The 215,894-nt window shown below is 66.8% G+C and carries 235 protein-coding genes and 12 tRNA genes; 141 read left to right on the plus strand and 106 right to left on the minus strand.

Annotation, left to right across the window (positions count from 1 at the left end; all coding sequences use genetic code 11):
- The first annotated feature begins 161 nt into the window (after positions 1–161).
- The gene (locus tag NDI65_RS10840) at positions 162–1,109 is read left to right on the plus strand and encodes a DNA-processing protein DprA (RefSeq protein ID WP_310893654.1); all 948 of its coding nucleotides are present in this window, start codon (positions 162–164) and stop codon (positions 1,107–1,109) included.
- Between the two features lie 52 nt (positions 1,110–1,161).
- On the opposite strand, the gene NDI65_RS22225 is transcribed toward NDI65_RS10840, so the two are convergent.
- Complete coding sequence (locus NDI65_RS22225) at positions 1,162–1,422, minus strand: hypothetical protein (protein ID WP_345784711.1); 261 nt, start codon at positions 1,420–1,422, stop codon at positions 1,162–1,164.
- A gap of 286 nt (positions 1,423–1,708) precedes the next feature.
- Between NDI65_RS22225 and NDI65_RS10845 the strand changes: the two genes are divergently transcribed.
- Positions 1,709–1,969: a hypothetical protein gene (locus NDI65_RS10845; RefSeq protein WP_008576934.1), complete on the plus strand. Its 261-nt coding sequence runs from the start codon at positions 1,709–1,711 to the stop codon at positions 1,967–1,969.
- A gap of 1 nt (position 1,970) precedes the next feature.
- The gene (locus NDI65_RS10850) at positions 1,971–2,216 is read left to right on the plus strand and encodes a type II toxin-antitoxin system HicA family toxin (RefSeq protein ID WP_013035318.1); all 246 of its coding nucleotides are present in this window, start codon (positions 1,971–1,973) and stop codon (positions 2,214–2,216) included.
- A 3-nt stretch (positions 2,217–2,219) separates the two neighbouring features.
- Here the strand turns inward: NDI65_RS10850 and NDI65_RS10855 are convergent, their stop codons facing one another.
- Positions 2,220–2,426: a hypothetical protein gene (locus NDI65_RS10855; protein ID WP_310893655.1), complete on the minus strand. Its 207-nt coding sequence runs from the start codon at positions 2,424–2,426 to the stop codon at positions 2,220–2,222.
- A 139-nt stretch (positions 2,427–2,565) separates the two neighbouring features.
- Between NDI65_RS10855 and NDI65_RS10860 the strand changes: the two genes are divergently transcribed.
- The 8 genes from NDI65_RS10860 to NDI65_RS10895 all read left to right on the plus strand — a co-directional run bounded on the left by NDI65_RS10860 (position 2,566) and on the right by NDI65_RS10895 (position 8,459).
- The gene (locus NDI65_RS10860) at positions 2,566–2,964 is read left to right on the plus strand and encodes a hypothetical protein (protein ID WP_004045393.1); all 399 of its coding nucleotides are present in this window, start codon (positions 2,566–2,568) and stop codon (positions 2,962–2,964) included.
- Complete coding sequence (locus NDI65_RS10865; RefSeq protein WP_004045395.1) at positions 2,961–3,176, plus strand: hypothetical protein; 216 nt, start codon at positions 2,961–2,963, stop codon at positions 3,174–3,176. The genes NDI65_RS10860 and NDI65_RS10865 overlap by 4 nt, the downstream gene beginning before the upstream one ends.
- Positions 3,173–3,703 carry a hypothetical protein gene (locus tag NDI65_RS10870; protein ID WP_310893656.1) on the plus strand — a complete coding sequence of 177 codons (531 nt, stop codon included), beginning with the start codon at positions 3,173–3,175 and terminating at the stop codon, positions 3,701–3,703. The genes NDI65_RS10865 and NDI65_RS10870 overlap by 4 nt, the downstream gene beginning before the upstream one ends.
- Positions 3,704–3,709: 6 nt before the next feature.
- Complete coding sequence (locus NDI65_RS10875) at positions 3,710–5,368, plus strand: hypothetical protein (RefSeq protein ID WP_310893657.1); 1,659 nt, start codon at positions 3,710–3,712, stop codon at positions 5,366–5,368.
- A gap of 62 nt (positions 5,369–5,430) precedes the next feature.
- A complete protein-coding gene (locus NDI65_RS10880; RefSeq protein ID WP_310893658.1) occupies positions 5,431–5,979 on the plus strand; it encodes a hypothetical protein in 549 nt (182 codons plus the stop codon).
- A complete protein-coding gene (locus NDI65_RS10885) occupies positions 5,973–6,767 on the plus strand; it encodes a hypothetical protein (RefSeq protein WP_310893659.1) in 795 nt (264 codons plus the stop codon). Before NDI65_RS10880 ends, NDI65_RS10885 begins: the two co-directional genes overlap by 7 nt.
- On the plus strand, positions 6,764–7,906 hold the full coding sequence (locus NDI65_RS10890) for an ATP-binding protein (RefSeq protein WP_310893660.1): 1,143 nt from the start codon (positions 6,764–6,766) through the stop codon (positions 7,904–7,906). The genes NDI65_RS10885 and NDI65_RS10890 overlap by 4 nt, the downstream gene beginning before the upstream one ends.
- A 172-nt stretch (positions 7,907–8,078) precedes the next feature.
- Entirely contained in the window at positions 8,079–8,459 is a 381-nt protein-coding gene (locus NDI65_RS10895) for a hypothetical protein (protein ID WP_310893661.1), read from the plus strand.
- Positions 8,460–8,524: 65 nt separating this feature from the next.
- Here NDI65_RS10895 and NDI65_RS10900 read toward each other — a convergent pair whose 3' ends face one another.
- The 7 genes from NDI65_RS10900 to NDI65_RS10930 all read right to left on the minus strand — a co-directional run bounded on the left by NDI65_RS10900 (position 8,525) and on the right by NDI65_RS10930 (position 16,571).
- The gene (locus NDI65_RS10900) at positions 8,525–9,331 is read right to left on the minus strand and encodes a HEPN domain-containing protein (protein WP_144858828.1); all 807 of its coding nucleotides are present in this window, start codon (positions 9,329–9,331) and stop codon (positions 8,525–8,527) included.
- A 333-nt stretch (positions 9,332–9,664) separates the two neighbouring features.
- Positions 9,665–11,395 carry a winged helix-turn-helix domain-containing protein gene (locus tag NDI65_RS10905; protein ID WP_310893662.1) on the minus strand — a complete coding sequence of 577 codons (1,731 nt, stop codon included), beginning with the start codon at positions 11,393–11,395 and terminating at the stop codon, positions 9,665–9,667.
- Between the two features lie 248 nt (positions 11,396–11,643).
- Positions 11,644–11,880 carry a hypothetical protein gene (locus NDI65_RS10910; protein ID WP_310893663.1) on the minus strand — a complete coding sequence of 79 codons (237 nt, stop codon included), beginning with the start codon at positions 11,878–11,880 and terminating at the stop codon, positions 11,644–11,646.
- A 61-nt stretch (positions 11,881–11,941) separates the two neighbouring features.
- Positions 11,942–12,014 (minus strand) — tRNA-Pro (locus tag NDI65_RS10915).
- Between the two features lie 49 nt (positions 12,015–12,063).
- Positions 12,064–13,920 (minus strand): SLC13 family permease, encoded by a 1,857-nt coding sequence (locus NDI65_RS10920; protein ID WP_089779719.1) that lies wholly within the window; start codon positions 13,918–13,920, stop codon positions 12,064–12,066.
- Positions 13,921–13,994: 74 nt separating this feature from the next.
- On the minus strand, positions 13,995–16,049 hold the full coding sequence (locus NDI65_RS10925; RefSeq protein WP_089779717.1) for a DEAD/DEAH box helicase: 2,055 nt from the start codon (positions 16,047–16,049) through the stop codon (positions 13,995–13,997).
- Positions 16,050–16,181: 132 nt separating this feature from the next.
- Positions 16,182–16,571 (minus strand): cupin domain-containing protein, encoded by a 390-nt coding sequence (locus NDI65_RS10930; protein ID WP_089779715.1) that lies wholly within the window; start codon positions 16,569–16,571, stop codon positions 16,182–16,184.
- A gap of 86 nt (positions 16,572–16,657) precedes the next feature.
- On the opposite strand from NDI65_RS10930, the gene NDI65_RS10935 reads away from it, so the two are divergent.
- A complete protein-coding gene (locus NDI65_RS10935) occupies positions 16,658–17,830 on the plus strand; it encodes a M50 family metallopeptidase (protein ID WP_089779713.1) in 1,173 nt (390 codons plus the stop codon).
- A gap of 7 nt (positions 17,831–17,837) precedes the next feature.
- Here the strand turns inward: NDI65_RS10935 and NDI65_RS10940 are convergent, their stop codons facing one another.
- A complete protein-coding gene (locus NDI65_RS10940) occupies positions 17,838–18,662 on the minus strand; it encodes a molybdopterin-binding protein (protein WP_089779712.1) in 825 nt (274 codons plus the stop codon).
- Between the two features lie 381 nt (positions 18,663–19,043).
- Positions 19,044–19,116: transfer RNA gene (locus NDI65_RS10945), tRNA-His, on the minus strand.
- 150 nt (positions 19,117–19,266) lie between these two features.
- Here NDI65_RS10945 and NDI65_RS10950 point away from each other — a divergent pair.
- Positions 19,267–19,728, plus strand: coding sequence for a DUF5814 domain-containing protein (locus NDI65_RS10950; protein ID WP_089779710.1), 462 nt, complete (start codon positions 19,267–19,269; stop codon positions 19,726–19,728).
- A 43-nt stretch (positions 19,729–19,771) separates the two neighbouring features.
- Here the strand turns inward: NDI65_RS10950 and NDI65_RS10955 are convergent, their stop codons facing one another.
- The 3 genes from NDI65_RS10955 to NDI65_RS10965 form a co-directional block, all read right to left on the minus strand.
- On the minus strand, positions 19,772–20,185 hold the full coding sequence (locus NDI65_RS10955; RefSeq protein WP_089779708.1) for a ribbon-helix-helix protein, CopG family: 414 nt from the start codon (positions 20,183–20,185) through the stop codon (positions 19,772–19,774).
- A gap of 192 nt (positions 20,186–20,377) precedes the next feature.
- Complete coding sequence (locus NDI65_RS10960; RefSeq protein ID WP_004969002.1) at positions 20,378–20,968, minus strand: RPA family protein; 591 nt, start codon at positions 20,966–20,968, stop codon at positions 20,378–20,380.
- A complete protein-coding gene (locus NDI65_RS10965) occupies positions 20,969–21,904 on the minus strand; it encodes a replication factor A (protein ID WP_089779706.1) in 936 nt (311 codons plus the stop codon).
- A gap of 170 nt (positions 21,905–22,074) precedes the next feature.
- Here NDI65_RS10965 and NDI65_RS10970 point away from each other — a divergent pair, with 170 nt between their 5' ends.
- The 3 genes from NDI65_RS10970 (at position 22,075) to NDI65_RS10980 (ending at position 24,128) form a co-directional block, all read left to right on the plus strand.
- Positions 22,075–22,356, plus strand: coding sequence for a hypothetical protein (locus tag NDI65_RS10970; RefSeq protein ID WP_089779704.1), 282 nt, complete (start codon positions 22,075–22,077; stop codon positions 22,354–22,356).
- 78 nt (positions 22,357–22,434) lie between these two features.
- Entirely contained in the window at positions 22,435–23,439 is a 1,005-nt protein-coding gene (locus tag NDI65_RS10975; protein WP_089779702.1) for a sugar phosphate nucleotidyltransferase, read from the plus strand.
- Between the two features lie 41 nt (positions 23,440–23,480).
- The gene (locus NDI65_RS10980) at positions 23,481–24,128 is read left to right on the plus strand and encodes a hypothetical protein (RefSeq protein WP_089779701.1); all 648 of its coding nucleotides are present in this window, start codon (positions 23,481–23,483) and stop codon (positions 24,126–24,128) included.
- Between the two features lie 10 nt (positions 24,129–24,138).
- Here the strand turns inward: NDI65_RS10980 and NDI65_RS10985 are convergent, their stop codons facing one another.
- From NDI65_RS10985 to NDI65_RS10995, 3 genes are all read right to left on the minus strand, one after another.
- Positions 24,139–24,924, minus strand: coding sequence for an SDR family oxidoreductase (locus NDI65_RS10985; RefSeq protein WP_089779699.1), 786 nt, complete (start codon positions 24,922–24,924; stop codon positions 24,139–24,141).
- A gap of 121 nt (positions 24,925–25,045) precedes the next feature.
- Positions 25,046–25,540, minus strand: coding sequence for a Tfx family DNA-binding protein (locus NDI65_RS10990; protein WP_089779697.1), 495 nt, complete (start codon positions 25,538–25,540; stop codon positions 25,046–25,048).
- A gap of 76 nt (positions 25,541–25,616) precedes the next feature.
- Positions 25,617–26,081, minus strand: coding sequence for a TRAM domain-containing protein (locus NDI65_RS10995; protein ID WP_089779695.1), 465 nt, complete (start codon positions 26,079–26,081; stop codon positions 25,617–25,619).
- Between the two features lie 90 nt (positions 26,082–26,171).
- Here NDI65_RS10995 and NDI65_RS11000 point away from each other — a divergent pair, with 90 nt between their 5' ends.
- Positions 26,172–26,858 carry a hypothetical protein gene (locus NDI65_RS11000; protein ID WP_089779693.1) on the plus strand — a complete coding sequence of 229 codons (687 nt, stop codon included), beginning with the start codon at positions 26,172–26,174 and terminating at the stop codon, positions 26,856–26,858.
- Between the two features lie 135 nt (positions 26,859–26,993).
- Here the strand turns inward: NDI65_RS11000 and NDI65_RS11005 are convergent, their stop codons facing one another.
- Positions 26,994–27,989, minus strand: a complete 996-nt coding sequence (locus NDI65_RS11005) for a radical SAM protein (RefSeq protein ID WP_049904989.1) — start codon at positions 27,987–27,989, stop codon at positions 26,994–26,996.
- A 107-nt stretch (positions 27,990–28,096) separates the two neighbouring features.
- Between NDI65_RS11005 and NDI65_RS11010 the strand changes: the two genes are divergently transcribed.
- On the plus strand, positions 28,097–29,977 hold the full coding sequence (locus tag NDI65_RS11010) for a PAS domain S-box protein (RefSeq protein ID WP_089779691.1): 1,881 nt from the start codon (positions 28,097–28,099) through the stop codon (positions 29,975–29,977).
- Positions 29,978–30,108: 131 nt separating this feature from the next.
- Positions 30,109–31,242 (plus strand): DUF373 family protein, encoded by a 1,134-nt coding sequence (locus NDI65_RS11015; RefSeq protein WP_089779689.1) that lies wholly within the window; start codon positions 30,109–30,111, stop codon positions 31,240–31,242.
- 73 nt (positions 31,243–31,315) lie between these two features.
- Here the strand turns inward: NDI65_RS11015 and NDI65_RS11020 are convergent, their stop codons facing one another.
- The 4 genes from NDI65_RS11020 to NDI65_RS11035 all read right to left on the minus strand — a co-directional run bounded on the left by NDI65_RS11020 (position 31,316) and on the right by NDI65_RS11035 (position 35,488).
- Entirely contained in the window at positions 31,316–32,158 is an 843-nt protein-coding gene (locus NDI65_RS11020) for a polyprenyl synthetase family protein (protein ID WP_089779687.1), read from the minus strand.
- A gap of 343 nt (positions 32,159–32,501) precedes the next feature.
- Positions 32,502–33,455: an electron transfer flavoprotein subunit alpha/FixB family protein gene (locus NDI65_RS11025; RefSeq protein ID WP_089779685.1), complete on the minus strand. Its 954-nt coding sequence runs from the start codon at positions 33,453–33,455 to the stop codon at positions 32,502–32,504.
- A complete protein-coding gene (locus NDI65_RS11030; protein ID WP_089779682.1) occupies positions 33,452–34,249 on the minus strand; it encodes an electron transfer flavoprotein subunit beta/FixA family protein in 798 nt (265 codons plus the stop codon). Before NDI65_RS11030 ends, NDI65_RS11025 begins: the two co-directional genes overlap by 4 nt.
- A gap of 69 nt (positions 34,250–34,318) precedes the next feature.
- Entirely contained in the window at positions 34,319–35,488 is a 1,170-nt protein-coding gene (locus NDI65_RS11035; RefSeq protein ID WP_089779680.1) for a hypothetical protein, read from the minus strand.
- 146 nt (positions 35,489–35,634) lie between these two features.
- On the opposite strand from NDI65_RS11035, the gene NDI65_RS11040 reads away from it, so the two are divergent.
- Complete coding sequence (locus NDI65_RS11040) at positions 35,635–37,011, plus strand: hypothetical protein (protein ID WP_089779678.1); 1,377 nt, start codon at positions 35,635–35,637, stop codon at positions 37,009–37,011.
- A 39-nt stretch (positions 37,012–37,050) separates the two neighbouring features.
- On the plus strand, positions 37,051–37,533 hold the full coding sequence (locus NDI65_RS11045) for a type IV pilin (protein WP_089779676.1): 483 nt from the start codon (positions 37,051–37,053) through the stop codon (positions 37,531–37,533).
- Positions 37,534–37,584: 51 nt separating this feature from the next.
- Here the strand turns inward: NDI65_RS11045 and NDI65_RS11050 are convergent, their stop codons facing one another.
- Complete coding sequence (locus NDI65_RS11050) at positions 37,585–38,208, minus strand: methyltransferase domain-containing protein (RefSeq protein ID WP_089779674.1); 624 nt, start codon at positions 38,206–38,208, stop codon at positions 37,585–37,587.
- A 154-nt stretch (positions 38,209–38,362) separates the two neighbouring features.
- On the opposite strand from NDI65_RS11050, the gene ahaH reads away from it, so the two are divergent.
- The 11 genes from ahaH (at position 38,363) to NDI65_RS11105 (ending at position 49,867) form a co-directional block, all read left to right on the plus strand.
- Positions 38,363–38,695 carry an ATP synthase archaeal subunit H gene (gene ahaH, locus NDI65_RS11055; protein ID WP_089779672.1) on the plus strand — a complete coding sequence of 111 codons (333 nt, stop codon included), beginning with the start codon at positions 38,363–38,365 and terminating at the stop codon, positions 38,693–38,695.
- Positions 38,682–40,871, plus strand: coding sequence for a V-type ATP synthase subunit I (locus tag NDI65_RS11060; RefSeq protein ID WP_310893664.1), 2,190 nt, complete (start codon positions 38,682–38,684; stop codon positions 40,869–40,871). The genes ahaH and NDI65_RS11060 overlap by 14 nt, the downstream gene beginning before the upstream one ends.
- A 171-nt stretch (positions 40,872–41,042) precedes the next feature.
- Positions 41,043–41,300 (plus strand): F0F1 ATP synthase subunit C, encoded by a 258-nt coding sequence (locus tag NDI65_RS11065; protein ID WP_089779668.1) that lies wholly within the window; start codon positions 41,043–41,045, stop codon positions 41,298–41,300.
- Between the two features lie 21 nt (positions 41,301–41,321).
- Positions 41,322–41,906 carry a V-type ATP synthase subunit E gene (locus tag NDI65_RS11070; protein WP_089779666.1) on the plus strand — a complete coding sequence of 195 codons (585 nt, stop codon included), beginning with the start codon at positions 41,322–41,324 and terminating at the stop codon, positions 41,904–41,906.
- Positions 41,903–42,949, plus strand: a complete 1,047-nt coding sequence (locus NDI65_RS11075; RefSeq protein WP_089779664.1) for a V-type ATP synthase subunit C — start codon at positions 41,903–41,905, stop codon at positions 42,947–42,949. Before NDI65_RS11070 ends, NDI65_RS11075 begins: the two co-directional genes overlap by 4 nt.
- The gene (locus tag NDI65_RS11080) at positions 42,946–43,266 is read left to right on the plus strand and encodes a V-type ATP synthase subunit F (protein ID WP_089779662.1); all 321 of its coding nucleotides are present in this window, start codon (positions 42,946–42,948) and stop codon (positions 43,264–43,266) included. The genes NDI65_RS11075 and NDI65_RS11080 overlap by 4 nt, the downstream gene beginning before the upstream one ends.
- 6 nt (positions 43,267–43,272) lie before the next feature.
- Entirely contained in the window at positions 43,273–45,033 is a 1,761-nt protein-coding gene (locus NDI65_RS11085) for an ATP synthase subunit A (RefSeq protein WP_089779660.1), read from the plus strand.
- A 4-nt stretch (positions 45,034–45,037) separates the two neighbouring features.
- On the plus strand, positions 45,038–46,444 hold the full coding sequence (locus tag NDI65_RS11090; RefSeq protein ID WP_089779658.1) for an ATP synthase subunit B: 1,407 nt from the start codon (positions 45,038–45,040) through the stop codon (positions 46,442–46,444).
- 129 nt (positions 46,445–46,573) lie between these two features.
- A complete protein-coding gene (locus NDI65_RS11095) occupies positions 46,574–48,571 on the plus strand; it encodes a bacterio-opsin activator domain-containing protein (protein WP_310893665.1) in 1,998 nt (665 codons plus the stop codon).
- Positions 48,572–48,705: 134 nt separating this feature from the next.
- Entirely contained in the window at positions 48,706–49,395 is a 690-nt protein-coding gene (locus tag NDI65_RS11100; protein ID WP_089779654.1) for a V-type ATP synthase subunit D, read from the plus strand.
- Between the two features lie 88 nt (positions 49,396–49,483).
- A complete protein-coding gene (locus NDI65_RS11105) occupies positions 49,484–49,867 on the plus strand; it encodes a DUF6276 family protein (RefSeq protein WP_089779652.1) in 384 nt (127 codons plus the stop codon).
- Between the two features lie 57 nt (positions 49,868–49,924).
- Here the strand turns inward: NDI65_RS11105 and prf1 are convergent, their stop codons facing one another.
- Positions 49,925–51,169, minus strand: coding sequence for a peptide chain release factor aRF-1 (gene prf1, locus NDI65_RS11110; RefSeq protein ID WP_089779650.1), 1,245 nt, complete (start codon positions 51,167–51,169; stop codon positions 49,925–49,927).
- A 155-nt stretch (positions 51,170–51,324) separates the two neighbouring features.
- On the opposite strand from prf1, the gene minD reads away from it, so the two are divergent.
- Both minD and NDI65_RS11120 read left to right on the plus strand, forming a co-directional pair.
- Positions 51,325–53,166, plus strand: a complete 1,842-nt coding sequence (gene minD / locus NDI65_RS11115; protein WP_089779648.1) for a MinD/ParA family protein — start codon at positions 51,325–51,327, stop codon at positions 53,164–53,166.
- A 39-nt stretch (positions 53,167–53,205) separates the two neighbouring features.
- A complete protein-coding gene (locus tag NDI65_RS11120; RefSeq protein ID WP_167344137.1) occupies positions 53,206–53,343 on the plus strand; it encodes a hypothetical protein in 138 nt (45 codons plus the stop codon).
- A 45-nt stretch (positions 53,344–53,388) separates the two neighbouring features.
- On the opposite strand, the gene argS is transcribed toward NDI65_RS11120, so the two are convergent.
- Positions 53,389–55,152, minus strand: a complete 1,764-nt coding sequence (argS, locus tag NDI65_RS11125; RefSeq protein WP_089779645.1) for an arginine--tRNA ligase — start codon at positions 55,150–55,152, stop codon at positions 53,389–53,391.
- A 212-nt stretch (positions 55,153–55,364) separates the two neighbouring features.
- Here argS and NDI65_RS11130 point away from each other — a divergent pair, with 212 nt between their 5' ends.
- The 3 genes from NDI65_RS11130 to ribB all read left to right on the plus strand — a co-directional run bounded on the left by NDI65_RS11130 (position 55,365) and on the right by ribB (position 57,197).
- Positions 55,365–55,517: a hypothetical protein gene (locus NDI65_RS11130; protein ID WP_167344136.1), complete on the plus strand. Its 153-nt coding sequence runs from the start codon at positions 55,365–55,367 to the stop codon at positions 55,515–55,517.
- Positions 55,518–55,770: 253 nt separating this feature from the next.
- Positions 55,771–56,511 (plus strand): DUF120 domain-containing protein, encoded by a 741-nt coding sequence (locus tag NDI65_RS11135; RefSeq protein ID WP_187367343.1) that lies wholly within the window; start codon positions 55,771–55,773, stop codon positions 56,509–56,511.
- Positions 56,508–57,197, plus strand: a complete 690-nt coding sequence (gene ribB / locus NDI65_RS11140; protein WP_310893666.1) for a 3,4-dihydroxy-2-butanone-4-phosphate synthase — start codon at positions 56,508–56,510, stop codon at positions 57,195–57,197. Before NDI65_RS11135 ends, ribB begins: the two co-directional genes overlap by 4 nt.
- Before the next feature lie 37 nt (positions 57,198–57,234).
- Here the strand turns inward: ribB and NDI65_RS11145 are convergent, their stop codons facing one another.
- Entirely contained in the window at positions 57,235–58,125 is an 891-nt protein-coding gene (locus NDI65_RS11145; RefSeq protein WP_310893667.1) for an NAD(P)-dependent oxidoreductase, read from the minus strand.
- 90 nt (positions 58,126–58,215) lie between these two features.
- Between NDI65_RS11145 and NDI65_RS11150 the strand changes: the two genes are divergently transcribed.
- Positions 58,216–59,154 carry a branched-chain amino acid transaminase gene (locus tag NDI65_RS11150; protein ID WP_089779639.1) on the plus strand — a complete coding sequence of 313 codons (939 nt, stop codon included), beginning with the start codon at positions 58,216–58,218 and terminating at the stop codon, positions 59,152–59,154.
- 81 nt (positions 59,155–59,235) lie between these two features.
- Here NDI65_RS11150 and NDI65_RS11155 read toward each other — a convergent pair whose 3' ends face one another.
- Both NDI65_RS11155 and NDI65_RS11160 read right to left on the minus strand, forming a co-directional pair.
- On the minus strand, positions 59,236–59,883 hold the full coding sequence (locus NDI65_RS11155; protein WP_089779636.1) for a DUF502 domain-containing protein: 648 nt from the start codon (positions 59,881–59,883) through the stop codon (positions 59,236–59,238).
- Between the two features lie 81 nt (positions 59,884–59,964).
- On the minus strand, positions 59,965–60,804 hold the full coding sequence (locus NDI65_RS11160; RefSeq protein WP_310893668.1) for a proline dehydrogenase family protein: 840 nt from the start codon (positions 60,802–60,804) through the stop codon (positions 59,965–59,967).
- A 126-nt stretch (positions 60,805–60,930) separates the two neighbouring features.
- Here NDI65_RS11160 and NDI65_RS11165 point away from each other — a divergent pair, with 126 nt between their 5' ends.
- The 7 genes from NDI65_RS11165 to NDI65_RS11195 all read left to right on the plus strand — a co-directional run bounded on the left by NDI65_RS11165 (position 60,931) and on the right by NDI65_RS11195 (position 67,762).
- Complete coding sequence (locus NDI65_RS11165; RefSeq protein WP_310893669.1) at positions 60,931–61,473, plus strand: CDP-2,3-bis-(O-geranylgeranyl)-sn-glycerol synthase; 543 nt, start codon at positions 60,931–60,933, stop codon at positions 61,471–61,473.
- Positions 61,474–61,701: 228 nt separating this feature from the next.
- Complete coding sequence (locus NDI65_RS11170; protein ID WP_089779634.1) at positions 61,702–62,898, plus strand: glycosyltransferase family 2 protein; 1,197 nt, start codon at positions 61,702–61,704, stop codon at positions 62,896–62,898.
- Positions 62,899–63,004: 106 nt separating this feature from the next.
- Positions 63,005–63,535, plus strand: coding sequence for an orotate phosphoribosyltransferase (gene pyrE / locus NDI65_RS11175; protein ID WP_089779632.1), 531 nt, complete (start codon positions 63,005–63,007; stop codon positions 63,533–63,535).
- A 74-nt stretch (positions 63,536–63,609) separates the two neighbouring features.
- Positions 63,610–64,323 carry a phosphoribosyltransferase family protein gene (locus tag NDI65_RS11180; RefSeq protein WP_089779630.1) on the plus strand — a complete coding sequence of 238 codons (714 nt, stop codon included), beginning with the start codon at positions 63,610–63,612 and terminating at the stop codon, positions 64,321–64,323.
- A gap of 189 nt (positions 64,324–64,512) precedes the next feature.
- On the plus strand, positions 64,513–65,925 hold the full coding sequence (locus NDI65_RS11185) for an NCS2 family permease (RefSeq protein WP_089779628.1): 1,413 nt from the start codon (positions 64,513–64,515) through the stop codon (positions 65,923–65,925).
- A 91-nt stretch (positions 65,926–66,016) separates the two neighbouring features.
- Complete coding sequence (locus tag NDI65_RS11190; protein WP_089779626.1) at positions 66,017–67,405, plus strand: aryl-sulfate sulfotransferase; 1,389 nt, start codon at positions 66,017–66,019, stop codon at positions 67,403–67,405.
- 102 nt (positions 67,406–67,507) lie between these two features.
- Complete coding sequence (locus NDI65_RS11195; protein ID WP_089779625.1) at positions 67,508–67,762, plus strand: glutathione S-transferase N-terminal domain-containing protein; 255 nt, start codon at positions 67,508–67,510, stop codon at positions 67,760–67,762.
- A gap of 49 nt (positions 67,763–67,811) precedes the next feature.
- Here NDI65_RS11195 and NDI65_RS11200 read toward each other — a convergent pair whose 3' ends face one another.
- Complete coding sequence (locus NDI65_RS11200; RefSeq protein WP_089779623.1) at positions 67,812–68,195, minus strand: hypothetical protein; 384 nt, start codon at positions 68,193–68,195, stop codon at positions 67,812–67,814.
- Between the two features lie 78 nt (positions 68,196–68,273).
- The gene (locus tag NDI65_RS11205) at positions 68,274–69,248 is read right to left on the minus strand and encodes a transcriptional regulator (RefSeq protein ID WP_089779621.1); all 975 of its coding nucleotides are present in this window, start codon (positions 69,246–69,248) and stop codon (positions 68,274–68,276) included.
- Between the two features lie 142 nt (positions 69,249–69,390).
- On the opposite strand from NDI65_RS11205, the gene NDI65_RS11210 reads away from it, so the two are divergent.
- Positions 69,391–70,659, plus strand: a complete 1,269-nt coding sequence (locus NDI65_RS11210) for a tRNA(Ile)(2)-agmatinylcytidine synthase (protein WP_089779619.1) — start codon at positions 69,391–69,393, stop codon at positions 70,657–70,659.
- Positions 70,660–70,683: 24 nt separating this feature from the next.
- Here the strand turns inward: NDI65_RS11210 and NDI65_RS11215 are convergent, their stop codons facing one another.
- Entirely contained in the window at positions 70,684–71,127 is a 444-nt protein-coding gene (locus NDI65_RS11215; RefSeq protein ID WP_089779617.1) for an Ig domain-containing protein group 1 domain-containing protein, read from the minus strand.
- A gap of 75 nt (positions 71,128–71,202) precedes the next feature.
- Between NDI65_RS11215 and NDI65_RS11220 the strand changes: the two genes are divergently transcribed.
- Genes NDI65_RS11220 through NDI65_RS11230 form a run of 3 tightly spaced genes read left to right on the plus strand, consistent with a single transcriptional unit; the run spans position 71,203 to position 72,961 of the window.
- Positions 71,203–72,252: a DUF87 domain-containing protein gene (locus NDI65_RS11220; protein ID WP_089779615.1), complete on the plus strand. Its 1,050-nt coding sequence runs from the start codon at positions 71,203–71,205 to the stop codon at positions 72,250–72,252.
- Between the two features lie 20 nt (positions 72,253–72,272).
- Complete coding sequence (locus tag NDI65_RS11225) at positions 72,273–72,608, plus strand: CrcB family protein (protein ID WP_089779612.1); 336 nt, start codon at positions 72,273–72,275, stop codon at positions 72,606–72,608.
- Positions 72,605–72,961 carry a CrcB family protein gene (locus tag NDI65_RS11230; RefSeq protein WP_089779610.1) on the plus strand — a complete coding sequence of 119 codons (357 nt, stop codon included), beginning with the start codon at positions 72,605–72,607 and terminating at the stop codon, positions 72,959–72,961. The genes NDI65_RS11225 and NDI65_RS11230 overlap by 4 nt, the downstream gene beginning before the upstream one ends.
- Positions 72,962–73,975: 1,014 nt before the next feature.
- On the opposite strand, the gene NDI65_RS11235 is transcribed toward NDI65_RS11230, so the two are convergent.
- Both NDI65_RS11235 and NDI65_RS11240 read right to left on the minus strand, forming a co-directional pair.
- Positions 73,976–74,048 (minus strand) — tRNA-Asp (locus tag NDI65_RS11235).
- Between the two features lie 29 nt (positions 74,049–74,077).
- Positions 74,078–74,150, minus strand: a tRNA-Asp gene (locus NDI65_RS11240).
- A gap of 267 nt (positions 74,151–74,417) precedes the next feature.
- Here NDI65_RS11240 and NDI65_RS11245 point away from each other — a divergent pair.
- The 9 genes from NDI65_RS11245 to NDI65_RS11285 all read left to right on the plus strand — a co-directional run bounded on the left by NDI65_RS11245 (position 74,418) and on the right by NDI65_RS11285 (position 84,867).
- The gene (locus NDI65_RS11245; RefSeq protein WP_004044577.1) at positions 74,418–74,645 is read left to right on the plus strand and encodes a DNA-directed RNA polymerase subunit H; all 228 of its coding nucleotides are present in this window, start codon (positions 74,418–74,420) and stop codon (positions 74,643–74,645) included.
- Positions 74,642–76,207 (plus strand): DNA-directed RNA polymerase subunit B'', encoded by a 1,566-nt coding sequence (locus tag NDI65_RS11250; protein ID WP_004044576.1) that lies wholly within the window; start codon positions 74,642–74,644, stop codon positions 76,205–76,207. The genes NDI65_RS11245 and NDI65_RS11250 overlap by 4 nt, the downstream gene beginning before the upstream one ends.
- Position 76,208: 1 nt before the next feature.
- On the plus strand, positions 76,209–78,038 hold the full coding sequence (rpoB, locus tag NDI65_RS11255) for a DNA-directed RNA polymerase subunit B (protein ID WP_004044575.1): 1,830 nt from the start codon (positions 76,209–76,211) through the stop codon (positions 78,036–78,038).
- Between the two features lie 12 nt (positions 78,039–78,050).
- A complete protein-coding gene (locus NDI65_RS11260) occupies positions 78,051–80,975 on the plus strand; it encodes a DNA-directed RNA polymerase subunit A' (protein WP_089779608.1) in 2,925 nt (974 codons plus the stop codon).
- Entirely contained in the window at positions 80,968–82,227 is a 1,260-nt protein-coding gene (gene rpoA2 / locus NDI65_RS11265) for a DNA-directed RNA polymerase subunit A'' (protein ID WP_089779607.1), read from the plus strand. Before NDI65_RS11260 ends, rpoA2 begins: the two co-directional genes overlap by 8 nt.
- A gap of 2 nt (positions 82,228–82,229) precedes the next feature.
- Entirely contained in the window at positions 82,230–82,649 is a 420-nt protein-coding gene (locus NDI65_RS11270; RefSeq protein ID WP_089779605.1) for a NusA-like transcription termination signal-binding factor, read from the plus strand.
- 51 nt (positions 82,650–82,700) lie between these two features.
- Positions 82,701–83,594 (plus strand): mechanosensitive ion channel domain-containing protein, encoded by an 894-nt coding sequence (locus tag NDI65_RS11275; RefSeq protein WP_042661919.1) that lies wholly within the window; start codon positions 82,701–82,703, stop codon positions 83,592–83,594.
- A gap of 227 nt (positions 83,595–83,821) precedes the next feature.
- Entirely contained in the window at positions 83,822–84,250 is a 429-nt protein-coding gene (locus NDI65_RS11280; protein WP_004044570.1) for a 30S ribosomal protein S12, read from the plus strand.
- A gap of 2 nt (positions 84,251–84,252) precedes the next feature.
- A complete protein-coding gene (locus NDI65_RS11285) occupies positions 84,253–84,867 on the plus strand; it encodes a 30S ribosomal protein S7 (protein WP_042661920.1) in 615 nt (204 codons plus the stop codon).
- Between the two features lie 100 nt (positions 84,868–84,967).
- Here NDI65_RS11285 and NDI65_RS11290 read toward each other — a convergent pair whose 3' ends face one another.
- Entirely contained in the window at positions 84,968–85,723 is a 756-nt protein-coding gene (locus tag NDI65_RS11290; protein WP_042661921.1) for a DUF5781 family protein, read from the minus strand.
- A 190-nt stretch (positions 85,724–85,913) separates the two neighbouring features.
- Here NDI65_RS11290 and NDI65_RS11295 point away from each other — a divergent pair, with 190 nt between their 5' ends.
- The 7 genes from NDI65_RS11295 to NDI65_RS11325 all read left to right on the plus strand — a co-directional run bounded on the left by NDI65_RS11295 (position 85,914) and on the right by NDI65_RS11325 (position 92,883).
- Complete coding sequence (locus tag NDI65_RS11295) at positions 85,914–88,097, plus strand: elongation factor EF-2 (RefSeq protein WP_042663872.1); 2,184 nt, start codon at positions 85,914–85,916, stop codon at positions 88,095–88,097.
- A gap of 344 nt (positions 88,098–88,441) precedes the next feature.
- Entirely contained in the window at positions 88,442–89,011 is a 570-nt protein-coding gene (locus NDI65_RS11300; protein ID WP_089779603.1) for an amino acid-binding protein, read from the plus strand.
- Entirely contained in the window at positions 89,008–89,961 is a 954-nt protein-coding gene (locus NDI65_RS11305) for a homoserine dehydrogenase (protein WP_310893670.1), read from the plus strand. The genes NDI65_RS11300 and NDI65_RS11305 overlap by 4 nt, the downstream gene beginning before the upstream one ends.
- 191 nt (positions 89,962–90,152) lie before the next feature.
- Positions 90,153–91,418 (plus strand): translation elongation factor EF-1 subunit alpha, encoded by a 1,266-nt coding sequence (gene tuf / locus NDI65_RS11310; protein ID WP_042663874.1) that lies wholly within the window; start codon positions 90,153–90,155, stop codon positions 91,416–91,418.
- Between the two features lie 2 nt (positions 91,419–91,420).
- On the plus strand, positions 91,421–91,729 hold the full coding sequence (rpsJ, locus tag NDI65_RS11315; protein WP_004044563.1) for a 30S ribosomal protein S10: 309 nt from the start codon (positions 91,421–91,423) through the stop codon (positions 91,727–91,729).
- A 254-nt stretch (positions 91,730–91,983) separates the two neighbouring features.
- Positions 91,984–92,055, plus strand: a tRNA-Ala gene (locus NDI65_RS11320).
- Between the two features lie 399 nt (positions 92,056–92,454).
- Positions 92,455–92,883: a hypothetical protein gene (locus NDI65_RS11325; RefSeq protein ID WP_089779601.1), complete on the plus strand. Its 429-nt coding sequence runs from the start codon at positions 92,455–92,457 to the stop codon at positions 92,881–92,883.
- Positions 92,884–92,893: 10 nt separating this feature from the next.
- Here the strand turns inward: NDI65_RS11325 and NDI65_RS11330 are convergent, their stop codons facing one another.
- The 3 genes from NDI65_RS11330 to NDI65_RS11340 are packed head-to-tail and all read right to left on the minus strand — an operon-like array spanning position 92,894 to position 94,956.
- Complete coding sequence (locus NDI65_RS11330; RefSeq protein WP_139043123.1) at positions 92,894–93,799, minus strand: hypothetical protein; 906 nt, start codon at positions 93,797–93,799, stop codon at positions 92,894–92,896.
- A gap of 35 nt (positions 93,800–93,834) precedes the next feature.
- Positions 93,835–94,698 carry a hypothetical protein gene (locus NDI65_RS11335; RefSeq protein ID WP_139043122.1) on the minus strand — a complete coding sequence of 288 codons (864 nt, stop codon included), beginning with the start codon at positions 94,696–94,698 and terminating at the stop codon, positions 93,835–93,837.
- A gap of 57 nt (positions 94,699–94,755) precedes the next feature.
- Positions 94,756–94,956, minus strand: coding sequence for a hypothetical protein (locus NDI65_RS11340; protein ID WP_089779599.1), 201 nt, complete (start codon positions 94,954–94,956; stop codon positions 94,756–94,758).
- 109 nt (positions 94,957–95,065) lie between these two features.
- On the opposite strand from NDI65_RS11340, the gene NDI65_RS11345 reads away from it, so the two are divergent.
- Positions 95,066–95,251 carry a ribbon-helix-helix domain-containing protein gene (locus tag NDI65_RS11345; protein ID WP_042663879.1) on the plus strand — a complete coding sequence of 62 codons (186 nt, stop codon included), beginning with the start codon at positions 95,066–95,068 and terminating at the stop codon, positions 95,249–95,251.
- 498 nt (positions 95,252–95,749) lie between these two features.
- Here NDI65_RS11345 and NDI65_RS11350 read toward each other — a convergent pair whose 3' ends face one another.
- Entirely contained in the window at positions 95,750–96,097 is a 348-nt protein-coding gene (locus NDI65_RS11350) for a hypothetical protein (protein WP_089779597.1), read from the minus strand.
- A gap of 169 nt (positions 96,098–96,266) precedes the next feature.
- Between NDI65_RS11350 and NDI65_RS11355 the strand changes: the two genes are divergently transcribed.
- Together NDI65_RS11355 and NDI65_RS11360 are read left to right on the plus strand one after the other, a co-directional pair.
- Positions 96,267–96,641: a hypothetical protein gene (locus tag NDI65_RS11355; RefSeq protein ID WP_089779595.1), complete on the plus strand. Its 375-nt coding sequence runs from the start codon at positions 96,267–96,269 to the stop codon at positions 96,639–96,641.
- A 95-nt stretch (positions 96,642–96,736) separates the two neighbouring features.
- Positions 96,737–96,976 (plus strand): hypothetical protein, encoded by a 240-nt coding sequence (locus NDI65_RS11360; protein WP_042663886.1) that lies wholly within the window; start codon positions 96,737–96,739, stop codon positions 96,974–96,976.
- 150 nt (positions 96,977–97,126) lie between these two features.
- On the opposite strand, the gene NDI65_RS11365 is transcribed toward NDI65_RS11360, so the two are convergent.
- Both NDI65_RS11365 and NDI65_RS11370 read right to left on the minus strand, forming a co-directional pair.
- Entirely contained in the window at positions 97,127–98,446 is a 1,320-nt protein-coding gene (locus tag NDI65_RS11365; RefSeq protein WP_089779593.1) for a ribonuclease R family protein, read from the minus strand.
- A gap of 120 nt (positions 98,447–98,566) precedes the next feature.
- A complete protein-coding gene (locus NDI65_RS11370) occupies positions 98,567–98,869 on the minus strand; it encodes a small CPxCG-related zinc finger protein (RefSeq protein ID WP_004969072.1) in 303 nt (100 codons plus the stop codon).
- 204 nt (positions 98,870–99,073) lie between these two features.
- On the opposite strand from NDI65_RS11370, the gene NDI65_RS11375 reads away from it, so the two are divergent.
- On the plus strand, positions 99,074–99,553 hold the full coding sequence (locus NDI65_RS11375) for an RNA-binding protein (protein WP_004969073.1): 480 nt from the start codon (positions 99,074–99,076) through the stop codon (positions 99,551–99,553).
- A gap of 45 nt (positions 99,554–99,598) precedes the next feature.
- Here NDI65_RS11375 and NDI65_RS11380 read toward each other — a convergent pair whose 3' ends face one another.
- Positions 99,599–100,279: a DUF1028 domain-containing protein gene (locus NDI65_RS11380; RefSeq protein WP_089779591.1), complete on the minus strand. Its 681-nt coding sequence runs from the start codon at positions 100,277–100,279 to the stop codon at positions 99,599–99,601.
- Positions 100,280–100,420: 141 nt separating this feature from the next.
- Between NDI65_RS11380 and sepF the strand changes: the two genes are divergently transcribed.
- The 3 genes from sepF to NDI65_RS11395 all read left to right on the plus strand — a co-directional run bounded on the left by sepF (position 100,421) and on the right by NDI65_RS11395 (position 104,402).
- Entirely contained in the window at positions 100,421–100,777 is a 357-nt protein-coding gene (gene sepF, locus NDI65_RS11385; protein WP_004969075.1) for a cell division protein SepF, read from the plus strand.
- Between the two features lie 120 nt (positions 100,778–100,897).
- Positions 100,898–103,846, plus strand: a complete 2,949-nt coding sequence (gene uvrA / locus NDI65_RS11390) for an excinuclease ABC subunit UvrA (RefSeq protein ID WP_089779589.1) — start codon at positions 100,898–100,900, stop codon at positions 103,844–103,846.
- Positions 103,847–103,979: 133 nt separating this feature from the next.
- Complete coding sequence (locus tag NDI65_RS11395; protein WP_082256383.1) at positions 103,980–104,402, plus strand: hypothetical protein; 423 nt, start codon at positions 103,980–103,982, stop codon at positions 104,400–104,402.
- 37 nt (positions 104,403–104,439) lie between these two features.
- On the opposite strand, the gene NDI65_RS11400 is transcribed toward NDI65_RS11395, so the two are convergent.
- The gene (locus NDI65_RS11400) at positions 104,440–106,392 is read right to left on the minus strand and encodes a COG1361 S-layer family protein (protein WP_089779953.1); all 1,953 of its coding nucleotides are present in this window, start codon (positions 106,390–106,392) and stop codon (positions 104,440–104,442) included.
- Between the two features lie 132 nt (positions 106,393–106,524).
- Here NDI65_RS11400 and NDI65_RS11405 point away from each other — a divergent pair, with 132 nt between their 5' ends.
- From NDI65_RS11405 to NDI65_RS11420, 4 genes are all read left to right on the plus strand, one after another.
- The gene (locus NDI65_RS11405) at positions 106,525–107,520 is read left to right on the plus strand and encodes an ABC transporter ATP-binding protein (protein WP_089779587.1); all 996 of its coding nucleotides are present in this window, start codon (positions 106,525–106,527) and stop codon (positions 107,518–107,520) included.
- The gene (locus tag NDI65_RS11410) at positions 107,513–108,316 is read left to right on the plus strand and encodes an ABC transporter permease subunit (RefSeq protein WP_089779585.1); all 804 of its coding nucleotides are present in this window, start codon (positions 107,513–107,515) and stop codon (positions 108,314–108,316) included. Before NDI65_RS11405 ends, NDI65_RS11410 begins: the two co-directional genes overlap by 8 nt.
- 102 nt (positions 108,317–108,418) lie before the next feature.
- Positions 108,419–109,429 (plus strand): hypothetical protein, encoded by a 1,011-nt coding sequence (locus NDI65_RS11415; RefSeq protein WP_310893671.1) that lies wholly within the window; start codon positions 108,419–108,421, stop codon positions 109,427–109,429.
- A gap of 72 nt (positions 109,430–109,501) precedes the next feature.
- On the plus strand, positions 109,502–110,584 hold the full coding sequence (locus tag NDI65_RS11420) for a geranylgeranyl reductase family protein (protein ID WP_089779581.1): 1,083 nt from the start codon (positions 109,502–109,504) through the stop codon (positions 110,582–110,584).
- 37 nt (positions 110,585–110,621) lie between these two features.
- On the opposite strand, the gene NDI65_RS11425 is transcribed toward NDI65_RS11420, so the two are convergent.
- Positions 110,622–111,719, minus strand: coding sequence for an aminomethyltransferase family protein (locus tag NDI65_RS11425; RefSeq protein WP_089779579.1), 1,098 nt, complete (start codon positions 111,717–111,719; stop codon positions 110,622–110,624).
- A 138-nt stretch (positions 111,720–111,857) separates the two neighbouring features.
- A complete protein-coding gene (locus NDI65_RS11430) occupies positions 111,858–112,157 on the minus strand; it encodes a DUF6432 family protein (RefSeq protein WP_089779577.1) in 300 nt (99 codons plus the stop codon).
- Positions 112,158–112,261: 104 nt separating this feature from the next.
- Between NDI65_RS11430 and NDI65_RS11435 the strand changes: the two genes are divergently transcribed.
- The 7 genes from NDI65_RS11435 (at position 112,262) to NDI65_RS11465 (ending at position 118,670) form a co-directional block, all read left to right on the plus strand.
- Positions 112,262–113,275: a hypothetical protein gene (locus NDI65_RS11435; RefSeq protein ID WP_089779575.1), complete on the plus strand. Its 1,014-nt coding sequence runs from the start codon at positions 112,262–112,264 to the stop codon at positions 113,273–113,275.
- Between the two features lie 70 nt (positions 113,276–113,345).
- Positions 113,346–113,726 carry a DUF5611 family protein gene (locus tag NDI65_RS11440; RefSeq protein WP_004969086.1) on the plus strand — a complete coding sequence of 127 codons (381 nt, stop codon included), beginning with the start codon at positions 113,346–113,348 and terminating at the stop codon, positions 113,724–113,726.
- 192 nt (positions 113,727–113,918) lie between these two features.
- Positions 113,919–114,377, plus strand: a complete 459-nt coding sequence (locus NDI65_RS11445; protein ID WP_089779573.1) for a universal stress protein — start codon at positions 113,919–113,921, stop codon at positions 114,375–114,377.
- 79 nt (positions 114,378–114,456) lie between these two features.
- Positions 114,457–115,134, plus strand: coding sequence for a TIGR00266 family protein (locus NDI65_RS11450; RefSeq protein WP_089779571.1), 678 nt, complete (start codon positions 114,457–114,459; stop codon positions 115,132–115,134).
- A gap of 84 nt (positions 115,135–115,218) precedes the next feature.
- Entirely contained in the window at positions 115,219–116,187 is a 969-nt protein-coding gene (locus NDI65_RS11455; RefSeq protein ID WP_089779569.1) for an ROK family protein, read from the plus strand.
- A gap of 513 nt (positions 116,188–116,700) precedes the next feature.
- The gene (locus tag NDI65_RS11460) at positions 116,701–118,176 is read left to right on the plus strand and encodes a hypothetical protein (RefSeq protein WP_310893672.1); all 1,476 of its coding nucleotides are present in this window, start codon (positions 116,701–116,703) and stop codon (positions 118,174–118,176) included.
- 161 nt (positions 118,177–118,337) lie between these two features.
- Positions 118,338–118,670: a NifU family protein gene (locus tag NDI65_RS11465; RefSeq protein WP_004969091.1), complete on the plus strand. Its 333-nt coding sequence runs from the start codon at positions 118,338–118,340 to the stop codon at positions 118,668–118,670.
- A 317-nt stretch (positions 118,671–118,987) separates the two neighbouring features.
- Here NDI65_RS11465 and NDI65_RS11470 read toward each other — a convergent pair whose 3' ends face one another.
- Both NDI65_RS11470 and NDI65_RS11475 read right to left on the minus strand, forming a co-directional pair.
- The gene (locus tag NDI65_RS11470) at positions 118,988–120,394 is read right to left on the minus strand and encodes a DUF402 domain-containing protein (protein WP_089779567.1); all 1,407 of its coding nucleotides are present in this window, start codon (positions 120,392–120,394) and stop codon (positions 118,988–118,990) included.
- On the minus strand, positions 120,391–120,765 hold the full coding sequence (locus tag NDI65_RS11475) for a hypothetical protein (protein ID WP_089779564.1): 375 nt from the start codon (positions 120,763–120,765) through the stop codon (positions 120,391–120,393). Before NDI65_RS11475 ends, NDI65_RS11470 begins: the two co-directional genes overlap by 4 nt.
- 138 nt (positions 120,766–120,903) lie before the next feature.
- Here NDI65_RS11475 and NDI65_RS11480 point away from each other — a divergent pair, with 138 nt between their 5' ends.
- The gene (locus tag NDI65_RS11480; protein ID WP_089779562.1) at positions 120,904–121,941 is read left to right on the plus strand and encodes a PrsW family intramembrane metalloprotease; all 1,038 of its coding nucleotides are present in this window, start codon (positions 120,904–120,906) and stop codon (positions 121,939–121,941) included.
- 26 nt (positions 121,942–121,967) lie between these two features.
- On the opposite strand, the gene NDI65_RS11485 is transcribed toward NDI65_RS11480, so the two are convergent.
- Positions 121,968–122,579, minus strand: a complete 612-nt coding sequence (locus NDI65_RS11485; protein WP_089779560.1) for a riboflavin synthase — start codon at positions 122,577–122,579, stop codon at positions 121,968–121,970.
- A gap of 108 nt (positions 122,580–122,687) precedes the next feature.
- Here NDI65_RS11485 and NDI65_RS11490 point away from each other — a divergent pair, with 108 nt between their 5' ends.
- Complete coding sequence (locus tag NDI65_RS11490) at positions 122,688–123,422, plus strand: DUF502 domain-containing protein (protein ID WP_089779559.1); 735 nt, start codon at positions 122,688–122,690, stop codon at positions 123,420–123,422.
- Position 123,423: 1 nt separating this feature from the next.
- Here NDI65_RS11490 and NDI65_RS11495 read toward each other — a convergent pair whose 3' ends face one another.
- Positions 123,424–125,250: an SLC13 family permease gene (locus NDI65_RS11495; protein WP_007274951.1), complete on the minus strand. Its 1,827-nt coding sequence runs from the start codon at positions 125,248–125,250 to the stop codon at positions 123,424–123,426.
- 148 nt (positions 125,251–125,398) lie between these two features.
- Here NDI65_RS11495 and NDI65_RS11500 point away from each other — a divergent pair, with 148 nt between their 5' ends.
- Positions 125,399–125,641 carry a hypothetical protein gene (locus tag NDI65_RS11500; RefSeq protein ID WP_089779557.1) on the plus strand — a complete coding sequence of 81 codons (243 nt, stop codon included), beginning with the start codon at positions 125,399–125,401 and terminating at the stop codon, positions 125,639–125,641.
- On the opposite strand, the gene NDI65_RS11505 is transcribed toward NDI65_RS11500, so the two are convergent.
- The 5 genes from NDI65_RS11505 to NDI65_RS11525 form a co-directional block, all read right to left on the minus strand.
- Positions 125,642–126,820: a M24 family metallopeptidase gene (locus tag NDI65_RS11505; RefSeq protein ID WP_310893673.1), complete on the minus strand. Its 1,179-nt coding sequence runs from the start codon at positions 126,818–126,820 to the stop codon at positions 125,642–125,644.
- 6 nt (positions 126,821–126,826) lie between these two features.
- On the minus strand, positions 126,827–128,677 hold the full coding sequence (locus NDI65_RS11510; protein WP_089779553.1) for an ATP-dependent helicase: 1,851 nt from the start codon (positions 128,675–128,677) through the stop codon (positions 126,827–126,829).
- 156 nt (positions 128,678–128,833) lie between these two features.
- On the minus strand, positions 128,834–129,010 hold the full coding sequence (locus NDI65_RS11515) for an HVO_0416 family zinc finger protein (protein WP_305037588.1): 177 nt from the start codon (positions 129,008–129,010) through the stop codon (positions 128,834–128,836).
- A 91-nt stretch (positions 129,011–129,101) separates the two neighbouring features.
- Positions 129,102–130,616 carry a carboxypeptidase M32 gene (locus NDI65_RS11520; RefSeq protein ID WP_089779551.1) on the minus strand — a complete coding sequence of 505 codons (1,515 nt, stop codon included), beginning with the start codon at positions 130,614–130,616 and terminating at the stop codon, positions 129,102–129,104.
- A gap of 340 nt (positions 130,617–130,956) precedes the next feature.
- Entirely contained in the window at positions 130,957–132,051 is a 1,095-nt protein-coding gene (locus NDI65_RS11525; RefSeq protein WP_089779549.1) for a M20/M25/M40 family metallo-hydrolase, read from the minus strand.
- A gap of 160 nt (positions 132,052–132,211) precedes the next feature.
- Here NDI65_RS11525 and NDI65_RS11530 point away from each other — a divergent pair, with 160 nt between their 5' ends.
- Entirely contained in the window at positions 132,212–133,843 is a 1,632-nt protein-coding gene (locus NDI65_RS11530; protein ID WP_089779547.1) for a methyl-accepting chemotaxis protein, read from the plus strand.
- Positions 133,844–133,946: 103 nt separating this feature from the next.
- Positions 133,947–135,827 carry a PINc/VapC family ATPase gene (locus NDI65_RS11535; protein WP_310893674.1) on the plus strand — a complete coding sequence of 627 codons (1,881 nt, stop codon included), beginning with the start codon at positions 133,947–133,949 and terminating at the stop codon, positions 135,825–135,827.
- A gap of 114 nt (positions 135,828–135,941) precedes the next feature.
- Here the strand turns inward: NDI65_RS11535 and NDI65_RS11540 are convergent, their stop codons facing one another.
- Positions 135,942–136,235: a helix-turn-helix domain-containing protein gene (locus NDI65_RS11540; RefSeq protein WP_004044502.1), complete on the minus strand. Its 294-nt coding sequence runs from the start codon at positions 136,233–136,235 to the stop codon at positions 135,942–135,944.
- A gap of 123 nt (positions 136,236–136,358) precedes the next feature.
- Here NDI65_RS11540 and NDI65_RS11545 point away from each other — a divergent pair, with 123 nt between their 5' ends.
- The 4 genes from NDI65_RS11545 to NDI65_RS11560 all read left to right on the plus strand — a co-directional run bounded on the left by NDI65_RS11545 (position 136,359) and on the right by NDI65_RS11560 (position 140,132).
- Positions 136,359–136,673, plus strand: coding sequence for a hypothetical protein (locus NDI65_RS11545; RefSeq protein ID WP_089779543.1), 315 nt, complete (start codon positions 136,359–136,361; stop codon positions 136,671–136,673).
- Between the two features lie 2 nt (positions 136,674–136,675).
- Positions 136,676–138,490, plus strand: coding sequence for a ribosome biogenesis/translation initiation ATPase RLI (locus NDI65_RS11550; RefSeq protein ID WP_089779541.1), 1,815 nt, complete (start codon positions 136,676–136,678; stop codon positions 138,488–138,490).
- Positions 138,491–138,674: 184 nt separating this feature from the next.
- Entirely contained in the window at positions 138,675–139,595 is a 921-nt protein-coding gene (locus tag NDI65_RS11555; protein ID WP_089779537.1) for a VOC family protein, read from the plus strand.
- A 54-nt stretch (positions 139,596–139,649) separates the two neighbouring features.
- A complete protein-coding gene (locus tag NDI65_RS11560; protein WP_089779535.1) occupies positions 139,650–140,132 on the plus strand; it encodes a YbhB/YbcL family Raf kinase inhibitor-like protein in 483 nt (160 codons plus the stop codon).
- A gap of 24 nt (positions 140,133–140,156) precedes the next feature.
- Here NDI65_RS11560 and rtcA read toward each other — a convergent pair whose 3' ends face one another.
- Genes rtcA through NDI65_RS11575 form a run of 3 tightly spaced genes read right to left on the minus strand, consistent with a single transcriptional unit; the run spans position 140,157 to position 142,290 of the window.
- Complete coding sequence (rtcA, locus tag NDI65_RS11565; protein WP_310893675.1) at positions 140,157–141,260, minus strand: RNA 3'-terminal phosphate cyclase; 1,104 nt, start codon at positions 141,258–141,260, stop codon at positions 140,157–140,159.
- Positions 141,261–141,710, minus strand: coding sequence for a universal stress protein (locus tag NDI65_RS11570; RefSeq protein WP_089779531.1), 450 nt, complete (start codon positions 141,708–141,710; stop codon positions 141,261–141,263).
- A 58-nt stretch (positions 141,711–141,768) separates the two neighbouring features.
- Positions 141,769–142,290, minus strand: a complete 522-nt coding sequence (locus tag NDI65_RS11575) for an archaemetzincin family Zn-dependent metalloprotease (protein WP_004969113.1) — start codon at positions 142,288–142,290, stop codon at positions 141,769–141,771.
- A gap of 39 nt (positions 142,291–142,329) precedes the next feature.
- Here NDI65_RS11575 and NDI65_RS11580 point away from each other — a divergent pair, with 39 nt between their 5' ends.
- The 3 genes from NDI65_RS11580 to NDI65_RS11590 are packed head-to-tail and all read left to right on the plus strand — an operon-like array spanning position 142,330 to position 143,898.
- On the plus strand, positions 142,330–142,773 hold the full coding sequence (locus tag NDI65_RS11580; RefSeq protein ID WP_089779529.1) for a UPF0146 family protein: 444 nt from the start codon (positions 142,330–142,332) through the stop codon (positions 142,771–142,773).
- A 58-nt stretch (positions 142,774–142,831) separates the two neighbouring features.
- Complete coding sequence (locus NDI65_RS11585) at positions 142,832–143,686, plus strand: TIGR01548 family HAD-type hydrolase (protein WP_089779527.1); 855 nt, start codon at positions 142,832–142,834, stop codon at positions 143,684–143,686.
- Positions 143,686–143,898, plus strand: coding sequence for a hypothetical protein (locus NDI65_RS11590; protein ID WP_089779525.1), 213 nt, complete (start codon positions 143,686–143,688; stop codon positions 143,896–143,898). The genes NDI65_RS11585 and NDI65_RS11590 overlap by 1 nt, the downstream gene beginning before the upstream one ends.
- Before the next feature lie 4 nt (positions 143,899–143,902).
- On the opposite strand, the gene NDI65_RS11595 is transcribed toward NDI65_RS11590, so the two are convergent.
- On the minus strand, positions 143,903–144,103 hold the full coding sequence (locus tag NDI65_RS11595; RefSeq protein WP_089779523.1) for a hypothetical protein: 201 nt from the start codon (positions 144,101–144,103) through the stop codon (positions 143,903–143,905).
- A 106-nt stretch (positions 144,104–144,209) separates the two neighbouring features.
- Between NDI65_RS11595 and npdG the strand changes: the two genes are divergently transcribed.
- Positions 144,210–144,878: an NADPH-dependent F420 reductase gene (npdG, locus tag NDI65_RS11600; protein WP_310893676.1), complete on the plus strand. Its 669-nt coding sequence runs from the start codon at positions 144,210–144,212 to the stop codon at positions 144,876–144,878.
- 30 nt (positions 144,879–144,908) lie between these two features.
- Here the strand turns inward: npdG and NDI65_RS11605 are convergent, their stop codons facing one another.
- The 4 genes from NDI65_RS11605 to NDI65_RS11620 form a co-directional block, all read right to left on the minus strand.
- The gene (locus NDI65_RS11605) at positions 144,909–146,162 is read right to left on the minus strand and encodes an MFS transporter (RefSeq protein ID WP_089779519.1); all 1,254 of its coding nucleotides are present in this window, start codon (positions 146,160–146,162) and stop codon (positions 144,909–144,911) included.
- A gap of 245 nt (positions 146,163–146,407) precedes the next feature.
- On the minus strand, positions 146,408–146,710 hold the full coding sequence (gene hisE, locus NDI65_RS11610; protein ID WP_089779517.1) for a phosphoribosyl-ATP diphosphatase: 303 nt from the start codon (positions 146,708–146,710) through the stop codon (positions 146,408–146,410).
- A 78-nt stretch (positions 146,711–146,788) separates the two neighbouring features.
- Positions 146,789–147,397, minus strand: a complete 609-nt coding sequence (pdxT, locus tag NDI65_RS11615) for a pyridoxal 5'-phosphate synthase glutaminase subunit PdxT (protein ID WP_089779515.1) — start codon at positions 147,395–147,397, stop codon at positions 146,789–146,791.
- A 52-nt stretch (positions 147,398–147,449) separates the two neighbouring features.
- On the minus strand, positions 147,450–147,614 hold the full coding sequence (locus NDI65_RS11620; protein ID WP_007274930.1) for a preprotein translocase subunit Sec61beta: 165 nt from the start codon (positions 147,612–147,614) through the stop codon (positions 147,450–147,452).
- 238 nt (positions 147,615–147,852) lie between these two features.
- Here NDI65_RS11620 and trxA point away from each other — a divergent pair, with 238 nt between their 5' ends.
- Together trxA and NDI65_RS11630 are read left to right on the plus strand one after the other, a co-directional pair.
- Positions 147,853–148,119 carry a thioredoxin gene (gene trxA, locus NDI65_RS11625; RefSeq protein WP_049917914.1) on the plus strand — a complete coding sequence of 89 codons (267 nt, stop codon included), beginning with the start codon at positions 147,853–147,855 and terminating at the stop codon, positions 148,117–148,119.
- 113 nt (positions 148,120–148,232) lie between these two features.
- Positions 148,233–148,379, plus strand: a complete 147-nt coding sequence (locus tag NDI65_RS11630; protein WP_004044485.1) for a 50S ribosomal protein L40e — start codon at positions 148,233–148,235, stop codon at positions 148,377–148,379.
- Between the two features lie 17 nt (positions 148,380–148,396).
- On the opposite strand, the gene NDI65_RS11635 is transcribed toward NDI65_RS11630, so the two are convergent.
- Positions 148,397–148,777: a hypothetical protein gene (locus NDI65_RS11635; protein ID WP_089779513.1), complete on the minus strand. Its 381-nt coding sequence runs from the start codon at positions 148,775–148,777 to the stop codon at positions 148,397–148,399.
- A 1-nt stretch (position 148,778) separates the two neighbouring features.
- Complete coding sequence (locus tag NDI65_RS11640; protein ID WP_310893677.1) at positions 148,779–149,405, minus strand: MBL fold metallo-hydrolase; 627 nt, start codon at positions 149,403–149,405, stop codon at positions 148,779–148,781.
- 129 nt (positions 149,406–149,534) lie between these two features.
- Between NDI65_RS11640 and NDI65_RS11645 the strand changes: the two genes are divergently transcribed.
- The 3 genes from NDI65_RS11645 to NDI65_RS11655 are packed head-to-tail and all read left to right on the plus strand — an operon-like array spanning position 149,535 to position 150,934.
- On the plus strand, positions 149,535–149,705 hold the full coding sequence (locus tag NDI65_RS11645) for a DUF5786 family protein (RefSeq protein ID WP_004044482.1): 171 nt from the start codon (positions 149,535–149,537) through the stop codon (positions 149,703–149,705).
- Positions 149,702–150,313, plus strand: coding sequence for a DUF99 family protein (locus tag NDI65_RS11650; RefSeq protein ID WP_089779509.1), 612 nt, complete (start codon positions 149,702–149,704; stop codon positions 150,311–150,313). The genes NDI65_RS11645 and NDI65_RS11650 overlap by 4 nt, the downstream gene beginning before the upstream one ends.
- A gap of 24 nt (positions 150,314–150,337) precedes the next feature.
- Positions 150,338–150,934, plus strand: a complete 597-nt coding sequence (locus NDI65_RS11655; RefSeq protein ID WP_089779507.1) for a uracil-DNA glycosylase — start codon at positions 150,338–150,340, stop codon at positions 150,932–150,934.
- 27 nt (positions 150,935–150,961) lie between these two features.
- Here NDI65_RS11655 and NDI65_RS11660 read toward each other — a convergent pair whose 3' ends face one another.
- From NDI65_RS11660 to NDI65_RS11675, 4 genes are all read right to left on the minus strand, one after another.
- The gene (locus NDI65_RS11660; protein ID WP_089779504.1) at positions 150,962–151,756 is read right to left on the minus strand and encodes a DUF6498-containing protein; all 795 of its coding nucleotides are present in this window, start codon (positions 151,754–151,756) and stop codon (positions 150,962–150,964) included.
- Positions 151,757–151,828: 72 nt separating this feature from the next.
- The gene (gene phnE / locus NDI65_RS11665) at positions 151,829–152,794 is read right to left on the minus strand and encodes a phosphonate ABC transporter, permease protein PhnE (protein WP_089779502.1); all 966 of its coding nucleotides are present in this window, start codon (positions 152,792–152,794) and stop codon (positions 151,829–151,831) included.
- Positions 152,784–153,587: a phosphonate ABC transporter ATP-binding protein gene (gene phnC, locus NDI65_RS11670; protein ID WP_089779500.1), complete on the minus strand. Its 804-nt coding sequence runs from the start codon at positions 153,585–153,587 to the stop codon at positions 152,784–152,786. The genes phnE and phnC overlap by 11 nt, the downstream gene beginning before the upstream one ends.
- A 95-nt stretch (positions 153,588–153,682) precedes the next feature.
- Positions 153,683–154,540, minus strand: coding sequence for a PhnD/SsuA/transferrin family substrate-binding protein (locus NDI65_RS11675; RefSeq protein WP_244878220.1), 858 nt, complete (start codon positions 154,538–154,540; stop codon positions 153,683–153,685).
- Between the two features lie 449 nt (positions 154,541–154,989).
- On the opposite strand from NDI65_RS11675, the gene hisH reads away from it, so the two are divergent.
- The 6 genes from hisH to NDI65_RS11705 all read left to right on the plus strand — a co-directional run bounded on the left by hisH (position 154,990) and on the right by NDI65_RS11705 (position 161,014).
- Complete coding sequence (gene hisH / locus NDI65_RS11680) at positions 154,990–155,649, plus strand: imidazole glycerol phosphate synthase subunit HisH (protein WP_089779496.1); 660 nt, start codon at positions 154,990–154,992, stop codon at positions 155,647–155,649.
- A gap of 54 nt (positions 155,650–155,703) precedes the next feature.
- The gene (pheA, locus tag NDI65_RS11685) at positions 155,704–156,510 is read left to right on the plus strand and encodes a prephenate dehydratase (RefSeq protein ID WP_089779494.1); all 807 of its coding nucleotides are present in this window, start codon (positions 155,704–155,706) and stop codon (positions 156,508–156,510) included.
- A gap of 105 nt (positions 156,511–156,615) precedes the next feature.
- Positions 156,616–157,026, plus strand: a complete 411-nt coding sequence (gene hsp14 / locus NDI65_RS11690) for an archaeal heat shock protein Hsp14 (protein ID WP_008605294.1) — start codon at positions 156,616–156,618, stop codon at positions 157,024–157,026.
- Between the two features lie 116 nt (positions 157,027–157,142).
- Positions 157,143–157,586 carry an archaeal heat shock protein Hsp14 gene (hsp14, locus tag NDI65_RS11695; RefSeq protein ID WP_089779492.1) on the plus strand — a complete coding sequence of 148 codons (444 nt, stop codon included), beginning with the start codon at positions 157,143–157,145 and terminating at the stop codon, positions 157,584–157,586.
- A gap of 211 nt (positions 157,587–157,797) precedes the next feature.
- On the plus strand, positions 157,798–160,674 hold the full coding sequence (leuS, locus tag NDI65_RS11700; protein ID WP_089779490.1) for a leucine--tRNA ligase: 2,877 nt from the start codon (positions 157,798–157,800) through the stop codon (positions 160,672–160,674).
- 121 nt (positions 160,675–160,795) lie between these two features.
- Positions 160,796–161,014: a hypothetical protein gene (locus NDI65_RS11705; RefSeq protein WP_089779487.1), complete on the plus strand. Its 219-nt coding sequence runs from the start codon at positions 160,796–160,798 to the stop codon at positions 161,012–161,014.
- Positions 161,015–161,075: 61 nt separating this feature from the next.
- Here the strand turns inward: NDI65_RS11705 and NDI65_RS11710 are convergent, their stop codons facing one another.
- The 10 genes from NDI65_RS11710 to NDI65_RS11755 all read right to left on the minus strand — a co-directional run bounded on the left by NDI65_RS11710 (position 161,076) and on the right by NDI65_RS11755 (position 168,782).
- The gene (locus NDI65_RS11710) at positions 161,076–162,071 is read right to left on the minus strand and encodes an ornithine cyclodeaminase family protein (RefSeq protein ID WP_089779484.1); all 996 of its coding nucleotides are present in this window, start codon (positions 162,069–162,071) and stop codon (positions 161,076–161,078) included.
- A 305-nt stretch (positions 162,072–162,376) separates the two neighbouring features.
- Entirely contained in the window at positions 162,377–164,011 is a 1,635-nt protein-coding gene (gene thsB, locus NDI65_RS11715; protein ID WP_089779952.1) for a thermosome subunit beta, read from the minus strand.
- Positions 164,012–164,226: 215 nt separating this feature from the next.
- The gene (locus NDI65_RS11720; RefSeq protein WP_089779482.1) at positions 164,227–164,619 is read right to left on the minus strand and encodes a hypothetical protein; all 393 of its coding nucleotides are present in this window, start codon (positions 164,617–164,619) and stop codon (positions 164,227–164,229) included.
- A 63-nt stretch (positions 164,620–164,682) separates the two neighbouring features.
- On the minus strand, positions 164,683–164,865 hold the full coding sequence (locus tag NDI65_RS11725; protein WP_089779480.1) for a hypothetical protein: 183 nt from the start codon (positions 164,863–164,865) through the stop codon (positions 164,683–164,685).
- 468 nt (positions 164,866–165,333) lie between these two features.
- Positions 165,334–165,414, minus strand: a tRNA-Ser gene (locus tag NDI65_RS11730).
- Positions 165,415–165,443: 29 nt separating this feature from the next.
- The gene (locus NDI65_RS11735; RefSeq protein ID WP_310893678.1) at positions 165,444–165,650 is read right to left on the minus strand and encodes a hypothetical protein; all 207 of its coding nucleotides are present in this window, start codon (positions 165,648–165,650) and stop codon (positions 165,444–165,446) included.
- 1 nt (position 165,651) lies between these two features.
- Entirely contained in the window at positions 165,652–166,038 is a 387-nt protein-coding gene (locus NDI65_RS11740; RefSeq protein WP_004970500.1) for a Rid family detoxifying hydrolase, read from the minus strand.
- Between the two features lie 84 nt (positions 166,039–166,122).
- Positions 166,123–166,329 (minus strand): hypothetical protein, encoded by a 207-nt coding sequence (locus tag NDI65_RS11745; RefSeq protein WP_007274912.1) that lies wholly within the window; start codon positions 166,327–166,329, stop codon positions 166,123–166,125.
- A 37-nt stretch (positions 166,330–166,366) separates the two neighbouring features.
- The gene (locus NDI65_RS11750; protein WP_310893679.1) at positions 166,367–167,365 is read right to left on the minus strand and encodes a cytochrome d ubiquinol oxidase subunit II; all 999 of its coding nucleotides are present in this window, start codon (positions 167,363–167,365) and stop codon (positions 166,367–166,369) included.
- Positions 167,358–168,782, minus strand: a complete 1,425-nt coding sequence (locus NDI65_RS11755; RefSeq protein WP_089779474.1) for a cytochrome ubiquinol oxidase subunit I — start codon at positions 168,780–168,782, stop codon at positions 167,358–167,360. The genes NDI65_RS11750 and NDI65_RS11755 overlap by 8 nt, the downstream gene beginning before the upstream one ends.
- Before the next feature lie 343 nt (positions 168,783–169,125).
- On the opposite strand from NDI65_RS11755, the gene NDI65_RS11760 reads away from it, so the two are divergent.
- Positions 169,126–169,332: a hypothetical protein gene (locus tag NDI65_RS11760; protein ID WP_089779472.1), complete on the plus strand. Its 207-nt coding sequence runs from the start codon at positions 169,126–169,128 to the stop codon at positions 169,330–169,332.
- Between the two features lie 44 nt (positions 169,333–169,376).
- On the opposite strand, the gene ilvA is transcribed toward NDI65_RS11760, so the two are convergent.
- Entirely contained in the window at positions 169,377–170,588 is a 1,212-nt protein-coding gene (ilvA, locus tag NDI65_RS11765) for a threonine ammonia-lyase (RefSeq protein ID WP_089779470.1), read from the minus strand.
- A gap of 356 nt (positions 170,589–170,944) precedes the next feature.
- Here ilvA and NDI65_RS11770 point away from each other — a divergent pair, with 356 nt between their 5' ends.
- Complete coding sequence (locus NDI65_RS11770) at positions 170,945–172,336, plus strand: MATE family efflux transporter (RefSeq protein ID WP_089779468.1); 1,392 nt, start codon at positions 170,945–170,947, stop codon at positions 172,334–172,336.
- 112 nt (positions 172,337–172,448) lie between these two features.
- Here NDI65_RS11770 and citZ read toward each other — a convergent pair whose 3' ends face one another.
- Positions 172,449–173,588 carry a citrate synthase gene (citZ, locus tag NDI65_RS11775; RefSeq protein ID WP_089779466.1) on the minus strand — a complete coding sequence of 380 codons (1,140 nt, stop codon included), beginning with the start codon at positions 173,586–173,588 and terminating at the stop codon, positions 172,449–172,451.
- A 297-nt stretch (positions 173,589–173,885) separates the two neighbouring features.
- On the opposite strand from citZ, the gene NDI65_RS11780 reads away from it, so the two are divergent.
- Positions 173,886–175,094 (plus strand): TrkA C-terminal domain-containing protein, encoded by a 1,209-nt coding sequence (locus tag NDI65_RS11780; RefSeq protein WP_089779463.1) that lies wholly within the window; start codon positions 173,886–173,888, stop codon positions 175,092–175,094.
- A gap of 29 nt (positions 175,095–175,123) precedes the next feature.
- Here NDI65_RS11780 and NDI65_RS11785 read toward each other — a convergent pair whose 3' ends face one another.
- On the minus strand, positions 175,124–175,441 hold the full coding sequence (locus NDI65_RS11785; RefSeq protein ID WP_089779462.1) for a hypothetical protein: 318 nt from the start codon (positions 175,439–175,441) through the stop codon (positions 175,124–175,126).
- 72 nt (positions 175,442–175,513) lie between these two features.
- On the opposite strand from NDI65_RS11785, the gene NDI65_RS11790 reads away from it, so the two are divergent.
- Positions 175,514–176,470 carry a succinylglutamate desuccinylase/aspartoacylase family protein gene (locus tag NDI65_RS11790; protein ID WP_089779460.1) on the plus strand — a complete coding sequence of 319 codons (957 nt, stop codon included), beginning with the start codon at positions 175,514–175,516 and terminating at the stop codon, positions 176,468–176,470.
- 58 nt (positions 176,471–176,528) lie between these two features.
- On the plus strand, positions 176,529–177,632 hold the full coding sequence (locus tag NDI65_RS11795) for a pyridoxal-phosphate dependent enzyme (protein ID WP_089779458.1): 1,104 nt from the start codon (positions 176,529–176,531) through the stop codon (positions 177,630–177,632).
- A 32-nt stretch (positions 177,633–177,664) separates the two neighbouring features.
- On the opposite strand, the gene NDI65_RS11800 is transcribed toward NDI65_RS11795, so the two are convergent.
- The 6 genes from NDI65_RS11800 to NDI65_RS11825 form a co-directional block, all read right to left on the minus strand.
- The gene (locus NDI65_RS11800; RefSeq protein ID WP_310893680.1) at positions 177,665–178,984 is read right to left on the minus strand and encodes a hypothetical protein; all 1,320 of its coding nucleotides are present in this window, start codon (positions 178,982–178,984) and stop codon (positions 177,665–177,667) included.
- Between the two features lie 124 nt (positions 178,985–179,108).
- A complete protein-coding gene (locus NDI65_RS11805) occupies positions 179,109–179,390 on the minus strand; it encodes a DUF2892 domain-containing protein (RefSeq protein WP_089779454.1) in 282 nt (93 codons plus the stop codon).
- A 118-nt stretch (positions 179,391–179,508) separates the two neighbouring features.
- Positions 179,509–180,243, minus strand: a complete 735-nt coding sequence (locus NDI65_RS11810) for a protein-L-isoaspartate O-methyltransferase (RefSeq protein WP_089779452.1) — start codon at positions 180,241–180,243, stop codon at positions 179,509–179,511.
- A 21-nt stretch (positions 180,244–180,264) separates the two neighbouring features.
- Positions 180,265–181,203: a class I SAM-dependent methyltransferase gene (locus tag NDI65_RS11815; protein ID WP_089779450.1), complete on the minus strand. Its 939-nt coding sequence runs from the start codon at positions 181,201–181,203 to the stop codon at positions 180,265–180,267.
- Between the two features lie 96 nt (positions 181,204–181,299).
- Positions 181,300–181,956 carry an HVO_0476 family zinc finger protein gene (locus tag NDI65_RS11820; protein ID WP_089779448.1) on the minus strand — a complete coding sequence of 219 codons (657 nt, stop codon included), beginning with the start codon at positions 181,954–181,956 and terminating at the stop codon, positions 181,300–181,302.
- A gap of 123 nt (positions 181,957–182,079) precedes the next feature.
- Positions 182,080–183,039 (minus strand): aminopeptidase, encoded by a 960-nt coding sequence (locus tag NDI65_RS11825; RefSeq protein ID WP_310893681.1) that lies wholly within the window; start codon positions 183,037–183,039, stop codon positions 182,080–182,082.
- A 189-nt stretch (positions 183,040–183,228) separates the two neighbouring features.
- Between NDI65_RS11825 and NDI65_RS11830 the strand changes: the two genes are divergently transcribed.
- Positions 183,229–184,296: a type II glyceraldehyde-3-phosphate dehydrogenase gene (locus tag NDI65_RS11830; RefSeq protein WP_089779444.1), complete on the plus strand. Its 1,068-nt coding sequence runs from the start codon at positions 183,229–183,231 to the stop codon at positions 184,294–184,296.
- A gap of 834 nt (positions 184,297–185,130) precedes the next feature.
- Here NDI65_RS11830 and NDI65_RS11835 read toward each other — a convergent pair.
- A complete protein-coding gene (locus tag NDI65_RS11835) occupies positions 185,131–185,619 on the minus strand; it encodes a metallophosphoesterase (RefSeq protein WP_089779441.1) in 489 nt (162 codons plus the stop codon).
- Positions 185,620–185,691: 72 nt separating this feature from the next.
- Here NDI65_RS11835 and NDI65_RS11840 point away from each other — a divergent pair, with 72 nt between their 5' ends.
- Positions 185,692–186,009: a hypothetical protein gene (locus NDI65_RS11840; RefSeq protein WP_226908743.1), complete on the plus strand. Its 318-nt coding sequence runs from the start codon at positions 185,692–185,694 to the stop codon at positions 186,007–186,009.
- Between the two features lie 12 nt (positions 186,010–186,021).
- Here the strand turns inward: NDI65_RS11840 and NDI65_RS11845 are convergent, their stop codons facing one another.
- Both NDI65_RS11845 and gap read right to left on the minus strand, forming a co-directional pair.
- A complete protein-coding gene (locus NDI65_RS11845; protein WP_310893682.1) occupies positions 186,022–187,227 on the minus strand; it encodes a phosphoglycerate kinase in 1,206 nt (401 codons plus the stop codon).
- A gap of 78 nt (positions 187,228–187,305) precedes the next feature.
- Positions 187,306–188,358 carry a type I glyceraldehyde-3-phosphate dehydrogenase gene (gene gap, locus NDI65_RS11850; protein WP_058826635.1) on the minus strand — a complete coding sequence of 351 codons (1,053 nt, stop codon included), beginning with the start codon at positions 188,356–188,358 and terminating at the stop codon, positions 187,306–187,308.
- A 268-nt stretch (positions 188,359–188,626) separates the two neighbouring features.
- Between gap and NDI65_RS11855 the strand changes: the two genes are divergently transcribed.
- On the plus strand, positions 188,627–188,989 hold the full coding sequence (locus tag NDI65_RS11855) for an Hsp20/alpha crystallin family protein (protein WP_004970480.1): 363 nt from the start codon (positions 188,627–188,629) through the stop codon (positions 188,987–188,989).
- A gap of 24 nt (positions 188,990–189,013) precedes the next feature.
- Here the strand turns inward: NDI65_RS11855 and NDI65_RS11860 are convergent, their stop codons facing one another.
- Together NDI65_RS11860 and NDI65_RS11865 are read right to left on the minus strand one after the other, a co-directional pair.
- Positions 189,014–189,886, minus strand: coding sequence for a RimK family alpha-L-glutamate ligase (locus NDI65_RS11860; RefSeq protein WP_089779435.1), 873 nt, complete (start codon positions 189,884–189,886; stop codon positions 189,014–189,016).
- An 83-nt stretch (positions 189,887–189,969) separates the two neighbouring features.
- Positions 189,970–190,500, minus strand: coding sequence for a 50S ribosomal protein L16 (locus NDI65_RS11865; RefSeq protein WP_004044437.1), 531 nt, complete (start codon positions 190,498–190,500; stop codon positions 189,970–189,972).
- Between the two features lie 207 nt (positions 190,501–190,707).
- Here NDI65_RS11865 and NDI65_RS11870 point away from each other — a divergent pair, with 207 nt between their 5' ends.
- Positions 190,708–191,358 carry a type 1 glutamine amidotransferase gene (locus tag NDI65_RS11870; RefSeq protein ID WP_089779433.1) on the plus strand — a complete coding sequence of 217 codons (651 nt, stop codon included), beginning with the start codon at positions 190,708–190,710 and terminating at the stop codon, positions 191,356–191,358.
- Here NDI65_RS11870 and nucS read toward each other — a convergent pair whose 3' ends face one another.
- A complete protein-coding gene (gene nucS / locus NDI65_RS11875; protein ID WP_089779431.1) occupies positions 191,359–192,195 on the minus strand; it encodes an endonuclease NucS in 837 nt (278 codons plus the stop codon).
- Between the two features lie 123 nt (positions 192,196–192,318).
- On the opposite strand from nucS, the gene NDI65_RS11880 reads away from it, so the two are divergent.
- From NDI65_RS11880 to NDI65_RS11920, 9 genes are all read left to right on the plus strand, one after another.
- Entirely contained in the window at positions 192,319–192,774 is a 456-nt protein-coding gene (locus NDI65_RS11880) for a pyridoxamine 5'-phosphate oxidase family protein (protein WP_089779429.1), read from the plus strand.
- Positions 192,775–192,871: 97 nt separating this feature from the next.
- The gene (locus NDI65_RS11885) at positions 192,872–193,729 is read left to right on the plus strand and encodes a DUF5995 family protein (protein WP_089779428.1); all 858 of its coding nucleotides are present in this window, start codon (positions 192,872–192,874) and stop codon (positions 193,727–193,729) included.
- Positions 193,730–193,785: 56 nt separating this feature from the next.
- Positions 193,786–194,184, plus strand: a complete 399-nt coding sequence (locus NDI65_RS11890) for a helix-turn-helix domain-containing protein (protein WP_089779426.1) — start codon at positions 193,786–193,788, stop codon at positions 194,182–194,184.
- A 106-nt stretch (positions 194,185–194,290) separates the two neighbouring features.
- Complete coding sequence (locus tag NDI65_RS11895; protein WP_089779424.1) at positions 194,291–194,452, plus strand: zinc ribbon domain-containing protein; 162 nt, start codon at positions 194,291–194,293, stop codon at positions 194,450–194,452.
- Positions 194,453–194,558: 106 nt separating this feature from the next.
- Positions 194,559–194,705 (plus strand): hypothetical protein, encoded by a 147-nt coding sequence (locus NDI65_RS11900; protein WP_167344135.1) that lies wholly within the window; start codon positions 194,559–194,561, stop codon positions 194,703–194,705.
- Positions 194,706–194,815: 110 nt separating this feature from the next.
- Complete coding sequence (locus NDI65_RS11905; RefSeq protein WP_089779422.1) at positions 194,816–195,277, plus strand: pyridoxamine 5'-phosphate oxidase family protein; 462 nt, start codon at positions 194,816–194,818, stop codon at positions 195,275–195,277.
- Between the two features lie 87 nt (positions 195,278–195,364).
- Entirely contained in the window at positions 195,365–196,012 is a 648-nt protein-coding gene (locus NDI65_RS11910; RefSeq protein WP_089779420.1) for a helix-turn-helix domain-containing protein, read from the plus strand.
- Positions 196,013–196,103: 91 nt separating this feature from the next.
- Positions 196,104–196,496: a helix-turn-helix domain-containing protein gene (locus NDI65_RS11915; RefSeq protein WP_089779418.1), complete on the plus strand. Its 393-nt coding sequence runs from the start codon at positions 196,104–196,106 to the stop codon at positions 196,494–196,496.
- Positions 196,497–196,582: 86 nt separating this feature from the next.
- Positions 196,583–197,401 (plus strand): hypothetical protein, encoded by an 819-nt coding sequence (locus NDI65_RS11920; protein ID WP_089779416.1) that lies wholly within the window; start codon positions 196,583–196,585, stop codon positions 197,399–197,401.
- Between the two features lie 146 nt (positions 197,402–197,547).
- On the opposite strand, the gene NDI65_RS11925 is transcribed toward NDI65_RS11920, so the two are convergent.
- The 7 genes from NDI65_RS11925 to NDI65_RS11955 all read right to left on the minus strand — a co-directional run bounded on the left by NDI65_RS11925 (position 197,548) and on the right by NDI65_RS11955 (position 200,676).
- Positions 197,548–197,621, minus strand: a tRNA-Phe gene (locus tag NDI65_RS11925).
- A 49-nt stretch (positions 197,622–197,670) separates the two neighbouring features.
- Entirely contained in the window at positions 197,671–198,396 is a 726-nt protein-coding gene (locus tag NDI65_RS11930) for a DUF2270 domain-containing protein (protein ID WP_089779414.1), read from the minus strand.
- A gap of 178 nt (positions 198,397–198,574) precedes the next feature.
- The gene (locus NDI65_RS11935; protein WP_004057909.1) at positions 198,575–198,769 is read right to left on the minus strand and encodes a cold-shock protein; all 195 of its coding nucleotides are present in this window, start codon (positions 198,767–198,769) and stop codon (positions 198,575–198,577) included.
- Between the two features lie 158 nt (positions 198,770–198,927).
- A complete protein-coding gene (locus NDI65_RS11940; protein ID WP_004057907.1) occupies positions 198,928–199,122 on the minus strand; it encodes a cold shock domain-containing protein in 195 nt (64 codons plus the stop codon).
- A gap of 307 nt (positions 199,123–199,429) precedes the next feature.
- Positions 199,430–199,503: transfer RNA gene (locus NDI65_RS11945), tRNA-Phe, on the minus strand.
- A 61-nt stretch (positions 199,504–199,564) separates the two neighbouring features.
- Entirely contained in the window at positions 199,565–200,233 is a 669-nt protein-coding gene (locus NDI65_RS11950; protein ID WP_310893718.1) for a hypothetical protein, read from the minus strand.
- 44 nt (positions 200,234–200,277) lie between these two features.
- Positions 200,278–200,676, minus strand: coding sequence for a VanZ family protein (locus tag NDI65_RS11955; protein WP_089779412.1), 399 nt, complete (start codon positions 200,674–200,676; stop codon positions 200,278–200,280).
- A 105-nt stretch (positions 200,677–200,781) separates the two neighbouring features.
- Between NDI65_RS11955 and NDI65_RS11960 the strand changes: the two genes are divergently transcribed.
- Positions 200,782–200,985 carry a hypothetical protein gene (locus NDI65_RS11960; protein ID WP_089779410.1) on the plus strand — a complete coding sequence of 68 codons (204 nt, stop codon included), beginning with the start codon at positions 200,782–200,784 and terminating at the stop codon, positions 200,983–200,985.
- Between the two features lie 146 nt (positions 200,986–201,131).
- On the opposite strand, the gene NDI65_RS11965 is transcribed toward NDI65_RS11960, so the two are convergent.
- Positions 201,132–201,205 (minus strand) — tRNA-Val (locus NDI65_RS11965).
- 93 nt (positions 201,206–201,298) lie between these two features.
- Here NDI65_RS11965 and NDI65_RS11970 point away from each other — a divergent pair.
- The 5 genes from NDI65_RS11970 (at position 201,299) to NDI65_RS11990 (ending at position 205,885) form a co-directional block, all read left to right on the plus strand.
- Entirely contained in the window at positions 201,299–201,796 is a 498-nt protein-coding gene (locus NDI65_RS11970) for a DUF192 domain-containing protein (protein ID WP_089779408.1), read from the plus strand.
- A 40-nt stretch (positions 201,797–201,836) separates the two neighbouring features.
- The gene (locus tag NDI65_RS11975; RefSeq protein ID WP_089779406.1) at positions 201,837–202,106 is read left to right on the plus strand and encodes a hypothetical protein; all 270 of its coding nucleotides are present in this window, start codon (positions 201,837–201,839) and stop codon (positions 202,104–202,106) included.
- Between the two features lie 127 nt (positions 202,107–202,233).
- Entirely contained in the window at positions 202,234–203,118 is an 885-nt protein-coding gene (locus tag NDI65_RS11980; RefSeq protein WP_089779404.1) for a NosD domain-containing protein, read from the plus strand.
- Between the two features lie 62 nt (positions 203,119–203,180).
- Positions 203,181–205,118 (plus strand): ABC transporter ATP-binding protein, encoded by a 1,938-nt coding sequence (locus NDI65_RS11985; protein ID WP_089779401.1) that lies wholly within the window; start codon positions 203,181–203,183, stop codon positions 205,116–205,118.
- A 44-nt stretch (positions 205,119–205,162) separates the two neighbouring features.
- A complete protein-coding gene (locus NDI65_RS11990) occupies positions 205,163–205,885 on the plus strand; it encodes a creatininase family protein (RefSeq protein ID WP_089779399.1) in 723 nt (240 codons plus the stop codon).
- Positions 205,886–205,908: 23 nt separating this feature from the next.
- Here NDI65_RS11990 and NDI65_RS11995 read toward each other — a convergent pair whose 3' ends face one another.
- Together NDI65_RS11995 and NDI65_RS12000 are read right to left on the minus strand one after the other, a co-directional pair.
- Positions 205,909–206,352 carry a DUF5790 family protein gene (locus NDI65_RS11995; RefSeq protein ID WP_089779397.1) on the minus strand — a complete coding sequence of 148 codons (444 nt, stop codon included), beginning with the start codon at positions 206,350–206,352 and terminating at the stop codon, positions 205,909–205,911.
- Between the two features lie 93 nt (positions 206,353–206,445).
- Positions 206,446–206,787 (minus strand): dihydroneopterin aldolase family protein, encoded by a 342-nt coding sequence (locus NDI65_RS12000; protein WP_049968055.1) that lies wholly within the window; start codon positions 206,785–206,787, stop codon positions 206,446–206,448.
- Between the two features lie 100 nt (positions 206,788–206,887).
- Here NDI65_RS12000 and azf point away from each other — a divergent pair, with 100 nt between their 5' ends.
- Together azf and NDI65_RS12010 are read left to right on the plus strand one after the other, a co-directional pair.
- Positions 206,888–207,676, plus strand: a complete 789-nt coding sequence (gene azf, locus NDI65_RS12005) for an NAD-dependent glucose-6-phosphate dehydrogenase (protein WP_089779396.1) — start codon at positions 206,888–206,890, stop codon at positions 207,674–207,676.
- 138 nt (positions 207,677–207,814) lie between these two features.
- Positions 207,815–208,024: a hypothetical protein gene (locus NDI65_RS12010; RefSeq protein ID WP_089779394.1), complete on the plus strand. Its 210-nt coding sequence runs from the start codon at positions 207,815–207,817 to the stop codon at positions 208,022–208,024.
- A 43-nt stretch (positions 208,025–208,067) separates the two neighbouring features.
- Here NDI65_RS12010 and NDI65_RS12015 read toward each other — a convergent pair whose 3' ends face one another.
- Positions 208,068–208,679, minus strand: coding sequence for a DUF309 domain-containing protein (locus NDI65_RS12015; protein ID WP_089779392.1), 612 nt, complete (start codon positions 208,677–208,679; stop codon positions 208,068–208,070).
- Positions 208,680–208,823: 144 nt separating this feature from the next.
- Here NDI65_RS12015 and NDI65_RS12020 point away from each other — a divergent pair, with 144 nt between their 5' ends.
- Both NDI65_RS12020 and NDI65_RS12025 read left to right on the plus strand, forming a co-directional pair.
- Positions 208,824–209,048: a hypothetical protein gene (locus NDI65_RS12020; protein WP_089779390.1), complete on the plus strand. Its 225-nt coding sequence runs from the start codon at positions 208,824–208,826 to the stop codon at positions 209,046–209,048.
- Positions 209,049–209,222: 174 nt separating this feature from the next.
- Positions 209,223–209,906, plus strand: coding sequence for a rhamnogalacturonan acetylesterase (locus tag NDI65_RS12025; RefSeq protein ID WP_089779388.1), 684 nt, complete (start codon positions 209,223–209,225; stop codon positions 209,904–209,906).
- 132 nt (positions 209,907–210,038) lie between these two features.
- On the opposite strand, the gene NDI65_RS12030 is transcribed toward NDI65_RS12025, so the two are convergent.
- Positions 210,039–210,111: transfer RNA gene (locus tag NDI65_RS12030), tRNA-Arg, on the minus strand.
- A 147-nt stretch (positions 210,112–210,258) separates the two neighbouring features.
- Here NDI65_RS12030 and NDI65_RS12035 point away from each other — a divergent pair.
- The 4 genes from NDI65_RS12035 (at position 210,259) to NDI65_RS12050 (ending at position 214,068) form a co-directional block, all read left to right on the plus strand.
- On the plus strand, positions 210,259–210,768 hold the full coding sequence (locus NDI65_RS12035) for a hypothetical protein (RefSeq protein ID WP_310893683.1): 510 nt from the start codon (positions 210,259–210,261) through the stop codon (positions 210,766–210,768).
- A gap of 192 nt (positions 210,769–210,960) precedes the next feature.
- Complete coding sequence (locus NDI65_RS12040) at positions 210,961–212,433, plus strand: single-stranded DNA binding protein (RefSeq protein WP_089779384.1); 1,473 nt, start codon at positions 210,961–210,963, stop codon at positions 212,431–212,433.
- 184 nt (positions 212,434–212,617) lie between these two features.
- Complete coding sequence (locus NDI65_RS12045; RefSeq protein WP_310893684.1) at positions 212,618–213,049, plus strand: histone; 432 nt, start codon at positions 212,618–212,620, stop codon at positions 213,047–213,049.
- A complete protein-coding gene (locus NDI65_RS12050; protein WP_310893685.1) occupies positions 213,049–214,068 on the plus strand; it encodes a histone deacetylase in 1,020 nt (339 codons plus the stop codon). The genes NDI65_RS12045 and NDI65_RS12050 overlap by 1 nt, the downstream gene beginning before the upstream one ends.
- On the opposite strand, the gene cca is transcribed toward NDI65_RS12050, so the two are convergent.
- Positions 214,047–215,426: a CCA tRNA nucleotidyltransferase gene (gene cca, locus NDI65_RS12055; protein WP_089779378.1), complete on the minus strand. Its 1,380-nt coding sequence runs from the start codon at positions 215,424–215,426 to the stop codon at positions 214,047–214,049. The two genes, NDI65_RS12050 and cca, sit on opposite strands and share 22 nt — an antisense overlap.
- Positions 215,427–215,562: 136 nt before the next feature.
- Between cca and NDI65_RS12060 the strand changes: the two genes are divergently transcribed.
- Together NDI65_RS12060 and NDI65_RS12065 are read left to right on the plus strand one after the other, a co-directional pair.
- Positions 215,563–215,635: transfer RNA gene (locus NDI65_RS12060), tRNA-Asn, on the plus strand.
- Between the two features lie 97 nt (positions 215,636–215,732).
- Positions 215,733–215,807: transfer RNA gene (locus NDI65_RS12065), tRNA-Ile, on the plus strand.
- The last annotated feature ends 87 nt before the right edge of the window (positions 215,808–215,894 follow it).

Below are 215,894 nucleotides of genomic sequence, written 5' to 3' on the forward strand. Positions count from 1 at the left end.
CAGTTTTAGCAGTAGCAACCGTAACTCGGGTGAGGCGGCGGAATTCCGAACTCAAGACAATCTGCCGCTTCGCTTTCTACCGAGATAACGGAGTCGCCCTGCCGCAGTCTAGCGATCCTACAGAGCAATCTAATTAACTATGCTGAAGTGATTCAAGAAGGATGATGCTGGTACCAGCGATTGCTGCACTCAATGATAAACAGCGATTCAATAGCCAGAGGGTAGTATCTGTTCTAAGACTCGCTGTCGAAGAATCTGATGGGAACTCTGTTGATTCCTTACTAGCGGGCTTAGAATCTGTTTCCCAAGCTCGTGAAGGAACTAACAAAGGCGACGCCGCAAACGAGATTAGGACATATATTCAAGAGACCAATCTAGATGAATACGAGCAGTACTACGAACAGGTTAGGGATGCCGGTGTTACCGTACTAACCGTACTTGAAAACGAGTTCCCTGAGCAGCTAGAATCTATATTATCTACACCGCTTTGTCTCTACATCCGTGGTGATGTTGGTTCGATACACGACGGTATTTCCATTGTGGGCACTCGAAGTGCTACGAGCCATAGAGTCGACATGGCTCACCGAATAGCTCAACGAATCGTTCAAGAATTTGACCTACCTGTAATCAGCGGGTTAGCAAACGGAATTGACGAAGCAGCTCATAGAGGTGCAATTGATGCTGAGGGGAAGACGGTTGCAGCTCTTCCAGGAGATATTGAGAGTATTAAACCGGCAAGCAACAAAGAGCTCGCACAAAAAATCTCTGAGAATGGCGCCTTACTGAGCGAAGTCTCTAAACTCGTCGGATTTCACAATGGGCGATATCTCGAGCGAAACCGGATTACTTCGGGGCTTAGTCGGGCGGTCATAGTTGTTGCATCGAAAGACTCTGGAGGGACAATTAAACAGGCGAAGCTAGCAAAAGAGCAAGGTAAGCCACGTTTCATTTACAAGTCCCCCGACCAAGATGGTCAAACACCGGAGAAGTTAGTTCAAGATCTGGGATTCAAAAAATTCCGAACAATCGATGAGCTAATCCAGCTTATCTCTGATTCAAACGTCAAGAGCGTCGATTCAGATGGAAACCTCACCTTCGACAGCTTCTAGCTCGATCCATTGCGTCCCTTTACGGTTTAATACTTCACATCCGATTTTGTGATTATCGCCACCGACTCTCCAAACTTGTCCGGTACCGCATCCCCAACACCGACGTATTGCAGCAATCTTTCACAGTCTGTGGCGGATACGCATCGCGAACTTCCTCGAGATTCTCGTAGCTCTCGATCAAGTGCGTGAGCGCCGCATCGATTACGTCGCTCCGGGGCGGGTCGTCCGATGCGTCTCGCGCCACGATCTCGCTCGCTTTGTCGAACAATAGCTGCCGTTCGTCGGTCAACTTCAGGCTGGTTCGCTTGGTCATTTATGAGTCACCGTATGCACCGGGGGTCGATTTGCGTGAATCTGGAGTGACCGAACGTCGATTCTTCTTATACTCTGGGTGACCCATGACCGAGATCGCGTCGGCCACCTGGTTGGATCGGTCTGAATCTATGCACGGTACTTGCCGTCGATGGTGGAGAAGGTGCATACATCGAGGATGGCGTATACATTCACGCCTGACCCCGTGGGGGCGGAATTGAGAAGAGGTCTGCACGGAGTTACGGCCCGTCCGAACGCTTATCCTCCGAGACCGATTCGAGTTCAGTATGGCTAGTGCGACCCGTGATGATAACGGCGAGGAGGGCGTCGAGTTCATCCACGAGGATGACGGCAGTATCACCGCCCGAGACATCGAGACGGGGATCGCATCCTTCGGCGAGACGAAGTCCGAAGCGCTCCGTATGCTCTCGGAGGCACTCCTACTGCACGAAGGTGGTGGCGAACCCGTTACGGACGAAGATCTCGAGGAGTTGGGACTCGACCCCGACGAGTTCGACGATAGAGAGCTTCCGGACTTCATGCAGTAACGTGGCGCGAACGACCTTCTCCGGCCGGGAAGTCGTGAAGGCGTTGACCCGTCATGACTTCGAACCCGCTGGCCGAACCGGGAGCCACGTTCAGCTGCGGTACGAACATCCCGAGACTGACGAAGTTCGAACGGTAACCGTTCCGATGAAGTCAGACATCCCGACCGGAACGCTCCAGTCCATCGCCAAGCAGTCCGGCGCGAAGGACTTCCACTCGTGGTGCGAGTGGATCGAACAGACGCTGTAACCGTCATCGGTGTGGAATCGATTCAGGGAGCTCTGCGATTCCGCCGTCCGTCACGTTTCGAACCACGTACACGCCTTCGTCGAGACGCTGTACGTGCATCTGTTTCCCCTCCGGTGCTGTACCGTCCTTGAGAACACCATCCATCTCTAACTCATTTTTATCCAGCGCGATCAGCGGCGTCCCATCGTGATTTCGAAGTTTTCTGAACATCGCTACCGCGGTCGGCCACCCGCCTGTACTTAATCCTTCGGACGGGGTGAGAATCCCAATAGGACCACGCACCAAATCCTCCGGAATTCCTGAATGTTATTGCACAACGGGTAGCCGCCGTCTTCGTATCATGTCCGTAATGGAGTTCGACCCGGAAGACGCCGCGGCGCTCGTCGCGACGTTCATCGGGACGACGGCAATGGCAGGAATCGCATCGTGGTCGCTGTTCGACGTGACGCTCTCGGACGTGGCGTTCCAACTCGCGGGTAACGACGTGACGCTGGCGACGCTCCTCACGTTGGGCGCGCTCGGCGTCACCATCCTCACGAACGACAACGCCGAGTTATCCACCCTGCACCAGCAGGCGAAGGACCTCGACAACTACTACTACTACAGCATCGTCGCCTCGGTCGGCCTGTTGGTCGGCTGGGTCTTCTTCGGTGACGTGAGTTCGTTCGTGCAGTCGCAGGACCTCTGGGGCGTCGGCTACGTCGCTGTGAGTCTCACCGCGCAGATGGCGATCGGGTGGATGCTATGAACCTCGATCTCGACGACCTCGATCTCGAAACGGTTGCAATCATCGGTGCGGGCGTCGGTTCGCTCGATGCCGGACTGTCGGCCGCGACTGACATCACGCTCCTGTCTGATCTCCTCGGTGGAAGCCTCGAAACCGGACTTATCGCTGTCGGCGCGGCTGGTGGTGTCGTGATCGCGGACAAGCTCGGACTCGTTGAGGTGTTCGAGTCGTGAGGCGCGGCCGCGCAACCCTCGCGCTCGTCGGTCTCGTAGTCGCGGCCGTCGCTGCAGTCGCGTTCGTCGGTCTCGGCGCGGCTACCGTGACGACCGACTCGGCCAACTTCACGAGCGTCGGCAACGACTCGCTCGCAAACCAGACTATCGACGTGACCAACGACACGCGGAGCCTCTACGTCGAGTTGGACAACGACACCGAGACTGCCTCCGAACCCGTCGAAGTCGCGGTCTTCGAAGTCGACGGAGACGGTAACGAGACCGAAGTCGACCGCGTGCAGATCTCCGCAGCGGACGGAGCGACCGAACTCTACGAGTTCGATGCTCTCGACCCGACGAACGTCTCGACCTATCGCGTCGAAGTGCTCGGGACTGCATCGGCGATTGATTCCGCCGCTCTCGACGTGGGGACGGTCGCGGCGGTCTCGTCCGGTGGTGGCTTCCTTGGCAACTCGTCCGGTGGTATTGGAATCGGTGCGATTGCAGTCGTCGGAATCGGCGGCTATCTCGCGCTCAAGGAGGACTGACTTCTGATGCTCCGACTTGCATCGACCTATGCCGCCGTTGGTCTCTCGGTGGCCGCCGCCTACCTCGTCGGGGTCCACGGTGAGACGCCGGCCGCCCTCGCGGTTGGACTGGTCGCCGCCGTCTTCATCGCTCTCCGAGTGTCGATGATGGACTGGCGGCCGCACGTCTCCCTGCTCGACGCCGCCCCTCGCGGGGTCAAGGTCATGGGCAAACGGACGGCCGCCCTCGCGCTCGTCGGGATGCTCGTCACGACCTCGACCGTCGCCCCTGTCGGGGCCGCGACCGGAGACCAGTGCTCAACGCTCGACGGGTTCATCTATGACATTCTCAACTTCCAGCCGTTCGACGGGAACGCAGACAACCCATGCTCGACGCGGTATCAGGTGAACAGCGCCATCGAGGACATGGAACAGTCCGACGCGAATCAAACGAAGACCGATATCTATAGTGCGGGTACTTCGGTGAAAGCTCAGGAGGAGGTATTCAAATCCACGTATGGGAACTACCTCAACGATTCGCAATCTGTCGCATGGATGAAGGCCCAAGTTGCTGTCGCTGAAGCGTATGAAAACGGTTCTTCAAAGGCACAAGCGAGAATAGCCGCGAAAGAAGCGATAGCCGATTACTACGCCACAAGACAAATCAACTTCATCGAGCAATGGAATGTTTCGCAGGGACAGATTTGGACGCTCTACCAACAGGCGGAGCAAGAGGATGGAATCTCGACTGGTTCGCTTGGCTACATTACGTTCAACGACCCCGGTGATGCAGACCCAGACCGCGCGTTCCCCGTCTCTGTCCAGTCCCAGACGATGACGCTCGTCAATGGTACTACCTACGACGCCCATCTGTGGCGAGTCCAGAACGGAAATGGACCCGATGCCGAGGCGTCCATCGGTCTAACCAAAATCGACTACTCAGGCAACCTCGCAGGGGCCTACATCAAGGGTCCAGATTCCAACTACGAGGACCTTCAGGCCACTGATTTCTATTATTACTACAATACGTGGCCTCGGTTCCAGACCCTCAACGACAACCTCCAATCTGAAGCAGACAACTTCGTCAATGCCACCTACGACGACTTCGCATCCGGCGAAATCAACGCATCCGACGTTATCAGCGCGAACACGGCGATGTTCGAGTACGGGACCGAGACGGGAGACAACTCGTCGCTCTACTCTTCGACCGCCGCGCTCGCTCTGATGGGCTTCGACACGCCCAACCTCAACTCGTCGGGGCTGATGAACGTCACCTATCAAGGCCAGACGTATCAGGGCCTCGTGCTTGCTCGAAGTGCCCCCGGCGGCGCGTGGACCGCGAACACGACGTACAACACCTCCAACATCACTGGACCGGTGTTCCTCGCCGCTTCCGACGGCGAGAAAGTCGACTTCGACGACAACACCGACTTCACAATCAACGGGATGGTCTCGAAGGACGGCACGAAGATTCAGACACAGAACACCACCAAGTACGTCTACAAGACGGCGAACACCTCGGAGTTGCTGGAGATGCAACGTCAACTAACGGAACTCCGTGCCGAAATCGAAGCGCGAGAGGCATCGGCCGGGGGTGGCGGCGGGGGAATCCCGCCGCTCTCGACCGAGAACAAGGCCCTCATCGCCCTCGTCGCCGTCGCCGTTATCGTCGTTATGCGCGGGTAGCATCGACCACCGACCAACCCATCTTTCGGACACCCATGCGCCGATTCACCCTCACACTCATCATGCTCATCGCAGTCGCATCGCTCGCACTCGTCGGCACGGTCGCAGCCACCGACAGCGCGAACAACACCACGACGGTCGCGCCCTCGACGCCGGAAGGACCGACCCGAACAATCGAACTCTCACAAACGACGACAATCGAAGACTGGCGGTTCGAAAACGGCACGTTCTACGTGACGTTCGACGCTGAACTACCGACTCGAATAGCCATCACCGACGCGGGTGAACTCTCTCGGATTCTCTCCGAGGGAGATGGTGCAGCTGCCGGAAAAGCCCGCGTCCGGCGCATGACCTTGACCCCCGGAACAACCGTCGTCAAGTTCCGTGCCGAATCGGTCGGCGACGCGTCGGCAATCACCGTCTCTTCGTCGAACGCAGACGGTATCGTTGCTATTCGCTCCGATGCGATCAAGACTGGAAACCCTCCCGTCGAGTACGGGACGGTCCAGACACTCCTCGCATCGACAGCGGTCGCCGCAGCCGGTGGTACCTTCCTGTGGGTTCGCAAGAAGCGCAACGAGAAGCAATTGGAGGTTGAGCGAGAATGGTGAATGACTGGGTGAAGCTCGGCGCTGTGGGCGCTGTTCTCGCCTACTTCGGCGGGTACCAATTCCCTGAGTGGGCACCACTCGCCGCGTCCGGTCTCGTCATCGCTGGAATCGGTGCGCTGTTTGCGACGGGGAAGATCAACGATCTCCTCCCCGACCCACCGCGGGTGCGCCTCGTGCAGGTGAACGCGAACAGCGACGACCCGCTGGCGTGCTGGTCTCTGTCCCCGGACAAGTTCGCAGAGATGCAGGTCGAGTGGGGGCCGCTGTATCCACACGAGCAGGCTCACGGCGATGTGTACGAGTGCTACGCGTATGATCCATCCTCGAACGTCGCAGTAGGGACGTGGCGGCGTTCCCTCCCCGGCTCGTCACTCGTGGGGCGGCACGATACGGACGACGTTCTCGACGTAGTTGGAGAGCTTCGCGGTGATCTCGAACCGGCGGCGCGGAGAGGACAGGAACTCAGACAGGCGCTTCCGGCTATCGTGAGAAGAGTGAAGCACGATACGATGGAGGCACAGAACGCCGCGCTCGATCCATCGGCACCGATGATCACCGACCAGCCGACGGTCGACGAGATCATCACGTCCGAACTCCCCGAAGAACTCCGACCCGGCCGACTGCAGAACGGTGACCTCCGTGACCTCCTCGAGGCCGCGGGCGACCAGGACGACAATCAGGGTGACTGGGGCGATGGTCTCGGGATGGTTCTTGACGACAACCTCCCCGATGATGCCCTTGAGCCCGTCCCCACCGACCCGCTCGTTAACGACGGTGGTCACCGATGAGCGGACGCAAGCAGGGTGATTCGGCTGTTTACGCCGCGGCACAGGGACGCGAGTTCCTACGGGGTGCTCTTCGCGACAAGAGCAACGAGTACATTCGCGAGTTCGCCGGGATGATCGACGATCCCGACGTGCTCGACTTTCTGAATCGGTACTGCTCGATCTACGAGGAGCGCGGCAAGAACTTTCTCGAGACTCACGTCGGTCGGCACGTCGTCCGGTCGGCCGCAACGTCGATGGCTGACCGTGCGTATCGCGAGGGGAACGTCTCGCAACTGCAGGGCATGGTCGGTCTCACTAACCAGAAGCGGGACGGTTCCGAGGCTATCGTCGAGGCGGCGAAACGACTCGCCGACGAAGGTGCGATCTATCTTGTTCTCGGTCCACCCGGCGCTGGGAAGACCGCATTCGCGCTCGACGTGGCGCGCGTGTTCGGTTCCCTCACCGGCGGCACCGTCCTCGCGAACGTCGCGTGGGACGGTGCAGACCGAGTGACGACATCTTCCGGCTCGATGCTCGACGCGATGGGTTCGACTGATGGGCAAGTGCTACAGCTCATCGACGAGGCCGGACAGTCGCTCACGTCCCGAGGAGCTGAGGCAGCGATCACCGACGAGTTCGTGAAGTCGCTGAAATACGTCCGCAAGAAGGAAGACGGCGATACCTACGCGAAACGCGGCTCCGTCCTGCTCATCGGACACACGAGAAAGGATACCGCCGCCGAGATTCGTCGACTCGCGTCTGGCGCGTTCGTCAAACCCACTCGGAACGATCCCGGCCGCGTTGTCTTTCTCGATTCCGAAGGTGGTGCAGACTCGTTCGAGGAAGCCGCCGAGTTCACCGGCGTCACGGATACGCGTGAGAAGTACGATGAACACGAAGCGTCTCACTTCTCGGTGACGCTCGACGACGGTGACGACGACCAGGACGACTCACCAGATCCGAACCAGATCCGGTGGGAGTCTGCCGTGGCGACTGTGATCAAAGCGTGCAAGCCGTGGGATGAAGAAAACGGGATGAGCTATCCTGACGCGGCCGAACTCGTCAGTTTCGGAGATTCATGGGTTGGGAATCGCGTCCGCGAGTGGAAACGTGGCGATCATCGAGACATCGTAAGCGGTCCGGAAGGCGATTTCGAGTGACGGCGGTAACTTCCAGCAGTCGCCACCACCATCGACCCCCCGGACGGCGTATAATTATTTATCTACTGATGCGCCGCTGGCTGCCCCCGGTGGTGGTCCGGTCCCGACCGAACCGGGATTTTCGACGAAAGTCGTGTGTCGAGTGTCGAATCGAGGCGATGGGTCAAAGAGAATGAATCGCTCGCGGAAAGCAGCACGCTACGGTCGGCTCGCAGAAGAAGCGGCGCGGCGAATCTATGACCTCGACGCCGACCACGCGAGTTGGCACGACGCCCGCACGTCGGACGGTAGGCCCGTCGAGACGAAGGCGGCGATGCTGAACCGTGCAGATGGAACAGAGGGGCGGTTTCGGATTTTCGAGGACTACCACGCGAAACTGGTGCAGCACGATGGACTCTACGTCTTCATTCCATACCGCGCTCGTGGACGCGGGATACAGGTCGTTGACGCTCGTTCGGTGGAAGCATCGAAATTACGGTTCAACTTCTACGGCGCAGGTGGGCACCGCGAGAGCAAGCAGGTGAAAATTCACCCGCGTCGTGTCTTCTCTTGAAGTGACTCTGTTGAGTCCCTTAGATAATGACTGGGTTGGCACAACCAGTAGGCAACTGCGTGCCTCTATTTCCTCTCCTTATTATCGTGTGAAAGTGACTCGCGATGATTCTTGATAACTGATATGAACTCCTTAGCGTCCTCCTTACCGAAATCAAATTCCTTCTCATCCACGCACCCTTTGGGGTCAACGTAACTGGCGGAGAATCGGTATTTGTCTTTCAATTGATTGAATGTGTCGTAGAGGGCGGGATTTCCATGTCCCATTTGAACTATGTCATGGTAGCGAGACTGAACATCTCCGTGTTTCTCTGCTTTCCATCCGAGAAAAATAACGTCAATCTTCATCATACGCTCTGCCGCATGGAAGGCGTTTTCAACGAAAGCACGCCATAATTCGTTTTCTTTTGCATACTCTGCGCTCTGGATAAATTGGTCGGCAGCCTCGATGAGTGGACCGTAGTATGAACGGTTTCGTCTGAGGTCAAAATTGAATACCCAACCGAAGCCCTCCATTTTGGCGACCGTGATGTGACCGTAATCTTGCTCATCTTCTTCCAAGATTACTTCTTCAAATCCCGCTATCTGGTCAGCAGTCACCCTCTCTCCTTTTTCGACCGATTCGCCGGACTTCAGTAGGCCAACCATCTTAATCTGCGCATCGTCGTTTACTCGCACTTCCACATCTGAATCATTGGCGTCTAACTCGTCAAACTGAGAAGCGGCAAATGGAGATTTTAAGAAAACCTGCCCTTTTCTGAATTCAGTGCGGTCTAAACCCTCTTCTTCAAGAGCATCGTTGAAGTACAAGTCGAACATCTGATCTAAAAAATTCGCTGTCATTTCGTCGGTCCACTCTATTTCTTCTGACATAATTGGTTGGTGAGGCCGGGAATATATAACGATTTCTCAGGTGCTGTTACGGAGTCCCTCAATTTTTTCGCGCGGTCCAAGGGACCGGCGCGTCCGCAGTTCTGCGTGCGTAGCTGTGCGGTGTATTTTGGTCAGGTGGCGTTAGCCACACATGCTAAGCGACGCGCGGCCACCCCCCGGCCGCCGAGTCTCGGCGAAGGCTACGGAGTCGAGAAGGAACGCGTGAATATTTCGAAGGAATGTGTCTCGAAAGCAGTTGTCGACAACTGATTTCCAACTCAAAAGGTCGAAAATAAGATTCGTTGGTAGTGATGCCTCTCGCTGGACCACGCGCTACGTGTCGTCGCGGTCCTCCGTGGGCTGTGGGAGGCCCGCTTTCCACGCTTCCCAGTCCACGCTCTCGACCTTCTCTCGAACCGAGCGCACGTCGAGATTGGTGATATTGCCCGTGGTGAGCTGAAGGTCGGAAAGGACCGTCGTGTGCTCACCTCCGAGGTGGTCGTGGTAGGTCACGGTCACTTGGCGTAGCGACGTCCACCGGTCACGGGCTGCACGCTTGATGTCGCGGAGCATGTCGGTTCGGCTCTCCCAGTCAGTCGGCCGATACTCGACATGAATCTCGTCGCGTCGGCGGTCATGCTCGACGACGCGGGCGGCGTACCGGTTCTTCATCTCGGACCACTCCGACCGACGACGGCCCGCAGCCACGTCAGCGGCGGTCATCACGGCGTCTTCCATCGCGGTCTCGAAGTTCTCCGCAGCGGCGCGGACACGAGAGAGAAGCATGTTTTGCATGTGCTTACTCCCGATTTCGAGTTTCCCCGCGGCGTCGGTCACGATGCCTTCGCACCTGTTGACGTACCGCCGAACGGTGCGGTAGCTCCACCCGGTTCGCTCGGCGAGTTCTTCGCGCGTCGGTTTACCACCGTCTTCGATGAGACTGCGAGTGAAGTCCCGGTCAGATGTCCTCATATCGCCCCAGATTCGCATCACGACGTGTTCCTGTTCGTCCTCAATTTCCGGCAGAGGACAGTCCACGAGACGCCGAGAGCGGCGCGTCTCGCTCTCTGCGTCGAAGTGTACGTCAGATTCAAACACTTCGTCATCGGCACGAGTAGTGAGCCCTGACCAACTGAGATAGTTTAGTAGCGTCTCGTCGAGCTCACGCAGTACGTCGTCGAGATCGGACCAATAGACCGTCTCGTCGGTGATGCTGGTCTGAAGTGAGACTTCGACCTTCGGATAGTAGAGCGGGTGGTCCTCGTCGAATTGCTCGGGATTCAGCGGGTAGTAGTGTTTGGTCTCCTTCCCGAGTCGATGGCCCCTGATGATGTCGCCTGCGCGTTCGTCGGTGATGTGTGTTGAGACGTAGTAGCCGGGTATCTTCCGGTGGTCCTCTTTGTGCATCCGGTAACCGGACATTCCGCTGGTCATCACCGAGTGAGTTCGAGCGATTGGTCCATCCGGGGCGTATATGGCCTCGGAGTGTTCACGCGAGAGCCGGACGTAAACGGCGAGGTCCTGAACGTTGCTCATCTCGTGTGGCGTCTGGAAGTATCGACGACTCACACCGAAGGCTTCCATCGCGGTCTGAACGAGGTCGTGGTAGAGGTGGTGGTCGATGTTCGACGCCTGAATCTGCACGTCTAGGTAGGGGCCTCCAAGATTCGGGATTCCTCGGACGGGCTTCCCGTCCTTGGTCATGTCCGGCCACCGAGGGCGAATCGTCATCGTGCCGCCCGTCGTCCGGGCAGACTGGTCGGCGGGCTCGTCGTCGTAGAGCGAATCATCCGCGACGAAGTAGATACGGAACAACGGGACCGTCTGAAGCTGGTAGTCCTCGTGGTCGCGAGGGTCGATGGGTTGCACGTCATAGTCGTAGGCGAGGTGCCACGTCTGGTTCCGCCAACTGACCTTTCGAGTAGGCTTCCCGGTGGTCTGCCAGCCGTCGTAGTCCTTCCTGACGCTATCGAGCGCGAAGTACGGCTTCAGTCCGTACTCGTCAAAAATCAGATGAACGTCGCCCTCGTGCGGCTGCGGGTCGATGAACGGGGCGACCGTCATCGGTGGCCTCCATCGACGTGAGCGGGTTCGGTCACCGCTGGTCACCTCTCACGAGGTCGTGGCCGCAGTAGTCACAGCGGAACAGCGTCTTCGATTCGTGACCGCAGGCAGGACATTCGACAGTCACGAAGCGTCACCTCCGATCGATCGACGAACGTCCTCGTCAGTCGCATCGAACGCGGGATGACGAACGACTGCCCGACTTTCGACGTTGTAGAGCGTCGAGGCACGGACGAAGGTCGTCGGCATCACTTCGACCACCCTTCAGGGGAACCGCCGTGGCGACCGCACGCCTGCTGTGGGTCTGGAACAGAGACGGAGAGACCAGCGGCCGACCCGCCTTGCAGACGAATGAGCGTGTCACACTCGCGACAGCGGTGAACGTGGTTGTCGGAATCGCCGTAGACACGACGGAAGTCGCGGGTGACGTGTGACCCGCAGTACCGACAGCTACTCGCGTCGCTCTTGGACTCGAGTAGCATCATGCCGACCACCTCAAACGGCCGTTAGAACCGGCAAGAACGGCCGATTCAGCCTTAATGGGTATGGGACCGCCCGGATTTGAACCGGGGTCACGGGCACCCAAGGCCCGAAGTATACCAGGCTAACCCACGGTCCCGCACATACGACTCTCCCCGTCGCGGAGTAAAGGGTTTCGTTCCGCCCCGTCAGGTCAGGGGGAAGAAGTACGCGACGCCGACGGTCGTCACGACCCCGAGAAGCAACTGGAGCGGGCCGCCGACGCGGATGTAGTCCGTGAACTTGTAGCCGCCGGGACCGTAGACGAACAGGTTCGTCTGGTAGCCGACGGGAGTCATGAAGGCCGTCGAGGCCGCGAACATGACCGCGAGGACGAACGAGAACGGGTCGGCTCCGAGGGTCGTCGCGGCCTCGATGGCGACCGGAATCATGAGCACGACGCTCGCGTTGTTCGAGATGACGTTCGTCAGGAGCGCCGTCACGAAGTAGAACACTCCGAGGACCGCGATGAGGGGGAGGAACTCGCCGCTCATCACGACCAGTTCGGCGAGGAGTTCGGCGGCCCCGGAGTTCTCCATCGCGATGCCGAGCGGGATGACGCCCGCGAGGAGGAAGATGACGTCCCACTGGACGGCGTCGTACAGCTCCGTCGGGCGGAGACACTTCGTGGCGACCATGGCGAGCGCGCCGAGGAGCGCGGCGACGACGATGGGCAGGAAGTCGAGCGCGGCGAGCGCGACGACGCCGGCGACGATGCCGACGGCCACCGGAATCTTCGACTCGCGGTAGTCGTGACGCTCGATTTCCTGGGCGACGATGAAGTTGCGGTTGTTGTCGAGACGCTCGATGCTCTCGACGGTCGCCTGCACGAGCAGCGTGTCGCCGACGCGGAGGGGGAGTTTGTCCATCCGCCGGCGGATGAGTTCGCCGCCGCGGCGGAGCGCGAGCACGGTCGCGTCGTACCGCTGTCTGAAACTCGCCGAGGCGAGCGACTCGCCGACCAGCGCCGACCCCGGCGCGACGACGACTTCGACGAGGTTCTGGCCGCGGTCGGCGAGTTCGAGTTCGTCTTCGGTGACGGTCGCCGGCACGAGGTCGAGGCCCTCCACGTCGAGCAGTTCGACGAGCGTGTTGCGGTCGGTCCGGAGGGTGAACACGTCGCCCGGCTGAATCTCTTTCGGGCCGAGCGGTTCGAGGAAGACGCTCTCGCCGCGGATGAGCTGGAGGAGGTCGACGTCGAACTCGGTCTCGACGAGCGCCCGCTGGACCTGCTGCCCCACGAGCGGGGAGTCCTCGCGGACGACGACCTCGGTCAGGTAGTCGGCCATCTCGAACTCCTCGGTCAGGTCCCGCCGCGGCTCGATGCGCGCCGGGGTGAGTCGCCGACCGACGGTCATGAGGTAGACGACGCCGACGGCCATCACCACCGCGCCGAGCGCGGTGAACTCGAACATCGTGAACGGCGCTTCGCCCGTGATGCGCGAGTAGACGTCGCTGGCGAGGATGTTGGTCGAGGTTCCGATGAGCGTCAGCATGCCGCCGAACATCGACGCGTACGACAGCGGTAAGAGGAGCTTCGAGGGGGAGGTCCGCCCGCGGTCGGCGAGGTCCGTCACCATCGGGAGCAGGATGGCGACCGCGGCGGTGTTGTTGATAAAGCCGGAGATGGGACCGACGACGCCGACGGTCGCGCCGAGCTGTCGGAGTTCGCTGTCGCCGGTGAACGTCGATATCTTCGCGCCGAGAAGCTGGATGATGCCGGTTCGCTGGACGCCCTCGCTGAGGATGAACATCGCGAGGACGGTCAGCGTCGCCGTGTTGGCGAACCCCGAGAGGGCGTCGCCGGGGTAGGTCTCGAACAGGACGATTGGCGCGCCGAGCATCCCCGCCGAGGCGAGCGCCTCGGAGGCGGGCTGAATCAGCATCAGCGACACCATCACGCCGATGGCCGTCACGTCGACCGGAACGGGCTCGGTCGCGAAAAACGCCAACGCGACGAGGATGACGGCGAAGACGACGAGGATGTCCGGCGTTATCGCTACCACGCGGTCATCGATGCGTCGGCGGCCAAAAAGCGTGCGGGATTCGGACTGTCAGCCTCGGCCGAGGGCGTCCGAATTCACCGGCCTTCCTCGTCGAGTTCGAGGTCGGCGACGATTTCGTACGGCGACGACCCCTTTCGGATGCCGTCGAGGATGGCGAACGCCTCCCTCGGCGAGAGGAACTGCCGGGTCACGGCGAGGCCGAGCGGCGTCGGGTCCAGCCCGTCGATGAAGCCCCACTCCAAGAGCTTCCCCACCGCGTGCGTCGTCGGCAACTCGCCGAGCATCCGGTTGTTGAGCGCCTTCGCCTTCTTGCCGGCGACGACGATGTTCGCCAGCGTCTCCTCGACCGCCGAGGACTGGTCGTACACCGTCCTGACCTCCTCCATCTCGCCTTTGAGGAGCTTGAACGCGACCTCGTCTTCGGTCATCTCCATCGTGTTGTGATAGCTCGCGTCGGGTTCGACGAGCAGGTAGACGACGCCCTTGTCGTGGTAGTCGGGGCGGCCGGCGCGGCCGAGCATCTGGCTGAACTCCTGGACGGAGAGCCACTCGATGCCCATCGCCAGCGTGTCGAAGATGACCTGCGACGCCGGGAAGTCGACGCCGGCGGCGAGCGCGGCGGTCGTCACGACGGCCGCGAGGTCCTGATTGGCGAACTGCCGCTCCACGCGCTTTCGCTGGCCGTAGTCGAGGCCGGCGTGGTACGCCGCGGCGTTGTAGTCAATCTTCCGGGCGATTTCGTGACACCGCCGCCGCGAGTTGGTGAAGATGATGGTCTGGCCGCGGTAGCCCTTCGAGGACTTCGAGTCGAACGCCTGTCGCACCAGGCGGTTCTCGATGCGGGGCTTTTCCTGCCCGTCCGCGAAGGTGACGTGGCGCTCGATGGGGACGGGGCGGTCCTCGTACTCGACGAGGTTCGCCCGGAGGTTCTGTGCGAGCCACTTCGGGTTGCCGACGGTCGCGGAGAGGTAAATCCACTGCGCGCCGCCGTAGCCCTCGCTGCGCTTCGCGCGGGCCTCGCAGTAGTGTTTCAGGCGGGCGATCATCCCGTCGAGGCGGTGGCCGCGTTCCGCTTCTTTCAGGGTGTGGACCTCGTCGATGACGACCGTACCGATGTCGCCGAGGTCCTTCCCCGTCCGGAGCGCGTGGTCGATGCCCTCGTAGGTGCCGACGATGACGTCGGCGTTCGGGTCGAAGCGGTTGCCGTCGTCGTTGATTCGGCTCGCGCCGACCCGGATGGTCACCTTGCCGAGGTGGCCGTAGCGCTCCTTGAAGTCCTCGTGTTTCTGGTTGGCGAGCGCGACGAGCGGGACGAGAAACAGCATCTTGCCCTCGCCTTCCAGCATCCGGTCGATGCCGGCGAGTTCGCCGACGAGGGTCTTCCCGGTCGCCGTCGCGCTCACGACGAGTTGGTCGTCGCCGTCGAGCAGTCCGTTGTCGATAGCGAGGCTCTGGACGGGGAGCAGGGTGTCGAAGCGCTCGGTCAGCATCGACTTCAGGTTCGGGTGGAGGTCGAGCGTGCTCGTCTCGACCAACTCCACGTCCTCCGTCGTCGCGCTGATGGTGTCGAACTTCGTCAGGTCGGGGTCCAACTCGCCCTGCAGTAAGTTCGTGATGCGGGTCAGGTCGCCCGTCTCGTAGAGCAGTTCCTCCAGCCGCTCTTGGGCCGCCTGCGTGAGGCCGCCCGCGAAGGAGAGTTCGCCCTCCAACTCTTTGACGGCGCAGTCGCGGCAGATGTGCTCGTGTTCGGCCTTGATGGCCGTGTCGTCGGTGATGGGCGAGTAGCGGCCGTTGACGGCACAGCGCCGGCAAGTCCGGACCGTCAGCGCCTCCAACTGGTAGCCGTCGAGCATCTCTTTCAGCTCGTCGCGGCCGTCTTTCGGCGTCTGCTGCGAGATGCGGATACGGGCGGCCGACCGGGCGAGTTCGACGAACTGGCTCGGGTCGCGCGGCGAGTCCTCTCCCTTCCGCGTCACCAGAAAGCGCAGGGGGCGGGGCCCCGCGTTCGTCTCTTTGAGTTCGAGCTTGCCGCGGAGCACCCGCTTTCCGTCCCGGCGGGCGACGACGAGGTAGTCGTCTCCCGTCTGGTGGAGAAACAGCGTGTCGACGCGGGTGACCTGTTTAGACACGATGCCTGCTACGGCGACGTGGTATTTCAGGGATTCGCCTGCGACCGCTCGGGCTCGCCAGCGACCCGCACACGGCTTCGTACCGTGCCTCCTCGCCCCCGGCCCCCGAGGGCCACCGACGGCGCGCCGCGCTCAGGCGTCGGCGTCGTCGGCGAGTTCGATGGCGTCGTCGCCGTTGGGGACCGCACAGAGGAACGCCCCCTCCTCGTCGGACTCGTTTCGGTACCAGTGGACGACGCCGGCGGGAATCAGAAGCGAGTCGCCGGCTTCGACCTCGTACTCCTCGTCGCCGATGCCGACGACGTACCGGCCCGACAGGACGTACTGCTCGTGTTCGACCTCGTTGGTGTGTTTCGGCACCGACGCGCCCGAATCGAGGACGAACCGCCGGATGGCGAAGTTCGGCGCGCCGTCGGCCTCGGAGACGAGGACGCCCTTCGACATCCCGTCGGCCGCGCCGACCGCCTCGTACTCGATATCCGCGCTCCGTTTGACTACCGGCTCCGGTCGGGAATCGCTCATATCTCTCCGTGGATTGCCTGCCCGCGTAAGCATTTCCCCGTCTCCCCGCCCTGACTGCTTAAGGCCCCTCCGGGGTTACTACGGGTATGCGAGGAATCCGCATCGGTAGCGTCTTCGGCATCCCGATAAAGTTGGACCTCACGTTCCTCATCGTTCTCCCGCTTTTCGCGTGGCTCATCGGCTCGGACGTGACGAATCTCGCGCTCATCGTCAACGACCTCTTCGGCGCGAGCATCGACGGCGCGGCCATCTCCGCGGGGTCGATGCAGTGGGTGCTCGGGAGCGCGGCCGCCATCGGCCTGTTCGCCGGCGTTCTGCTCCACGAGTTCGGCCACTCGCTCGTCGCCATGCGCTACGGTTACGAAATCGAGTCCATCACGCTCTGGCTCTTCGGCGGCGTCGCCCGGTTCAAGGAGATTCCCGAGGACTGGAAACAGGAGTTCACCATCGCCGTCGCCGGCCCGCTCGTCTCGGTCGCCATCGGCGTCGTCTCCTACGCCGGCTTCCTGTTGCTCCCCGAGTCGCAGGCTCCCGCGCAGTTCGTCCTCGGCTACCTCGCGCTGGTGAACGTCTCGCTCGCCGTGTTCAACATGCTCCCCGGTTTCCCGATGGACGGCGGGCGCGTCCTCCGGGCGCTCCTCGCGCGGAACCGCCCGCACGCGAAAGCGACGCAGATGGCCGCCGAGGTCGGCAAGGTGTTCGCGTTCCTGCTCGGCCTGTTCGGCCTCTTTTTCAACCTGTTCCTCGTCGCGCTCGCCTTCTTCATCTACATGGGCGCGTCCGGCGAGGCTCAACAGACCGTCCTCAAGGCGACGTTTCAGGACGTGGTCGTCCGCGACATCATGACCGCCCGCGAGAACCTCGACGTGGTCGACGAGAGGACGTCGGTCGCCGAACTCCTCGAACGCATGTTCGTCGAGCGCCACACGGGCTACCCGGTCCTCAGAAACGGCGACCTCGTCGGCATGGTCACCCTCGACGACGCCCGCGGCGTCAAGGAGGTCGAACGCGACGCCTTCCGCGTGGACGACATCATGAGCGACGAACTGGCGACCATCACCCCCGACGCCGACGCGATGGACGCCATCGCCCTCATGCAGGAACGCGGCGTGGGCCGCCTCCCGGTCGTCGACGAGGCGGGCGAACTCGTCGGGCTCGTCTCTCGGTCGGACCTCGTCACCGCCTTCAACATCATCCGCAGTCGCGGGTCGCTCGACGCCATGCCGCGCTCCGACGCCGGACTCGCACAGCTCCGCTGAGCCCCTCTCACTCGCCGTCGGAGCCGCCCAGCCTCCCGTCGTCGCGGCCGATTCGACTTCGTTCTTCGCCGCCTGCCTCCTCCTCGCGCGCCGCCTCGACCGCCGCTTCGCTCTCGTAGAGGTCGACCGTCGCGTTCGACCGGAACCACGCCATCGCCTCGTCGAGGGCCGCCGGGTCGCCGCCGGTGAGTTTGATTCGCGTCGGCCCGCCGCTGTTGGGGTAGCTCCCGACGCCCACGCCGAACCGCTCGGCGACGACGCCGAGTTCGCGGGCGACGGCCCCCTCCGGCGCGTCGGCGTAGACCTCCCGCGACCGAACGTCGCCGGCGAACCGCTCGGCGATGGACTCGAACATCGGCTTCATCTCCGTGGGGATGCCCGGCAAGACGTAGACGTTCCCCGCCCGACAGCCGGGTGCGAGGCCCTCCTCGTTCGGGAGCACCTCGGCGTCGGCGGGCATCGACGCGTACCACTCCGGTTCGAGGTCGAAGTCGATGTCCGGCCGGCGTTCGAGAATCGCCGCGATGGTCGCTTCGACCTGCGTTTCGGCGTCGTCGTCGACGACGAACGCTCGGTCGAGGCCGGCGGCGACGGCCTCCATCGTGATGTCGTCCGGCGTCCCGCCGAGACCGCCGGTGACGAGGACCGCGTCGAAGGCGGCCGCCCAGTCGGCGACCGTCTCGGCGATGACCCCGTGGTCGTCGGGGACCGTCTGAATCCGCGCCACCGTCGCCCCGCCCTCGGTGAGCCGTCTGGCCAACCACGTCGCGTTCGTGTTCTCGATGTCCCCCGCCAGCAGTTCGTTGCCGACGGTGAGGATGGCGACCTGCATGGCGGGGTAGTTAGGCTCCCGAAGGAAAGACGTGCTCGTTTCCGGCGTTCTCTTCGGGTTGTCGGCGACGGCCGAAGTCCCGCCGCTTCGGAACGGTCGCTCTCGGTGTGAGTGCGGAAAAGTGAGAAGGGCCGGCGGCGACCGTGCGCAACCGAGTCGTCACCCGGTCGGTACCGTGGGACCGACGGGGTCTTCGTTGTCCTCCGGGTCGCCGCGGTTGAGTATCGCGTCGCGGATGCGGTCGAACACCGAGTTGTCCGCGCGGAGTTGGGTTCTCATCCCATCTGGTATGTTTGTCTATGACACACTTGGGTCTGGTGGGAGGTTCGAGGCGCTTCGCGCACGCGACGCGGTGCTCACCGGTCGAAATTTAGAGAAGAGGTCCAGGTGCGAGAATTGAACCCGCGTCTCAGCCTCCACAAGGCTGAAGGATAGTCCACTACCCCAACCCGGACACGTTGCAACCCTTCCTAATCCGCTACGACTAAAATACGTTACGCTACGGTCCCGGAATGACAGTACGTAACAGAGGTCGCGCCCATCGACCACTCCGCGTCGGCGAGCGGGACGCTTTTGCCGCGGTGGCTCGAAGTCGCGGGTAGCAGTGGCTATCACGGACAAGATCTATCTCAAAAACCACCGCCAGATCGTCTCGCAACTGGATACGAACATCCCCAAGCGCGTCTTCAGCGGTGCGACCCTCGAAATCCTCTACTCCGGCGAGGGGCTCGCCAAGGTGGACGACGCCACCCGCGACCGCCTGCTCGACTTCGCGCAGGACTTCCTCGACTGCGAGAACTCCGACGACATCTACACCGGCTACCCCGAGCGCCAGTTCATCGAGTACCTGCTCGAACTCCGCGCACAGGGTCTCGGCCCCGACGCCATCGTGGACGTGATGAGCGACGACTACATGGTGTACGCCTACCCCGGCGACGTGCTCTCGTTTCTCGACGACTCGGTCCGGACGCTCGAATCGGTCGAGGCGCTCGCGGACGTAGAAGGCAACAGGGAGATGCAGGACGACGCCCGGCGGGCGAAGCAGGACCTCGTCGGTCCTCGCTGAACCGAATCGGTACGAGCGGACGCCGAAGCGGACTGGAGAGCGCTTAGCCGAGGCGGAACGACGGCTCGTCGCCCGTGTCGAGGTCCTCCAGTTGGATGACCTCCTCGACGTCGTCGTGGTCGTTTTCGACCTGCTCGCGCAGGTAGTTCACGTAGCCTTTGTGTTCTTCGAGCTGTTCGCGGAGGTGTTCGGCCTCCAGTTCGAGGCGCTCGTGTTCGCGGATGAAGCTCTTGGGAACCTCCACGGTCGGCGGGAACGACTCCTCTTCGCCCTCGCGCATCTTTTCGAGTTCGTGTTTCGGGACGACCTGTACCTGACCGTCGTGGGCAACTAACGTGTCCACGTAGTCGCGGAAGACGGCGGACAGGGAGATGTCCCGCTCCTCGGCGATCTCCCGAAGGGTCTCGAACGCGTCTTCGTTGACGCGAAACGAGATGGTCTTGTTCTTGTTGCCCATGATATTCCTCGGTCCGTGGTGAGGCCACTTAATGGTTCGTCAGACGAGGGGTCTCGGCGTCGTGAGTCGTCGTAAAAAGGGGCGTGTGACGGTGGAAATCGGCCGTCGTTTCGGTGGCGGGTGTGTTCGGCGGCCGGTCTGACGGCCGGTTCGCATCCCGCCTATGCGCCGGCTCGCGGGCGAGTCGCTCGCTTACGCGCTCAGTTCGTCGGCCTGTTCGAGGCTTTCGAGCGCGGCGATGGCGGCGCGTTTGTACTCCTCGGGGTCGAGGTCGTAGTGCTCGCGGGCCATCCGCGCGTACTCGTCGCCCTCGTCGTCGAACGCCGCGATGCGGTCGAGCGTCTTGTCCGCGGTCTCGGTCACCCAGCGGTCGCGCGTGGCCGCGTCGACCTCGGTGATGGACTCGGGGCGGACGGAGACGTTGATACTGCCGTCGTCGGTCTCGTAGGTCCGCGGCTTGCCGACGACCGCGACGTAGGCGGGCGCGTCGAGGTCGCGCAGCGCGCTGGCGGCCTCGGGCTGGTACTGGCCGGCGTAGACGAAGAACGTCCCCGTCGGGTCGACGATGCGACCGCGCCAGTACTCGTTGTCCTCGCCGACGTCTTCCTTCTCGGTCAGCGTGCCGACGAGGAAGACGCGGTTGGCGCTCTCGCCCGTCGGGAGCAACAGGTAGACGGGCGCGCGCTCGTCGTCCGACTCTTTGAACGTGTAACCGGCGTCGTTGAACTCCTGTGCGAAGACGCGCCGGGCGACCTCTCGGGTGGGGATTTCGTTGGAACTCATTTACATCGACCTCGCTTTGATGAGCAGTTCTTCTGCGTCCGCCGGCTCGCGCAGCCGCTCGACTTCGTTGGCGAGCACGTACCGACCCAGCGTCGGGCCGGTGACGCGGTAGTAGAACCCCACGAGGTCACCGCGCATCTCCTCTTCGACGATGGTGGTGTCGAGGGCGTCCATGGCCATCTGCTTCGCCTCGTCCAGTTCGATACCGGTCAGCTCCTCGGTCATCTCCCTGTTGAAGATGACTTCGTGGACCTCGTCGCCGTCGTCGACGACGGCCTTGATGCGGAGGTCGAACTCGCCTTCGACGCTGCCGTGTTCGGAACAGCGCCCGTTCTGGAGGACGCGCGTACAGCCCTCCTCGGGACAGCGCTTGATGAGGCCGCTTCCGGACTGGATGTCCACGAGCGCGCCCTCGACGCTGGTCGAGTCGTCGCCGACTTCGATCTCCTCGTCGAGTTCGGTGATGCTCGTCGTCCGGTTGAGCTTCACGGAGAAGTTGCCCTGGTACTCGTCTGTGACGACGTTGCCGAGCGCGTACGACTTCCCCTCTTCGAGTTCGGGGAGTTCGGACGTGGTGAAGGCGATGAACTTCATCCGCCCGGAGTCGTCGCCGAGCAGGCCGACCTGCGCGACGGACTCGCTCCGGGGTTCCCAGAGTTCGACGACCTTCGCGCGCACGTCGACCCACTGCTCGTCTTGGTCGATGTCGTTGAGCAGGGTCTGTTCGTTCCCGCCGGAGCCGCCGGCGAGCTCGTCGCGCTCGATACCGGCCTCGTCGAGGTAACTGTTGACGACGCTCCGCCGCGCTTCGTCGACGGGGACGCGGTACTCGGTGACGAGGCTCTCTAAACGTTCTTCGACTTCGTCCGCGGACACGTCTAAATGGTCCGAGAACTGGTCGGCTATCTCAGCCGCGTGGGTTCGCAAATCAGTCATGGTCTACCTCGCCTCCACCTTGGTTTCCATTGGGAGGCATACTGAGCTTGGATGCGTACTCATATAAAAAGTTGCAAACCCCGCAGTGAAAGTGAACGTCACGCCCGAGCGCGCGGCGGAACCGTCGCACCGAGCGAGGAATTGATAGCCACGGGGACGCATTCGACACCATGGACGACCGCCTCGAAAGCATCATTCGAAGCGCCGCTCGAAACGCCGGCAAGCGCTACGAGGAGGTCAAACGCGCCTATCGGGACGGCCGCGACTCGTCGCCGGCGCACTCGCTCCCGCGGGACGGCGAGGGCCGCGCGAAACTCGTCTGTCGCCGCCACGCCGAGCGCCGCGCCGTCGCCGTCGACCGGAAGGGTCGCCCCGCCTGTTTCGACCCCGACCACCCCGACTGCCAGGGCTGCGTCGAGGACATCCGCGAGGGGATAGTCGAGACGTGGTAGGCGATGCTGTCGGCGACGCGGTCGGCGACGCCGCCGGCGACGTGGTACGGTTTTGGGGCTGTAGCGCCACCGGGACGTATGGACCGACCACTCGTCGCGCTCGTCCTCGCCGGCGGCACCGGCACCCGCCTGTACCCCGCGAGCCGGAGCGACCGGCCCAAGCAGTTCCTCCCGCTCGGCGGCGACCGCTCCCTCCTCGCCGAGACCGTCGCCCGCGCCGACTTCGCCGACCACGTCGTCGTCTCGACGCGCCCCGCGTTCGCCGACGACGTCCCCGACCACGCCCCCGACGCCGAGGTGGTGGTCGAACCCGCGGCCAAGGACACCGGCCCGGCGCTCGCCTACGCGACCCACCGAATCGCCGAGCTGTACGACGACCCGGTCGTCGTCGTCCTCCCGAGCGACCACCACGTCGGCGACGGCTTCGCCGAGGCGATGACCCGCGGCGCGCGCGTCGCCGCCGACACCGGCTCGCTCGTCGCCTTCGGCGTCGAACCCACCCGTCCGGACACCGGCTACGGCTACATCGAACCCGGCGCGGACCGCGGCGACTACCGCGACCTCGCCGCGTTCCACGAGAAACCGGACGCCGAGACGGCCGCCCGCTACGTCGACGAGGGCTACCTCTGGAACGCCGGGATGTTCGCGTGGACGCCCGAGGCGCTGTTTTCCGCCGCGCGCGACTCGCCGCTTTCCCCCCTCCTCGACGCGCTCGACGACGGCGACACGGACGCCGGCTTCGCGGCGGTCGAGGCCGTCAGCGTCGACTACGCGGTGATGGAGCGCGCCGCCGACGCGGCGGTCGTCCCGGTCGGCTTCGAGTGGGACGACCTCGGCTCGTGGGATGCCCTCGAACGCATCGTCGACGCCGACGGGGACGGCAACGTCGCGCTCGGCGACGACCCGGTGTTCGTCGACGCCGCGGACAACGTGGTCGCCACCGACGGCGCGAACGTCTCGCTCGTCGGCGTCTCCGACCTCGCGGTCGTCGCGTGGGACGACCGCGTGCTCGTCGTGCCGAAGGAACAAGCGCAGAGAGTCCGCGAGGTCGTCTCGCGGCTGAAGCGGAAAGAGATGTTCTGACCGAACCGTTCTTTTCCGCGTAGTTCAGCCGGATTGACAGTATGAGTGACCGTTACCTCCCGAACCGACGGCAGCGCGTCGAGCAGTTACTGACGCAGTACGAGTGCCTCCAGAGCGAAAAACAGGACCTCATCGACCAACAGGGTAGGCGGATTCAGGGCCTGATGGCCGCCATCGCCGCCGTCATCGGCTACGCGCTCTACGCCGGCCACCTCGTGTATCTCGGGATGGTCCCGATTCTCATCGGTCTCGTGTTCGTCGAGGTGATTCTCACTCACAACCAGATGCTCTTCGTGGCGAAGCACCTCGCGGTCATCGAGGCGGCGCTCGCGGGGTCGTCGGACTCCCCGTTCAGACACGAACGCGTCCGCGGCGGCGTCTTCGGCGACGAGCGTGGGAGGGGAGGGCGACTGTCGCTGGCCGACGTTCCGCACCTGTTTCAACTCGCGCTCGGCGTCGTGGCCTACGGCTGTTTCGCCGTGATTTCGACGCGCCCCGTGGCTTGGGAGCGTTACGGCGGCAACGTTCCGTCGGTCGCCGGCATCGACCTAAACGCCGGTCTCGTCGGTGCGGCGCTTCTCGCGTACTTTGCCGGCCTGCTCCTCGTGGGAATCTCGCACCTCGCGCTCAGGTCGCGGGTTCACGGGGACGTGGCGGCGTCGGTGTCCCCCTCAAAAATCGCGCCGTGACCGGCGGGGCTCAGGCGCTCCGCAGTCGCCCGCCGTCGACCGGAACGCACGCTCCGCTGACGAAACTCGCGCGGTCGCTGGCGAGGAACGCGACCACGTCGCCGAGTTCGCGCGGGTCGCCGACGCGGCCCAGCGGAATCCCGTCGGACCACGAGTTCAGTCCCTCCTCGTAGGTGTCGTGGTCGCCGCGCTCGACGGCCGCCTCCACCAGTTCCTCGATGCGGCTCGTCTCGTGCGCGCCCGGCAGCACCGCGTTCACCCGCACGCCCGGCGCGAGTTCGCGCGACAGCGACTTCACGAGGCCGATGACGCCGCGGCGGACCGCGTTCGAGAGGATGAGGTCGTCGATGACCTCCCTGACCGACGTGGAGGTGATGCAGGTAATCGTGCCCGCGTCGCTCGCTTCGAGGTGCGGTCGCGCCGCCCGCACGGTCCAGACGGCGCTCATGACGAGCATGTCGAACGCGCCGTACCACTCCTGTTCGGTCAGGTCGGCGAACCCGCCCGGCGGCACGCCGCCGGCCGAGGTGACGACGTGGTCGACGCCGCCGAACTCCTCGACGGCCGCCTCGACCAGCGCCTCGACGTCGTGCTTGCTCGTGATGTCCGTCTCGACGCCGAGCACGTCGCCGTCGAGGTCGCCCAGTTCCGATTCGGTCGCCGCGAGGCGCTCTGAGTCGCGCCCGCAGACGACGACGTTCGCTCCTTCGTCGGCCAGCGCTTCGGCGCTCGCGCGCCCGAGGCCGGCCGAACTCGCCGTGACGACGACCGTGTCGCCGTCGAGTCCGAGTTCCATGCGAGAGGCGACGGCCGCCGCGAGCAAAAGCGTGGGCCTCGCGGCACGACGTGTGGTGAACCGAGCCGCTGGGCTCGGAGACGCGACAGGCGGGACGGACGCCGCGCTCCTCGGGCGCGGCTCAGACGCCGTCGGCGTGCCGGCGGACCCGGACGCGCCCGTCGCTCGTGACGCCGACGAAGAGCTGTTCTTTGATTTCTCGTCCCTCCACCGCGTCGCCGGCGGCGTCAGAGACGATTTTCATCAGGTCCGGCGCGGTCTGGTTCACCTTCACGCCCGCCTCGTCGCAGGCGTCGTACACCTGCTTGGGCACGTCGTAGAGGTCGCTCCCGGCGGGGACCTCGACGCGGACAGGCGCGGTGAGCGCGTCGACGAACGTCACCGTCTCGCGGGCCTTCTCGACGTTGGCGCGGGCGCTGGCCTCGATGCTGGAGACGTTCGCACGCGAGGTGCCGAGGAAGTCGGCGATGGTCGACTGTCGGACCCCCCGCTCGCGCAGCGCGAGCACCTCCGCCTGCCTCCGGGTGAGCACGCTCGTTTCCGGGTCGAATCCCGCCCTGTCGAGGAGTTGGTCTACGTCGGGGACCGTCTCGTCGTCGCGTCCGGCGTCGCTCATACCTCGGGGTAGGTCTCGGGGGTGAAAAAAGATACAGCAGGCTGACTGTCCACGGGACGCCGCCGACGACTCGGCGTTACTCGCCCCAGAAGTTGTCTCGGCTCCCGAGCGCCTCGGGGCGCTTCGGGCCGTCGCGACCGCTCCCCGTCGATTCGGCGTCGGCGTCCGCGGTTTCACCCGATTCGATATCCTCGGCGTCGGGGTCCATCGGCAGGCGCTCGACGATCTTCTTCGCGCGGGCATGGCTCCCTTTCACCTGGTCGATTCGGACGACGGCGCGCGCGTCAGGCAGGAGCCCGTCGACGAAGACGATGAAACCGTCTTCGGTCCGACCGACGCCGGCACCGCTCTCGTGGATGTCCTCGACGGTGACGATGACCTCCTCGCCCGGCTTGACCGGCTGTTGTTTGAGCTCGGAGATGGGCCGTTCGTAGTGGTCGCACCACTCCGCCCCGCCCCGGTCGCTGTAGTACTGACACCCCATGCCCGCGATTCGTTCTGAGAAGCTCGGGCAGTCGTCCGCGAGTGGACAGTCGGACATGCGGGGAGGTACACTAGGGGCACTCTAAACGCTTGCGGGTAGCCCGCCGGCCGCCGAAACGCTTTCCGTCGCGCGCTCGAACTCCGCGGTATGGCAGAACGCGTCCCCGAGTTCGCGCTCCTCATCGGCGTCTTCCTCGGCCTCTCTGCGACCGTCTCCGCGGCGGTCCTCTCGGGGGCGCTGTTTCGCCCGCTTCTCTTCGGCGCCGTCGTCTGTTACCCCTTCGCCGCCTTCGGCGTCCTCCGGTCGGACGACCCCTCGGAGGCGTTGCCACCCCGAGTCGTCCTCGGCCTCGGCGCGGCCATCGGACTCCTGACCGCGGCGACCGCCGTCCTCGAACGCGCGACGGTCGAACCGCTCGACGGGCTTTTCGCCGCCGTCGTGGTGTCGCTTCCCCCCGTCGCCTACGCGGTCCGCTTCGGCGCGGGCGTGAACCCGCTTTCACCGGTCGCGTCGCTCGCCTGCTGTGCGGTCGTCGGCGCGGCGTTCCTCGCGCTCGCCCCGCGCCTCGGGACGACGAGCGCGCTTCTCGGATTCGTCCTCGGGCTCTCGGGGGCGCTCTACGCCGACGCCCGCGGCTTTCGACCGACCCATCGCCAACAGCGCGCCGGCGTCGCCGCGGGCGTGTTCGTCGGCGTCGCGGTCGCGGGCATCGGCGTCGCAATGCGTCTCCCCCTCGGGCCGACGACTGCCGCGGCCGTGGTCGCGGCGCTCACGCCGAGTCTGTTCGTCGCGCTCGCGAGAACCCGGACACCGAACCGCCGCTATCGGTCGTGACGGTCGCGCAAAACCCCGAACGAAAAACGCCGGTACTCAGGCTAACGGCGTCCGCTCGACCACGGTTCCATCCCACCTTTTTCCGGAGTTCGCATTCGCTCACTCCGCAAAAATCTGGACCAAAAACGCCGGTACTCAGGCTAACGGCGTCCGCTCGACCACGGTACCGTCGTAGGTCGGGTACTGCTCGACGATTTCGCCGTCGTCGACGTCGCCGTCTTCGATCATCTCTTCGAGGAGCCACCACGCGACCTCGACGTGGTTCGACTTGATGCTGTAGAACTCGTCGGGGACGCCGAGTTCGATGAAGCGCTCGGCGGGGGTGTAGGTCTTCCCGTAGACGAGCGTGCCGTCGTCGGTCACCTCGTCGAAGGGCCGGCGGAGGTTGCGAGCCATGCGCTTCAGGCGGTTTCTGTGCTGGGCGGCGTCCTTGAACACGGAGGTACAGAAGTAGACGCGCTCGTGGTCGCCCATCTCGTCGAGGATGGCCTCCTTCGAGCCGTCGACCGCCGACATGTGGCCGTCCTGCAGTTCGTAGCCCTTCTCCTGCATCCGGCGGTAGTTGCCGTCGGACATCTCGAACTCGTTGATGTTGCAGAACTCGGCGGCCCCCTCGTCGAGGAAGTCGAGGAACTCCCGCTCCGCGCGGATGCCCGGAATCTCGAACGCCGGGGTGAGGCCCTCCTCGCGGGCGATGTAGAGGATGTCCTCCCACTCGGTGCCGTGCATGTCACCCCAGAGTTCGAGCGGCGGGTGGAAGCGAATCTCGTCGAGGCCGGCCTCGGCGAGGCGGCGCATGTTCTCGCGCCCGCCCGTGATACCCGTATAGAGGTGGATGTGGTGGTCCTCGCCGAACTCGTCTTTGAGAAGCGAGATGTAACGGCAGGTCTTGTCGAGCGCCTCCTGCGGCTCGCCGCCGGTGATGGACGACCCGAGCGCGTCCATGCGTTTCGCCTCCTCGATGACGTCCGCGTCGGACTCGACTTTCCGCTCGTTGGCGTACACGTCGGTGACGTTCTTGCGATTCTCGCCGAGCGGGCAGTAGAAACAATCGCGCTGGTCGCAGTACCCGTAGACGAACAGCACCATCTTCCCGCCCATGGCGCACTGCTCGCATCCCTTCGAGATCATTCGATTACGGAACTGTACTTGGCGCATCGCCAAAAGGCGTCCGACTTCGTCCGGAGCTCCTCCCGCTCGCCGGTACGGTTATTGTTGTATGTGTCTGACAGTACGCCATGTCTCTCGGTCCCGTCACCCGCGCTGAGGGTCCGGTTCGGGTCCTCATCGTCGACGACACCGAGGCCGTCGCGGACACGGTAGCGGCGCTCGACGACTGCGACAACCTCGACGTCGCGGCGGTCGCCGACCCGACGGCGGCGCTTGAGGCGCACGCCGAATCGCCGTTCGACTGTATCGTCACCGAGTTCGAGTTCGACGGCACCGCCGGCCTCGACACCCTGCTCAGCGTCCGCGAGTCGCCGAACCCGCCGCCGGTGATTCTGTTCACCCGACTCGACTCCGAGGACGTGGTCAGCGAAGCGTTCGCCGCCGGCGTCACCGACGTGGTGGACAAGCGGTCGACCGACGCCCAGTTCGCGGTCCTCGCGCACCGCATCTCGAAGGCGAGCGTCGCGGCCCGCCAGTCGACCGAACTCGACGAACTGCACGAGTGGGTCCGGGTCATCGCCGACCAGTCGCTCGTCGGCTTGTACGTGATTCGAGACGGTCGAGTCGAGTTCGTCAACGAGTACCTCTCGAACCTGCTCGGCTACGACACAGACGAGGTGGTCGACCGACCTATCACCGACTTCATCGTCGAGGAAGACCGCGCCATCGTCGACGAGAGCCTGAGGGACCGGTCGCACGGGAGCGTCGAATCGATGTCGTACACCGTCCGCATCCGCGACAACGCCGGCGACCTGACCACGCTGGAAATCACCGGCCAGCGGACGACGGTCGACGGCGAGCCGGTCGTCGTCGGGACCGCGATGGACGTCACGGCCCGACTGGAGTCCGAACGGCTCCTCAGGCGCTCCGAGCGCCTCACCAGACAGATCATCTCGTCGCTCCCGGATATGGTGTTCATCTCGGAGCCGACCGAGTTCGACGTCATCTACATCAACGACCAGTTCGAAGACGCCTGGGGACGAGACGTGTCGCTGCTCTACGAGGACCCGTTTTCGTTCCTCGACCTCATCCACGTCGACGACCGCGACCAACTGAGACGGGCCATCGACGAGATGTTCGCCGACATCCGAGACGGTGTCGCCGACGAGCAGTACGAGTTCGAGTTCAGATTCCTCCCCGAGGGAAGCGACACCATCCGCTGGGCGAACGCCCGCGCGGTCCCGCTCCTCGACGAGCACGGCGACGTGACGAACATCATCGGCGTGGTCTCCGACCTCACGGAACGCATCAGTCACGAGCGCGAACTCGCCCAGCAGAACGCCCGGCTCGACGCCTTCGCCCGCGTCCTCTCGCACGACATCCGCGGGCCGCTGGCGGTCGCACAGGGCCGGCTCGAACTCGCCCGCGAACTCGACGACGACTCCCACCTCGACCACGTCGAGCGCGCTCACCGCCGCATCGCCGACGTGGTCGAAGACGTGCTCTCTCTCGCCCGCGACGAGCGTTCCGTCTTCGACGCGTCGGAGATCTCGCTGGCCGATTCCGCGGCCACCGGCTGGGAGATGTGCTCGTCGAACGTCGACCACGTCCGCTGTGAAATCGGCGAGCTCCCGGTGGTCGAAGCCGACGAGAGCCGGGCGACGCGCCTCTTCGAGAACCTGTTTCGGAACGCGCTCCAACACGCTCGGGGCGGTCGCACCGACGCGACCGGCGACGACTCGGACCTCGTGATTCGCGTCGGCGCGCTCCCGTCGCACCGCGGCTTCTTCGTCGAGGACAACGGCCCCGGCATCCCGCCGTCGATCCGCGACCGCGTCTTCGACTCGGGCTTTTCGACCAAAGACGGCGACGGAACCGGACTCGGGCTCGGTATCGTCCGGCAGATCGCCGACTCCCACGGCTGGGCGATCCGGGCCGTCGACGGCGCGACCGGTGCGCGCTTCGAGGTGCTTTTCGACCCCGTCGGCGAGGCCGGCGAGATGGCGTGACTGGCCGCGGCCCGCGAGGGGGTCGCGACAGCGTCGCGGCGGTCGCCCGCTCGCTCCGCGAGACCGACGGACCGCGCCACCGCGACCGCGCCCCCGAAAGCAGATATATCCCCGTGGCATAGGAGTCAACGATGCTCTTGGTCCTCTGTGTCGACCTCGACGACGACCTCGGCCGCAAGACGGGGCTGTCGACGCCCGTCGTCGGTCGACAGCGCGTCGAGGAGGCCGCGGTGGCGCTGGCCACCGCGGACCCGGAGGACTCCGACGTGAACGTCCTCTTTCAGGGCATTCAGGTCCACGACGAACTGCTCGAATCGGAGGACGAGGAAGTCGAGGTCGCGGCGGTCACCGGGTTAGAAGGCAGCGACGTGAAGGCGAACCGCGCCATCGGCGACGAGATAGACACCGTTCTCGCGAGCCTCTCGACCGGCGAGCCGGTCCACGCCATCGTCATCACCGACGGCGCACAGGACGAGTCCGTCCTCCCGGTCATCCGCTCGCGCGTCCCCATCGACGGGGTCCGTCGGGTCGTCGTCAGGCAGGCCCAGAACCTCGAATCGATGTACTACACGATGAAGCAGGTGCTCGCCGACCCCGAGACCCGCGGGACCATCCTCGTCCCGCTCGGCATCCTGCTTCTCATCTACCCCTTCGTCACCATCGCCAGTTTCTTCGACGTGCCCGGCGCGGTCGTCCTCGGCCTCATCTCGGCGCTCCTCGGCCTGTACACGCTGTTCCGCGGCCTCGGCCTCGAATCGGCGGTCGACGAGGCGGCAAACCGCGCGCGGAACGTCCTCTACGCCGGCCGCGTCACCATCATCACCTACGTCGCGGCCGCGGCGCTCCTCGTCGTCGGCGGCGTCCGCGGGGTGGAACTCCTCGAAACCGTCTCCGAGAGCGTCGCGGGCGACCCCGCTCCGGGGCTCATCCTCGCCACGCTCGTCCACGGCGCGGTCGAGTGGTTCGCCGCCGCCGGCATCACGAGCAGTCTCGGACAGGTCACAGACGAGTACCTCCACGACCGATTCAAGTGGCGCTACCTCAACGCGCCGTTCTACGTGTTCGCCATCGCCATCGTACTGTACGCGCTGTCCGGTTTCTTCCTCCCCGAGGGGGTCGCCGGGGTCCGGAAGTTCTACCTCCCAGGCCTCGCCGTCGCGCTCACGGTCGGCACGCTCCTCGGCGTGCTGAGCACGCTCACGTTCGCGGTGGCCGAGTCCCGGTACCCGACCGGTTCCGACGGCGAAAGCGAGCAACCGGCGTAAGCAGTCGCGGGCGGTCGCGCCGCTCGGGGCTGTCTGTGTCGACATCGTCAGTTCGGAACTCGAACCAGACTCCTCAGCTCTCGCGCACGATGACGAACTCCGCGAGGTCGCGGAGATACTCCAGCGGTTCGGAGTCGTCGACGCCCGAGGCGTCGAGGGCCGAAAGCGCCTCGTCGGCCTGCTTTCGGGCCCTGCGGTTCGCTTCTTCGGGGGTCAGGTCCGTCACCTGCACGAGCGACGGTCGGCCCATCTCGGCGTCCTGCCCCGTCGGCTTGCCGAGTTCTTCCGCGTCCGCGGTGGCGTCGAGCACGTCGTCGCGAATCTGGAAGGCGACGCCGACGCGGGCCGCGTAGTCGCCGAACGACTCGACGACGTGTGCGTCGCCGCCCGCGGCGACCGCGCCGAGTTCGGCCGCGGCGCGGAACAGCGCGCCCGTCTTTCGGTGGGCGAGTTGCATGTACTCGGATTCGTTGCCGGGGACCGCGACCAGTTCGGTCGCCTCGCCCTCGCCGAGTTCGACCATCGACTCGGCGACGATGCGGGTGGCGCGGTCGGACGACGACAGGAGGGCGAACGCCTCGCCGAGCAGGCCGTCGGAGGCGATGATGGCCGGCCCGTAGCCGTACTCGGCCCACGCGCTCGGCGTGCCGCGGCGGATGTCGGACCGGTCGATGATGTCGTCGACGACGAGCGAGGCGTTGTGGACGAGTTCGACGCCGACCGCGAAGTCGACGGCGTCCTCGGGGGTGCCACCGACGGCCTCGCAGGCGAGGATGGTCACGGCGGGGCGGACGCGCTTGCCCCCCGCGAGAGCGACGTGGTCGAGTTGGTCGGCGAGCTCCGACGGCTCGACCGCCGAGACGACCTCCTCAAGGCGGTCGTTTACCATCGTGACCCGGCGCTCCAGGTATTCCATTGTCGGTTCGTAGGGTTGGGTAGGGAAGTACGTACCGGATTTGGAGAAACCGAGCGCGGGAACCGCCGTTGGCGGCCGTTTTTGACCTACCGAGTGGGTCGTGATTGTGCGCCCGTTCAGGCTCCCCTCAGCCGACGCTCTGCTCGTCCACGCTGTCTTGGGTACGTACCGTGAGCGAGGCGCGTTTTTGGTGACGCGGTTGCCGAGGGCGGCTTCAGGCCGCCCGCAGCGCAAACGGTTCTATTCGAACTGCTCGATGAGTTCCGGCACGACCTGCAACCACCTTTTCCCGAACGCTCACGAGTTCGCGTCCGGGAAAAGCTGGACCAAAAACGGGAGGTGGTTACTCGAACTGCTCGATGAGTTCCGGCACGACCTCGAAGAGGTCGCCGACGATGCCGTAGTCGGCGATGTCGAAGATGGGCGCGTCCGGGTCGGTGTTGATGGCGACGATGTTCTCCGCACCCTTCATCCCGGCGACGTGCTGGACCGCGCCGGAGATGCCGATTGCGATGTAGAACTTGGGCGTGACGACCTTCCCGGACTGGCCGACCTGTCGGTCCTTCGGGAGCCAGCCGTTGTCGACGATGGGCCGCGACGACGACAGCGTCGCGCCGAGCGCGTCGGCGAGTTCCTGCACGAGTTCGATGTTCTCCTCTTCTTCGATACCGCGGCCGACGGAGACGAGCACGTCTGCGTCGGTGATGTCCACGTCGCCGCTTCCGACCTCCTCGAAGCCGGTCACGCGCGAGCGCACGCGAGACTCGTCGAGGTCGAACGAGAACGCCTCGACGGCGGGCTCGCCCGGCTCCTCGGCGGCGTCCCACTCGCCGGGTCGGACGGTGACCGCGGCGCGGTCGGCGTCGACCTCGACGGTCGATTCGACCTTCGAGGCGTACATCTCGCGGGTGACGACGAGGCCGCCGTCGTTCCGGAGGTCGATGGCGTCGGTCACGAGCGGGCGGTCGAGGCGCTCCGCGACCGCGGGGGCGTAGTCGAGGCCGTTGACCGTGTTGCCCATGAGGACGTACGTGGGGTCGAGCTCCCCGGCGAGCGCTTCGACGGCCTGTACGGACACGTCGTGGTTGAACTCGTCGCCCTCGGCGACGGTGTGAATCGCGTCAACGCCGGCGAGCGAGAGCTCCTCGGCGAAGGCGTCCACGTCGCCGCCGACGACCGCGAGGTGGAGGTCGCCGCCGGTGTCGCCGACGAGGTCGGCCCCGGCGGTCACGAGTTCGAACGACACGTCGCGGAGGCTTCCGCGGCGGTGCTCGACGACGGCGAGCACGTCGCTCATTGCGCGCCCACCCCCTTCTCGCGGAGGACGGTCGCAAGGTCGGCGGCCTGCTCCCCGGCGTCGCCCTCGAAGTAGGTCGCGTCGGACTCGGTCTCCGGCTCGTACACGTCGGTCAGGACGAGGTCGGACTCGACCGCCGCGGCGTCGAGACCGAGGTCGGAGAGCGCGAGCGGTTTGATCTCCTTCGACTGAGCCTGTCGAATCCCGCGCAGGCTCGCGTACCGCGGCTCGTTGATACCCGTCTGGATGGTGAGGACCGCGGGGAGGTCGACTTCGGTGAGCTCCTCCACGCCGCCTTCGAGTTCGCGGCGGACGCTCGCCACGCCGCCCTCTGCGTCGAGGTCGAGGGCGTTCACGACCGCGGCCCACTCGAAGTCGATGGCCGAGGCGAGCGAGACGCCGGTCGCGCCGAAGCTGTCGTCGTTCGCCTGCACGCCCGTCAGGACGAGGTCGGGGTCCTCGTCCTCGACGACCGCCGAGAGGAGGCGCGTCTTCGCGCCCACGTCGAGCAGGTCCACGCCGTCGAGCGCGTCGTCCCACACCCGGACCGCGCGGTCGACGCCCTTGGCGAGCGCCATCCGGATGGTCTCTTCGGACCGCTCGGGACCGATGGTGACGGCGACGACCTCCACGTCGTCGTCGCTCTCCTCGGAGATTTGGACGGCTTCCTCGACCGCGTACTCGTCCCACTCGTTGAGGTCGTAGTCGAGGTACTGGTCCGCCACGCTGAGCCCGTCGAGCTCGAAGTCCTCTTCGACCTCGGCGACCTCCTTGACGGTTACGAGAACTTTCATCAACGTTCACTACCGACCGGGGCGAATAAACGTTTTCGCACCGCGGCCGTCCGCACCGCAGTCGTTCGATTACTCCGCTTCGTCGTCCTCGTCCTCGTCGGGAAGCGAGATGAGGTTCTCGCGGCCGAGCCGAAGCTTCTCGACGCGTTCCTCGTCGGCCATCGCCGACAGGAGCTGTGAGACCTTGGCGTCGGACCAGCCGGTCTCCTTGACGATGTTCGCCTGCTTCATCCGCCCGCCGCTCCGTTCCAAGAGGAGTTCGACCCGCTCTTCGTCCGAGAGCAGGTCGAGGTCGACGTCGTCGTCGGACTCCTCGCCGTCGCCGTCGTCCGGCGCTGGCTCGTCGGTCGGCTCCGACACCGACTCCTGTCGCGGCTCGGGGCTCACCGACGTTCCGGCCGGCTCCGTCCCGCTCGGCCGCCGCCGGGTGAACAGGACGACGCCCGCAACGGCCACCGCGAGGATGACGGCACCGCCGCCGACGAGCGCCCACGGGACACCCTGGTCCGTGCCCGTCGAGACGTACGCCACGGTCAACTGGTCGGTCGACTCGAAGGTCCGCGGCCCCTCGACGACGACGGCGTTGTTCTCCAGGGGAAGCTCCGTGTCGCTGACGGCGTGTCCGGGCGGCGTCTGAATCGTGAGGTTCTGATTCGACCGAAGCGACGTGAGCCACGTCTCGCCGTCATCGGCCGACAGGGCGTCGCCGAGGCGCAGCCCTTCGTCGGTCTGTTCTAGGAAGTTGGTCCAGGTGAACGTCAACACGAGGACGCCGGTCCCGTTTTCGACGTATCCCCTCGTCGTCGCGTTCTGAACCGTCATCGACCGGCCGGCCTGCTCGGCGGCCATCTGACTGACGCGTCCGAAGAACGCTTCGTCGGGACCGACGTCGGTGGTTCCTTGTTCGTACTCCTGTGCGTACTCCTCGAACGCCGCGGTCTCGTTTCGCGTGTCGAGCTCGTAGCGCATCTCGATTCGCCAGTCTGCGGAGCGGTCGGCACGCAGTCGAATCGAGATTTCCGTCTGCGGCGACCGTTCGAGACTCGTCTGCTGGGCGACGACCGACGGACGCCCGAAAGCGGTTGTCTTGTCCGCGCCCGCGCGCGTGTCCACGGCGGAGACGCCGACGACCGTGTCCGCGCTCTGCGCACCGGCAGCAGCCGCGTCTGTGGCCGCCACCGGTGCTGCGACGCCGGCGACGATGGTGAGGAGGGCAACGATGAGGGCGGCGCTCCGCATACGTAAATCCGTTTCATCCGGCGATGAAAACGCTTTCCATCGATTCAACAGTGTCAGACGCCGCCGAGATGCGCTCTCCCGCCGTCGCCGACGCCGACAGCGTCAAGAGGGTCATTTTAGTACCGCCGCCGTGTACCCTCACGGCGATGAAGGCCCTCCCGCTCGTCGTCGTCATGCTCCTCGTGGCGTCGCCGGTGCTCGGCGCGGTCGGTCCCGCCGACGGTTCGACTCGCTCGATGGCTCCCGACGGGGAGGTGTCCGCACAGGTCGAGTCGCCGACCAACGAGACGACGCACGTCCTCGACGTCCCGTCGTCGGCGCTGGTTCGGTCGACGGTCGAAGCCCACCACGTCGACCTCGGTCCGTCCCTCGACTTCTCCGCACTCAGGGCCGGCGGCCAGATTCAGACGGGCGCGTCCATCGAGCGCATCGAGTCCGCGACCGACGACAGCACGCGACAACAGCTCATCCTCGACGAACTAAACAGCATCGAGCAGCGCGCGATTGCGCTCCAGAGCGCGCAGCGCTCCGCTATCGAACGGTTCAACGCCGACGACATCACCGCGCGAGACCTCCTCATCGAACTCGCGCGAATCGACGCCGAGGCGCGAGAACTCGACGAGCGGCGCGTCGCCCTCCGGGATATCACGACCGAGACGCCGGACTTCTCGATTAGCTCCGGGCGGCTCGCGGCGCTCGAACGCGAACTCGATACGTTCACCGGCCCGGTTCGGAGGCACGCCGTCTCGGTCGTGACCGGCCAGTCCGACCCCGCGCGGTTCTCCGTGCGGACGAGCGAGACCGGGGTCGTTCTCAGTGTCGTGACCGACGGCGAGTACGTCCGCGAGGCCTACCGCGCGGACCTCCGCAACCGCGACCAGAACACGGTCTCCTACGAGGAGGCGCTCGACATCGTCGCGGAGGACTACCCGACGATCTACTCAAGCCGCGCCGCGCAGAACGGGACCAACGTCATCAGTGCCGGCGACAGCCACCGCGTACGCATCAACTACAGGGACGGTCAGTTGACCGCGTACGTCGACGCCGGAACCGGACGAGTGTTCAAGGAGTCGCAGACGCGCCCCCTCGAATCGATTACGGCCCGGGACAGCGCCACCGGGGTCAGAGACGGGCTGGCGCTCACCGTGGACCGGACCTATCCCGGTGGACCGCTTCGCATCGGGTTGAACGAAAGCGAGTCGGGCGACCCGGTCGACGCGAACGTCACGATCGGACTCGAAGCCACTCAGGAGAGCACGCTGTTGGGCCACACCGGGTCCGACGGGACGATCTGGACTGTCTCGCCGTCAGCGCCCTACACCGTCACGGTCATCAGGGGTAACTCGGCGGTCGTGCTCACGACCTCGCCGACGCCCATGCCGTACCTCGCGGGGAACGCGACCGCCGCGGAAAACGGCACCTCCCCGACGGTCACGTCGACGCCGACCGAGTCGACCGAGTCGACCGGTTCCGTCTCGACGGTCTCGCAGAGCGGGCCCGCCGGCCCGCCCGCCGACGGTTGACCGGAGCTTCTTATCCCATGACGGGGCCACCCCGTCTCGATGCCTCGCCAGTTCCGCAACTCGACCCGCGGCTCGTCCGTGCTCCTCGGGAGCGTGCTCCTCATCGGCCTCGTGGTCGTCGTCGCGGCCGCCGTCGGCGCGGCGGCGTTCGACGCGGCCGACTCCTCGCCGACCCCGACGCGGCCCACGGCGCTGTCGCTGTCCGTCTCGGGTGACACGCTGTCGCTGGTTCACGAGGGCGGCGCGCCGCTGGACGTGGACTCGCTCGCGGTTCGAATCTCCGTGAATGGGGAGCCGCTCGCGCACCAACCGCCCGTGCCGTTCTTCTCGGCCAGCGGCTTCCGACCCGGCCCGACCGGCCCGTTCAACGCCGCCGCCGACTCGCGGTGGACCGTCGGCGAGACGGCGACGCTCGAACTGGCTGGGACGAACGACCCGGGCATCGAACCGGGTGCGACGGTGACCGTTCGCGTCTTCGACGGCGACACGCCGGTCGCGGCGCTCGAAGCGAGAGCGTCGTGAGTCGGCCGCGGCGAAAACGAGCGCCCGAGTCGACCTCGGCGCGGTTGGGGCTTACTCCTCCGGCGCGCGCGCGATAGTCACGATGGCCCGCGGGCTACCGGGTTGGCGCTGGAGGATGTGGTGTTCGATGTCGACGAAGCCGGCGGCCTCGAACATCCGGTCGGCCTCCTCCTCGTCGTAGAACAGCATGATGGCGTCCGCCAGTTTCTGGAAGACGCCGGACTTCGGGTCGTCGGGGCCGACGACGAGCACCTTGTTCCCCGGTTTCACGACGCGGCGGAACTCTTCGAGCGCGGTGACCGGGTTCGGCCAGTACTCGATGGAGCCGGACGACCAGATGACGTCGAAGGTGTCGTCAGCGAAGGGGAGCCGTTCGGCGTCCCCGCGGTAGAACCGGACCTCGTCGTTCTTGCCGAACTTCTCCCACGCCTTCTGCATCTGGTGGATGCTCTGGTCGAGGCCGTGAACGTCGTCGGTGTAGCGGAGCAGTCCCTCGGTTCCGAAGCCGGTGCCACAGCCCACGTCGAGGACGCGGTCGCCTTCCTGGATGTCGAGCATCTCCAGCGCCTCGTCGCGCATCTCCTCGTTCCAGATGAACGGGTTCACCCGGTCGTACACCTTCGAGAGGTACTTGTAGAACAGGCGGGCCCGCGCTTTGTTTTCGAGGACTCCCATCGCGCCGGGATTAGGACTCACCGATGATAACGGTGCGGATTCGCCGCGCGAGTCGGCGTTCGAGGGGGGTCTCGGTCGCGCCTTTCGGGGGTCTGTCGCAAACTTTCCGCAAACACCTTATACAGCGCTTGTGCAACGTTCCTGTGATACGAGTATGCCGAGACAAGAGGTTCTCGAACGAATCAAAACGGCCGAGCAGGAGGCCGACGACATCGTTGAAGAGGCCGAGGCTAAACGTGAGGAACTCGTCGCGGAGGCGCGTAGCGAAGCCGATGAGATTCGCTCCGAGGCCGAAGAAGAGGCCGCGGAACTCGAATCCGAGCGTCTACAGGAGGGACGCGCGGAGATAGAGGCGGAGCGAGAACGTATCCTCGAAGAAGGCGAGGAGGCCCGCGACGAACTAGTTGCCGAGGCGGAAGACCACATCGACGACGCGGTCGAGTTCGCCATCGGCCAATTCGAGGAGGCGGTTGATGCTCAGACCTGAGCAGATGAGCAAGGTCTCGGTGACCGGTTCGAAGGGCGTCATGCCCGAGGTCATCGAAGCTACCCACGACCTCCGACTGCTGCACGTCACCGAATACGACGGCTCGTGGCGGGAGGAGTTCGGATTCGAGACGGGGACGCCGATCGAAGGCGCCGAGAGCGCCTCCGATAAACTCGTCACCATCCGCTCGCTCAAGAGCATCCTCGGCGTCGAAGAGACCGAGGCCGGCCGCCAGCGCATCGTCCCGGACGACGCGCTCGAAGAGCCCCTCGAAGAGATCCGCACCGAGGTCAACGAACTGGACGACCGTCGCTCCGAACTGCGGAGCCGCCTCGACGACATCGACGAAGAGGTCGACGCGATGGAGCCGTTTGTCGACCTCGGAATCGACCTCGACCTGCTTTCGGGCTACGAGTCCCTGCAGGTCGTCGTCGGTCAGGGGAAGGTCGAAACCGTCGAGCGAGCGGTCGTCGACGCCGACGACATCAACGCCTACGAGATATTCTCGGGCGAGCGAACCCACGCGATTTTCGGCCGTCCCACGGAGGACGCGTCGGAGACTGCGCTCGTGGACGCGCTCGTCGGCACGGACTTCGCGACGCTCGAAATCCCGGACGCCGAGGGGAGCCCCGAAGACTACATCCAGGACCTCCAGCAGCAGAAGCGCGAGCTGGAATCGAAGCTCAACACCGTCGAGTCCGAACTGAACGACATCGCCGTCGAAGAGGGCGAGTTCCTCCTCGCGGCCGAGGAGCGACTGGCGATCGACGTCCAGAAGACGGAAGCGCCGCTGTCGTTCGCGACGACCGAGAACGCCTTCGTCGCAGAGGGCTGGATTCCCACTGAGCGATACAACGAGTTCGCAACCGGGCTGAAGGACGCCGTCGGCGAGCACGTCGACGTCGAAGAGATCGAACGCGCCGAGTTCTCGCGCGACGGGCACGACCACGCGCGCGAAGAGGTCGCCGAGAGCGGTAGTGCGGTCGCGGCCACCGACGGCGGAACGGTCTCGATGTCCAGCGACGACCCACCGGTCGTCCAGAAGAACGGCGGCGCGGTCGAGCCGTTCGAACTCCTCGTTCAGGCGGTCAACCGCCCGAACTACTACGAGTTCGACCCGACGGTCATCCTGTTCCTGACGTTCCCGACGTTCTTCGGGTTCATGATCGGTGACTTCGGGTACGGTGTCATCTACACCGCCATCGGCTTTTTCCTCTACTCGAAGTTCGACGACGGCGCGCTCAAGAGCATGGGTGGCGTCACCCTCGCCGCGGGGCTGTTCACGACGCTGTTCGGCATCCTCTACGGCGAGATATTCGGCTTCCACCTCATCACCCAGTACTTCTGGGAGGGGATGCTCGGGCTGTCGCACCCGCCCATCGAGAAGGGGCTGTCGCCGGCCACCGCTGAGTGGGCCCTCGGTTGGCTCACCGTGAGCGTCGTCGTCGGTATCATCCACGTCAACGTGGGCTACATCTTCGACTTCGTCGAGAGCTACGAGCTCCACGGCGCGAAGGAGGCGGTCCTCGAAAGCGGTTCGTGGATCCTCATGCTGAACGGGCTGTGGATCTGGATCTTCAGCGACGCCCTCGGTGGCGTCCCGCCGGAGTTCCTGTTCACCACGTTCGCCGCTGACGGGCTCATCCCGCTCGGCTTCTCCGGCTTCTCGTTCACCGTCGGCTGGGTCGGCTTCGGGCTGTACATGCTCGGCGCGGTGCTGCTCGGGATGGCCGAACTGGCCGAACTCGTCGAGTTCGCCGCCCCGCTGTCGAACGTCCTGTCGTACACGCGTCTCGGCGCGGTCCTCATCGCGAAGGCGTCGATGGCGTTCGCCGTCAACCTGCTCGTCTTCGGCGTGTTCGTCACCGGCGAAGGGAGCGAGGCGGAGTGGCACTTCGGTCTGGGCCACATGTATCACGTCGGCGATATGTACCACGGCCAAGAGGTGACCGAAGTCATGTTCGGCGGTCTCTTCCATTCGGGGGCCGCGGGCGTCGTGGGCGGGCTGCTCGTCCTCGTCGTCGGCCACCTCGTCGTCCTCGCGCTCGGCGTCACGAGCGCCGGCCTGCAGGCCGTGCGTCTCGAATACGTCGAGTTCTTCAACAAGTTCTTCGAGGGCGGCGGTCGCGAGTACATGCCGTTCGGCTACGACCGCGAGTTCACGACCGAAGACTAACCCTCTAATCGGTCCTTTTTTGACTTTGTCCGTTCGGAGCGACTGCTTTTGCAATGACGACGATTCCACCGTCGTAGACAGACTGCTCCGAACGTTTTGGGAACCTTTATGATACGGCTGCCAGCACATACGGACGTTCGGAGACGACAATCCGGTACTCAGGAACACACAATGATTGAAGCAATCGAACCCCTCATGACTGTACTGCAGAGTGAAGCCGCTTCCTCACCCGCTATTACCTCCGACGCTGCGGCGGCCCTGGCCGTCGGTCTCGCCGCCTTCGGCGCCGGCTACGCGGAGCGTGGCATCGGTTCCGCCGCGATGGGCGCCATCGCAGAAGACGAGGACCTCTTCGTCAACGGGCTGATCCTTACGGTTCTCCCCGAGACCCTCGTCATCCTCGCGCTGGTCGTTGTCTTCGCGGCCTAAGCACCCCCTCTCTTTCCCATCATGAGTTTGGACAACGTTGTTGAGGACATCCGAGACGAAGCCCGCGCACGTGCGGAGGAAATCAAAGAGGCCGGCGAAGAACGAGCCGAAACGATTCGTTCCGAAGCCGAGGCCGAAGCCGAAGCGCTCGTCGAAGAGCGCGAGGCCGAAGTTGAGCGACAACTCGAACGGGAGCGCGAACAGGCGCTCTCCAGCGCGAAGCTCGAAGCCAAGCAGGCCCGGCTGAGCGCCCGCCGCGACGTGCTTCAGCGCGTCCGCGAGCAGGTCGAGACCGAGCTCGCAGAGCTTGAGGGCGACCGACGCGAGGAGTTGACCAAAACCCTCCTCGACGCCGCCTCCGTCGAGTTCGAAGACGAGGACGAGGTCCTCGTCTACGGCCGTGCGTCCGACGCTGGCCTCCTCGAAGATATCCTCTCCAATTACGACGGTTACGAACTTGCCGGTGAGCGCGACTGCCTCGGTGGCGTCGTGGTCGAAGGCACGAATTCGCGCGTTCGGGTGAACAACACCTTCGACTCGGTCCTCGACACAGTCTGGGAGGACAACCTGAAGGAAGTGAGTACGCGACTGTTCGACGACCAATGAGCACTGCTGGCGGCTCGAATCCCGAATACGTTATCGCTCGTGTTCGAGCGCGGCGCAGTGCGCTGTTCGGCGAAGAGGACTACCGCAAACTGGTCCGTATGAGTCCGGCCGAAATCGCCCGATTCATGGAGGACTCGGAGTACGAGACCGAGATCAACGCCCTCGGGAGTCGGTTCTCCGGCGTCGACCTCATCGAGTACGCGCTGAACCAGAACCTGGCGAAGCAGTTCAACGACATCCTCGACTGGTCGGGCGGCCGCCTCTACGGCCTCATCGCGCGTTACCTCCGGAAGTTCGACGCGTGGAACGTCAAGACGATTATCCGCGGCCTCTACTCCGACACCCCCCGCGAGGAGGTCGAAGCCGACCTCATCCGCGCCGGGGAGTTCAGCGACAGCCTCATCTCGCGTCTGCTCGATGCGACGGAGATCGAGGAGGTCGTCGAACAGCTGTCGGGGACGGTTTTCGGAGAGGGACTCGCGAAGGCGTACGACGACTTCGAGACCGTGGGCGTTCTCGTTCCGCTCGAAAACGCCGTCGACCGCGCCTTCTACGAGCAGTTGCTCGAAGGGCTCGTCGTCAGCGAGGAAACCGAGCAGTACCACGAGTTCCTCCAGGCGGAGATAGACTTCCGAAACGCCCGCAACGCGCTCCGAATCGCTCGCAGCGGCACCGACCTCGACCCCGTGGACTACTTCATCGAGGGCGGTGCGTTGTTCCGCGCCGGGGAGATCGCGTCGCTGGCGACCAGTCCGGACGAACTGGTGTCGAAGATCCGTGACAGCCGGTACGGCGACCGCCTCTCGTCGGCCCTCTCGGACCTCGAAGAGGCGGACAGCCTCATCGGCTTCGAGCGCGCCCTCGACGCGGCGCTCTTGGAGTACGCGGACACGCTCGGTTACGTGTTCCCGCTTTCTGTCACGCCAATCGTCTCGTACATCCTCGCCAAGGAGCGCGAGGTCGACAACATTCGGGCGATCGCCCGCGGCCGCGAGGCCGGGCTGGACCCCGATGCAATAGAAGAGGAGCTGGTCACCATATGAGCCAGGAAATCGCAGTTATCGGCAGTCCGGACTTCACCACGGGCTTTCGGCTTGCGGGTGTCCGCAAGTTCGAGAACGTCCCGGACGAAGCGAAGGACGACGAACTCGACGAGGCCGTGACGCGGACGCTGGAGGACGAGGACGTCGGCATCATCGTGATGCACGAAGACGACCTCGACCACCTCTCGCGTACCGCGCGGCAGTCGGTCGAGCGAAGCATCGAGCCGACGCTCGTGACGCTCGGCGGTTCCGGCGGCGCGAGCGGCCTCCGTGACCAGATCAAGAGAGCAATCGGTATCGATCTGATGGACGAATAACCAAACATGAGTCAGGCAACACAAGATTCCGTTCGCGAGGACGGTGTCATCGCAAGCGTGAGTGGTCCGGTCGTGACCGCCCGTGGCCTCGACGCCCGCATGAACGACGTCGTCTACGTCGGCGACGAAGGGCTGATGGGCGAGGTCATCGAAATCGAGGGCGACCTCACGACTATTCAGGTGTACGAAGAGACCTCCGGTGTCGGTCCCGGCGAACCCGTCGAGAGTACGGGCGAACCGCTGACCGTCGACCTCGGTCCGGGGATGATGGACGCCATCTACGACGGCGTCCAGCGTCCGCTGGACGTGCTGGAGTCGAAGATGAACTCGGCGTTCCTCGACCGCGGTGTCGACGCGCCGGGTATCGACCTCGAAAAGGAGTGGGAGTTCGAACCCACCGTCTCCGAGGGCGACGAGGTCGCCTCCGGCGACGTCGTGGGGACGGTCCCCGAGACCGTGACCATCGAGCACAAGGTCATGGTCCCGCCGGACTTCGAGGGCGGCGAGGTCGTCGCCGTCGAGGAAGGCGAGTTCTCCGTCACCGAGACGGTCGTCGAACTCGACAACGGCGAAGAAATCACGATGCACCAGGAGTGGCCGGTGCGTCAGGCGCGCCCCGCCGCCGAGAAGAAGACCCCGCGCGAACCCCTCGTTTCGGGACAGCGCATCCTCGACGGTCTGTTCCCCATCGCGAAGGGCGGAACGGCCGCGATTCCGGGTCCGTTCGGCTCCGGGAAGACGGTCACGCAGCACCAGCTCGCCAAGTGGGCCGACGCGGACATCGTCGTCTACGTCGGCTGTGGCGAGCGCGGCAACGAGATGACCGAGGTTATCGAGGACTTCCCGGAACTCGACGACCCGAAGACGGGCAACCCGCTTATGGCCCGGACGTGCCTCATCGCGAACACGTCCAACATGCCCGTGGCGGCCCGCGAGTCCTGTATCTACACCGGCATCACCATCGCGGAGTACTACCGCGACATGGGATACGACGTTGCGCTCATGGCCGACTCCACCTCCCGGTGGGCCGAGGCCATGCGCGAGATTTCGTCGCGTCTCGAAGAGATGCCCGGCGAAGAGGGGTACCCCGCGTACCTCGCCGCGCGTCTCTCCGAGTTCTACGAGCGCGCCGGCTACTTCACGACCGTCAACGGCGAGGAAGGCTCCGTCTCCGTCATCGGCGCGGTTTCGCCGCCGGGCGGCGACTTCTCCGAGCCGGTCACGCAGAACACCCTGCGTATCGTCAAGACGTTCTGGGCGCTCGACGCGGACCTCGCAGAGCGCCGTCACTTCCCGGCGATTAACTGGAACGAGTCGTACTCGCTCTACCAAGAGCAGCTCGACCCGTGGTTCGTCGAGAACGTCGAGGACGACTGGGCCGAAGAGCGCCAGTGGGCCGTCGACGTGCTCGACGAGGAGAACGAACTGCAGGAAATCGTTCAGCTCGTCGGTAAGGACGCCCTGCCGGAGGACCAGCAGTTGACCCTCGAAATCGCTCGCTACCTCCGTGAGGCGTACCTCCAGCAGAACGCGTTCCACCCGACGGACACGTACTGCTCCCCCGAGAAGACGTACGGAATCCTCACCGCCATCCACACGTTCAACGACGAGGCGTTCAAGGCGCTCGAAGCCGGCGTCCCCGTCGAAGAGATTCAGGCCATCGAGGCGGCTCCCCGGCTGAACCGCATTGGTGTGCAGGAAGACTGGGAGGCGTACATCGAGGACCTCAAAGCAGAGATCACCGAGCAGCTCCGCGAGCTGTACTGAGACCATGAAGGAATACCAGACCATCACCGAAATCAGCGGCCCGCTGGTGTTCGCCGAGGTCGACGAGCCGATCGGTTACGACGAAATCGTCGAAATCGAGACGCCCCAAGGCGAAACCAAGCGCGGACAGGTTCTCGAATCCTCCGAGGGCCTCGTCGCGATTCAGGTGTTCGAAGGCACGAGCGGTATCGACAGGAACGCGTCCGTCAGGTTCCTCGGCGAGACCCTCAAGATGCCCGTGACCGAGGACCTCCTCGGGCGCGTGCTCGACGGGTCCGGCCAGCCAATCGACGGCGGCCCCGAAATCGTTCCCGACGAGCGTCGGGACATCGTCGGCGCGGCAATCAACCCCTACTCCCGCGAGTACCCCGAGGAGTTCATCCAGACCGGCGTCTCCGCCATCGACGGCATGAACACCCTCGTCCGCGGCCAGAAGCTCCCAATCTTCTCCGCGTCGGGGCTTCCCCACAACAACCTCGCGCTCCAGATCGCCCGTCAGGCGACGGTGCCCGAGGACGAAGAAAGCGGCGAGGAGTCCGAGTTCGCAGTCGTCTTCGGCGCGATGGGTATCACGCAGGAAGAGGCGAACGAGTTCATGGAGGACTTCGAGCGCACGGGCGCACTCGAGCGCTCCGTCGTCTTCACGAACCTCGCGGACGACCCCGCAGTCGAGCGGACGGTCACGCCGCGTCTCGCGCTGACGACCGCCGAGTACCTCGCGTTCGACAAGGACTACCACGTCCTCGTCATCCTGACCGACATGACCAACTACTGCGAGGCGCTCCGCGAGATCGGTGCGGCTCGCGAAGAGGTCCCCGGTCGCCGTGGCTACCCGGGTTACATGTACACCGACCTCGCACAGCTCTACGAGCGCGCAGGTCGCATCCAAGGTCGCGACGGGTCCGTCACGCAGATTCCCATCCTCACGATGCCGGGTGACGACGACACGCACCCGATTCCTGACCTGACCGGCTACATCACGGAAGGCCAGATATACATCGACCGCGACCTCAACTCGCAGGGCATCCGCCCGCCGATCAACCCGCTTCCGTCCCTGTCGCGTCTCATGGACGACGGTATCGGCGAGGGGCTCACCCGCGAGGACCACGCCGACGTGTCCGACCAGATGTACGCGGCGTACGCGGAGGGTGAAGACCTGCGCGACCTCGTGAACATCGTCGGCCGCGAGGCGCTGTCGGAGCGCGACAACAAGTACCTCGACTTCGCCGAGCGCTTCGAAGCCGAGTTCGTCAATCAGGGCTTCGACACGGACCGGTCCATCGAGGACACCCTCGACATCGGCTGGGACCTCCTGTCGACGCTCCCGAAGTCCGAGCTCAACCGTATCGACGAAGAGCTCATCGAGGACTACTACGACGAAGACGCCGAGTCGGTCGAAGCGGAAGCCTAGACCGCGGCGAACGCCGCGTTCGTCCCTCGGTTCGATTCTCCTCTTCTATTCGCGCCGTTCGTTCTTCGAGCCGTGCGGCCGCGCGTCGCCCGCGGGAACTTCCTTACGTCTCGCCGTCTACGTCTCGGCATGGACGCCACTTCGTCTCCCGTCCGCGTCCTCGCGGTCGTCGGTCCCGCCGTCGACCGGGAGCGACTCGTGGACGCGCTCTCGCCGCTTTCGGTGTCGGTCGCCGGGTCCGTCGAGGCAGTGGGCCGGCGCGCCGCCGACGAACGGGTCGACTGCGTCGTGCTCGCGACCGACCGGCTCGCGGACGTCGAGGCGGTCCACGGGGCAATCGCGGTCCCGCTCGTGGTCGTCGTCCCGCCCGACGGCGACCTCTCGGCGGCGGCCGCCCGCGACGCCGGCGCGGCAGACGTGGTCCCGGTCGTCGATTCGAACCTCTTCGAGCGGCTCCCGGCGCGGGTCGAGAGCGCCGTCGCGTGGCGTCGCCGCGGCGCGGCGGCCGCGAGCGAGATAACGGAGGACCTGAAGGAACAGGCGATAGACGAGGCCCCCGTCGGCATCACCGTCGCCGACTGCTCGTTGCCCGACCGACCGCTCGTCTACGTCAACGAGGCGTTCGAGACGATGACCGGCTACTCGGCCGACGCGGCGCTGGGGCGGAACTGCCGATACCTTCAGGGACCGAACACGGACCCCGAGCGCGTCGCCGAACTCCGCCGCGCTATCGAGGCCGAGGAGTCGGCGTCGGTCGAACTGCTGAACTACCGCGCGAACGGCGAGACGTTCTGGAACCGGGTCGACGTCGCGCCCCTGAGCGGGCCGGACGGCGAGGTGACCCACTACGTCGGCTTCCAGACTGACATCACGGAGCGCGTGCGCGCCGAGGCGGCCGCCGAGCGGTACGCCGCCGGAGTCGACGAGGAGCGCGCACGCCTCCAGACGCTCGTCGAGCACATCGAGGGACTGTTGGGTGACGTGACGAGCGCGCTCGTCCGCGCCGAGAGCAGACGGGAGCTCGAAGCCGCCGTCTGCGACCGGGTCACCGCCGCCGGCTCGTTCGACTGCGCGTGGGTCGGCCACTGCGACCTCTCGCCGGCGGTCATCGTTCCCAACGAGCGGGCCGGAGCCGACACCGGATTCCTCGACGATCTCGAAATCGACCGGTCCGACCCCGACGACCCCACCGCTCGCGCCGCCGAGACGCGAACCGTCCAGTCGGCGACCGTCGGCGAGGGGGGCGTCTCCGCCGAGCCGGTCGTCCCGTTCGACTCGGCCATCGCGGTTCCGCTGGTCCACCGCGAGACGCTCTACGGCGTGTTGACCGTCTACACTGACGCCGCGGAACTCGACGAGCAGGTCCGGGTGGTGTTCGGGACGCTCGGGCGGGCGGTCGGCGCGGCCATCGACGCCTTCGAGAGCCGGCGGTCGCTGCTGTCCGACGAGCGACTCGAACTCGAAATCGAGGTGCGCGACGAGACGCAACCGCTGGTCCGACTCGCCGTCGCGGGGGCGTGCGCGCTCGACTACGAGGGCGCGATTTCTCACGACGACGGGACGCTCAGCCTGTTCGTCTCGACGGACCCCCCGACAGACGGACTCGCGGACGTCGAGGCCGATGTGAACGTCGATGGCGACTTCCCCGGCGTGGTCGACGTGACTCGGCTCCCCCGCGGCGACGGCGTCGGGCTCTACGAGGTCGTCTTCGACGCGGGGTCGCTGACCCACCTCGTTGCCGACGCTGGCGGGCGGTTCCGCGGCCTCGAAGCCGACCGCGACGGCTGCCGGTTCACGGCGGTCGTCCCGGACCGCGGCGCGGGACGGGCGCTACTCGACGATCTCTCGGCGGCGGCCGCCGGCGTCGAACTCCGGGCGGTTAGGGAGCGGTCGGCCCCGCCGCGGACGGGTCGGGGGTTCGCCGCCGAGGTGAACGCGGCGCTCACCGACAGACAGCAGACCGCGCTCCAGCTCGCGCATCTCGGCGGCTTCTTCGAGTGGCCCCACGCCGTGACCGGCGACGAACTCGCGGCGGCGATGGACGTCTCGCGGGCGACGTTTCACCAACACCTCCGCGCGGCCCAGCGAAAGCTCGTCACCGGCTTCTTCGAGGAGGGGACGCGGTAGCGCCGCGCCGACCTCCGGGGGGCGACCCGGCGAGCCGGAGACGTCAATCCACCGAGCGTTCAGACCGATTTCGGGCGGTCCGGCCGGCCAGACAGTAAAAGATTAACACCCCAGGCGAACAACCCCCGCTAACGATGGCCGAAGACGTCAAGCCGACCCGCAAGAACTTGATGGCGATCGAAGATCGCATCGAACTCTCCGAGCGGGGCCACGACACGCTCGAACAGAAGCGTGACGGGCTCATCATGGAGTTCATGGACATCCTCGACCAGGCCCAGGACGTGCGGGCCAACCTCAATCAGGACTACGAGCGCGCGCAGAACAAGATCAACATGGCCCGCGCCATGGAGGGCGACGTGGCGGTTCGCGGCGCGGCCGCCGCGCTGAAGGAGTACCCCGAAATCACGACGCAGTCGAAGAACATCATGGGCGTCGTCGTCCCACAGATCGAGTCCTCGCGCGTGAAAAAGAGCCTCGACCAGCGCGGCTACGGTCTCCTCGGCTCCTCGGCCCGCATCGACGAGGCCGCCGACGCCTACGAGGAACTCCTCGAATCCATCATCCTCGCCGCGGAGGTCGAGACGGCGATGAAGAAGATGCTCGAAGAGATCGAGACGACGAAGCGCCGCGTCAACGCGCTCGAATTCAAACTGCTCCCGGAGCTCTACGAGAATCAGGAGTACATCGAGCAGAAGCTCGAAGAACAGGAGCGCGAAGAGATTTTCCGCCTGAAGAAGATCAAGGCGAAGAAGGAAGAAGAAGAGAAGGAAGAACGCGCCGCGGAGAACGCGGCCGCCGAAGCGGAAGCGGCGACGGCCGACTGACCGGACTCGCCCGTTTTCTCTCTCGATTCCGTCTCCTCTCGGTCGGGTCTCCGACCGCTTTTCATCGCACCGGCGCGTAGGGACTCCCATGTCCTGTCCCGACTGCGACGGCGAACTCGCCGTCTTCGCGGTGCCCGAACCGCTCGAAGCCCACGCGCCCGAGGCGGCGCTGACCGTCGGGTTGTGCGCTGACTGTCTCGCACTCCGTCCGACCGACGAACCGGTGACGGAGGGCGATTCGCGGCCGCTCGCGGACGCGCTTCCCGAGGGCGACGCGGGCGCGGCGGTCGCACTTCTCGTCGGCATGCTCGACTCGCTGGCGCTCAACCGCGCCGGCATCGTCGACTGCGTCGAGTTCGCCGAGCGGTCCGGCACCGACGTGCATCTCACCCTCGACCGGCTCCAGCGGGCGGCGACAGACCCCCACTTCGACGTCGCCCGTCGGCAGAGCCAGTTGGACGCGTTCCTCTGAGCGCCGCCGCTCCGTGCCGTCGAAACCGTGGCGTGAAGACGCCGAGGAGGAGGCCGCTTAGACGCCGGTGGAGTACCGGAGGATGCCGGCGATACCGCCGAACGCGTCGTAGAGCTGTTCGCCTTTCTCGAAGTCGGTGCTGATGAACTTCGTCTCGGTGCCGCGCTGGTCGGCGAGGTCCATGAGCCACTCGATGACGTCCTCGCGGTCTTTCAGTTCGGCTTCCGAGCCGTCGTCGCACTCGTGGGTTGGCGTGTCGCGACGGTGGTCGACGAGTTCGTACTCCTCTTGGCCGCCGCAGTCGTAGACGGCGATGTCCTTTCGGAGGTCCTCGGAGATGAGGAGGCGGTCGACCGACCCCATCACGAGGTTCTTCCGGGTCGCCTCGAACCCGTAGGTGGACTCGTTGCCGCGGTGGAGTTTCTCGAAGAACTCCTCCATCTGCTTTTTGTCCTTGATGACCTCCTGGTCGGCCAGCGCGTCCTGGCCGGCGTCGACGAGGTCGTAGAGACCGGACTCGTCGGTGTAGGCCACGTCGAACTTCCCGACGACGAGGTCCTGAATCTCGTGGTGGAGGTAGTCGCCGTCGAGGAACTCGTCTTTCGTCGGGGAGGGACCGCCGACGAGGACGCCGTCCATCTCGTGTCGCTTGGGGACGAACAGGTCGTTGGCCATGCCGGCGACCTCCTGATAGAAGTTGTCGATGGCTTCGAGGCGGAGGCGGGCGAAACGCTGGGCGGACTGGCCGCCCTTTCGCTGCTTGCCGGGGACGAGCGACGAGGCGCTCTTGACCGGTTCGACGCGCTTGCCCTTGAGCCAGCCGACGTTGGCCTCGCGGCGGTCGAGGACGATGAGGCCGAACAGGCCCTTGTCCATGAGCATGTCTTCGAGCGGCCCGGTGAGGAAGTTCGAGTCGCAGTGGTACCGGAACGACTGAATCGGCTCCGGCGGGCTTTCGAGCACCTTCGTGACCATCGTCGTCTGGCCGCCGCCGGCGTCGACCGCGCCGGAGAACATCACGATGCCGTTGTCCGGCGGGAAGTTCCCGTAGTACCGGAGTCGGTCCTTGATGCTCGTCAGGGCGTCTTGGACGTTCGTTCGCGTCTGCTTCGATTTGATGTTAGACGCTTCGCTGTGCTCCGTGATGACGTGTTCGACCACGTCGGAAATCTGCTTGTCTTCGGGGATGTAGATGGTGACGAGCTGCGTTCCCGACCCTTCGTACTCTCGCAGGTCCTCGATGACCTTCTTGAACTCGTACTTTCGGCGGTCTTCGCTCGCCTCCTCGGCGTCGCTACTCATCACTCCACCTAGTCCCTCCAGCGGCTAAGTAACCTTTGACTGGGCACGCGCCGCGGTATCTCGCCGCACGAGGGTCCGTACGACCCGACCGCGGAGACGGGCGCGGTCGGAGAACATTTATGTGGCTGTCACGGGTGGACTTCGACGTTGGAATTATGGCCCGGGTGTACGCAGTTGCCAGCGCGAAAGGCGGGGTTGGAAAGACGACGACCACGGCCAACCTCGGGACGACGCTCGCGATGGCCGGTCACGACGTCGTCGTCGTCGACGGTGACCTCGGGATGCCGAACCTCGCCGGCGCGCTCGGCGTCGACCCGGACGGGGCGACGCTTCACGACGTGTTGACAGGCGAATCGGCGGTCGAGACGGCCGTCTACGACGGACCGGCGGGACTCTCGGTGGTTCCCGGTTCGAACGCCCTCGAAGCGTTCGCGACCGCGAACGTGCGGGAACTCGACTCCGTCATCTCGGCGCTCGAAGCCACCCACGACATCGTCATCATCGACACCGGCGCGGGGCTGAGCGACGACACGTTCGTCCCGCTGAAGCTCGCCGACGAGGTCGTCTTGGTCTCCACGACGGAGCGCGAGGCGCTCGGCGACACCGAAAAGACCCGACAGCTCGGCGACCGCATCGGTGCCGACGTGGTCGGCGTCGTCCTCACGCGGGTCGACCAGTCGAACCCGAACGCCGAGGTGGTCGCCTCGCTCCTCGACGCCGGCGTCATCGCCGTCGTCCCGGAGGACCCGGCCATCCGCGAGGCGCTCAACACGCAGATTCCGGTTGTCGCCCGCTCGCCCGACAGTATCGCGGCCGCGGGCTACCGCGCGCTCGCCGAGGCGCTCACCGGCCAGCCGGTCCCGATTCCGGACGCCGCGGCGGACGCTGCCGAGTCGGAGGCGGACGCGGAGGACGCAGCCCCCCCGACCGACGGCGACGACGCGGATGACGGCGAAGCCACCGAACCGGAGACGGACGAACACGCCTCGGTCGTGCCGGCCGACGCCGACTCCGCGGAGGCGTCGGAGACGGTTCCGGAACCTGAGACAGCCCCGGACTCGGACCCCGAATCCACCCCCGACGACGTCGCCGCCGCGGCCGCGGACGAAGACCGAGTCACGGCGGAACCCGAGACCGAACCGGAACCGGCATCCGAGACCGAACCGGAACCGAACTTCGAGCCCGAGGAACCACCGGAAGCCGACGCCGACGCCGGCTCCGACCCCGACGACGAGTCCGCGGCCGACGACGACCTCGCTGCGTCGATTCCGTTCTCGGGTGACCCCGTCGAGGACTCGGACGCCCCCGCCGCGGAACCCGACTCGTCTCCCGCCGACGACGCGGGCGACGCCGACGGCAACTCCGATGCGGTCGCCGACCCGGTCGAAGCGGCGGACCCCGACCCCGCCGCCCCCGCCGACCCTGCCGACCCCGCTGAGGACGACGCGACGGACGCGCCGACCGACCCGCTGGCCGCCGACGCGGCCGACGACTCGATGATCTCCGATTCCGAGCCGGTGGGCGAGGAGGGTCCCGACACCGACCCGCTGGCGGCGGACCTCGAAGCGGTCACCCGCGGGACCTCGACCGCCGACGAGGAGGCGGTCGGCGACGCCAACGATGCCGACGACGCCGACGACGCCGACGACGTCGTCCCGGATGTCGACGCGGACGCCGATTCGGCGGGCTCGGACCCGCTCGCGGAAGACGCGGCCGACTCCGAGTCGGTCGCCGACCCGACCGCCAGTTCGGTCTCGGACGAGTCGGCCGAGGCGGCGGGGGCAGAGGCGGACGCGCCCGACGCGGACGAACCGCTCGTCGCCGAGGCCGAACCGAACGCGTCCGGGGCCGACGCGGACGCCGATGACGACGACGAGGCTGACGACGGCGACGAGGAGGGCGTCTACACCACCTCGCTCGTCGAGGAAGTCGAATCGTTCGACGACGACGAGCGCGACGAGAAGAAGAAGGGATTCTTCAGGCGCTTCCTCGGCTAAACGGGAAGGCCTTTTACTCGCGTCTGCGGAATGGCCTCTATGGCAGAATCCGAGTCCGTTCCTTTCTGGTGGATAGTCCTGTTTCTCGTGCTCGCGCTCGGCAGCGGAGCCGCCGTCGTCTTCTCGGTCGGCGGGTCGCTCATCTCCGGAGCCGCGGTGCTCCCGTTTTTCTTCTGAACCGCTCGAAAAAACCCGTCTGCGAAGAACTCGTTTAGCCCGCGGTCACATCGACTCGGGCGCTTCCACGCCCACGATGGAGAGCGCGTTCGCCACCGCGTTCCGCGAGGCCTCCACGAGCGCGAGGCGGGCCGCACCGACCTCCTCGTCGGCGTCGAGCACGGGGCACTCGCGGTAGAAGGTGTTGAACACCTCGGCGAGTTCGCGGGCGAACGTCGCCACGGTGTGCGGTTCGAGGTCGTCGGCCGCGGTTTCGACGACCGCGGGGAACCGCGCGATGGTCGCCAGCAGGTCGCGCTCGGCGTCGGTCGTCAGCACCGAGGGGTCGACCTCGCTCGCGTCGAGGCCGGCGGCGGCCGCCTCGTCGGCGATGCCGCAACAGCGCGCGTGGACGTACTGGATGTACGGCGCGGACTGGGCCTCGAAGTTGAGCGCCTGGTCCCACTCGAAGGTGATGGTCTTCGTGGGCTGTTTGGAGACGATGTCGTAGCGGACCGCGCCGATGCCGACCTGCCGGGCGATGCGGTCGATGTCGGCCTCGTCGAGGTCGTCGTCGCGGGTGCGGCCTTCGAGGCGGGTCTCGACCTCGTCGCGGGCGCGGTCGATGGCCTCGTCGAGGAGATCGTCGAGCATGACGCCCGTCCCCTTTCGGGTGGACATCGTCTCGCCGCCGGGGAGGTTGACCCACGAGTAGATGACGTTCTCCAGTTTGTCCACGTCGTTGCCGAGGATGTCGAGCGCGGCGCGGAGCTGTCCGGACTGGAGCTTGTGGTCCTCGCCGAGGACGGTCACGGCGCGGTCGAAGTTGTCGAACTTCCACTCGTGGTGGGCGAGGTCGCGCGTCGTGTACAGCGAGGTGTCGTCCGACCGGAGGAACACGAGGTTCTTCTCGAAGCCGTAGTCGCCGAGTTCGAGCTGCCACGCGTCTTCCTCGTAGACGGCGTGGTCGGTCTCCTTGAGGCGCTCCGCGAGGTCGCGGGTGCTCCCGTCGAACATGAAGCGCGTCTCCTTGACGAACTCGTCGAACTCCGCGGGGAGGCGTTCGAGGCACTCGCGCATGCCGCCGAGCACCTGGTCGACCACGGTCTCGACGCGGGCGTACGTCTCCTCGTCGCCCTCCTCGATGCCCTGGAGAATCTCGGTGATTTCGGCTTCGGCCCGTTCGACGTCCTCGGGGTCGGCCGCTTCGAGGAAGGCGTTGCCCTTGCGGTAGTAGCGGACGAGGTCGTACTCGACGCGCTCCCGCGCGGGTTCGCTGTCGAGGTCCTCCTCGTCGAACGTCTCGTAGGCCCACGTGAAGACGGCCATCTGGCGACCGGCGTCGTTGACGTAGTAGTGGCGCTCGACGTCGTTGCCGGCGAAGTCGAGCAGGTTGGCGACGGCGTCGCCGATGACCGGGTTGCGGGTGCGGCCGACGTGGACCGGGCCGGTCGGGTTCGCGCTCGTGTGCTCGACGACGACGCTGTCGCCGGTCGCGGGCAGGCGACCGTACGCCTCGTCGGTCGCGGCGGCTTCGAGGGTGTCGTCGTAGTAGGCGTCGGAGACGTGGAAGTTGACGTACGGTCCCTGCGTGTCGACCGCGGCGAGGTAGTCGTGGCCCTCGACGGAGAGTTCGTCGGCGATGTCGGCGGCGATTTTCGGCGGCGGCGCGCCGACGACCCCGGCGAGTCGGAAGGCGACGCTGGAGGCGAGCGTCGCGGGTACGTCTTCCGGCGGTTCCTCGACCCCGAGGTCGTCGGTGGGCAGGTCGAGCGACGAGAGCGCCGCAGAGAGCGCCGTCTCGACCTCCTCACGGAACTGTCTGAACATGTACGCGGATTCTCGATAGGCGGCTAAAGGCCTTTCCGAACCGTCCGAGCGACCGCGGACCGCGCCGAGTGGGTTCGTTCGTTTCCCGCCGTTCGTTGGGTCGCCCTGTCCCTCCCCGCGAAAGCGCCTTACTAGTAAGGTAGTAGTGGTATGCTTCCGGGGGACGACAGTCGAACCACGGGGCGGCGACCCGCCGTCCCCACCACCCACCCATGAGTCAATGCAACCACTGCGAGACGTTCGTGTCGAACAACTTCGTCCGCGTCTTCGGCGACGAGGACGGCAACGTGTACGCGTGTCCCAGTTGCTCGGCGAACGCGGGTATCTCACAGGTCAGCACCGAGCGGCGAGCGTCGTCTCTCTGAGGTCGCGCTTCGGTCACGCCACGCCGCTCGCGTCTCCCGCGCGCCGCCGCGCCGACCTCGGCGGTTGACTCGCCTGTCGACGGCCCCGGAACCGGCCGCGTCCTCCCTCGAACGACCCCGTTCTCGCCGCGGTAGACTGACCGACGGACTTACCCGTCCGCGATTGATACTGTGGCGCATCCACCGGGGCCGCGTTCCCCGGTCGCCCCGCCACCATCTCATTTTTGGAACGCATTCCACTTACGATACGCTTATGGGCGGCGCGTTCGAAGCGGGAGGTATGTCAGAATCGGCAGTCGCCGCGGCGGTCGGGTACGACGAGTTGGCCACGCTCAAGCTCGTCGCGCTCGACGGCGGGCGCTCCGGCCCGGTCAAGCTCTCCTGTTCCGGGGTCGCGAACCGGCTCGACGTGTCGAACCAGACGGCCTCTCGCCGCCTCCAGCGCCTCGAAGAGGCCGACTTCATCGACCGCGAGGTCGTCGCCGACGGCCAGTGGATAACCATCACCGACGCGGGCGAGTCCGCGCTCAGACAGGAGTACGCCGACTACCGGCGCATCTTCGAGACGCCTTCCGTGGTCGTCCTCGACGGCGAGGTCACCGGCGGGATGGGCGAGGGCCGCCACTACATCTCGCTTCCGGGCTACATGGAGCAGTTCAAAGACCGACTCGGCTACGAGCCGTTCCCCGGCACGCTGAACGTCCGCCTCGGCGACGACGCGGTCCGCGCCCGCGCCGGGATGACCGCCCTCGACGCGGTCCCGATAGACGGCTGGGAGGACGACGAACGCACCTTCGGTCCGGCGACGTGCTACGCCGCCTCCGTCGCGGTCGGCGGCGACTCCTACGAGCCGGTCCACATCATCGTCCCCGAGCGGACCCACCACGACGAGTCGCAACTGGAGATAATCGCGCCCGACAAGCTCCGCGACGAACTCGACCTCGACGACGGCGACGCGGTCACGGTCCGCGTCGAGGAGGCGGAGTACGAATGAGCCGTACCGCCGAATCGACCGGCGACTTCGACTCCGTCTCGCGCGTCCTCGACGCCTTCCGCGCCGGCGAACCGGTGCTCGTCCACGACTTCGACGACCGCGAGGGCGAGACGGACCTCGTCTACCCCGCGGGCGCGGTCGGCCCCGCCGACGTGGCCCGGATGCGCAACGACGCTGGCGGCCTCGTCTGCGTCGCCCTCCCGAACGACGTCTCCGAGGCCCTCGGGCTGCCGTTCATCGACGAGGTGCTCGACCACCCGGCGGCGTCCTCCCACGACCTCGCCTACGACTCGCGGTCGTCGTTTTCCTTCACCGTGAACCACCGCGACTCGTTTACGGGCATCACCGACCGCGACCGCGCGATGACCATCTCGCGGCTCGCGCCCGTCGCCGAGGCCGCCCGCACCGGGGAGTACGACGCCGACGACTTCGGCGGCGAGTTCCGCGCGCCCGGGCACGTCCACCTGCTCCGCGGCGCGCCGAACCTGCTTTCGGACCGGCAGGGCCACACCGAACTCGGTCTCGCCTTGGCCGACGGGGCGGGCATCCCGCCGGCGGTCGTCGTCTGCGAGATGCTGGACGACGAGACCGGCGCGGCGCTCCCGAAGGACGCCGCCCGCGACTACGCCGACCGACACGGCTTCGCCTTCGTCGACGGCGACGGCCTCATCGACGAACTCGTCTGAGCGACCGCGGGGTCGCCCCGATTTACCTTCTCCTTTCTCACTCGCGCCCGTCGCGCCACGACCACGTCGGTTCCCAGCCCAGCAGTCGCTCCGCCTTCTCGGTCGAGACGAGCGCCTCGTGGCCCGAAAGTGGCGTTCTCACCTCCGCGCCGGGGTAGACCTCGCTGGCGAGCGTCGCCGACTCGACGGTCGTCGAGGTGTCGGCGGCCGCGGCCCAGAACACCTCGTGGCCCGCGAAGTCGGCTTCGAGTGCCCGCCGGACGAGTCGCGCCGCGTCCTCCCGACCCAGATACGCAAAGAGCGTGTTGCGCGCGGTGTGGAAGTGTCCGGCGTCCCGCAGTCCCGACAGCGAGCGGTCGGCCTCGGCGAACGTCTGTCTCGCCTCCTCCTCGCTCGGCATCCACGGGAACCGGAGGCTGGCGACCGCCTCCGGGGCGTCGTCGCGGCGGACCACCCCCGCGGCGGTCCGTTCGGCGACGTACTTCCCGAGGCCGTAGGGGTTCGAGGGCGTCGCGCGGTGGGTCTCGTCCACCGGGAGGAAGTCGATTCGGGCCGGGTCGGGCTCGAAGCTCCCGCCGATGGCGCTCATGCTGGAGGCGACGACCACGCGGTCGATGCCGAGCGCGGCGGCGACTTCGAGGACGACGTAGGTCGATTGGACGTTGCTCTCGAAGACGCGGTGGCCGGGGTCGTTCGTCGGCGTCGAGATGGCTCCGAGGTGGACGACCGCGTCGGCGTCGACGTCGCTGAGCGCCGCGGTGAGGTCGCCCGGGTCGAGCGCGCTCACGCGGTAGTCGTGGTCCGCGAGCGACGACTCGCTGTGCCGCGAGAGGTTCGTGACGGTGTAGCCGCTCGCGCGGAGGTGGGCGACGACGGTCGGCCCGAGATTCCCGGTGCCGCCCGTGACGGCGACGGATTCGAGGCTCATACCCCGTCATGGCGGCCCGCGGACAAAACCGCGGGGGCCGCGGTAGTCGGGTCGTCATGATTTTAGAGGGGGGCCGCCGAAGGCCACTACATGGGATTTGACGAGATGGATGTCTCGACGATCTGGATGAATGGAGAATACCGGGACTGGGAGGACGCGACGGTGCACGTCCTCACCCACGGCCTCCACTACGGGACGGGCGTCTTCGAGGGGGTTCGCGCCTACGACACCGACCGCGGCCCGGCCATCTTCCGCTGGGAGGAACACCTCGAACGGCTCTACAACTCCACGAAACCCTACGACATGGAGATTCCGTACACGCGGGAGGAACTCACCGAGGCGACGCTTGAGGTCATCCGCCGCAACGACCTCGACGGCGGCTACATCCGCCCCATCGCCTTCTACGGCTACGACTCGCTCGGCGTCAGCCCCAAGGACAACCCGACCGATGTCGCCATCGCGGCGTGGCCGTGGGGGACCTACCTCGGCGAGGACGCGCTCGAAAACGGCGTCGACGTGATGGTCTCGTCGTGGCGCAAGCACGCCTCCAGCCAGATTCCGACGAACGCGAAGACGACCGGTCTGTACGTGAACTCCATGCTCGCGGGCGAGGAGGCCCGCCGCAACGGCTACGTCGAAGCCATCGTCCTGAACAAGGAGGGCAACGTCGCCGAGGGCCCCGGCGAGAACATCTTCATGGTCCGCGACGGGAAGCTCTACACCCCCGGCCTCTCCCAGAGCATCCTCGACGGTATCACCCGCGACACCGTCATCACGCTCGCCCGCGAGCGCGGCTACGAGGTCGACGACAGCGCGACCATCAGCCGCGGCGAACTCAACACGGCCGACGAACTGTTCTTCACCGGCAGCGCCGCCGAAGTGACTCCCATCCGCAAGGTCGACAACGTCGTCATCGGCGAGGGCACCCGCGGCCCGGTCACGGAGGAACTGCAGTCCGCCTTCTTCGACCTCGTGGAGCGTCGCACCGACGACCACGAAGAGTGGTTCACCTACGTCGACGAGCAGTAACCGTAGACGCCCGCGAACGCGAGCTTCCTTTTCACGTCGCAGTCTTGCCGCGGGGCGAGAGTGACGACCGTCGCCGAACTCTCACTCGTTGCTGGGGACCCGCCCGTCGCCGGTCTCCTCCGTCACTTCGATGTCGAACTCGTCGACGCCCTCCTGTTCGGCGAACCCGGCCGAGAGGACGCGCGTGAGGGCCTCTTCGACCTTCTCGCCGGTCTCCTCGATATCCTCGGGGTCGACTTCCATCACGAACCCGGTGGTGATGTTCGGCGCGGTCGGCATGAAGATAATCTCCTTTCCGTCTTTCGTCGTCTTCCCCGTCTTGAACGCGGTCATTCGGATGCCCGGCCACGTTTCGAGGCGGACCGGCTTCTGGAGGTCTTCGGTGCCGGTGAGCGCGGTTTCGACCGCGAGCTTAGAAGCGTTGTAGACGATTCGGACGAGCGGGACCTTGTTCATCGCCGCGTCGATGCCCGATTCGAGCACGCGGCCGACGGTGGTCCGCATGAGGTAGCCCACCGAGAGGACGAGAAGGAGGAAGATGATGATAGCAATGAAAAAACCGAGCACCTGCGATTCGGTGGTCGGCTCCTGGCCTGGCTCTAACAGGACCGTCGAAACGAACGGTAGCTGTGTGATGCTATTGTAAAATATCGTAAATATGTAGATGATGACGATGAGCGGAACGAGGACCACGAGGCCGCTGGCAAAATCGCGTCTCCACGAGGACATTGATATGGAGTACGTGAACCCGCGGGCATAAGGGGATTTCTAGTGTGGGACGAGAGACACGCGCCGCGTTCCGGCGCTCGCTCAGACGCCGACGACTGCGCGGAGCGCGAACAGGGCGTTTTCCTTCCGCTCGCGGACCCGCCGGTAGAAGTAGGAGAACCACTTGTCGCCGTAGGGCGCGTACTGCCACACCTCGACGCCGTCGGCGGCGAGTTCGCGCTGGGCGTCCTCGCGCACGCCCATGAGCATCTGCACCTCGTAGTCGCGGTCGTACTCCGCGCCGAGGTCCCGAGCGTAGGCTATCATCTCGGGGTCGTGACTTCCGACCGCGATGCCGCCGTCGTACTCCCGAAACAGGTACGCGAGGAGTTCCTTGTACGCCTCGTTCACCGCCGACTTCTGCTTGTGGGCGAGGGCCGCCGGTTCGTCGTACGCGCCCTTGACGAGGCGAATCTTCCCCGGCACGTCGGCGAGGCGTTCGAGGTCGTCGGGCGTCCGTTTGAGGTTCGCCTGCACGCACAGCCCCATCCCGCCGTCGAACTCGCGGGCGAGCTCCTCGAAGGCGTCGAGGGTCACGTCGGTCGTCTCGTGGTCCTCCATGTCGCACCACAGGAAGACGCCGCGTTCGTCCGCCGCCTCGGCGATGCGCCGGTAGTTCTCCTCGAACACGCTGTCGCCCGCGTCGAGGCCGATTTGCGAGGGCTTGACCGACACGCAGGCGTCGATGCCGGTCGAGGCGATGTCCTCGACGAGTTCGACGTACGCCGCCGCGTCCTCGTCCGCGGGGGCGCGCTCGTCGTAGTGCTCCCCGAGGAGGTTGAGGATGACCGCCACGCCGTCGTCGTTCATCCGTCGGGCGTGGTCGAGCGCTCCCGCCGCGGACTCTCCCGCGACGAACCTGCTCGCGATGGGCGGAATCATAACGAACGATTACGACCCTCAGCTATTGAGGGTTATCATCGATTCGGACGCGAAATCGAACGACTCCGTCGCCTCGCCCGGCGACGAACCGTCGGAACTTACAGTCTTCGCCGCCGACGGGTCGGTATGGTCGTCTCTCTCGTCGCCACCGCCTTCTGGGCGATGCTGCCCGCGTACGTCCCGAACAACGCCGCCGTCCTCGCGGGCGGCGGTCGCCCAATCGACGGCGGGCGCACGTGGGGCGGTCGCCGCGTCCTCGGGGACGGAAAGACGTGGCGCGGCACCGCCGCCGGGACGCTGGCCGGGACGCTCCTCGCCGTCGCCCTCAACGCCGCCGCGCCAGCGGTCTCGGGCGCGCTCGGCGTCTCGCTCCCGACGTTCCCGCTCGCCGCCGGGGTCGGCCTCGCGCTCGGCGCGATGCTCGGCGACATCGGCGCGTCGTTCCTCAAGCGCCGGTCGGGCCGCGAGCGCGGGGCCGCCTTCCCCGGTCTCGACCAACTCGACTTCGTCGTGGGCGCGCTCGCCCTCGCGTTCGTCGCCGCGCCCGGGTGGTTCTCGGCGACGTTCACCCTCCCCGTGCTCGCGGTGGTGCTCGTGATGACGCCCGTGCTCCACGTCGTCACCAACGTCGGCGCGTACCTGCTGGGGCTGAAAAACGAGCCGTGGTAGGCGGTCGAGCGTCCGCGCGGCGGGTCGCCGACCGACGCGCGCACGGCCACGAGTTCGGTCACCCGTTCGCTCTCCCGGCCGTCCTCTCGGCTCCCGCTCGTTCCTGTTACGAACCCGAGATTACCGCGAGACACCGCGATTAACTCGGCGTAATCCGGGCCAAACGTTCCGTACTGCGCTGGACGGACGCCCCGGTTCAAGTCCCTCCGAGGGTTGCGACTCGGTCAGATGAAGACCGAACGTATCTCGCTCATCGTCGGTGGACTCGTGGCCGTCCTCGCGGCCGTCGGGACGGCGGCACCGTGGCTCGCACCCGGCGGGGTCGACTGGACCGTCGCGGGCGAACTGCTGGTCGTCGGAACGACGGCGCTTTTCACCGCCACGGCCCTCGTCTGGGTCGTCCTCACCTACGTCGTCGGCGCGGGCTACGAACCGCCGCCTCCGGAGTACGGCCCCGACGAGATTCAGGTCCGAATCCTCACCGTCGACGCCGAGTCGGTCGTCCAGTCGACCGTCGACTCGCTCCCGGCGTCGTTCGACGAGGTCCACGTCGTCGCCGAGACCGACATCGACGTCGCGGGCGCGTCGGTCCACGCCGTCCCCGGCGACTTCGACTGCGACGCCGTCCGGAAGGGGCGCGCAATCGAGTGGGCGCGGCGGACCCTCGAAACCGACCGCGAGTACGTCCTCTACTTGGACGAAGACAGCCTGCTGGAGTCGTTCGACGGGCTTCCCGGCTCCGACGTGGTCCAACTGCGCGAGCGGCCGCGCCGGACCGACTCGCTGTTTTCTTACCTCGCCGACGTCTACCGGATGGGCGTCCAGATAGAACAGCGCGCCTTCGCTCGCCTCTCGATTCCGCTGTTCGCGTGGGGCGGCGGCATCGCCGTCCGCCGGGAGGTCGAGGAGGCCGTCACGTGGGACCGCGAGACGCTCGTCGAGGACACCGCGTTCGTCTGGGCGGCCGCGCAGGAACGCGACGACTTCGCGTTCGACCTCGCCACGGCGACCTGCGCCAACGAGGCCCCGCCGTCGCTCACCGAGATTCTCCAGCAGCGCCGCCGCTGGGCCGCCGGCAACCTCGACGCCGCGACGGCGCTCCCCGCTCACTACCAACTTCTCACCCGCGTCCGCAACTACGCGTGGGCGCTCTCGCCGGTGGTCACCGTCGTCGCGGTCCCCCTCTCGGTCCTCGGCGTCGGCCTCGTCGCCGGCGGCCTGTTCGCGCTCGCGTCGCTCGGACTCGGCGCGCTCACGGCGTTCTGGTACCTGCGGGGCGTGGTCTACTACGGCCGCGACAAGTTCTCGTGGGCGCTCGCGGTCCCGCTCGCGCCGGTCGTCACCGTCGTCCACTCGATGGGGACGGTCGCGGGCATCCTCGACCCGCCCCGGGACTTCCGCGTGACGAAGAAGGCCGGGAAGTAGGGACCCGCCCCGATTGCCGCGGTCGCGGGGGTCGGCGCGACCGAACCGCCCCGAACCGCCCCGAACCGTCCCGCTTAAGCGCCTCCCTGAACCCTCTCGAAACAAGATGGCGAACGCAGCACTCATCGAGGCGCTTCGAGCCGCCGACGCGGTCCAGTTCGGCGAGTTCGAACTCTCCCACGGCGGCACGTCGAGCTACTACGTGGACAAGTACCTCTTCGAGACCGACCCCCGGTGTCTGAAGCTCATCGCCGAGGCGTTCGCGGAGCGCGTCGCGGACGACGACAAACTGGCGGGCGTCGCGCTCGGCGCGGTCCCGCTCGTGGCCGCGACCGCGGTCGAGACGAACAAGCCGTACGTCATCGCCCGCAAGAAGGCGAAGGAGTACGGGACGGCCAAGCGCATCGAGGGCGCGCTCGACGAGGGCGAGGAGGTCGTCGTCCTCGAAGACATCGCGACGACCGGACAGAGCGCCGTCGACGCCGTCGAGGCGCTCCGCGAGGCCGGCGCGGTCGTCGACCGCGTCGTCGTCGTCGTGGACCGACAGGAGGGGGCAGCGGAGCTGTTAGCCGAACACGACATCGAACTGGAGTCGCTTCTCACCGCCGAGGACCTGCTGGCCGACGCCGACCGCTAATACACGCTTGTGACTAATTCACTCGCAATCTGCAATCGAAGTATTCATTTTTGTGCAAGTACGAAGCCGGAGGCATGAACAGAGCAGAGAAGGCCGCACTCCAGTTGCAGGCTGTCTCCGTGCTCCGGATGCTCAAAGAGACCCGGACGTACGACGAGCTGGCCGAACTCACGGGACTGCCGGCCGGCGACCTCAACCGCTACGTCAACGGGCACGTCCTGCCCGGGGTCGAACGCGCCCGCGAGGTCGTCGAGGGCGTCGGCCGCGACGCGCTCGCAGACGAACTCGAAGCCCGCGTCCGATTCGACGACGAGGGCTACGTCGACAACTCCGACGTCGTCTTCGACCAGTCGTTCCTCGACCTCGTCGCGCCCGTCGCGGCGAACGCGCTGAACCTCGAACGCCCCGACGTGATTCTGACCGCGGCGACAGACGGCATCACCCTCGGCGCGGCGATGGCGAGCTACTTCGGCGCGCGCCTCGCGTACGCGAAGAAGTCGAAAGAGACCGCCGTCGAGGACTTCATCGAGTCGCGCCAGCGCCTCGCGTCCGGCATCGAACTCACCTACTACCTCCCCGCCAGCGCCATCGACGACGGCGAGCGCGTCCTCGTCGTCGACGACCTCATCCGCTCGGGCGAGACGCAGGAACTCCTCTTGGACATCGCCTTGCAGGCCGACGCCGACATCGCCGGCGTCTTCGCGCTCATCGCCGTCGGCGACGAGGGGACGAACCGCGCCCGCGAACTCACCGACGCGCCGGTCGGCGCGCTGAGCAGTTTCGACTGAGGCTCCCCCGCGGCCGCTCGAATAAACGGCCCCAAACTCGTTAGTTCAATTACAACTGGTGGGAAAATGGGCACTTCTGTGCCATTCGTTCACGTCGAATGGGTCGTTTAACTCATGTTCGTGCATAATTCTTCTCGGTCGGATGGTAATGCTTATGTGTGCAATCATGGGTATGCTTAGTCGTGCATTATGGGGCTCTCTGAAACCCTCGCAAACTACTTCGACGTGCATGAACACGGGTCCACGATCAGGACCGAGATTCTCGCGGGCATCACGACGTTCCTCACGATGTCGTACATCGTGGTCGTCAACCCGTCGCTTCTCGTGGATAATCCGAACATACCGGGTGTTGACGGCATCGCCATCGCCGGGTACGCGCCAGGTGAGATTCAGTCGATGCTCGCCGTCGTCACCATCATCGCGGCCGCAATCGCGACCACGGTCATGGCGTTCTACGCCAACCGACCCTTCGCGCAAGCGCCGGGGCTCGGCCTGAACGCCTTCTTCGCGTTCACCGTCGTCGGCGCGTTGGGCGTCCCGTGGCAGACGGCGCTCGCGGCCGTCTTCGTCGAGGGAATCATCTTCATCGCGCTCACCGCCGTCGGCGCGCGGGAAGCCATCATCAAGGTGTTCCCCGAACCGGTCAAGATGGCCGTCGGGACCGGTATCGGCCTGTTCTTGGCGATTATCGGGTTGCAGGCGATGGGCATCGTCGTCGACGACACCGCGACGCTCGTCACGATGGGGAACCTCGCGTCGAACCCCGTCGCCATCGTCTCCATCGTCGGTCTGTTCTTGACGTTCGCGCTCTACGCGGCGAACGTTCCCGGTTCTATCATCATCGGCATCGTCGGCACGTCGCTTCTCGGCTGGGGCCTCACCGTCTCGGGCCTCGTCGCCCCTGAGGCCAATCTCGTCGCCGGTTCCTCCGCGGCGACCTACGACATCACGCCGCTGGCCGGGGCGTTCGTCTCCGGCTTCGGGAACGTCGAGGCGTTCAGTTTCGCCCTCATCGTCATCACGTTCTTCTTCGTCGACTTCTTCGATACCGCCGGCACGCTCGTCGGCGTCGGGCAGGCCGGGGGCTTCCTCGACGAGGACGGTGACCTCCCCGACATCGACAAGCCGCTGATGGCCGACGCGGTCGGCACCACCGCGGGCGCGATGCTCGGGACGTCGACGGTCACGACCTACATCGAGTCCGCCACCGGCGTCGAGGAGGGCGGGCGCACGGGACTCACCGCGCTCGTCGTCGCGCTCCTCTTCCTCGCGTCGCTCGCAATCGTCCCGCTCGCGACGGCCATCCCGCAGTACGCCTCGCACATCGCGCTCGTCGTCATCGGCGTCGTCATGCTCCGCAACGTCGTCGACATCGAGTGGGACGACCTTACCTTCACCATCCCCGCCGGCATGACCATCCTCGTCATGCCCTTCACGTACTCCATCGCCTACGGCATCGCGGCGGGCATCGTCTCGTACCCGCTCGTGAAGGTCGCCGCCGGCGAGTACGACGAGGTCAGCGCCGGCCAGTGGGCGCTCGCCGTCGCGTTCGTCCTCTACTTCGTCGTCCGCACCTCGGGGATGCTGCAGGCGCAGGTCTGACCGCGCCGACGACTCTCTCTCCGCGCTGATTTTCTCACGACCCGATCGGATTCATAAAGTATTGAACAACTGCGGTTCTAAGCTACTCCGTATGAATATTCCCAACGAGCGGCTCGCCCTCCGCGGAGCCGTTTTCCTCCTCATTATCGGCCTTCTCACACCCTCTGCGGTCTCCGCGTTGACGTACGACCCCTCCCAGCAGACGAGCCTCGAACCCGGGACCGTCACCAGCCCCGCCAACGGTTCGACGCTGGTGAGCGTCCAAGGCTACACCTTCCAGGGCAACACGAACCCGAAGAAACCCGCTCGCGTCGTCTCGGTCGGCGAACGCGGGAGCCTCCAGTGGACCTACGACGACTCGGTCGGCGGGAGCGCGTGGTTCTTCGACGTCGACCCGCTCCCGAACGGGAACCTGCTCGTCTCGTCGCCCCGCGGGACCGACACCGTCGTCTTCGAACTCGACCCGGACACCCGCGAACGCGTCTGGGAGCAGCGGTTCGACATGGAAGACACCCACGACGTCGACGCCTTCGGCGAGGACGAACTCCTCATCGCCAACATGCGCGAGTGGAACGACTCCGCCGGCGTCAGCGAGGACCGAATCGTCGTGTACAACCGAACCACCGACGAAATAACGTGGGAGTGGTACTTCAAGGACCACTTCCCCGCGGACACCGACGGCGGCTACAACGCCGACTGGAGCCACGTCAACGACGTGGACTACATCGGCGACGGTCGGCTCCTGTTGTCGCCGCGGAACTTCGACCAAGCCATCGTCGTCGACATGGAGTCCAAAGAGATCGTCGAGCGCCTCGGCACCGACGACGACTACGACGTGCTCAACGAACAGCACAACCCCGACTGGCTGGTCAGCGAGAACGGCACGCCGACCATGCTCGTCGCCGACAGCGGGAACAACCGCATCGTCGAGTACGCGAAGGAAGACGGCGAGTGGGTCCGAACGTGGTCCGTCGGCTCGAACACGCTCAACTGGCCGCGCGACGCCGACCGCCTCCCCAACGGGAACACGCTCGTCGTCGACACGCTCAATCACCGCGTGATAGAAATCACGCCGACCGGCGAGGTCGTCTGGGAGTTCTACGCGACGTGGGGGCCGTACGACGCCGAGCGGGTCGCCCACGGCGACGAGTCCTCGGGGCCGACGATTCGGGACCTCAACGCCAGCGGCTCGTACCCAATCACCGGGAGCGCGAACCTCACCGCGGGCGGGAACGAGAGCGTCGGCTTCGTCTCGCGGGTCCAGTCGACGTTCTCCGGGACGCCGCTCGAAGAACCGATGAGCGGACTCTCGACCCGACTGTCGCACGTGCTTCCGTGGCTCCGCCCGGTCTGGATGACGCCGTGGGACCTGTTTTGGGCGGCGTGCGCCGTCGGCGTCGGCCTCACCGCGACCGGCGGAGAGCTGTATCTGATGCGCCGGCGGCTACTCGACGCGCTCCGCGGGTTGTTCGGGAGGTAACGCCGGCCCCGCAGCCGACCCCGCGGCGCGCCTTTCGGGGTCGTGTGGCGAGGTCGCATAAGACCATGGCACTCTTTAGCCGCGGCTCCGTACCACGGCGTGATGTCCGATCTCGTCCTCTACGAACTGCAGGGCTGTCCGTACTGCGCGAAGGTGAAGAACAAGCTCGCCGAACTCGACCTCGACTACGAGTCGCAGATGGTTCCCAGCGCCCACGCCGAGCGCACGGAAGTCGAGGAGGTGAGCGGTCAGACCGGCGTCCCCGTCCTCGTCGACGAGGAACACGGCGTCGAGGGGATGGCCGAGAGCGACGATATCGTCGACTATCTCGAAGAGACCTACGGCTCGGCGGCGTAACCCCGTCCGCTCCGTCCGGCCCGTCCCGGGGTGAGCGTTGCGACCCCGCCTACTGTTCTCGCTTTCGACCGCGGGCGGTCTCGTAGCTCGCGCGAAGCGCGTCCGAGAGTTCGGCGACTCGACTCGGCTCGATATCGACGGTCACCCACGACCCGACGACGCGACCGTTCGCCTCGAACGGCAGGACGCGGTGGCGCGCTGCCACCGCCGCTCGCGACGCGGCCGGTAACGACGTAAACGAGAGCCCCTGTTCCGAGACGACGGCGAAGAGCGTCCCGTTCGCCCGGAACGACGGACGGCCGAAAAGCACCGTCCGCTCGACCGCCGGCCACGAAGCGGCCTCCCGCCACACCGCGGCCGCGAGCGTCTCGACGGCGGCCCGCGACCGCTCGCTCGTCTCCCCTCTCCCCTCGGCACCACTCCAGTTCGACATCACAGTCGCTACGCTGGCGAGGAGAATAACGATAGTCGCTCGGGCGGGCGCGCCCGACGCCGCCGGGCTGGCGCGGAGTTAGCTCTCGGCGGGGTCGCGGGTCCGCTCGCGAATCAGGTCGCGGATTTCGTCGGGGTCGTCGATGGCGGCGAGTTCCTCGCAGCTGACGATGCCGGTGCCGTCGACCGACTCGCGCTTCTGCTGTTCCTCGACGAAGTACACCGAGCGCGTCCGCGTGATTTCGCCGAGCGACGACATGATCTGGGCGCGCTTTTCTGCGCTCCGGGTGAAGGGCGAGTGTCCGGTGAGGACGTTCGTCTCCTTTCTGCGCCCGGCGTCCTCGCTGACGGCCTTGAACGGCGCGCGGGCGGTCGGATGGACGGTGAAGCCGGCGCGCGTCAGCACCGACAGGACGTGTTCGTCGTCGGGGTCGACGTCCGGGTCGTCTGGCGTCGGCTCGGCGTCGCGCACGTCCTCGGCACCCGTGAGCACGTCGACCGGGTTCGAGAAGGGGCGGTCGAACAGCTCTTCGAGGTGAATCGCCACCTCGATGCTCGCGTTCATGCCGTTTTCGTACTTCGAGACGGTGCGCCGCGAGACGCCGAGTTCGGTCGCGAGCTGCCCGAGGCTCCACCCGCGTTCTTGCCGCTCTTCGGCGAGCACGTCGCCGTCGAGACTCACGTACAGCCCGCCGGGGGCGGCGTAGATGAGCGGGGGAACTTCCTCGACGAACAGGTCCATGGCGGTGTCGGGGTTCAACACCGGCACGCCGTGGCGGAAGTAGACGACGCCGGGTTTGAGGTCCTCGTCTCGGGTCCGAAGCCCGACGACCAACGGCGTGGCGTCGAGGTACGAGCCGAGGCGTCGCATCTCGGAGCCGGTGATGCCGTCGAACGCGTCGATGTTCCCCAGTATCTTGAGGAGCAACAGGTCCTCGCCCCTGCGAGCGGCGAGGTCGAAGCTCTTCGGCCGGATGGCGATGCGGTCGCTCACGACGAAGCCCGCGTCTTGGAGCATCGCGGCGACATTACCAACCAGCGCTGACCGGGACATAGGGGGCAATAAGCGATTCGGCCCATAAAGCGTTTTCCCCGATATCGCCGCCCTCGCCGTGGTGTATCCGTTCTCGATGCCGCATTTATATAGCCGAGGCCGTCCCGAAAGGCGTTACTGCGCCCTCCGGCAATCTCCGCTCATGACCGTCATCGGCCTCGACGACACCGACTCCCGCACTCTCGGGATGTGTACGACCTATCTGGCGACGCTCGTCGCCGAGGCGGTCGAGGCCCGCGGCGGGACCGTCGAGCGGCGACTCCTCGTCCGCCTGAACCCGGCGGTCGAACACAAGACCCGCGGGAACGCGGCGCTGGCGATTCACACCGACCTCCCCGCGGGCGCGGCGTTCGACCTCGCCCGCGAGGAACTCGACCGCTGGGCCGTCCTCGACGACGACCGGACCAGTCCGGGCCTCGTCGTCGCGCCGGGGTCGGCCGACACGGTTTCGACCGCCGTCGCCGAGTTCGCCCGCGACGCCGTCCGCGACTTCCACGACCTCGACGCGGCGGTCGACCTCGCCGAGCGCTCCGGCTTTCTGACCGAGGGCTGGCACGGCGGTCGAGGCCGCATCGGCGCGCTCGCGGCCGTCGGCGCGTGGGCCGCCTTCGACGAGTGGACCTACGAACACATCACCTACCGCGAGTTCCACCGCTGCGGGACGCCCCGCGATGTCGACTTCGACTCCGTCTTCGACGCCGCCGACGCGGCGTATCCCGACGCGTGGGACACCGTGGACCGCGAGGAGGGCGAGGCCGTCTGCGTGCCGAACGCGCCGGGGCCGATTCTCCACGGCATCCGCGGCGACGACGTCGACACCGTCCGCGAGGTCGCCGCCGCCATCGACTCGGAACCCGTCGACCGCTCGGCGACGTTTCTCACGAATCAGGGGACCGACGCGCACCTCCGCGACGGCGTGGTCTCGGCCCTCCGCGACGGCCGCGCCTACCGCGTCGCCGGCACCGTCGCCTCCGAACCGGAGACGCGCCCCGGCGGCCACGTCTTTTTCGACCTCGAAGCCGACGGCTCCGTGGTCTCGGTCGCCGCCTTCGAACCGACGAAACGCTTCCGAAACCGGGTGCGGGCGCTCCGCGTCGGCGACGCGCTCACCGCCTGCGGCGAGGTCGGCGACGGGACGCTCAAACTGGAGAAGTTCGCGGTCCGTGACCTCGTGCGGACCGAGCCCGCGACGCCGACGTGCCCCGACTGCGGGCGGACGATGAAAAGCGCCGGCCGGAATCAGGGCTACCGGTGTCGCGACTGCGGGACCGACGCGCCCGGCAAAGTCGACCGAGCGGTCGACCGCGACCTCGAACTCGGCTGGTACGAGGTGCCGCCGTGCGCCCGCCGGCACATCGCCAAGCCGCTCGTTCGCGGCGGGTTCGACGCGGCGACGCACCCGGAGCGCTGAGGTCGCGGTTCGGGGGTTCGGCGTTCAGTCCTGAACGACAAGGACGTTCGTGTTCTCGCGGCGGTCGACGAACGACCCCCCGGCGGGTGGTTTCACGTCCACGACGAGCGTCCCGTCCTCGCGGTTCGCGCCGAGTTCGGCGTCGACGTGAACGGTCGCGGACCCCCCGTCGCCGGTCTTCGCCGTCGCCACGCCGTCGATTTCGGCGGTTCCAGACTTCACGATGACCGTCGCGTCCTCCACGGGGTCGCCCTCGTGGTCGACGACGGTGAAGTCGAGGTCCTGTTCGCCCGGACCGACCACGTCGGGCGTCGGCTTCACGTCGAGTTCCGAGGTTGCGAGTCCCTGCACGCCGGAGAGCATGTTGAGCATGACGCTCATACTGGCGACGCCGACCACGAGGGCGATGACGAGGCGGACGGGGAGACCTTCGATAGCGCGCGTGTCTGACCGGAACATATCGAGCATAGCCCGTCTGGCCGCGGGTTCGTATATAAACCCTCGTCCGGGGGTTCAAGTCGCATCGCGCGGCCAGTCCGCGCCATGCACACTATCGGCCGCAAGTCGGACGAGGACGGCCCGGTCTGTCGGTTCGGATGCTACCGTGCCCGCGACGGGAGCGACGGCGCGGCCGTCGGCCTCGACGTGAACCGCCCGCACGCGGCGGTCGTCGTCGGCAAGCGCGGGAGCGGGAAGTCCCACACGCTTGGCGTCATGGCCGAGGGACTGGCACGCGCTGCGGGCGTCGCGCCGGTCGTGATAGACCCGATGGGCGTCTTCGACGGCCTCGCCGAGTCGCCGATAGACGCGGCGGTCCACGACTCGCCGAGCGTCCGCGCCGACGCGCTCCCGCCGAGCGCGTGGCCGGAGTTGCTCGGTCTCGACCCCACTGCCGCCGCGGGGTCGCTCGTCTGGCGTCTCGCGGCCGCGGAAGACTCGCTGTTGGCGATGCGCGGGGCGGTCGCCGACGCCGACGCCGCGCCCGAGGCGCGCAGAGCCGCGGCGAATCACCTCGCGCTCGCCGACTCGTGGGACGTATTCCACTCCGACGGCCTCGACCTGCGGTCGCTCTGCGGCCCCGCGCCCGACGTGCTCGACCTCTCGGGGCTGGACGCGACCCCTGCGAACGCCGTCGCCCGCGTCGTCGCCCGCGGCCTCTACGACGCCCGTGTTTCGGGCTCGGTCTCCTGTATTCCGTGGTTGCTTCTCGACGAGGCCCACGCGTTCGTCGGCGGACTCGCCGACCCGGCGCTCCGGACGCTTCTCACGCGCGGGCGCGCTCCCGGCGTCGGCGTCGTCCTCGCGACTCAGCGGCCCTCTGCGCTCCCCGAGGTCGCCGTCTCGCAGGCCGACCTCCGGGTCGTCCACCGGCTCACCGCCGGTCCGGACGTGTCGGCGATGGCGGCCGCCGACCCGACGTACTTCGACGAGTCGCTCCGCGCTCGGCTCCCGCGGGAACGCGGGTGCGCGCTCGTCGTCGACGACACCACGGAGACCGTCCACGACGTGCGGGTTCGCCCCCGAGAGACGCCCGACGGCGGCGCGACGCCGAGGGCGGTCTCCGAGCGCGACCGTTCCGAAACCGTGGAGTAGTCTGGCCGGAGAAGGGCCGTATGGACCGCTCGGAACTGGCGCTGGTCGCCCTCGGCGGGTTCGCCGGCGCGATACTGCGCTACGCCGTCTCCGTCGCGATTCCCGGTGCGGGCGGCACGCTCGCGGTGAACGTCCTCGGGTGCTTCGCCCTCGGGACGTTCATCACGTCGGTCTCCTCCCGCCGGGCGCAACTGTTCTTCGGGACCGGGCTGCTCTCGTCGCTCACGACGTACAGCACGTTCGCCGTCCAGACCGCGTCGCTGTCGCCGATGGGCGGCGCGCTCAACGTCGGCGCGAACTACGCGCTCGGCTTCGCCGCCGCCGCGCTCGGCCTCGCGTTCGGGGGGCGACGATGACCCTCCCGCTTCTGTCGGCCGCCCTCGTCGGCGTCGGCGGGATGGCCGGCGCGGTTTCCCGGCACACCGTCGACCAGCGAGTCGTCGGCAAGTGGAGCACCGTCACCGTCAACGTCCTCGGGAGCGTCGCGCTGGGATTCATCGCCACCGCGCCCGTGGGCGACGCGACCGCGACCCTCGCCGGAACCGGCTTCTGCGGCGCGTTCACGACGTTCTCGTCGTTCGCGGTCGGCGTCGCGGAACTCGCCGATGCGGGCGACTACGACACGGCCGCTCGGTACGCGTTCGGGACGCTGTTGGCGGCGTTGGTCGGGGTTGCGATTGGGGCTGCTGCTGGTGGGATTGTGGGATGAGAGTAAGTGATATGTCACCCACTATGTTCCGTCAAGAATAACGCATCAAGTACGCCGGTGAACTCATCCAGAGGCTGGTTAATTAACTCTGACAGGAGCTTGTTTACTGGTTCAACCCCTTCCACGACTGCAGTATGAAATTCTGGACTCTGTCGAAACTCTTGACTACTGATCTCTAGTGGAGACCGTGCTGAGTAGGAAGCGCAAGTCGGCCATCTTGAGTCAAACGAATTTGGCTAATTAACTGAGCTTGACCTCTTTGTGACGCTTGTATAGATACACAACTCCTGCTGGAATCGTTATCAGCTGCACGGCTGAGAACACAAACGAACCAAGGTGCAGTACGCTAATGACTCCCCACAATACTCGGTTCGGTGTCCAATCGCTGTTGTTCTGCTGGAGCGCTTTGACATCTAGGTAAAGACATATTGAGTACAGAGGTGCTAGAAGACCACCGATCAGAATCGTCGCCGCTACCGTAATCAAGGAGAATAGAAATAATAATCCAGTCTCTGGACCGGATGGAACGAGAGTTGGGGGAGAGCCAACTTGGGGTTCGCTAACTAAGTGGAGGAGACCGTACGAAGCCCATGTGAGACCTAAAACTCCGATGAAGAATGCCACTCCATACCACCACCGTGAGTTAGGAGGTCTGGACATATCATCTGACATGGGCTTTTCTGACTGAACTCGACTGTTCCTGAATAATAAAACCGCTGTAGTGGAAGGCGCGAGGATACTGTGTCAACTTATCCTTCGAGACGCCTCGCTGGAGGAGTTGAAATCAGAGACGCGCCCGAGGCGGGAGTTCACCGAACAGCGTGAGGTGAACTCAGGAACTCCCGTGAGTGAACGACGTGAACGAACGGGTGTGACGGGATTTGAGCCTCGGTCGCTTTGCTCACTCCGTTCGCGTCACTCCTTGGTTCAAATCCCACCCGCCAACGTTCACAGATTTCACTCGCTGTCGCTCGGCGACGAGACGCCTCGCTGGAGGAGTTGAAATCAGAGAAGCGCCCGAGGCGGGATTTGAACCCGCGTCACGACCGTGACAGGGTCGTATGATGGGCCACTACACCACCCGGGCTTACTGAAGTGAGTTTGCGGTACGGAGAGCGCCCGAGGCGGGATTTGAACCCGCGTCACGACCGTGACAGGGTCGTATGATGGGCCACTACACCACCCGGGCCCTCCGTCTGCACTCATCCGTAGCCGAGGTTTATAGATAAGACTTACCATCTGGGTTGCCCTTGGCCCGCGGTACCGCGATTCCTGCCCCGAAGACATTTATATCACGACACCCCATGCCAAGGTGTGACGATTCGCGCATCTCCGGTGCGTGACTGCCGATAGCGTCGCCTTTCTTCGACGCAGTTGGCAAGTGTTAAATGGGTGCGTCCCAAAATCAGCCGTAGTATCCCGTGACAGCTTCTTCCAGCACCCAGCAGCACCATACATGGTAGACGTAAGCCAACACAAACTGGTTCCGGAACACACGAAACTCGACGACGAGGCCGTCGAGGACGTGTTACAGGAGTACAACGTCGAGAAGACGAATCTCCCGAAGATCAAGCTGAAAGACCCGGCGCTCCCCGAGGACGCAGAGCCCGGCGACGTCATCAAGATCGTTCGGAACTCTCGAACGACAGACAAAGCAGTCGTATACCGACTGGTGATTGAATGAACCGACAAGCGCGACGCGAGGTCTCTCGCAAGTACTTCTCCGAAGAACGGCTCGCTGAACACCACTTCCGCTCGTTTAACGCGTTCCTCGAACGCGGCATGATGGACGTCGTCGAGGAGAAGGCGACCATCGAAACGGACATCGGCGACAAGGAGGGCGAGGAACCCGTCTACGTCGAACTCGGTGGCGTCCGCGTGGAGACGCCCCGCGTCCGCGAGGCCGACGGCTCCGAGGAACTGCTCTTCCCGCAGGAAGCGCGCCTGCGCAACATCACCTACTCCGCCCCCGTGTTCATGGAGATGTCCATCGTCCGCGGCGGCGAGGAAGAAGAGGAAGTCGTCGTCGACACCGCGGAGACGAAGGTCGGCCGGATGCCCATCATGGTCGGCTCCTCGAAGTGCAACATCGCGGAGCTCTCCGACGAGGACCTCGTCGAAATCGGCGAGGACCCCGTCGACCCCGGCGGCTACTTCATCGTCAACGGCTCCGAGCGCGTGCTCATGACCTCGGAGGACCTGGCACCGAACAAGATTCTCGCCGAGTACGACACGAAGTACGGCGACGAGATTCAGGTCGCGAAGACGTTCAGCCAGCGCCGCGGCTACCGCGCGCTCGTGCTGTGTGAGCGCAACCGCGAGGGGCTCCTCGAAGTGTCGTTCCCGTCGGTCTCCGGGAGCGTCAACTTCGTGACGCTCGTCCGCGCGCTCGGCCTCGAATCCGACGAGGAGATCGTCCACCGCGTCTCCGACGACCCGGAGATTGTGAAGTTCATGCTCGAAAACCTCGAAGAGGCCGAGGTGCAGACCCAAGAGCAGGCCATCGAGGCGCTCGGCAAGCGCGTCGCCGGCGGGCAGGGCAAGAACTACCAGCTCAAGCGCGCCAACTACGTCATCGACCGCTACCTGCTCCCGCACCTCCACGAGGAGGGCGCGGAAGAAGAGGAAGTGCGCATGAACAAGGCGTACTACCTCTGTCGCATGGCCGAGGCGTGTTTCGAACTCGCACTCCAGCGCCGCGACTCCGACGACAAGGACCACTACGCCAACAAGCGCCTGAAGGTCTCCGGCGACCTCATGAAGGACCTCTTCCGGACGGCGCTCAACAAGCTGGCGCGCGACGTGAAGTACCAGCTCGAACGCGCCAACATGCGGAACCGGAACCTGACGGTCAACACCGTTGTCCGGTCCGACGTGCTCACGGAGCGGCTCGAACACCCCATCGCGACGGGCAACTGGGTCGGCGGCCGTTCCGGCGTCTCGCAGCTCGTCGACCGCACCGACTACATGGGTGTGCTGTCGCACCTTCGCCGCCTCCGGAGTCCGCTGTCGCGGTCGCAGCCGCACTTCGAGGCGCGCGACCTGCACGCGACCCAGTGGGGTCGCATCTGTCCCTCCGAGACCCCCGAGGGACCGAACTGCGGTCTGGTGAAGAACTTCGCGCAGGCGATGGAGCTCTCCCAGAACGTCGAGGACGAACAGTCGCTGAAACGAGAACTCGCGTCGATGGGTGTCGAGGGTATCCCCGGCATCGACAGCGTCGACGCCGCACCCGCGGACGACTAACATGGCTCAGGCACAGCGAGAAGCGAAAGTATACGTCAACGGTAGTCTCGTCGGGACCCACCCGGACCCCAACCAACTCGCGGCACAGATTCGAGAGGCGCGCCGCCGCGGCGACGTGAGCCAGATGGTGAACGTCTCCGTCAAAGAGCGCACCCGCGAAGTCATCATCAACGCCGACGCGGGCCGCGCCCGCCGTCCGCTCATCGTCGTCGAAGACGGCGAACCGCTCCTCGACGACGACCACGTCGAGGCGCTCGACAACGACGAACTCGACTTCGACGACCTCGTCGAGCGCGGGCTCGTCGAGTTCATCGACGCCGAGGAGGAAGAAGACATCTACGTCGCGGTCGACGAGGACGAACTCAACGAGGACCACACGCACCTCGAAATCGACCCGCAGCTCATCTTCGGCATCGGTGCCGGGATGATTCCGTACCCGGAGCACAACGCCTCGCCCCGCATTACGATGGGTGCAGGGATGATGAAGCAGTCGCTGGGGCTGCCCGCGGCGAACTACCGCATCCGCCCGGACACCCGCCAGCACCTCATGCACTACCCGCAGCTCTCGATGGTCAAGACGCAGACCACGGAGCAGATCGGGTTCGACGAGCGACCGGCGGCCCAGAACTTCGTCGTGGCCGTCATGTCCTACGAGGGCTTCAACATCGAGGACGCGCTCGTCATGAACAAGGGCTCCGTCGAACGCGCCCTCGCCCGCTCGCACTTCTTCCGCACCTACGAGGGCGAGGAGCGCCGCTACCCCGGCGGGCAGGAAGACCGCTTCGAGATTCCGTCCCAGGACGTGCGCGGCGCGCGCGGTGAAGACGCGTACTCGCACCTCGACGAGGACGGCCTCGTCAACCCCGAGACGGTCGTCGACGAGAACTCCGTGCTGCTCGGCAAGACCTCGCCGCCGCGGTTCCTCGAAGAGCCCGACGACATGGCGGGGCTCTCGCCGCAGAAGCGCCGCGAGACCTCCGTCACGATGCGCTCGGGCGAATCGGGCGTCGTGGACACGGTCACGCTCATGGAGGGCGAAGACGGCTCGAAGCTCGCCAAGGTGTCCGTCCGCGACCAGCGCGTTCCGGAACTCGGCGACAAGTTCGCGTCCCGTCACGGACAGAAGGGCGTCGTGGGCCACCTGGCACCCCAGGAGGACATGCCCTTCACCGCCGACGGCGTCGTTCCCGACCTCGTGCTCAACCCGCACGCCCTGCCGTCGCGCATGACGGTCGGCCACGTGCTGGAGATGCTCGGCGGCAAGGTCGGCGCGCTCGAAGGCCGCCGCGTCGACGGCACCGCCTTCCAGGGCGAAAACGAAGAGGAGCTCCGCTCGGCGCTCGAAGAGCGCGGCTTCATGTCCTCCGGCAAGGAGGTCATGTACTCCGGCGTCACCGGCGAGAAGATCGAGGCCGAAATCTTCGTCGGCATCATCTTCTACCACAAGCTGTACCACATGGTGAGCAACAAGCTGCACGCCCGCTCGCGCGGTCCCGTGCAGGTGCTCACCCGCCAGCCGACGGAGGGTCGCGCCCGCGAGGGTGGCCTCCGTCTCGGGGAGATGGAGCGCGACACCGTCATCGGACACGGTGCCGCGATGGTGCTCCAGGAGCGCCTGCTCGACTCCTCCGACAAGGAGAAGGTCTACATCTCCGCCGACACCGGCATGGTCGCCGTCGAGGACCGCGACCAGCGCCGCATCTACGACCCGGTCACCGGCGACGAGGACAACATCCACGAAATCGAGATCAGCTACGCGTTCAAGCTGCTCCTCGACGAGATGGTCGCGCTCGGCGTCCGCCCGCGAATCGAACTGAAGGACGCGGTCTAACCACTCATGTCAATGCAGACACCCAAAGAAATCGGCAGCATCCAGTTCGGGTTGATGGACCCGGAGACGTACCGAGACATGTCCGCGACGAAGGTCATCACCGCGGACACCTACGACGACGACGGCTACCCAATCGACATGGGTCTCATGGACCCGCGGCTGGGCGTCATCGACCCCGGTCTGCAGTGCCGCACCTGCGGCCAGCACTCCGGGTCGTGTAACGGGCACTTCGGCCACATCGAACTGGCCGCGCCCGTCATCCACGTCGGCTTCACGAAGCTCATCCGCCGCCTGCTCCGCTCAACGTGTCGCGAGTGCGGTCGCCTCTCGCTCACGGACGAGGAGGCCGACGAGTACCGCGACAAGCTCGGTCGCACGAAGGAACTCGGCGACGACTGGAGCGACGTGATGAAGTCGGCGGTCCGGCAGGCCCGCAAGGCCAACCGCTGTCCCCACTGCGGCTCGCCGCAGCACGACATCAAACACGAGAAGCCGACGACCTACTACGAGGTCCAGAACGTGCTCGCCGGGGACTACTCCGAGCGCATCGCCGAAGCGATGCAGCCCGACCCCGACGACGAGGACGACGAGGGCGTCGACCCCGTCACCCTCGCCAACGAGACCGGTCTCGACGCCGAGCGCGTCAATCAGGTGCTCGCCGGCGAGTTCCGCCCGGTCGGCGACGACCGCAAGGCGCTCGAAAAGGCGCTCGACCTCGACCTCACGGAAGAGGACATGAACAAGCTGATGCCCTCGGACATCCGCGACTGGTTCGAGGACGTCCCGGACGAGGACCTCGTCACGCTCGGCATCGACCCCAGCCGGTCGCGCCCCGAGTGGATGATTCTGACCGTCCTCCCCGTCCCGCCGGTCACGGCGCGTCCCTCCATCACGCTGGACAACGGCCAGCGCTCCGAGGACGACCTGACTCACAAGCTCGTGGACATCATCCGCATCAACCAGCGGTTCATGGAGAACCGCGAGGCGGGTGCGCCGCAGCTGATTATCGAGGACCTGTGGGAACTGCTCCAGTACCACGTCACCACGTTCATCGACAACGAGATTTCGGGCACGCCGCCGGCGCGCCACCGCTCCGGCCGCCCGCTGAAGACGCTCAGCCAGCGCCTGAAGGGCAAGGAGGGTCGCTTCCGCGGCTCCCTGTCCGGCAAGCGCGTCAACTTCTCGGCGCGTACCGTCATCTCGCCGGACCCGACGCTCTCGCTCAACGAGGTCGGCGTCCCGGACCGCGTCGCGTCCGAGATGACCCAGACGATGAACGTCACCGAGCGCAACATCGACGAGGCTCGACAGTACGTCCGTAACGGACCCGAGAGCCACCCCGGCGCGAACTACGTCCGCCGCCCGGACGGCCGCCGCCTGAAGGTGACCGAAAAGAACTGCGAGGAACTCGCGGAGAAGGTCGAACTCGGCTGGGAGGTCAACCGCCACCTCGTCGACGGCGACATCGTCATCTTCAACCGACAGCCGTCGCTGCACCGGATGTCCATCATGGCGCACGAAGTCGTCGTGATGCCGTACAAGACGTTCCGCCTGAACACCGTCGTCTGTCCGCCGTACAACGCTGACTTCGACGGCGACGAGATGAACATGCACGCCCTCCAGAACGAGGAGGCCCGTGCCGAGGCGCGCGTCCTCATGCGCGTCCAAGAGCAGATTCTCTCGCCGCGCTTCGGCGAGAACATCATCGGCGCGATTCAGGACCACATCTCGGGCACCTACCTGCTCACCCACGACAACCCCGAGTTCGTCGAGACGCAGGCGCTCGACCTGCTCCGCGCGACGCGCGTGGACACGCTCCCCGAGCCCGCGGGCGAAAACGAGGACGGCCAGCCCTACTGGACCGGCCAGCAGATCTTCTCCGAGCTCCTGCCGGACGACCTGAACATGGAGTTCACCTCGAAGGTCGGCGACACGGTCACCATCGAGGACGGCCAGCTCGTGCAGGGCACCATCGACGAGGACGCCGTCGGCGCGTTCGGCGGCGAAATCGTCGACGCCCTCGCGAAGGACTACTCGAAGACGCGCTCGCGCATCTTCATCAACGAGATCGCCTCGCTCGCGATGCGCGCCATCATGCACTTCGGGCTGTCTATCGGTATCGACGACGAGTCCATCCCGGACGAGGCGACGGCGCAGGTCGACGAGGCCATCGACGCCGCCTACGACAAGATTCAGGAGCTCATCGAAATCTACGAGGCGGGAGAGCTCGAATCCCTGCCGGGGCGCTCCGTCGACGAGACGCTGGAGATGAAGATCATGCAGCGCCTCGGCAAGGCGCGCGACTCCGCCGGTGAAATCGCCGAAGACCACTTCGAGGAGGACAACCCGGCAGTCGTGATGTCGAAGTCCGGCGCGCGTGCGTCCATGCTCAACCTGACCCAGATGGCCGGCTGTGTCGGCCAGCAGGCAGTTCGGGGCGAGCGCATCAACCGCGGCTACGAAGGCCGCACCCTGAGCCACTACCAACCGGGTGACCTCTCGGCAGAGGCCCACGGCTTCGTCGAGAACTCCTACCGCGCCGGCCTCACGCCGCGCGAGTTCTTCTTCCACGCGATGGGTGGCCGCGAGGGGCTTGTCGACACGGCAGTCCGGACCTCGAAGTCCGGTTACCTCCAGCGTCGGCTCATCAACGCCCTCTCCGAGCTCGAGGCGCAGTACGACGGCTCCGTCCGCGACACGTCGGGGACCATCGTCCAGTTCGAGTTCGGCGAGGACGGCACGAGCCCGGTGAAGGTCTCCTCGGACGACGAGACGCCCATCGACGTCGAGAACATCGCCGACCGCGTCCTCACCTCGGAGTTCAGCTCCGCGGAGGAGAAAGAACGCTTCCTCGGCGAGCGCGAACCGCCGACCAACCTCTCCGAGCACGCCGAACCGCGTGTCGACGCCCGTGCGGGGGTCGAATCCGATGACTGAACATGACGCAACCGCCGACTACGAGTTCGTCGACGACGCCGTCGTCGACATCGTCGAGACCAAAGAGCTGTCTCGACGACTGAAGGACCGCATCTACCAGACCATCGAAGAGCGCGAGGGCGTCACCCTCGACCAGGCCGGCGAAATCGCGCAGGCCGTCGAGGCGCGCTACCTCGACACCCGCGTCGACCCGCTCGACCCCGTCGGGACGGTCTCGGCGCAGTCCATCGGTGAGCCGGGGACGCAGATGACGATGAACACGTTCCACTACGCGGGCGTCGCCGAAATCGACGTCACGCAGGGACTGCCGCGGCTCATCGAACTGGTGGACGCGCGGAAGACCCCCGACACGCCGATGATGACGGTGTACCTCGACGACGAGTACGCGAACAACCGCGAACTCGCCCACCAGGTCGTCTGGAACATCGAGTCCACGAAGATTCTGGCGCTCGGCGACATCTCGACGAACGTCGCCGACATGGTCGTGCAGGTCAACCTCAACGACGAGACGCTCCTCGAACGCTGGCCGACCTACGACGACGAGGGCGTCATCGCGAGCGAAATCGCCGAGACCATCGAGGACGCGCTCGGCATCAAGACCCGCCGCGAGGGGACGCTCATCGAGTTCGGCCCCGAGAGCCCGAGCTACCGCCGGCTCCTCCAACTCGTCGAGGAACTGCGCGACATCGTGTTCAAGGGCATCGAGGAGGTCTCCCGCGTCGTCATCCGCAAGGAGGACAACGAGAGCACCGACGGCGAGGAGTTCGTCCTCTACACCGAGGGCTCGGCGTTCGGCGACGCGCTCGCAATCGAGGGCGTCGACGCCTCCCGGACCACCTCGAACAACATCCACGAGGTGCACAAACAGCTCGGTATCGAGGCCGCCCGCGAGGCCATCATCGACGAGACGATGAACACGCTCCGCGAGCAGGGTCTCGACGACGTGAACATCCGCCACCTGATGCTCGTCGCGGACATCATGACGAACGACGGGACCATCGAGTCCATCGGCCGTCACGGTATCTCCGGGTCGAAGGACTCCGTCCTCGCCCGCGCCGCGTTCGAGGTCACGGTCAACCACCTGCTCGACGCCGCCATCCACGGCGAGGAAGACGACCTCGACGGCGTCATCGAGAACGTCATCGTCGGCAAGCCGATCGCTATCGGCACCGGTGACGTGGACCTCCGCATGGGCTCGCTCGACGTCGAGGACGCGGACGCCAACGCGGCACCCGAACCGTCCGACGACTGACGATGAAAGTTACGCTGTCGGATACGGCTCGCCGCTTCATCGCCCTCTTCGAGGAGGAGACGGAGGCGACCGCCCACGACTGCCTCGTCTTCGACGACCGGGTCGTCTTCCTCGTCGCCGCGGGCGACATGGCGACGGCCATCGGCCCCGGCGGGCGGACCGTCCAGTCGGTCGAACGCCAGCTCGGCCGGACGGTCGAACTGGTCGAGGACGCCGACACGCCGGAGGCGTTCGTCGCCAGCGCGCTCGCGCCGGCGGCCGTCCGACACGTGACTCTCTCGCGGCAGAACGACACCGTCGCGTACGTCGAGGTCGCCGACGCCGACCGCGGCGTCGCCATCGGCGCGAGCGGGAAGACCATCGACACCGCCCGCGAGCTGGCGCGTCGCCACTACGACATCGACGACATCCAGTTGACGTAGGGCGGTCGACGCGACCACACGTTTTTGTCCCCACCGAACGGCGAGCTACGCATGTCGCCGATACGACAGTCGTTGGGGGTCGCAGTCGGGCAACTCGACCCGACGGGGTTTTCGGAGTACGAGGAGCTCGCGAGCGCGACCGCGGGGTTCGCCGCGGCGGCGGTCGCGGTCTATCTCGTCGGTCGGCTGCTCGTGGTCCCCGCGGTGACGAGGCTCGTCGGCTCCCGCAACCGGAACAACCCGACGCTGAAGTCGGCGACGGAGACCTACGCGCACGCCTTCGTCATCGTCGTCGCCGCGCTCGCCGGCGTCATCGGCGCGGGGTACGCGTCGGTCCTGACCGACACGGCGCTCATCGTCGCGGCGCTGACGCTCGTCGTCGGCGTCGCCGGACAGGAGGTCATCGGCGCGCTCATCAGCGGCCTCTTTCTCGTGGCAGACCCGGACTTCAACGTCGGCGACTGGATATCGTGGCCCGGCGGCGAGGGCGTCGTCGAGGCGGTCGACTTCCGGGTCACGCGCGTACGGACGGTGAACAACGAGACCATCTCGGTGCCGAACACGGAGCTCACGACGAACGCGCTTACCCGACCGTACGGCCGAGAGCGCTACCGAATCACCGAGCGCGTCGACGTCGCGTACGCCGACGACACGGAGCTGGCGCTCCGCGAACTCGTCGAGACGGCGCGGGAGGACGACCGCGTGCTGGACGAGCCGGAGCCGACCGCGCGCATCCTCGAATTCGCCGGGAGTTCGGTCGGGCTGCAGGCGGAGTTCTGGGTCGCCTCGCCGATGGACGTGAGCCTCGTCGACGTCCGCTCGGGGTTCCGGCGTCGGGTCAAGCGACGATTCGACGAGGAGGGGCTGACGCTCGGACCGGCGTCGGGACGGGAGGTCAGCGGTCGCCTCGACGTGGACCTCGTCGGCGAGCGCGGCGGCGAGTGACCCGGCCGAACGGGGGCGAAAACGGCCGGTGTGGCGACGGTTCGCACGGAGGTCGAAACGACACCATCTCCGGGCGGTTTAGTCGCTCTTCGACGCGGAGGTGCCGCCGTTCGAACCGACGAAACGACCTCAGATTCCTCCTTAGGGGCCGCTAATCGCTCCTGAAGCCGTCTCGCCGGATTCGAAAAGGGAGGCTTAAGTAGCTCCATCTGGAACTGTTGTTCACTATGGCGAACGGCAAATACGCCGCGCGCAAGCTCAAGCAGGACCGGCAGAAGCGCCGCTGGTCCGACTCTGAGTACGCGCGCCGTGAGCGCGGTCTCGGCAAGAAGTCCGACCCGCTTGAGGGTGCCCCGCAGGGTCGCGGCATCGTCCTTGAGAAGGTCGGTATCGAAGCAAAGCAGCCGAACTCGGCGATTCGGAAATGCGTCCGTGTTCAGCTCATCAAGAACGGAAAGCAGGTCACCGCCTTCTGTCCCGGTGACGGCGCGATTTCGTTCATCGACGAGCACGACGAAGTCACCATCGCCGGTATCGGCGGCGCGAAGGGTCGCGCGATGGGTGACCTTTCGGGCGTCAACTACAAGGTCGAGAAGGTCAACGGCGTCTCGATGATCGAACTCGTCCGCGGAAACGCCGAAAAGCCGGTGCGCTAACAATGTCGGAAAGCGACGCACCCGAGCCCGAGTCCCCCGCGAGCAGCGAGGAAGCGAAAGAGAACGCGCTTCTGTTCGGCGTCTGGGACGTCTCCGAGATGGAGTACACCGACCCCAGCATGAGCCGGTACATCAAGGCGACGCCCATCGCCCACACGATGGGTCGTCACGCCTCGAAGCAGTTCCAGAAGTCCGAAATCAGCATCGTCGAGCGGCTCATCAACCGCCTGATGCAGACCGAGGACAACACGGGACACAAACAGAAGACGAGCAAAATCGTCAAGGAAGCGTTCGAAATCGTCAACGAGCGCACCGAGGAGAACCCCGTGCAGGTGCTCATCCGCGCGGTCGAGAACGCCGGCCCCCGCGAGGAGACCGTCCGCCTCAAGTACGGCGGTATCTCGGTCCCGCAGGCCGTCGACGTCGCCCCGCAGCGCCGCGTCGACGAGGCGCTGAAGTTCATCGCGCAGGGTACCCTCAGCGGTTCCTACAAGTCCACGACCACCGCCGCCGAGGCGCTCGCACAACAGCTCATCGGCGCGGCCGACTACGACGTCCAGACGTACGCTATCTCCCAGAAAGAGGAGAAAGAGCGCGTCGCCGAAGCGGCCCGGTAATCTCTCCACTCTCTTTCGTTTTTCACCGCGGCGAGTGACGACGCCGCACGACGGGGTCGCTGGTTCGTTCGCTCGCTTTCCCGCAGTCGTCGCGCGGCGTTCAGTCGGCCGCCACGCCGGGGTTGACGACGTAGTTTTTCACCACGTCCACGAGCGTCCGGCGGTACTCGCTTTTCGAGGGGTCAGCGGCGAGCGTCCGGAACCGCTCTTTGAACGTGTCGAGCGACACCGACGGCGCGTCGTCGGCCGCGGCGTGCGCGAGGTCGTACAGCCGGTGGTCCGGTTCGACGAGGTCGTGCCGTTCCACGAGCGCGAGGGCGAACGCGGCGTTCACGGCCGTGATTTCGGGGTCCGACCCCGCGGTGACGAGTCGAGAGCCCGGCCGCGCGGGCGACTGCGGTCGGTCGGCGAGCGCCGCGGCCAGTTGCGATTCGAGGAACTGGACGAGTTTGTCCGCGGGCGCGACAGACAGCGTCAGGTCGTCGGCGTAGATGTCCTTGCAGTGGTTGGCGATCTGGTAGCAGTGCGCGAGCTTTCGGCGCTCGACGGTCCGGCCCGCGAGGGCGAGGAAGACCGCCTCGCGCGTGGACTGGTAGTGCGAGACGTGGCCCTCCTCGTTTCGGGCCATGTGCGATAGCTCGTGGAGCGCGAGCTCGCGGGCCATCGCGCTGGTGGCGGCCTGCCGGGAGATGTTGAGGACGTGGTGGTCCTGATAGTGGCCGGCCCACGTGCGGGAATCGGGGTCGTCGCGCACGCGCACGAACACGGGGTACGAAAGCTCGAACTCGGTTTCGAACAGGTCGGCGGCGCTCAAGAACGGGTCTGCCGGCGCGCCCCCGACGACTCGGAGGTCCATTCAAGTTGAGGAATGTTATCAACCAACATGACTCTTGCGCCGACCGCGGCGACGAGATTCGCGTCCGGCGGACAGTCTCGGGTATCGTGACAAAAATGCTCATACCCCGGCGGTAGGACGGCTGAAAATGGGAAATCCGCTCGGCAAAAACACTACTCTTTTGACCCTCCTGCCGGTAGACCCCTGTATAATGGGCCGACGAAAGAAGATCGTCCAGGAATGTGAGAAACTGATGGACAAGCCGGAGCAGATCCGGAACATCGCCATCGCCGCTCACGTCGACCACGGTAAGACGACCCTCTCCGACAACCTCCTCGCAGGTGCGGGCATGATCTCCGACGAGACTGCCGGCCAGCAGCTCGCGATGGACACGAAGGAAGACGAACAGGAACGCGGCATCACCATCGACGCCGCAAACGTCTCGATGACCCACGAATGGGAAGGCGAGAACCACCTCATCAACCTCATCGACACGCCGGGCCACGTCGACTTCGGTGGCGACGTGACGCGCGCGATGCGCGCCGTCGACGGCGCGCTCGTCGTCGTCGACGCCGTCGAGGGTGCCATGCCGCAGACCGAGACGGTCCTGCGTCAGGCGCTCCGCGAGGGCGTCAAGCCGGCGCTTTTCATCAACAAGGTCGACCGCCTCATCAACGAACTGCAGGAAGGTCCCGAGGAGATGCAGAAGCGCCTCGTCGACGTCATCACCGACGTCAACGAGCTCATCCGCGGGATGACCGAGGAGAAGGACTACGACTGGACGGTCTCCGTCGAAGACGGGACCGTCGCCTTCGGGTCCGCCCTCTACAAGTGGGGCGTCTCCATGCCGTCGATGGAGGAGACCGGCATCTCCTTCGGCGACATCATGGAACTGGAGCGCGGTGGCGACCGCCAGGAACTCCACGAGCGCACGCCGCTTTCGGACGTCGTCCTCGACATGGTCGCGGAGCACTTCCCCAACCCGCTCGACGCCCAGCCCCGCCGTATCCCGACGGTCTGGCGCGGAGACTCCGAGTCTGAAATCGCGCGCCAGATGCGCGAGGTCGACGACGACGGCGAAGTCGTCTTCATGGCGACCGACATCTCGATGGACCCCCACGCGGGCGAAATCGCGACGGGTCGCCTGTTCTCCGGAACCATCCGCAAGGGCCAGGAGCTCTACGTCTCCGGGACCGCGGGCAAGAACCGCGTCCAGTCCGTCGGTGTGTTCATGGGCGGCGAGCGCGAGGAACTCGACCGTGGTGTCCCCGCGGGGAACATCGCGGCCGTCACGGGCCTCCGTGACGCCATCGCCGGTTCCACCGTCTCGTCCGTCGAGATGACGCCGTTCGAGTCCATCGAGCACATCTCCGAGCCGGTCATCACGAAGTCCGTCGAGGCGGAGCGCATGGACGACCTGCCGAAGCTCATCCAGACGCTCCAGCAGGTCGCGAAGGAAGACCCGACCATCCGCATCGAGATCAACGAGGACACGGGCGAGCACCTCATCTCCGGTCAGGGCGAACTCCACCTCGAAGTCATCACCCAGCGCATCCGCGACAACCAGGGCATCCCGGTCCGCACCGGTGAGCCGATTGTCGTCTACCGCGAGCAGGTCCAGGGCAAGTCCCACGAGGTCGAGGGCGTCTCCCCGAACCGCCACAACAAGTTCTACATCACGGCGGAACCCCTCTCGCAGGACATCGTCGACTCCATCAAGCTCGGCGAAATCTCGATGGACATGCCCGAACTGGAGCGCCGCGAGGCGCTGCAGGAAGCCGGCATGGACAAGGACACGTCCCAGAACGTCGAACACATCCACGGGACGAACATCCTCATCGACGACACGAAGGGTATCCAGCACCTCAACGAGACGATGGAACTCGTCATCGAGGGTCTCGAAGAGGCGCTCGACGACGGTCCGCTCGCCGCGGAGCCCGTCCAGGGGACGCTCCTGCGCCTCCACGACGCGCGACTCCACGAGGACACCATCCACCGCGGTCCCGCCCAGGTCATCCCTGCGACGCGCGACGCGGTCCACCGCTCGCTCATCGCGGGTCAGGTGAAGCTCCTCGAACCCATCCAGAACGTCCGCATCGACGTCGCCTCCGAATACATGGGCTCGGCCTCCGGCGAGATTCAGGGTCGCCGCGGCCGCGTCGACGACATGTACCAGGAAGGTGACCTCATGGTCATCGAGGGCATCGCGCCCGTCGAAGAGATGATCGGCTTCTCGTCGGACATCCGTTCGGCCACGGAAGGCCGCGCCTCCTGGAACACGGAGAACGCCGGCTTCCGCGTGCTCTCGGACAACCTCCAGCGCGAGAAGATCATGGAGATCCGCGAGCGCAAGGGCATGAAGCTCGAGCTCTCGCAGGCTATCGACTACATCTAAGCGCGACCGCCGCGCCTTCTTTCGTTTTTTCACCCGGGCAGCCATAGCCCCGGTTCGTCGGCCCGTCTTCGCGTCGCCGCAGGCCGGTTCCCGTGTCGCCGCCGGCGTCTTTCTCGTCTCGCCGCTCGCCGTCGCGCTCGCGGTCGACCGCCGTCCGTGACACATGCCAGCACGCCCTCGGCGTCGGCAAACCGTGTCGGCTGCGAAGGCTTATACCGCGTGGCCGAATCACGGGTAGATATGCGTAAGGGCACGTCTCTCGACTCCTGGCGCGACGACGCGAAACCACGACCGAGCCGCGCGTCGCGGACAACAGCGTCGGGACGGCCCTCGGGGGTGGGGCGATGAGCGCACAGGACATCGACGGCGGGAGCGACGCCGAGGCCGACGGGAGCGGCGAGATGCCGAAACCGCACACGATTCGGCTCGAACTCGTCGACGAGCCCGGACAGCTTCTGGCCGCGCTCAAGCCCATCTCCGACAACGGCGGCAATCTGCTTTCCATCTTCCACGAGCGCGGGAGCCTGACCCCTCGCGGGCACATCCCCGTGGAGGTCGACCTCGAATGCCCGCCCGACCGCTTCGAGCGAATCGTCGAGGCGCTCCGCGACGCCGGCGTCAACGTCATCCGCGCCGGCGCGGAGCACTTCGGCGAGGAGGTGATGGTCATCCTCGTGGGCGACATCGTCGACTCCGACCTCTCGGACACGCTCCACCGCATCGAGTCCTCGGCGGACGCGACCCTCCAGGACCTGTCGCTGTCCGCCCGCGAGGGGACCGACGAGGCGTCGAGCGCCCGGCTCCGACTCGCGGTCCGCTCCGGCCGCGTCGACGAGACGCTGTCGGTCGTCCGCGACCTCGCCGCCGAGAAGGGTCTGCACGTCGTCGAACCGCTCGCGGAGGGCTCCCAATGAGCCTCAGACTCGCCGTGCTCGGCGCGGGCGCGGTCGGCGGCTCGGTCCTCGACCTCGCGGGCGACTACGGCCACGACGTCGTCGCCTTCGCGGACTCGTCGTCCTCGGTGGCCGACCCGGACGGTCTCGACCCGAGCGCGGTCCACGACCGCAAAGAACGCGAGGGCGTGGTCGGCGATGCCGCCCCCGAATCGGTGTTCGACGCCGACTACGACGTGTTGGTGGAGGCGACGCCGACGACGCTCGGCGACGCCGAACCCGGCTTCTCGCACGTCGAGCGCGCGCTGGGCGACGACCGCCACGTCGTCTTGGCGAACAAAGGTCCGGTCGCCGAGCGCTATGCCGACCTGCGCGCGCTCGAAGCCGAAAGCGAGGGGACGGTACAGTTCGAGGCGGCCGTCGGCGGCGCGATTCCCATCCTCTCGACCATCTCCGACCTCGGCGCGCCGCACGTGACCGCCGCTCGCGGCGTGCTGAACGGGACGGCGAACTTCATCCTCTCGCGGATGGCCGCCGAGGGCCTCGACTACGAGCACGTGCTCGCGGAGGCACAGGACCTCGGCGTCGCCGAGGCCGACCCGACCTTCGACGTCGACGGCATCGACGCCGCGCTGAAGTTCGTCATCCTCGCGAACGTCCTCTCGGACGGCGAGACCGAGTACGCGCTCGACGACGCCGAAGTCGAGGGCATCCGCAACGTTCCGGGGACGGCGCTCGACCTCGCCGCCGAGGACGGCCGGACAGTCCGCCTCATCGGCGAGGCAACCGCCGACGGCGTCCGCGTGGCCCCGCGGCTGATTCCGCAGGGCTCCGCGCTGTCGGTCACGGGCACGCAGAACATCGTCCAGTTGGAGACCAAACACGCGGGGCAACTGAACATCAGCGGCCGCGGAGCGGGCGGTCCCGAGACGGCGACGGCCGTTCTGTCCGACGTGTCTCGTCTCGAATAGACCGGGAGACAGCCTGTACCCCTCGTTTTCTTTGACAGTCGACCTCGACCGGCCGTTCCGTTTCCGCGACCGTGGTATGGTTCCGCAAATCGCAGTACGGCGGTTAGACGGCCCGTAGCGCGTATCGAAATCGTTTTAGGGGTTTCAGCAAAAACATTCCCCACAGAGCGCCTTAGCGCGTGACCACACCAATGAGCGACAAACCCCACCAGAATCTGGCCATTATCGGCCACGTCGACCACGGTAAGAGTACGCTCGTCGGCCGACTCCTGTTCGAGACCGGCTCCGTCCCGGAGCACGTCATCGAGCAGCACCGAGAGGAAGCCGAGGAGAAGGGCAAGGGCGGATTCGAATTCGCCTACGTCATGGACAACCTCGCCGAAGAGCGCGAGCGCGGTGTCACCATCGACATCGCCCACCAGGAGTTCGACACGGACGAGTTCTACTTCACCATCGTCGACTGTCCTGGCCACCGCGACTTCGTCAAGAACATGATCACCGGTGCTTCGCAGGCTGACAACGCGGTTCTCGTCGTCGCCGCCGACGACGGTGTCGCGCCGCAGACCCGCGAGCACGTCTTCCTCGCCCGCACCCTGGGCATCGGCGAACTCATCATCGCGGTCAACAAGATGGACGTCGTCGACTACAGTGAAGACAAGTACACGGACGTCAAGGAGCAGGTCAACAAGCTCCTCAAGCAGGTCCGCTTCAACTCCGACGACGCGACCTACGTCCCGATTTCGGCCTTCGAGGGCGACAACATCGCCGAGCGCTCCGACAACACGTCGTGGTACGACGGCGACATCCTCCTCGAAGCGCTCAACAACCTGCCGGCACCGCAGCCGCCGACGGACGCGCCGCTGCGCCTGCCCATCCAGGACGTCTACACCATCTCCGGCATCGGTACGGTCCCGGTCGGCCGTATCGAGACGGGTACCCTCAACCCCGGCGACAACGTGAGCTTCCAGCCCTCTGACGTCGGCGGCGAGGTCAAGACCGTCGAGATGCACCACGAGGAAGTCGACCAGGCCGGACCTGGCGACAACGTCGGTTTCAACGTTCGTGGCGTCGGCAAGGACGACATCCGCCGCGGCGACGTCTGTGGCCCGGCTGACGACCCGCCGAAGGTCGCCGAGACGTTCAAGGCGCAGGTCGTCGTCATGCAGCACCCCTCGGTCATCACCGCTGGCTACACGCCGGTCTTCCACGCCCACACGGCGCAGGTCGCGTGTACCATCGAGTCCATCGACCAGAAGCTCGACCCCGCGTCGGGCGAGGTTGCTGAGGAGAACCCGGACTTCATCAAGTCCGGCGACGCCGCCATCGTGACCGTCCGTCCGCAGAAGCCGCTCAGCATCGAGCCGTCCTCCGAGATTCCGGAGCTCGGCAGCTTCGCTGTCCGTGACATGGGTCAGACCATCGCGGCCGGCAAAGTGCTCGAAGTCAACGAGCGATAACGATGCAACAGGCACGCGTTCGGCTCGCCGGCACGAGTCCGGAAGACCTCGACGATATCTGCGACGACGTCCGCGAGATCGCGAACAAGACGGGCGTCAACCTCAGCGGGCCGATCCCGCTGCCCACGAAAACGCTCGAAGTCCCCGCCCGCAAATCGCCTGACGGCGAGGGGACGGCGACGTGGGAGCACTGGGAGATGCGCGTCCACAAGCGTCTCATCGACCTCGACGCTGACGAACGCGCTCTGCGCCAGCTGATGCGCGTTCAGGTTCCGAACGACGTCAGCATCGAGATCGTCCTCGAAGACTAACGACGGCGCTGTCCGGGTTCTCTCGGACCGCCCGTTCGTGACGGCCCGCCCGTCACACTCGCGGCTGTCGAGGCGCGCGTCCGGAGGACTCTGCCTCCGAGCTGACCTTCAGCGCTAAGGCGCGTGTCATCTCACTTCCGTTCGACGCGCGAGCAGACGCCCGCATAATCGCCCGACGGAACGGGATGCTATCGCATGCCCGGCCGCGGACAAAACATAGGGTATAAGTGTATCCCACGACTCCGTGGGAATGAGGGCTCGTAGATCAGTGGCAGATCGCTTCCTTCGCAAGGAAGAGGCCCGGGGTTCAAATCCCCGCGAGTCCACTACCATTTTCGCGACGCAACCCAGCGAGTCGTGACTCCGTGAGGAGTCCGACGAGTACCTTCTGCGTCGCGTGATGTAGTGCCTGTTCGAGCGGGGATTTGAATCAGGGAGCGAGAGGTGAGCGAGCGTCGCGAGCGAACGGGAGCGACCGTGGTTCAATATCCCCGCGAGTCCATTTCCTTCGGTCGTTTCACTCCCTCAGTCACTGGACTCGCTTGCCCCCACTCGCTTCGTCTGCGGGCGACCCGTAAGTCGCCCGCAGGGCCAGCGAGACGACACGGTCGTCTCGCACTGCTCGTGGGGACCCCGCGAGTCCACTACTTTCTCTCGACACCAAACCGACGAGCAGTGGCTCTGTCAGGAGCCCTGCGAGTCACGCCAGTGTCGATCGTCTGGATATGCGCGACCTCTCGCGACATCAAAAAGAGCGACTGCAGAGCGGCGAGACCGCGACGCTCGCCGAGGAGTTGGTCGCCGAGGTTTACGACCTTGACCACCGACCAGACGACGCGTTCTGGTACGACTGTGTCCATCCCAACAGCGGCGCGAAGACCGAGGTCAAATCCACCTCCGTACGGATCGGCGAGAAGTACCCCGCGCACGGACGCTTTCGACTTCGACACGACCAGACGCGCTCGTTACTCGCGGCGGACGCTCGGGGCGTTGCGTGGTTCGCGTTCGTCCTCTACGACTTCGACAGGGGTGAGATTCGGATTCGTCGGGCGAAGCCGTCGACGGTGAGTAAGTGGGTACGTGAGGCTGGTGGGTGGAACGAAGCCGGCCACGAGGAGTTTGAGGAACAGCGGAAGATGTATTTGATGACCTAGTACCGATCACCTAGTCTTGGTTGCTATCCCGGTGAGGGACTTCTAGCTTTGCTTGGTAGTGCACTCCAAGAGCGAAGAGCACGTACGCAGCAGCAAAGGTGAGTAAATAGCTGTCTGAATTGGCATATGGTGCCAAAAAAGGGTGTGTGAGTAGTATCACTGAGGCAAACGTCAAATTCCTTAGTGGGTTCTTGAGAGCTAAGGAGTCCTCACTAAACACTAATTTTGAGAGAACAGATATTAAAAACCTATTTAGTTTATTGGCTATTTGTTCTGAGTATAGAATTAATGCAGCAATATGGCGGACATACGTAAGTCCTATTACTGTAAGTATCCCAATAATAATTAAAATGCTGGTTACTTGGTTGAAGACTGTAGACACCACTAAATCGAATATAATCGCGAGGGAAGATAGTGTCAAGAATAGTGATGTTGCTAGTGTTGCCCTGATAAACTCTCCTGGATTGTCACCCTTCTTGAAACTTTCAATTACATCTTCGTAACTAGATGGTTTCTCAACATGGTCTCCGAAAACTGAATTGTACCACTGATATACCTGCTCTAGTGCCGTTTCAGTGTCTTGACTATAATATCGTTCGCTGAGATATCTCAGTTGTGCATTAGATTTTCTCCGAGCGTTATAATATGTGATTGACGAGAGTGAAATTGACATTACCATCCCAAATATGGCAAGAACAGTCATCGGATTGTTAAGATCCCTTGCCATGTCAACAATAATCGAAGTCTCTTTATTCTCGTTATTTGCTGCAACTCGTGACACTAGACTAATCAGAGATATTGTTAGTGGAATTATGAATAGCTGAATACTTAAAATTGAGAGAGAGTCACTTGCCAAGTTATCATAAATATTTTTCCGATAGTTGATTATTTCATGGAATAAGGAATCTTCAGGCATGTATTTTGTTGTCTCCTACACTAATAGATTTCATTTTAACGTAGTTCTTCAGGATTTGTGTATAAGTCTGATTTTTGAAGTGTGAAGGAATATCCACAAGTAGTAATCAATTCTTGTATTGTTTTGACAACCCATCCATCGGTTTCCGGATGTATATAGACCTCATTAATTAATTGGTCTACATTGATATCCAAGTTAATGCCCGGCGGCATGTTCTCTATAGCTAGTTGGAACATGTCTACCCCGTCTGCTAGTTCAAGAATGTGTTTGTTCTGCTCAATTTTTTGTCTAACCCGCGGGATCAATTTGGGCTCTAGTACAGCTAGTCTAAATTCTTGCTCGTGTTGGAAGCTTTTTCGTTTGTGAAAAACTGGGCTGTAGGGTCCTTTAGGCATGTCGTCGTTGGAGTAATCAAGGTATTCAACACACCCAAATGAGTAGTCCATATATCCTGATAAGTCGACAGCCGAAATCAGCGACCCAAAATCAGTTTTTATCGCGACACTCTGATTTGATATTCCGTATAATTCCCATAACGCAGCAGATTGGTTCTCGTTTTTGTGCCAACAGCTCGCATACGAAGTCTTACTAAAGTTTGTCTGACCTTTTGGCGGCTCATAATCTTGCCCTTCTGGAGACGGGATTTCTTCTTCAAATGCTGTTAGTCGTTTATTTGACCACACGCCTTCGAATGGGTCGTCAAACTGAGTTATTTGAGGCAACCATATCTGTTTCTGGACTAACATGGAGAAGAATCTAGTAAAATCAACATATCTCCATAGAGTTGCATTGGTTGATGGCTTTGATGGTCTCCAAGAATTAGGAAATGTTTCTTCTGTCTGATTAACTTCTATGGTATCCTCTAGTACATCCTCTATCTCTAACTCATATTCTCTCATGTTTGGTCTAATATGTGTGGTGTTTTTTGGCAAGCTTAATATGAGTATGTACGATATTTAGTCTTCAACCTTTGCGAGAATAGATGGGTCATCAATCGCTAACTGCATAAGACGGCGAATCGCCTCTGCGCGCGACAGATCAAGTGGAACAGTACCTTCTACTTGTGCTCTTTTGAGGGCTCGATCAAATTCCTCGGCGAAGTCATTGCTGACCTGCGCGGAGACGTTTTTAGTCCCATTGTCCGGGCTCGTGCTCATATTTGGTGTAACGACTTAGTGATTGATGAGGTGTGGCCAATAACTCATTGACTCAATAATTCTTTGGGTCAGTAAGTTATACATCACTATTCTGCTCACTTATTCACGCATGGCACTATCGGTTAACGTCACCATCTCGATGCCACCGGAGATGGTCGAGAAAGTCGACGAACAGAGCAAGAACCACGGAATGAGTCGTGCTGAATACGTCCGCCATCTCATTCAGCAAGCACCCGACTCGCCATTCGATGAACCAGACCTGCGACTCACCGAGAGTCCACAGGTAGACGCTTAGAAGGGGGACTGGAGCCTTGGAAACTCACCACTCCCCCGCGAGTCCACTACCATTTTCGCGACGCAAGACTATGAGTCGTAACTTAGGGGTCCGACGAGTCACTACTGCGTTGCGGACAGATGCACGTCCAGTTTCTCATTTCTGTCCCATGCCGAGTTGATATGCCACGAAGTACGTACTGAACATTGATATGAGAAGTACGGTGCAGAACGTGCTTAGAAAATAGAAGAGTTCAACGATTGAATTTGGTGAGCTGACGCCAAGGAACCGTGATACGGCCGCAGAGAATCCAATAGGGGGCAGCGAAATAATTATCAGTCCAAATTTACTGGACCATGCGCTGGACCGCCCCTGCATGAAGTCTTTTGGAGGGGATTCCATACTATAATCACACGCAAAGAAATGTTTTAAAATTATCATATGCGTCTCACGGTCTGAGCTACTGCTATTTTCGTGACGCCACCCACCGTGACGAATACTGAGCTGTAGCGTTCGCGGCTACACAATCGCGACCCGAACGAAGTACCACTCTCCCTCGTACCGGACGAGTTCGGGTCGGTCAGAATCGCTGAACGCGAACGGATTCTCCTCGTCGGGTCCGAACGTAACCCGGCCATCCAGCGCGTCCCGAAACACCTCTTTCCGCGGTTCGGAGAGGTTCTCGAAGCGGGCGGTCTTGTTATCGGGCCACGTCTCGGCCCGACTTCCGTTCTCCAGTTTCGAGACGGAGACGAACTCGGTCCCGTACGCCGGATCGCCGGTCGTCGGCGTCTCGTTGGTTGGCGTTGAGTTGTCAGTCGGTATCGGAGCGGTCGTTAGTATGGTCGTCGGTGTTCCGTCGGTCATCGTCGCAGTTGAACTGGGGCCACCGGCACAGTCGGCGACGAGGAGGACACAGAGAACCAACCCGACGCGCCAAGCGAGGGCCATTCGTCAATCTTCACTTCCACCGAACCCGACACTTTCACTCCGCTCATGGCGGACCCTCTTACCGTCTCGCTTCGAGGGCGTCGGTATGGAAACGCGACGAGGCGAACCCCCGTCGGACCCGACGGCCCTCTTTCGAGCAATCGTGTCGAAACTCCGCGAGACGCGCCGCGGGGTCCACCAACACCGGATGGCGCAGGCGTTGCTCCAGAGAGACGCCAACGGCTCGCGGCTGATCGGACTCGACGCGGACACCGAGCGGGCGGTCTTTTTCAATCCCGCGTCGCGGACGCTCGAACTGATCCCGTTCGACCGGGAGGGAACGCACGAGGAACGCGCGGAGGTGCTGTCGCGTCGGCTGAGCGACCCGTCGTCGTGGGTCGAAGCCAACGCCGCAGAGCTGTCGTGGGTGCACCCGCACTTCCGGTGGGCCTGCGGGTTGGACGACGCGGGGCAGTCGTGAGTCGAGAATCGTGAGCCGTATTCGTGAGTCGCGTCTAACCGCGGTCGGTGTCCAACCGTGAAGAATTATACGCACGCCCCGCGCACAACACGTTCATGAACGACGAGGAACTCGACGAACTCCGGTCGTCGCTCACGCCTTACGAGTCCAGCGGCGGCGTCACCACCTACCAGAACACCGTCTCTATCGCCTGTCCGGCGTGCGAGAAGCCGTTCGACGACTTGGTCGTCTGCGAGAACGACTACAACAGCCTCGAACTGAGTATGCTGCTCGACCTCTGTGTGACACAGCACGACGGCGACGTGCTGCTGTTCACGCACAAACAAGAGGAGTAGACGGTCGCGGCGAGGGAGCGAAGGCCACCGTTTCGACACCTCGGTTAGTCGAATCTGTCGCTCTGCGGTCGGCTCGTCGGAATCGGCTGGTGGACTCCTGTCGGCCCTGTCTGTCAAAAACGAGTCGGTCGAACGGGAGCGACCGCGCGGTTACTCGCGCGGCGGGAGGCCGTTTTCGTCGATGACCTCGCCGTCGTCGTCGACGGTGACGATACCGCGGTTGTTGACCGCGTAGGGGTCCAAGCCGACCTCTTGGAGGAACTGCTTGTAGAGCCGCTCGGCCGTCTCGGCGTCCTTCTGTCGGTCCGAGGCGCGGTCGCAGAGTTCGACGAGGTCCTCGGGCACGTCGTTCTCGTGGACGATCCAGTGGTTGATGAGGTCCGACAGCCGCCGGATGGGCGAGGTGAAGTGGCCGTAGATGTCGAAGTTGAGCGCGTAGTGGCCGCCGAAGGGGTCGTTCATGTACTTCGCGCGGGGCATCACCTTCAGCACGGCGCGCTGAATCTTGTTGAGCGTGCGGGAGTTCGCGCTCTCCAAGGCGTCGTTGACGGCCTTTCGGGGTTCGTCCCACGACGTGGACTGGATGCTCACGCCGTCGAGTTCGGTGATTTCGCGGAGCGCCTTGTCCCACTGGTCGGGGGTCGGCTGCGGGTGAACGCGGTACATCGCCTCGACGCCGCGGTTCCACATGAGTTCGTGCGTGACGGCCTTGTTCGCCTTCAGCATGCACTCCTCGATGATGGTGTGGGCGCGGTCCCGGCTCGGGTTGAGGACCAGCGAGCCGTCTTCCTTGCGCTGTTCGTGGAGTTGGTCGGCGAGGTCGAAGACGAGGGAGTTCTCCTCGTGGAGGGGGAGGTCGGGGTCTTCCAGCCGGTTTTCACACTGCGTGTAGGTGAGCCGTTCGTTGGAGTGGATGACGGACTTGTAGATGTCGATAGACTCGAACGAGAGCGTGTCCTTCTTGATCTCCATCTCGACGGTGTGGGCGAGGCGGTCCTCCTCGGGGACGAGAGAACAGACTGTCTCGGCCAGCGCCGGCGGGAGCATGTGGATGGTGTAGGCGGGGAGGTAGACGGTGTTGCCGCGCTTGACGGCCTCGGCCCACATCTCCGAGCCGGGGTGGACGTAGTGGGTCACGTCGGCGATGTGGACCCACAGCGTGTACGTCTCCTCGTTCTCGCGGATGCTCAGGGCGTCGTCGAAGTCCTGGGCGTCGACGGGGTCGGTCGTCCACGTCGTGAGGTCTCGGAGGTCTTTGCGGTGTTCGAGTTCGTCTTCGATTTCCTCGTGGACGCCGTCGGTGCGCGCACGCGCCTCCGAGAGGACTTCCGGTGGGAACGCGTCACGAATCTCGAACTCCTCGAACAGGTCCTCGCGCTTGTTCTGGAGGTGTCGCGCGAGTTCGGCGTCTATCTCCACCGGTCCTTGCCCTTCGGCGGTCCCGGCGTACGCCTGCGCGTCGTCTGACATAGCCCCGACTAGACGGGGCAGGGAGAAATGAGTGTCGGGCACGAGCCGCGACGGACGAGAATTGATATCACTCGTCAGCGCGCGTTTGCGCGGACCGGCGACGGGCCGCCGAACCCGTCTTCAGCGCCCGCGCTCGCCGGGGGATTCGTACCGCTCTTTGACCGCGTCGAAGTAGCGAAGCAGGAACTCCTCGTTGGAGATGCCGTGTTCTTCGATGTCGACGAGGAGGCCTTCGAGCTCCTCGCGGGGCTGATGACAGAGTCCGCGGTAACAGGCCTTACAGAGGTGTTCGAACCGCTTACCGTGCCGTTCCCAGCGGTTCCCCTCTTTGTCGTACTCGCGCGCCGCCGACCGGAGGACCGCGTCACCGCATGCGATGCACACGACGCGCTTCCGGTCCCGGTTCGTCCGGGAGCGCCACATATCGTTGGTGTGGACCCAATCGTACTTAGCAGTTTACCCCACACAGTCTGACGCGCGTCGGACGCCGGTTCGGCTCGGTTCATCTCGCGGCGGTCGGTCGTCAGTCGTCAGTCGTCAGCGGTCGGTCGCCCGCAGTCGGTCGCCGCCGTCGCCCACTCGACGCGGAGCGGTCGATTTATCGGCCGTGAGCGTCCACGACCCGGTATGAAGGTCAAGTCTCGCCACCACCTCCGAAGCGACGAAATCGACGCGCTGTGCGACTCCATCGAATCGTCCCTCGGCGTCGCCCTCGACGGCGACGCGTTCGAGGCGGTCGAGTTCGCCGACGCCGACTACGAGGTCGTCCTCGTCGACGGCGAGCCGGCGGTCATGTACGTCGACGACCAGCCGTTCCTCACGGTCAAGGGCGCGAACCAGTTCCCGCCGACGACGAACGTCGTCACGGTCGACGCGGGCGCGGTCTCGTTCGTCTCCAGCGGGGCCGACGTGATGCGCCCCGGCATCACCGAGGCCGACGACACCATCGAGGCGGGCGACCTGGTCGTCATCGCGGAGGAGACCCACGGCAAGGTGCTCGCCGTGGGTCGCGCGCTCGAAGACGGGGCCGACCTCGTCGGCGACTCCGGCAAGGTCGTCGAGTCAATCCACCACGTCGGCGACGACCTCTTCGAGTTCTCGGTCTGACCCGCGGTCGCAGGACTCGGCGCACGCCGTGTGCGCTCCTCTCGGCTACGCTTCGGCGTACTTCTCCAGCGCCGCCTCGTACCCCTCCCGCGCCATCGAGAACGTCTCTCGAAGGTCGCGCAGCGGCGTCTCCGTCGCGTCGACCCGGAGGTCGTTGTAGTACGGCTCCGTCTCGCGGTCCTCGGTGGAGGTCACGACGACCGCCGCGCTCTGGATAGCGAGGTCGTCGCGCTTGTCGCCGCCCGCGGCGTGTCCCGCGCCGAGCGCGTCGATGAGGCGCTTCGCGAGCGGTTCGTCGCCGTCGGCGTTCCGCTCGTAGGCGTCGGCGGCGGCCTCGACGACTTCCTCTCCCGTGAGCAGGTTGCCCGCGACGGTGTAGTCGTCGCCCTCGCGGTGGCCCGCCCAGCCGAGGCAGTCGTCACCGGTGAAGGCGAATGTCGTCTCGGAGCCGACGCCGTGGAGCTGTCGCTCCGCGCGGCCGTCGTCGGCGTTCAACAGCGCCCGCAGGGCGTCGTCGACGGCGAGGCCGTCTTCGAGGTAGTCCATCCCCTTCCGACCGAGTTCGACGTTCGTCAGCGCCTGTGTCGCCACCGCGCCGTGTTCGCTTGCAAACGGGCAGAGCGCGCCGACCCCCGGGAGTCGGGTCGTCACGGCGACGCCGAAGCGGTGCTGGTCGTCGCCGTCGGCGTCGACGTACGACTCGCGGACGCAGATGCTGAAAGTCATCGTGTTCGTCTCCCCCCGCGCGCCGCGGGGTAAAAACACCCCGCGAAACGGCGCGGCCGGCGCGCGTCGAGTCGAGAAATGTCTGCGTTTCGACAGTCGTCTGACGTAAGAACTAACCCCGTTGTGGCCTCTCTACGTCCTATGGGTATCATGAGTAAGATTCTCGGTGGTGGTGGTTCCCGAACGACCGAGGACTACGTCGAACTCGACCTCGACGACTTCGACACCGCTCGCGGCGACGCCGGTCTCTCGGTTCACATCGCCGAGATCGGCGGCCAGCAGGACGTTATCGCCATCAAGGACGCCGTCTACGACGGCAATCTGGTCATCGCGGACATCACCCGCCACACGACCTCCGACAACACGATGGAACACATCATCGACGACCTCCGGCAGGTCGCGCGCGAGGTCGACGGCGACATCGTCCAGAAGGGCGACGACCAGATCGTCATCACGCCGACGGGCATCTCCATCTCGCGACAGAAGCTCAACGGCTGACGCCGGCGGACGACATCTCCCTTCCACTCCGATTTCTCCCCGACTCGCGGACGCGAGCGATGCGGTTCGAACGGCCCGAACCGATGGCTATTCGGTCCTCTCGTTCCTAGAGTCGTCCGAATGAGCAAGGACTACATCGAGGTTCGCGGTGCCGAAGAGCACAACCTCAAGAACCTCGACGTTCGCATCCCCCGCGAGACGTTCACCGTCGTCACCGGCCTGTCGGGGTCAGGCAAGTCCTCCCTCGCGTTCGACACCGTCTACGCGGAGGGCCAGCGGCGGTACATCGAGTCGCTTTCGGCCTACGCGCGGAACTTCCTCGGCCAGATGGACAAGCCGAAGGTCGAGGCCGTCGAGGGCCTCTCGCCCGCCATCTCCATCGACCAGAAGAACGGGGCCAACAACCCCCGGTCGACCGTCGGGACCGTCACCGAACTCCACGACTACCTCCGCCTGTTGTACGCCCGCGTTGGCACCCAGTACGACCCCATCACGGGCGAGGAGGTCGGCGAGCAGTCCGCACAGGACATGGTCGACCAGATTCTCGAACTCCCCGAGGGCACCCGCGCGAAGGTCGTCGCGCCGGTCGTCCGCGACCAGAAAGGCGAGTTCAAAGACCTGTTTTCGGACCTCGTCTCCGAGGGCTACGCCCGCGTCGAGGTCGACGGCGAGGAGTTCGACCTCTCGTTCGAGACGCCCGAACTCGACAAGAACTACGACCACACCATCGACGTGGTGGTCGACCGTGTGAAGGTCGCGCCAGAAGCGCGCTCGCGCATCGCAGACTCCGTCGAGACCGCGCTGGAGGAGGCCGGCGGCGTCCTCAAACTCATCGTTCCCGACCCGCCCGAAGACCTCCCCTTCGCCTCCAACACCCGGTCGACCGGGTCGCTCGCGGGCGAGGGCGACGACCGCCTCGTCGTCGAGTTCTCCGAGGAACTCGGCAATCCGAACTCGTCGTTCCGCTTTTCCGAAATCGAGACGCGGTCGTTCTCGTTCAACAGCCCCCACGGGGCCTGCCCGGAGTGCGAGGGCCTCGGCAAGGCCAAGGAGGTTGACCCCGACCTCGTCGTCACCGACCCGTCGAAGCCGCTCAAGCACGTCTTCGAGCCGTGGAGCTACAACCGGACGTACTACCGCCGCCAGCTCGACAACGTCGCCGACCACTTCGGCGTCAGCGTGGACACCCCGTTCGAGGAGCTTTCCGACGAGGTGCAGGACGCGTTCCTGTTCGGCACCACCGAGGACGTGGTGTTCGAGTGGACGACGAAGAACGGCACGCGCCACAAGGAACACCCATTCGAGGGCGTCGTCGGCAACCTCGAACGCCGCCACGTCGAGACCGACTCCGACCGGACGCGCGACCACATCGAGGAGTTCATGGCCGTCACGACCTGCCCCGACTGCGACGGCTCGCGGCTCAAAGAGCAGTCCCGCCACGTCCGCGTCGGCGGCACGACGCTCCCCGAGGTCAACCGCATGACCATCGCGGGCGCGCTCGAACACTTCGAGGGCCTCGAAAGCGACCTCTCGGAGCGCGACCGCACCATCGCACAGGAGATTCTCAAGGAGATTCGCGCCCGCCTCGGCTTCATGACCGAGGTCGGCCTCGAATACCTCACGCTCGACCGCGAGGCGGCCACGCTCTCGGGCGGCGAGTCCCAGCGCATCCGCCTCGCCACGCAGGTCGGCTCCGGCCTCGTGGGCGTCCTCTACGTCCTCGACGAGCCGTCTATCGGCCTCCACCAGCGCGACAACGACAAACTGCTCAACACGCTCGAAGGCCTCCGCGACCTCGGCAACACGCTCATCGTCGTCGAACACGACGAGGAGACGATGCGCCGGGCCGACGAAATCATCGACATGGGCCCCGGTCCGGGCAAGCGCGGCGGCGAGGTCGTCGCGCAGGGCGACTTCGACGACATCGTCGCGGCCGACGACTCCATCACGGCCGACTACCTCTCGGGCCGCAAGGACATCGACGTGCCCGACGCGCGGCGCGAGGGCGACGGCGAACTCGTCGTCCGCGGCGCGCGCCAGCACAACCTCGACGACCTCGACGTGCCGATTCCCCTCGGGACGTTCACGGCCGTCACCGGTGTCTCGGGGTCGGGCAAGTCCACCCTGATGCACGAGATTCTCTACAAGGGGCTCGCGCGCCGGATGAACGACAACACCTCCGTCGACCCCGGCGAGCACGACGCCATCGACGGCTACGACGAAATCGAGACGGTGCGGCTCATCGACCAGTCGCCCATCGGTCGCACCCCGCGGTCGAACCCGGCGACGTACACCGGCGTCTTCGACTACGTCCGCGAGCTGTTCGCCGAGACGAAGCTCTCGAAACAGCGCGGCTACGAGAAGGGCCGCTTTTCGTTCAACGTCAAGGGCGGCCGCTGTGAGGCCTGCAAGGGGCAGGGCAACGTCAAAATCGAGATGAACTTCCTCTCGGACGTGTACGTGCCCTGCGAGGAGTGCAACGGCGCGCGCTACAACGCCGAGACGCTCGACGTGACGTACAAGGACAGGACCATCGCCGACGTGCTCGACATGGAGGTCGACGAGGCGCTCGACTTCTTCGAGGCGAACTCGCAGATTCGCCGCCGCCTCCAACTGCTCCACGACGTGGGCCTCGGCTACATGCAGCTCGGCCAGCCGTCGACCACCCTCTCCGGCGGCGAGGCCCAGCGCGTCAAACTCGCCGAGGAACTCGGCAAGAAGCAGACCGGCGACACGCTCTACCTGCTCGACGAGCCGACGACCGGCCTCCACAAGGAAGACGAGCGGAAGCTCATCGAGGTGCTCCAGCGCCTCGTCGACAACGGCAACACCGTCCTCGTGGTCGAACACGAACTCGACCTCGTGAAGAACGCCGACCACATCGTCGACCTCGGTCCCGAGGGCGGCGCGGGCGGCGGCACCGTCGTCGCCAGCGGCACGCCCGAGGAAATCGCCGAGAACCCCGACTCCCACACGGGCCGGTACCTCCGCGACTACCTCCCCGACGTGGACGAGGAAGGCCCGCGGTCGGACCGCCGCAAGCCCGCGAAAGTGGCGAACGACGACTGAACCGCCCGTCGTCGCGGCATCTCGTTTTCGACGGTCGCTTCGCGCCCACCGGGGAGCGACTGCCGGCGGACCTGACATTCGCCTGCCAAACTAGTCGAGAGAAAAACATTTCAAATCGCAACGCGTCATCTGTATGCGTATGTCACGCATACTCAAGACATCGGGGTTCCTCGGGCTGGCGACGATGATGGTGGTGGGGCTGTACCAGTACACGCTACTGGAATCTGGGGGCGTGCCGTCGTGGCTGGTGGGCGGCCACGCGCACTTGGGCGTGCTCTCGATTCTCGCGGTCGTGATGGGCTTTGCGGTGGACGCGTTCGCGCTGACGGGGCGGCTCCGGGCGGCGGTGAGCGGGCTGTTCGTCGTCGGGCAGTGGCTGTTGCCGCTCACTATCTGGGTCGGCGTCGGGCTCGGACTGTTCTTTTTGGTTCCGACGACGTTCCTGTGGGGGCTCTGTCTCATCGTCTCCATGCTCATCATGGCGTGGCAGGCGTGGGTCAGCGAGCCGACGACGCCCGGCGGGATGCCGGGTCCCGCGTCGCCGGCCGACGACTGAACGCGCGCCTCGACTTTTTTCAGCGCCCCCGGAGCCATCAGCGCCGCCGGTACCACCAGTAGCCGACGCCCGCGAGCGCGAGCGCCACGACGAGCGCCGGGAGGACGGGGAACGTCGTCGCCGGTTGGACCACCTCGACGGCGACCCGCTGGGTGCCCGTCGAGAGCTGTCTGCCGGCGTCGTCCTCGTAGTTCACGTCGACGCCGACGACCTGCGTCTTCGGGACGGCGTCGTCGCTCACTTCGAGGTCGAAGACGACGAGGCGCGTTTCGCCGGCGTCGAGCCGGGGGACGAACGCCACGGCGTCCTCGCTCGAAAGCGGCTCCTCGGCGACGAGTCTGACCGTCACGTCGGTCTGCGGCGTCGCCTCGGTGTTCGTCACCGCGAGGACGAGCCGGCCGGTCGAGTCCACCTCGAACGTCGCGTTCCGCGGTTCGACCGCGACGGCGGGCGTGTCGGTGCTCACGGCCGCGAGCACGTCGGTCCGGTCGGCCGCGCGCAGTTCGTCGCCCGGCGGCCGGTACTCGACGACGAACGGGAGCCGGCGCGTCCCCGGCGTCGACCCCGCGGCGATGCCGATTGCGTACTCGAACCCGGCCGACTCGCCGGGCGCGAGCGTCCCGACGGTCACGTCGACGTCCGTCGGCGTCAGCGCCGGATCCTCGGTTTCGAGGCGGAGCACCACGTCGCGGGCCTCGGTCCCGCCGACGTTCTCGACGGTGCCGACGACGCGGCCGACGCCGCCGACCCTGAGCGTGCTCTCTTCGACCGTCACGGCGAACGCCGGGCCGGCACCGGGGTCGAGACCGGCGACGAGCGACTGGGTCTTCCGGTCGCCGCCGGGGTTGCGGAACGAGACGGCCACGTCCAGCGAGTAGGGCCGGTCGAGGGCGTCGTCGGCGACGCGGGTGCGGAAGCTCACGCGCCTCGTCTCGCCGGGCTCCCACGCGCCGACGTAAGCCTCCGCGGCGGGCGCGCCGGCCCCGAACGTCACCTCGGAGTCGGCGGAGGACACGCCGACGGTCGCGGCCGCGGCGGTCGCGTCGCCGACGTTCACGAGTTCGAGCGTCAGCGTGCCGGTGTCGCCGACGGCGACCGCGGCGTCCACGTCCGCGAGTTCGAAGTCGGCCCCGCGGGTCGGACGAACCCCGGCGACGAACGCCCGCGAGGTCCGTTCTTGGCCGTCCTCGTCGCGGTAGCTCACGGTCAATTCGACCGAGTAGTCGCGGACGATGGCGTCGTCGGCGACGCGGGCGCGGAACTCGACGCGCTCTGTCGCGCCCGCGTCCCACTCGCCGACGAAGGTCTCCGCGGAGGCGACGCCGCTCCCGAACGTTATCTCCGGGTCGGTCGAGGTGGCGGTGACGGTCGCGTCCGCGGCTCCGACGGGACCGACGTTCTCGATGTCGAGCGCGACGGTCCCGCTGTCGCCGACCGCGAGGGCCGCGTCGACCGCCCGGACCTCGAACGCGGGGCGGCGCTCCACGACGACTTCGAGGTCTCGCGTGACGGTTCGGCTCCGGTGGGTGGCGTCGACGTCGTCGCCGTCCACGAACACCGAGGCGGTGTAGTCGTAGGTGAACGTGACGGGTACGTCGTAGGTGCCGGGGCGAGCGCCCTCGGCGACGCGGAGGCGGAGCGACACCGGCCCGGAGACGCCCTCGGGGACGGTCCCGACGGGAATCTCGCCGCTGAGGACCGTAATCGGCCCTCTCGAATCCGCGCTGATGGTCAGCGCGCGGGCCGTCTGGACGAGCGCCTCGTACTCCTCGGGGCCGTCTTCCGTGACCGTCCCGCTGTTGACGACGAACACCTCGACCGCGGTCTCGGTGCCCGCGACGAGCCGGTTCTCCGGCGCGATAACCGTGAGGTCGGGCCTCCCGGCCACCTGACTGACGGCCGCGGCGCTCCCCGTTGCGCCGAGGAGGGCGGACACGACTAGTAAGGCGGCGAGGAGCGCCGCGCTCGTACGCCGGCCGCGGGGAGTCATGGTGAGGAGACCGGCGGGCGACCCCGCTTCAGTCACCGTAGATACGCGGTATGTAATCTTAACAACACGCTCGGCTCTCGGCCGGCGGTAACGTCACGCAAGGGATACGTTCGGGGCGCGCCTACGTGTAGTATGTCCGTCCCCGCCATCGACATCGACGGTCTGACGAAGTTCTACGGGGACGTTCGCGGGGTCGAGGAGCTCTCGCTTTCGGTCCCGGAGGGAGAACTGTTCGGCTTTCTCGGCCCCAACGGCGCGGGGAAGTCCACGACGATTCGCCTGTTGCTCGGCCTGCTCAAACCGACCGACGGCACGGCGCGCATTCTCGGCGTCCCGGTGGACGACCGGGACAGCTTCCTCGACGTGCTCGGTCGCGTCGGCCACATCCCCGGCGACCCGCGGTTTTACGACGACGTGAGCGGCCGCAAGACCCTCGACTACTTCGCCGGACTCTCCGGCGACGACCGGCGCGACGAACTCCTCGACCGCTTTCCGGTGCCGCTCGACCGCCCGGTCCGGGCCTACTCGCGCGGCAATCGGCAGAAACTCGCCATCGTGCAGGCGTTCATGCACGACCCGCGGGTGGTCGTGATGGACGAACCGACCTCGGGGCTGGACCCCCTCGTCCAACAGGAGTTCTACGAGTTCCTCCGCGAGGAGCGCGACCGCGGGGTGACGGTGTTCTTCTCGACGCACATCCTCGGGGAGGTCCGCGAGGTCTGCGACCGCGTCGCCATCATCCGCGACGGTCGGCTCGTCGCCGTCGAGGACATCGACGACCTGCTCGCGCGGAGCGGGAAGGTCGTCTCGGTCCGGTCGCCCGACGCCATCGACCTCGCGGACTTCGAGTTCCCCGAGACCATCGACGCGCGCATCGAACCCGACGGCTCGCTCCGACTCGTCACCTCGGGCAACTACGACGCCCTCGTGGACGCCCTCGACGGCTACCGCGTCGACGACCTCGAAGTCCGCGAGACGGCCATCGAAGACGTGTTCATGCACTTCTACGACGAGGGAGGCGGCGAGAGCGGAGGCGAAGGTGACGGCGAGAGCACCGTCACCGACGGCGAGACCGACGACGCGGCGGAGCCGTCGCCCGCAGACGCCGAGGAGCCCGCGGATGCGTGAACTCGACATCGCGGCCTTCGAGTTCGCCCGGCGGCGGCGCGGCCTCCTCGTCGTCTGCGTGCTCCTCGTGGCGACCGCGGGGCTCACCATCGCCGTCTACCCGTCGTTCGGCGAGTCCGACATCGACTTCGCCGAACTGCTGGAGTCGTATCCCGAGGAGCTTCAGGCGGCGTTCGTCGGGAGCGTCACCGACATCTCCTCGCTGGAAGGCTACCTCGTGGTCGAACTCTACCAGCTCGTCTGGCTCCTCATCGTCGGGAGCTACTTCGCCTACGCCGCGGGGTCGCTCGTCGCCGGCGAGGTCGACCGCCAGTCGGTCGAACTCGTCCTCGTGCGGCCCGTCTCGCGCACGCGGTTCGTCGTCGGTAAGTTCCTCGCGATGCTCCCGGCGGTCGCCGTCGTCGACCTCGCGCTCCTCGCGGCCGTCGTCGTCGGCGCGGGGCTCATCGACGAGGAGATTCACCTCTCTCGCCTCCTCGCGGTCCACGCCGTCGGCGGCCTCTACCTCCTCGCCTGCGTCGCCATCGGCCTCCTCGCGTCGGCGTTCTTCGGGCGGGTCCGCCGGGCGCAGGGCGCGGCCATCGGCGTCGTCTTCGGGACGTTCCTCCTCGACTCCCTGACGGTCGACACCGACTACGAGTTCCTCGGCTCGCTGTCGCTCACGCGCTATCTCGACCCCGGCGAACTCCTCGTCGCCGGCGACGTTGATTGGGGCGGCGTCGCCGTCCTCGTCGCCGTGACGTGCGCCCTCGTCGTCCTCGCGGCCGAGGTGTTCGAGCGACGCGACCTGTCGTAGTCGTCGTCCCGTCGCGTCCCCGAGCGGTCACACGACCCGCGCGAGTGCCGCGAGCCGCCGCCCGGTACCCGCGCTTTTCACCGCCGAGCGCCTACGTCCCCCATGCACCTCTACGCCGCAGCGAACGGCGCGGTCCTCGCGGTCTCGGGGTCGTCAGAGGACTTCACCGCCCGCCGGCGACTCGACGAGCACCGAGTCGAGTGCGTCGCGGCCGACCCGCGCGCGCCGACCCGAGCGTTCTGCGGGACCTTCGACGCCGGCGTCTTCCGAACGACCGACGGCGGGGGGTCGTGGCACGCGGTCGGCACCGACGCGCTCCCCGAGTCGGTGACGAGCCTCGCCGTCTCCCCGGCCGACCCCGACGTGATTTACGCCGGTACCGAGCCCTCGGCCGTCTTCCGCTCTCGCGACGGCGGCGAGACGTGGACCGAACTCGCGCCGCTTTCGGACCTCGATTCGGCCTCGTCGTGGGCGTTTCCGCCCCGCCCGCACACCCACCACGTCCGCTGGATAGAGCCGGACCCGACCGACCCCGACCGACTGTTCGTCGCGGTCGAAGCCGGGGCGCTCGTCCGCTCTCTCGACGGCGGCGAGACGTGGCAAGACCGCGTGCCGTCGAGCAAGCGAGACACGCACTCGATGGCGACGCACCCGGACCGACCGGGCCGCGTCTGGGTCGCCGCGGGCGACGGCTACGCCGAGACCGACGACGCGGGCGAGACGTGGACGACGCCGACCGCGGGGCTGGGCCACGGCTACTGCTGGAGCGTCGTCGTCGACCCCGCGGACCCGGAGTCGGTGCTCCTGACGGCCGCCTCCGGGCCGATGCGTGCCCACCGTGTCGAGTCCGCGGAGGCGTACCTCTACCGCAGGCGGGACTCGCCGGACGACGACGGCGGCGACTCGTGGGAACGCCTCGACGAGACCGGACTGCCGACCGGGCCGGGGGCGACGCGCGCGATCTTGGCAGCCGGGCGAACCGGCGGCGAGTGCTACGCCGCGAACGACCGTGGCCTCTACCGGACGACCGACTTCGGCGACTCGTGGGACCGAATCGACGTCCCGTGGGACGGGACGCGGCGGACCGCGGCGGGGCTGGCTGTCGTCGCGTAGTCGGGGATTTCCGTCGGAGGTCCCCTCGCCCGAAGCGAGAAGATTCATTGGTCGTCGCGGCGACGCCCCACTATGTACGATTTCGCCGTCGTCGGCGTCGGTCCCGCCGGCGCGCGGTTCGCCCGCCGCGCGGCCGACGCGGGCTACGACGTGCTCGCGCTGGAGAAAGGCGAGGTCGGGACGCCCCTCGCGTGCTCCGGCCACGTCAGCACCGATATCTGGGAGTACGTCCCCGACGAGGCGCGCGACCGCCTGTTTCAGAACCGCATCTACGGGGCGAACTTCCGCGTCGGCGGCCCGAACTCGAAGGCCTATCCGTTCTACAAGCAAAGCGAGGTCTCGAACGTCATCGACCGCGTCGAACTCGACCGCACGCTCGCCGACTGCGCCCGCGAGGCCGGCGCGGACGTCCGCGAGGGCCACACCGTCACGGCCGTCGAGGAACTCGACGACCGGGTCCGACTGACCGCCAGCGTCGCCGGCGAGGCCGGCACCGTCCAGTTCGAGGCGAAGATGGTCGCCGGGTGCGACGGCCCCACCTCGCGGGTCCGCCGGGCGCTTTCCCTCCCCGAACCGTCGGAGACGCTCCACGGCGTCCTCGCGTTCGACCCCGAGCCGGACGACGGCGACTTCGTGGACGTGCACCTCACGGTCCCGCGGTTCTTCGCGTGGCGCATCCCCCGCGGCGACGCCGGCGTCGAGTACGGCCTCGCGGCCCCGCCGGGCGCGGAGGTCAACGAGATGTTCGACGCGCTCACGAACACCTACGACGTGGAGACGGAGCACTTCTGTTCGGGAGCCATCCCCATCGGGCCGCCGGACCGGACGACGACCCGGCGGGCGTTCCTCATCGGCGACGCGGCCGCGCAGACCAAGCCGTTCACCGGCGGCGGCATCCTCTACGGGATGACCGCGGCCGACATCGCCGCGTCGACCATCGACCCCGACGACCCCGAGACGCTGTCGGCCTACGAGGACGCGTGGCGGGACGAACTCTCCCGGGAGATTCGGCTGGGCCACCTCGTGCGCCGGTGTTACTCCTTTCCCGAGTGGCTCCAGCGGGTCGGTCTCCGGTCGCTGTCGGGCGAAATCGGCGTCCACATGGACAAGCCGAGCTCGTTCTTCTCGCGCGAGCACCTGAGGAAACTGCTCTGAGGCGGCCGCGGGCCGCCGGTCGCACCGACTGCCGATTCTAGTTCTCGCCCGGGTACGTCGGAATCCGCGCCGACACCGCGCTCCCCTCGACGAACGGGAGCGGCTCGCGGGTCGCGTCGATGCGGTCGCCGTCGACCGCGACTTCGAGGGCGTCGGTATCGAGGCCGTAGTCCACGAGCGCGAAGCCGATGGGCGCGTCGAGCATCGGGCTCTCGACGGCGCGGGTGACGGTGCCGACCGACTCGCCGCCCGCCGAGACCTCGGCACCGGATTCGGGGAGGGCGTCGGCGCGGAAGCCGACGAGCCGGCGCGAGGGCCGCCCGCGGTTTTCTATCTTCGAGACGAGTTCCTGACCGACGAAACAGCCCTTATCGAAGTCCAGCGCGTTGCGGACGCCGACGACGTTCGGGACGTTGCCGCGGAGTTCCGTCTCGAAAAGCGGCGTGCCGGCCTCGGCGGTGAGGCTGTCCCACGTCTGATAGCCGACGGGGACCGAGGGGTTGCCGTAGAACAGGAGCGCGTCGAGCACGTCTTCGGCGTCCTTCGCGCGGCAGATGACGTCGTAGCCCTCCTCGCCGGTCGGGTTGTCGGAGGCGACGACCGTGACGCCGAGTTCGCCGCCGATAGAGCCGCGGACGAAGGAAAGCTCCGGCTCGGGCGCGCCCGCCCCCGAGAGGATGCTCGCCACCTTCTCGGTCGACTGCGGGCCGTGGACGCCGAAGACGCCGAACTCGTCGGAGGCGTCGCGTATCTTGACGCGCTGGAGGAACGTCTTCGAGCGCCACTCCTCGACGAGCGGCTCCGCTTGGTCCCGCGGGGTGAAAATCAGCAGTCGCTCGCCCGCGTTGTAGACGTACATCTCCGTCTCGATGCGGCCGTCGGGGTCGAGAAGCAGGGCGTAGACGCCCTCGCCGTCCTCGTCGGGGACGGTGTTGGTCACCGCGTTGTCGACGTAGTCGACCCGGTCTTCGCCCTCGACGACGACCACGCCGTAGCCGTGTTCGATGACGCCGACGCCGTTTCTGACGGCGCGGTGAGTCCGTTCGGGGCGGCCGTAGTGGCTCACGACCTCGATTCCGCCGCGCGTCTCGAACGTCGCACCGTGTGCCTCGTGGATGTCGGCGACGAGTGTCATTGCCCCCCGTTTCGGTTTCAGCGCGTAAAACCCTCCCACTCCCGGACGACTCGCCCGGCTTTCGGTCGGCCGGGCCGGTCCGGTCCGCGCGTGGGCGGACAGGCAGTCAAAACGAATCTGTGGTCCGCGTCGGCCCGCTCAGAGTCCGAACCGCTCGCGGAGTCTCTCGAACAGCGACGCGTCTTCTTCGACGGCTTCGCTCGGGTCCGGAACGACGCGCTCGTCGGCGTGGATGAGGACCCCCGTGTCGGCCTCCTCGACCACGATGAGGTTCTCGTCTTTGAGCGCCGAGAGCGCCTCCTCGATGGTGTCGATGTCGGCGTCCACGGCGGCACGGAGTTCGAACACGGTCATTCCCTCGTCGTGGCGGTCGACGAGCGCGTCGAGCACCGCGACCTCGATGTCGCGGCGGTTCCGAAACTCCCGCCTCGCTCTCATAGCGGGTACATCGTTCGCCTCCTGTTTACTTGTACCGCCCGTCTGACGGGCGTCGGACGGGCAGGGGGTACCTTTTTGTTTCCGAATCCCGGAATCCTCGCGTAATGGGACTTACTTGCCGTCTTCTCGGGCACTCCTACGGAGACGCCGAGACGGAACGGGAGCGCGAGGAACGCGGCGACGAGGTGGTCGTCTCGATTCGGGAGATACAGGTCTGCTCGCGGTGCGGCCACGAACAGGTCATGAGCGAGAACAAGGAGGTCACGGCCATCCGAACGCCCGAGGAGGTCGGGATGACGGAGGGCGAAGTCGAGACCGCGGCCGCGGGCTTCGAGCCGGCGAAGCCACAGCCCGGCGTCTCCGAGGGCGAGGACGCCGCCATCGAGACGGCTCCGGACGCGGAGACGCGGGCCGGGGTCGACGCCGCCGAAGCCGACGCCGCGGGCGACGCCGAGGCGGACGCCGGCGCGGACCCCGCGGCGCAGCAGCCGGCCGAGGCCGCGAACGCCGCCGACGCCCAACCCGCCGCCGAGTCGGACCCGAGCGGCGACGCCGGTGCCGCCGACACCGGGAGCGCCGACGCCCCGCCGGTGACCGACGACGGCGTCATCCTCGACGACGACGAATCGCAGTCGGAACCCCGCGACCGGACGCAGTGGCCCGACGAGGTCGACGAGGTCGAGACCGACGACCCGACGCCGCCGGCCGACGGCGACGACGCGGAGTTCATCGACGCGGACGCCGACGCCGAGGCGGAGTCGGAACAGCCCCGAGAGCGAGAACGCGGTGCGTGGCCCGACGCGCCGGGCGACGACGAGGGCTGGAACGCCCAGCCAGACGACGGAGAGCCCGTCTCGGTCTCGTTCGGCGGCGGGCTGACACCGGAGGAGAGCGCCCCGCAGGGCCGCCAGTCGAACGGCCAGTACGTCGAGGCGGAAGACGAAGACGATTTCGTCCGCGCCGACGAGTCGAACGTCGGCAACGAGGCCCCCGACGACGCGGTCGAGTACTACTGCCCCAACTGCGGCCACGCCCGCGGCGCGTCCTCGTCGTCGATGCGGGCCGGCGACATCTGCCCCGAGTGTAAAAAGGGCTACATCGCCGAGCGGGAATCCTGACTGCGCCACGGCGTCACAGGCGTCGCGGAGTCGCGAAACAGGTAAACCGTACCCTGTCGAAAAGGCGTCCATGAAGGAGTACAAGATGCGTCGTGGGGAGACGCTCGAAGAGCGAATTCCGGACATGAAAGCGACGGTCGAAGACTACTTCGGCCCCATCACCGGCACCGAGGAGTTCAAGGGAAGCGACCTCTACGTCGTCGGCGAACCCAAGAACCCCGTGTTCACCCGCATCGTCGCCGGCGCGGTCAAGTACAGCGGCAAGAAGGACAAGCTCGCGGTCAACTTCGAGGAGGCCGACCCGGCCGACCTCGCTCCCGAAGACCTCGAAGCCGCGGGCGAGGCCGTCAGCGCGAAAAACGACTTCCTCCTTGAGGCGACGGGCCGCGACGCGAAGTCCCGCCGCGATTCGATGAAGCGCGCGGTCGAAGACGACGCGCCCGACGTCTGAGCCGTTCGACGCGACCCGATTTTCTCGCGTACCCGAGCGTCGAGCGGCCGCGCCGCCGGCGAAACGTACATAGTGCTAGCACGTGACGCTCCGGCTGACAGCGACCTCGCCAGCCACGAACACGAATTTTTATTTCGATTGTGAGTAAAAATCTCCGGCACGGTTAAGTGATGCCGGGACGAACGGGTTGGTATGGCTATCGAAACTATCCTGCTCGCGATCGGCGCGGGCGACGCCGACCGAATCGACAGACTCGCCGAAGAGACCATCGACGTGGCCGGACCGACCGGCGCGACGGTCGTCATCGGGCACGTCTTCACGAGAGACGAGTACGACGACGCGCTCGACAACCTCGATTTCGACATCACGGCCGAGGAGGTTTCGGCGGACGACGTGGCCCGACGACACGCCACCGTCCGCGAACTCACGCGCCGCTTCGACGAGGCGGACGTCGACTACGTCATCCACGGCCGAGTCGGCCACCACGGCGAGAAGCTCGTCGAACTCGCGGGCGAGGTCGGCGCCGACCGCCTCGTCGTCGGCGGTCGGAAGCGCTCGCCGACCGGTAAGGCCGTCTTCGGGAGCGTCGCACAGGAGGTCATGCTCGAAGCGCCGTGCCCCGTGACGTTCGTCCGCGCGGACACGAAGTGACGGTCCGCGGGCGGCGCGAGCCCTGATCTCCCCGGCTCTCGCAGGCAACTACATATCTTAGCGCGCCGTCAGCTTCCGCATGGACCACTCCATCGACTACCGCCCGTCGTTCGCCCTCCTCACCGTCTCGCTCGACGAGGGCGAGTCGCTCCGGTCGGAGGCCGGCGCGATGGTCAGCTACTCCGACGGTATCGATATCGAGACGAACGCGAACGGCGGCCTGTTCGGGTCGCTCAAGCGGAGCGTCCTCGGCGGCGAGTCGTTCTTCCAGAACACGTTCAGCGCGCGGCAGGCGGGGGAGGTCTCCCTCGCGCCCCCGCTTCCGGGCGACATCGTCCACCACGGTCTCGCCGACGAGACGCTGTACGTCCAGTCCGGGTCGTACCTCGCTTCGGACCCCGTTCTCGACCTCGATACCTCCTTCGGCGGGGCGAAGACGTTCTTCGGCAGCGAGGGGCTGTTCCTGCTCAAACTGACCGGCACCGGCGACTGTTTCCTGTCGAGCTACGGGGCCATCCACGAGGTCGAACTCGGCGACGGCGAGCGCTACACGGTCGACACCGGCCACATCGTCGCCTTCGACGAGACGACGGACTTCTCGGTCGAGCGCGTCGGCGGCCTGAAGTCCACCCTGTTCAGCGGCGAGGGACTCGTCTGTACCTTCACCGGGCCGGGGACCGTCTGGACGCAGTCGCGCAGCATGGACTCGTTCCTCTCGTGGCTCATCCCCAAACTCCCGACCAACAACTCCGCGTGATCCCGAACCGAGAGTTACATCGCCGCGAGTAAATCTGCCGAAAATCCCGCTTAGTTAAGTGGTGGGCGCATCCCTATGGGAACGATGGCGTACTACGTGGGCGTCGACCTGGGGGCGACGAACGTCCGTTCCGTGGTGGGCGACGACGAGGGAACGATCCTCGGGGAAGCCCGTGACAACACACCGCGCGGCCCGACGGGAATCGCGGTCACCGAGGCGGTCCTCGGCGTCGTCCGCGAGGCGTGTGCCGAGGCGGGCATCGACCCGAGCGACGCGGTCGCGGCCGGCATCGGCGCGATCGGCCCGCTCGACTTGGCCGAGGGCGCGGTCGAGAACCCGGCGAACCTCCCGGACACCATCGACCGCATCCCGCTGACCGGTCCCCTCTCGGTGCTGTTGGAGACGGACGAGGTGTACCTGCACAACGACACGAACGCCGGCGTCATCGGCGAGCGGTTCCACTCCGACCGCAACCCCGACGACATGGTGTATCTCACCATCTCCTCCGGTATCGGCGCGGGCGTCTGCGTCGACGGGCACGTCCTCGCCGGCTGGGACGGCAACGCCGGCGAGGTCGGTCACCTGACGCTCGACCCGAACGGCTTCATGACGTGCGGGTGCGGCCACAACGGCCACTGGGAGGGCTACTGCTCGGGGAACAACATCCCGAAGTACGCCCGCGAACTCCACGAGGAAGACCCGGTCGACACCGCCCTTCCCGTCTCCGACCCCGACTTCTCTGCGGTCGACGTGTTCGAACACGCCGGCGAGGACGAGTTCGCCGACCACATCATCAGCCAACTGGGCCACTGGAACGCGATGGGCGTCGCCAACATCGTCCACGCGTACGCGCCGCTCATCATCTACGTCGGCGGCGCGGTCGCGCTCAACAACCCGGACCTCGTGTTAGAGCCCATCCGCGAGCAGATGAGCGAGATGGTCATGTCGAACATCCCCGAGATTCAACTGACGACGCTCGGCGACGAGGTCGTGGTCGAGGGGGCGTTGGCGAGCGCGATGACCGGTGGCACCGGTGACCGGTCTCGACTGTGATGTCGAGACGACTCACCGGTGGTAGCGCAGGCGGAACTGGCGACCGCTCGCGGCTGTGAGGTCGAGACGACACGCGGTGGTCGCGCAGGGGAACCGGCGACCGACCGCGATTACAACACGGCGGTTCGTCTCTCCGCCATCGAATTATCTCGATTGATACTCGGTGGCGCAGTCTTATAACCCCCGTCGAGAAACGCGATGACGTGCACCCGACGACGCCGAGTCATTCGGCGCATCGGTCGGCGCGTTCCCGTTCTCGTCGAACCGCACGGTGCACGGGCGTTCCACCGGAAGCCTAGAACGGGACCGGTCGACACCCCCCACCACCATCGTCGACCGACCGACGCCGGCGGGGTAACCCACACCCACCCACCCACCCATCCCCGCCGGCGTCGCTTCAGTTCTCACGCAACCCAGTGCAGACTGAGCGGTCCCCCCGTTCCCCTGACTGCCGGCCCCTCCCGGTCTCCGCGCCTCCGTCCGATTTTTCTCCTCGGCACCCGCAGGTTCACCGTGGACCGCCGCCAGTTCCTCCGCACCGTCGGTGCGAGCGCGCTCGCCGCCTCGACCGCCTCCGTCGCCGGTTCCCGTCCCGCCACCGCCCATCCCGGCCCGTTCGAGCCGCTGGGCCGCATCGACGTCGACGGCGCGAAAGAGGCCGTCGTGTCGGCCGACGGCGAGACCGTCTTCGTCGCCGCGACCGACGGCTACGCCGCCGTCGACATCTCCGCGCCCGACCGCCCCGAACTCCTCGCCGAGCGCCGCGACCTGCGTTCCGACCGCGAGGACGGCCCCTTCCGCGGCCTCTACGACGCGAAACTCGACGGGGACACGCTTCTGGTCGTCGGCCCCGCCAACCCGATTCCGGGCGCGCCGGCGGGCGTCCTCGTCGTCGACGTGTCCGATCCCGCGAACCCCGACGAAATCGCGTTCCACGAGACGGGCTTTCCCATTCACAACTGCTTCGCCGCCGATGGCCGGGCGTACCTCACCGCCAACGACGGCGACCGGAACCCGCTCGTCGTCCTCGACGTCGACTCCGGCGACGAACTCGGCCGCTGGTCGGTCGTCGCCGCCGACGACCGCTGGGCCGACGTGCCGCCTTCGATGCGTTCCGTCCACGACGTGTGGGTCCGCGACGCGGTCGCGCACGTCGCCCTCTGGGACGCCGGGACGTGGCTCGTCGACCTCTCGGACCCCGGGTCGCCGTCGGTCCTCGGGGCGGTCTCGCCCGGCGACCCCGAGGAACTCGCCGCGTTGCCCCCTCGCGGCCGCCACCGCGAGCGACGGACGCCGCCCGGCAACCACCACTACGTCGCCACCGACGACGCCGGCGACCTCCTCGGCGTCGGCGTCGAGTCGTGGGCCGTCGAGGTCGACCGCGACGACGGCACGACCGAACTCGTCGGCGGCCCCGGCGGCGTCGAACTCTGGGACGTGTCGGACCCCGCGGCCCCGACGAGGCTCTCGACCATCGACCCGCCGGTCAGCCCGGACCCGACGGTCGGCGGCGTCTGGACCACGGCGCACAACTTCGACTTCCGCGACGACCGGCTCTACACCTCGTGGTACCGCGGCGGCGTCAAGCGCCACGACGTGTCGGACCCGACCGACCCCGTCGAACTCGCGTGGTGGCGCGACCCCGAGCGCGCGAGCTTCTGGACCGCGCAGTACGCCTACCCCTTCGCCGACGAGGGCGTCTTCGTCGCGTCGAGCCGCGGCGTCGACGACGCGTCGCCCGCGCTCTACACGTTCCCCGACCACGCCGGCGACCAGCGCGACCCGCCGACGCTCGGGCCGGAACCGACCACCGAATCGCTCGTCAACACGCCGACGCCGACCGGGAACGGGTCGGCCCCGTCCGCGTCCGACGCCGAGCCTTCGTCGTCGACGTCGGCGACCGACGCGCCGGGGTTCGGATTCGGCGTCGGCGCGGCGGCGCTCGGCGTCGCCGGCTGGTTGGCCCGTCGTCGCGGGCGGCGCGACTGAGGGGAACGGCTCCAGCGCCGCCTCGCCGCCTCGTCTCCTCGCCGCCCCGCGTGGTTCCCGCGTCGAATCTATCACGAACGACCGAGACAGCCTTTCTCTCGTCGGCCGGCGCGGTGGGAGAACCGTTTCATTCTAATCCGTGGGGTTCGAAGCATCGGGGTATGAGCGACGAGTCGGAGAGCCTCAAAGAGCGCGTCGAGACGTGGATGGTCGGTCAGATGCCGATTATCCAGATGCACGGCGGCAACAGCGTCGTGCGCAAGGCCGATGCGGAATCGGGGGAAGTCGTCGTCGAACTCGGGGGCGCGTGCGCCGGGTGCGGCATCTCGAACATCACCGCCCAGAACATCCAGTCGGACCTCATCATGACGTTCGACGAGGTGACCGACGTGCAGGTCAAGGTCCCCAGTTCCGGCGACCACGGCAGCAGCACCGTCGAGGGCGGCCGCGGCGGCGAACTGCAGTACGGCGACGAGGGACCGGGGCACTTCTAACCCACCTTTTTTCACGGGGTCCTCGGCAACTTCGTTGCCTCGAACCCCGCCAAAAAATCTGGACCAAAAAGGCGGCTACTCCCTTCGGTCGTAGCCGTACTGTTCCCTCCGACACGAGCGCCCCGTTCCGCGGTTCTCAATACGTATCCAGCCGTGTCGGCCGTGACCATATTGGTCTTTTTCACGCTCGCTCTCCGCGTGGCCTTCGCGGGGTGTTCGTCTGCCGGCCCAGATATCGGCCGCCGACGCCTCCCGCCACCACGACGACCGAGCCCTCCCCGGCAACGACGACTGACCGTCTTCCGAAGTTGCGACGCCTACCCCGACAGCGCCGACTCCAGACTCGACGCCACCGACCGCGCCTTCTCGGCCAGTTCTTCCGAGATGTGGCCGGCCTCGACGGCCGCGTCGAGTTCGTCGTCGTCGACCCGCTCGACCGTCCCGTCGGCGTGTTTCACCACGTCGACGTGCAGGTCGATATATCGAATCTCGTCGGGGAAGCACTCGACGGGCGTGCAGATGTTGACGTAGGTCCCCTTGACCGCGCCCTCTGAATCGCGGTACACCGTCGGATACCACCAGCGTCCCTCGCGGAACTTCGTGACCGCGACGTCGCCGGACTCGCGGTCGACGCCGAGGGCGTCGTAGGTGCCGCCGCCGGTCATGCCGCGCCGGAGTTCGACGGTTCCCTCGGGGTCGCGCTCCGTCACCTCGCCGGAGCCGAGCGTGATGAGCCGACCGTCAGGTTTCCCGTGGCCGATTTCCACGTCGTCGCCTTCGAGCGGGCCGAACTGCGCGGTCACCACGTCGAAGGGGAACTCGCCGTCGCCGACCGACCCGCAGAGCGCCTCCGCGAGGTCGACGCCGGCGGAGGCCTTCGGCGAGGCGGCCTTCGTCCGGTGGTGGCCGGGCATCGTCGTCTCGACGGCCCGGCGCTGGGAATCGAGTTCGAACCTCGTCTCGCGGCCGAACCAGACCCACGTCGTCGCGGTTGGAGCCGCGACCGCCCGCGGGGCGTCGACGGGGTCTGAGAGCGCCTCGTCGAGTTCCGCGGCGACCTCGGCCGCCCGGTCGAGCGCGTCGTTCAGGGCGCTCATGTCGGCGTCGACGGCGTCGCGGTGCCAGCGGATGCCCCAGCCCTCGGGCGGGTCGCCGCCGAGGAGGTCCGTCATGCCCGCCAGTTCGCGGGCGGCGGCCTCGTCGCGGGTGTCGACGCGGACGCCCTCCGAATCCGGTTCGAGGGTCGCCAGCCCCGCGACGGCGCGGACGTCGCCGGTCAGTTCGGCGCGGCGGGAGGCCCACGGCGGGGCCGACTCGGCGACCTGCACGCGGACCTCGTCGCCGACTTCCACGTGCCCGTCGAAGTCGCCGTACGAGAGGTAGCCCTCGGTCTCGCCGAGGTCGCACACCGCGCCGCCGCCGAGGGTGTCGGTCACGCGGGCGTCGAACACCGCGCCGGTCGGCGCGGGGTCGTCCCACGCGAAGGTGTCGACGCCGAGGTCTGAGAGGCGCTCCGTGGCCGTTTCGACCGCCTCGGGCGCGCCGGTCGCGCCGACGCCCTGCCGGTTCCGCGTCGTCTCGACCGACACGTCGTGGTCCGACGAGTCGAACTCGGCGTCGAAGCGCTCGCGAATCGGGCCGGACGCCTGCACCACGTCGTGGCCGGCGTCGAGGAAGAGGCTCGTGAGCGCGGTGGCGTAGATGCCGCGGACGCGGACCCTCATAGCTCGTCGGCGTCGCGGGCGAAGGTGACGCGGGCGTCGACCGTCGGGCCGAGCGTCAGTTCGACCTTCTCGTCGGTGAGCACGCGGCCGCCCTCGATGGGGACGCCCCACGAGTCGAACTTGAGGTAGCCGCGGAGCTCCGCGCCGTGAGTGTAGAGGTCGACGTGGTCGACGGCGTGTTCCTGCACGTCGCTCGCGCTGTGGGCCATCTCCATGTCGGAGTAAAACGTCCCGCCGTCGCCGAAGAACGCGGCGATGGCGTCTGCGTCCGATTCGACTGCGTCGCTCACGAGGTCCGACGCGGCCCGGAGGTCGTCGGTGTCGAGGCCGACCTCGCGGAGCGCCGCCTGTTCGCGGGGGTCGAAGTGCATACCCGCCCTTCGGAGCGGAGGCATTAACGTCGTGCGGTCGGTCGTCGGCCGCCAGCCACTCGACCGTCAGCGGTTCGGCCGCTCGCGGGATGCCGTGGCCGAAGCTATTACCAGATGCGATACCCTTTACCCCACGTGATGGACCAGCAGGACCCAGTCGAGCAGGCGTCCGACGGATCGGCCGACCTCTACGACATCGCGACGTGGGAGGAACGAACCTCGGTTGACGGGCTCGCGGTCGCGCTCTACCGGGTGCTGGTCGCGTCGACCCGCGCGCTGGTCGTTCTCGCCGCGCTCCTCATCCTCGTCGGTATCGGCGGCCTGTCGGCGCTCACCGACCCGCAGGTCGGCGCGCTCACCCTGCTGTCGGCGCTCCCGGCGCTCGCGCTCGCCGGCTACGTCTACTACTCCGACGTGACCGACGACGAACCGCTGTCGATGCTCGTGGTGACGTTCCTCCTCGGCGTCCTCACCGCCACGTTCGCCGCGATTCTCAACTCGCTTCTGAGCAACGTTGGCCAGACTATCGCGGCCGAGTTCCAGTTGGCGCTCGGCTTCCTCGGCAGCGCCGTGTTCTACTTCCTCGTCGTCGGCCCGGTCGAAGAGACCGTCAAGCTCCTCGCGGTCAGGCTGTACGCCTACTCCCACGACAGCTTCAACGCCGTCATCGACGGGGCCGTCTACGGGGCGATGGCCGGCCTCGGTTTCGCCACCATCGAAAACGCCCTGTACATCACCCGCAACCTCACCTCGTCGGGGCTCGACGTCGGCTCCGGCGGCGTCGGCATCATCGCCGCCGGCGGAACGATTACCGCGGTCCGGGCGCTCGCCGGGCCGGGGCACGTCATCTACTCGGCCATCGCGGGCTACTACCTCGGTCTCGCCAAGTTCAACAAGGAGAACGCCGGTCCGATCGTCATCAAGGGCCTCGTCCTCGCGGCGCTGGTCCACGCGACGTACAACTCGACGGTCGGCATCGGGTCGACCGTCATCGCGGGGATAACCGGCCTCGGCGGTCTCGCGGCCTTCCTCGTCTACGTCATCATCTACGACGGCGTCTTCGGGCTCTACCTCATCGGGAAGCTCCGCCGCTACAGTCGGGCCTACCACCGCGCCCACGCCCCCGGTCCGAGCGCGGCGTCGTTCAGCTCCGAGCAGACGGAGTTCGAGGACTGAGTCAGCGAGACGTGCGAACCGGTCGCCTACTCGGCGACCAACCGCTCGGCGTAGCCGTCGAGCATCGATTCGACGTACTTCGCCACCACGTCGACCTCGACGTGAATCGGGTCGCCGACCTCCTTTTCCGAGAGCGTCGTCAGGTCGTAGGTCGTCGGGATGATGGCCACGGCGAAGGAGTCCCCGCGGCGGTCGGCCACGGTGAGGCTGATGCCGTCGAGACAGACCGAGCCCTTCTGGACGACGTACTTCGCCAGTGACTCGGGGAGGTCGAACTCGAAGAACCAGTCGTCGCCGACGCGCTCGACGTTCGTGACCGTCGTCGTGCCGTCGACGTGTCCCTGGACGATGTGGCCGTCGAAACGGTCGTCGGCCGCGAGGGCCCGTTCGAGGTTGACGCGGTCGCCCTCGACGACGTCGCCGAGGTAGGTCTTCTCGACCGTCTCCGCCGCGAGGAACACCTCGAACCAGTCGTCGCCGAACGCCTCGACGGTCAGACAGACGCCCGAGACCGCGATTGACTGGCCGTGGTGGAGGTCGTCGAACGCGAGGTCGGTCCGGATGCGGAGGCGGCGACCACCGTCGGCGTCGGTCACGTCGACGATTTCGCCCGGCCCCTCCACGATTCCCGTGAACATACCGCGGCTTCGGACGGGTGAAGTTAATGCCTATCGTTTCCGTTCTCTATCACGTTTCTGTGACGATCTCGCCCATACAATTTTACGCTCGTCGTCCGGAGAGTCGGTATGGACGTTCTGGCTCGCCTGCGGAGCAGTTTCGTCACGGGTCTCATTCTCGTCACCCCGCTGGCCGTGACCGTGTTCGTCCTCCAGTTCGCGTTCAACCGCATCACCGCCGCGCTCCGCCCGGTCGTCCGTCAGGTGACGCCGTTCCTCGCCGATGCGCTCAACTACTCCGGCGACATCGTCCTCATCTCGCAGGTGCTGTCGGCGCTCGTCATCGCCGTGGCCGTCTCGCTTCTCGGCTACCTCGCGTCGATGAGCCTCGGCCAGCGGCTCTTCGGGAGCTTCGAGCGCGGCGTTCGGCTCCTCCCGCTCGTCCGCACCATCTACTTCGGCGTCCGGCAGGTGTCGGAGTCGCTCACCGAACCGACCGCCGGCTACGACCGCGTGGTGCTGGTCGAATACCCGCGCGAGGGGCTGTTCTCAATCGGCTTCGTCACCAACGAGGCCCCGCCGTCGGTCTCCGAGGTCTCCGACGACGACCTGTTTACCGTGTTCGTCCCGCACAGCCCGAACCCGACCGCCGGCGCGCTCATCATGGTCTCGCCCGACGAGATTCGCGAACTCGACATGCCGGTCCGACGCGGCCTCCGGCTTCTCGTCACCACGGGCCTGAGCGTCGACGACCCGGAGACGCTCCCGTCGGGGCCGGCGGGCTACGACCCCTCGAACGGCGAGGACGGCGTCCGGGCGGAGACTGACCAGCGTCGCAACGCGGGCGAGAGCCGAGCCGAGTGACCTAGACCCCCCACAAGAGGACGATACCGGCCGTCGTGACGACCGTGAGAAGAAGCTGGAGCGGCGCGCCCACGCGGAGATAGTCGGTGAAGCGGTAGCCGCCCGGCCCGTACACCATCAGGTTCGTCTGGTAGCCGATGGGCGTCATGAACGCCGTGCTCCCGCCGAAGGTGACCGCGAGGGCGAAGCCGAAGGGGTCGGCACCGAGGCCGAACGCGGTGTCGATGGCGACCGGGAGCATGAGGACGACGCTCGCGACCGGCGTGATGACGTTCGCCAACAGCCCCGTGAGCAGGTAGAACGCGGCGAGCACGACGACGACGGGCAGGTAGGTCGCGGCGACGCCGACGAACTCCGAGAGGAGCGCGACGCCGCCGGTCAGCTGGAGCGCCTGCCCGAGCGGAATGACGCCCGCGAGGAGGAAGATGACGTTCCAGCTCACCGCGCCGTAGGCGTCGCTCGCCGAGAGACAGCCGAGCGTGACCATCGCGGCGACGCCGCCGAGCGCGGCGATGGCGATGGGCACGACGCCGAGCGCGGCCAGTCCGATGACCGCCGCGATGACGGCGAACGCGCGGAACGACGTCGGTGACAGTCCGCCGTTGTCCTCGATGAACTCGTCTGCGACCTCGCTGGTCACGACGAAGTCGCCGCTGTCGCGGAGGTATCGCGCCGTCTCGTTCGTCGTCTGGAGGAGCAGTGAGTCGCCGACTTGGAGTTCCACGTCTCTGAAGTGCTCGCGGATGAGGTCGCCGCCGCGCCGACGGACCGCGAGCACCGTCGCGTCGTAGCGCTCGCGGAGTCGCGCGCCGCCGATGGTCTCGCCGACGAGGCCGGACTCGCGGGGGACGACGAGTTCGACGAGCGCCACGCGCTCGGGGCGGTCGAGTTCGGCGTCGGTGACCGACGCGCGCGGGAGGAACCGCAGGTCCGCGAGGTCGCAGAAGCGCCGAATCGTCGCCGGGTCGCCCCGGATGGTCAGGATGTCCCGCGACTCGACCTCGCGGTCGGAGTCGGCCGCGATGAAGTGCTCACCGCCGCGGAGCACGTCGAGGATGTCCACGTTGAGGTCGCGGTAGGTGTCGTCGGAGACCTCGCCCGCCGGGATGCCGACGAGCGGCGACCGCGCGGGGACGAGCACGCGGGCGAGAAACGGCTCGACGCCGTAGTTCCCGGTTCGGTTTCCGGGCTCGATTCGCTCGGGAAGGAGCCGCGGCGCGACCGTCAGGAGGTAGCCCGCGCCGACGACGAACACCACCGCACCGAGGGGCGTAAACGTGAACATCGAAAACGGCGGCAACCCGGTCGCCGCGGCGTAGGCCTCGCTGGCGACGAGGTTCGTCGCCGTCCCGACGAGCGTGAGCGTGCCGCCGAGCATCGAGGCGTACGAGAGGGGAATGAGGAGCTTCGACGGCGAGACGTTCGCCTGGTCGGCGAGGTCCGAGACCATCGGCACGAACACCGCCACGACCGGCGTGTTGTTCACGACGCCCGCGACGGGGCCGGTGAGGCCGACGACCGCGGCGAGCAGTCGGGACTCGCTCCCGTTCGTAAACGAGGCGACCGCGTCGCCGAGGACGCGAATCGCGCCGGTCTGTCGCACCCCCTCGCTGAGGGCGTACATCGAGAGGACGGTGATGGTCGCGGCGCTCGAAAACCCCGACAGCCCCGTCTGGAGGTCCACCCGCGTCCACGGTTCGAGGACGACGAGCGCGACGATGACGCCGATTGCCGTCACGTCCGGCGGGGCCGCCTCCGTCACGAAAAGCGCCATCGTGACGACGACGAGCGCGAAGACGACGAGCATCCCGGACGTGACGGCGACCATGCTGGCAGTCGATTCGGAGGCGGCTTAATGCTACCCCGCGCGACGGTCGGCCGCGGCGACGGGTCGCCCGGCTCCCACCTCTCAAACGACGCGCTCGTCCGACCGCCGGTCGCGACGCTTTTAGTCGCCCGCGGAGTATCCTCGGGCGATGCGACTCGGAATCCTGGAGATGGTCGGTCTCGCGGCGACCCTCATCTTCGCCATCCCCGTCGGCGGCTTCGGCCTCACGCTCCTCGCCGACGGGCGGACCGCCTTCGGCGGCGCGATGCTCCTTCTCGCGGTGCTCATGGTCGCGCTCCCGAAGTTCCTCACCATGCCGCAGGACGTCCCCTCGCTCGCGGCCGAGAAAGTCATCGGCGGCGTCGCGAAAGACCCGGACGACGACGAGTAACTACCAGCGACTCGGGTCGAGGCCGGTCGGCGCGTCGCCCAGCAGTCGCGGGCCGTCTTCGCCGACGACCAGCACGTCGGTCAGTTCGACCCGGCCGTGGTCCGGGTGCGTGACCGCGGCGCGGACCCGCAGGACGTTGCCGGCGACGAGTTCGCGGTCGCCGTCGAGCGGCGGGACCTCGCGGGCCGCGAGGCCGATGCCGCCGCCGACGTCTCTGGTCACCTCGTCGGCCATCGAGAAGCCGAACGCGGCGGTCTCCGCGCGGAGCTCGCTCCCGAGGAAGCCGGCGTCGTCGCCGGGGTCCGCCTCGACCAGACTGACCTTTCTGGCGGCGTCGCAGGCGACGTGCGCCCGGCGCTCCCACCCGCCGTCGGGGTCGACGACGAACGTGCGAGCCAGCGCGCCGCGGTAGCCCGTCGGGCCGCGCGGGCCGACCGCGACGACTATCGGCTCGCCCGGCCGGAGTTCGACCGGTTCGTTCCCGTCGCCGCGGGTTCCCGCTCGGACCGCCGTCGCGCCCGCGGCATCGACGCCCTCGGCCGCGAGCGTCGCGTTCACCTGCCGGCGGAGTCGCTCGGTCGACAGCGGCGCGCCGTCCCAGCGGAGGGCGGGCCGGTCGTCGTCACCGTCGCCGCCGTCGTCTTCACGACCGCTGTCGCCGTCGCCGCCGTCGCCGTCGGTGGCTTCCTCACCCGTCGCCGCCGCCAGTATCGCGGCCGCGCGACCGACGCCGCGAGTCGCCGCGCGCTGGGCGGCCTCGATTGCGTCGCGCTCGGCGGCGTCTTTCACCGCGCGGGCGGCTTCGACCGCCGCGGTCGACGCGAGGTCGTAGCCCGCCGATTCGAGGTGGAGCGCGGCGTCGTGCGGAATCGTCCGGGGCGCGAGGACGGTCCCTTCGGGAGCGCCGTGTTCCGCGAGGACGGCCGCGGCGGCCTTCCCCGGCGGCCTGTCGTCGACGCGGACCGAGGCGACCGACAGCGACGGCGGTTCGACGGTCGAGGGGACCCGGAGATGCGTCTCGCCGTCGACGCGGACGAACGCGAGGTCGCAGTCGAACTCGCGGCCGGTGAGGTAGCGACTCGTCGGGTCTGAGCCGCGGGAGACGGCGACGAAGCCGACGGCGTCTCGCTCGGAAACGGCGGCGTCGATGGCGTCGCCGCCGCGCGGACCGCTCCGCACGGGACGTTACGCCTCGGGTTCGGGCGCGGGCGGTTCCTGCGCGGCGTCGACGAGTTCCTGCGCGGGTGCCTCCCGAATTTCGTCGTGGAGCAGGACGCTGATGGGCAGCGTCGGCGCGCCGGTGACGAGGTTTTCGAGGACGATGAGGCGCTCGCGGGCGCGGGACATCCCGACGTAGAAGACGCGGCGCTCGTTGTCGGTGATGAGCGGGACGGGACTCGTCGTCGAGGTGAACTCCTCGATACCGCGGGCTTCGAGTTCCTCGTCGGAGACGGAGGCGGCCATCTGTTCGACGACCTTCTCGGTCAGGTCGGTCGCCATGAACACGTGGTCGGCCTCGCGACCCTTCGCGGAGTGGATGGTGCCGACGCGGACGCGACTCGGGTCCATCCCCTCGTAGTCGCCGCCGAAGTACGCGTCGACGGACTTGCGCTGGAAGCTCGTCACCTTGCGGACCATGTCGCTCGCGGACGAACTGTCCGGAGCGAACGGCGCGAAGTTCTTGATCTCCTTCGGCGTGAACTCGATGTTCGTGATGTCGTCGACGCCGACTTCCTCCTGTCTGTCGTCGATGGCGTCGAAGAGGTCGTCGCGGTCGTTCGTGCCGAACGCGGAGTCTTGGAGCATGTCCGCGAGGCGGCGCGCCTCCAGCCCGTCGACGGGCTCTTCGGCGTCGAGCGCCTCGACCGCGCGGACGTACTGCGTGAGGCGGTCGGTCCACATGCGCTGGTCGGTCAGCGTCGAGAAGGGGATGCCCGACGGGAGGAACTCATCGATGAACTGGAACATCTGGTAGCGCGCGCGGAACAGCACCATCACGGTGCCTTCGTCTTTCTCGACGGTGTAGCGGACGTTCCGGGCGAGTTCGAGCATCGACGGGCTCTCGACGGCCTCGACCGCGCCGCCTTCCTTGCGGGGTTTGAGGTCCTTCTCCTGACGCTTGTCGATGTGGCGAATCTCCCGGTTGACGACGTTGAGGACGTTCGACGGGAGCCGGTAGGAGTTCGGGAGCACCACGTCCTCGTCGCGTTCGGCGTCGAGGAGGAGGTTCGGGTCGGCGCCCTGCCACGCGTAGACGACCTGGTCGTCGTCGCCGGCGATGAGGACGCCCCGCATGTGGGGCTTCCACTCCTCGTACACGTCGTACTGGAGGGTCGTGATGTCCTGGAACTCGTCGATGACGAGGTAGTCGACGTTGGGGACGAGCGCGCGCTGCTTGACGCGTTCGAGCATGTCAGCGAATCCGACCAGCCCGTGTTCGCCCTTGTAGGCGCGCCACGCGCGGATGGCCTCGGGGATGTCGATGCGGTCGTCGTCGGAGGGCCACGTCGGCGTGTACTTGTTGCCCTCCTGTGCGTTCGGGTCGACTTCCGGCGGGAGGCGGACCTCCTCGACGTTCCACTGGAACGGCACGTCGTACCAGTCGGAGACGTCGCGGCGGGTGCGCTGGAGCCACTGGCTCGTGGCGATAATCTTGTTCCCGATGGTGGTCGAGCGGGCGGTCCGGCGGCCCGCACCGCCGTACTCGTCTTCGAACTCGATGCCGTAGTCCTCGCAGAACTCCTGTTTGTCGCTCTCGCCGACCACGTCGTTCCGCGAGAGACTCAGCAGTTCGTACGCTTTCGCGTGCATCGTCGAGACGTTCCCCTTCAGCGACCGCGGGTTGATGTCGAGCCGCTCCGCGAGCCGGTCGCGGACCTCGGCCGCCGCGGCTCGGGTGTAAGAGACAACGAGAATGTCGCGGATGGTGACGCCGTCTTGTTCGAGAATCTCCTCGACCTTGTCGAGCAAGGCCGTGGTCTTCCCGCTTCCCGGGCCGCCGAACAGCCGGGTGACGGTCACGTCGGATTCGCTCATTGTGCACGTTCACGGTCTTATCGGTGATAAGCGACGTGCTTCGGACGAGGGCGAACGCGCCCGGAGTAGCGTACTCGCCGGGCGTTCGCGAACGGCTCACCGAGCGGGTGAAAACCGTCGAGAACAGGTGCTCGTGGCTTGGTCAGTTCGGACGCGTCAGGCCTCCGGCACCCACCCGCAGACGGAGCAGGTCGCCGCGCCCATGTCGTGCAGGGCCCCGCAGTCGGGACACTGCAGCTTGTTATAGGATCGGTCCCAGCGTGCCGGTTCTGTCTCGTGACCGCGGTCGGCCAAGAACTGGTCGAACAAGTCGTCACTGGGTGCTGAGGCCATACATGGTATGATATGCCATACCCCTATTTAGTTCCTACGACGACTCCGAGCCGTCGAAAACCGGGTGACTGCGCCGGACTGTCCGTCTCGTCTACAGGTCGTACAGCGACCCGTATTTCGACTCGACGTAGTCGAGGAAGTCGTCGGCGGCGAAGTCCTCGCCGGTCGCCCGCTTCACGAGGTCGTTGGTCTCGTAGCGGCGACCATGCTGATGGATGTGCTCGCGGAGCCACTCGCGGAGGTCGCCGAACTCGCCGTCGGCCAGCTTCCCGTCGAGGTCGTCGATGTCCGCCTCGGCGGCCGAAAACAGTTGGGCGGCCATGATGGACCCGAGCGAGTAGGTCGGGAAGTAGCCGAAGTTCCCGTACGCCCAGTGGATGTCCTGCAGACAGCCCTCGGAGTCGGTGTCCGGGCGGATTCCGAGGTACTCCTCGTACTTGTCGTTCCACGCCTCCGGCACGTCCTCGACTGCGAGGTCGCCGGCGATGAGGTCGCGTTCGAGTTCGAACCGGATGACGATGTGCAGGTGGTAGGTCAGCTCGTCCGCCTCGACGCGGATGAGGTTGTCGTCGTACACCTGATTGGCGGCCTCGTAGGCCTCCTCGACCGTCGCGTCGACCTCCGGGAACCGGTCTTCGAGCGTGGGCAGGAAGTGCCGCCAGAAGCCCCGCGAGCGCCCGACGTGGTTCTCCCAGAGCCGCGACTGCGACTCGTGGACAGAGAGGTTGCGGTTCTCGCCGAGCGGCGTCGCGTAGTGCTCGTCCGGCAGGCCGAGCGTGTACAGCGCGTGGCCGAACTCGTGGACGGTCGAGAACAGCGACCCGAGCACGTCGGACTCGTCGTAGCGGGTGGTCACCCGGGCGTCGAACTGCGTCCCCGACGAGAACGGGTGCGGGGCGGTGTCGAGGCGGCCGCGCTCCCACGGGTAGCCGAGCGTCGTGAGCGCGTCGCGGACGAGCGCTTCCTGGTCCTCTTCGGGGAACTCGCCCTCGAAGGCGTCCACCGCGAGGTCGACGTCGGACTCGCGGATGTCCTCTATCATCGGGACGAGCACCTCGCGCACCTCGGCGAGAATCTCCTCGGCCTGTTCGAGGGGCAGACACGGCTCGTAGTCCTCGAACAGCACCTCGTAGGGGTCGCGGTCGGGGTCGATGTGCTCGGCGTACTCCCGCTTCAGTTCGACGTGCTTCTCCAGATGGGGGGCGAACGTCTCGAAGTCGTCTTCGGCCTTCGCCTGCTTCCACGCCGGGATGGCCTCCGACGACGCCGCGGAAATCTTCTCGACGAGGTCGTTCGGCACGCGGGCCGCCCGCTCGTAGTCGCGGCGGAGTTCGCGCAGCACGTCGGCCTGCTCGTCGGTCGGGTCGTCGGCCTCGGCCGCGTCGAGCAGGTCGCCGAACTCGTCGTCGGTCAGGAGTTCGTGGCTCAGGGCGGAGAGCGCGGACATCTGCTGAGAGCGCGCGGGCGTCCCCTCGTCGGGCATCATGACCTGCTGGTCCCACGAGAGGATGCCGCCGGCGTTCTCGACGTTGGCGATTCGCTTGTACTTCGTGAGGAGCCGGTCGTACGCCGACTCCGAGTCGGATTCCGCGGAGGACTGTGCCATGGTACGAACGGTGGTCTCGGAGGCGTATTAAACCGCAGGAGGCGGGTATCGGTGCGGGTGTTTCGAGATTCGTCCGCGACCGGTCGCTCACACTCCGCCGACGCGACAGCCGACACCGACGACGTCGCAATCGACAACGCAACAGCCGTGACCAACACCGCGAAAGCCCCCGCGAGCGACGGCTCCCGCGGCGACGCGCGCTCCTCGGCCTCCGGCCTGCGGTGCTCACGCCGCCGGGGTTCGCCCTCGCTCGCGGCCCCTTTCAGTCCCGCCCGGTGGTTTGTCGGGCGTCGTCGCGGGTTGAGTGTTCAGGCGTCGTCGCGGGCGGGGTTGGCGGCTCTCACCAGCCTTCCACGAGGTCACGGTACGTCTCGTAACACCGCGCCAGCACGTCGAGCGACACGCTCTCGTCTCTCGTGTGCGCCTCGCCGGGCTCCGAGGGGCCGTAGACGACGCAGGTCGTACCTGCCTGCGCCAACCACCCGGCGTCGGTCGCGTGGGGCTTCGTCGTCTGTTCCGGCTCCGCGTCGCCGCGGGCCTCGTGGACCGACCGGGCGGCGTCGAGGACGCGCTCGGCGAAGTCGGCGTCGTCGCACGCCATCGGCGGGAGGTCCTGTTCGACGACCCACTCGACGCCCTCGATTTCCGCCGCCAGCGCGAGGTCGGCGAAGCCGCCGGGGACGGTCCGCTCGTCGATGGTCACCTCGCAGCGGTCGGGGATGACGTTCCACGCGCTCCCGCCGTCGATTTCGGTGACGGCGAGGCTCCCCGAGACGGGGCGGCCGAGGACCTCGGCGTCCGGCACCGAGAGGCCGCGGACCACGTCCACGGCGTCGGTCGCGCGGTAGACGGCGTTCTCGCCGCGCTCGGGTTCGCTGGCGTGGCAGGCGGTCCCGGACGCGACGAGGGTGCTCGCCCGACGGCCCCGATGGGCGACGACCACGTCCGTCCGGTCGGGGCCGGTGTAGTTCGTCGAGCCCTCGGCGACGACGGCGTAGTCGAGTTCGAGGCCGTCGTCGAGGGCCGCGCGGACGCCCTCCCCGCCGATTTCCTCGCCGACGAACGAGGCGAAGACGACCTCCGAATCGGCGTCTGCGGCCGCGTCGCGGAAGGCGAGCATCGAGGCGGCGACGGCCCCTTTCATGTCCGCCGCCCCGCGGCCGTAGAGGCGGCCGTCGCGGGTCTCGACCACGTAGTCGCCGCCGTCTGTGGTCTGTCGGTCGGCCGGCGGGACCACGTCGTGGTGGCCGACGAGTGCGAGCGATTCGCCGACGCCGGGGTTGACGCGGGCGACGACGTTCCCCGCGTCGTCTCTGGTCACGTCGGCGTCGGTCTCCCCGCGGAGCCACGATTCGATGCGGTCGCCGGCGGCGGTCTCGTCCTCGTGGCTCGGCACCGACACGAGCGCCGCCGCGAGGTCGCGGAGTTCGTCCATGCCGGCCCGTCGAAGGGTCGCCTCAAAAGCGTGTGGCGTCCGGCAGTCCGCGCGTGGCCCCGCCGCGACCGCGGTCGGGCACCGTCCCGCGGCCGCCGGTAGTTATCAGATTCCGAGAACGCGCGACCCGGCTTATTGCGCGTTCCTCGCACGTCCGAGTATGCGACTCGTCTCGACGTACGAACGGTTGCTCCGGGGAAGCATGGACGCGCTCGGCATCTCGGGCTCGGTCGAGAGAAAAGTCGTCGCCGCCGTCGCCATCCAGTTCGCGGTCTCGCTCGCGCAGGCCGCGCTCCCGTGGGTCGCAACCGGCGCGTTTCGACTCGAACTCTCGGGGCTCCTCCTGTTCGGTGCCGGCCTCGCGTTCGTCAACACGATTATCATCACGCGAAAGGACATCGTCTCGCCCATCGAGTCTCTCTCGTCGGCGGCCGCGGGCGTCGCGGCGGGCGACCTGTCGACCCGTCCCCCGGACGTGACCGGGAGCGACGAGGTGGCCCGACTCGCCGACGACTTCGGCGCGATGCACGACCACCTCTGCGTCGTCGCCTCGCAGGCGGGGGCGCTCGCCGACCAGCGGTTCGACGACCCGGCGCTCGACGAGGACCTGCCGGGCGAGTTCGGCGACGCGCTCGACCGGATGCAGCGCGACCTCGCCGACTACACGCGCAACCTCCAGCACCTCGTGGAGGCGTTCGCGGAGGCGACCTCGCGGGCGCAGGCGGGCGACCTCACCGCCACCATCGACACCGACGACTGGGGCGTCGACGACGAGCGATACGCGGAGGTCGCGGCGACTTACAACGACCTCGTCCGCACCCTCTCGTCGACCATCGGCGAGGTGCAGTCGTTCGCACAGGAGGTGTCGCGGATGAGTTCGACCGCCCGCGAGCACGTCCGCCGGGCCGACGCCGCCAGCGAGGAAGTCGCCGCCTCGGTCACCGAAATCTCCGACGGCGCGGGGGCGCAGACCGACCACCTCCAGACCGTCTCCGACGAACTCAACACGCTCTCTGCGACCGTCGAGGAGATAGCCGCCTCCGCCGACGAGGTCGCGATCACCGCCGAGACGGCCTCCGAGCGCGGCGAGGTCGGCCGCGACGCGGCGACCGAGGCGATGGAGGAGTTAGACACGGTGGAGGCCCGCATCGACCGCACCGCCGACGCCGTCGCCGAACTCACCGAGAGCATCGAGGAGATTGACGAAATCGCGGCGTTCATCGAGCACGTGGGCTCGCAGACCGACCTGCTCGCCATCAACGCGGCCATCGAGGCCGCCCACGCGGGCGAGGCGGGCGACGGCTTCGGCGTCGTCGCAGAGGAGGTCAAGTCGCTCGCCGAGGAGACCCGCGACTCGGCCGACGAGGTGTCCGGCCTCATCGCCGACATCACCGAACACTCCGAGGAGACGCTCGCCGACGTGCGGGAGATGAACCGGCAGGTCGCCGACAGCCTGGAGACCGTCACCGAGGCCATCGGCGAGTTCGAGAGCATCGTGGACATGGTGACGGACATCGACGCCAGCGTGGCCGAGGTGAGCGCCGCGACCGACCAGCAGGCCGAGTCGGCGGCGGACATCGCCGCCCGCGTCGACGACGTGGCGAACATCTCCGAGGAGACCGCCGGGCAGTCGCGGACCGTCGTCGAGACCGCACGGGAGCAGTCCGAGTCCATCGGCGACCTCGCGGACCAGACCGAGGTGCTGTCGTCGCAAGCCGCCGACCTCGACGGCCTCGTCGAGTCGTTCGAGGTCGTCGACGGGGAGCGGGCGGTCGCGCCCGGCGACGACTGAGTCGAGGGCGCGGGGCGCGGGACGCGGTATCACCCGACGCCCCGCCGGCGGTGTCACCGCTTTTATCTACAACCTTATCCGTCACCCGCCCAAACTCACGCGCATGAAAATAGTGCCGGACACGAGCGCGGTCATCGACGGTCGCGTGTCCGAGCGAGTCGACGACGGCACCTACGAGGGTGCCGACGTCCTCGTCCCCGAGGCGGTCGTCAGCGAACTCGAATCGCAGGCCAACGACGGCCGTGACACGGGCTGGGAGGGCCTCTCCGAACTCCAGCGGCTCGCCGAGTTCGCCGACGACGGCGTCATCGACCTCAAGTACGTCGGCCGTCGCCCGAGTTCGGGCGAGACGAAAGGTGCCGGCGAGGGCGACATCGACGCGCTCATCCGCGATATCGCCACCGAGCGGTCGGCGACGCTCCTGACGAGCGACGTGGTGCAGGCCGAGGTGGCGCGGGCGAAGGGCGTCTCGGTCGAGTACGTCGAGGCCGCGGTCCGCGGCTCCGGCGGGCTCATCATCGAGCGGTTCTTCGACGACCAGACGATGTCGGTCCACCTCAAGACCGACACCCGCCCGAAGGCCAAACGCGGCGCGGTCGGCGAGATGCACTACCAGCCCATCGCCGACGAGCCGACCGACGAGGCGACGATGAAGGAGTGGGCCGACGACATCGTCAACTCCGCCCGCGCCGCCACCGACGGCTTCGTCGAACTCTCCGAGCCGGGCATGGACATCGTCCAGTTCCGCGACTACCGCATCGCGGTCGCCCGCCCGCCGTTCGCCGACGGCATCGAAATCACCGCCGTCCGGCCCATCGTCAAGACCGAACTCGACGACTACGAGTTCGCCGACGAACTCCGCGACCGACTCGCCGAGCGCCAGCGCGGCGTCCTCATCGCCGGGTCGCCCGGTGCCGGGAAGTCCACGTTCGCGCAGGCGGTCGCCGAGTTCCTCAACGACAGCGACTACGCCGTCAAGACGATGGAGAAGCCGCGCGACCTGCAGGTCGGTCCCGACATCACCCAGTACACCGCCCTCGGCGGCGACATGGCGAAGACGGCCGACTCCCTGCTGCTCGTGCGCCCGGACTACACCATCTACGACGAGGTCAGAAAGACCGAGGACTTCTCGGTGTTCTCCGACATGCGTCTGGCGGGCGTCGGCATGGTCGGCGTGGTCCACGCCACCCGCGCCATCGACGCGCTCCAGCGCCTCGTCGGCCGGGTCGAACTCGGCATGATTCCGCAGGTCGTCGACACCGTCGTCTACATCGAGGACGGCGAGGTCCACACGGTGTACGACGTGCGCACCGAGGTCAAGGTTCCCGAGGGCCTCTTCGCGGAGGACCTCGCCCGCCCCGTCATCCAGATTCGGGACTTCGAGACCGGCACGCCGAAGTACGAGATTTACACGTTCAACCGGCAGGTCGTCACCGTCCCGCTCGGCGAGGACGGCGAGGAGAAGGAAAGCGGCGTCTCCCGGCTGGCGAAACAGGAAATCGAACGCGAGATTCGCTCCATCGCCCGCGGGCACGTCGACGTCGACTTACAGGGACAGAACCGCGCGGTCGTCTACGTCGAGGAAGACGACATCTCCTACGTCATCGGGAAGGGCGGCGGCCGCATCTCCGACGTGGAAGACCGCCTCGGCATCGACATCGACGTGCGGACCCACGACGAGAAGCCGTCGTCGTCGGGACAGCACGCGGGCGCGAACGCCGGCGGGCAGTCCGGCGCGTCCGGCTCCGGAGGCGGGGCCGACGAGGGCGTCGTCGTGACGCCCGAGGTCACCTCGCGGCACGTCGTCGTGCGGATGGACGGCCACGTCGGCGAGACGGTCGAGGTCCGCGCCGACGGCGAGTACCTGTTCACGGCGACGGTCGGCCGCGGCGGCGACATTCAGGTCTCCCGCGGCAGCGCCATCGCCGAGGAACTGGAGAACGCAATCGATAGAAAACAGCAGATTACGGTCGTTCCGGCCTAACAGAACGGCCGAATCGTCGTTTTCGTCGGTCGGGGTTCGACCGGGTCGACACGTCGCAACTGGTCTCTTCTGACACCGACTGCGAAGCGTGCGGTGGTTCCGCGGCGGTTCTGGTTACTCGGCGCAGCAGGCCTTTTCCTTGCCGCCGTCGGCTTTGGCCTGCGCCTGCTGCGGCGCGAGATCGGTCAACTGATAGAGGTTCTGTCGGGCGTCGGCGAAGTAAACGTCCTCGTCGACGATACCGATTCCCTCCAGTCGTTCGAGCGCGTAGCGAACGGTTCGCGCCGAGAGCATCGACTCTTCGACGATGCCTTTCTGGGTGAGCGGACCGTTGTATTCGAGCACTTTGAACACAAGCTTCGCACTCGGTGGGAGGTCGTCGAGACTCTCCTCTTCTGTTCCAGCCATCGTTACGAATCGAAACGCGCTACCAGCATAAACCTTGTTGGCCGGCGACCGGCCGACAACGCTTTATCCGGGGGCGGCGGGAGGAACGAACGGCTTTTGACGCCGGATATCGCAGGGGAACACATGGCCACGGAAACGCAGACCGGACTCTCCAGTCACATTCGCGGAGTGACGGTCACGACACTCGCCTGCCTCGCCGGCATCGCCGCCGCGGTAGTCTCGGGTGCTGTGGTGGGGACGAGTCCCGAGGCCGCGACCAATCAGTTGGCCGTGGGTATCCTCGGAGCGCTCGTTCTCATCCAGTTCCCGGTGCTTCGCGTCGTCGGCGTCGACGTGGGCGACTTCGGCGCGAAGGACTATCTCTACGTCGTGTTCATGACCTTCGCGCTCTGGTTCATCACGTTCGCCATCCTCCTGACTTCGGGTGTTCAGCTCTAACGATGGCCGACGATAGTATCGCCGTCGTCGACTTAGACCGGTGTTCTCCCGACCGCTGTAGCTACGAGTGCTCGAACTTCTGTCCGCCGAACCGGACGGGCAAAGAGTGCATCACGCTCCGCGGCGAGGACGCCGAGCAGGGCGGTCCCGACCAGGTGCGCATCTCCGAGGAAATCTGCCTCGGCGAGACCTGCGGCATCTGCGTCGAGAAGTGCCCCTTCGACGCAATCGAAATCATCAATCTCCCCTCGGAACTCGACGAGGACCCCACCCACCGCTACGGCGAAAACGCCTTCTCGCTGTACGGGCTTCCGGTCCCCGAGTCCGGGTCGGTCACGGGCATCCTCGGACCGAACGGTATCGGGAAGACCACGGCCGTCCGCGCCCTCGCGGGCGAGATGGTCCCCAACCTCGGCAACTACGACGACGACCCGACGTGGGAGGCCGTCCTCGACCGCTTCCGCGGCACCGAGCTCCAGAACTACGTCGAGCGGGTCCGCGACGGCGAGGTGTCCATCGCGCGCAAGCCGCAGTACGTCGACCAGATTCCCAAGCAGTTCGACGGGACGGCCCGCGACCTCCTCGAAGCGACCGACGAGCGCGGCGCGCTCGACTCCTACATCGACCGCCTCGACATCGGGCCCGTCGTCGACAACGACATCGAGACGCTCTCCGGCGGCGAACTCCAGCGGGTCGCGCTCGCGGCGACGCTCGCCCGCGACCGCGACTTCTACTTCCTCGACGAGATTTCGCCGTACCTCGACATCGGCCAGCGCGTCACCGCCGCGCGGCTCATCCGCGAACTCGCGGAGGACGAAGACCGCGCGGTGCTCGTGGTGGAACACGACCTCGCCATCCTCGACCTGCTCGCCGACACGCTCCACGTCGCCTACGGTGAGCCGGGCGCGTACGGTGTCATCACCGACCCCAAGTCGGTCCGAAACGGCATCAACGAGTACCTGAAGGGCTATCTCTCGAACGAGAACATGCGCATCCGCCCGGAGGCCATCACCTTCGAGGAGCACGCGCCCCGGGAGACGACGAAGGCCGAACCCCTCGTCGAGTACCCCGACCTCGCCAAGTCCTACGGCGACGGCGAGTTCTCGCTCGACGTGGAGTCCGGCACCATCTACAACGGCGAAGTGCTCGGCGTCGTCGGCCCCAACGGTATCGGGAAGTCGACGCTCGCACAGCTGTTTACGGGCGACCTGACGCCCGACGTTGGCGACCTCGACTTCGCGCTCGACATCTCGTACAAGCCGCAGTACATCGAAATCGACCAGCCGATGCGGGTCGACGCGTTCCTCTCGTCTATCACCGACCAGTTCGGCTCGTCGTACTGGAACACCGAAATCGCGAACCCGCTCCAGCTCAACCGCATCATGGAGCGCAACCTCACCGACCTCTCGGGCGGCGAGCGCCAGCGCGTCGCCATCGCGGCGTGTCTCTCGCAGGACGCCGACCTCTACCTGCTCGACGAGCCGTCGGCCCACCTCGACGTCGAACAGCGCGTGCAGGCCACCTCGGCCATCCGCCGCTACGCCGAGAACCACGACGCGACGGTCATGGTCATCGACCACGATATCTACATGATGGACCTGCTGGCGGACCGCCTGATGGTGTTCGACGGCGAGCCGTCCATCGAGGGCCACGCCTCGAAACCGCAGGAGATGCGCGACGGCATGAACGACTTCCTGTCGGACCTCGACATCACGTTCCGCCGCGACGAGCGCACCCAGCGCCCGCGCATCAACAAGCCCGACTCGCAGCTCGACCGCGAGCAGAAGCGCGCCGGCGAGTACTACTACGCCAAGTAGCGACCCGGTCGCCCGTTCGCGTTCGCGTTCGCGTTTCCGTCCGCTTCGTTTCCGCTCTCGCTCTCGTTTTTCGTTCCGTCTCAGCCGGCCGTTTCCCGCCGGCAGCGACCCGGTTACACGCCGCGCCGCGAGTGACTCCGATGTTACTACGGACGTTTTCACGGCCACGCTCGAAGACGTGGGCATGACGAACGATTCCCCATCCGACGGCTCGCTCACGGACGACACCCACCTCGGCCGGGTCGCGCTCCGCGTCGGCTCGCTCGACCGCGTCGTCCCGTTTTACCGCGACGTGGTCGGCCTCGCGGTCGAGCGCGAACGCGACGGGTCGCGGGCGGTTCTCTCGGCGGGCGAGACCCCCGTCGTCGTCCTCGACGAGGACCCCGACGCCCCGGAGCGCGGTCGCCGGGAGGCCGGGCTGTTCCACCTCGCGGTTCGCGTGCCCGACCGCGGGGCGCTCGGCGACGTGCTCTCCCGCGCCCGAACCCGCGCCAGCGACGCCGGCGCGACGCTCTCCGGCGCGTCGGACCACCTCGTCAGCGAGGCGCTGTACTTCCGCGACCCGGAGGGCAACGGCGTCGAGGTCTACCGCGACCGGCCCCGCGAGGAGTGGCCGTGGACCGACGACCGCCGGGTGTCGATGGACACGCTTCCGCTGGACCTCGGTGCGCTCGCCGACGACGCCGCCGGCGACGAGGTCGCGCCCGCCGGCACCGACCTCGGACACGTCCACCTCGAAGTCACGAACGTCCCTCGGTCGCAGGAGTTCTACGTCGGCGCGCTCGGGATGCGCGTCCGCGACGAGGGCTATCCCGGCGCGGCGTTCGTCGCCGCCGGCGAGTACCACCACCACGTCGGCCTGAACAGTTGGAACACCCGGAGCGCCCCCGTCGGCGAGGGCCGCGGTATCGAGTGGTTCGAAGTCGTCGTCCCCGACGCCGCGACGCTCGACGCGGTCCGCGAGTCGCTGGCCGCCGCCGGCCACGAGGTCGAGGCGGGCGGGTTCGGCGACGGCGACGGCACCGGCGACGCGGCCGACGCGACCGATTCGCTCGTCGTCTCCGACCCCGACGGAATCGGGGTTCGCGTCGTTCGCGAGCGCTGACGCGTCGGTCTTCCCGAACGAATCGTTTTGTCGCTCGTCGTCCAACGAGAGGGTATGATATCGAGCGATTCGAGCGAGCGCCGTCGCGGGCTCTCCCTCCGGAGCCCGGCGTTCGACGACGGAAGCCCGATACCCCGCACCCACGGCTACGCGACCGAAAACGAGAGCCCGCCGCTCCGAATCGGCGGCGTGCCCCCCGGAACCGTCTCGCTCGCCCTCGTGATGGACGACCCCGACGCGGTGAAACCCGCGGGCGAGGTGTGGGACCACTGGCTGGTCTGGAACGTCGACCCCGAAACCGACGCCATCGAGGCGGGCGAGACGCCGCCGGGCGCGGTCGAGGGAACCAACAGCTACGGCGAACCGGGCTACGGCGGCCCGAACCCACCGGACGGCGAGCACGCCTACCGGTTCCTCCTGTACGCGCTCGACACCGCTCTCGACCTCGACGCCGGTGCGGCGAAAGCCGACCTGAAGCGCGCCATCGCGGGACACGTCGTCGCCGAGACGAAACTGACCGGGACCTACGCGCCCTGAAACGGACGGAAACGGGTCACCCGGTCAGCGGCCGCCGTCGGACTCGACGACCGCGCCCGCGCCGGAATCAGCGCCCGGTCCGGTCCCCGTCCCCGCGCCGCCATCGCCGTCTCCGGCCGCCCGAAGCGTCACGTCGTAGCCGAAGGCTCGAATCACGTCGAGGTTCGTCCGCACGTGGTCCGTGACGGCGGGAATCCGCAGGCGACCCCCGGCGAGCGCGACCCAGACGAGGAGTTGGTCGGCCATGTGGCGGTCCACGGGCGCGTCGCCGCGGAGCCAGTCGAGGAACGACGCGGCGGCCCGCGACCCGACCGTCTCGGCCGGCGTGCCGCGCTCGCCGTAGGCGTCGAAGCCGGCGACGACCGACGCGGAGCCGTCGTCGCCTCTCTCGTCTTCTCCGCCCCGCGCGACGACGACCACGACCGACCCGGGCGAGTCGCTTTCGACCGACGAGACCGCGGCGCGAGCCGGGAGGTCGACGCCCGCCTCGGCGAGCGCGTCGCGGACGCCCTCGACCTGTCGGTCGGCCACCGCGGCGTCCGCGAGCGAGTCGCTCGCCACCGAGTAGACCCGGAGTTCGTCGGGGTCCGCGCGACGGTCCAGCGCCAGCGGGGTCGGCTCGGCCGGTTCGATTCGGAGCGAGAGCGTGCCGCCGCCGGCCGGGTAGAAGCCGCGGCGAGGCACCGAGACGCCGAGGTCGACGCCGAACGCCGAACACAGCGGGCGTTTTACGTACCGGAGGTAGTCCGCCGGCGGCGACCACCGAACGTCGGTGCCGCCGGTGACCGAAAGCGAAAGCGGGTCGTCGAGGGCGACGGCCGCGGGAAGAAGCGTCTCGCAGACGAGCGTCGCGCTCCCGGCGGTGCCGACGGCCGCCTCGACCGGGTCGGCTCGCACGTCGCCGGGCGAAAAGCGGAGTGTTGAGGAGCCGACCTCGCCGCCGTCGACGTCGGCGTTCGAGACGGCCGCCGCGACCGAGACGCAGGCGACGTGCTGGGCCTTCAGCCCGGGCGTCGAGCGGTTCCCGCGGACGTTCGTCATCTCGAACGGCTCGCCGGTGACGAGCGAGAGCGCGAGCGCGGTTCGCAGGGGTTGGCCGCCGCCGTCGCGGCCGTCGAGTCGGCGCACTCAGCGGACGACGGTGACGGGACAGGACGCCCGCTCGACGAGTTCCTTGGCGACGCTCCCGACCAGCCCCTCGTAGCGCTTCGAGAGGCCGCGGTGGCCGACGAAGATACCGTCGGCGTCCGCCTCGTCGGCGTAGGCCGGAATCGCCTCGACGGGGTCGCCGTAGAGGAGTTCCGCGGTCGCTTCGACGCCCGCGTCGGCGGCGCGTTCGGCGGCCGCCTGCAGGACGCGCTCGGCGCGCGATTCCGCGTCTTCGAGGCTCTCGGCGACGATTCGGTCGCCGGTTCTGGCGACGCCCGCGACCGGTTCCTCGCCGCCTTCGACGAGGACTTGCGGTTCGACCGCGTGGACGACCGTGACCGTCGCACCCAGGGGTTCGAGCATCGAAAGCGCGTGGTCGAGCGCCCTGTCCGCGGCCGCAGAGCCGTCTACCGCAACGACGAAGTTCATACTCGTATACAGGTGCCGAGACGAGAAAAAGGGTGAGACGGTGTTCGTGCCCTGAGAACTAGTGGACGAGCCGACTGCAGGTGCCGCAGAGGTTCTCTTCTTTCACGTCGACCTCGCGGACCGTCGGCGAGAAGGACATGACGCACTTGTTGTTGTCGCAGTGTTCGAGGCCGAGGGTGTGGCCGATTTCGTGGACGACCTCCTTTCGCACGCGGTCGGACAGCACCTCGTCGGCGGGCTTGTTCGTGATGCCGCCGTCAGTGGAGGTCTGGAGGCGGTACGTGGAGATGACGGAGCCGTTGCCGTTGAGGTACGCGAGGCCGAAGACGTAGTTTCGGCGGCGGTAGTAGAGGTCCTTCTCGGTGATGCCGATGTTCTTCTCGCCGCGTCCGATGCGACTCGCGAGTTCGATGAACTGCTCGGCCCGGTACTGGTTTCGGCTCCGGTCGAACGCGCCCTCGGGAATCGCCTGATTCGAGTGGACGGTCACGTCGCAGTCGTAGACGGAGCGGAGTCCGGCGGATGCCTCCCGCTTGACGGCCGCAGAAATATCCCCGATAGGCACGATATCGACGAGCATGCGAGGGATTAAGCGGGGGCGCTTCATAAATATCCCGACGTGGAAAAATCGCTGCGCGACGCGCTCGTCGCACGGTTATCCGACTTCGACCGCGCGGTCGAAGTCGGGGTCGGTCGGGAGTCCTCGACGGCGGTCGCCCTCGCCGACCGCGGGGTCGACGTGGTCGCCGTCGACGTGCACGACTTCCCCGTCCCCGACGGCGTCTCGTTCGTCCGCGACGACGTGTTCGCCCGCGCCGACGCCTCCGACCTCGGCCCCTACGCCGACGCCGACGTCGTCTACGCCCTGAACCTTCCCGTCGAACTTCACCGGCCGACCGCCGAAGTCGCCCGCCGCGCCGACGCCGACTTCCTTTTCACCACGCTCGGCTACGACGAGCCGTCGATTCCGGTCGCCCGCGAGTCGCTTCCGGGCGACACGCTGTACGTCGCGGAGCGCGGGCGACCGGGGCGACCGGGGCGACCCGGTCGGTCCCGAGAGTAACCGCGACCCGCCCGGTCCCAAGAGTAAGGCACTTGCCCGCTCGTCGCGCCGTTCCGGTATGCACGCGGACGCTGTCGTCCTCGATATCGACGGAGTGCTCGTCGACGTCGCCGACTCCTACCGGCGCGCCATCGTCGAATCCGTGGACCGACACTACGGCACGACCATCACCCGCGACGAGGTCCAACTGTTCAAGGACGCCGGCGGCTTCAACAACGACTGGGAACTGACGTACGCGGCGGCGCTGTACGTCCTCGCCGCCCGCGAGACCGACCTGTCGGTCGCCGCGTTCACCGACGAAATCGAGGCCCGCGGCGGCGGCCTCGACGCCGCCGAGGCGACCGTCGAGGCCCTGTGTTCCGACCCGAGCGTCGTTTTCGACGAGTGGGACCCCGAGGCGCTCCGGCGGACGTTTCAGGCGCTCTACCTCGGGAGCGACCTCTACCGCGACCTCGAAGGCGGCGAGCCGCCGTTCGAGGCCGCCGGCTACATCCACGACGAACCCGTGCTCCTCCGTCAGGAGACGCTCGACGCCCTCGGCGACCGCGAACTCGGCGTCGTCACGGGTCGGCCCAGCGCCGAGGCCGACATCGCGCTCGACCGCGTCGGCCTCGACGTGGCCGACGACCACCGGTTCACGATGGACGACTGGGAGGAGGGCAAGCCCCACCCGGCCGCGCTCGTGACGGTCGCCGAGCGCCTCGGTGCCGAGTCGGTCGTCTTCGTCGGCGACACCCTCGACGACGTGAAGACGGCGCTGAACGCCGACGCCGCGGACCCCGACCGCGTCTACTACGGCGTCGGCGTCCTCTCGGGCGGCCTGACCGGCGACGACGGCCGACAGAAGTTCGCCGAAATCGGCGCGGCCGCCGTCGTCGAGGACGTGAACGAGGTTCCGGACCTGCTCGACTGATGGGACACCTCCGCGCCTTCGTCGTCACGCTGCTCGCGCTCGACGCGCTCGTGGTCGTCGTCGGGACGTACCTCCTCCCGCCGGACCCCGTCACGCAGTTGTTCCTCGTCGGGCCGCTGTTGCTTTTGGCCCCGGTGGTCGCGTGGTGGCTCGTCTACCGCGACGGCTTCGAGCGGGTGCAGTCGCTCGTCGAGTCCGACGACGACGCCTGACGCCTCACCCCGATCGACCCCCGAACCGCGCGCCGAGGTCGTCGACCAGTTTGACGGAGACGTACACCGGGAGCACCCATAGCAGCGCGACGCAGAAGACACCGAGCGCGGTTCCGAGGACGCCGTCGATATCCGGCCCGGTTCCCATGAAAATCAGCACGACGAACCACAGCGTCAGCGCCTGAAAGTACCTCGACTCGTTCACGCCTTCGTGACAGCCCTTTGAACTTATAGCTCTGTTCCCTCCCGAACACAGGCAGAACCGACCGGTCGCACAACCCTTTAGGTCGGTTCGGTCCGGAGGTGTGAGTATGCGAATCGCACTCCTCGGTGGGACCGGCGACATCGGCGAGGGCCTCGCCCTCCGCTGGGCCTACCACACCGACCACGATGTCATCGTCGGGTCGCGCGACCCCGACAAGGCCCGCGAGAAGGCCGACGAGTACGAGACCGAACTCTCCAGCCGCGGCCGCGACGTGAAGGTAAACGGCTTCACGAACGAGATGGCCGCCGACCGCGCCTCCGTGGTCGTCCTCGCCGTGCCGCCGTACCACGTCTCCGACACCGTCGAGGCCGTCGCCGACTCCCTGTCCGAGGGCGACGTGCTCGTCACGCCCGCGGCGGGCATGAAGCGCGACGACGACGGCTTCCACTACCACCCGCCGAAGGCGGGGAGCGTGACGGCGCTCGTCGCCGACGCGGCCCCCGACGACGTGCCGGTCGTCGGCGCGTTCCACAACCTCGCGGCCGGCCGACTGGCCGACCTCGACGCCGACCTCGGCATCGACACCCTCCTCGTCGCCGACGACGAGGACGCGAAGGAGACGGTCCGCCTGCTCGCCGAGGGCATCGACGGCCTCCGCGCGCTCGACGGCGGCGGCCTCGCCAACGCCTCCGAAATCGAGGGCATCACCCCGCTTCTCATCAACGTCGCTCGGAACAACGACGGCATGCACGACCTCGGCATCCAGTTCAAGTAGCGCCGTCCGACCCGCGTCTGAATCCCGTTTTCACGATAGTTCCGACCGCGGCACCGTCGCCGCCTCTCCGTAGAGCGTCCGCGCCACGAGCAGTCCGACGACGGCGACGAGCGCGACGCAGGCGAGGTACTCGACGCGGAAGCCGACCACCTCGGCCAGCGGGACGGCCACGAGCGGGCCGAGCGTCGACCCCGAGTCGCCGAAGACGTTGTAGACGCCGCCGAGTTTGCCCACGTCGTCGGCCGGGCTGAGGTCGCCGAGGTAGGCCAAAAGCGGCGGGTTCGACCCGCCGACGCCGACGCCGATGAGCGCCACGCCCGCGAGCGTCGAGGGGAGCGTCGGCACGAGCGCCAGCAGGGCGAACCCGGCCGCGAGGACGCCCAGCGCGGGGAGCGTCAGCGCCGCGCGGTTCGACAGGCGGTCGGAGTACCGCCCGACTGCGAGCGTCGTGACGCTCGACGCGACGACGCCGACGGCCATCACGACGCCGCTGACGCCGGCCCCCGAGAGACCGCCGAGCGAGATGTCGTTCGCCGTCGCGTACAGCACGGCCGTCGAGAGGAGGACGCCCGAAAACAGAAAGCGGACGGCGAAGTTGACGGTGCCGACGGTGAAGATGCGGACGTCGGAGCCGACCAGTCGCGGCACGTCGCGGAGCGAGCTCGCCGCCGTCACGTCGGTCTGCACGTCCGGGAGGACGGAGATGGCGACGAGGGCGGCGAACAGGCCCGCGCACCCCGCGACGGCGAACGCGGTGGCGTAGCCGAACGCGTCGGTGACGAGGCCGCCGACGACGAGACCCGCGGGGAAACCGAGGCTCTGCCCGCCGCGCATGTAGCCGACCCACTTGCCGCGGTTTTCGCCCGAGGTGACGTGCGTGATGGTGCTGAACGCGCCGACGAAGACGAACGCCGAGCCGACGCCCCAGCAGGCCCGCGACAGGAGGAAGACGGTCGCGCTGTCGAGCGGAATCGGACCGGGGTCCAGCCCGAGGACGTAGCCGAACGGCGACAGCCCCTGCACGACGAACCCGGCTATCATCGGCCGGCGCGTCCCCATCCGGTCGAGTATCTGCCCGGCGGGCGTGTTCACGACCAGTCGGGTGAACCGGTTCGCCGAGAGGATGAGGCCGACCACGAACGGCGTGATGCCGATGATGGGGCCGAGCGTCGGGAGCGTCGGGAAGGCGACGCCCGCGCCGACGCCGCCGAAGAAGACGCCCGCGATGAGGCTCCCGGCGACGAACTCGACCGACGGCTCGTCGCCGCCGAACAGCCGACTCACGCGGCCGACCCTCGGGAGGCGGGCGCGGCGCGATGTGACGTGACGTGCGAGAGAGTGGACCGGCGGATACGAGTTCGAGGGGCGTGCATCGAGAGAGTGCGCTATCGTAAACGCACGCTCTTGGTGTTTTGCAATCGGGCCGTCTCGTCCGGGAACCGCGGCCGGTGAGGGGCGGCGGTCGCAGTCGCAATCGAAGTCGCGGCCGCGGTCGCAGTCGCGTTCGCGGAAGACGGTCGCCCGGCCGCTCAGAACCGCGTTTTCAGCTCTTCGCGGAGGTCGTCGAGCGAGGCGTCGTTCATCGACAGCACGACGAGCAGGTGGTAGACGAGGTCGGCGCTCTCGTAGAGCAGTTCCTCGCGGTCGTCGTCCTTGGCCGCGAGGATGGTCTCTGTGGCCTCCTCGCCGAGCTTTTCGAGGACGTAGTTCTCGCCTTTCTCGTGGGTGAAAAGCGTCGTCGTGTAGGAGTCTTCCGGGAGGTCGGCCTTGCGCGACTCGATGGTCGCAAAGAGTTCGTCTAAGACCTCGTCGGTCGGGGTGTCGGCGTCCATGGTCGCACGACGGACGGGCGCGGAAAAAGACCCTCTGGTTCCGGCGGGCGACGGTCACTCCGCCAGTTACTCGGCCGCTCAGGCGTCGGCTTCGACCGCCAGTTCGTCGAAGAACGCGAGGTCGTGGAGGCGGCTGTCGGGCGTCAGTTCGGGGTGAAAGGAGGTGCCGACGACGGGACCGTCGCGGACCGCGACGGGGTTGCCGTCCCACTCGGCGAGCACCTCCACGTCCTCGCCGACCTCGTCGATGAGGGGCGCGCGGATGAACACCGCGGGGAACGGCGAGTCGAGGCCGGCCACGTCCAGCGGGGCCTCGAAGCTGTCGACCTGCCGGCCGAAGGCGTTGCGGTCGACCGTCGCGTCGAGGAGGTCGAGCGTGGTCACGCGGTCGTCCTTGGCGTCGCGGGAGGCGACGATGAGGCCGGCGCAGGTGGCGAGGACGGGTTTCCCGGCGTCGACGTGGGCGCGAATCTCGCCGGCGATGCCCTCGCGTTCGAGGAGTCGGGAGATGGTCGTGGACTCCCCGCCCGGCATGAGCAACACGTCGCAGTCGGGGACGAGGCCGTCGCTTCGAATCTCGACGATTTCGGCGTCGACGCCGTGAGCGTCGGCGGCCCGCTCGACGGCGTCGGCGTGCTCGGAGACGTCGCCCTGCACGGCGACGACGCCGGCGCGTAGCGTAGTCATGGACGGGTCTCGGGAAGCCGCAGACAAAAAGCGTCCGCTCGGCGGTCGGCGGTCAGAACGCGAGCGAGTTCAGCACCAGCACACCGATGCCGAACAGCGCTCCCGCGGCGAAGACGGTTTTGGGGTCGATTCGAATCGCGTTGCGGTCCTCCGCGTCGAAGTAGCGGACGAGGCCCGCGCTCGACATCAGACCGCCGCTGTTCTGGCCCTTGCTCATGTTCCACCGTCCGTGCGTCCGCCGCCTAAACGTTTCGGCTCGCTTCGGAGCCGCGTGGCGCGCGGTCGGGGCGCTCGCCCGAATCGCCGGCAAACGCGCCTCTCTTCGACCCGGTTCGCGGGCGTCTCGGCGCTCGACGACGCTGAATCCGTCCGTAACGCCCGGACGGACAACTGGAGAGCCGCGGGCCCATGAGTAATCCTTATGCGCGGGGACGGGCAAGATGCGTCGGGATACGATGACTGTTCGACTCTTGGACTTCTACGCGGACTGGTGCGGCCCTTGTAAGACGCAGGACCCGATTCTCGACGAACTCGAAGGCGACTACGAGAGCGTCGAGTTCGTCAAGGTCGACGTCGACGAGGAGCAGGACGTGGCCAACCAGTATCAGGTTCGCTCGCTTCCGACGCTCATCGTCGAGAACGACGACGGCATCGTCGACCGCTTCGTGGGCGTCACCCAGCGCGACGATATCGAGTCGGCGCTGAGCCAGGCCGGCGCGTAAGCGCGCCGCGGACCGCCGCGTTTTCCGACCCATCCGGACGCCCGCCGAGCGCCCCGCGAGCGCCGGCGGCGTGTCTCGCAAGCGTTATACGACCGGCGGCGGGACTCGTATGCATGGCTAGTGACGCTGCGACGAAGCGGACGCTCGAGAAGCAGATTTGCATGCGGTGCAACGCGCGGAACCCCCAGAAGGCCAAGCAGTGCCGCAAGTGCGGTTACAAGCACCTTCGACCCAAGTCGAAGGAACGCCGCGCCGCGTAACCCCGTACGCTTCTCTCTCAGGCGTCTCGCCGATACAGCGCGAACAGCACCGCGAGCAGCGCGAGCTGGACGAGTTTGTCCGCGACGCCGCCGATGCCGAAGATATCCGGCCAGTTGAGCGCGACGTAGAGGACCACCTGCCCGGCGGTGAAGGGGATACCGAGCAACACCACCCGCGAGCGGAGGCGCTCGTCGCCGCGGAGGACGCCGACGATGCCCGCGGCGAACCCCGCGGCGGCCCCGATGAACGCGATGCCGAGCGGGTCGGCGAGGTTCGCGGCCAGCGCGCCCGCCCCGAGTACGAGGTGAATCACGCCCGTCACGGCCGCGAGGCCGACGCCGACGTAGTGCAGTCGCGTCAGGTCGCCGTTCCGTCCGCCCGCTGCGTCGGTCGCCATCTCACTCCTCCGGGTACTTCGGCTCGCGCCGCTCCGCGCGTTCGATGGCGCGTTCGAGCGCGTCGCGGACGGTGTCGCCGCCGGCCTCGTTCTCGAAGGGGTCGCCGTGGCCGGCGTACAGCGCCTCGACCGTCGAGGGAAGGCGGTCTGAGAGCGTGTGCAGGCTACTGATGAGGCGCTCTCGGGACTGCCCCGGCATGTCGGTGCGGCCGAAACTGCCGTCGTCGAACGCGCCGTCGTTGTAGACGAACACGTCGCCGGAGAACAGCGACCGCCCGCTCACGAGCGAGACGTGGTCGTCGGCGTGGCCGGGCGTGTAGACGACCTCGAACGACTCGTCGCCCATCTCGACGTGGTCGCCGTCCCCGAGTTCGTGGGTCCGAAGCGGGTGGTCGGCGTAGGCGTACACGTCGGGGTCGAACCGCTCGACCACCGCGTCGAGTTCGCCCACGTGGTCGGAGTGCTGGTGGGTGACGACCACCGCGTCGAGGTCGTCGGTGTGCTCGGCGACGACCGCCTCGACGCCCGGCATCGTCCCGGCGTCGACGAGGACGGTTCGCTCGCCGAGGACGAGGTAGGCGTTGCAGGTGAACGTCTCGGCGTCGGCGGTGACTGAAACGACTTCCATACCGCCTCGTACGCGCCCGACCGGAAAAAGTCGGGCGGACGAGGCGTCCCCTGCTCGCGCGAATCGCCCCCGAACATCGGGCTCGCGCGACAAATCCTTTTTGGGGCTCGGTCGTGTACGTATGACTGTATGGGATTTGGGAGCTACGACGAGTCCGAACAAGGAGACCAGAACGTCGACTTCGACGAGGAAGACGGCGTCACGACGAGTGAGGAGAAACACGAGGGCGAGGTCGATTTCGAAATCGGCGCGTCCAACGACGAACTCCTCGACCGGCTCCAGGAGATTAAAGACGAGTGAAGCCGGGGTCTCGCGCCCTCGGGGTCGCGGAATCCTACTCCGGGGCGGCGCGCGCACCCACAGACGACGCTGACGACGCTCATTTTTCCACAGACCCGTCTCCGGAGAGCGTCCTCTGCGGCGCGGTCGTTCGCGCGGACCGGGTCGTCGACGGCCTCGCCTTCGAGACGTGCGCCGTCGGCGGCGACGACGCGACCGACGCCATCGACTCGCTGTACGCCTCCCTCGACCGGGAAGACGTGCGCTATCTGCTCGTCTCCGGCATCGCCCCGGCGTGGTTCAACCTCGTCGATATCCGCCGCCTCGCCGCGGCGCTCGACCGCCCGGTGTTGTCGGTCTCCTTCGAGGAGAGCGAGGGGCTCGAATCCGCGCTCACCGAGCAGTTCTCGGGCGCGGCGCTCGACCGGCGACTCGCCGTCTACCGCGCGGCCCCGCCCCGCCGACCCGTCGAGGTGAACGGCGAGACGGTGTTCGTCCGGGCCGCCGGCTGCGACGACGACGAGGCCGCGCGGGTTGTCCGCGGATTTACCCCGTCCGGCGGCCGCCCCGAGCCGATTCGCGTGGCCCGGATGGCGGCCCGCGCCGCGCGACGCTTCGCCGGGGATTAAGCCGCCCCCGCCCTCCAATCGGGTATGGAACACATGGAGGGCCTCTGCGTGACGGGCTGTGAGCGATGCCCCGAACTCGTCGACTCGCGGAGTCGCATCGTCAACGGGGTCGGCCCCGACGACGCCGACCTGCTCTTCCTCGGCGAAGCGCCGGGCGCGAAGGAAGACGAGGGCGGCGAGCCGTTCGTCGGTCGCTCCGGCTCCGTGCTTGACGACGCGCTCCGCGAGGCCGGACTCGCCCGCGCCGACGTCCGCATCACCAACTGCGTGCGGTGCCGCCCGCCGGACAACCGCGACCCGACGAGCGACGAGCTATCGAACTGCCGGGGCTACCTCGCCCGCGAACTCGAACTCGTCGACCCGGAGCTAATCGTCACGCTCGGGAAAGTCCCCTCACAGCACCTCCTCGACCGCGGCGTCGCCATCACGAACGAGTCCGGGTCGGTCGTCGACGCCCGCGTCGGCGACGCCTCCTACCGCGTCCTCCTCTCGGTTCACCCCGCGGCGACGCTGTACGACCGGAGCCAGCGCGAGGGCTTCTTCGAGACCATCGCGCGCGCCGCCGACCTCTCGGGGCTCGCCGACTCCGCGGACGGACAGGCCAGCCTCGGCGACTTCTGAGCGCGGCGGGAGAGCGTTCTCCGGGCCTCAGGCAGACGCGTCGCCGACCTCGATTCGCTCGCCGGCCGACCCACCGTCGCGGTCGGCCCGTTTTTCGGCGCGGGCGTGCTCTCTGAGGTGTGCGCCCGCGTCGAGCGCCGTCTTGACGACGACCATGACGACGAGCGCCGCGGCGGGCGCGCCCGAGGCGGCGACGAGGAACGCGCCGAGGATGATAGTCAGATGGAGGACGATGACCCGGCGGTACGGTTCGGACATCTGTTTGCCGGGCGAGACGCTCCGGTACTCCTCGCGGCCGACGAAGTTGACGGCGAACGACCCGCCGTGGCTGAGGAGCGTCGCGCTTGCGGCGAGGAGCACCGCCCCCAGCGGGACGCCGCTGACGCCGCCGACCGCGCCGGCCCCTGGCGCGAAGGCGTCGAACGACCAGACGAACACGCCGTGGACGACCCAGAAAATCCCGTAGTGCATGGCGAAAAACCCCGCGATGGGGACGTTCGAGGGGTAGAGGTGAAAGCCGTCGCGGGGCGATTCAGGCGGCGAGAGGTCCACTCGTCGGCCGTTGACGGTGGCGTTGATGCTCGCCCCGCCGCCGCCGCGGCCGCTGGCGGCGAGAATCTTGGGGACGTTCAGGAGGCCGACGACGCCGCTTTCGAGCCAGTAGGCGACGAGGAGCGCCTTCAGGCTCCAGTCGAACCAGACGACGCCGACGAGCGGGACGAGGTTTGCGACCACGAGCGCGGCGAGGGCGACCGGCGAGGAGACGGGATGCGACCCCGAGGCGGCGGACGGCGGCGACGAGGTGGAACGCGGCGACGACATGGGCTACGCTGTGAGACGCGGGGGTGCGATAAAAACCGTACCGCGGGCGAACCGCCGAGCCGGGTCGCCGCGTTACTCCCAGATGGAGCGGGCCATCCGCTGGGGGAACTCGACGACGAGTTTGAGGAGGCTCGTCCCCTCCTCGTTGCCGCGGATGTACGACCGGACCCGCTGGCTCACGAACTCGACGGAGACGACGAGCATGAAGATGACGAGAATCGTCGCCATCATGTTCGTGTACCTGAACAGTCCGCGTTGGGTCTGGAGCACCTGACCGAGCCCGCCGCCGCCGATGAGCCCCATCGTGACGCCGATGCGGACGTTGATTTCGAGGATGTACATCGTCCACGCGATGAAGGGCGTAAAGACCTGCGAGAGCATCCCGAAGACGACCTTCTGGGGGCTGTTCGCGCCGGTCGACTCGATGGCCTCTATCGGTCCGTCCTCGACTTCTTCGAGGGCGTCCGTGAACAGGCGACCGAGGTTCCCCATCGTGTCGGTCCCGATGGCGAGCGTCGCCGTGAACGGCGAGACGCCGCCGAGGGGGATGTAGATGAGCGCCCACACCAGCGCCGGGATGGCGCGGATGACGCTCATCGTCCCGCGGAAGATGAAGTTGAACGGGTAGGGCGTCACGCGCTCGGAGCCGAGGACGCCGAGGATGAGCGCGCCGGGGATGCCGAGGACGGTCCCGGCGAACCCCATCGCGAACGTGACGAACACCGCGCCGAGAACGGGGTTGCCGTCTTGGAACTGGAGGAGGAGGTTCCGCTCTTGGATGAACGCCCAGTACTGGCTGACGTCGACGAAGGGGACGACGCCGAACAGCGTCCCCGGCGGGAAGAAGTCGCCCAGCGCGTCGGTGAACTCCGGCCAGTACTCGACGATTTCGCCGACGGAAAAGCCCACCTCGCTCAGCGCGTTCGTGAAGAACCACGCGAAGAGGACGAGGACGACGACCGAAAACAGCAGTCTGACTCGCTTTGCGATCTGGATGTTCCGCAGCGCGTCCTCGATTCGGTCGGTATCAGTACTCATGTGACCTCGCTCCGCTCGTGGCGGCCGCGTTGTTCTCGGGCGGGCCGTCGGCCCGTTCTTCGCGGATGGCCTCCGTCTCGATGTCGCCGTAGATGCGGTCGATGACGTCGACGTTGAAGTCCTCGCGGTAGCCGTCGAAGACGATCTGTCCGTCTTTCATCCCGAGGAACCGCTCGCCGAACTCGCGGGCGATGTTGACTTGGTGGAGGCTCGCGATGGTCGTCAAGTCGCGCTCGTCGGCCGCGTCGCGGATGTATCGCATCACCGTCTCCGCGCTCGCGGGGTCGAGGCTCGCGACGGGCTCGTCGGCGAGCAGTAGGTTCGGGTTCTGGACCAGCGCGCGGGCGATGCCGACGCGCTGTTGCTGGCCGCCGCTCATCTTCCCGGCGCGCTGGTTGGCCTCGTCGAGCAGCCCGACGGTTTCGAGCGCGCGGAGCGCCTCCTTCTTGTCGTCGCCGTCGTACAGGCCGAGCAGGCTGCCGAGAAACGAAGTCCGGCCGAGTGCCCCGGTGAGCGCGTTGCTGTACGCGCTCATCTGTCCGAGTATGTAGTGTTGCTGAAATATCATTGCCACGTCGTTTCGAGGTCCCATCACGTTCGCGTCGTCGATGGTGATCGACCCGCTCGTCGGGCGAGTGATCCCGTTGAGACAGCGGAGGAGGGTCGACTTCCCCGCCCCCGATTGCCCGAGGACGACGACGAACTCGCCGTCCGGGATAGTGAACGAGACGTCGTCGAGGGCCGTGACATCTCCGTAGGATTTGCTGAGGTTCGTTACTTCGATCGTACTCATTATCGTGTCTGTCGCGTCGCGTGGTTCGCGTGCGGTCGAAACCGTTCGTCGGGTATCGACCGCACGGCACGGGAACAAAACCGGGGAGTTCGCTCTTACTGACCGAGCGTGACGCCGAGTTCGTCGAGGACTTCCTGAACGGGCGCGTAGTCGTCGACGGACCCCTGGTCGACCCCGGTAAACCAGAGCTGTTGGTCGTCGCTGAGGTCCTCGTTGATGAGGTCCTCCTCGGTCACGTTGAGCAGCGCCTCCTCGATGTCGTCGTACAGCCCCTGGTCCATGTCGGTGCGGCCGAGAATCGGCGCGCGCGGGATGGGGTCGGAACACGAAAGCAGTTGCAGTTCGGGCGACTCCGTCCCGAGGTCGCCGTCGTTTTCGGCGGACATTTCGAGGAACTGCTCCGGGAACTGGTCTTCCGGGACGTGCGGTGCCGTCGAGAACGCGCCCGTGCCGGCGGCGACGACGTCGTCGCGGTTGACGAGCGTCTCGCGGGCCGTGGAGTGGTCGGAGAACTGCGCCTCGAAGTCCGCGGGGTTGCCGTCGGGGGCGCCGCCCGTGTCGAGTCCGGCTTTGCTCAGCATGTACAGCGGGAACAGCGACCCGCTCGTCGAGAGGCGGTCGGCGAACGCGACCGTCTCGCCTTCGAGGTCGGTCAGCTCTTCGATGCCGCTGTCGGGCGTCGTCGTGATGAGAGAGAAGTACCGCGAGGCCCCGTAGGCGATGCGGATTCCGATGACCTCGGTGATGCCCTCGTTGCCGCCCTGAATGGCGATTGCGGGCGCGGCGTCGGCGATGTCCGCCTGTCCGCTGTCGAGCGCCTGCAGCACCGCCGCGTAGTCGGCCGCCACGGTGGATTCGACCGTGACACCGACTTCGGACTCGATGTAGTTGAAAAGCGGCTGATACTGCGCCTCCACGTCCACGTCCGACTCCGCGGGCGTCAGCGCGAACATGATGGACTCCGGCGATGACTCGGTCGACGTCGTCGTCGCCTCGGTCTCCGAGGGCTCCCCCGACTCCGCCGTTGTCGTCGTCGCTTCCGAGCCGTCGTCGCCACCCGTACATCCACTGAGCGCCGTCAACCCCGCGACGCCAGTGACTCCTGCCGTTCTGATGAATTCTCGTCTACTCGCCATTGAACTCGTTTTATGATTCCGACACTTGTTGTTAAGATTTGCTATTTTTTCTCTATATTTGTATTGAATAGAAACGGGTTTTCCCCGGTTGCGGGCTCTATCGCCCCAGCGAGCGCCCGTGAAGTCTTCGCGTCCGGACTTCGGACCTCCCCTCACGGGACGGGTCGGGAGCGCGCAGCAGAATTGTGCGGCCGGTCTCCGACGGCTCTCGCGGAGAACTCACCCCGAGGGAAAGTCACTTTGCTCCCCTCTGCGGACCATTCGATATGAGCACGACACAGCCGCCCGAGGAGACCCTCGCCGACGTGGTGATGGTCGACTACGGGCTCGGAAACCTCCGGAGCGCCATGCGCGGACTCGAACGCGCGGGGGCGAACGTCGTCATCTCCGACGACCCCGCCGACTTCGACGACGCCGACGGCATCGTCCTCCCGGGCGTCGGCGCGTTCTCCGAGGGGATGGAGAACGCCGGTCCGTTCCGCGAACCGCTCGCCGAGGCCGCCGCCGACGGGACGCCCGTCTTCGGTATCTGCCTCGGAATGCAGATGCTGCTCACCTCCTCGGAGGAGGCCGACCACGCCGGCGAGGGCGAGGTGGAGGGACTCGACTTCATCCCCGGCCGCAACGTCCGGTTCGACGAGGGACAGAAGGTCCCGCACATGGGCTGGAACGAACTCAACGTCCGGCGCGACCACCCGCTCGTCGAGGGCGTCGACGGCGAGTACGCCTACTTCGTCCACTCGTACTACGCCGACCCCGACGACGAGCACGCGGTCGTCGCGTCGACCGACTACGGCGTGGAGTTCCCCGCGGTCGTCGCCAACGAGGCGGGCACCGTCTTCGGCACGCAGTTCCACCCCGAGAAGTCCGGCGAGACCGGGCTGACCATCCTCCGCAACTTCGTCGAGTTCTGCGCGGAGCGATAGGCCGAATCTGCCTTCCCCGACGGTCTTTTGTCGCCGCTTCGTGAAGGGGCGTCCATGCAGGCAGTCACGCTCGGTCCGGCGGGCACGTACTCCCATCGCGCCGCCCGCGCGGTCGCCGACGACGTCGCCTTCCGAGAATCGGTCACCTCTATCGTCCAAGCGGTCGCCGACGGGTCGTTCGAGCGCGGCGTCGTCCCCATCGAAAACAGCATCGAAGGGAGCGTCACCGAGAGCCTCGACGCCGTGGCGAACTCGGAGGTGAGCGTCGTTCAAGAAATCGTCACGCCCATCCGCCACGCGCTGTTGGCCCAGAGCGCGAACTTCGACGTCGTCGCCAGCCACTCCCAGGCGCTCGCGCAGTGTCGGTCGTACCTCGACGAGAACTACCCCGACGCGAAACTCGAAGCCGTCGCCAGCACGGCCCGCGGCGTCGAGCGCGCCCGCGCCGACCCGACGGTCGCGGGCATCGGCCACCCGGATAACGCGGGTGACGACCTCGAAATCATCGCCGAGGACATCCAAGACCAGTCGTCGAACGCCACCCGGTTCCTCGTCATCGGCCCCGAGTCCGCGCGCTCGGACGCCGGCGGCAAGAGCTCGCTCGTCGTCTACCCGAACGCGAACTACCCCGGCCTCCTGTTGGAACTGCTCGAAGCGTTCGCCGAACGCGACATCAACCTCTCGCGCATCGAGTCGCGCCCGAGCGGCAACCGCCTCGGCGACTACCTGTTCCACATCGACGCCGACGCCGGCCTCTACGAAGAGCGGATGCAAGGGGCGCTCGAAGAAGTCGAGGGAATCGCCAGCAACGGTTGGGTCCGCGTCCTCGGGTCGTACGACACGCGACACGTCCTGTACTGACGCCGAGTCGGCCGCGACGCCCCCCAAACGCGCCCCGCCCGGTCGCTCTCAACGTGTGAGTCTGAGCACATCTTTCTTTGTCGTCGGCGACGTAGCTAAGCGCGTATGCAGCGAAATCCATTCGACGAGATAGAAGACCTGTTCGACCGGATGGGCCGGTCGTTCGAGGAGTCCGGTATCGGTCGGTTCCAAGACATCTCCCTCGACGTCGTCGACGACGACGAGGCCATCGAGGTCGTCGCCGACCTCCCCGGCTTCGAGAAGGACGACCTCGACGTGAGCGTCAGCGGGCGGCGGCTCACCATCGCGGCCGACCGTGAGGAGTCGAGCGAGGTCGACGACGAGCAGTACGTCCGCCGCGAGCGGAGTCAGCGCTCGGTCTCGCGGACGATTACGCTCCCCGCCGAGGTCGTCCGCGACGAGGTGACGGCGTCGTACAAAAACGGCGTCCTGACCGTGACGCTCCCGAAGGCCGAACCCGCGGGCGACGACTCGACCGAAATCGACATCGAGTGACGCGGCTCATCTTTTGAATACCGGCGCTCGGGCCCCCGAGCCGTGCGAACTGCTATCCACGTTCCGGCAACGATTATCTCCTCAGACGGCGTCCATATGCCTCGGTGAAAACACACATGATGCGACGTACCAACCCCTTCGACGACTTCGAGGAACTGTTCGAGCGAATGTCCCGCCAGTTCGACGACATGGGACGACAGTTCGACCGCTCGGGCATGATGGCGCAGGTCCGCCACGAGATGGCTATCGACGTCACCGACCACGACGGCGAAATCGTCGTCACCGTCGACCTCCCGGGCTACGAGAAGGAGGACATCTCCCTGTCGGTCGCCAACCGCACGCTGACGGTCGACGCGACGCGCGAACTCGACGAGGAACGCGCCGAGGGCGAGTATCTCCGCCGGGAGCGTCGCCACGAGTCCGCCCGCCGCACGATTCGTCTCCCCGAGTCGGTCGACGAGGACGGCGCGTCCGCCAGCTACCACAACGGCGTCCTGACGGTCACCCTCCCCAAGCGCGACGTCGAACCCGACGACTCCCGCCGCATCGACATCGACTGAGTCGCTTCGGCGCTCGCGGGCGTCTCTGACTCGCCGCCCGCGTTGGTCTCCCGGTGGTGGGCACGCTACCCCGCTCGGTTCTCAATCTCCGCTTTTCGTCCCGGCTTCCCCGTCTGTCCCGCGCGACCGAGTGGCAATATCTGCCGTAATCAGACAGCCACGCAAGTCGAGTATAGGAGTTATTTTAGGCCGGGGTACCACTACCACGGATATGGACTACGACCCGCAGGAACTCGAAGCGCGTTGGCGGGAGCGCTGGTCCGAGTCCGGCCGATACGAGGCCGACCCGGACGCGGACGCCGACGACGCGACGTTCGTGACGGTGCCCTATCCGTACCCCAGCGGCGGGATGCACATCGGGCACGCGCGGACGTACACCGTTCCCGACGTGTACGCCCGCTACCGACGACAGCAGGGCGACAACGTCCTGTTTCCCATCGCGTGGCACGTCACCGGAACGCCCATCATCGGCGCGGTCGAGCGCCTGAAAAACCGCGAGGAGAAACAGCTCTCGGTGCTGACGGACACCTACAACGTCCCCGAGGACACGCTCTCGGACCTCGAATCGCCCATGGGCTGGGCGCGGTACTTCATCGAGGAGCACTACAAGAAGGGGATGCAGTCGCTCGGCCTGTCGGTGGACTGGCGGCGCGAGTTCACCACGAACAACGAGCGCTACTCGAAGTTCATCGAGTGGCAGTACCGGACGCTCCGCGAGCGCGGCCGACTGGAGAAGGGCCTCCACCCCGTCAAGTTCTGTACGAACGAGGAACAGCCGGTCACGACCCACGACCTGCTGGAAGGCGAGAACGCGGAGTTCCAGGAGTACACGCTGGTCCGCTTCGGCTGGGAGCGAGACGGCGGCGACGTGGTCGTCCCGATGGCGACCCTGCGCCCCGAGACGGTCCGCGGCGTGACCAACGCCTATATCGACCCCGAGGCGACCTACGTCGTCGCCGACGTCGACGGCGAGACGTGGTTCGTCTCCGACTACGCGGCCGACAAACTGGAGTATCAGGCCCGCGACGTGGAGATTCTGGAGACCGTCGAGGGTGCCGAACTCGTCGGCCAGACGGTCGAAAACCCAGTCACCGGCGACGACGTGCTCGTCCTGCCCGCCGACTTCGTCGACGCCGACAACGCGACGGGCGTCGTCATGTCAGTCCCGGCCCACAGCCCCGACGACTACGTGGCGCTGCAGGAGGCCAAGGCCGACGCCGACTACCTCGAATCGTTCGGCATCGACCCCGCCGACGTGGCCGCCATCGAGCCGATTCCGATTCTCGACATCGACTCCGAGGACGACGCGTACGGCGAGATTCCCGCGAAGTCGGCCGTCGAGAACCGCGGCATCGAGTCCTCCGACGACCCCGCGCTCGAAAAGGCGACGAAGGACCTCTACAACAAGGAGTTCCACGCGGGTCGGCTCAAGGAGTTCTACGGCGACTACGCCGGCGGCCTCGTCGAGGAGGTCCGCGACGACTACAAGGCCGACGGCGTCGAGGCCGGCCAGTTCGACGTGATGCAGGAGTTCTCCGAGGAGGTCGTCTGCCGCTGCGGCGGCGACGTCGTCGTCGCCGAACAGGACACCTGGTTCCTCTCGTACGACGACGAGGACTGGAAGGGGCTCGCTCACGACGTGGCCGACGGGCTGGACGCCATCCCCGAGAACACCCGCGACGAGTACCACCACACCATCGACTGGCTCAACGGGTGGCCGTGTATCCGCAACTACGGCCTCGGCACCCGCCTGCCGTGGGACGACCAGTTCGTCATCGAGCCCCTCTCGGACTCGACCATCTACATGGCGTACTACACCATCGCCCACCGCCTGCAGGAGATTCCGACCGAGGAACTCACGCAGGAGTTCTTCGACGCGCTGTTCTACGGGGCCGACGCGGTCGACGACGCCCCGGAGAAGGCGCTCGAACTGCGCGAGGAGTGGGACTACTGGTACCCCGTCGACTACCGGTTCTCCGGCAACGACCTCATCACGAACCACCTGACGTTCTACCAGTTCCACCACGGCGAACTGTTCGACGAGCCGCAGTGGCCCCAGGGCATCGTCATCATGGGCATGGGCCTGCTGGAAGGCCAGAAGATGTCGTCCTCGAAGGGACACGTCGTCCTCCCCGGCGAGGCCATCGGCGAGTACGGCGCGGACACCGTCCGCTTCTTCCTGCTCAACTCCGCGGAACCGTGGCAGGACTACGACTGGCGCGACGACCTCGTCGGCTCGGTCCACGACCAACTGGAACGCTTCTGGAACCGCGCCCGGGAGATTATCGCCGACCCCGGTCCGGACGAACGGCCCGAACTGGAGACGGTCGACCGCTGGCTCCTGTCGAAACTGCAGGACACCGTCCGCGACGTGACGACCGCGATGGACGAGTCCGAGACGCGGTCGGCAAGTCAGGCGGCGTTCTACAACTTCGAGGAGTCGCTGCGGTGGTACCGCCGCCGGACCGACCTCGACCGCCCCGCGGCGAAGTGGACGCTCCGGACGGTCCTCGAAACCCGCCTGCGCCTGCTCGCCCCGTTCATCCCGTTCATGACGAACGAACTGCACGAGCAGTTGACCGGCACGCCCGCCGAGGACGCGCCGTGGCCCGAACCGGACGAGGCCTTCGAGGACGAGTCGGTCGAACTCGAAGAGCGGCAGGTCGAGCGCCTGACCGAGGACGTGCGCGACATCATCGACGTGACCGACTCCGACCCGGACACCATCCGCGTCTACGTCGCCGCCGACTGGAAGCGCGACGTGTTCGAGACGGTCGTCGACAACGGCGATAACGTCGGCGCAATCATGGGGCAGGTCATGCAGGACCCCGACCTCCGCGAGAGGGGCAACGACGTCAACGACCTCGTGCAGGACCTCGTCGACCAGACCCGCGGCCGCGACGAGTCGACGCTCCGCGCCCAACTCGAACTGGACGAGGCCGACACCTACGAGCGCGCCGCCGACTTCCTCGCCCGCGAGTTCGACGCCGAGGTCGAGGTGTTCGCCGAGGGCGACCCCGACATAGTCGACCCCGCCGACCGCGCCTCGAAGGCGATTCCGTTCCGCCCCGCGGTCCACCTCGAATAGTCGGGTTCGACGAACCCGCTCCGCGACCGAAACGCCGCGTGTCGGCCGAACGCGCGACGACCCCGGCGCGGACTGCCCCTCCGGCGCTCGATTTATCCTCTCGCCGAACTAACACTACCGCATGAGCGAAGACGACTCCCCGAGTCTCGCACAGAAGGCCTACCGCACCGTCACGCCGGGGTCCCGAACGCATCCGAACAGCGAGATGGACTCCATCGGCTGGACGATGTTCCTCCTCCTCGTCGTCCTGATGGTCCCGCTTCTGCCCTTTATCGCCATCGTCTACGTCCTCTCGAAGCTGTTCGACTATCTCGCCGCACAGCGCGGGCCGAGCCCGTAGCTCGCCGAATCGGACTGCAAAAGGAAAACGGTGAATGCCAGCGGCGTCGCGTCGGGCGGCCTTACTCGGCGAGACCGAGGAGGTCGAACGCGTAGCCGTTGTCGTTTTCGAACGCGTGCTCGTAGGCGACGTGCGCCGCCGCGACGTCCTGAATCGCCAGTCCCGTCGAGTCGAAGACGCTGACGCCGTCGGCGTCGGTGCGGCCGTCGAGGTTCCCGAGGACGATGTCGCCGATTGCGCCGTAGATGTCGTCGTCGGTGAGGACGCCTTGATTGTACGGGACGTTGATTTCGCCGGAGTGAGTGGTCTGGGCGTGGTCGTCGATGACGAGCTTGGCGTCCAACAGCACCTCGTCTGCGAGTTCGTGTTTGCCCTCGGCGTCGGCACCCATCGCGTTGATGTGGGTGTGGTCGCCGACCGCCTCGCGCGGGACGATGGGCGATTCGACGGGCGTCACGGTCGACAGCACGTCACAGCTCGCGGCCTCCTCGATGGAGCCGGCGCGGATGTCGAACTCGTCTTCGAAGGCGTCGATGAAGTCGGCGACGCGTTCTTCGTCGAGGTCCGAGATGACGACTTCCTCGATGTCGCGGACCTCGCTGATGGCGCGAAGCTGCGTGTACGACTGGACGCCCGCGCCGACGATACCCATCGAGGAGGCGTCCTCGACGGCGAGGTGGTCGGTGGCGACGGCCGCGGCCGCGCCGGTGCGGAGCATCGTGAGTTCCGTCCCGTCGAGCAGCGCCAGCGGGAAGGCGTTCTCCGGGTCGGAGTAGATCATCGTGCCCATGACGGTGGGCAGGTCGTACTTGTCGCCGTTGTCGGGGTGGACGTTGACCCACTTGATGCCCGCGGCGTCCCAGTCGCCCGCGTCGAGGTAGGCGGGCATCGACCGGAAGTCGCCGTTGTACTGCGGCAGGTCGATGTAGGACTTCGGCGGCATCTGGGCGTCGCCGGACTCGTAGGCGGCGAAGGCGTCCTCGATGGCCGAGATGAGCTCCGGCATCTGGACGTTCTCGTGAACGTCGTCCTTGTTCAACAGCAGCGTCTTGCGCATAGAGACACGTTGCCGTACCTGCTACTTAGTTCGTTCCATTTCTGAACACAACTGCAACTGTTTCTAAGAAAGTGGTAGATTTATCCAACTGTGCTGGTCTCGATGATTCGGTGCGGTCGGCTCCCGTCGGACTGGAGGTCGATGTCGCGGTCGACGTTAGTCGGTTGCCGCTCCGTCGCGTGCCGCCATTCAGACGGCGTAGCCGAGGCTCTCCGTCCGTGTGGGGTGCGTTCTCGCTAAAATAACGTAGTCTGTCGCGCGGTGCAGGCGTCGGGGGACGAGTGAGTGAAGGCGTTAGCCGATCTTCACATCGCGCCGCCCATACCGCCCATGCCACCCATGCCGCCGGGTGCGCCGCCCTCGTCGTCGTCGTCGCCGCCGGTGGAGAGGTCACCGGCCGCGATGATGTCGTCAATCTTGAGGACGAGGTTCGCGGCTTCGGAGGCGGAGGCGACGGCCTGCTCTTTCGCGTGGGCCGTCTCGACGACGCCGGCCTCGAAGGCGTCTTCGACCTCGCCGGTGAAGACGTTCAGACCGGCGCGGACTTCGCCGTCTTCGTGGGCCGCGCGGAGGTCGACGAGCGTGTCGATGGAGTCGAGACCGGCGTTCTCGGCGAGCACGCGCGGGACGAGTTCGAGCGCGTCGGCGAACGCCTCGACGGCGAGCTGCTCGCGTCCGGAGACGGAGTCGGCGTAGTTGCGGAGGCGCGAGGCGAGTTCGACCTCGATGGCGCCGCCGCCGGCGAGGACGCGGCCGTCGGCGACCGTGGACGCGACGACGTCGAGAGCGTCCTGAACGCCGCGTTCGAGCTCGTCGACGACGTGGTCGGTGGAGCCGCGGAGCAGGAGCGTGACGCCGTGGACGTCGTCGCCGATGCCCTCGACGTAGAACAGCTCGTCGGCCTCGTCGCGGCGGACGGAGGCGCGGCCGAGGTCGGCGGCCTCGATGGAGTCGAGGTCGGAGACGACCGTCGCACCGGTGATGTTCTTGAGGAAGCGGATGTCGGACTTCTTCGTCCGGCGGACCGCGAGGATGCCCTCCTTGGCGAGGTAGTGCTGGGCGAGGTCGTCGATGCCCTTCTGGCAGAAGACCACGTCAGCGCCGGAGTCGACGATCTGGTCGACCTTCTGCTTCAGCTGGGCCTCCTCTTGGTCGAGGAACTTCTGGAGCTGGTCGGGGTTCTCGATGGAGACGTTCGTGTCGATGTCGGTCTCCTCGACCTCGACGGGCTCGTTGAGCAGCAGCACGTCGGCCTCGTCGAACTCGACCGGCATGTCGTCGTGGACGGGGTCCTTGTCGATGACGGCACCGGAGAGGAGTTCGGACTCGGACGCGGAGCGACCGGTCTGGGTCTCGATGGCGACGTTTTCGAGGTCGACGACGTGGGAGCCGTCGTGGGCCTCGACGGTGACCTGCCGGACGGCGCGGACGATGAGGTCCGCGAGAAGCTCCTTGTTGAGCTCGGAGCTCTTGCCCGTCATGGAGGTCTCGGCGACCTTCTTCAGGAGTTCCTCGTCGTCGGGGTCGACGCGCTCCGCGATGTCGTCGATCTCCTCGCGCGCCTTCTCGGAGGCGAGGTTGAAGCCGCGGATGATGGCCGTCGGGTGGATGTCCTGTTCGAGGAGGTCCTCGGCGTTCTTGAGGAGTTCACCCGCGATGGCGACCGCCGTCGTCGTTCCGTCGCCGGCTTCGTCCTCCTGCGTCTCGGCGACCTCGACGATCATCTCGGCCGTCGGGTTGTCGATGTCCATCTCCTTGAGGATGGTGACGCCGTCGTTCGTGATGGTGACGTCGCCCATCGAGTCGACGAGCATCTTGTCCATCCCCTTCGGGCCGAGTGTGGAACGTACCGCCTCGGCGACTGCTCGTGCGGCGCGGATGTTGTACGCCTGCGCGTCGCGGTCCTTGACGCGCTGTGCATCCTCGCCCATGATGATCATCGGCTGACCCTGCTGCATTCGCTGGCTCATAGACAGGCCTTGATTGTTTGTGATTCTATAAAAAAGCTTCGCCGACGAATCGGAGGCCGGAATCCGAGCGTCCGGCGCGTACTCCCGGTAACCGCGCGACTGAGGTCCCCTTCGAGGTGTTCGGGGGAAAAGCATGGTACGTCATTTCACACCACAATTCGCCCCCGGCCGAACCGCTTTATACGCTACTCCTCGACCGGCTCTTTCCAGTGGACCGTCACCGTCCCGACGGCGAACGCGTCGTCGCCCCCGTCGTCGCGGACGACGCGGATGGTGTTCGTCCCTTCGACGAGGTGCGCCCCGGTCACGGTGTCGACCCAGTACTGCCAGCCGTCGCCCGGCGGGATGTCGAACCCCGAAAGCGGGTCGCCGTTGATTCGAATCTCGTGGCCGTACTCGCCCACGTCGAACGCCTGAATGCCGAGATACGGCTCTCTGGGGTCGTCGGTCGGGACGTCGAACTCGAACGTCGCCGTCTCGTCTCCGGCGTCGTCCGCCCAGTCGAGGTCCAGCGTCTCGCCTTCGGGATGGAGATGCGACCCGATGAACACGGTCGCGTAGTTCGCGCGGTGGTGCACGCTCACACGTTCTGCTGCGCCGGATAAAAATTCGCGTGGTCGGCGGCCGGGTCGGCCGCGTCGTCAGTCGTCCTCTGGGAGTTCGTCCGCGAGGAACTCGCCTTCGGCGTCGTCGTTCGCGGCGTCGAGCGGGGGCTCGTCGTCGTTCTCGTCTAACACCGATAACTCGCGTTCGTACAGCCGCTCGGTGAGTTGGGTCCGCTTGTTGAGGCCCTTCTTCTCGCGGCCGGTCTTGGTGTCAGGCATTGTCAATCGTGGTATCGTATCCCATGGGGATGAATGTTTTGTCCGGACAGTTGATACGGTCGGGTCTGTGGTGGTGGTTCCCTGAATCGGGTCTGTGGTGGTGGTGATTCCCTGAATTGAGTCTGTGGTGGTGGTGGTGCCCTGAATTGGGTCGCGTCGAACTGGGGGTGCCCTTCCAGCTTCGACGTAGCTACTCCTTCGTTGGCGAGGCGATAGACTCCCACGACGGTTCCCGCCGTCCGGCGATTGAGGGAGAGGCTATGTGTGTTGGGCGCGAAGGGCGAGGTTCGAGTCGGTGTACTCGGTGCGGTCGGAGTCGAAGCTGTGGTTTTTCAGAGAAGCGCCGAGAGAGGGATTTGAACCTCGGTCGCTCCGCTCCTTGGTTCAAATCCTCTGGCGGCGTTCTCCCGGACTCGCCGCCCGCAGCGCGACGAGACGCGCTGCTACGAGAGCTGAGTTCGGAAGAAGCGCCAGGAGAGGGATTTGAACCCCCGATCCCAGAGGGAACACGCTTTCCAGGCGTGCGCCTTACCGCTCGGCCATCCTGGCTTACAACGCAACGTTCCCGCCTGGATAATTTAAGCCCTTCCTTTCCGTTCGAGTCGCGGTTCGATGACGTACGTCACGGACGCGACGGCGACGCCGGCGACGACCGCCACCGCGGCGACCGCCCCGAACGACGCGTCGATGCCGACTCCGAGGAGGACCGCGCCCTGCGCGAGGACGCCCACGAGGAGGAGGCTCGCTGCGCCCCACGCGAGCGCGGACCGGACGCGGCGGGCCACGTTACTCCTCGTCGACGACGGCGACGGCCTCGATTTCGACGCCGACGCCCTTCGGCAGGTTGCCGACCTCGACGGCCGAGCGGGCCGGCGGCTCCTCGTCGAAGTAGGTCGCGTACGTCTCGTTCATCTCGTCGAAGTCGTCGATGTCGGCGAGGAACACGGTCGTCTTCAGCACGTCGGTCGCGTCCGCGCCGGCCTCAGCGAGAATGGCCATCACGTTGTCGAGCGACTGCGTCGTCTGCGTCGCGATGTCCTCGTCGTCGAGGAGGTCGCCGTCCGGCGTCAGCGGAATCTGTCCCGCCGTGTAGAGCAGCGAGCCGTTGGTCGTCGCCTGACTGTACGCACCGACCGCGGCCGGCGCTTCGTCGGTCTCGATGACGCGCTTCATACGCGGTGGATTTCGCCACGACGCCATAAAATAGGGTGGAACGACCGGGTCCGCGGCGGAGCGTCCCCGCCGCGGTCAGCCGGGTTACACCGATTTCCCGGAGAGGCTGATACCGGTCGTGAGGACGCCCGAGGCGAACAACAGCCCCATCCCGAGCGCGGTGACCACGTCGCCGTCTCGGAGGGCGACCCCCGCGACGGCGACGCTGACGACGACCAGTCCGAGGCCGAGGAGGGTCAGCGGTTTGGTGAGCGATTCGACGGTGGGTTCGGTGTTGGGGAGCGTAGCCATGATTGGATGGGTTGGTGTGGGTGTCGGGTGCGGTCGGTCAGGAGTACGATTCGCCGGTCTCGACGGGGCCGCTGAACGTCGAGTAGAGGATGCCGAAGTAGGTGAACACGAGCGGCAACAGAAGCGCCGACGCGACGCTCATGATGTTCAGCGGGAGCACCGACACGATGGCGTCCGCGACGGTCAGTCCGGTCGCGGGGTCGGCCAAGGGGAACATGAGCGTCGCCACGAGCGCGACGAACGCGAACACGAGCACCGGTACGGTCCCGAACGCGAGCGTGTAGCGCCCCTCGCGGAGCGAGAGCAGATAGCCCGCGGCGGCGGCGAGGCTGACGACGACGAGCGCCAGCGGCACCGGTGCGAGGACGCCGAGGTCGGGGCGGACGGCGACGAGGTAGCCGAGCGTGACGACGACGAGCGCGAGGTAGGCCGCCATCGCCCGGGGGCCGTAGCCGGCCACGTCGCGCTGGAGGCTCCCGCGGGTCTTCATGGCGAGGAAGCCGACGCCGGCGACGACGGTGAGCGCGACGACGGCGAGACCGACGACGACGCCGGGCAGCGACAGGAGCGACTCGACGCCGAGGAGCCAGTGGGCGGCGAACACGCCGAGGAAGAAGGGCGCGCTCACGCTGCCGACGACGAACGCCCGACCCCACCACGTCTGCCACGCCTCGTCGTGGCGCTGTTCGTACATCTCGGGGGAGAGCCCGCGGAGGATGAGCGCCCCGAGGATGGCGAACATGAGCAGGTAGTGGCGGCTGAAGAGGTTCGCGTACACCGCCGGGAACGCGGCGAACAGCGCGCCGCCGAAGACGACGAGCCACACCTCGTTGCCGTCCCAGAAGGGGCCGATGGCGGCCAGAAGCGTCTCGCGTTCCTCGTCGTCGTCGCGGGTCGCGAAGATGGCTCCGACGCCGAAGTCGAAGCCGTCGAGGAACAGGAACATCCCGAGGATGAAGAAGACGAGCCCGAACCACAGCTCCTGCAGTGGGAGGCCGAAAAGCGGGTCGGTGGCGAACGCGCCGTAGTCAGTCATCGCCGGTCACCCCCGAGGGCGAGGCGGCCTCCGAACCCCCCGCCGTCTCGTCGACGCTCGGCGGTCCCTCGCGGATGATGCGGCGAATCACGTAGGTGTAGAGCGCGAGCAGGCCGGTGTACACGACGGCGAAGCCGACGAGCGTGAGCGTCGCCTCGAAGCCGGTGAGTCCCGGCGACACCCCCTTGCTCGTCCTGAGGACGCCTTGGATGACCCACGGCTGTCGGCCCACCTCGGTGACAATCCAGCCGACCTCGACGGCGAAGATGCCGAGGAGCGACGAGCCGACGAACGCCTTGTGTAACAGGTCGTCGTCGTACAGCTCGTCGGTCCACCAGCGGTAGGCCGCCCAGAAGGCCAACAGGATGAACCAGAACCCCGCGGCGACCATGAGCCGGAACGACCAGAAGACGACGGCGACCGGCGGGGCCTCCGTGTCGAACTCGCTCAGGCCGGTGATTTCGGCCTGCGGGTCGCCGCCGCTGGCCAGCCACGACGCCCCGCCGGGGATGCCGATGCCGAACAGTTCCTTCGCGCGCGGGTCGGTGATGCCGTCGAGGCTCGTCGGGACGGCGAAGATGTACTCGGGGACGTAGCTGTCGGTCTCCCAGACGGCCTCCATGGCGGCGAACTTCTGCGGTTGGGTCTCGTAGACGTGCCGGCCGTAGGCGTCGCCGTGAATCGCCTGAAACGGCGCGGTCACGAGCAGGACGACGAGCGCGATTTTGAGCGTCTTTCGCCAGAAGCGCGCGCCCTCGCGGTCGTCGTCGGCGGTGATGCCGCGCTGCCAGACGTGGTACGCCGCGACGCCGGCCATGAACAGCGCGACCGACAGCACCGCGGCGTTCTGCATGTGGACGAACATCCACGGGAACCGCGGGTTGGCGTACGCCGCGATTGGGTCGACGAGCGAGACGACGAGCTGGCCGCTCTCGCGGGCGAGTTCGTACCCCCGCGGCGTCTGCATCCACGAGTTGGCGACGAGAATCCACACCGCCGAGAGCCACGTGCCGAGACCGACCGCGACGGCCGACACCATGTAGAGCGCGTCGGAGACCTTCTCGCGGCCGAAGACGAACACCCCGAGGAACGTCGCTTCGAGCATGAACGCCATCATCCCCTCGGTGGCCAGCGGGCCGCCGAACAGCTCGCCGGCCGCCGTCGAGAACGCCGCGAAGTTCGTCCCGAACTCGAATTCGAGGACGATTCCCGTCACGGTGCCGACGACGAACGAGACGGCGAAAATCTTCGTCCAGAACCGCCTGAGCTGTTCGTACACCGGGTCGTCGGTGCGGATGTCTTTCCACGTGAAGTAGATGAGGAAGGGCGCGAGGCCCATGCTCATCACGGGGAAGATGATGTGGACGATGGTCGTGAGCGCGAACTGCAGCCGGCTGGCGATGACTGGGTCGAGCATGGTGTGGGTTGCGGGTCGCTGACGACGGGGCGAACCGAGGAGTGGGGCGGGAGCTTCCCTCTTAAACGCCTTGGTATTGGGGGAGGGTCAACCCCCGCATGCTTCCCACGAACTGAAAATCATCGTAGACGGGTCCTACCCCCCGAATTCGACATAATTGTATGGGTAAAAAGCGAGCGTTCGTCGGCGTTCGCCGGAGGATCAGGAACGCACTCTCATTCCCGCGACGCGCCCGTCTTGGACGAACTCCGGTCGCTGACGCACCGTCCCGCCGCCCCAGCCCCCCGACCGTCTCGACCGCCCCGACCGACAAGCATACGCCGGAACAGTTCGGATTTATCACATGAACCTCCTGTGGCAGGCGGTCCACGTCGGAATTGCGGTTCTCGGCGTCGCATACCTCGCGTTCCCCGCGCGAGTCCACGCGTTCGGGTTCGAGTTCCTCCGCCGCTCGCCCTCGGAGGAGTCCGGGGAGTCCGCCGCACCCGTCTGGCTCTACCGGGGTATCGGCGCGCTCCTCGTGTTTATCGGGGTCACAGGATTCGTCTGAGTGCCGGTCGCAAACCCGGTCCCCGGCCGCTCCCGGCGACGCGGTCAGTCGAGGACTTCCACGTCGTAGCCCGCGTCGCGGAGTTCGCCGAGGAGCGAATCGACGTGGTCGGGCCCGCGCATTTCGAGGTCGATTTCGACCTCGGTCGCGTTTAGCGCGATTTTCCGGGAGGTGCGGTCGTGCCTGACGGCGTAGATGTTCGCCTTTTCGGCGGCGATAATCCCGATGAGCTGTTCGAGCGAGCCGGGGCGGTCTTTCAGTTCGGTCCGAATCTTGAGGTACCGACCCGTCTCGACGAGGCCGCGCATCACCACGGTCGTCAGCGTGTTCATGTCGATGTTGCCGCCGCACAGCGCGGGGACGACGACCTCGTCCTCCTCGTAGTCGAACTTCTGGAAGAGGAGCGCCGCGAGCGCGACGGCCCCCGCGCCCTCGACGAGCGTCTTCGCGCGTTCGAGCAGGTAGGTGAGCGCCACCGCAATCTCCTCGTCGGAGACGGTGACGACCTCGTCGACGCGCTCGCGGATGACCTCGAAGGGCTTGTCGCCGATTCTGCGGACGGCGATGCCGTCGGCGATGGTGTCCACCTCGTCGATGGTCTGAATCGACCCCTTGTTCAGCGAGTCCGCGGCGCTGGAGGCCTGTTCGGCCTGCACGCCGATGACGCGGGCGTCGGGGAACTGTTCTTTGATGGCCGTCGAGATGCCGGAGATGAGGCCGCCGCCGCCGATGGGGACGACCACGGTGTCGAGGTCGGGGCAGTCCTCGGCGATTTCGAGGCCGATGGTTCCCTGTCCGGCCATGACGTACTCGTCGTCGAAGGCGTGGACGTACGTCCGGCCCTCCGACTCCTCGATTTCGTGGGCCTTCGCCTGCGCCTCGTCGTAGTCGTTGCCGTAGAGCACCACGTCGCCGCCGTAGCGCTCGGTCGCTTTCACCTTCGAAATCGGCGCGTACTCCGGCATGACGATTTTCGAGTTCACGCCCGCCCGCGACGCCGCGAGCGCGACGCCCTGCGCGTGGTTGCCGGCGCTCGCGGTCACGACGCCGGCGTCTTTCTCCTCGTCGGAGAGCGTCGTGATGCGGTTCGTCGCGCCGCGAATCTTGAACGACCCCGTGCGCTGGGTGTTTTCGAGCTTCAGGTACACCTCGGCACCCGTCATCTCCGAGAAGGTGTGGGAGTACTCCAGCGGCGTCTGCCGGGCGACCGCTTCGACGCGCTCGCGGGCGGCTCGTACGTCGTCAAGCGTGAGCATGGTCGGAAATCGCCCGTGTCTGTGTTTAATCGTTCGGGAACCGGTCCGCATCAGGGGCGTGATGTCAACCCTCACGGTCGTCGGTTGAGAATCCGGCCTCGGCCCCGACAACGCGCGCCGTCGCCGTCGCTCGCCGGTCGGTGAAGGGGAAAGGGGGAATGCACGCGTGTGACGTGCAACTGTCTTTCTGGTCCCCGTACATATAAACGTCCCCCACCCGGAGTGAAAGTGAAATCGAACGACGGCGGCGACCAAGCGCTCGCGTCTGACGCTCGGCATTCGCGCGTCGCATCGAAAGCGACCGACGGGACCGCCGCTTCCGGTAGCGTCAACTGCGCGAGGTCCGTGGCCTCGGCATGAACATCGGTCGCCTCCGGCGGGTCTGGAAGCGCATCTTCTCGCTCGCGTGGCCGGTGATGGCCGAGCAGACCGCCCAGACGGCGATGCGGACCGTCGACGTGGCCGTCACCGCGGCGCTCTCCCCGGCCGCCGTCGTCGCTATCGGCCTCGCCGACCTCTACGCCCGGTTCCCGCTCCGCATCGGCCTCGGCCTCGGCGGCGGCGCAATCGCGCTCTCCAGTCAGGACACGGGGAGCGGCGCGGACGCCAACCGGAGCGAGGCCATCTCGACGGCGCTCCTCCTCGCGTTCCTCGCGGGAATCCCGTTCCTGATTTTCGGCTTCACGCTCGGCGAGGCGGCCATCGGCGCGTTCCCTGCGAGCGACCGTGCCGTCGCCCTCGGAACGACGTATCTCGCGGTCATCTTCGCCACGTCGCCCGCGCGGTTGGTCTCGCTCGTCGGCTCGCGGTCGCTGCAGGGCGTCGGCGACACCCGGACGCCGATGCTGGTCAACGTCTTCGCCAACGTCGTCAACATCGGGCTGTCGGTCGGCCTCGGCTTCGGCCTCGTCGGCCTGCCGGCGCTCGGCGTGCTGGGCGTCGGACTCGCCACCTCGACCGCGAACGTCCTCTCGGCGGGGCTGCTCCTCGTCGCGCTCGCCCGCCCCGCGTCGCCGACCTCGCTGGTCCGCCCCCGCGACCGGACGGTCGCCGGCCAACTCGTGCGCATCGCCACCCCTCGGGTCGGTGAGGGCATCGCCGCCGAACTCGCGGAGTTCCCGTTCAACGCGCTCCTCCTCGGCTTCGGCGACGCCGTCAACGCCGGGTTCCAAATCGGCCGCCGGGTGTACCAGCAGGTCGCCAGCCCGCTGGCGCGCGGCTACAACGTCGCCGCCAGCGTCCTCGTCGGACAGGCGCTCGGGTCGGGCGACAGCGAGGCCGCGCGGTATCAGGGCGAGGCGGTGGCGCTCCTGTCTGTCGTCTCGGTCGGCGGTATCGGTCTCCTGCTCGCGGCGTTCACCGAACCCGTCGTCGGCCTCCTCGGCTCCGGCGGCGGCGCGGACATCGAGTGGGCCGTGAAGTTCGCCGTCGCCTACGGCCTCGCCGCGCCGGGACTGGCGCTCTTCGTCGGCCTCTCCGGGTCGCTCCAGGGCGCGGGCGCGACGCGAATCCCCTTCGTCGCCCGGCTGACCGGGGTGTTCGGCTTCTTCGTCGGCCTGTCGTACCTGCTGGTCGACGTGTTCGACTACGGCCCGCTCGGCGCGCGAATCGGCATCGTCCTGTCGTTCACGTGGATGGGGCTGTTCGCGCTCGTCGCGTTCTACTACGCCGACTGGGCGGGCCACGCCGACTCGCTCATGGTCGAACGCGGGAGCGTCGGCGTCGACGACGTGGGCGAAGACGACTGAGCGAGGCGCGCTCGGACGACGGACGGCGGAGACGGAAGCGGGAGCGCCCCCGGCGGGCGACGCGTCGCTCCGGGTGACGGGGAACGGGAAAAAGTCGCGTGCGACGCGTCGCCTATCGCTCGTCGACCGACGGGAAGTCGAGGTCCTTCTCGCCGGTGTAGCGGGCGCGGGGGCGGATGAGACGGTTGTCCTCGTACTGTTCGAGGACGTGCGCTATCCAGCCGCCGACGCGCGAGACGGCGAAGATGGGGGTGTAGAGGTCGATGGGGATGCCCATCTGGTAGTACGTCGACGCGGAGTAGAAGTCCACGTTCGGCGCGAGACCCTTCTCCTCGCCGATGTACTCCTCGATGGCGACCGACATCTCGTACCACTTCATGTCGCCGGCGGCCTCGCCGAGCGCCTCGGACTTCGCGCCGAGAATCTTCGCGCGCGGGTCCTTGACGTTGTAGACGCGGTGGCCGAACCCGGCGACGCGCTCGCCGCGGTCGAGGGCGTCTTCGACCCACTCGGTCGGGTCCATGTCGCTGTCGTCGACGTCCTTCAGCATCCGCATGACGTTCGCGTTCGCGCCGCCGTGGAGCGACCCCGAGAGCGTGCCGACGGCCGAGGTGACCGCGCTGTAGAGGTCAGAGAGCGTCGAGGACGTGACCATCGCGGAGAACGTCGAGGCGTTCAGGCCGTGGTCGGCGTGGAGCACGAGCGCCATGTCGAACGTCTCTGCGAGCACCTCGTTCGGCTCCTCGCCGTTGAGCATGTAGAGGAAGTTCGCGGCGTGATTCAGGCTCTCGTCGGGTTCGACGTAGTCGTCGCCGCGACGGAAGCGGTCGTAGGCCGCCAGCACCGACGGCATCTTCGCGGTGATGCGCTTTGCCTTTTCGAGGTTGACCTCGCGGTCGGTCACGTCCTCGAAGTCGGCGTTTTCGTCGTACGCCGACATCGCGGAGACGAGCGTTCGGAGCGCCGCCATCGGCGACTCGTCCTGCTCTGCGAGCTCGCGCGCCACGTCGAGGACGCCGTCGTCGAGGCCGCGGTGGGCCGCGAGTTCGTCGGAGAACGCGTCGAGTTCCTCCCGCGTCGGCAGCTCTCCGTGCCACAGGAGATAGAGCACTTCCTCGTAGCTTGCGTCCCGTGCGAGGTCTTCGATATCGTACCCGCAGTAAACGAGTTGTCCCGCGTCGCCGTCGATGAAACTGAGCTTCGATTCGGTGACCAGCACACCTTCCAGCCCCCGCTTCAGTTCGCCTGACATACCCAAAACGTTGCCTACCATATCAAAAAAGCGTTACCGTTTTCACTCATATGTTATCGACCGCCATACACATACGACGGCAGTCCCGTCTGTCGGTTTCGCGGACAGTCGGTGTCTAAAATAGTGTTCGACAATTGTCGTCATTTCCGGCCCCCTTATACGGGGCTCCCGAGCGGGTCGCACGCGCCGCTCGGACGACCCGCGCAGTCATATACGTCGGCGGCGTAGTTCTCTCGAACCACGGTGGCACCACTATTCCTGGCAAGCCTTTTGCCGTCCCGTCGTGAAGCCGGGCGCATGAATCCGGAGGACATCGAGTACGAGCCTGTCAGCGTCAAGGCCGTCCTCGCCGAGATGAAAGACACCGCGGAGTTACTCATCGACCTCTCGTACTCCGCCGTCCTCCACGCGAACGACGACCTCGCGGCCGAGGTCCTCGACCTCGAAGAGCGGATGGACATCCTCCAGCTACAGGCGCGTATGAGCCTGATGATGGCCGCCCGCAGCCCCGAAGACGCAGAGGAACTCGCGCCCGTCCTCGGCGTCGTCGGCGCGGCCGAGAAGATTTCCGACGCCGCGGGCGACATCGCCAAGGTCGTCATCGAGGACATCGGCCTCCCGGACGCCATCCGCGCGGCGCTCCCCGAGGCCGTCGAGACGACGATTCGGTGCGAACTCACCGACGAGTCGCCGTACGCGGGCCGGGACCTCGGCGACATCAACATGGAGACCGAGACGGGCGTCCGCGTCGTCGCCATCCATCGCGCCGGCGAGTGGGTGACGAACCCCGACCACGAGACGACGCTCCGCGCCGGCGACGTGCTCCTCCTCCGCGGCCGCGACGACGGCCTCCAGACCGTCCACGAGGCCGCCACCGGCCTCCGGTACGACCCGCCGGACGTGCCCGAGCCGACCATCGAGGACCTCGAACGCGCCGTCGACTCCATCGTCCTGATGAAGGACATGAGCGAACTCGCCGTCGACCTCGCCTACGGCGCGGTGCTGTTCGACAGCGAGGGCGTCGCCGAGGAGGTCGAGGAGCTCGAAGCCGAGGTGGACGCGCTCAAGTCCCGGTTCGAGGCGTGGACGCTCCGCGCGGCGAGCCGGGTCGAAGACCCCGTGTCGCTCCGCGGCCTCGTCCAACTGGCGGGCGCGACCGAGATGATTTCGGACGCCGCGCTCGAAATCGCGGAGGGCGTCCTCCGCGGCATCGACGCCCACCCGGTCGTCGCCGCCGCGGTCAAGGAGTCCGACGAGGTCATCATCCGCCTGCGGGTCGCCCCCCGAAGCGACCTCGCGGAGGCGACCCTCGGCGACCGGCGCGTCAAGACCGAAACGGGGATGCGCGTCATCGCGGTCCGCCGGGCCGGCGGCCGCGAGTGGGTCGTCTCGCCGGGGTCGGAAACGCGGCTCCACGGCGGCGACCTCATCATCGCCAAGGGGACCAGAGCCGGCGCGGAGCGACTGGGCGAACTCGTCGGCGACGAGCGCGAGTTCGACGAGTAGGCCGAGACCGAGCCAACGGAACCGACGGCTCAGAGCGACTTACTCAGTCGGTACGCAGAGACGAGCGTCAGCGCCGTCGCGACGAGCAGCGCCGTCGCGGACGCGAGGACGAACGCGAGGAGGAGGAACCAGCCCTCGGGGCCGAGTATCGGGTACTCGCGGGTGCCGGCAAAGGGGCCGAACAGTTCGAGGACCCGAAACAGGTAGGCGACGACGGCCAACGCGAGGCCGACGGTCGCCCCGATAGCGGCGTTTCGCGGCACGTCCAGCGCCTGCACCAGTCCCCCCGTCGGCGGTCGGTCGGGAACGTCGTCTGTCACGGTCGCCGGTTGCGGCCGCGAGACCATAGCGGCAACGCTTTCCTCGGGGGACCTCAGCGGACCGAACCCCTAAAGGGAGGTGGGTCCGAGGTTGGCGGTATGATTACCTTGGGAACGGCGAGCGCGGCCCCGGGGGAGATGGACGTGGGCCGCCTCGAAGTCGGCGAGTCCCGCGACGGCGGGAGCGTCGGCCTGCCCGTCGCCGTCATCAACGGCGCGTCGTCGGGCAAGACGCTCTACATGCAGGCGGCCTCGGACGGAGACGAACTCAACGGCGTCGGCGTCATCCAGCGGGTCGTCCCGCAGCTCGACCCCGCGGAAATCTCCGGGACGATTCTCGTCGTCGGCATCGTCAACTACCACGCCTTTCAGGTCGCGCAGCACCGGAACCCGATAGACGACACGAAGATGAACCGGGCGTACCCCGGCGACGAGCGCGGCACCTCCTCGGAGCGCATCGCGGCCGCGACGTTCGCCGCCGCCCGCGACGCCGACCTCATCGTCGACCTCCATCAGGGCTCGACGAGCCGGATGATAGACGAGGTCCGCGTCCGCTGTGGCCGCCACCACCGGATGCACGCCAAGTGCCTCCGGCTCGCCAAGACGTTCGGCTGCGGCTACGTCCTCGACCAGAAAGGTCCGGACGGCCAACTCGCCCGCGCCGCCCCCGACGCCGGGATTCCGACCATCGACCCCGAACTCGGCGGCTGCGTCGGCTGGGACGAAGAGAGCATCGAGAAAGGCGTCCGCGGCGTCTACAACGTCCTCCGCGGCTACGACTTCCTCGACGGCGACGTGGAGCTGAAAGCCCAGACCCGCGCCCGCGGCTTCGACCAGTACGGCTCGCCGGTCGGCGGGCTCGTCCGGTTCAAGCGAGACCTCGGCGAGCGCGTCTCCGCCGGCGACGTGGTGTTCGAGGTGACCGACGTGTTCGGCAAGCTCAAAGCCCGCGTCACCGCCGACCACGACGGCATCTTCTGGCGGGCGCGACGCCTCCCGCAGGTCGCCTCCGGCGAGTACGTCTGCTCCGTCGGTATCGACCTCGACACGTACTGACACCGGCTCCATTCCACTCCACTCGACCCAATCCCACTCGACTCACCCACCCACGTTCATGACGACATCACCCGAACTCCCGACCCGGCTCCGACTCGCGTGCGACGCCTGCGGCGAGACCTACGACGCGTGGCGCTGGCGCTGTGCCTGCGGCGAACCGCTGGACTTCGCGGCCGACCCGACGCCGTCGGCGGCCGCCCCCGCCGACGCCGACCTCGACTACCGCGACGGCCTCTGGGCGTTCGACGAGTTCCTCCCGACCGACCCCCACGCCAGCCTCGGCGAGGGGATGACGCCCCTCGTGGACGCCGCGGAGTGGGAGGCCTCGTTCAAGCTGGAGTACGTCTTCCCCTCCGGCTCGTTCAAGGACCGCGGCGCGACGACGATGCTCTCTCTCGCGTCCGAACTCGGCGTCGAGCGCGTCGTCGAGGACTCCTCGGGCAACGCGGGGGCCGCCGTCGCCACCTACGCCGCCCGCGCCGGCATCGACGCCGAAATCTACGTGCCCGCGTCGGTCAAGCCCTCGAAGCTCCGCGCCATCGAGCGCGCCGGGGCGAAGCCGGTCCGAATCGAGGGCTCCAGACAGGCCGTGACCGACGCCTGCGTCGAGGCAGTCGAGGCCGACGACGCGTGGTACGCGAGCCACGCGTGGAACCCCGCGTTCTTCGCGGGCACGGCCACCGTCGCCTACGAAATCGCCGCCCAGCGCGACTGGTCGGTCCCCGACGCGGTCGTCACGCCGCTGGGCCACGGGACGCTGTTCCTCGGCGCGTACCGCGGCTTCCGCGCGCTCTACGAGGCGGGCTGGACCGACCGGATGCCCGAACTGTACGGCGCGCAGGCCGCCGGCTACTCGCCCATCGCCGACGCCCGCCACCACACGGCCGACGAGACCAACGACGTGGCCGACGGCATCCAGATTCTCGACCCCGTCCGCGAGGCCGAGATTCACGAGGCGCTCGACGACACCGGCGGCGACGCCATCGCCCTGTCGGCCGACGCGGTCGAAGACGAACTCGACCGGCTCCACCGCCACGGCTTCTACACGGAGCCGACCTGCGCCGTCGCGCCCGCGGCGCTCCGCGAACTGCGCCTCTCGGGCGTCCTCGACCGCGACGCCGACGTGGTCGTGCCGCTCACCGGAAGCGGACTCAAGTCGTAATCTCGCTCAGAACACCGCCGAGACGGCGACGGTCACCGCCGGAGCCAGCGGAACAGGGACCAGCCGCGTCCCGCGCGTTCGCCTCGCTCTCCGCCCCCGTCGCCGCCTTCGTCTCCGCCGTCGCTCACCCGCGCTTCGAGGTCGCGCCGTCGCTCCCGCTCCGCGTCGAGTTCGCCGCGGAGCCGCTCGTTTTCGTCGACGACGTCGTCGAGCCACGCCCGGAGTTCGTCGAACCGGTCGAACGCCCCGCGCTCGCCAATCGGCGACGCGTCGGTGGGTGTCGCCGGCCGTCCTCCCGGGTCGGTCGCCGCGTCGTCGTCGCGTCCGCCACGCCGCCGTCCGTCGTCCGACGGCGTGGACGACCGCCGGACCGCGCTGGACCAGCCCGACGGGTCGTAGAACTCGCTCGTCTCCCGAATCGCTCGCTGGACCGTCTTCGCGCCGTAGGTCGACCCGTCGGCGTACGCGACCTCGTCCCACTTCGGCCGAAAGAGCCCGGAGTCCCGAAACAGGCGACACATCTGTCGCGCGTCGCCGGCCGTCCAGAACGCGAGGATGGAACACAGCGCCGCGTCCGCCTCGTCGCGGTCGTCGTAGTCGCTCGCGTCACCGCGCCACAGGTGGGTGAACGTCACGCGGTTCACGGCGGTCGAGGCGCGGTCGACTATCTCGTCGTCGTCGAGGTCGTTACCCGGACCGCTTATCTCGTCGAGGCGGGCGTCGGCGGGGGCTCGCCCCGCGCTCGGCGCGTCTGGGTTGGTCGAGTCGAGTGCGTTGACCGACTCGACCGGCGTCACCGTCGGCGGCTCCGGGTCGACTTCGACGTACGCGCCGTGAATCGCCGCGAGCGCGTCGCTCCGCTCGGCGACCGCCGGGGGCGCGCCGTCGACGCGGTCGCCCGTCACGGGACAGAACCGCGCGCCGGCCGAGAGTTCGAGGGCGTCGGCTCGGGTGCGTCCCAGCGGGAGCGTCCCGCGGACGATTACTTGCAGGCCCGTCCCCGAGGGACTGACTTCCGTGTAGGAGTCGAGCCGGTCGACGAGCGTCCGCGCCCACGCCGCGGTCGCGCCGGTGTCGGTGTCGCGGCAGTTGTCGAGTTCGATACTGACGAAGGGGTCGTCGTCGGTGAAGACGTAGCCCACGCCGTCGGCGCGACCGTCGCGAACGAACGCGAGCGCTTCGTCGAACGTCGCCCACGTCGAGGCGTCGGTCACGGACGCGGGGCCGCCGGTCGCGTCCTGTAGAATCGCCGTTTCGGCACCGTCGCACGTCTCTGTCCGCCACCCGACCCAGTTGGCCCGTTCGAGCAGGTCGTCCGGGAGCCGTTTCCGCGTCGGGATGGGTGGCGTCATCGCTACTTCCGGTCTCTGGAGCGATGCAAAAGCTGTTTCCCGCGAGTTATCTGTTTTGATAATTCGGGTGTCATCATCACCGCTCTCCGGGGCGGCCGGTCTCGACTGCGATTCAAAGAAAAGCTCACTGCGCGCGGGGCTTGCCCGCGGATTCGGTCTCGGTATCGGTCGTCTTCGCGCCCTCGTAAGTGTTGAAGCCCAGCAGGTCGTTGAGCGGGCACTTCTGGGTGACCGCCGTGGTCGCGAGGACCGCTCCGACGAGGAGCGCCGCGACGGCGACGACGAGTCCGAGGGTCCCCGCCGCGATGGTCAGGAAGCCCGCGAGACCCGCCGCGCCGACGACGATGAGCACCGGTCCGAGGACGGCGCGCGCGATGCGGTCGTAGCCGCCGACGTTCTTCTCCATGGTTGATTCACCGGTACTAGCTACGCGCTCGGCGGCTAAATCGTGGATCGGTGGTTCTCGCCCCCGGAGAACCGTGACTGTCGCGCCGGCCGACGCGTCGACCCTCCCGCTCGTTCGTCTACCCGCGGCCGCCCCAGTCTATCCAGTCCTGTTCCCAGCCGTGGCCGGCGTGCCAGCCTCGACCCTCGTACTCGGGGTCCTCGCGTCGCGTCCGGTTTCTGACGATGCTCCCGGTCTGCTCGCCGTCCACGAGCAGCGGTTTGAACGACAGCGGGCCGAACGACTCGGCAACCTCGCCGTCCTCGACGGCGACGAGCGTCTGCTCGCCGACGCCTTTCGGCATGACGAGTCGGCCGCCGTCGGCGAGTTGCGCGAGGAGTCTCGCGGGCGGGCGGACCGCCGAGGCCTCGACGAGGATGCGGTCGAAGGGCGCGTAGTCGGCCAACCCCTCCGCGCCGTCGCGGCAGTCCACGAGGACGCCGCCGTAGCCGGCGCGCTGGAGGTTCTCGCGCGCCTCGTAGACGAGCGAGCGCGTGATGTCGACGGCGTGGACGTGCGCGTCGCCGACGATTTCGGCGAGGACCGCGGCGGTGTAGCCGACGCCCGCGCCGACGACGAGCACCTCGTCGTCCGGTTGCGGGTCGAGCGCGGAGAGCAGGCGCGCGACCGTCGTCGGCGCGAGGATGGTCGTGTTCGTGTCGCGGTGCTCCGTCGGGCGGTTCTGATACGGCGAGTCGGTGACGAACTCGTGTCGCGGGACGCTGCGCATGGCGATGGAGACGGCCTCCGGGAGCGACTCAAGCGAGTGCTCCAGGCCGTCGACCATGTCGTCGCGCAGCACCGAGTTGTCCATATCCGAACTCGGGGGTCGGTCCTAATCAACCGCACGCTCGCCGACGACCGCCTGCAGGTCGGTCCCCGGCACGTCTCGGACCGCACAGCCGTCGAATCCGGCCGATTCCATCCACGAGCGAACCGTCGCCTCGTCGTAGAGGTCGCCGCGGCCCGTGGCGAGCGCGTCCACCGCCCGTCCGGCCGTCGCGTCGGTCGAACACCGACCGTGCAGGCTATCGACGAAGACCGCCGCGCCGCCGGGTTCGAGGGCGTCGCATGCGCCGGAGACGAGCGCCCGCGATTCGGCCGGGTCGCGCCCGGCGAAGGCGTCGCCGGCGAAGACCAGCTTGAACCCCGACACCGGCGGGTCGGTCGGGTCGCCCGCGACGAGGTCCACGCCGGCGCGCGAGAGGAGCGGTCGGACGACTTCCACGGTGTCCGCGTCGTCGACGAGGGTCACGTCGCGGCCGCGGGCGAGAAACTCCCGGGCGAAGACGCCCGACGCGCCGCCGAGGTCGAGGACGCGCGTCGCGTCGGGTGCCTCGCGGACCGCGGCGGTGACGCAGGCCCGGACGACCGATTCGTCGGTGGCGTCGTGCGCGCCGAGTCGGTTTCGAAGCCAGTCGTCCGGGAGCGCGGGCGACCCGCCGGACGCCATCGTCTCCGGGAGGTCGGCGTAGAGCGAAAAGCGGTCGAGCGCGTGCGGGAGGCGGCCGATGGAGCGCACGTCGCGCTTGGCGAGGAAGCCGAGCGCGCGGTTGGTTATCTCGTACTCGTCGCCGACGCGCTTGATGAAGCCCATCGCGGCCAGCGCCTCGACGGTGATGCGGGCGGCTCGGGAGTCGATACCGGCGGTTTCGGCCACGGCCTCGACGGTGCCGGCGCTCGTCGTGAGCGCGTCGATGACGCCGCTCTCGCGGGCGGCCCACAGGAGCGCGAGCGATTCGACCGACGACTGCGACCGGTCGCGGGTAGGCATGGTCGCACCGACGGGGCCGAAAACAAAAGGTCGTGCGTTGGGCCGGCGGGACGGGCCGTCGGCGGCGGGTCGGAGCGGTTCGGCGTCGGCTCCGCCTTACCAGGCCGACCACGCGGTCGAGGTCTGGTCGCGGGCGTAGACGCGCTTCGCGTCCTTCGCGTACACCATGTCGCCGGGGTGGTCGAGCTTGCCGTGGCGGTACTCGGGGGCGTCCGAGCGGACGACGAGGCCTTCGATTTCGACCTCCTCGTCGCCGAACGCCTCCGTCTCGCCGACGACGAACTCGTAGTCGCCGGGGACGTTGACGGTGACGCTCCGGGTGTCCTCGCGCTTGCCGTCCTTCGGGTGGATGGTGACGTTGACCGCGACGTTGTCGACGACGCGGGTCCAGACGGTCTTCACGTCCGCGACTTCGGCCTCGTCGGCGCGCTGTTCGGGGCCGACCTCGATGCCCGTGATGCGAACGAGCTGAATCGCCTCGGGCGTGTCGACGATGAACTCGTCGCCGACCTCGATGGTCGTGCCGACCGGCACGGGCACCTCGGTCGAGACGGAGTCGCCGTCCTGCGAGACGACGACGTTCATCTCGGTCTCGTCGGGAATCTCGACTTTCTCCTTGTGGACGTGGCCGCATTCGGTACACCGGACGGTCGAGTGACCGCCGGGCTTCAGCACCTCGTGGACGGTGGGTTCGTCGGGCGAACACGTCGGACAGGAGAGGGGGACGCGCTCGCCGGCGTCGGGTAGGCTCATACGGGTCGCTAGCCCATCAGGGCGTAAAAAGCCGCCTTTCTCCGTTTCGGCGTGGGAGTCGGTGGCAGGACGCTCGTTCGGCGACCCGCTGGCCGCGCGGCCGCGGTCGCGGCGTGCGCCCGCTCAGGGTTGCGGCAGGTCGACTTCCTCGCCGTCGGCGTACACCGTCGGCTCGCGGACGATGCCGTCGAGGTGGAGCGGCGCGTCGGTGTCGCCGCCGATGCCGGCGTCGTCGCCGATGGCGATGTGGACCGTGCCCGCGGCCTTCTCGTCGAGCAGGACGGAGCCGACGAGGTCGGTCACGCCGACGTTGGTGCCGATGCCGATTTCGGCGAGGTTGTAGGCGTCGTCGCCGACCTCCTCCGCCGCGGCCTCGACCTGCTCGCGGATGTCGTCGTCGGAAATCTCGGTGACGTAGCCGTCTTCGACCTCGAAGCGGAGCTCCCGTCCCTCGTCGAGGAGGCCGTGGGGCATCATCGTCCCGTCGACGACGTAGGTGCCCGTCGCGGACGCGGGGCTGAGGAAGATTTCGCCCGCGGGGAGGTTCGAAAACGAGCCGGCCTCCGCGATTGCGCCGGTGTCGGCGAGCCACTCGCGGTCGCCGCGGACGAACGTGATGTCCGTGCCCTTCTCGGTCGTGACGCGCAGTTCGTCGGCGTCGCTGACGGCGTCGAGCATCGCCGCGCTGTGGTCGTAGATGGCGTCGTAGTCGGCGTCGAGGCCGGTGACGAACACCTCCTCGGTGATGCCCGGAAGCGTCGCGCCGCGAGCGCCGGCGTCGCAGGCGTCGCCGCGGGCGCGGGTGTGGCTCAGGCTCTTCGTCGTCGGCGCGAGGAAGGCGTCGCAGGCCTGCATCGCGGCGGCGACCGGCGCGGGCGGCTCCTCGCCGTGTTGGTTCCCCGGCGGGTAGCGGACGATTGCGGCGTCGTCGGTCACCTCGCTTGCGACCTCGTAGAGCGCCTCGCCGATGCGCTCGCGCTTGTCGTCGGTGACGACGACGAGCGACTCGTCGGGCTGGAGGTCGAGACACTGGCGGACCGCCGTCTCGCTGGCGGCGCGGAGGTCTGCGTCGGATTCGGGCATGTGGACACCTGCGCCGCCGGCGCTGTTAGGCGTTCCCATCCCGTTCCCCCCGTTCGGTTCTGGCCTCTCCCGCCCCGAATCGGGGGTTCACTCGCGTCGGAGGTAATCGAGGGACTCACTCGCCCGAGAGTTAATTTCTAAGTATTAACCATCGAAATAACTATAGTCGGCCCCGGTCGTTTGTCTCCCATGATACGAGTGGGTGTCAACGGCTACGGCACTATCGGCAAGCGCGTCGCCGACGCGGTCCACGCGCAGCCCGACATGGAACTCATCGGCGTGGCCAAGACCCAGCCCAACTTCGAAGCGCACACCGCGGGCGAACGCGGCTACCCGATGTACGCCGCGATTCCGGAACGTTCGCCGCTGTTTTCCGAAGCCGGCGTCGACCTCGCCGGCGAGGTGGACGAACTGGTTGCCAAGGCGGACATCATCGTCGACTGCACGCCGTCCGGCATCGGCGCGGAGAACCGCGAACTGTACGAGACCCACCACACGCCCGCCATCTTCCAAGGCGGCGAGGACGCCGACGTGGCCGACGTGAGCTTCAACGCGCGGGCCAACTTCGACGCCGCCCGCGACGCCGACTACGTCCGCGTCGTCTCCTGTAACACGACCGGCCTGTCGCGCATCATCGCGCCGCTCGAAGCCGAGTACGGCGTCGAGAAGGTCCGGGCGACGCTCGTCCGCCGCGGCGGCGACCCCGGTCAGAACTCCCGCGGGCCGATAAACGACATCCTCCCGAACCCCATCAAGATTCCTTCTCACCACGGCCCCGACGTGAAGACCATCTTCCCCGACCTCGAAATCGACACGCTCGGGCTGAAGGTGCCGGCGACGCTGATGCACGTCCACGCGCTCAACGTCACGCTCGAAGACGACGTGACCGGCGCGCACGTCCGCCAACTGCTCGAAGGCGAGAACCGCGTCTACGTCATCCCGGAGGGGATGGGCATCGACGGCGCGGGCAAACTCATGGACTTCGCGCTCGACGCGGGCCGCCCGCGCGGCGACATGTGGGAAAACTGCGTGTGGGGCGAGTCCATCGGCGTCAACGGCCGGGACCTCTACCTGTTCCAGGCCATCCACCAGCAGTCCGACGTGATTCCCGAGAACGTCGACGCCATCCGCGCGATGTTCGACACCGAAGACCAGCAGACGAGCATGGAACTCACGGACCAGACGCTCGGTATCGGCATCTCCGGTAGCCCGTCCGGTTTCGCTGAGCAGGCGCGCGCGGAGTTCGCCGACGACTAACGCGAATCGCCTGTTCAGTTCGGTGCGGTCGCGGCTTTTTCACCCATTCGGCTGTTCGAATCCGCAGCAGACGGTGTCGTCTGACGCTGTGCGGTTAGTACAGAGAAACCACATCTCAATTAGTCCAGCGCACGGGTGTCGGATTCATCGGTATCAGGTTAGAATAAATACATGCCGACAGTAGCGTCTGTTACTGATATGAGCCCTCCTCTTCCCCGCCGCCGATTTCTCGCACTCGCCGGTGCAATCGGAACGGCGGCCCTGTCTGGGTGCCTCAATACTATTACGCGACGTGACCAGAACGTCTGTTCTTCGGGTTATCGAGACGTTGGGGACGTTTTCACCAATCGATCGATAGTGGACTACCTTCGATATGCGTCTCTGACAGTGCCACAATCTGTCTCGCCAGGTGAGCAATTCGTCGCGACGCTCACAAACGAGTCTACTGACTCCCTCACCACACTCGGGAAACCACGATACATGATTCAGCGCTTGGTCGATAAGGGGACGTGGCGAAACACAATCGGTGTGCGAGACGAGTACGAGTGGTCATCCTCTGAACAGATACTGGCCCCTGGCGACGAGCTCCGATGGGAGATGGAACTCAGTGCGAACGACTTCTGGGGACCATTTCAACGGTGTACGATACATACGGCAGGAACGTACCGATTCATCTACTGGGGATTCTCCGATAACGATACGGGAATCGCACTCGCCGCACCATTCGAGATCGTGGAATAAGAGTCGGAACGTTCGTACGCGCTACCGAGCAGCTGTTTCACACGACAAACAGCTGACTGGGAAAACCAAACGGCCCGCCAGCTCGCTTGCCCCTCACAGCGACCGCGACGCCACGTTCCCGGTGTCGAGGTCCACGACCGCGACGTGGAACTCGTCGTCCGCGCCGGGAATCGGCAGGCCGCCGGGGTTGACGTGCGTCGTCTTCCCGCGGTGTTCGACCACCCGCTCGTGGGTGTGGCCGCGCAGGACGAAGTCGTACGTTTCGGACTCGACGAGGGCATCGACCAGTCCGGCCTCGGTGCCGTGGTAGACCGCTATCTCCTGGCCGTCGAGGGTCAGGCGCGCGAAGTCGCCGTGGTAGGTGCCGAACGACTCGACCGCCTCGCGGAGCGCCCACTCGCCGTCGTTGTTGCCGCGGACGGCGTGGAAGTCGAAGTCCGCGTCGAACGGCGCGGCCGAGAAGGGCGCGACGATGTCGCCGCAGTGGACGACCGCGTCCACGTCCTCCGATTCGAAGTGCGAGACCGCGGCTTCGACGTAGTCGAGGTTGTCGTGCGTGTCGGAGACGACGCCGAGTTTCATGCGCGTCGCTTCGGCGGCGTCGGCTATCAACGTTGGGTGACACTTATGTCCCGCGCGGTCCCCGTTCGGGACGTGTCAGAACGCGACGACTCCGACGGCGACGCGGGCGAGACGGACGGCTCCGCCGAGACCGCCGCCGACGAGGCTGGGGAAGTCGGGTCGCCGGCGCTCAGCGTGACGCTCGGCGGCGGAACGAACGTCGCCATCGGCGCGGCGATGGCGGGCTACGCGGCGTTCAGCGCCGGGTGGACGCTGGCGGTTCGCGCCTCGGGGGACTTCCCCGACGACAACGCCGTCGGCGGACTCCTCACGTTGTTGGTCTTCGCGGGTGGCGTCGCGATTCTCGTCGACGGCGCGGCCGGCGTGTTCGCCGAGAAGAGAGACGGGTGACGCTGCGCGCGTTTAGTCCTGCTTCAGCGCCTCGACGCCGGCGAGCGGCGCGCCGGTCAGCGCGCGGATGTACGCGCCGCCGGCGATGGAGACGTGGCCGAAGTCGGCTTCGTCCATGCCGTACATCTCGATGGCGCGGGAGGTGTCGCCGCCGCCGACGACGGAGAAGCAGTCGGTCTCGGCGATGGCGCGGAGGACGCCGGTCGTGCCGACCGCGAACCGCTCGTCTTCGAACAGGCCGAGCGCGCCCTTCACGAAGACGGCCTCGGAGTCGCGGATGATGGGGTCGTACTCGTCGACCGTCATCGAGCCCACGTCGAGGTACGCGCGGTCCTTCTCGGTGATGTTGGCGACCGCGATTTCGCCGCGGTCGTCGGTCTCGTTCTCGTAGGCGAGGTCGACCGCGAGCTTAATCTGGTCGCCGCGCTCGTCGAGCAGCGACTCGATGGTCTCGCGGTTTTCCTCCCACTGGTCGTCGAAGAAGTCCATCCCTTCGAGGTCGAAGCCCACGTCGTTGCCGGCCGCGCGGAGGAACAGTTCGCCGGCGATGCCGCCGAGGAGGAACTGGTCGACCTTGTCGCCGAGGTTGTTCATCACGTCGATGACGTCGGTGGCTTTCGTCCCGCCGACGACCATCGTCACCTGCCCGTCGAACTCGCGGGTGGCGATAGAGGAGTTCGCCTCGTACTCGGTCTGCATCACGCGGCCCGCGTAGGCGGGTAACACGAGCGGGAAGCCGACCAGCGAGGCGTGCGAGCGGTGGGCCGCCGAGTAGGCGTCGTTGACGTAGGCGTCGACGTGCTCGGCGAGGGTCCGGACGAACTCGGTGTCGGCCTTGACCTCGGGGTCTTCCTCGGGGAGTTCCTCGTCGCACATCCGCGTGTTTTCGAGGAGGAGCACCTCGCCGGCTTCGAGCGCGTCGATGGCGGCGATGGCTTCGTCGCCGTAGGTGTCGGCGACGAACGCCACGTCGCGGCCGACGTGGCTCGCGAGGATGTCGGCGTGCTGTTCGAGCGAGACGAAGTCGTCGCCACCGGGACGGCCCTGATGGGCCATGAGGACGACGCGGTGGCCGGCCTCGGCGAGTTCGCGGACGGTCTCCGCGTGGCGGTCGAACCGTCGGTTGTCTTGGACCTCGCCGTCTTCGATCGGCGAATTGAGGTCGAGTCGGACGAGTACGCGCTGCTCCGGGTCGAGGTCGTCGAGGGTCTTGAACATCGGGTGGAAGAACGTGGAGGGATTACTTAGTGGTGGGTAGCTCGCGCTGAAATCGCGGGCGATTCGCGGCGGCGGTGTCTACTGGTGCGTGACGAAGTGGGCGACGTCGAGCATCCGGTTGGAGAAGCCGAACTCGTTGTCGTACCACGTCAGAATCTTGTAGAGGCCGCCGTCGTTGACCTGGTTCGTCGTGTTGAGGTCGACGGTGCTGGAGAACGGCAGGCCGAGGATGTCACGCGAGGTGACCTCGTCGTCCGTGTAACCGAGGACGCCAGCGAGCGGGCCGGAGTCGGCCGCGGCGCGGAAGGCGTCGTTGATCTCCTCGACCGAGGGCTTGTCTTCGAGCCGGACGACGAGCTCGGTGAGCGAGCCGTTCGGCACGGGGACGCGAATCGCCATGCCGTCGAGCTTGCCGTCGAGCTGGGGCAGAATCTCGGTGGCCGCCTGCGCCGCGCCGGTCGTCGTCGGGACGATGTTCTCGGCGGCGGCGCGCCCGCGGCGCTGCTTCGCGTGGGGGCTGTCGATGAGGTTCTGGCTGCCCGTGTAGGCGTGGACGGTCGTCAGGAGACCGTTCTCGATGCCGAACTCCTCGTCGAGCACCTTCGCGACCGGCGTGACGGAGTTGGTCGTACAGGAGGCGTTCGAGACGATGTCCTCGCCGTCGTACTCGTCGTGGTTGACGCCGTAGACGATCTGCTTGACGGGCTCGTCGCCCTTCGGCGGCGCGGAGATGACGACCTTGTCCGCGCCCGCTTCGAGGTGTGCGGAGGCGTCTTCCTTCGTGCGGAAGATGCCCGTACATTCGAGCGCCACGTCCACGTCGAGTTCGCCCCACGGAAGCTCCGCGGGGGACTGGACGTTGTAGAGACCCACCGAGGTGCCGCCGATGGAAAGCGAGTCGCCGTCGCGCTCGACGCCGTCGAGTCGGCCCATGACGGAGTCGTACTTCGCGAGGTACGCCATGTCGTCGAAGTCCATGACGTCGTTGATGGCGACCAGTTCGACCTTCGGGTTGTCGAGGACGGCACGGAAGATGTTCCGGCCGATGCGGCCGAAGCCGTTGAGTGCCACCCGCACCACGTCCGATTCGTCCACGTTCTCGCCCGCGCTGAGGTAGGATTTTTCACTCATGTTCGAGTAGTATCCGTATTGATATCCCGGGCGCAAGAGTATATCTGTTTCGGTAAATCCGACTGAATCGAACGTTACCTTTCATTCACAGTCACAATACCGACAGAAACGAACAGAATCGGTCAGACACGTGCGGAGATTGATACGCCAACTGGAGGGTCGAGTGGTCGGGCCGTAGACGGGCGCTCGCGGCCGAATTCTGGCGATTCGCTGGCAGGTGACTGTCACAGGCAGAAACGTTTTATCCTCCGATTTCATAGCGGCCCTCATGGTCAGAGACGACCGCGACGACCCGTTCGACAACATCTTCGACGAAATCGAACGGATGATGAACGACATGACCGGAGGCGACGCCGGATTCGCCTCCGAGACCCACATCGACGTGTACGATGAGGGCTCTACACTCCGACTCGTCGCGGACCTCCCGGGCGTCGACAAAGACGCCATCGACCTCAAGTGCGACGGTGAGACGCTGACTATCAGCGCCGCCGGTGACCGCCGCGAGTACGACGAGCGCATCCGCCTCCCGGCCCGCGTCGACGAGCACTCCGCGTCGGCCACCTTCAACAACGGCGTCCTGCAGGTCACGTTCGACCGCGCCGAGGACTCCGCCGCCATCGACGTCGAGTAACGACTCGACTTCGCCGCGGCCCGCTCAGGACTTCTTTGCGACCCGCTCGACGAGCGCCGCCAGTCGGTCGAAAAAGCCGTCGTCGTACTTCGCGTCGTCGTCGATGGTCGGCCGGGCGTTCGTCTCCGAGACGACGACCCGTCCGTCGGATTCGAGCAAGTCAACCCCCAGATAGCGGATGCCCAACTCGTCGGCGACCGCCTCGGCGAGGTCGCGGTGTCGCTTCGGGAGGGCCACGCCGACCGCCTCCGCGCCGCGGTGGACGTTGTGCTTCCAGCGCCCGCCGTCGCGCGCGCCGTCGGACAGGCGGCGCTCCACCGCGCCGACGACCTCGCCGTCGAGCACCATCGCCCGGTAGTCTCGCGCGTCCGGGAGCCACTCCTGAATCAGGAAGGACTTGTCGCCGGTCGCTCGGAAGTCGTGGACGAGGCTCAGCACGTCCGCGTGGCCCGAAAGGGAGTCCGGGTCGTGGGCCTTGGCGATGCCGACGCCCCGAGTCGTCGAGTTCGGCTTGACGACCACGGGATAGTCGAGGCCCGCGGATTCGACGGCGTCGAGCAGGTCGGACTCGTCGGCCGGGTTCGAGACGCAGACGCTCCGCGGGACCGGCAGGCCGGCGCGTTCGAGCGCCGCGATGACGCCCGCCTTGTTCCGCGAGGTGAGGACGTCCTCGCGCGTGTTCACCCACGGGAGGTCGTGTCTGGCGGTGACGACGCCGCCCTCCATCGGGCGGGAGGGATAGACGAAGCCGACGTCGAACGGCTCGGCCGGCGGCGTCGAGAGGTCGAGCGCGAACCCCTCGGCGGGGAGGTGTCCCACGTCGATGCCGCGGTCGCCGAGCGGGCCGCGCATTCGCTCGAACGTCTCGCTGGAGGTGGTGACCGCCAACCGAAGCATACGCTACGAGGCGGGGTCCCGGGGGAAAAATGGTGGGTTCGAGGCGAGGCGCGTTCCGAGCGCGCCGGCGCGCAGACGCGAACTTACGCGACGAGCAGTTCTTCGCCGCGGTCGACGACGATGCGGCACGGCGGCGACATCTTGTTGTACGCGCGGCGGAAGGCGTCCTTCGCCGTCTCCGCGTCCTCGACGTCGCAGTAGATGGTGAACACCGTCTCGCCCTTGGGGATGCGAGCGGCGGTCCCGACGACCTTCCCGAACGACTGGCGCATCCCGTCGGAGACACGGTCCGCACCCGCGCCGGTCGCCTGCTTGTTCTCGCGGATGACGTGGTGCGGGAACTTGCGCAGAATCATCTTGTACTGCTTTTCGCCCGCGTGCTTGAGCATGAGGCGGTTGGCAGACAGACGCGCGGATTCGAGCGAACCGTGGCGAATCTGCACTTCCTCTTCGACCTTCAGGCTGATCTGGACGGGGTAGTCCTCGGGGTCGGCCTGCAGGTCGCCCATGTTGTGCTGTGCGATCTTCGAACCGGGGATGCCCGTGATGTACTCGCGTCGGGTGTACGCCGGGTTCGTAATCTCCCGGTACATAGAGGCGGGTTTGTCTGACATGGTTACTTGTGAAACCGAAGGGTCAGGCGGGCTAAAAACGCTTCGAAGCTTCATTCGCCCGCCGCGGTCGTGTGAGGCGCTGGCACGCCGGTTCGTCGCGGCGGGCCGCCGAACCGTAGTCGAGCCGCGCCGAGCGCCGGTGGCGGACGGGCCGCCCGTCCCGGCCGGGAGACACGCTTATGCGCCGCCACCGTCACGATTCGGACCATGTTGCTCGTCTGCGACTGTATGCCCGCGAACGGCCCCGCGTACTTCACCGACGCGCTCGCCGACCTCGCCCTCGCCGGCCGCGAGGGGACCGTTCACTCGCTTCCCGACGACGGCCTCCCGACGCTCTCGGACGTCGACGCCGTCGTCATCACCGGGAGCACCGCGGGCGTCTACGAGACCGACGGGCGGCCGTGGCTCGACGACGCGCGCCTGCTCGCCCGCGACCTCGTCGCCCGCGAACTGCCCACGCTCGGCGTCTGCTTCGGCCACCAACTCGTCAACGACGCCCTCGGCGGCACCGTCGAAGCCGGCGACCAGCGCCGCGGCATCGCCGACGTCGACCTCGGCGACGACCCCCTGTTCGAGGGCGTCTCCGGGCGCATCCCGATGGTCCACGGCGACTACGTCGTCGCCCCCGGCGACCGCATGGAGACCGTCGCCTCCGCGGACTACTACGACTACCTCGCCACGCGCCACGAGGACGCGCCCGTCTGGACGGTCCAGTACCACCCCGAGTTCACGGCCGCCCTCCTCGACCGCGTCGCCGACGACTTCGGCTGGCCCGAAAGCGACGCCGACCGCGACTTCGGCGACGTGACGGCCGACCGAACCGTCGAGAACTTCGTCGCCGCCGCCGGTCTGGACTGATTAGGCGTCGTCGCGGTTGCCGTCGCCGTCGTCGGTGTCGCGGTTGCCGTCGCCGTCGTCGTCTGCGGTCTCTCCTTCGTCCCGGCTCTCGCCGTCGTCCTCCTCGACCGGCGGTTCGCCCGTCTCGGGGTCGAGCGCGACGAACTCCAGCCCCTCGCGGTCGAGCATGTCGGCGGCTCGCTCCGTGACCGAGGGGGCGACGAGAACGCCGCGAACCGGCTCGTCGTCGCCGAACTCGCGGTGGAGCGCGTCCACGTACCGGCGAAGCTGACTCGCCGCCGAGGGGCCGACGCGCCGGCGCTTCAACTCCACGACGACCGCGACGCCGTCGGCGTCCTCGCCGAAGATGTCGATAGCGCCCGCGTCGCTCTGCCGCTCGGTTTCGAGCGGCTCGAAGCCCGCTTCGAGGACGTCGGGGTCCGAGAGGATGTGCTGGCGCAGGTCCTCTTCGCTCCCGACGAGTTCGAGGTCGCTTCGGTCGTCGACGGCGTAGGCCGAACACTGCTCGACGCGCTCGAACTGCACGTCGAGTCGCTCGTCGGGGCTCGTGCGCGTGCTCCGGACCAGAAGCCGGCCGTCGCGGACGCTCGCGGAATGGGTGCATCCCGGCGGCTGCCAGTTGACGGGCGTCCGCTTCTCGTCGGTGTGGACCAGAATCGAGCCGTCCGGCTTCAGCACCACGAGGCGGTCGCCGGGACCGAGTTCGCTCGTCGCGCGGCCGTCGTAGTCGACCGTACACCGACCGAATATCGTCACCATGTCGCCGCGCTCGAAGGCGGCTTCGAGGTGGACGAGGGCGTCTCGGTGCGTCGGCCGGTGGAGTGTGTTCACCGTCATCCGGGTGTCGTCCCGCGGTTCGTTGTCGTCGGGGATAAGCCCCGCGTCGCGCGCCGCCCGCGGCGCTCGCCGGTCGTTCCGATTCGCTGGCAGGCTTATGTCGCCTCCGTGCGTATATCTCACATGGCCCCGAGTTTCGCCGACCACAACCGAATCGAGATGCCGGCCGAGGAGATAGACCGCCTGCTCCGCGAGGAGGGCGTCGGCGTCCTCTCGCTCGCGGACGACGGCGTCGCCTACGGGATTCCCCTCTCGTTCGGGTACGACGCCGACCGGGGGCGGCTCTACTTCGTCTTCCTCCGCCCCGGCGAGTCCTCGAAGAAGACCGACTTCGCCGAGCGGACCGCCCGCGCGAGTTTCGCCGTCTGGAACGCCCCCTCGCGGGACGAGTGGGAGAGCGTCGTCGTCGACGGCGAACTCCGCCGGGTCGACGACGGCGACTGGGACCGCGTCCGCGACGTGCTCGAAGACAACGCGTGGTACCCGACCCTGTTCTCGGAGACGGAGCCGATGCAGGACATCCTCGGCTGGGAGCTTCGTATCGACGCTCGGTCCGGTCTCCAGCGCCGGGGCGCGTGAGCGCCGCGCCGCCGAGTGACCCGCCGCGGCCCGGACCGTGACGACCCGCGCGCGCCGGTATCGTTATCGAAGCCGGGACCGTCTGAGAATTCAGCCTATGCGACGGACGACGTTCGAGGAGGGAAGGAAGCTCGCGGCCGCGGTGCGGACGCCGAACCCCTCTCTCTCCCGCGTCGCCCGCGACGCGAGCGAGGAGGTTCTCGCCCTCGTCGACGCGCCGTTCCGAGACGTGGCCGACGCCCACGACCGGCTGTCGGCGCTCGAATCGCTCCTGTACGAGCGCGGCGACCGCCGCGCCGCCTTCCTGACTATCTACGTCCGCGTGACCGCCGAGGTAGACCGCGGACTCGGCGGCGACGAGTTCACCGACCCCGAGTGGGTCGCCGACTACCTCGTCACCTTCGCGGACCACTATCGCCGGGCGTTCCGCGCCTTCGAGCGCGGCGACCACGACGACGTGCCCGACCCGTGGCAACTCTCCTTCGAGACGGCGCTCGCCGGGGAGTCGCTCGTCGTGCAGGACGTGTTGCTCGGCGTCAACGCGCACGTCAACTACGACCTCGCGCTGGCGCTCCACGAGGTCGGTATCGACCCCGACCGCCCCGCGAAGTACGACGACCACCGCCGCATCAACCGGGTCCTCCGCCGTCTCGTCGACGAGGAACAGGCCCTCATCGCCGAGCGGTACGCCGACGGCGTCGCCGATATCGACGAGTCGCTGGGGCGGCTGGACGAGGCGCTGTCGTTTTTCACGCTCCGCGAGGGGCGACGGAACGCGTGGCGCGGTGCGGTCGCCCTGACGGACGGCCGGTTCCGCCCGGTCGAGCGCGTCGTCTACTGGTACTTGCGGAGCCTCACGATGGGCGCGGGCCACTTCATCCTCGCGCCGAGTTCGAACCCCGCGGTGCGCCGTAGACTGGCGCAACTCGAAGCCGGCGACGGGCCGAGTACTTAAACCTCCCCGGATAGCGCGGGAGGAGATACCTCCCGTTGCCGGCTGTCTGTAGATGTATGAACGCGTCATCTGTCTCCGCCGTCGAACAGTCGCTGACCCGAAACTCGCGCCGCAGTCACGTCCTCTCTGACCCGTCGAGCGCCCTCTCCGCGCTCAGCGACGGTGACAGCCGGCGCATCCTCGCCGCCTGCGACGAGGCCCCGCGGACCGCACAGGAGTGCGCCGAACTCTGTGACGTGCCGCTGTCGTCGGTCTACCGGAAGCTCGACCAGCTCACCGAGGCGTCGCTCCTCGACGAGCGACTCCGTATCCAGACCGCGGCGCACCACCCGCGGGAGTTCGCGACCAACTTCGACACGCTCTCGTTTTCGTTCGACGACGCGGGCGTGTCGCTCGCGTTCCGGCAGGTCGCCACCGACGGCGGCGAAGACGGCGCGGAGGGCCGGTCGCGATGAACGCGGTGAGAACGCCGTCGCCGTCGCCGACCGCGGCGCGCGTCGCCGGCCCGACCCGACGGACGGAGCGAACGGAGACGGCGCTCGCCTCGCCGGAGGTGGACTGATGAGCGCGATGTCGCCGACGGACGACTACGAGTTCACGTGTCCGCAGTGCGGCGAGGGGTTCGCCGTCAACGGCGGGATGCGCGCGGCGGTCCTCGAACGCGGCTGTCCCATCTGCGGAAGCCCCGCCTCGACCGACGCCTTCGACCCATGTCCCGCGTGAGTCTCACTCCGTCGTCGCGTCCGGCCGCGGCGCGCGGCCCGGCGCGCGCTCGGCGTTCGAAAAACAGTAGGCTACATATACGTGTGCCACGCGTACTACGAACCACATGAGCGACAGCGCGGACTACACATTCGTCTGCCCGGAGTGTGCGGAGTCCATGCTGGTCAACGACTCCATGCGCGACGCCCTCCTCGAAAACGGCTGTGTCATCTGCAGCGCCGCGCTCACGCCGGACGCGTTTTCGACCGATTGAGCGCCCCTCGGCCGCGGCCGAGCCCCCCGGTTTCGCCAGACTGGGCTCTCTCGGGCACCGCCGAGAAGTAACAGTAATTACGTCGGCCACGAGTTTGGTGGTACGAACCGATGTCTCTGGACCAACAGACCGAACTCTCGCCCGACGAGATACACGGGGTTCTCGCTCGTCACGAGACGGGCGTCCTCTCGCTCGCGAAGGCGGACGAACCATACGCGATACCCATCTCCTACGGCTACGACGGCGAGAGCGGTCGGTTCTATCTCCGACTCGTCTCCACGCCCGAAAGCGAAAAGCGGCAGTTCCTCACGTCGTCGCCGCGGGCGCGACTCGTCGTCCACGAGTCGAACGACGGGAGCTATCGGAGCATCATCGCCGAGGGGACGCTCGAACGCGTCGACCCCGACGAGCTGACCGTCGAACGAATCGTCCAGTACGGCAAGGCCAAGCGCCCGCTGTTCGAAATCTGGGGCGAGACGAAGCGCGACCTCGACATCCAACTGTTCGAACTCGACCCCGAGACGCTGAGCGGCCGAGCCGTCGAACTGGACGGCGCGGAGCCCGAACAGTAATGCCCGCTGTCGTCGCATCCGGGACGGCCCTCGTCGCGGCGGTCCCCTCGTCCCGCGGCGACCCCCAAATCGCCCGCGCGTAACACGATGCCAGCCGGTATTCGCGCCACGGTCGAGTTCGCCTCGCCGTCGGTCTGCCCCGTCGCCTCGGTCGCTCACTCGACGGACTCCGTCGTCGATTCCGTCTCGACCAGCGTCGTCTCGACCCCCGGCGACGTCAGCGTCTCGGAGTTCGTCGTCGAGGCCGACGACCCGCCGGAGGCGTCCGCGCTCGAACCCATCTTCTCCTACGGGTCGAAGCATCTCTACCGCTACACCCACGACGGGAGCGCCGGCTGTCCCTGCGAGTGCCTCGGCGAGTTCGGCTGTCCGGTCGACCGCTACTTCGCCCAGCGCGGCAGCCTGACGCTCGTCTTCCACGCCGCCGACTACGAACAGCTACAGGCCGTCATCGGCGAGCTTCGCGACCGCTTTTCCGGGCTCGACATCAAACGCCTCGTGCGCTCGCCGACCGGCGACGCCCCCGGCGACAGCGTCTTCGTCGACCGCGGGAAGCTCACCACCCGCCAGCTCGAAGTCCTCCAGACCGCCTACGGGATGGGTTACTTCGAGCGCCCGCGCGGAGCCAACGCGACCGAGGTCGCCGCGGAACTCGGCATCAACCAGTCGACGTTCTCGGAACACCTCGCCGCCGCCCTGACGAAACTGCTCGGCGATATTCTCGAAGAGGGCTAGCGGCCGCCGCGTCCCCGCCCGCCGGGAGTATATAAACGTCCCACGCTATCGGGGCTGTCCGTTGGTCCCCGTTCGCCGATTCTACAGAAGTATGAGTCAGGCTTCGCTCCCGTTCGATTTCCGCTCTGCAACCGCGTCGTCCGAACCCCGCGTCGTCGACGACCACGCCGAGGTCGACGCGCTGTTCTCGCTTCTCGAAGACGACGACTGCCGGTGCATCCTCGACGCGACCGACGGCGTCGCCCGCTCGGCGAGCGAACTCTCGGAGGCGTGCGACCTCCCGCTTTCGACGACCTACCGAAAACTCGACCCGCTCGCGGACGCCGGCCTCCTCTCGAAGCGCCTGCGCATCTCGCGGTCCGGCACCCACACGGCCGAATACGAACGCACCGTCGACGACGTGACCGTCTCGGTCACCCCGTCGGGCGTCGAGGTTCGGGTCTCGCACCGCGACGTGACCGAGTCGGCGTCGGTGACGGCCTGAGGTGCGCGCTCGCGTTCGTCGCCGACAGCGCCGAACCGACGCGATTCGCTGTGCCTACTTAAGATTCTACTCGTCGTACGGTCGCCGTGTACTCCAACCGTGTTCCCGTCCTGATTGTCGCAGTTCTCGTGCTCCTCGCCGGATGTGCCGGCGGCGCTGACGTCGCACCGGCCGCCCAGACCGACGACACCGACGGTATCGACGACACCGGCGAATCCACCGGCGGCTCGGCTGTCGACGGGTCCACCGACGGCGACGACTTCGAGTTGAACGACCCCGAGCGCCTCCTCCGCGACGCCGGGAGCTTCACCGTCAGTTGGTCGTACACCGGCGTCGACGCGGACGGCGTCGAGACCGCGGTCACCCGCGAGTTCGCCGCCGACCTCGAAACCGAACGGTCGCACACCCGCACGACGTCGACGACCGACGGCCAACCCGACTCGGGGGCCGTCGAGCAGTTCGTCGCTGACGGCGTGACGTACGTCCGGGTCGGCGACGGCGACGAGGCCACCTACACCTCCTACGAGGGGTCGACGGAGGTCCTCGCCACCGCCATCGCGCTCTCGCAGGCCCGCGCGTACGGCGCTGACGACGACCTCACGTTCGCCGGCACCGAGACGTTCGACGGCGCGTCCGTCGAACGCTACGAGCTGTCGGCCGCCAACGAGGCGCTGATTCTCGCCGGGTCGGCCGCGGCGCAGGGCGAACCCGGCACGCTGGAGGTCACGAGCTTCGAGTACGTCGTCCTCGTCGACGGAGACGGCCTCTCGCGCCACGAATCGTGGGCGTTCTCGGGGCGGATGGACGACGGGACCGAAGTGAGCGGGTCGTGGGAGTACTCACTCACGGGCGTCGGCTCGACGACCGTCGACGAACCCGCGTGGCTCGGCGAGGCGCGGGCGTAGGCGAGGATTCAGCTGTCGCTCTCGGTCTTAACATGGGACCGCCTCCCGGATTTGAACCTCACTCGCGACTCGGAGAGTTACTCGCTGGTTCAAATCAGTCCGGCGTCGTTTCTTCGATTCTTCGCTCCGCTCAGAATCGTAGAATATGCCGCCTCCCGGATTTGAACCGGGGACAGCTCGATCTTCAGTCGAGTGCTCTCCCAGTCTGAGCTAAGGCGGCGCGATTCGACAGACGCACAGGAGCGAAAAAACCATTTCGAATTGCGGCGCTACGACCCGCCGTACTCCGACTCCTCCCACCCCGTCACGTCGCTCGGGATGAGTTCGCCGTTGACGTGCCACTCGCGCGGGCGGAACGAGATGCCGAGCAGGGTCGCGTAGAACCCGGCGACGAACGCGACGATGATGTTGCCGGGGATGCCGCCGATGCCGGCGCTCCCGACGAGCGTCGCGCCCTCCGTGTACGTCGTAAGCTGGATGACCCACGCGACGAGCATCACGAGGAAAAGCGGCAGGTACACCCGGCGGAGCCGGTGGGCCAGCGCCTCCTCGAAGGGTATCTTCATGTTCGGCGTGCGGTAGTCCTCGCCGAGTTTCTTCCGCCAGTCCTCGTCGAGGACGCCGCCGTCCGGGTCGAGCGCGTACGCCCAGACGTTCTGCTGAAACATCCGAACCCGCGAGCGCCAGATGTCGTACGCGCGGAAGCGCCGCGCCTCGATACAGAGGAAGATGCTCAGCGTCACCACCCCGAGGAGGATGATGTAGTGCGGGTGCGTTTGTGCGGAAAACGACCACGTCAGAATCCCGGCCATCAGCGTAATCGCCCAGTTGCTGGTCCGGTCCAGCCGCTCCCGCCACGACTTCATCCGGTGTATCTCGCCCCGGTAGAGGTGTGCGAACGACGAACCCGGGCCCATCGTCTCGTCGAAGACGCCCGCGCCGATGTGGGAGTCGTCTATCCCCGCGGGAGGTTCCAGCTCCCCGTCGTCGGACATTGTTGTTCGTTTGATGCACAACTACCGAGGGATAAGAGCCTTCTGGGTCGCGGGTCGGAACGGTGGCTACCGCGCGCCGCGCGGACGCCGCACGCCCGACGCCGGGCGGTCCCGCGGCTCAGGGTGTGTAAAAAATTCTCAGAAATCGATTCGTCTGTCTCTGAATTCGGAGACCGAATTACAGGCGCGTGACGTTGGTCGCGCGCGGGCCCTTGGGGGCCTGTTCGATGTCGAACTCCACTTCCTGACCCTCTTCGAGGTCCGGACCGCCAACATCTTCCATGTGGAAGAACACGTCGTCGTCCGCGTCGTCAGTAGAGATGAAACCGTAGCCGCCAGTGTCGTTGAAGAAGTCGACCTTACCTTTCGCCATTGCGACTGTACAACGTGCCTGCGAACGGATAACCCTTCCGCATGTGTGGGTACCGCTCGCCCGGTTCGCCGTGGTCGCCGAGCGCCGCCGCTCGCGGGTGTGAAAAACGGAAGAAAGTTCGTCAGTCTGTGAATGTACTGCGGTGAACGGAAACCTGCTTAGAGGCGGGTGACGTTCGTCGCGCGGGGGCCCTTGGGGGCCTGCTCGATGTCGAACTCGATTTCCTGACCCTCTTCGAGGTCCGGACCGCCAACATCTTCCATGTGGAAGAACACGTCGTCGTCCGCGTCGTCAGTAGAGATGAAACCGTAACCGCCAGTGTCGTTGAAGAAGTCGACCTTACCTTTCGCCATTGCCTTTGAATCCAACGACCTCACGCAGATAAGTCTTCTGAAGGACGCCTCTGGGTTCAGTGGTGCCCTGTGTTCGGCTCTCCGGGGTTGAAACATCTGGATTCCGCGTTTCGCATCTCGCTGTTGAGAACTCGGTCGGGTGGCAGTTACAGTACCTGCCCCGCTCGCTTCGCTCGGTGGTCAGGTACAGAAAAATGCCGCCTCCCGGATTTGAACCGAAAGAAGACTCACTCCGTTCGACTTCTTGGGTTCAAATCAGTCCGGCGTCGTTTCTTCGATTCTTCGCTCCGCTCAGAATCTCAGAATATGCCGCCTCCCGGATTTGAACCGGGGACAGCTCGATCTTCAGTCGAGTGCTCTCCCAGTCTGAGCTAAGGCGGCTCGCAATCTTCCGAAGCCGGACCGCATCAAAAAGACTTTCGAATCGCCCGTCGGCGCTGGGTCAGCGGTGTCGGCCGCCCGTCGGACTCGCCCGCGCCCGCTCCGCCCGCGAGCGAATCTCCTTGAGCATCTTCCGCTCCATGAGGAACTGGACCGGTTCGACGACCAACCGATTCATCACGCGCTCGCGGAGCGTCTTCGACCGCCCGCGGAACCTGACGACCAACCGGGTCGCACCGGGGGCAACCTCGTGCAGCGCGAAGGTCCACGTCGCCGGGCTCTCTCCGGTCTCCCACCCCGGCGCGCTCAACACAAGGCTCCGCTCGGGGTCCACGAAGGCGACCCGGAACGACGGCGTACCCGACCCCGGCGGGCCGAGTCGTATCTCGTCGCCCACGTCGAGTCGCTGGTGCTGCGGGAGGATTCGGTCCGCGTTGTGAATCTGCAGACCGAACAGGTTCTCCAGTCGCTCGTAGCTGTAGAACCCGCCGCGGCCCTGTCCCAACTGGACGACCCACGGCCAGACCGCCCGCGCGGGGGCCGTAATCGTGATCGCCCGCGTCGAGGTGACGTCCGCGTCGCCGACGAAGTCGTCGCCGGGGAGCCAGCCCGTCGCCTCGTCGTCTGTCGTCCCCCAGCGCCTGTGCCACGGCCGAACCGCAAGGAGGTACGCCCCGACGACGCCGATTCCCGCGAGACCGAGTGCCCGGATGAGTCGTCTCGTGCCCATTTCCTTCACCGTTCGTGCCCCCTTGGAGAGGTGGTGAGATAACCCTACCTCCGGGACTCCGCGACCCGAACGAGCGCGACCCAGACGACCCCGCCGAGGACCGCGCCGACGAGGTTCGCCCCCGCGTCGGCGACGCCGAACGACCGATACGGGAGCACCGCCTGCACGACCTCGATGCCCGCTCCGAACGCGCCGGCGGCGACGACGGCCGCCGCGACTTCCTCGCGCCCCCTCGCGCGAGTCGCGGCCGCGAAACCGAATCCGAGGCCGGCGTACCCGGCCGCGTGGACCCACTTGTCGAGGCCGACGAGTCCGAGCGGACCCATCGGTGTGAGGCTCCCCGGCGGCGTCGGAACGACCGACGCCACGAGGACGACGAACGCGTACCCGAGGGCGACGGCCGCCCGCCGCGGGTTCTCGCGGAGTCGCGCGATTGGGTTCACTACTCGGTGGTGGGTTCGTGGTGGGCTAAAAGGGTTCGCGTCCTCGTGGCTCCGACCGCGACCACGTGAAATTAAATAGCAGGTTGGCGACACGTTTCGACAACCGTGTCGCTACTCCCCCGCTGGTTCACCTCCAAGAACTTCGCAGTACAGCTCATCATCCTCGCGTTGGTCTTCGACCCGCTCGGATTCGTCGGCGGCTACCTACTCGGTCCGTCGCTGGGTGTCGAACCGCTCGTCGGCGGCGCGTTCGGTCTCGTCGCCGCCAGCGTCCCGGTGTCTCTTTTGGTGATGCAACGAAGTGTGTGAGCGGCATCGGGCGGATTCAAACCTCGGTCGCTCGTATAGCAGTCGGTGCTCGGGCGGATTCGAACCTCGGTCGCAACGAGTTGCTCCCTGGTTCGAATCGCCCTCGGTTCACTAATTCGTGTTCGCTGTCGCTCACACAGAATTAGTGGGCTCGGGCGGATTCGAACCACCGACCTCAGCCTTGTAAAGGCCGCGTCATAACCAACTAGACCACGAGCCCTGCACCTCAATCGAACCGGTTCGCGCTCATAACGGTTTTCGTTTCGACCGGTCCCCGGAACCCTTAGACGCGCGGCGACCGTCACGTCCGGCAATGACCTCTCGCGCGCGAACCGCTCTGCTCGTCGTCGCCGTCGTCGTCGCGGTCGCGAGCGTCGCGTACCTCACCAACCCGGCGGTCGTCCCCGGCTCGACCGACGGCTACGAACGAACCACGCTCACCGTCGTCGACGACGAGACCGGCGAGACGCTGGCGACCGTCGACGCCCGCGTCGCCGACACCCGTGCCAAGCGCTTCACCGGCCTGAGCGACACCGAATCGCTCGCCGAAAACGAGGGGATGTGGTTCGTCCACGACTCGTCGGGCACCTACGCCTACGTGATGCGCGACATGGACTTCCCCCTCGATATCGTCTTCGTCGCCGAAAACGGCACCATCACGCGCATCCACCACGCCGAACTCGACCCCGAGGGGACGAGCGAGTCCGACCTCACCCGCTACCGCGGAACCGGGAGGTACGTCCTCGAACTCCCCTACGGCTACACGAACGAGACCGGCATCTCCGCGGGCGACCGGGTCGAAGCCGAGTAGAAGCGAAACGCCCGAAGGGCCGGCGACCGTAGGCCCCACCATGACAGAACACGTCGCGGCGCTCTCCGAACTCGAAGGCTGGCGCGCCGAGGGGTTCGCCGCGCGGGTCCACTACCGCGGGGCGGACGACGCCTACAGCATCGAGTACTACGAACCGTCCGACTGCGTCCTCTACTGGAAGGTGAAAGGCGACGGCGAAGTCGCGGTCCCCGTCGGCCGCGACACGGTCCCCGACCCGCTCCGCGAGCGCGTCCGGCAGGACCTCGTCGAGGCCGGCGTCGACCCCGACGTCGAAGACCGAGTCGTCTGACGTCCGGGTTGCGTCCGACCCGCTCCGACCGGTCGGTGTTCCAGTACGTCACAAAGCCTGATACGTAGTTGGTAACAATCTCACAATATCTGTATTTGTGCCGACGTGTTGTAGTCGAATGTGTTCTATGTCGACACACATCACGAGGAGAGGTGCGCTTCGCGGACTGGGGCTCGCCGCGCTTCCGGCGCTCGCGCCGGGCGTGTCGCGGGCGAGGCCGACCGGGACGGTGCTCTCGGGATGCGCGAGCATCACCGAGTCGGGGCGGTACTACCTCGACGGAGACCTCGACTGTCTGGAGATTTTCGCCGACGACGTCCGCGTCGACGGCCGGGGGTACGCCGTCGTCGGCGAGACGGCTATCTCGGGCAGTCGCGTCTCGATAGCCGACATCGCGCTGACGAAGGGCGGACGAATCACCGATTCGAGCCGGGTGACGATAGCGGACTCGCAGGTCACCGGCTATCCGAGCGACGAGAGACAACAGCTCGTCATCGCGGACTCGTCGCGCTGTGCGGTGACGAACACGAGCTTTTTCATCTTCGAATCGGAGAGCGTCGTTCTCAGACGCACCACGCGGACCCGATTTGAGTCCTGCACGCTCATCAGTCCCGTCGTGCTCACGCTCGTGGACTCGCACCGAAACGAGTTCGTCGACTGCGAGTTCCTGACCGAAGACTTCCCGGTGAGGCTCGTCGGAAGCTCTCGAAACCTGTTTCGACGGAACCTCGCCGACGGCGGTGGTCCCGGCTTCCACCTCCGCGACAGCCACCGAAACCGCTTCGTCGAGAACGAGGTCCGTATCATCATCGCCGGGTTCGAACTCGTCGGAAGCGACCGCAACGCCCTCCGCGAGAACGTCGTGACGACCGGCCTCTCGGCCCACGGCGTCACGCTGGACGACTCCCACCGCAACCGACTCATCCGGAACGACCTCTGCGGCGTCAGCCAACAGCCGGTCGTCGAATCCGGCGGTTCGAGCAGGAACACGGTTCGGAACGCCTCGTGTTGAACTACCGGCGGCCCGCTCCCGCACCCGAGTACTTTACTGCGCGCGCCCCTTGAACCGCTGTCGTGTCCCCTGAAACCGACGACGACCCGTTCGAGGACCAACGAGCGCGGGTCGACAACCCGATGCGGCGGCTGTTCGCCGAGTACGGCCGCGACAACACCTTCGAGTTCGTCGTGGGCGTCCTCGCGAGCGTCGCCGCCCGCGTGCTCGACCTCATGCCGCCGGTCATCCTCGGCCTCGCCATCGACGCCATCATCCGACAGGACAAGTCGTTCGCGGCCGGCTTCCCCGTCGTCCCCGAGGCGTGGATCGCCCCGTTCGTCCCCGCGACCAGAGACGGTCAGTTCTTCTTTGCCGTCGGCATCATCGTGTTCAGCTTCACCGCCGGCGCGCTGTTCCACTGGCTCCGCAACTGGGGGTGGAATGCCTTCGCCCAGCAGATTCAACACGACGTTCGGACCGACACCTACGACCGGATGCAACTGCTCAACATGGACTTCTTCGCCGACAAGCAGACCGGCGAGATGATGTCCATCCTCTCGAACGACGTGAACCGCCTCGAACGGTTCCTCAACGACGGGATGAACTCGTTTTTCCGCCTGTCCGTGATGGTCGTCGCCATCGCGGTGGTCCTCCTCTCGTACAACTGGCAACTCGCGCTCGTCGCGCTGCTGCCGGTGCCGCTCATCGCGCTGTTCACGTGGAAGTTCGTCGGCATCATCCAGCCGAAGTACGCCGACGTGCGCTCGTCGGTCGGCAAACTCAACTCCCGGTTGGAGAACAACCTCGGCGGCATCCAGGTCATCAAGACGTTCAACGCCGAACCCCACGAGTCCGACCGCGTCGACGGCGTCTCGATGGACTACTTCGACGCCAACTGGGACGCCATCAACACCCGCATCAAGTTCTTCCCGGCGCTCCGCATCCTCGCGGGCATCGGCTTCACCCTCACGTTCGTCGTCGGCGGCCTGTGGGTCATCAACGGACAGGGTCCCGGCCCCTTCACCGGCGACCTCGAAATCGGCGAGTTCGTCACGTTCATCCTGCTCACCCAGCAGTTCGTCTGGCCGCTGGCCCAGTTCGGGCAGATCATCAACATGTATCAGCGCGCCCACGCCTCCAGCGCCCGCATCTTCGGCCTGATGGACGAGCCCGCGCGACTGGCCGAACAGCCCGACGCGCCCGACCTCGCCGTCTCCGAGGGCCGCGTCGAGTACGACGACGTGACCTTCGGCTACGGCGACGGCGAGACCATCGTGGAAGACATCTCCTTCGAGGTCGACGGCGGCGAGACGCTCGCGCTCGTCGGCCCCACGGGCGCGGGGAAATCGACGATTCTCAAGCTCCTGATGCGGATGTACGACCCCGACGAGGGGCGCGTCAGCATCGACGGACAGGACGTGCGCGACGTGACCATCTCCAGCCTCCGGGAGTCCATCGCCTACGTCAGCCAGGAGACGTTCCTGTTCTACGGGACCGTCCGCGACAACATCACCTACGGGACGTTCGACGCCGACGACGAGGCGGTCGTCGCGGCCGCGAAAGCCGCCGAGGCCCACGAGTTCATCTCGAACCTCCCCGAGGGCTACGACACCAAGGTCGGCGAGCGCGGCGTGAAGCTCTCGGGCGGCCAGCGCCAGCGCGTCTCCATCGCCCGCGCCATCCTGAAAGACCCGGACATCCTCGTTCTCGACGAGGCGACCTCGGACGTGGACACCGAGACCGAGATGCTCATCCAGCGCTCGCTGGACGAACTCACGGCCGACCGGACGACGTTCAGCATCGCCCACCGCCTCTCGACCATCAAGGACGCGGAGCAGATTCTCGTCCTCGAAGACGGCCGCATCGTCGAGCGCGGCACCCACGACGACCTCCTGTCGGAAGACGGCCTCTACGCCCACCTCTGGGGCGTTCAGGCCGGCGAAATCGACCAACTCCCCGACGAGTTCGTCGAGCGCGCCGCCCGCCGACAGGCCGAGGTCGACGCCGGCAACGACTGAGCGAAGCGCCCACCACTAAGGGCGGGGCCGACCCTTCTGTCGCCATGCGACTCTCCGAGGCCACCTGGACCGAGGTCGCCGACCTCGACGCCGACCTCGCGGTCCTCCCGGTCGGAAGCACGGAACAGCACGGCCCGCACGCGCCGCTCGGCACCGACGCGCTCAACGCCGAATCGGTCGCCGAGGCCGGGGCCGAGGCGTTCGACGGCGAGGTCGTCGTCGGTCCGACCATCCCGGTCGGCGTCGCCGAGGAACACCGCGCCTTCGACGGCACGCTGTGGGTCTCGCCGGACACCTTCCGCGCGTACGTCCGCGAGACCGTCGAATCGCTCGCTCACCACGGCTTCGACCGCGTCGTCGTCGTCAACGGCCACGGCGGCAACATCGACGCGCTCGCGGAGCTCTGCCGGCGCGTCTCGCGGACGGGCGACGTCTACGCGGTCGCGTTCACGTGGTTCGACGCCGTCGGCGAGCACTCTTCGGACATGGGCCACGGCGGCCCGCTAGAAACCGCGCTCCTCCGCCACACACACCCCGAACTGGTCCGCGAGGACCGAATCGACGAGGCCCGCGAGGGCGGTGCCGACCGCTGGGGCGAGTGGGTCTCGGGCGTCAACCTCGCCCACGACTCCGACGAGTTCACCGACAACGGCGTCGTCGGCGACCCGGCCGACGGTGACGCCGAACGCGGCGCGGAACTGGAATCGCTCGCGGCCGACTCGCTCGCGTCGCTCCTCGACGCGGTCGAGAGCCGAGAACTCGACTGAACGGTCAGCGACTCGCGCGGCGATTACTCTTCGTCTTCCTCGTCTTCTTCGGCGTCGTCGGCCGCCGCTTCCGCCGCCTCAGCCGCGTCGGTGAGTGCGCCGCGAAGTTGCGGCATCGTGTTGGTGAGTTCCCCGACGAGTTCGTGGGCCTCATCGACCATCTCGATGAGCTCTTCGAGCTCTTCGATGGCCTCTTCGAGGTCCTCGGGGTCGTCGAACGCCTCGGCGCGCTGGCCGATGACGTACCACTTCTTGGCCTGTCGGACGTGCTCGGCCGCGCCCTCGACGTTGAGCGAGGACCGGAGGCCGTTGAGGACGCCGAGGACGTTGTCGGCCTCGGCCTCCCACACGTCGTCCGGGTCGGGCAGTTCCGACCGCGCCTCGCCGAGGTGCTCCTCGACGTCGGCGCGCATCTCCGCCGCCGCCTCTCCGAACAGGTCGTCGTCGCCGAGCGTGCTTTGACTCATGCTCACACGTTCGGCGCGTGGGGGTTTAAAAACGACCCCGAAAGTGAAAGTGAAATCGAACGACTCGGTCGCGGTTGCGGCCGTTTTCCGACCTCACTCGACGGACACGAGTTTCATCAGCGGGTAGCCGTCCTCCATCTCCATGCGCGTCCGGACGCGAACGCCCTCGTAGTCGATTTCCATCTCGACTTCCATGAACCGCCCCGTGAGTTCGGTGTAGTCGGCGGCCGACTCGGCGAGTTCGGCCTCCAGTGCGCCGTCGAGAATGTGCACGGAGACCGACTCGCAGTACGGTTGATTCTCGATGGCCTCGGCCATGGCCCGTTCGAGGCTCCGGGCGCTGTCGGGCGAGACCGGCGTGCCGGCGAACTGGTGGTAGAGCGTCCCGAACTTGATGCCCGCCTCGAAGCAGGCCGTCTGCGGGTCTGTGACCATACCGGGAACTCCGCCGCCGCCGGGTAAAGTTCGCCGGTCGAGGTGGCGAGCGAGCGCGAATCGGTCCTTACTTAGCCTCCCTCGCCGGACGTTACACCGAATGGACCAGCCGGTTTTGCTGACGGGGGCTGGCGGGCGCGTCGGCCAGGCGATACTAGGGCACATCGGCGACGCCTACGACTGGCGGCTTTTGGACCGCGAGCCACTCTCCGACGAGAAGATTCCCGAATCGGTCGACCCCACGGAGGTGTACGTCGCGGACGTTACCGACGAGACCGCCGTGCGAAACGCCATGGAGGGCGTTCACGCCGTCATCCATCTCGCGGGCGACCCGCGGCCCGAAGCGCCGTGGGACAGCGTCCTGCGGAACAACATCGACGGCACCCAACAGATGTTCGACGCCGCGGTCGACGCCGGCGTCGAGAAGTTCGCGTTCGCCTCCTCGAACCACGCCGTCGGCGCGTACGAGACCACGGACCGGACCCCGGACATGTACCGTCCGCACCACGAGTTCCGACTCGACGGGACCGAACTCCCGCGCCCGAGTAACCTCTACGGCGTGAGCAAGGCCGCAGGCGAGACGCTCGGCCGGTACTACCACGACCACCACGACATCTCTGTCGTGAACGTCCGCATCGGCAACCTCACCCAGCACCACCCGCCGAAGGAGTACGAACGCGGACAGGCGATGTGGCTGTCGTACCGCGATTGCGGGCACCTCTTCGAGTGTTGCATCGAGGCCGACTACGACTACGAAATCGTCTACGGCATCTCCGACAACGACCGGAAGTACTACTCCATCGACCGCGCCCGCGCGGTGCTCGGCTACGACCCGAAGGACAACTCCGCCGAGTTCACCTTCGAGGGCGAACCGCTGGACGATGCCTGACTGCGGCGTCGGAACTCCGATTTTCGGGGCTCTCGAACGCCCGTTCTCCAGCTAGGTCGTCGTGTGGAACGGCCGGTCTGGAGGCGTGCGAACGGAACGGGAGAAAGTTTATAGAAATTCGACACGAACGGGAGCGTAATGTCGTTACTGGGTTCCAGTGCGGAGAACTCGGAACTCTCGCTCCGCGACGCGGTGTTACTCGTCTGCTCCCTGTTCGTCTTTCACCTCGGTCGGGGATGGGCGCGGGGACTCGTCGAAGGGGACTATCTGCTTGGCGTCGTCGGCTTGCTCCTTGCCCTCGCCCCGGTCGTCTGGCTACTGCTCGTAATTAGGAAGGAGTATCTCTGAAACGATATCGTCTCCGACGACGTTCGACGGACCGCTCTTTTTCTCACTCGAACAGGCCGCTCACGTCGTCTTCGCGGCGTCGCCGCCGGCGGACGTGCTCGCCCAAGCGCTGAAACACCAGCCCGCGCTGGGCCTCGTTGCGCACGAAGTCGAACACCATCGCCGTGAACTGCGTCTGTTCCCCCTCGGCGATTTCCCCGCGGGCGTATTCGACCGCGTCGGCGACGACCGACTCGTCGTACCCGTCCAGTTCCTCCGCGAGCGTCTCGGCCGCGACGGCGACCGCGTCGAAATCGAGGTCGTCGTAGGTGACGACCCGTCCGTAGACTCGGAGCGCCAGCGGGTCGTCGGCGACGGCGGGGTCGGCTTCGAGCCGTGAGAGGAACGACCGAACCCCGGCGAGGTCGACGCCGCGGTAGTCGTCGCCGAGACCGTCGAGGTACTGCCGGGCGCTCCGGGCGAGGCCGACCGCGCCGGAGTCGTTGCCGTCGCGGGCGTGATGGACCGCCGCGGTGAACTGGATGAGGCCGTGGAGGAACCGCTCGTCGTCAGTGTCGCGTTCGAGCGACAGCCACCGCGACTCCCACGCGCCGTGGGCCGCCCGGTACGCGCCCGCGTTGTAGATGGCGACGCCTGCGCGAAGCGAATCGTCCATGCGAACCGTTCGCCGCCCACGAGTAAAGATTCCGCGAAGACGGGGCTCGCCCGCCGTAGGCCTTGCATACTTATCCCTCTCGGGAGCATATGAGGTATGATAGCACATGAATGCCCTCGAAACCCTCGTCGGAGGTGTCGAACGATGACCCAGTCTCCGGTTTGTATCCGCTGTGGTGAGCAGTACCTGTTCACGCGGGCGTACAAAGGCAACTACTGTCGGGACTGTCACGGGTCGTGGGCCGCGAAGCCCCGGTCCGAGGAGACGCCTCGCCCCCGTCCGCAGCGGTCGCGGACGACCTCCTCAGTCCGCCGCCGGGAGGACGACGGGCGGTCGCCCGACCTCGAACCGCCCTACGATGAGGCGTAAGCGCGCTTTTTCCGGTCTGGACTGCCGAGAGCGCTCGGCGTTCCGCGGGTTTCCCCGACGTTTCGGTTCGATTCGACTCGGTAGGCTCCCGTTAGCGACGGTTAGTCCGTGGGTTCACCCCGTCGATTGACTCGGCCGGTGTCTCTATACGTCGTCCGGACGACCCCTACCGAAATGTCGCCCGAGCCGATTACCATCCATCTCGTCGGGGACTCCACGATGGCCGATAAGGAGGCGAACGAGCGTCCTGAGACCGGGTGGGGAATGCCCTTCGCCGACTGTTTCGACGACGCCGTCACGGTGGCGAACCACGCCCGAAACGGCCGCAGCACCCGCACCTTTCTGGAGGAGGGTCGTTGGCGTCCCGTGGTCCGCCAGTTGACCGAGCGCGACTACGTGTTCGTCCAGTTCGGCCACAACGACGAGGTGCCCTCGAAGGAACAGCACACGACCGAGGCGGCGTTCGTCGACAACCTCCGCAAACTCGTCGGCGAGACGCGCGAACGCGGAGCGACGCCGGTGTTACTCACGTCCATCGCGCGCCGCCACTTCGACGGCGACGGCGTCCCGAAAGACACTCACCGCGAGTACGCCGACCTGACGAGAACCGTCGCGCGCGACCGTGACGTTCCGTTCATCGACATGGACGAGCGAACGCGGTCGCTCCTGGAGGAACTCGGCCCCGCAGAGTCGACGGCGCTCTACAACCACCTCGAACCCGGCGAACACCCGAACTATCCGGAAGGAGTCGCCGACGACACGCATTTCAGCGAGCGCGGGGCGCGCCGCATGGCCGAACTGGTGCTCGACGGAGTCGAAGAACTGGAGCTCGGACTGGCCGCTCACGTCGAGTCCTGACGGATATTTGAACTCACTCACTTCGCTCACTACGTTCGCTACGCTCCCTGTTCAAATCTCCTCGGTGGCCGCTCACCGCGGACAGACCGAGAGCCACAGAGGACTCTCGGAGAGTAGTGCTCTAAAGGAAAGCGTCCTGACGGAGATTTGAACTCCGGTCCCTGGCTCCGCAAGCCAGGAGGATAGTCCACTACCCTATCAGGACTGTCTTACTGCATTCTCCGGTACTCGACGGTTACTTAAGACGGTTACGATGTGGACTCCCAATGAACCGCGGGACCACGGCACGAGGCGGGCGTCGGTGTGCGTGTCGCACGCAAGGACTTTTTCGCCGGCAAGCCTAGCCCCGGACGTGAATCGACGCGCGCTCCTCCTCGGAACCGCCGGGCTGTGCGCCTCGCTCGCGGGGTGTTCGAGCGGCGGCGACGCGGCGGAGCAGTCACCGGCGGGCACCGGCGACGAGACCGGGACCGCGTCGCCGACGGCGGCGGAGACGCCCCGCCATCCGCGACTCGTCGGGCGGTCGTTCACGCCCGTCCGCGCCGACGCCTGCCCGGCCGACGGCGGGGCGCTCGCGTCCGAGACGGAGACCGGTGTCTCCGTCGTCGGGTGCGTCTCGGGGGCGACCGACTGCGCCATCGCCCGACTCGCGCGGGCCGACTACGACGCGGCGTCGGACACGGTCACGGTCGTCGTCGAAACCGTCGAGCGAGCCGACGCGGAGAACTGCGACGAATCGCCTGTCGCCCGCGGCTACGAGGCGACCCTCCGATTCGAGAGCGGCCTCCCCGGTCGGGCGGTCGTCGTCCACGACGACGCGAACGGCCGCCGGGAGGTCGCTCGCATCGACGTGGCCCCCTGACGGTCGCGTCCGAACGTTCAAAGCCGAGGGCGCGGCCACCCTCGCTATGTCGCTCGATTTGTGCCGTCGCTCGCGCGTTCCAATCCGGAGGAAAACAACGCTTAAGCGCCGCCCTTCCCTGTTCGACCATAGTATGAGTACGACGTTTGGTCTGCGGCGACGCGCGCGCTTCGTTTCGGGAGGTGACGCCTGATGGGCGTCATCCGGGAGGTCTACGACGACCTCGACACCGATGTCGAGTTCGAGGAGTTCGAGGCGGCGGTCAACGACAAGGTCGAACAGATGGGCGGCCTCGCCGACGAGGAGACGGCGGCGATGCTCATCGCCCACGAACTGCGCGACGAGGAGGTACACGGCATCGCCGACATCGAACCCGGCATGGAGGACGTGAAGTTCCTCGCCAAGGTCGTCAGCATCGGCGAGGTGCGGACGTTCGAGCGCGACGGCGAGGACGAAGACGGACGGGTCGTCAACATCGAGGTCGCCGACGAGACCGGACGCATCCGCGTCTCGCTGTGGGACGAGATGGCCGCCGGCGCGAAGGAGAACCTCGAAGTCGGCACCGTCCTCCGAATCGGCGGCCGTCCGAAAGACGGCTACAACGGCGTGGAAGTCAGCGCCAGCAAGGTCGAAGAGGACCTCGACGCCGAGGTCGACGTGCAGGTGCTCGACACCTATCGCGTCGAGGACCTCGCGCTCGGTCTCTCGGACGTGAACCTCGAAGGCAAGATTCTCGACGCCGGCACCGTCCGGACGTTCGACCGCGACGACGGCACCGAGGGTCGCGTCTCGAACCTTTCGGTCGGCGACCCGACCGGTCGCGTCCGCGTCACGCTCTGGGACGAGCGGGCGGACCTCGCCGAGGAACTCGAACCGGGCCAGTCGGTCGAGGTCGTCGACGGCTACGTCCGCGAGCGCGACGGCTCGCTCGAACTCCACGTCGGCTCCCGCGGCGCGGTCGAAGTCATCGACGAGGACATCGAGTACGTCCCCGAGACGACCGACATCGGCTCGCTCGAACTCGGTCAGACGGTCGACATCGCCGGCGGCGTCATCGAGGCCGACGGCAAGCGCACCTTCGACCGCGACGACGGCTCGGAGGGACAGGTGCGAAACATCCGCGTCAAGGACGGCACCGGCGACATCCGGGTCGCCCTCTGGGGCGAGAAGGCCGACGCCGACGTCGACCTCGCGGACTACGTCGTCATCACCGACGTGGAAATCAAAGAGGGCTGGCAGGAGGACCTCGAAGCCTCCGCCGGCTGGCGGTCGTCCGTCACCGTGATGGACGAAGCCCCCGAGGGCGCGGCCGGAACCGACGCCGGCGGCTCGGCACCCAGTCCGCCGAGCGATCAGGGCCTCGGCGCGTTCTCCGGTGACGGCTCGTCCGGTGGCTCGTCCGGGTCGTCCGACGGTACGTCCGCCGCGAACGGCGGGTCCTCGTCCGACGCGTCCGCGGCCGAGTCCGCCGGCGAGGAAGTCGAGTTCACCGGGACGGTCGTGCAGGCCGGGACGCCGGTCATTCTCGACGACGGCACGCAGACCAAGACCGTCGACACCGACGCCGACCTCGGCCTCGGCGACGAGGTGACCGTCTCCGGGACAGAGACCGACGGCCGCATCAGCGCCGAGACGGTCGAGGTCCACACCGGCGCACAGCGGTAGGCGGCGACGCGACGGCGCGACGGCCGGTCGCCCGCCACCCCGCCGTCGAATCTGACTCATTGTTCGCCCGGTTTCTGCGGGCTCTCGGCGCGAAATCCGACCTCTCGGGAGCCCTCCGTGCGATAAAATACAGAAGGGACCGCGACGGAAAGGATTATACGCCGCACGGACCCGATATGTGGGTATGAGTGTCGAGCTACCGTTCGCCCCGGTAGACGCGATTATCCGGCAGAACGCAGGTGAGTTGCGAGTGAGCGCCGGCGCCGCCGAGGCGCTCGCCCGCCGGATTCAGGACCGCGGCGCGGAACTCGCGATAGACGCCGCCGACCGGGCGACGGCGGACGGTCGCAAGACGTTGATGGCCGAGGACTTCGGCGTTCAACAGGTCGTCGACCGCGACGAACTCTCCCTCCCTATCGCCCCCATCGACCGCATCGCTCGCCTCCGAATCGACGACCGCTACCGCGTCGCGATGGGCGCTCGAATCGCCCTGGCCGATATCCTCGAAGACTACGCCGTCAACGTTGCGAGCGCCGCCGTCAAACTCGCCCATCACGCCGACCGGCGGACGGTCCAATCCGAGGACATCGAGACCTACTTCTCCCTCTTCGAATAATGCAATTCGGCTACAGCGAAACGTGTCTCGACCACGACACCGGGCCGCGGCACCCAGAGACGGCCGACCGACTCCGTGCCATCCGGCGCGGACTGGCGAAGCGCCACGGCGTCGAGTACGTCGACGCCCCGCCCGCCGAGAAATCGACCGTCGCGGCCGTCCACGACGACGGCTACGTCGACGAGTTCCACGACTTCTGTCTCGATGGCGGCGGCAACTGGGACCCCGACACCGTCGCCGTCGAGGCGTCGTGGGACGCCGCGCTCACGTCCGCCGGTCTCGCGGAGTGGGCCGCCCACGCCGCGCTCGACGGCGACGACGGCCGCGACACCCCGTTCTCGCTCGGCCGGCCGCCGGGTCACCACGCCGTCGAGGACGACGCCATGGGATTCTGTTTCTTCAACAACGCCGCCGTCGCCGCGCAGGCGGTCATCGACGACGGTCTCGCCGAGCGCGTCGCCATCTTCGACTGGGACGTCCACCACGGCAACGGCACGCAGGACATCTTCTACGACCGCGGCGACGTGTTCTACACGTCCATCCACGAGGACGGCCTCTACCCCGGTACGGGCGAGGTCGAAGAGACCGGCGAGGGCGACGGCGACGGCGACGGTTCGACCCTCAACGTGCCGCTCCACGCCGGCGCGGGCGACGCCGACTACGTCTACTCGTTCGACGAGGCCATCGCGCCCGCCGTCGAGCGGTTCGACCCCGACCTGTTCATCGTGAGCGCCGGCTTCGACGCCCACCGCCACGACCCCATCTCGCGGATGCGCGTCTCGACCGAGGGCTACGCGATGCTCACCGAGTGCGTCCAGGAGCTCTGTGCGGCGACCGACGCCGCCATCGCGTTCGTCCTCGAAGGCGGCTACGGCCTCGACACGCTCTCCGAGGGCGTCGCGACCGTCCACGAGACGTTCGACGGCCGCATCGCCATGGACCCCGAGGAAGACCCCGACGAGAAGAACGTCGAGCTAGTCGACGACGTGCGCGCCGCTCACGGCCTCGGCGCGAAGTAGCGACCCAACTCGGCACCGAACGACTCGGCGAGCGCGGCCACGTCGTCGCCGACGAGCACGTCGTATCCGTCTTCTTTGAGCGTCGATTCCACGTGTTTTCCGAGCGCCACGTCGAACAGCGCGTCGCTTTCGAGGAAGTCGGTCGCCGAGGTGAACTCCCGGCCCCGCTCGACCACGTAGCGGTCGCCGTCGAGGAACGGCCCGTAGTGGTCGTCGCCGTCCTCGTACGCGCCGTAGAATCCCTCGGCGTGCCGGCGGACGTGGACCGGCGGCCCCTCGTGGCGCTCGACCGCCGGGCGCTCGGCGACAGAGAGTTCAGCGAAGAGGACGGCCTCGCCCTGCCCCTCGCCGTCGCTGTCGGCGAACGTCGCGCGCCGGAACACGTCGAAGCCGCGCCTGTCGAGGCCGTCGGCGACGCCGGTCAGCGACTTTCTGAGCTGGGGGTAGAGCTGGTCGTCCACGAGGTCCGGGCAGTCGAAGACGACGGCGACGGCCGTGGTCCCGCGGCGGTCGAGGTGGTCCCGAACGTCGTCGTCGTCGAGCGCCGGCGGGTCGGGCCGAAAGAACAGCGATTCGCGCGGGTCAGAAAGCAGGTCGCGGGCGTAGTGCTGGAGTCGGGCGACGTTCTCCGCCGAGCAGACCGCGGCGACGTTCCGCTCGGGGTCGGTCGGGTCGATGACGACGAGCGGGTCCGAGAAACGCCGCGTCCCGTGGTCCTCCGGGTCGAACTCGACCTGCGGGCTCCAATCGGCGGCCGCCCGGAGCAGCGGTTCGAAGCCGCCGTGTCCGACGACGAGGAGTTCGGCGAGATAGCCCGAGAAGCCCTCGGTTCGGAGGTCGCTCCCGTAGGCACCGATTCCCTTCAGGAAGCGCTTGAACACGCGCACGTCCGCCGCGAGGTCGTCGTCGAGGCGCTCTGTCAGGTAGGCGTTGTGAAACGGCGTCCGGTCGACCGCCGAGCGGATGTCCGAGGCGGACGGCACGTCGTAACAGGGGACGAGGTCCACGTCGAAGCCGTCGTAGTCGCCTTTCACGTAGGGGTGTTCGGCGTACTCCTCGTGGCCGTCGGGGAGGACGGCGTGGCCGACTTCGAGGCCGTACCGTTCGAGCTCCTCGCGGTCGAGGTCGGCCGGGAAGCGCACGAACAGGTCGATGTCGCGGTCGCCCGAGAGCCACGTGCCGCGGGCGGTGCTGCCGACTTGGAGCGCGTCGGCGTCCACCGGGAGGTCCGCGAGCGCGTCGTGGACGCGCGATTCGAGGGCCGCCGCCGCGTCTGCGAGCGCCCGACGCTCCGCCTCGTCGGGGTCGATGCGCTCGCGGACCGCGGCGACGACCGCGGCGAGGTCCGAGTTCGTCATGCTCGCTGGTTCCCCGCGGGCGGGCGAAAGCGTGACGGTGCTCGTGCGACCGCGTCAGGCGGTGGCATTCGCCAGCCGTCGGGCAGAAACGAAAGCCCTATCAAGAAACATCGAATACGAGAGAGTGCAGACGAAAGCCGCCGTAGCTCAGTTGGTAGAGCACCTCGCTGTTAACGAGGTTGTCCCAGGTTCGAGTCCTGGCGGTGGCGCTTCTCAGTTTCCCGCGCCGACGAGCGGTTCGTCTCCGGTTCGCCGGCGACGGCTTCTGATAAGACATAAGAGGGACGACGGGAAAGAATCGACCGAGGGCCCCTAGCTCAGTCTGGTCAGAGCGCTCGGCTCATAACCGGGTGGTCATGGGTTCGAACCCCATGGGGCCCATAATGATTTTAGCCGTTTTGTTGATGATGGAAAAGGCACACTACGGACCCTAACGCGCCTACATTCGCCGTTTCCGCGAAATCTCAG

Origin of the sequence: Haloferax sp. S2CR25, assembly GCF_031624535.1 — an archaeon.
In the GTDB taxonomy this organism is placed as follows: domain Archaea; phylum Halobacteriota; class Halobacteria; order Halobacteriales; family Haloferacaceae; genus Haloferax; species Haloferax massiliensis.

Excerpts from the sequence above, each read along its gene's own strand:
- NDI65_RS10860 (WP_004045393.1), top strand. The coding sequence starts at position 2,566 with ATGGAGTTCGACCCGGAAGACGCCGCGGCGCTCGTCGCGACGTTCATC.
- rpoB (WP_004044575.1), top strand. The coding sequence starts at position 76,209 with ATGGCTCAGGCACAGCGAGAAGCGAAAGTATACGTCAACGGTAGTCTC.
- NDI65_RS11395 (WP_082256383.1), top strand. The coding sequence starts at position 103,980 with ATGCGTATGTCACGCATACTCAAGACATCGGGGTTCCTCGGGCTGGCG.
- NDI65_RS11445 (WP_089779573.1), top strand. The coding sequence starts at position 113,919 with ATGGCTATCGAAACTATCCTGCTCGCGATCGGCGCGGGCGACGCCGAC.
- NDI65_RS11425 (WP_089779579.1), bottom strand. The coding sequence starts at position 111,719 with ATGACACTCGTCGCCGACATCCACGAGGCACACGGTGCGACGTTCGAG.
- NDI65_RS12020 (WP_089779390.1), top strand. The coding sequence starts at position 208,824 with ATGACCCAGTCTCCGGTTTGTATCCGCTGTGGTGAGCAGTACCTGTTC.
- NDI65_RS10940 (WP_089779712.1), bottom strand. The coding sequence starts at position 18,662 with ATGCAGGTCGCCATCCTCACCGTCGGCAACGAACTGCTGGCGGGGGAC.
- NDI65_RS11620 (WP_007274930.1), bottom strand. The coding sequence starts at position 147,614 with ATGAGCAAGGGCCAGAACAGCGGCGGTCTGATGTCGAGCGCGGGCCTC.
- NDI65_RS12015 (WP_089779392.1), bottom strand. The coding sequence starts at position 208,679 with ATGGACGATTCGCTTCGCGCAGGCGTCGCCATCTACAACGCGGGCGCG.
- NDI65_RS11790 (WP_089779460.1), top strand. The coding sequence starts at position 175,514 with ATGATTACCTTGGGAACGGCGAGCGCGGCCCCGGGGGAGATGGACGTG.
- NDI65_RS11830 (WP_089779444.1), top strand. The coding sequence starts at position 183,229 with ATGATACGAGTGGGTGTCAACGGCTACGGCACTATCGGCAAGCGCGTC.
- NDI65_RS11755 (WP_089779474.1), bottom strand. The coding sequence starts at position 168,782 with ATGCTCGACCCAGTCATCGCCAGCCGGCTGCAGTTCGCGCTCACGACC.
- NDI65_RS11915 (WP_089779418.1), top strand. The coding sequence starts at position 196,104 with ATGAGTCAGGCTTCGCTCCCGTTCGATTTCCGCTCTGCAACCGCGTCG.
- NDI65_RS11845 (WP_310893682.1), bottom strand. The coding sequence starts at position 187,227 with ATGTTCAAGACCCTCGACGACCTCGACCCGGAGCAGCGCGTACTCGTC.
- NDI65_RS11215 (WP_089779617.1), bottom strand. The coding sequence starts at position 71,127 with ATGCTCGATATGTTCCGGTCAGACACGCGCGCTATCGAAGGTCTCCCC.
- NDI65_RS12050 (WP_310893685.1), top strand. The coding sequence starts at position 213,049 with ATGCAATTCGGCTACAGCGAAACGTGTCTCGACCACGACACCGGGCCG.
- NDI65_RS11155 (WP_089779636.1), bottom strand. The coding sequence starts at position 59,883 with ATGTCCTCGTGGAGACGCGATTTTGCCAGCGGCCTCGTGGTCCTCGTT.
- NDI65_RS11970 (WP_089779408.1), top strand. The coding sequence starts at position 201,299 with ATGACCTCTCGCGCGCGAACCGCTCTGCTCGTCGTCGCCGTCGTCGTC.
- NDI65_RS11180 (WP_089779630.1), top strand. The coding sequence starts at position 63,610 with ATGAACAGAGCAGAGAAGGCCGCACTCCAGTTGCAGGCTGTCTCCGTG.
- NDI65_RS11710 (WP_089779484.1), bottom strand. The coding sequence starts at position 162,071 with ATGCGCAAGACGCTGCTGTTGAACAAGGACGACGTTCACGAGAACGTC.
- NDI65_RS11095 (WP_310893665.1), top strand. The coding sequence starts at position 46,574 with ATGGACGCCACTTCGTCTCCCGTCCGCGTCCTCGCGGTCGTCGGTCCC.
- NDI65_RS11025 (WP_089779685.1), bottom strand. The coding sequence starts at position 33,455 with ATGAGCGACGTGCTCGCCGTCGTCGAGCACCGCCGCGGAAGCCTCCGC.
- NDI65_RS11340 (WP_089779599.1), bottom strand. The coding sequence starts at position 94,956 with ATGAGCACGAGCCCGGACAATGGGACTAAAAACGTCTCCGCGCAGGTC.
- NDI65_RS11195 (WP_089779625.1), top strand. The coding sequence starts at position 67,508 with ATGTCCGATCTCGTCCTCTACGAACTGCAGGGCTGTCCGTACTGCGCG.
- NDI65_RS11275 (WP_042661919.1), top strand. The coding sequence starts at position 82,701 with ATGTCGCCGATACGACAGTCGTTGGGGGTCGCAGTCGGGCAACTCGAC.
- NDI65_RS11885 (WP_089779428.1), top strand. The coding sequence starts at position 192,872 with ATGCGACGGACGACGTTCGAGGAGGGAAGGAAGCTCGCGGCCGCGGTG.
- NDI65_RS11940 (WP_004057907.1), bottom strand. The coding sequence starts at position 199,122 with ATGGCGAAAGGTAAGGTCGACTTCTTCAACGACACTGGCGGTTACGGT.
- NDI65_RS11750 (WP_310893679.1), bottom strand. The coding sequence starts at position 167,365 with ATGACTGACTACGGCGCGTTCGCCACCGACCCGCTTTTCGGCCTCCCA.
- NDI65_RS10960 (WP_004969002.1), bottom strand. The coding sequence starts at position 20,968 with ATGAGTTCCAACGAAATCCCCACCCGAGAGGTCGCCCGGCGCGTCTTC.
- NDI65_RS11345 (WP_042663879.1), top strand. The coding sequence starts at position 95,066 with ATGGCACTATCGGTTAACGTCACCATCTCGATGCCACCGGAGATGGTC.
- NDI65_RS11930 (WP_089779414.1), bottom strand. The coding sequence starts at position 198,396 with ATGTCCGACGACGGGGAGCTGGAACCTCCCGCGGGGATAGACGACTCC.
- NDI65_RS11660 (WP_089779504.1), bottom strand. The coding sequence starts at position 151,756 with ATGTCGTCGCCGCGTTCCACCTCGTCGCCGCCGTCCGCCGCCTCGGGG.
- NDI65_RS11880 (WP_089779429.1), top strand. The coding sequence starts at position 192,319 with ATGGCCCCGAGTTTCGCCGACCACAACCGAATCGAGATGCCGGCCGAG.
- NDI65_RS11080 (WP_089779662.1), top strand. The coding sequence starts at position 42,946 with ATGAGCCAGGAAATCGCAGTTATCGGCAGTCCGGACTTCACCACGGGC.
- uvrA (WP_089779589.1), top strand. The coding sequence starts at position 100,898 with ATGAGCAAGGACTACATCGAGGTTCGCGGTGCCGAAGAGCACAACCTC.
- NDI65_RS11515 (WP_305037588.1), bottom strand. The coding sequence starts at position 129,010 with ATGGCCTCAGCACCCAGTGACGACTTGTTCGACCAGTTCTTGGCCGAC.
- NDI65_RS11285 (WP_042661920.1), top strand. The coding sequence starts at position 84,253 with ATGTCGGAAAGCGACGCACCCGAGCCCGAGTCCCCCGCGAGCAGCGAG.
- sepF (WP_004969075.1), top strand. The coding sequence starts at position 100,421 with ATGGGTATCATGAGTAAGATTCTCGGTGGTGGTGGTTCCCGAACGACC.
- NDI65_RS11905 (WP_089779422.1), top strand. The coding sequence starts at position 194,816 with ATGTCTCTGGACCAACAGACCGAACTCTCGCCCGACGAGATACACGGG.
- NDI65_RS11910 (WP_089779420.1), top strand. The coding sequence starts at position 195,365 with ATGCCAGCCGGTATTCGCGCCACGGTCGAGTTCGCCTCGCCGTCGGTC.
- NDI65_RS11185 (WP_089779628.1), top strand. The coding sequence starts at position 64,513 with ATGGGGCTCTCTGAAACCCTCGCAAACTACTTCGACGTGCATGAACAC.
- NDI65_RS10980 (WP_089779701.1), top strand. The coding sequence starts at position 23,481 with ATGAGTGACCGTTACCTCCCGAACCGACGGCAGCGCGTCGAGCAGTTA.
- NDI65_RS12040 (WP_089779384.1), top strand. The coding sequence starts at position 210,961 with ATGGGCGTCATCCGGGAGGTCTACGACGACCTCGACACCGATGTCGAG.
- pdxT (WP_089779515.1), bottom strand. The coding sequence starts at position 147,397 with ATGACTACGCTACGCGCCGGCGTCGTCGCCGTGCAGGGCGACGTCTCC.
- citZ (WP_089779466.1), bottom strand. The coding sequence starts at position 173,588 with ATGTCAGGCGAACTGAAGCGGGGGCTGGAAGGTGTGCTGGTCACCGAA.
- NDI65_RS10905 (WP_310893662.1), bottom strand. The coding sequence starts at position 11,395 with ATGACGGTCGCCCCGTTCATCGACCCGCAGCCGCACGAGGGCGACGTT.
- NDI65_RS11435 (WP_089779575.1), top strand. The coding sequence starts at position 112,262 with ATGGGACTTACTTGCCGTCTTCTCGGGCACTCCTACGGAGACGCCGAG.
- hisE (WP_089779517.1), bottom strand. The coding sequence starts at position 146,710 with ATGGACGCCGACACCCCGACCGACGAGGTCTTAGACGAACTCTTTGCG.
- thsB (WP_089779952.1), bottom strand. The coding sequence starts at position 164,011 with ATGATCATCATGGGCGAGGATGCACAGCGCGTCAAGGACCGCGACGCG.
- azf (WP_089779396.1), top strand. The coding sequence starts at position 206,888 with ATGGACCAGCCGGTTTTGCTGACGGGGGCTGGCGGGCGCGTCGGCCAG.
- NDI65_RS10970 (WP_089779704.1), top strand. The coding sequence starts at position 22,075 with ATGGACGACCGCCTCGAAAGCATCATTCGAAGCGCCGCTCGAAACGCC.
- NDI65_RS11440 (WP_004969086.1), top strand. The coding sequence starts at position 113,346 with ATGAAGGAGTACAAGATGCGTCGTGGGGAGACGCTCGAAGAGCGAATT.
- NDI65_RS11820 (WP_089779448.1), bottom strand. The coding sequence starts at position 181,956 with ATGAGCCTACCCGACGCCGGCGAGCGCGTCCCCCTCTCCTGTCCGACG.
- NDI65_RS11855 (WP_004970480.1), top strand. The coding sequence starts at position 188,627 with ATGGTCAGAGACGACCGCGACGACCCGTTCGACAACATCTTCGACGAA.
- NDI65_RS11280 (WP_004044570.1), top strand. The coding sequence starts at position 83,822 with ATGGCGAACGGCAAATACGCCGCGCGCAAGCTCAAGCAGGACCGGCAG.
- NDI65_RS10880 (WP_310893658.1), top strand. The coding sequence starts at position 5,431 with ATGCTCATCGCAGTCGCATCGCTCGCACTCGTCGGCACGGTCGCAGCC.
- gap (WP_058826635.1), bottom strand. The coding sequence starts at position 188,358 with ATGAGTGAAAAATCCTACCTCAGCGCGGGCGAGAACGTGGACGAATCG.
- NDI65_RS11745 (WP_007274912.1), bottom strand. The coding sequence starts at position 166,329 with ATGGCTACGCTCCCCAACACCGAACCCACCGTCGAATCGCTCACCAAA.
- NDI65_RS10985 (WP_089779699.1), bottom strand. The coding sequence starts at position 24,924 with ATGGAACTCGGACTCGACGGCGACACGGTCGTCGTCACGGCGAGTTCG.
- NDI65_RS11570 (WP_089779531.1), bottom strand. The coding sequence starts at position 141,710 with ATGAACTTCGTCGTTGCGGTAGACGGCTCTGCGGCCGCGGACAGGGCG.
- NDI65_RS11975 (WP_089779406.1), top strand. The coding sequence starts at position 201,837 with ATGACAGAACACGTCGCGGCGCTCTCCGAACTCGAAGGCTGGCGCGCC.
- NDI65_RS11550 (WP_089779541.1), top strand. The coding sequence starts at position 136,676 with ATGGCCGACGATAGTATCGCCGTCGTCGACTTAGACCGGTGTTCTCCC.
- NDI65_RS11400 (WP_089779953.1), bottom strand. The coding sequence starts at position 106,392 with ATGACTCCCCGCGGCCGGCGTACGAGCGCGGCGCTCCTCGCCGCCTTA.
- NDI65_RS11725 (WP_089779480.1), bottom strand. The coding sequence starts at position 164,865 with ATGCCTGACACCAAGACCGGCCGCGAGAAGAAGGGCCTCAACAAGCGG.
- NDI65_RS11010 (WP_089779691.1), top strand. The coding sequence starts at position 28,097 with ATGTCTCTCGGTCCCGTCACCCGCGCTGAGGGTCCGGTTCGGGTCCTC.
- NDI65_RS11230 (WP_089779610.1), top strand. The coding sequence starts at position 72,605 with ATGACCCTCCCGCTTCTGTCGGCCGCCCTCGTCGGCGTCGGCGGGATG.
- NDI65_RS11530 (WP_089779547.1), top strand. The coding sequence starts at position 132,212 with ATGCGACTCGTCTCGACGTACGAACGGTTGCTCCGGGGAAGCATGGAC.
- NDI65_RS11590 (WP_089779525.1), top strand. The coding sequence starts at position 143,686 with ATGGGACACCTCCGCGCCTTCGTCGTCACGCTGCTCGCGCTCGACGCG.
- NDI65_RS11740 (WP_004970500.1), bottom strand. The coding sequence starts at position 166,038 with ATGAAGCGCGTCATCGAGACCGACGAAGCGCCGGCCGCGGTCGGTGCG.
- NDI65_RS11500 (WP_089779557.1), top strand. The coding sequence starts at position 125,399 with ATGCGACTCGGAATCCTGGAGATGGTCGGTCTCGCGGCGACCCTCATC.
- NDI65_RS11555 (WP_089779537.1), top strand. The coding sequence starts at position 138,675 with ATGACGAACGATTCCCCATCCGACGGCTCGCTCACGGACGACACCCAC.
- cca (WP_089779378.1), bottom strand. The coding sequence starts at position 215,426 with ATGACGAACTCGGACCTCGCCGCGGTCGTCGCCGCGGTCCGCGAGCGC.
- NDI65_RS11130 (WP_167344136.1), top strand. The coding sequence starts at position 55,365 with ATGAGTCAATGCAACCACTGCGAGACGTTCGTGTCGAACAACTTCGTC.
- NDI65_RS11260 (WP_089779608.1), top strand. The coding sequence starts at position 78,051 with ATGCAGACACCCAAAGAAATCGGCAGCATCCAGTTCGGGTTGATGGAC.
- NDI65_RS11760 (WP_089779472.1), top strand. The coding sequence starts at position 169,126 with ATGAACCTCCTGTGGCAGGCGGTCCACGTCGGAATTGCGGTTCTCGGC.
- NDI65_RS11245 (WP_004044577.1), top strand. The coding sequence starts at position 74,418 with ATGGTAGACGTAAGCCAACACAAACTGGTTCCGGAACACACGAAACTC.
- NDI65_RS11470 (WP_089779567.1), bottom strand. The coding sequence starts at position 120,394 with ATGAGGGTCCGCGTCCGCGGCATCTACGCCACCGCGCTCACGAGCCTC.
- NDI65_RS11890 (WP_089779426.1), top strand. The coding sequence starts at position 193,786 with ATGAACGCGTCATCTGTCTCCGCCGTCGAACAGTCGCTGACCCGAAAC.
- NDI65_RS11145 (WP_310893667.1), bottom strand. The coding sequence starts at position 58,125 with ATGAGCCTCGAATCCGTCGCCGTCACGGGCGGCACCGGGAATCTCGGG.
- NDI65_RS11120 (WP_167344137.1), top strand. The coding sequence starts at position 53,206 with ATGGCAGAATCCGAGTCCGTTCCTTTCTGGTGGATAGTCCTGTTTCTC.
- NDI65_RS11510 (WP_089779553.1), bottom strand. The coding sequence starts at position 128,677 with ATGAGCGAATCCGACGTGACCGTCACCCGGCTGTTCGGCGGCCCGGGA.
- NDI65_RS11585 (WP_089779527.1), top strand. The coding sequence starts at position 142,832 with ATGCACGCGGACGCTGTCGTCCTCGATATCGACGGAGTGCTCGTCGAC.
- NDI65_RS11360 (WP_042663886.1), top strand. The coding sequence starts at position 96,737 with ATGAACGACGAGGAACTCGACGAACTCCGGTCGTCGCTCACGCCTTAC.
- NDI65_RS11895 (WP_089779424.1), top strand. The coding sequence starts at position 194,291 with ATGAGCGCGATGTCGCCGACGGACGACTACGAGTTCACGTGTCCGCAG.
- NDI65_RS11795 (WP_089779458.1), top strand. The coding sequence starts at position 176,529 with ATGACGACATCACCCGAACTCCCGACCCGGCTCCGACTCGCGTGCGAC.
- NDI65_RS11540 (WP_004044502.1), bottom strand. The coding sequence starts at position 136,235 with ATGGCTGGAACAGAAGAGGAGAGTCTCGACGACCTCCCACCGAGTGCG.
- NDI65_RS11935 (WP_004057909.1), bottom strand. The coding sequence starts at position 198,769 with ATGGCGAAAGGTAAGGTCGACTTCTTCAACGACACTGGCGGCTACGGT.
- pheA (WP_089779494.1), top strand. The coding sequence starts at position 155,704 with ATGCAGGCAGTCACGCTCGGTCCGGCGGGCACGTACTCCCATCGCGCC.
- NDI65_RS11370 (WP_004969072.1), bottom strand. The coding sequence starts at position 98,869 with ATGTGGCGCTCCCGGACGAACCGGGACCGGAAGCGCGTCGTGTGCATC.
- NDI65_RS11495 (WP_007274951.1), bottom strand. The coding sequence starts at position 125,250 with ATGGTCGCCGTCACGTCCGGGATGCTCGTCGTCTTCGCGCTCGTCGTC.
- NDI65_RS10885 (WP_310893659.1), top strand. The coding sequence starts at position 5,973 with ATGGTGAATGACTGGGTGAAGCTCGGCGCTGTGGGCGCTGTTCTCGCC.
- leuS (WP_089779490.1), top strand. The coding sequence starts at position 157,798 with ATGGACTACGACCCGCAGGAACTCGAAGCGCGTTGGCGGGAGCGCTGG.
- NDI65_RS11375 (WP_004969073.1), top strand. The coding sequence starts at position 99,074 with ATGAAGGTCAAGTCTCGCCACCACCTCCGAAGCGACGAAATCGACGCG.
- npdG (WP_310893676.1), top strand. The coding sequence starts at position 144,210 with ATGCGAATCGCACTCCTCGGTGGGACCGGCGACATCGGCGAGGGCCTC.
- NDI65_RS11030 (WP_089779682.1), bottom strand. The coding sequence starts at position 34,249 with ATGAAAGTTCTCGTAACCGTCAAGGAGGTCGCCGAGGTCGAAGAGGAC.
- NDI65_RS11980 (WP_089779404.1), top strand. The coding sequence starts at position 202,234 with ATGTCGACACACATCACGAGGAGAGGTGCGCTTCGCGGACTGGGGCTC.
- NDI65_RS11015 (WP_089779689.1), top strand. The coding sequence starts at position 30,109 with ATGCTCTTGGTCCTCTGTGTCGACCTCGACGACGACCTCGGCCGCAAG.
- NDI65_RS11770 (WP_089779468.1), top strand. The coding sequence starts at position 170,945 with ATGAACATCGGTCGCCTCCGGCGGGTCTGGAAGCGCATCTTCTCGCTC.
- NDI65_RS11135 (WP_187367343.1), top strand. The coding sequence starts at position 55,771 with ATGGGCGGCGCGTTCGAAGCGGGAGGTATGTCAGAATCGGCAGTCGCC.
- NDI65_RS11705 (WP_089779487.1), top strand. The coding sequence starts at position 160,796 with ATGAGCGAAGACGACTCCCCGAGTCTCGCACAGAAGGCCTACCGCACC.
- NDI65_RS10955 (WP_089779708.1), bottom strand. The coding sequence starts at position 20,185 with ATGGGCAACAAGAACAAGACCATCTCGTTTCGCGTCAACGAAGACGCG.
- NDI65_RS11045 (WP_089779676.1), top strand. The coding sequence starts at position 37,051 with ATGCCTCGCCAGTTCCGCAACTCGACCCGCGGCTCGTCCGTGCTCCTC.
- NDI65_RS10855 (WP_310893655.1), bottom strand. The coding sequence starts at position 2,426 with ATGTTCAGAAAACTTCGAAATCACGATGGGACGCCGCTGATCGCGCTG.
- NDI65_RS11450 (WP_089779571.1), top strand. The coding sequence starts at position 114,457 with ATGGACCACTCCATCGACTACCGCCCGTCGTTCGCCCTCCTCACCGTC.
- NDI65_RS11335 (WP_139043122.1), bottom strand. The coding sequence starts at position 94,698 with ATGAGAGAATATGAGTTAGAGATAGAGGATGTACTAGAGGATACCATA.
- NDI65_RS11210 (WP_089779619.1), top strand. The coding sequence starts at position 69,391 with ATGACCGTCATCGGCCTCGACGACACCGACTCCCGCACTCTCGGGATG.
- NDI65_RS10900 (WP_144858828.1), bottom strand. The coding sequence starts at position 9,331 with ATGTCAGAAGAAATAGAGTGGACCGACGAAATGACAGCGAATTTTTTA.
- tuf (WP_042663874.1), top strand. The coding sequence starts at position 90,153 with ATGAGCGACAAACCCCACCAGAATCTGGCCATTATCGGCCACGTCGAC.
- NDI65_RS11065 (WP_089779668.1), top strand. The coding sequence starts at position 41,043 with ATGATTGAAGCAATCGAACCCCTCATGACTGTACTGCAGAGTGAAGCC.
- NDI65_RS11475 (WP_089779564.1), bottom strand. The coding sequence starts at position 120,765 with ATGCACTTCGACCCCCGCGAACAGGCGGCGCTCCGCGAGGTCGGCCTC.
- NDI65_RS11020 (WP_089779687.1), bottom strand. The coding sequence starts at position 32,158 with ATGGAATACCTGGAGCGCCGGGTCACGATGGTAAACGACCGCCTTGAG.
- NDI65_RS11350 (WP_089779597.1), bottom strand. The coding sequence starts at position 96,097 with ATGACCGACGGAACACCGACGACCATACTAACGACCGCTCCGATACCG.
- NDI65_RS11250 (WP_004044576.1), top strand. The coding sequence starts at position 74,642 with ATGAACCGACAAGCGCGACGCGAGGTCTCTCGCAAGTACTTCTCCGAA.
- NDI65_RS11950 (WP_310893718.1), bottom strand. The coding sequence starts at position 200,233 with ATGGGCACGAGACGACTCATCCGGGCACTCGGTCTCGCGGGAATCGGC.
- NDI65_RS11835 (WP_089779441.1), bottom strand. The coding sequence starts at position 185,619 with ATGAAACTCGGCGTCGTCTCCGACACGCACGACAACCTCGACTACGTC.
- prf1 (WP_089779650.1), bottom strand. The coding sequence starts at position 51,169 with ATGAGTAGCGACGCCGAGGAGGCGAGCGAAGACCGCCGAAAGTACGAG.
- NDI65_RS10965 (WP_089779706.1), bottom strand. The coding sequence starts at position 21,904 with ATGACTGATTTGCGAACCCACGCGGCTGAGATAGCCGACCAGTTCTCG.
- NDI65_RS12000 (WP_049968055.1), bottom strand. The coding sequence starts at position 206,787 with ATGGTCACAGACCCGCAGACGGCCTGCTTCGAGGCGGGCATCAAGTTC.
- NDI65_RS10890 (WP_310893660.1), top strand. The coding sequence starts at position 6,764 with ATGAGCGGACGCAAGCAGGGTGATTCGGCTGTTTACGCCGCGGCACAG.
- NDI65_RS11325 (WP_089779601.1), top strand. The coding sequence starts at position 92,455 with ATGCGCGACCTCTCGCGACATCAAAAAGAGCGACTGCAGAGCGGCGAG.
- phnE (WP_089779502.1), bottom strand. The coding sequence starts at position 152,794 with ATGAGTACTGATACCGACCGAATCGAGGACGCGCTGCGGAACATCCAG.
- hisH (WP_089779496.1), top strand. The coding sequence starts at position 154,990 with ATGAGCACGACACAGCCGCCCGAGGAGACCCTCGCCGACGTGGTGATG.
- NDI65_RS11205 (WP_089779621.1), bottom strand. The coding sequence starts at position 69,248 with ATGTCCCGGTCAGCGCTGGTTGGTAATGTCGCCGCGATGCTCCAAGAC.
- NDI65_RS11645 (WP_004044482.1), top strand. The coding sequence starts at position 149,535 with ATGGGATTTGGGAGCTACGACGAGTCCGAACAAGGAGACCAGAACGTC.
- NDI65_RS11805 (WP_089779454.1), bottom strand. The coding sequence starts at position 179,390 with ATGGAGAAGAACGTCGGCGGCTACGACCGCATCGCGCGCGCCGTCCTC.
- NDI65_RS11105 (WP_089779652.1), top strand. The coding sequence starts at position 49,484 with ATGTCCTGTCCCGACTGCGACGGCGAACTCGCCGTCTTCGCGGTGCCC.
- NDI65_RS11545 (WP_089779543.1), top strand. The coding sequence starts at position 136,359 with ATGGCCACGGAAACGCAGACCGGACTCTCCAGTCACATTCGCGGAGTG.
- phnC (WP_089779500.1), bottom strand. The coding sequence starts at position 153,587 with ATGAGTACGATCGAAGTAACGAACCTCAGCAAATCCTACGGAGATGTC.
- NDI65_RS11165 (WP_310893669.1), top strand. The coding sequence starts at position 60,931 with ATGGTCGTCTCTCTCGTCGCCACCGCCTTCTGGGCGATGCTGCCCGCG.
- NDI65_RS11290 (WP_042661921.1), bottom strand. The coding sequence starts at position 85,723 with ATGGACCTCCGAGTCGTCGGGGGCGCGCCGGCAGACCCGTTCTTGAGC.
- NDI65_RS11785 (WP_089779462.1), bottom strand. The coding sequence starts at position 175,441 with ATGGTCTCGCGGCCGCAACCGGCGACCGTGACAGACGACGTTCCCGAC.
- NDI65_RS11490 (WP_089779559.1), top strand. The coding sequence starts at position 122,688 with ATGGACGTTCTGGCTCGCCTGCGGAGCAGTTTCGTCACGGGTCTCATT.
- NDI65_RS11160 (WP_310893668.1), bottom strand. The coding sequence starts at position 60,804 with ATGATTCCGCCCATCGCGAGCAGGTTCGTCGCGGGAGAGTCCGCGGCG.
- NDI65_RS10930 (WP_089779715.1), bottom strand. The coding sequence starts at position 16,571 with ATGAGCGATTCCCGACCGGAGCCGGTAGTCAAACGGAGCGCGGATATC.
- NDI65_RS11170 (WP_089779634.1), top strand. The coding sequence starts at position 61,702 with ATGAAGACCGAACGTATCTCGCTCATCGTCGGTGGACTCGTGGCCGTC.
- NDI65_RS11100 (WP_089779654.1), top strand. The coding sequence starts at position 48,706 with ATGGCCGAAGACGTCAAGCCGACCCGCAAGAACTTGATGGCGATCGAA.
- NDI65_RS11520 (WP_089779551.1), bottom strand. The coding sequence starts at position 130,616 with ATGGCACAGTCCTCCGCGGAATCCGACTCGGAGTCGGCGTACGACCGG.
- NDI65_RS11200 (WP_089779623.1), bottom strand. The coding sequence starts at position 68,195 with ATGTCGAACTGGAGTGGTGCCGAGGGGAGAGGGGAGACGAGCGAGCGG.
- NDI65_RS11815 (WP_089779450.1), bottom strand. The coding sequence starts at position 181,203 with ATGCCTACCCGCGACCGGTCGCAGTCGTCGGTCGAATCGCTCGCGCTC.
- NDI65_RS11655 (WP_089779507.1), top strand. The coding sequence starts at position 150,338 with ATGGAACACATGGAGGGCCTCTGCGTGACGGGCTGTGAGCGATGCCCC.
- NDI65_RS11900 (WP_167344135.1), top strand. The coding sequence starts at position 194,559 with ATGAGCGACAGCGCGGACTACACATTCGTCTGCCCGGAGTGTGCGGAG.
- NDI65_RS11810 (WP_089779452.1), bottom strand. The coding sequence starts at position 180,243 with ATGGACAACTCGGTGCTGCGCGACGACATGGTCGACGGCCTGGAGCAC.
- NDI65_RS11780 (WP_089779463.1), top strand. The coding sequence starts at position 173,886 with ATGAATCCGGAGGACATCGAGTACGAGCCTGTCAGCGTCAAGGCCGTC.
- NDI65_RS11005 (WP_049904989.1), bottom strand. The coding sequence starts at position 27,989 with ATGATCTCGAAGGGATGCGAGCAGTGCGCCATGGGCGGGAAGATGGTG.
- NDI65_RS11990 (WP_089779399.1), top strand. The coding sequence starts at position 205,163 with ATGCGACTCTCCGAGGCCACCTGGACCGAGGTCGCCGACCTCGACGCC.
- NDI65_RS10990 (WP_089779697.1), bottom strand. The coding sequence starts at position 25,540 with ATGAGCGACGCCGGACGCGACGACGAGACGGTCCCCGACGTAGACCAA.
- NDI65_RS11405 (WP_089779587.1), top strand. The coding sequence starts at position 106,525 with ATGTCCGTCCCCGCCATCGACATCGACGGTCTGACGAAGTTCTACGGG.
- NDI65_RS11535 (WP_310893674.1), top strand. The coding sequence starts at position 133,947 with ATGAAAATAGTGCCGGACACGAGCGCGGTCATCGACGGTCGCGTGTCC.
- NDI65_RS11865 (WP_004044437.1), bottom strand. The coding sequence starts at position 190,500 with ATGTCAGACAAACCCGCCTCTATGTACCGGGAGATTACGAACCCGGCG.
- NDI65_RS11485 (WP_089779560.1), bottom strand. The coding sequence starts at position 122,579 with ATGTTCACGGGAATCGTGGAGGGGCCGGGCGAAATCGTCGACGTGACC.
- NDI65_RS10910 (WP_310893663.1), bottom strand. The coding sequence starts at position 11,880 with ATGATGCTACTCGAGTCCAAGAGCGACGCGAGTAGCTGTCGGTACTGC.
- ribB (WP_310893666.1), top strand. The coding sequence starts at position 56,508 with ATGAGCCGTACCGCCGAATCGACCGGCGACTTCGACTCCGTCTCGCGC.
- NDI65_RS11420 (WP_089779581.1), top strand. The coding sequence starts at position 109,502 with ATGTACGATTTCGCCGTCGTCGGCGTCGGTCCCGCCGGCGCGCGGTTC.
- NDI65_RS11640 (WP_310893677.1), bottom strand. The coding sequence starts at position 149,405 with ATGGAAGTCGTTTCAGTCACCGCCGACGCCGAGACGTTCACCTGCAAC.
- ahaH (WP_089779672.1), top strand. The coding sequence starts at position 38,363 with ATGCCGAGACAAGAGGTTCTCGAACGAATCAAAACGGCCGAGCAGGAG.
- NDI65_RS11050 (WP_089779674.1), bottom strand. The coding sequence starts at position 38,208 with ATGGGAGTCCTCGAAAACAAAGCGCGGGCCCGCCTGTTCTACAAGTAC.
- NDI65_RS11410 (WP_089779585.1), top strand. The coding sequence starts at position 107,513 with ATGCGTGAACTCGACATCGCGGCCTTCGAGTTCGCCCGGCGGCGGCGC.
- NDI65_RS11150 (WP_089779639.1), top strand. The coding sequence starts at position 58,216 with ATGGGATTTGACGAGATGGATGTCTCGACGATCTGGATGAATGGAGAA.
- NDI65_RS12045 (WP_310893684.1), top strand. The coding sequence starts at position 212,618 with ATGAGTGTCGAGCTACCGTTCGCCCCGGTAGACGCGATTATCCGGCAG.
- NDI65_RS11860 (WP_089779435.1), bottom strand. The coding sequence starts at position 189,886 with ATGCTTCGGTTGGCGGTCACCACCTCCAGCGAGACGTTCGAGCGAATG.
- ilvA (WP_089779470.1), bottom strand. The coding sequence starts at position 170,588 with ATGCTCACGCTTGACGACGTACGAGCCGCCCGCGAGCGCGTCGAAGCG.
- NDI65_RS11995 (WP_089779397.1), bottom strand. The coding sequence starts at position 206,352 with ATGAGTCAAAGCACGCTCGGCGACGACGACCTGTTCGGAGAGGCGGCG.
- pyrE (WP_089779632.1), top strand. The coding sequence starts at position 63,005 with ATGGCGAACGCAGCACTCATCGAGGCGCTTCGAGCCGCCGACGCGGTC.
- NDI65_RS11085 (WP_089779660.1), top strand. The coding sequence starts at position 43,273 with ATGAGTCAGGCAACACAAGATTCCGTTCGCGAGGACGGTGTCATCGCA.
- NDI65_RS10935 (WP_089779713.1), top strand. The coding sequence starts at position 16,658 with ATGCGAGGAATCCGCATCGGTAGCGTCTTCGGCATCCCGATAAAGTTG.
- NDI65_RS11075 (WP_089779664.1), top strand. The coding sequence starts at position 41,903 with ATGAGCACTGCTGGCGGCTCGAATCCCGAATACGTTATCGCTCGTGTT.
- NDI65_RS10975 (WP_089779702.1), top strand. The coding sequence starts at position 22,435 with ATGGACCGACCACTCGTCGCGCTCGTCCTCGCCGGCGGCACCGGCACC.
- NDI65_RS10875 (WP_310893657.1), top strand. The coding sequence starts at position 3,710 with ATGCTCCGACTTGCATCGACCTATGCCGCCGTTGGTCTCTCGGTGGCC.
- rpoA2 (WP_089779607.1), top strand. The coding sequence starts at position 80,968 with ATGACTGAACATGACGCAACCGCCGACTACGAGTTCGTCGACGACGCC.
- NDI65_RS11000 (WP_089779693.1), top strand. The coding sequence starts at position 26,172 with ATGGCAGAACGCGTCCCCGAGTTCGCGCTCCTCATCGGCGTCTTCCTC.
- NDI65_RS11355 (WP_089779595.1), top strand. The coding sequence starts at position 96,267 with ATGGAAACGCGACGAGGCGAACCCCCGTCGGACCCGACGGCCCTCTTT.
- NDI65_RS22225 (WP_345784711.1), bottom strand. The coding sequence starts at position 1,422 with ATGACCAAGCGAACCAGCCTGAAGTTGACCGACGAACGGCAGCTATTG.
- NDI65_RS11040 (WP_089779678.1), top strand. The coding sequence starts at position 35,635 with ATGAAGGCCCTCCCGCTCGTCGTCGTCATGCTCCTCGTGGCGTCGCCG.
- NDI65_RS11465 (WP_004969091.1), top strand. The coding sequence starts at position 118,338 with ATGAGCGACGAGTCGGAGAGCCTCAAAGAGCGCGTCGAGACGTGGATG.
- NDI65_RS11380 (WP_089779591.1), bottom strand. The coding sequence starts at position 100,279 with ATGACTTTCAGCATCTGCGTCCGCGAGTCGTACGTCGACGCCGACGGC.
- NDI65_RS11090 (WP_089779658.1), top strand. The coding sequence starts at position 45,038 with ATGAAGGAATACCAGACCATCACCGAAATCAGCGGCCCGCTGGTGTTC.
- NDI65_RS11035 (WP_089779680.1), bottom strand. The coding sequence starts at position 35,488 with ATGCGGAGCGCCGCCCTCATCGTTGCCCTCCTCACCATCGTCGCCGGC.
- rpsJ (WP_004044563.1), top strand. The coding sequence starts at position 91,421 with ATGCAACAGGCACGCGTTCGGCTCGCCGGCACGAGTCCGGAAGACCTC.
- NDI65_RS11305 (WP_310893670.1), top strand. The coding sequence starts at position 89,008 with ATGAGCCTCAGACTCGCCGTGCTCGGCGCGGGCGCGGTCGGCGGCTCG.
- NDI65_RS11800 (WP_310893680.1), bottom strand. The coding sequence starts at position 178,984 with ATGACGCCACCCATCCCGACGCGGAAACGGCTCCCGGACGACCTGCTC.
- NDI65_RS11635 (WP_089779513.1), bottom strand. The coding sequence starts at position 148,777 with ATGGCGACCGACGCAGCGGGCGGACGGAACGGCGACCTGACGCGACTG.
- trxA (WP_049917914.1), top strand. The coding sequence starts at position 147,853 with ATGACTGTTCGACTCTTGGACTTCTACGCGGACTGGTGCGGCCCTTGT.
- NDI65_RS11560 (WP_089779535.1), top strand. The coding sequence starts at position 139,650 with ATGATATCGAGCGATTCGAGCGAGCGCCGTCGCGGGCTCTCCCTCCGG.
- NDI65_RS11870 (WP_089779433.1), top strand. The coding sequence starts at position 190,708 with ATGTTGCTCGTCTGCGACTGTATGCCCGCGAACGGCCCCGCGTACTTC.
- NDI65_RS11630 (WP_004044485.1), top strand. The coding sequence starts at position 148,233 with ATGGCTAGTGACGCTGCGACGAAGCGGACGCTCGAGAAGCAGATTTGC.
- minD (WP_089779648.1), top strand. The coding sequence starts at position 51,325 with ATGGCCCGGGTGTACGCAGTTGCCAGCGCGAAAGGCGGGGTTGGAAAG.
- NDI65_RS11825 (WP_310893681.1), bottom strand. The coding sequence starts at position 183,039 with ATGCCCGAATCCGACGCAGACCTCCGCGCCGCCAGCGAGACGGCGGTC.
- NDI65_RS11365 (WP_089779593.1), bottom strand. The coding sequence starts at position 98,446 with ATGTCAGACGACGCGCAGGCGTACGCCGGGACCGCCGAAGGGCAAGGA.
- hsp14 (WP_089779492.1), top strand. The coding sequence starts at position 157,143 with ATGATGCGACGTACCAACCCCTTCGACGACTTCGAGGAACTGTTCGAG.
- NDI65_RS11220 (WP_089779615.1), top strand. The coding sequence starts at position 71,203 with ATGCACACTATCGGCCGCAAGTCGGACGAGGACGGCCCGGTCTGTCGG.
- NDI65_RS11225 (WP_089779612.1), top strand. The coding sequence starts at position 72,273 with ATGGACCGCTCGGAACTGGCGCTGGTCGCCCTCGGCGGGTTCGCCGGC.
- argS (WP_089779645.1), bottom strand. The coding sequence starts at position 55,152 with ATGTTCAGACAGTTCCGTGAGGAGGTCGAGACGGCGCTCTCTGCGGCG.
- NDI65_RS11060 (WP_310893664.1), top strand. The coding sequence starts at position 38,682 with ATGCTCAGACCTGAGCAGATGAGCAAGGTCTCGGTGACCGGTTCGAAG.
- NDI65_RS12010 (WP_089779394.1), top strand. The coding sequence starts at position 207,815 with ATGTCGTTACTGGGTTCCAGTGCGGAGAACTCGGAACTCTCGCTCCGC.
- NDI65_RS11525 (WP_089779549.1), bottom strand. The coding sequence starts at position 132,051 with ATGGACGAACTCCGCGACCTCGCGGCGGCGCTCGTGTCGGTGCCGAGC.
- NDI65_RS11415 (WP_310893671.1), top strand. The coding sequence starts at position 108,419 with ATGCACCTCTACGCCGCAGCGAACGGCGCGGTCCTCGCGGTCTCGGGG.
- NDI65_RS10995 (WP_089779695.1), bottom strand. The coding sequence starts at position 26,081 with ATGTCCGACTGTCCACTCGCGGACGACTGCCCGAGCTTCTCAGAACGA.
- NDI65_RS12025 (WP_089779388.1), top strand. The coding sequence starts at position 209,223 with ATGTCGCCCGAGCCGATTACCATCCATCTCGTCGGGGACTCCACGATG.
- NDI65_RS11330 (WP_139043123.1), bottom strand. The coding sequence starts at position 93,799 with ATGCCTGAAGATTCCTTATTCCATGAAATAATCAACTATCGGAAAAAT.
- NDI65_RS10840 (WP_310893654.1), top strand. The coding sequence starts at position 162 with ATGATGCTGGTACCAGCGATTGCTGCACTCAATGATAAACAGCGATTC.
- nucS (WP_089779431.1), bottom strand. The coding sequence starts at position 192,195 with ATGACGGTGAACACACTCCACCGGCCGACGCACCGAGACGCCCTCGTC.
- NDI65_RS11455 (WP_089779569.1), top strand. The coding sequence starts at position 115,219 with ATGGCGTACTACGTGGGCGTCGACCTGGGGGCGACGAACGTCCGTTCC.
- hsp14 (WP_008605294.1), top strand. The coding sequence starts at position 156,616 with ATGCAGCGAAATCCATTCGACGAGATAGAAGACCTGTTCGACCGGATG.
- NDI65_RS11675 (WP_244878220.1), bottom strand. The coding sequence starts at position 154,540 with ATGTTCGCGCTGACGCCCGCGGAGTCGGACGTGGACGTGGAGGCGCAG.
- NDI65_RS11575 (WP_004969113.1), bottom strand. The coding sequence starts at position 142,290 with ATGCTCGTCGATATCGTGCCTATCGGGGATATTTCTGCGGCCGTCAAG.
- NDI65_RS11190 (WP_089779626.1), top strand. The coding sequence starts at position 66,017 with ATGAATATTCCCAACGAGCGGCTCGCCCTCCGCGGAGCCGTTTTCCTC.
- NDI65_RS10895 (WP_310893661.1), top strand. The coding sequence starts at position 8,079 with ATGAATCGCTCGCGGAAAGCAGCACGCTACGGTCGGCTCGCAGAAGAA.
- NDI65_RS11070 (WP_089779666.1), top strand. The coding sequence starts at position 41,322 with ATGAGTTTGGACAACGTTGTTGAGGACATCCGAGACGAAGCCCGCGCA.
- NDI65_RS10845 (WP_008576934.1), top strand. The coding sequence starts at position 1,709 with ATGGCTAGTGCGACCCGTGATGATAACGGCGAGGAGGGCGTCGAGTTC.
- NDI65_RS11300 (WP_089779603.1), top strand. The coding sequence starts at position 88,442 with ATGAGCGCACAGGACATCGACGGCGGGAGCGACGCCGAGGCCGACGGG.
- NDI65_RS11480 (WP_089779562.1), top strand. The coding sequence starts at position 120,904 with ATGGACCAGCAGGACCCAGTCGAGCAGGCGTCCGACGGATCGGCCGAC.
- NDI65_RS11430 (WP_089779577.1), bottom strand. The coding sequence starts at position 112,157 with ATGAGAGCGAGGCGGGAGTTTCGGAACCGCCGCGACATCGAGGTCGCG.
- NDI65_RS11295 (WP_042663872.1), top strand. The coding sequence starts at position 85,914 with ATGGGCCGACGAAAGAAGATCGTCCAGGAATGTGAGAAACTGATGGAC.
- NDI65_RS10865 (WP_004045395.1), top strand. The coding sequence starts at position 2,961 with ATGAACCTCGATCTCGACGACCTCGATCTCGAAACGGTTGCAATCATC.
- NDI65_RS11270 (WP_089779605.1), top strand. The coding sequence starts at position 82,230 with ATGAAAGTTACGCTGTCGGATACGGCTCGCCGCTTCATCGCCCTCTTC.